The 230686-nt window shown below is 53.7% G+C and carries 207 protein-coding genes, 4 tRNA genes, 1 other RNA gene, 6 pseudogenes and 1 other annotated feature (2 of these 219 only partly in view); of the genes and pseudogenes, 106 read left to right on the forward strand and 112 right to left on the reverse strand.

Annotation, left to right across the window (positions count from 1 at the left end):
- From J9880_RS19560 to phoA, 3 genes are all read left to right on the forward strand, one after another.
- A protein-coding gene (locus tag J9880_RS19560; RefSeq protein ID WP_095921773.1) for a DHA2 family efflux MFS transporter permease subunit crosses the window boundary here: on the forward strand, window positions 1-1486 show its 3' portion. It extends 74 nt beyond the left edge of the window; only the last 1486 of its 1560 coding nucleotides appear in the window; its start codon lies off the left edge, out of view; its stop codon occupies window positions 1484-1486.
- A gap of 257 nt (window positions 1487-1743) precedes the next feature.
- Window positions 1744-2664, forward strand: a complete 921-nt coding sequence (locus J9880_RS19565; RefSeq protein ID WP_095921772.1) for a L,D-transpeptidase family protein — start codon at window positions 1744-1746, stop codon at window positions 2662-2664.
- Between the two features lie 336 nt (window positions 2665-3000).
- Window positions 3001-4431, forward strand: coding sequence for an alkaline phosphatase (gene phoA / locus J9880_RS19570; RefSeq protein ID WP_232769806.1), 1431 nt, complete (start codon window positions 3001-3003; stop codon window positions 4429-4431).
- A 61-nt stretch (window positions 4432-4492) separates the two neighbouring features.
- Here the strand turns inward: phoA and J9880_RS19575 are convergent, their stop codons facing one another.
- Window positions 4493-5404, reverse strand: a complete 912-nt coding sequence (locus J9880_RS19575) for a cation diffusion facilitator family transporter (RefSeq protein WP_119827242.1) — start codon at window positions 5402-5404, stop codon at window positions 4493-4495.
- A gap of 264 nt (window positions 5405-5668) precedes the next feature.
- Here J9880_RS19575 and J9880_RS19580 point away from each other — a divergent pair, with 264 nt between their 5' ends.
- The 3 genes from J9880_RS19580 to J9880_RS19590 are packed head-to-tail and all read left to right on the forward strand — an operon-like array spanning window position 5669 to window position 10090.
- Window positions 5669-6859 (forward strand): HlyD family secretion protein, encoded by a 1191-nt coding sequence (locus J9880_RS19580; RefSeq protein WP_095921768.1) that lies wholly within the window; start codon window positions 5669-5671, stop codon window positions 6857-6859.
- Window positions 6856-8424 (forward strand): DHA2 family efflux MFS transporter permease subunit, encoded by a 1569-nt coding sequence (locus tag J9880_RS19585; protein ID WP_095921767.1) that lies wholly within the window; start codon window positions 6856-6858, stop codon window positions 8422-8424. Before J9880_RS19580 ends, J9880_RS19585 begins: the two co-directional genes overlap by 4 nt.
- Window positions 8408-10090 (forward strand): efflux transporter outer membrane subunit, encoded by a 1683-nt coding sequence (locus J9880_RS19590; protein ID WP_232769807.1) that lies wholly within the window; start codon window positions 8408-8410, stop codon window positions 10088-10090. The genes J9880_RS19585 and J9880_RS19590 overlap by 17 nt, the downstream gene beginning before the upstream one ends.
- 7 nt (window positions 10091-10097) lie before the next feature.
- Here J9880_RS19590 and J9880_RS19595 read toward each other — a convergent pair whose 3' ends face one another.
- Window positions 10098-11039, reverse strand: coding sequence for an AraC family transcriptional regulator (locus J9880_RS19595; protein ID WP_095921765.1), 942 nt, complete (start codon window positions 11037-11039; stop codon window positions 10098-10100).
- 163 nt (window positions 11040-11202) lie between these two features.
- Here J9880_RS19595 and J9880_RS19600 point away from each other — a divergent pair, with 163 nt between their 5' ends.
- From J9880_RS19600 to J9880_RS19630, 7 genes are all read left to right on the forward strand, one after another.
- Window positions 11203-12036 (forward strand): oxidoreductase, encoded by an 834-nt coding sequence (locus J9880_RS19600; protein ID WP_095921764.1) that lies wholly within the window; start codon window positions 11203-11205, stop codon window positions 12034-12036.
- Between the two features lie 134 nt (window positions 12037-12170).
- Complete coding sequence (gene corA, locus J9880_RS19605) at window positions 12171-13178, forward strand: magnesium/cobalt transporter CorA (RefSeq protein ID WP_195816969.1); 1008 nt, start codon at window positions 12171-12173, stop codon at window positions 13176-13178.
- 177 nt (window positions 13179-13355) lie between these two features.
- On the forward strand, window positions 13356-13775 hold the full coding sequence (locus J9880_RS19610) for a hypothetical protein (protein WP_232769808.1): 420 nt from the start codon (window positions 13356-13358) through the stop codon (window positions 13773-13775).
- 187 nt (window positions 13776-13962) lie between these two features.
- Window positions 13963-14223 carry a copper-binding protein gene (locus J9880_RS19615; protein WP_232769809.1) on the forward strand — a complete coding sequence of 87 codons (261 nt, stop codon included), beginning with the start codon at window positions 13963-13965 and terminating at the stop codon, window positions 14221-14223.
- 14 nt (window positions 14224-14237) lie between these two features.
- Complete coding sequence (locus J9880_RS19620; protein WP_232769810.1) at window positions 14238-15491, forward strand: TolC family protein; 1254 nt, start codon at window positions 14238-14240, stop codon at window positions 15489-15491.
- Complete coding sequence (locus J9880_RS19625) at window positions 15491-16735, forward strand: efflux RND transporter periplasmic adaptor subunit (protein ID WP_232769811.1); 1245 nt, start codon at window positions 15491-15493, stop codon at window positions 16733-16735. Before J9880_RS19620 ends, J9880_RS19625 begins: the two co-directional genes overlap by 1 nt.
- Complete coding sequence (locus J9880_RS19630) at window positions 16732-19866, forward strand: efflux RND transporter permease subunit (protein WP_232769812.1); 3135 nt, start codon at window positions 16732-16734, stop codon at window positions 19864-19866. Before J9880_RS19625 ends, J9880_RS19630 begins: the two co-directional genes overlap by 4 nt.
- A gap of 176 nt (window positions 19867-20042) precedes the next feature.
- Here J9880_RS19630 and J9880_RS19635 read toward each other — a convergent pair whose 3' ends face one another.
- The 4 genes from J9880_RS19635 to J9880_RS19650 form a co-directional block, all read right to left on the reverse strand.
- Window positions 20043-22469 carry a DUF3772 domain-containing protein gene (locus J9880_RS19635; RefSeq protein ID WP_095921757.1) on the reverse strand — a complete coding sequence of 809 codons (2427 nt, stop codon included), beginning with the start codon at window positions 22467-22469 and terminating at the stop codon, window positions 20043-20045.
- Between the two features lie 109 nt (window positions 22470-22578).
- On the reverse strand, window positions 22579-23397 hold the full coding sequence (locus tag J9880_RS19640) for a hypothetical protein (RefSeq protein WP_232769813.1): 819 nt from the start codon (window positions 23395-23397) through the stop codon (window positions 22579-22581).
- Window positions 23398-23421: 24 nt separating this feature from the next.
- Entirely contained in the window at window positions 23422-25083 is a 1662-nt protein-coding gene (locus J9880_RS19645; RefSeq protein ID WP_119827259.1) for a multidrug ABC transporter permease/ATP-binding protein, read from the reverse strand.
- A 79-nt stretch (window positions 25084-25162) separates the two neighbouring features.
- Window positions 25163-26551, reverse strand: a complete 1389-nt coding sequence (locus tag J9880_RS19650; protein ID WP_232769814.1) for an MFS transporter — start codon at window positions 26549-26551, stop codon at window positions 25163-25165.
- A gap of 171 nt (window positions 26552-26722) precedes the next feature.
- Between J9880_RS19650 and J9880_RS19655 the strand changes: the two genes are divergently transcribed.
- The 3 genes from J9880_RS19655 to J9880_RS19665 all read left to right on the forward strand — a co-directional run bounded on the left by J9880_RS19655 (window position 26723) and on the right by J9880_RS19665 (window position 29928).
- The gene (locus J9880_RS19655; RefSeq protein ID WP_095921753.1) at window positions 26723-27667 is read left to right on the forward strand and encodes a LysR family transcriptional regulator; all 945 of its coding nucleotides are present in this window, start codon (window positions 26723-26725) and stop codon (window positions 27665-27667) included.
- On the forward strand, window positions 27667-28953 hold the full coding sequence (locus tag J9880_RS19660) for a DUF445 domain-containing protein (protein ID WP_232769815.1): 1287 nt from the start codon (window positions 27667-27669) through the stop codon (window positions 28951-28953). The genes J9880_RS19655 and J9880_RS19660 overlap by 1 nt, the downstream gene beginning before the upstream one ends.
- A 180-nt stretch (window positions 28954-29133) precedes the next feature.
- Window positions 29134-29928 (forward strand): YaeF family permuted papain-like enzyme, encoded by a 795-nt coding sequence (locus tag J9880_RS19665; RefSeq protein WP_232769816.1) that lies wholly within the window; start codon window positions 29134-29136, stop codon window positions 29926-29928.
- 40 nt (window positions 29929-29968) lie between these two features.
- Here J9880_RS19665 and J9880_RS19670 read toward each other — a convergent pair whose 3' ends face one another.
- Window positions 29969-31066, reverse strand: coding sequence for a glycerol dehydrogenase (locus J9880_RS19670; RefSeq protein WP_232769817.1), 1098 nt, complete (start codon window positions 31064-31066; stop codon window positions 29969-29971).
- A gap of 391 nt (window positions 31067-31457) precedes the next feature.
- Between J9880_RS19670 and J9880_RS19675 the strand changes: the two genes are divergently transcribed.
- Window positions 31458-31640, forward strand: a complete 183-nt coding sequence (locus J9880_RS19675; RefSeq protein ID WP_095921750.1) for a hypothetical protein — start codon at window positions 31458-31460, stop codon at window positions 31638-31640.
- 282 nt (window positions 31641-31922) lie between these two features.
- Here the strand turns inward: J9880_RS19675 and J9880_RS19680 are convergent, their stop codons facing one another.
- Window positions 31923-33581, reverse strand: a complete 1659-nt coding sequence (locus J9880_RS19680) for a glucan biosynthesis protein D (protein ID WP_095921749.1) — start codon at window positions 33579-33581, stop codon at window positions 31923-31925.
- Window positions 33582-33998: 417 nt separating this feature from the next.
- Between J9880_RS19680 and J9880_RS19685 the strand changes: the two genes are divergently transcribed.
- Entirely contained in the window at window positions 33999-35378 is a 1380-nt protein-coding gene (locus J9880_RS19685) for a CoA transferase (protein WP_232769818.1), read from the forward strand.
- Here J9880_RS19685 and J9880_RS19690 read toward each other — a convergent pair.
- Window positions 35375-36226 carry an AraC family transcriptional regulator gene (locus tag J9880_RS19690; RefSeq protein ID WP_095921747.1) on the reverse strand — a complete coding sequence of 284 codons (852 nt, stop codon included), beginning with the start codon at window positions 36224-36226 and terminating at the stop codon, window positions 35375-35377. The genes J9880_RS19685 and J9880_RS19690 overlap by 4 nt on opposite strands.
- 263 nt (window positions 36227-36489) lie before the next feature.
- On the opposite strand from J9880_RS19690, the gene J9880_RS19695 reads away from it, so the two are divergent.
- The 5 genes from J9880_RS19695 to J9880_RS19715 all read left to right on the forward strand — a co-directional run bounded on the left by J9880_RS19695 (window position 36490) and on the right by J9880_RS19715 (window position 43782).
- The gene (locus tag J9880_RS19695) at window positions 36490-38328 is read left to right on the forward strand and encodes a DUF2264 domain-containing protein (RefSeq protein WP_232769819.1); all 1839 of its coding nucleotides are present in this window, start codon (window positions 36490-36492) and stop codon (window positions 38326-38328) included.
- A 27-nt stretch (window positions 38329-38355) separates the two neighbouring features.
- On the forward strand, window positions 38356-39645 hold the full coding sequence (locus J9880_RS19700; RefSeq protein WP_095921745.1) for an oligosaccharide MFS transporter: 1290 nt from the start codon (window positions 38356-38358) through the stop codon (window positions 39643-39645).
- Window positions 39642-40832, forward strand: a complete 1191-nt coding sequence (locus J9880_RS19705; protein ID WP_232769820.1) for a glycoside hydrolase family 88 protein — start codon at window positions 39642-39644, stop codon at window positions 40830-40832. The genes J9880_RS19700 and J9880_RS19705 overlap by 4 nt, the downstream gene beginning before the upstream one ends.
- 389 nt (window positions 40833-41221) lie before the next feature.
- Window positions 41222-41836 (forward strand): transcriptional regulator RcsA, encoded by a 615-nt coding sequence (gene rcsA, locus J9880_RS19710; protein ID WP_095921743.1) that lies wholly within the window; start codon window positions 41222-41224, stop codon window positions 41834-41836.
- A gap of 245 nt (window positions 41837-42081) precedes the next feature.
- On the forward strand, window positions 42082-43782 hold the full coding sequence (locus J9880_RS19715) for a methyl-accepting chemotaxis protein (RefSeq protein ID WP_232769821.1): 1701 nt from the start codon (window positions 42082-42084) through the stop codon (window positions 43780-43782).
- Window positions 43783-43879: 97 nt separating this feature from the next.
- On the opposite strand, the gene dsrB is transcribed toward J9880_RS19715, so the two are convergent.
- From dsrB to J9880_RS19745, 6 genes are all read right to left on the reverse strand, one after another.
- Window positions 43880-44077 (reverse strand): protein DsrB, encoded by a 198-nt coding sequence (gene dsrB / locus J9880_RS19720; RefSeq protein WP_015697634.1) that lies wholly within the window; start codon window positions 44075-44077, stop codon window positions 43880-43882.
- 394 nt (window positions 44078-44471) lie between these two features.
- Window positions 44472-44681, reverse strand: coding sequence for a transcription antiterminator/RNA stability regulator CspE (cspE, locus tag J9880_RS19725; RefSeq protein WP_013575246.1), 210 nt, complete (start codon window positions 44679-44681; stop codon window positions 44472-44474).
- 298 nt (window positions 44682-44979) lie between these two features.
- Window positions 44980-45930: an ion transporter gene (locus tag J9880_RS19730; protein WP_095921741.1), complete on the reverse strand. Its 951-nt coding sequence runs from the start codon at window positions 45928-45930 to the stop codon at window positions 44980-44982.
- A gap of 81 nt (window positions 45931-46011) precedes the next feature.
- Window positions 46012-46350, reverse strand: coding sequence for a hypothetical protein (locus J9880_RS19735; RefSeq protein WP_095921740.1), 339 nt, complete (start codon window positions 46348-46350; stop codon window positions 46012-46014).
- Window positions 46351-46453: 103 nt separating this feature from the next.
- Complete coding sequence (locus tag J9880_RS19740) at window positions 46454-47512, reverse strand: NAD(P)-dependent alcohol dehydrogenase (RefSeq protein WP_095921739.1); 1059 nt, start codon at window positions 47510-47512, stop codon at window positions 46454-46456.
- 206 nt (window positions 47513-47718) lie between these two features.
- Window positions 47719-48729 carry an AI-2E family transporter gene (locus J9880_RS19745; RefSeq protein ID WP_095921738.1) on the reverse strand — a complete coding sequence of 337 codons (1011 nt, stop codon included), beginning with the start codon at window positions 48727-48729 and terminating at the stop codon, window positions 47719-47721.
- A 557-nt stretch (window positions 48730-49286) separates the two neighbouring features.
- Here J9880_RS19745 and J9880_RS19750 point away from each other — a divergent pair.
- The 3 genes from J9880_RS19750 to J9880_RS19760 are packed head-to-tail and all read left to right on the forward strand — an operon-like array spanning window position 49287 to window position 51958.
- Window positions 49287-49976 (forward strand): DUF969 domain-containing protein, encoded by a 690-nt coding sequence (locus J9880_RS19750; protein WP_015689851.1) that lies wholly within the window; start codon window positions 49287-49289, stop codon window positions 49974-49976.
- Window positions 49973-50923 carry a DUF979 domain-containing protein gene (locus J9880_RS19755; RefSeq protein ID WP_095921736.1) on the forward strand — a complete coding sequence of 317 codons (951 nt, stop codon included), beginning with the start codon at window positions 49973-49975 and terminating at the stop codon, window positions 50921-50923. Before J9880_RS19750 ends, J9880_RS19755 begins: the two co-directional genes overlap by 4 nt.
- Window positions 50924-50935: 12 nt before the next feature.
- On the forward strand, window positions 50936-51958 hold the full coding sequence (locus J9880_RS19760) for a DUF2891 domain-containing protein (protein WP_232769822.1): 1023 nt from the start codon (window positions 50936-50938) through the stop codon (window positions 51956-51958).
- 22 nt (window positions 51959-51980) lie between these two features.
- On the opposite strand, the gene lpxA is transcribed toward J9880_RS19760, so the two are convergent.
- A complete protein-coding gene (lpxA, locus tag J9880_RS19765) occupies window positions 51981-52769 on the reverse strand; it encodes an acyl-ACP--UDP-N-acetylglucosamine O-acyltransferase (RefSeq protein ID WP_229920957.1) in 789 nt (262 codons plus the stop codon).
- 360 nt (window positions 52770-53129) lie between these two features.
- Between lpxA and J9880_RS19770 the strand changes: the two genes are divergently transcribed.
- Together J9880_RS19770 and J9880_RS19775 are read left to right on the forward strand one after the other, a co-directional pair.
- Entirely contained in the window at window positions 53130-54761 is a 1632-nt protein-coding gene (locus tag J9880_RS19770) for a phosphoethanolamine transferase (protein ID WP_232769823.1), read from the forward strand.
- A gap of 91 nt (window positions 54762-54852) precedes the next feature.
- The gene (locus J9880_RS19775; RefSeq protein WP_232769824.1) at window positions 54853-55023 is read left to right on the forward strand and encodes a hypothetical protein; all 171 of its coding nucleotides are present in this window, start codon (window positions 54853-54855) and stop codon (window positions 55021-55023) included.
- Here J9880_RS19775 and J9880_RS19780 read toward each other — a convergent pair.
- Window positions 55018-55917 carry a LysR family transcriptional regulator gene (locus tag J9880_RS19780; protein ID WP_232769825.1) on the reverse strand — a complete coding sequence of 300 codons (900 nt, stop codon included), beginning with the start codon at window positions 55915-55917 and terminating at the stop codon, window positions 55018-55020. The two genes, J9880_RS19775 and J9880_RS19780, sit on opposite strands and share 6 nt — an antisense overlap.
- Window positions 55918-56060: 143 nt before the next feature.
- Between J9880_RS19780 and J9880_RS19785 the strand changes: the two genes are divergently transcribed.
- Entirely contained in the window at window positions 56061-56570 is a 510-nt protein-coding gene (locus J9880_RS19785) for a phenolic acid decarboxylase (RefSeq protein WP_232770493.1), read from the forward strand.
- A gap of 83 nt (window positions 56571-56653) precedes the next feature.
- Here J9880_RS19785 and J9880_RS19790 read toward each other — a convergent pair whose 3' ends face one another.
- On the reverse strand, window positions 56654-57667 hold the full coding sequence (locus J9880_RS19790) for an alpha/beta fold hydrolase (protein ID WP_095921730.1): 1014 nt from the start codon (window positions 57665-57667) through the stop codon (window positions 56654-56656).
- A gap of 93 nt (window positions 57668-57760) precedes the next feature.
- Window positions 57761-58456 (reverse strand): aquaporin Z, encoded by a 696-nt coding sequence (gene aqpZ / locus J9880_RS19795; RefSeq protein ID WP_232769826.1) that lies wholly within the window; start codon window positions 58454-58456, stop codon window positions 57761-57763.
- A gap of 333 nt (window positions 58457-58789) precedes the next feature.
- On the opposite strand from aqpZ, the gene J9880_RS19800 reads away from it, so the two are divergent.
- From J9880_RS19800 to J9880_RS19815, 4 genes are all read left to right on the forward strand, one after another.
- Window positions 58790-60253 (forward strand): EAL domain-containing protein, encoded by a 1464-nt coding sequence (locus J9880_RS19800; protein WP_232769827.1) that lies wholly within the window; start codon window positions 58790-58792, stop codon window positions 60251-60253.
- Between the two features lie 162 nt (window positions 60254-60415).
- On the forward strand, window positions 60416-60610 hold the full coding sequence (locus tag J9880_RS19805; RefSeq protein ID WP_123902718.1) for a hypothetical protein: 195 nt from the start codon (window positions 60416-60418) through the stop codon (window positions 60608-60610).
- A gap of 305 nt (window positions 60611-60915) precedes the next feature.
- On the forward strand, window positions 60916-61692 hold the full coding sequence (gene mtfA / locus J9880_RS19810) for a DgsA anti-repressor MtfA (protein ID WP_095921726.1): 777 nt from the start codon (window positions 60916-60918) through the stop codon (window positions 61690-61692).
- Between the two features lie 143 nt (window positions 61693-61835).
- Window positions 61836-61911: transfer RNA gene (locus J9880_RS19815), tRNA-Asn, on the forward strand.
- Between the two features lie 71 nt (window positions 61912-61982).
- On the opposite strand, the pseudogene J9880_RS19820 reads toward J9880_RS19815, so the two are convergent.
- Window positions 61983-62248 (reverse strand): annotated as a pseudogene (locus J9880_RS19820) (zincin-like metallopeptidase domain-containing protein); the annotation flags it as partial.
- A 351-nt stretch (window positions 62249-62599) separates the two neighbouring features.
- Between J9880_RS19820 and avs3a the strand changes: the two are divergent.
- The 4 genes from avs3a (at window position 62600) to J9880_RS19840 (ending at window position 70557) form a co-directional block, all read left to right on the forward strand.
- Complete coding sequence (avs3a, locus tag J9880_RS19825) at window positions 62600-68878, forward strand: AVAST type 3 anti-phage nuclease/ATPase Avs3a (RefSeq protein WP_232769828.1); 6279 nt, start codon at window positions 62600-62602, stop codon at window positions 68876-68878.
- On the forward strand, window positions 68871-69545 hold the full coding sequence (gene avs3b / locus J9880_RS19830; RefSeq protein WP_232769829.1) for an AVAST type 3 anti-phage proein Avs3b: 675 nt from the start codon (window positions 68871-68873) through the stop codon (window positions 69543-69545). The genes avs3a and avs3b overlap by 8 nt, the downstream gene beginning before the upstream one ends.
- Window positions 69546-69642: 97 nt before the next feature.
- Window positions 69643-70323, forward strand: coding sequence for a hypothetical protein (locus J9880_RS19835; RefSeq protein WP_232769830.1), 681 nt, complete (start codon window positions 69643-69645; stop codon window positions 70321-70323).
- Window positions 70324-70371: 48 nt separating this feature from the next.
- Window positions 70372-70557 (forward strand): hypothetical protein, encoded by a 186-nt coding sequence (locus J9880_RS19840; RefSeq protein ID WP_232769831.1) that lies wholly within the window; start codon window positions 70372-70374, stop codon window positions 70555-70557.
- Window positions 70558-70574: 17 nt separating this feature from the next.
- Here J9880_RS19840 and J9880_RS19845 read toward each other — a convergent pair whose 3' ends face one another.
- Window positions 70575-71510 (reverse strand): LysR family transcriptional regulator, encoded by a 936-nt coding sequence (locus tag J9880_RS19845; RefSeq protein ID WP_232769832.1) that lies wholly within the window; start codon window positions 71508-71510, stop codon window positions 70575-70577.
- 102 nt (window positions 71511-71612) lie between these two features.
- Here J9880_RS19845 and J9880_RS19850 point away from each other — a divergent pair, with 102 nt between their 5' ends.
- On the forward strand, window positions 71613-72497 hold the full coding sequence (locus tag J9880_RS19850) for an alpha/beta hydrolase (RefSeq protein ID WP_232769833.1): 885 nt from the start codon (window positions 71613-71615) through the stop codon (window positions 72495-72497).
- 227 nt (window positions 72498-72724) lie between these two features.
- On the opposite strand, the gene J9880_RS19855 is transcribed toward J9880_RS19850, so the two are convergent.
- The gene (locus J9880_RS19855; RefSeq protein WP_195817032.1) at window positions 72725-73345 is read right to left on the reverse strand and encodes a dTMP kinase; all 621 of its coding nucleotides are present in this window, start codon (window positions 73343-73345) and stop codon (window positions 72725-72727) included.
- A gap of 241 nt (window positions 73346-73586) precedes the next feature.
- Complete coding sequence (locus J9880_RS19860) at window positions 73587-73874, reverse strand: DUF1330 domain-containing protein (RefSeq protein WP_232769834.1); 288 nt, start codon at window positions 73872-73874, stop codon at window positions 73587-73589.
- A 133-nt stretch (window positions 73875-74007) separates the two neighbouring features.
- Here J9880_RS19860 and J9880_RS19865 point away from each other — a divergent pair, with 133 nt between their 5' ends.
- Window positions 74008-74922, forward strand: coding sequence for a LysR family transcriptional regulator (locus J9880_RS19865; protein ID WP_232769835.1), 915 nt, complete (start codon window positions 74008-74010; stop codon window positions 74920-74922).
- 116 nt (window positions 74923-75038) lie between these two features.
- Here J9880_RS19865 and J9880_RS19870 read toward each other — a convergent pair whose 3' ends face one another.
- From J9880_RS19870 to J9880_RS19890, 5 genes are all read right to left on the reverse strand, one after another.
- Window positions 75039-76010: a chemotaxis protein gene (locus tag J9880_RS19870; RefSeq protein ID WP_232769836.1), complete on the reverse strand. Its 972-nt coding sequence runs from the start codon at window positions 76008-76010 to the stop codon at window positions 75039-75041.
- 195 nt (window positions 76011-76205) lie between these two features.
- On the reverse strand, window positions 76206-77183 hold the full coding sequence (gene acuI / locus J9880_RS19875) for an acrylyl-CoA reductase (NADPH) (RefSeq protein WP_232769837.1): 978 nt from the start codon (window positions 77181-77183) through the stop codon (window positions 76206-76208).
- A 104-nt stretch (window positions 77184-77287) separates the two neighbouring features.
- Window positions 77288-77926 (reverse strand): acrylate utilization transcriptional regulator AcuR, encoded by a 639-nt coding sequence (gene acuR / locus J9880_RS19880; protein WP_229920955.1) that lies wholly within the window; start codon window positions 77924-77926, stop codon window positions 77288-77290.
- Between the two features lie 155 nt (window positions 77927-78081).
- Window positions 78082-79419 (reverse strand): LLM class flavin-dependent oxidoreductase, encoded by a 1338-nt coding sequence (locus tag J9880_RS19885; RefSeq protein ID WP_119827318.1) that lies wholly within the window; start codon window positions 79417-79419, stop codon window positions 78082-78084.
- A gap of 9 nt (window positions 79420-79428) precedes the next feature.
- Window positions 79429-80415 (reverse strand): MsnO8 family LLM class oxidoreductase, encoded by a 987-nt coding sequence (locus tag J9880_RS19890; RefSeq protein WP_119827320.1) that lies wholly within the window; start codon window positions 80413-80415, stop codon window positions 79429-79431.
- A gap of 230 nt (window positions 80416-80645) precedes the next feature.
- On the opposite strand from J9880_RS19890, the gene J9880_RS19895 reads away from it, so the two are divergent.
- From J9880_RS19895 to J9880_RS19915, 5 genes are all read left to right on the forward strand, one after another.
- Window positions 80646-81830: a M20 peptidase aminoacylase family protein gene (locus J9880_RS19895; RefSeq protein WP_095921692.1), complete on the forward strand. Its 1185-nt coding sequence runs from the start codon at window positions 80646-80648 to the stop codon at window positions 81828-81830.
- Window positions 81831-82034: 204 nt separating this feature from the next.
- Complete coding sequence (locus J9880_RS19900) at window positions 82035-82964, forward strand: ABC transporter substrate-binding protein (protein ID WP_195817031.1); 930 nt, start codon at window positions 82035-82037, stop codon at window positions 82962-82964.
- A 15-nt stretch (window positions 82965-82979) separates the two neighbouring features.
- A complete protein-coding gene (locus J9880_RS19905; RefSeq protein ID WP_095921690.1) occupies window positions 82980-83483 on the forward strand; it encodes a GNAT family N-acetyltransferase in 504 nt (167 codons plus the stop codon).
- A 27-nt stretch (window positions 83484-83510) separates the two neighbouring features.
- Complete coding sequence (locus J9880_RS19910) at window positions 83511-84425, forward strand: amino acid ABC transporter permease (RefSeq protein WP_095921689.1); 915 nt, start codon at window positions 83511-83513, stop codon at window positions 84423-84425.
- 15 nt (window positions 84426-84440) lie between these two features.
- Window positions 84441-85286, forward strand: a complete 846-nt coding sequence (locus tag J9880_RS19915) for an amino acid ABC transporter ATP-binding protein (protein ID WP_232769838.1) — start codon at window positions 84441-84443, stop codon at window positions 85284-85286.
- 204 nt (window positions 85287-85490) lie between these two features.
- Here J9880_RS19915 and kdgT read toward each other — a convergent pair whose 3' ends face one another.
- Both kdgT and fsa read right to left on the reverse strand, forming a co-directional pair.
- A complete protein-coding gene (gene kdgT, locus J9880_RS19920; RefSeq protein ID WP_095921688.1) occupies window positions 85491-86489 on the reverse strand; it encodes a 2-keto-3-deoxygluconate transporter in 999 nt (332 codons plus the stop codon).
- Window positions 86490-86748: 259 nt separating this feature from the next.
- Window positions 86749-87414, reverse strand: a complete 666-nt coding sequence (gene fsa / locus J9880_RS19925) for a fructose-6-phosphate aldolase (RefSeq protein WP_095921687.1) — start codon at window positions 87412-87414, stop codon at window positions 86749-86751.
- Window positions 87415-87561: 147 nt separating this feature from the next.
- On the opposite strand from fsa, the gene J9880_RS19930 reads away from it, so the two are divergent.
- The 3 genes from J9880_RS19930 to J9880_RS19940 are packed head-to-tail and all read left to right on the forward strand — an operon-like array spanning window position 87562 to window position 91703.
- A complete protein-coding gene (locus J9880_RS19930; protein ID WP_133823386.1) occupies window positions 87562-88461 on the forward strand; it encodes a glycyl-radical enzyme activating protein in 900 nt (299 codons plus the stop codon).
- 5 nt (window positions 88462-88466) lie between these two features.
- Window positions 88467-90899: a formate C-acetyltransferase/glycerol dehydratase family glycyl radical enzyme gene (locus J9880_RS19935; protein WP_232769839.1), complete on the forward strand. Its 2433-nt coding sequence runs from the start codon at window positions 88467-88469 to the stop codon at window positions 90897-90899.
- 60 nt (window positions 90900-90959) lie between these two features.
- Complete coding sequence (locus tag J9880_RS19940; protein ID WP_131693330.1) at window positions 90960-91703, forward strand: DeoR/GlpR family DNA-binding transcription regulator; 744 nt, start codon at window positions 90960-90962, stop codon at window positions 91701-91703.
- A 138-nt stretch (window positions 91704-91841) separates the two neighbouring features.
- On the opposite strand, the gene araD is transcribed toward J9880_RS19940, so the two are convergent.
- Entirely contained in the window at window positions 91842-92537 is a 696-nt protein-coding gene (gene araD, locus J9880_RS19945) for an L-ribulose-5-phosphate 4-epimerase (protein WP_095921683.1), read from the reverse strand.
- Window positions 92538-92938: 401 nt separating this feature from the next.
- On the opposite strand from araD, the gene osmB reads away from it, so the two are divergent.
- Window positions 92939-93157, forward strand: coding sequence for an osmotically-inducible lipoprotein OsmB (osmB, locus tag J9880_RS19950; protein ID WP_095921682.1), 219 nt, complete (start codon window positions 92939-92941; stop codon window positions 93155-93157).
- Window positions 93158-93217: 60 nt separating this feature from the next.
- Here osmB and yciH read toward each other — a convergent pair whose 3' ends face one another.
- Complete coding sequence (yciH, locus tag J9880_RS19955; protein WP_095921681.1) at window positions 93218-93547, reverse strand: stress response translation initiation inhibitor YciH; 330 nt, start codon at window positions 93545-93547, stop codon at window positions 93218-93220.
- A 12-nt stretch (window positions 93548-93559) separates the two neighbouring features.
- The gene (gene pyrF, locus J9880_RS19960) at window positions 93560-94288 is read right to left on the reverse strand and encodes an orotidine-5'-phosphate decarboxylase (protein WP_119827330.1); all 729 of its coding nucleotides are present in this window, start codon (window positions 94286-94288) and stop codon (window positions 93560-93562) included.
- A gap of 191 nt (window positions 94289-94479) precedes the next feature.
- On the opposite strand from pyrF, the gene J9880_RS19965 reads away from it, so the two are divergent.
- Window positions 94480-94767: an Arc family DNA-binding protein gene (locus J9880_RS19965; RefSeq protein WP_095921679.1), complete on the forward strand. Its 288-nt coding sequence runs from the start codon at window positions 94480-94482 to the stop codon at window positions 94765-94767.
- Window positions 94768-94814: 47 nt separating this feature from the next.
- Here the strand turns inward: J9880_RS19965 and lapB are convergent, their stop codons facing one another.
- The 3 genes from lapB to pgpB all read right to left on the reverse strand — a co-directional run bounded on the left by lapB (window position 94815) and on the right by pgpB (window position 97314).
- A complete protein-coding gene (gene lapB / locus J9880_RS19970; protein ID WP_095921678.1) occupies window positions 94815-95984 on the reverse strand; it encodes a lipopolysaccharide assembly protein LapB in 1170 nt (389 codons plus the stop codon).
- A gap of 6 nt (window positions 95985-95990) precedes the next feature.
- Window positions 95991-96302, reverse strand: coding sequence for a LapA family protein (locus J9880_RS19975; protein WP_095925116.1), 312 nt, complete (start codon window positions 96300-96302; stop codon window positions 95991-95993).
- A 250-nt stretch (window positions 96303-96552) separates the two neighbouring features.
- Window positions 96553-97314, reverse strand: coding sequence for a phosphatidylglycerophosphatase B (gene pgpB, locus J9880_RS19980; protein WP_131693329.1), 762 nt, complete (start codon window positions 97312-97314; stop codon window positions 96553-96555).
- A gap of 290 nt (window positions 97315-97604) precedes the next feature.
- On the opposite strand from pgpB, the gene ribA reads away from it, so the two are divergent.
- Window positions 97605-98195 carry a GTP cyclohydrolase II gene (ribA, locus tag J9880_RS19985; protein WP_095921676.1) on the forward strand — a complete coding sequence of 197 codons (591 nt, stop codon included), beginning with the start codon at window positions 97605-97607 and terminating at the stop codon, window positions 98193-98195.
- 71 nt (window positions 98196-98266) lie between these two features.
- Here ribA and acnA read toward each other — a convergent pair whose 3' ends face one another.
- From acnA to topA, 3 genes are all read right to left on the reverse strand, one after another.
- Window positions 98267-100939: an aconitate hydratase AcnA gene (gene acnA / locus J9880_RS19990; protein WP_095921675.1), complete on the reverse strand. Its 2673-nt coding sequence runs from the start codon at window positions 100937-100939 to the stop codon at window positions 98267-98269.
- Window positions 100940-101125: 186 nt separating this feature from the next.
- Window positions 101126-102100 carry an HTH-type transcriptional regulator CysB gene (gene cysB / locus J9880_RS19995; protein WP_095921674.1) on the reverse strand — a complete coding sequence of 325 codons (975 nt, stop codon included), beginning with the start codon at window positions 102098-102100 and terminating at the stop codon, window positions 101126-101128.
- Window positions 102101-102484: 384 nt separating this feature from the next.
- Window positions 102485-105082: a type I DNA topoisomerase gene (gene topA, locus J9880_RS20000; RefSeq protein ID WP_131693327.1), complete on the reverse strand. Its 2598-nt coding sequence runs from the start codon at window positions 105080-105082 to the stop codon at window positions 102485-102487.
- 461 nt (window positions 105083-105543) lie between these two features.
- Here topA and J9880_RS20005 point away from each other — a divergent pair, with 461 nt between their 5' ends.
- On the forward strand, window positions 105544-105795 hold the full coding sequence (locus J9880_RS20005; RefSeq protein ID WP_095921671.1) for a YciN family protein: 252 nt from the start codon (window positions 105544-105546) through the stop codon (window positions 105793-105795).
- A 128-nt stretch (window positions 105796-105923) separates the two neighbouring features.
- Here J9880_RS20005 and sohB read toward each other — a convergent pair whose 3' ends face one another.
- Entirely contained in the window at window positions 105924-106967 is a 1044-nt protein-coding gene (sohB, locus tag J9880_RS20010; RefSeq protein ID WP_119827339.1) for a protease SohB, read from the reverse strand.
- A 343-nt stretch (window positions 106968-107310) separates the two neighbouring features.
- Here sohB and J9880_RS20015 point away from each other — a divergent pair, with 343 nt between their 5' ends.
- Window positions 107311-108072, forward strand: a complete 762-nt coding sequence (locus tag J9880_RS20015; protein WP_119827341.1) for a YciK family oxidoreductase — start codon at window positions 107311-107313, stop codon at window positions 108070-108072.
- 14 nt (window positions 108073-108086) lie between these two features.
- Entirely contained in the window at window positions 108087-108677 is a 591-nt protein-coding gene (gene cobO / locus J9880_RS20020) for a cob(I)yrinic acid a,c-diamide adenosyltransferase (RefSeq protein ID WP_119827343.1), read from the forward strand.
- Between the two features lie 16 nt (window positions 108678-108693).
- Here cobO and cobT read toward each other — a convergent pair whose 3' ends face one another.
- From cobT to rnm, 7 genes are all read right to left on the reverse strand, one after another.
- Window positions 108694-109737, reverse strand: a complete 1044-nt coding sequence (gene cobT / locus J9880_RS20025; RefSeq protein WP_232769840.1) for a nicotinate-nucleotide--dimethylbenzimidazole phosphoribosyltransferase — start codon at window positions 109735-109737, stop codon at window positions 108694-108696.
- 25 nt (window positions 109738-109762) lie between these two features.
- Window positions 109763-110359 carry an alpha-ribazole phosphatase gene (cobC, locus tag J9880_RS20030; RefSeq protein ID WP_232769841.1) on the reverse strand — a complete coding sequence of 199 codons (597 nt, stop codon included), beginning with the start codon at window positions 110357-110359 and terminating at the stop codon, window positions 109763-109765.
- Window positions 110360-110375: 16 nt separating this feature from the next.
- Entirely contained in the window at window positions 110376-111128 is a 753-nt protein-coding gene (gene cobS, locus J9880_RS20035) for an adenosylcobinamide-GDP ribazoletransferase (protein ID WP_095925115.1), read from the reverse strand.
- A 23-nt stretch (window positions 111129-111151) separates the two neighbouring features.
- Window positions 111152-111706: a bifunctional adenosylcobinamide kinase/adenosylcobinamide-phosphate guanylyltransferase gene (gene cobU / locus J9880_RS20040; protein ID WP_095921665.1), complete on the reverse strand. Its 555-nt coding sequence runs from the start codon at window positions 111704-111706 to the stop codon at window positions 111152-111154.
- A gap of 136 nt (window positions 111707-111842) precedes the next feature.
- Window positions 111843-112763, reverse strand: coding sequence for a 23S rRNA pseudouridine(2605) synthase RluB (gene rluB, locus J9880_RS20045; protein ID WP_232770494.1), 921 nt, complete (start codon window positions 112761-112763; stop codon window positions 111843-111845).
- Window positions 112764-113334: 571 nt separating this feature from the next.
- On the reverse strand, window positions 113335-113955 hold the full coding sequence (locus J9880_RS20050) for an L-threonylcarbamoyladenylate synthase (protein WP_095921663.1): 621 nt from the start codon (window positions 113953-113955) through the stop codon (window positions 113335-113337).
- A gap of 34 nt (window positions 113956-113989) precedes the next feature.
- A complete protein-coding gene (gene rnm, locus J9880_RS20055) occupies window positions 113990-114913 on the reverse strand; it encodes an RNase RNM (protein ID WP_119827352.1) in 924 nt (307 codons plus the stop codon).
- A gap of 328 nt (window positions 114914-115241) precedes the next feature.
- Window positions 115242-115344 (forward strand) — a sequence feature (Trp leader region).
- Between the two features lie 56 nt (window positions 115345-115400).
- Here rnm and J9880_RS20060 point away from each other — a divergent pair.
- The 6 genes and pseudogenes from J9880_RS20060 to J9880_RS20085 all read left to right on the forward strand — a co-directional run bounded on the left by J9880_RS20060 (window position 115401) and on the right by J9880_RS20085 (window position 122512).
- Window positions 115401-116963, forward strand: coding sequence for an anthranilate synthase component 1 (locus J9880_RS20060; RefSeq protein ID WP_119827354.1), 1563 nt, complete (start codon window positions 115401-115403; stop codon window positions 116961-116963).
- 1 nt (window position 116964) lies between these two features.
- Window positions 116965-118568 (forward strand): annotated as a pseudogene (gene trpD, locus J9880_RS20065) (bifunctional anthranilate synthase glutamate amidotransferase component TrpG/anthranilate phosphoribosyltransferase TrpD).
- Window positions 118569-118571: 3 nt separating this feature from the next.
- Window positions 118572-119936 (forward strand): bifunctional indole-3-glycerol-phosphate synthase TrpC/phosphoribosylanthranilate isomerase TrpF, encoded by a 1365-nt coding sequence (trpCF, locus tag J9880_RS20070; RefSeq protein WP_119827359.1) that lies wholly within the window; start codon window positions 118572-118574, stop codon window positions 119934-119936.
- A 44-nt stretch (window positions 119937-119980) separates the two neighbouring features.
- Window positions 119981-121171, forward strand: a complete 1191-nt coding sequence (gene trpB / locus J9880_RS20075) for a tryptophan synthase subunit beta (RefSeq protein ID WP_095921657.1) — start codon at window positions 119981-119983, stop codon at window positions 121169-121171.
- Complete coding sequence (gene trpA, locus J9880_RS20080; RefSeq protein ID WP_095921656.1) at window positions 121171-121977, forward strand: tryptophan synthase subunit alpha; 807 nt, start codon at window positions 121171-121173, stop codon at window positions 121975-121977. Before trpB ends, trpA begins: the two co-directional genes overlap by 1 nt.
- A 220-nt stretch (window positions 121978-122197) precedes the next feature.
- On the forward strand, window positions 122198-122512 hold the full coding sequence (locus J9880_RS20085; RefSeq protein WP_095921655.1) for a BON domain-containing protein: 315 nt from the start codon (window positions 122198-122200) through the stop codon (window positions 122510-122512).
- A gap of 70 nt (window positions 122513-122582) precedes the next feature.
- On the opposite strand, the gene ompW is transcribed toward J9880_RS20085, so the two are convergent.
- Window positions 122583-123215 carry an outer membrane protein OmpW gene (ompW, locus tag J9880_RS20090; protein ID WP_095921654.1) on the reverse strand — a complete coding sequence of 211 codons (633 nt, stop codon included), beginning with the start codon at window positions 123213-123215 and terminating at the stop codon, window positions 122583-122585.
- Window positions 123216-123507: 292 nt separating this feature from the next.
- Between ompW and J9880_RS20095 the strand changes: the two genes are divergently transcribed.
- From J9880_RS20095 to yciA, 4 genes are all read left to right on the forward strand, one after another.
- The gene (locus tag J9880_RS20095) at window positions 123508-123885 is read left to right on the forward strand and encodes a YkgJ family cysteine cluster protein (RefSeq protein ID WP_095921653.1); all 378 of its coding nucleotides are present in this window, start codon (window positions 123508-123510) and stop codon (window positions 123883-123885) included.
- A gap of 113 nt (window positions 123886-123998) precedes the next feature.
- Entirely contained in the window at window positions 123999-124754 is a 756-nt protein-coding gene (locus tag J9880_RS20100) for a YciC family protein (protein WP_232769842.1), read from the forward strand.
- Between the two features lie 99 nt (window positions 124755-124853).
- Window positions 124854-125393, forward strand: coding sequence for a septation protein A (locus J9880_RS20105; protein ID WP_095921651.1), 540 nt, complete (start codon window positions 124854-124856; stop codon window positions 125391-125393).
- Between the two features lie 73 nt (window positions 125394-125466).
- Window positions 125467-125907 (forward strand): acyl-CoA thioester hydrolase YciA, encoded by a 441-nt coding sequence (gene yciA, locus J9880_RS20110; RefSeq protein WP_095921650.1) that lies wholly within the window; start codon window positions 125467-125469, stop codon window positions 125905-125907.
- 83 nt (window positions 125908-125990) lie between these two features.
- Here the strand turns inward: yciA and J9880_RS20115 are convergent, their stop codons facing one another.
- Window positions 125991-126719 (reverse strand): energy transducer TonB, encoded by a 729-nt coding sequence (locus J9880_RS20115; protein WP_119827361.1) that lies wholly within the window; start codon window positions 126717-126719, stop codon window positions 125991-125993.
- Window positions 126720-126931: 212 nt separating this feature from the next.
- Here J9880_RS20115 and J9880_RS20120 point away from each other — a divergent pair, with 212 nt between their 5' ends.
- The 3 genes from J9880_RS20120 (at window position 126932) to J9880_RS20130 (ending at window position 127961) form a co-directional block, all read left to right on the forward strand.
- Window positions 126932-127228 carry a YciI family protein gene (locus tag J9880_RS20120; protein WP_119827363.1) on the forward strand — a complete coding sequence of 99 codons (297 nt, stop codon included), beginning with the start codon at window positions 126932-126934 and terminating at the stop codon, window positions 127226-127228.
- Window positions 127229-127392: 164 nt separating this feature from the next.
- Window positions 127393-127683 carry a TFIIB-type zinc ribbon-containing protein gene (locus J9880_RS20125; protein ID WP_095921647.1) on the forward strand — a complete coding sequence of 97 codons (291 nt, stop codon included), beginning with the start codon at window positions 127393-127395 and terminating at the stop codon, window positions 127681-127683.
- A gap of 116 nt (window positions 127684-127799) precedes the next feature.
- Window positions 127800-127961: a YnfU family zinc-binding protein gene (locus J9880_RS20130; RefSeq protein WP_162928688.1), complete on the forward strand. Its 162-nt coding sequence runs from the start codon at window positions 127800-127802 to the stop codon at window positions 127959-127961.
- Here the strand turns inward: J9880_RS20130 and J9880_RS20135 are convergent, their stop codons facing one another.
- Window positions 127962-128144, reverse strand: coding sequence for a YciY family protein (locus tag J9880_RS20135; RefSeq protein ID WP_095921646.1), 183 nt, complete (start codon window positions 128142-128144; stop codon window positions 127962-127964).
- A gap of 292 nt (window positions 128145-128436) precedes the next feature.
- Between J9880_RS20135 and cls the strand changes: the two genes are divergently transcribed.
- Both cls and J9880_RS20145 read left to right on the forward strand, forming a co-directional pair.
- Window positions 128437-129897 carry a cardiolipin synthase gene (gene cls / locus J9880_RS20140; protein ID WP_095921645.1) on the forward strand — a complete coding sequence of 487 codons (1461 nt, stop codon included), beginning with the start codon at window positions 128437-128439 and terminating at the stop codon, window positions 129895-129897.
- A gap of 80 nt (window positions 129898-129977) precedes the next feature.
- The gene (locus tag J9880_RS20145; RefSeq protein ID WP_013575941.1) at window positions 129978-130301 is read left to right on the forward strand and encodes an HI1450 family dsDNA-mimic protein; all 324 of its coding nucleotides are present in this window, start codon (window positions 129978-129980) and stop codon (window positions 130299-130301) included.
- A gap of 205 nt (window positions 130302-130506) precedes the next feature.
- On the opposite strand, the gene oppF is transcribed toward J9880_RS20145, so the two are convergent.
- The 7 genes from oppF to J9880_RS20175 all read right to left on the reverse strand — a co-directional run bounded on the left by oppF (window position 130507) and on the right by J9880_RS20175 (window position 138070).
- Window positions 130507-131511 carry a murein tripeptide/oligopeptide ABC transporter ATP binding protein OppF gene (gene oppF / locus J9880_RS20150; RefSeq protein ID WP_095925114.1) on the reverse strand — a complete coding sequence of 335 codons (1005 nt, stop codon included), beginning with the start codon at window positions 131509-131511 and terminating at the stop codon, window positions 130507-130509.
- A gap of 29 nt (window positions 131512-131540) precedes the next feature.
- Window positions 131541-132542 carry an ABC transporter ATP-binding protein gene (gene oppD / locus J9880_RS20155; protein ID WP_195817028.1) on the reverse strand — a complete coding sequence of 334 codons (1002 nt, stop codon included), beginning with the start codon at window positions 132540-132542 and terminating at the stop codon, window positions 131541-131543.
- A gap of 29 nt (window positions 132543-132571) precedes the next feature.
- The gene (gene oppC, locus J9880_RS20160; protein WP_095921643.1) at window positions 132572-133480 is read right to left on the reverse strand and encodes an oligopeptide ABC transporter permease OppC; all 909 of its coding nucleotides are present in this window, start codon (window positions 133478-133480) and stop codon (window positions 132572-132574) included.
- A 15-nt stretch (window positions 133481-133495) separates the two neighbouring features.
- Window positions 133496-134416 (reverse strand): oligopeptide ABC transporter permease OppB, encoded by a 921-nt coding sequence (gene oppB / locus J9880_RS20165; RefSeq protein ID WP_095921642.1) that lies wholly within the window; start codon window positions 134414-134416, stop codon window positions 133496-133498.
- A 187-nt stretch (window positions 134417-134603) separates the two neighbouring features.
- Window positions 134604-136244, reverse strand: a complete 1641-nt coding sequence (gene oppA, locus J9880_RS20170; RefSeq protein ID WP_095921641.1) for an oligopeptide ABC transporter substrate-binding protein OppA — start codon at window positions 136242-136244, stop codon at window positions 134604-134606.
- Window positions 136245-136309: 65 nt separating this feature from the next.
- Window positions 136310-136444 (reverse strand): hypothetical protein, encoded by a 135-nt coding sequence (locus tag J9880_RS25090; RefSeq protein WP_268247531.1) that lies wholly within the window; start codon window positions 136442-136444, stop codon window positions 136310-136312.
- Window positions 136445-137425: 981 nt separating this feature from the next.
- The gene (locus J9880_RS20175; protein ID WP_013575947.1) at window positions 137426-138070 is read right to left on the reverse strand and encodes a YchE family NAAT transporter; all 645 of its coding nucleotides are present in this window, start codon (window positions 138068-138070) and stop codon (window positions 137426-137428) included.
- Window positions 138071-138600: 530 nt separating this feature from the next.
- Between J9880_RS20175 and adhE the strand changes: the two genes are divergently transcribed.
- Window positions 138601-141270 (forward strand): bifunctional acetaldehyde-CoA/alcohol dehydrogenase, encoded by a 2670-nt coding sequence (adhE, locus tag J9880_RS20180; protein WP_119827368.1) that lies wholly within the window; start codon window positions 138601-138603, stop codon window positions 141268-141270.
- Between the two features lie 91 nt (window positions 141271-141361).
- On the opposite strand, the gene J9880_RS20185 is transcribed toward adhE, so the two are convergent.
- Window positions 141362-141970, reverse strand: a complete 609-nt coding sequence (locus J9880_RS20185; protein WP_131693316.1) for a thymidine kinase — start codon at window positions 141968-141970, stop codon at window positions 141362-141364.
- Between the two features lie 622 nt (window positions 141971-142592).
- On the opposite strand from J9880_RS20185, the gene hns reads away from it, so the two are divergent.
- Window positions 142593-143000 (forward strand): histone-like nucleoid-structuring protein H-NS, encoded by a 408-nt coding sequence (gene hns, locus J9880_RS20190; RefSeq protein ID WP_013575950.1) that lies wholly within the window; start codon window positions 142593-142595, stop codon window positions 142998-143000.
- Between the two features lie 209 nt (window positions 143001-143209).
- Here the strand turns inward: hns and J9880_RS20195 are convergent, their stop codons facing one another.
- The 4 genes from J9880_RS20195 to rssA form a co-directional block, all read right to left on the reverse strand.
- The gene (locus tag J9880_RS20195) at window positions 143210-144217 is read right to left on the reverse strand and encodes an NAD-dependent epimerase (protein ID WP_119827372.1); all 1008 of its coding nucleotides are present in this window, start codon (window positions 144215-144217) and stop codon (window positions 143210-143212) included.
- 9 nt (window positions 144218-144226) lie between these two features.
- Window positions 144227-145570 (reverse strand): UDP-glucose dehydrogenase family protein, encoded by a 1344-nt coding sequence (locus tag J9880_RS20200; protein ID WP_095921637.1) that lies wholly within the window; start codon window positions 145568-145570, stop codon window positions 144227-144229.
- A gap of 216 nt (window positions 145571-145786) precedes the next feature.
- Window positions 145787-146800 carry a two-component system response regulator RssB gene (rssB, locus tag J9880_RS20205; protein WP_119827374.1) on the reverse strand — a complete coding sequence of 338 codons (1014 nt, stop codon included), beginning with the start codon at window positions 146798-146800 and terminating at the stop codon, window positions 145787-145789.
- 96 nt (window positions 146801-146896) lie between these two features.
- Window positions 146897-147808 carry a patatin-like phospholipase RssA gene (gene rssA / locus J9880_RS20210; protein WP_095921635.1) on the reverse strand — a complete coding sequence of 304 codons (912 nt, stop codon included), beginning with the start codon at window positions 147806-147808 and terminating at the stop codon, window positions 146897-146899.
- 148 nt (window positions 147809-147956) lie between these two features.
- Here rssA and J9880_RS20215 point away from each other — a divergent pair, with 148 nt between their 5' ends.
- The 4 genes from J9880_RS20215 (at window position 147957) to J9880_RS20230 (ending at window position 149777) form a co-directional block, all read left to right on the forward strand.
- Window positions 147957-148421 (forward strand): YchJ family protein, encoded by a 465-nt coding sequence (locus tag J9880_RS20215; protein ID WP_095921634.1) that lies wholly within the window; start codon window positions 147957-147959, stop codon window positions 148419-148421.
- 43 nt (window positions 148422-148464) lie between these two features.
- Window positions 148465-149313 (forward strand): formyltetrahydrofolate deformylase, encoded by an 849-nt coding sequence (gene purU / locus J9880_RS20220; protein WP_013575956.1) that lies wholly within the window; start codon window positions 148465-148467, stop codon window positions 149311-149313.
- A 212-nt stretch (window positions 149314-149525) separates the two neighbouring features.
- Window positions 149526-149610: transfer RNA gene (locus J9880_RS20225), tRNA-Tyr, on the forward strand.
- A gap of 37 nt (window positions 149611-149647) precedes the next feature.
- A non-coding RNA gene (locus J9880_RS20230) (RtT sRNA) lies at window positions 149648-149777 on the forward strand.
- 50 nt (window positions 149778-149827) lie between these two features.
- Here the strand turns inward: J9880_RS20230 and J9880_RS20235 are convergent.
- Genes J9880_RS20235 through J9880_RS20245 form a run of 3 tightly spaced genes read right to left on the reverse strand, consistent with a single transcriptional unit; the run spans window position 149828 to window position 154247 of the window.
- Window positions 149828-151660 carry an ABC transporter ATP-binding protein gene (locus tag J9880_RS20235; protein WP_232769843.1) on the reverse strand — a complete coding sequence of 611 codons (1833 nt, stop codon included), beginning with the start codon at window positions 151658-151660 and terminating at the stop codon, window positions 149828-149830.
- Window position 151661: 1 nt separating this feature from the next.
- A complete protein-coding gene (locus tag J9880_RS20240; protein WP_232769844.1) occupies window positions 151662-153095 on the reverse strand; it encodes a M81 family metallopeptidase in 1434 nt (477 codons plus the stop codon).
- Window positions 153096-153107: 12 nt separating this feature from the next.
- Complete coding sequence (locus J9880_RS20245) at window positions 153108-154247, reverse strand: ROK family transcriptional regulator (protein ID WP_095921631.1); 1140 nt, start codon at window positions 154245-154247, stop codon at window positions 153108-153110.
- Between the two features lie 234 nt (window positions 154248-154481).
- On the opposite strand from J9880_RS20245, the gene J9880_RS20250 reads away from it, so the two are divergent.
- From J9880_RS20250 to J9880_RS20265, 4 genes are read left to right on the forward strand one after another with little or no spacing between them, the layout of a single operon-like run.
- A complete protein-coding gene (locus tag J9880_RS20250; RefSeq protein ID WP_131693311.1) occupies window positions 154482-156026 on the forward strand; it encodes an ABC transporter substrate-binding protein in 1545 nt (514 codons plus the stop codon).
- Between the two features lie 27 nt (window positions 156027-156053).
- On the forward strand, window positions 156054-156974 hold the full coding sequence (locus tag J9880_RS20255; RefSeq protein ID WP_095921629.1) for an ABC transporter permease: 921 nt from the start codon (window positions 156054-156056) through the stop codon (window positions 156972-156974).
- Window positions 156974-157840, forward strand: a complete 867-nt coding sequence (locus J9880_RS20260; RefSeq protein ID WP_095921628.1) for an ABC transporter permease — start codon at window positions 156974-156976, stop codon at window positions 157838-157840. The genes J9880_RS20255 and J9880_RS20260 overlap by 1 nt, the downstream gene beginning before the upstream one ends.
- A complete protein-coding gene (locus J9880_RS20265; RefSeq protein WP_232769845.1) occupies window positions 157837-158766 on the forward strand; it encodes an ROK family protein in 930 nt (309 codons plus the stop codon). Before J9880_RS20260 ends, J9880_RS20265 begins: the two co-directional genes overlap by 4 nt.
- 69 nt (window positions 158767-158835) lie before the next feature.
- On the opposite strand, the gene J9880_RS20270 is transcribed toward J9880_RS20265, so the two are convergent.
- The gene (locus tag J9880_RS20270) at window positions 158836-159405 is read right to left on the reverse strand and encodes a GNAT family N-acetyltransferase (protein WP_232769846.1); all 570 of its coding nucleotides are present in this window, start codon (window positions 159403-159405) and stop codon (window positions 158836-158838) included.
- A gap of 148 nt (window positions 159406-159553) precedes the next feature.
- Here J9880_RS20270 and dapF point away from each other — a divergent pair, with 148 nt between their 5' ends.
- From dapF to aroQ, 5 genes are all read left to right on the forward strand, one after another.
- On the forward strand, window positions 159554-160393 hold the full coding sequence (dapF, locus tag J9880_RS20275; protein WP_131693309.1) for a diaminopimelate epimerase: 840 nt from the start codon (window positions 159554-159556) through the stop codon (window positions 160391-160393).
- 324 nt (window positions 160394-160717) lie between these two features.
- Window positions 160718-162097, forward strand: coding sequence for an MFS transporter (locus tag J9880_RS20280; protein ID WP_232769847.1), 1380 nt, complete (start codon window positions 160718-160720; stop codon window positions 162095-162097).
- Between the two features lie 104 nt (window positions 162098-162201).
- Window positions 162202-163464 (forward strand): gallate dioxygenase, encoded by a 1263-nt coding sequence (locus J9880_RS20285; protein ID WP_095921622.1) that lies wholly within the window; start codon window positions 162202-162204, stop codon window positions 163462-163464.
- Window positions 163461-164294 (forward strand): amidohydrolase family protein, encoded by an 834-nt coding sequence (locus tag J9880_RS20290; RefSeq protein WP_095921621.1) that lies wholly within the window; start codon window positions 163461-163463, stop codon window positions 164292-164294. Before J9880_RS20285 ends, J9880_RS20290 begins: the two co-directional genes overlap by 4 nt.
- A gap of 15 nt (window positions 164295-164309) precedes the next feature.
- Window positions 164310-164750 (forward strand): type II 3-dehydroquinate dehydratase, encoded by a 441-nt coding sequence (aroQ, locus tag J9880_RS20295; RefSeq protein WP_095921620.1) that lies wholly within the window; start codon window positions 164310-164312, stop codon window positions 164748-164750.
- 432 nt (window positions 164751-165182) lie between these two features.
- Here the strand turns inward: aroQ and J9880_RS20300 are convergent, their stop codons facing one another.
- Window positions 165183-166400: a LysR family transcriptional regulator gene (locus J9880_RS20300; RefSeq protein WP_095921619.1), complete on the reverse strand. Its 1218-nt coding sequence runs from the start codon at window positions 166398-166400 to the stop codon at window positions 165183-165185.
- 150 nt (window positions 166401-166550) lie between these two features.
- Here J9880_RS20300 and galB point away from each other — a divergent pair, with 150 nt between their 5' ends.
- Genes galB through J9880_RS20320 form a run of 4 tightly spaced genes read left to right on the forward strand, consistent with a single transcriptional unit; the run spans window position 166551 to window position 170030 of the window.
- A complete protein-coding gene (galB, locus tag J9880_RS20305) occupies window positions 166551-167297 on the forward strand; it encodes a 4-oxalmesaconate hydratase (protein WP_232769848.1) in 747 nt (248 codons plus the stop codon).
- On the forward strand, window positions 167294-168019 hold the full coding sequence (locus J9880_RS20310) for a 4-carboxy-4-hydroxy-2-oxoadipate aldolase/oxaloacetate decarboxylase (protein WP_119827390.1): 726 nt from the start codon (window positions 167294-167296) through the stop codon (window positions 168017-168019). Before galB ends, J9880_RS20310 begins: the two co-directional genes overlap by 4 nt.
- A gap of 9 nt (window positions 168020-168028) precedes the next feature.
- Window positions 168029-169153 (forward strand): 4-oxalomesaconate tautomerase, encoded by a 1125-nt coding sequence (locus tag J9880_RS20315; protein ID WP_232769849.1) that lies wholly within the window; start codon window positions 168029-168031, stop codon window positions 169151-169153.
- On the forward strand, window positions 169146-170030 hold the full coding sequence (locus J9880_RS20320; RefSeq protein ID WP_119827394.1) for a DUF1932 domain-containing protein: 885 nt from the start codon (window positions 169146-169148) through the stop codon (window positions 170028-170030). Before J9880_RS20315 ends, J9880_RS20320 begins: the two co-directional genes overlap by 8 nt.
- Before the next feature lie 253 nt (window positions 170031-170283).
- Here J9880_RS20320 and J9880_RS20325 read toward each other — a convergent pair whose 3' ends face one another.
- The 7 genes from J9880_RS20325 to J9880_RS20355 form a co-directional block, all read right to left on the reverse strand.
- Window positions 170284-171240, reverse strand: a complete 957-nt coding sequence (locus J9880_RS20325; protein WP_095921614.1) for an oligopeptide/dipeptide ABC transporter ATP-binding protein — start codon at window positions 171238-171240, stop codon at window positions 170284-170286.
- Window positions 171240-172268 (reverse strand): ABC transporter ATP-binding protein, encoded by a 1029-nt coding sequence (locus J9880_RS20330; protein ID WP_232769850.1) that lies wholly within the window; start codon window positions 172266-172268, stop codon window positions 171240-171242. The genes J9880_RS20325 and J9880_RS20330 overlap by 1 nt, the downstream gene beginning before the upstream one ends.
- Before the next feature lies 1 nt (window position 172269).
- On the reverse strand, window positions 172270-173181 hold the full coding sequence (gene ddpC / locus J9880_RS20335; protein ID WP_232769851.1) for a D,D-dipeptide ABC transporter permease: 912 nt from the start codon (window positions 173179-173181) through the stop codon (window positions 172270-172272).
- 3 nt (window positions 173182-173184) lie between these two features.
- On the reverse strand, window positions 173185-174201 hold the full coding sequence (locus J9880_RS20340; protein ID WP_232769852.1) for an ABC transporter permease: 1017 nt from the start codon (window positions 174199-174201) through the stop codon (window positions 173185-173187).
- Window positions 174202-174263: 62 nt separating this feature from the next.
- Window positions 174264-175841 (reverse strand): ABC transporter substrate-binding protein, encoded by a 1578-nt coding sequence (locus tag J9880_RS20345; protein ID WP_195816935.1) that lies wholly within the window; start codon window positions 175839-175841, stop codon window positions 174264-174266.
- A 48-nt stretch (window positions 175842-175889) separates the two neighbouring features.
- Window positions 175890-176477 (reverse strand): D-alanyl-D-alanine dipeptidase, encoded by a 588-nt coding sequence (gene ddpX, locus J9880_RS20350; RefSeq protein ID WP_195816934.1) that lies wholly within the window; start codon window positions 176475-176477, stop codon window positions 175890-175892.
- A gap of 36 nt (window positions 176478-176513) precedes the next feature.
- Entirely contained in the window at window positions 176514-177386 is an 873-nt protein-coding gene (locus J9880_RS20355) for a MurR/RpiR family transcriptional regulator (protein ID WP_119823046.1), read from the reverse strand.
- 395 nt (window positions 177387-177781) lie between these two features.
- On the opposite strand from J9880_RS20355, the gene J9880_RS20360 reads away from it, so the two are divergent.
- Window positions 177782-177857, forward strand: a tRNA-Asn gene (locus J9880_RS20360).
- A 414-nt stretch (window positions 177858-178271) separates the two neighbouring features.
- On the opposite strand, the gene J9880_RS20365 is transcribed toward J9880_RS20360, so the two are convergent.
- Window positions 178272-179321 (reverse strand): alpha/beta hydrolase, encoded by a 1050-nt coding sequence (locus tag J9880_RS20365; RefSeq protein ID WP_232769853.1) that lies wholly within the window; start codon window positions 179319-179321, stop codon window positions 178272-178274.
- Window positions 179322-179570: 249 nt separating this feature from the next.
- Here J9880_RS20365 and J9880_RS20370 point away from each other — a divergent pair, with 249 nt between their 5' ends.
- From J9880_RS20370 to J9880_RS20400, 7 genes are all read left to right on the forward strand, one after another.
- Window positions 179571-179726 carry a hypothetical protein gene (locus tag J9880_RS20370; RefSeq protein WP_232769854.1) on the forward strand — a complete coding sequence of 52 codons (156 nt, stop codon included), beginning with the start codon at window positions 179571-179573 and terminating at the stop codon, window positions 179724-179726.
- A gap of 14 nt (window positions 179727-179740) precedes the next feature.
- Window positions 179741-180421: a heavy metal response regulator transcription factor gene (locus tag J9880_RS20375; RefSeq protein ID WP_095921607.1), complete on the forward strand. Its 681-nt coding sequence runs from the start codon at window positions 179741-179743 to the stop codon at window positions 180419-180421.
- Between the two features lie 15 nt (window positions 180422-180436).
- On the forward strand, window positions 180437-181894 hold the full coding sequence (locus tag J9880_RS20380; protein WP_195816933.1) for a heavy metal sensor histidine kinase: 1458 nt from the start codon (window positions 180437-180439) through the stop codon (window positions 181892-181894).
- Between the two features lie 64 nt (window positions 181895-181958).
- Window positions 181959-182438 (forward strand): (R)-mandelonitrile lyase, encoded by a 480-nt coding sequence (locus J9880_RS20385; RefSeq protein WP_133823519.1) that lies wholly within the window; start codon window positions 181959-181961, stop codon window positions 182436-182438.
- A complete protein-coding gene (locus J9880_RS20390) occupies window positions 182416-183177 on the forward strand; it encodes a carboxymuconolactone decarboxylase family protein (RefSeq protein ID WP_119823040.1) in 762 nt (253 codons plus the stop codon). The genes J9880_RS20385 and J9880_RS20390 overlap by 23 nt, the downstream gene beginning before the upstream one ends.
- Window positions 183178-183186: 9 nt before the next feature.
- Window positions 183187-183771: a flavodoxin gene (locus J9880_RS20395; RefSeq protein ID WP_232769855.1), complete on the forward strand. Its 585-nt coding sequence runs from the start codon at window positions 183187-183189 to the stop codon at window positions 183769-183771.
- 107 nt (window positions 183772-183878) lie between these two features.
- On the forward strand, window positions 183879-184943 hold the full coding sequence (locus tag J9880_RS20400) for an alpha/beta hydrolase (RefSeq protein WP_232769856.1): 1065 nt from the start codon (window positions 183879-183881) through the stop codon (window positions 184941-184943).
- Between the two features lie 256 nt (window positions 184944-185199).
- Here J9880_RS20400 and J9880_RS20405 read toward each other — a convergent pair whose 3' ends face one another.
- The gene (locus J9880_RS20405) at window positions 185200-186237 is read right to left on the reverse strand and encodes a hypothetical protein (RefSeq protein WP_232769857.1); all 1038 of its coding nucleotides are present in this window, start codon (window positions 186235-186237) and stop codon (window positions 185200-185202) included.
- 426 nt (window positions 186238-186663) lie between these two features.
- Window positions 186664-187476 carry a hypothetical protein gene (locus J9880_RS20410; protein WP_232769858.1) on the reverse strand — a complete coding sequence of 271 codons (813 nt, stop codon included), beginning with the start codon at window positions 187474-187476 and terminating at the stop codon, window positions 186664-186666.
- A 298-nt stretch (window positions 187477-187774) separates the two neighbouring features.
- On the opposite strand from J9880_RS20410, the gene J9880_RS20415 reads away from it, so the two are divergent.
- Window positions 187775-188626, forward strand: a complete 852-nt coding sequence (locus J9880_RS20415) for an aldo/keto reductase (protein ID WP_232769859.1) — start codon at window positions 187775-187777, stop codon at window positions 188624-188626.
- 97 nt (window positions 188627-188723) lie between these two features.
- Here J9880_RS20415 and J9880_RS20420 read toward each other — a convergent pair.
- Window positions 188724-188909, reverse strand: a pseudogene (locus tag J9880_RS20420) (LysR family transcriptional regulator); the annotation flags it as partial.
- A gap of 148 nt (window positions 188910-189057) precedes the next feature.
- Between J9880_RS20420 and J9880_RS25250 the strand changes: the two are divergent.
- Together J9880_RS25250 and J9880_RS25255 are read left to right on the forward strand one after the other, a co-directional pair.
- Window positions 189058-189264, forward strand: coding sequence for an NAD(P)H-binding protein (locus J9880_RS25250; protein ID WP_456300343.1), 207 nt, complete (start codon window positions 189058-189060; stop codon window positions 189262-189264).
- Window positions 189209-189454: pseudogene (locus J9880_RS25255) on the forward strand (SDR family oxidoreductase); the annotation flags it as partial. The gene J9880_RS25250 and the pseudogene J9880_RS25255, both read left to right, overlap by 56 nt.
- Before the next feature lie 34 nt (window positions 189455-189488).
- Here the strand turns inward: J9880_RS25255 and J9880_RS20430 are convergent.
- Window positions 189489-189596, reverse strand: a pseudogene (locus J9880_RS20430) (helix-turn-helix domain-containing protein); the annotation flags it as partial.
- A 162-nt stretch (window positions 189597-189758) separates the two neighbouring features.
- A complete protein-coding gene (locus tag J9880_RS20435) occupies window positions 189759-190496 on the reverse strand; it encodes a DUF6933 domain-containing protein (protein ID WP_232769860.1) in 738 nt (245 codons plus the stop codon).
- Window positions 190497-190662: 166 nt separating this feature from the next.
- On the opposite strand from J9880_RS20435, the gene J9880_RS20440 reads away from it, so the two are divergent.
- Window positions 190663-191361: an RluA family pseudouridine synthase gene (locus J9880_RS20440; protein WP_095925111.1), complete on the forward strand. Its 699-nt coding sequence runs from the start codon at window positions 190663-190665 to the stop codon at window positions 191359-191361.
- An 8-nt stretch (window positions 191362-191369) separates the two neighbouring features.
- On the opposite strand, the gene J9880_RS20445 is transcribed toward J9880_RS20440, so the two are convergent.
- The 3 genes from J9880_RS20445 to J9880_RS20455 all read right to left on the reverse strand — a co-directional run bounded on the left by J9880_RS20445 (window position 191370) and on the right by J9880_RS20455 (window position 195533).
- Complete coding sequence (locus tag J9880_RS20445; protein ID WP_095921592.1) at window positions 191370-191909, reverse strand: DUF2058 domain-containing protein; 540 nt, start codon at window positions 191907-191909, stop codon at window positions 191370-191372.
- A gap of 135 nt (window positions 191910-192044) precedes the next feature.
- Window positions 192045-194255: a catalase/peroxidase HPI gene (katG, locus tag J9880_RS20450; RefSeq protein WP_232769861.1), complete on the reverse strand. Its 2211-nt coding sequence runs from the start codon at window positions 194253-194255 to the stop codon at window positions 192045-192047.
- 252 nt (window positions 194256-194507) lie between these two features.
- Window positions 194508-195533, reverse strand: coding sequence for an LLM class flavin-dependent oxidoreductase (locus J9880_RS20455; RefSeq protein ID WP_119823839.1), 1026 nt, complete (start codon window positions 195531-195533; stop codon window positions 194508-194510).
- Window positions 195534-195792: 259 nt separating this feature from the next.
- Here J9880_RS20455 and J9880_RS20460 point away from each other — a divergent pair.
- Window positions 195793-195868, forward strand: a tRNA-Asn gene (locus J9880_RS20460).
- Between the two features lie 172 nt (window positions 195869-196040).
- On the opposite strand, the gene J9880_RS20465 is transcribed toward J9880_RS20460, so the two are convergent.
- From J9880_RS20465 to J9880_RS20510, 10 genes and pseudogenes are all read right to left on the reverse strand, one after another.
- A complete protein-coding gene (locus J9880_RS20465; protein ID WP_232769862.1) occupies window positions 196041-197171 on the reverse strand; it encodes an alkene reductase in 1131 nt (376 codons plus the stop codon).
- Window positions 197172-197459: 288 nt separating this feature from the next.
- On the reverse strand, window positions 197460-198065 hold the full coding sequence (locus J9880_RS20470) for a TetR/AcrR family transcriptional regulator (protein ID WP_232769863.1): 606 nt from the start codon (window positions 198063-198065) through the stop codon (window positions 197460-197462).
- Window positions 198066-198134: 69 nt separating this feature from the next.
- Window positions 198135-198221: pseudogene (locus J9880_RS20475) on the reverse strand (YdgH/BhsA/McbA-like domain containing protein); the annotation flags it as partial.
- On the reverse strand, window positions 198222-199043 hold the full coding sequence (locus tag J9880_RS20480) for an alpha/beta fold hydrolase (RefSeq protein WP_131693437.1): 822 nt from the start codon (window positions 199041-199043) through the stop codon (window positions 198222-198224).
- Between the two features lie 135 nt (window positions 199044-199178).
- Complete coding sequence (locus J9880_RS20485) at window positions 199179-199934, reverse strand: alpha/beta fold hydrolase (protein ID WP_119823748.1); 756 nt, start codon at window positions 199932-199934, stop codon at window positions 199179-199181.
- A 154-nt stretch (window positions 199935-200088) separates the two neighbouring features.
- Window positions 200089-200769, reverse strand: a complete 681-nt coding sequence (locus J9880_RS20490; protein ID WP_232770495.1) for a type 1 glutamine amidotransferase domain-containing protein — start codon at window positions 200767-200769, stop codon at window positions 200089-200091.
- 329 nt (window positions 200770-201098) lie between these two features.
- Entirely contained in the window at window positions 201099-202514 is a 1416-nt protein-coding gene (locus J9880_RS20495; RefSeq protein ID WP_232769864.1) for an NAD-dependent succinate-semialdehyde dehydrogenase, read from the reverse strand.
- A 99-nt stretch (window positions 202515-202613) separates the two neighbouring features.
- Window positions 202614-203426: a helix-turn-helix transcriptional regulator gene (locus J9880_RS20500; protein WP_232769865.1), complete on the reverse strand. Its 813-nt coding sequence runs from the start codon at window positions 203424-203426 to the stop codon at window positions 202614-202616.
- Complete coding sequence (locus J9880_RS20505) at window positions 203419-203607, reverse strand: hypothetical protein (protein ID WP_232769866.1); 189 nt, start codon at window positions 203605-203607, stop codon at window positions 203419-203421. The genes J9880_RS20500 and J9880_RS20505 overlap by 8 nt, the downstream gene beginning before the upstream one ends.
- 207 nt (window positions 203608-203814) lie before the next feature.
- A complete protein-coding gene (locus tag J9880_RS20510; RefSeq protein ID WP_095921582.1) occupies window positions 203815-203967 on the reverse strand; it encodes a Hok/Gef family protein in 153 nt (50 codons plus the stop codon).
- Window positions 203968-204293: 326 nt separating this feature from the next.
- Here J9880_RS20510 and J9880_RS20515 point away from each other — a divergent pair, with 326 nt between their 5' ends.
- Window positions 204294-205607: an NAD(P)/FAD-dependent oxidoreductase gene (locus J9880_RS20515; protein WP_095921581.1), complete on the forward strand. Its 1314-nt coding sequence runs from the start codon at window positions 204294-204296 to the stop codon at window positions 205605-205607.
- A gap of 41 nt (window positions 205608-205648) precedes the next feature.
- On the opposite strand, the gene J9880_RS20520 is transcribed toward J9880_RS20515, so the two are convergent.
- The 4 genes from J9880_RS20520 to J9880_RS20535 form a co-directional block, all read right to left on the reverse strand.
- Window positions 205649-206305, reverse strand: coding sequence for a methionine ABC transporter permease (locus J9880_RS20520; protein ID WP_095921580.1), 657 nt, complete (start codon window positions 206303-206305; stop codon window positions 205649-205651).
- On the reverse strand, window positions 206286-207440 hold the full coding sequence (locus J9880_RS20525) for a methionine ABC transporter ATP-binding protein (RefSeq protein WP_232769867.1): 1155 nt from the start codon (window positions 207438-207440) through the stop codon (window positions 206286-206288). The genes J9880_RS20520 and J9880_RS20525 overlap by 20 nt, the downstream gene beginning before the upstream one ends.
- Before the next feature lie 9 nt (window positions 207441-207449).
- Window positions 207450-208292, reverse strand: a complete 843-nt coding sequence (locus J9880_RS20530) for a MetQ/NlpA family ABC transporter substrate-binding protein (RefSeq protein WP_232769868.1) — start codon at window positions 208290-208292, stop codon at window positions 207450-207452.
- A 180-nt stretch (window positions 208293-208472) separates the two neighbouring features.
- Complete coding sequence (locus J9880_RS20535; RefSeq protein WP_408637210.1) at window positions 208473-209282, reverse strand: AraC family transcriptional regulator; 810 nt, start codon at window positions 209280-209282, stop codon at window positions 208473-208475.
- Window positions 209283-209437: 155 nt separating this feature from the next.
- On the opposite strand from J9880_RS20535, the gene J9880_RS20540 reads away from it, so the two are divergent.
- Window positions 209438-209845 carry a hypothetical protein gene (locus tag J9880_RS20540; protein ID WP_232769869.1) on the forward strand — a complete coding sequence of 136 codons (408 nt, stop codon included), beginning with the start codon at window positions 209438-209440 and terminating at the stop codon, window positions 209843-209845.
- Window positions 209846-210014: 169 nt separating this feature from the next.
- Here the strand turns inward: J9880_RS20540 and opgB are convergent, their stop codons facing one another.
- The 6 genes from opgB to J9880_RS20570 form a co-directional block, all read right to left on the reverse strand.
- The gene (gene opgB, locus J9880_RS20545) at window positions 210015-212321 is read right to left on the reverse strand and encodes a phosphatidylglycerol--membrane-oligosaccharide glycerophosphotransferase (protein ID WP_232769870.1); all 2307 of its coding nucleotides are present in this window, start codon (window positions 212319-212321) and stop codon (window positions 210015-210017) included.
- 435 nt (window positions 212322-212756) lie between these two features.
- Window positions 212757-213473: an ABC transporter ATP-binding protein gene (locus tag J9880_RS20550; RefSeq protein ID WP_095921575.1), complete on the reverse strand. Its 717-nt coding sequence runs from the start codon at window positions 213471-213473 to the stop codon at window positions 212757-212759.
- The gene (locus tag J9880_RS20555) at window positions 213470-214363 is read right to left on the reverse strand and encodes an ABC transporter ATP-binding protein (RefSeq protein ID WP_119826212.1); all 894 of its coding nucleotides are present in this window, start codon (window positions 214361-214363) and stop codon (window positions 213470-213472) included. Before J9880_RS20555 ends, J9880_RS20550 begins: the two co-directional genes overlap by 4 nt.
- The gene (livM, locus tag J9880_RS20560) at window positions 214360-215649 is read right to left on the reverse strand and encodes a high-affinity branched-chain amino acid ABC transporter permease LivM (RefSeq protein WP_119826214.1); all 1290 of its coding nucleotides are present in this window, start codon (window positions 215647-215649) and stop codon (window positions 214360-214362) included. The genes J9880_RS20555 and livM overlap by 4 nt, the downstream gene beginning before the upstream one ends.
- A gap of 10 nt (window positions 215650-215659) precedes the next feature.
- Window positions 215660-216574, reverse strand: a complete 915-nt coding sequence (locus tag J9880_RS20565; protein WP_119826216.1) for an ABC transporter permease subunit — start codon at window positions 216572-216574, stop codon at window positions 215660-215662.
- 86 nt (window positions 216575-216660) lie between these two features.
- Complete coding sequence (locus J9880_RS20570) at window positions 216661-217785, reverse strand: branched-chain amino acid ABC transporter substrate-binding protein (RefSeq protein ID WP_095921571.1); 1125 nt, start codon at window positions 217783-217785, stop codon at window positions 216661-216663.
- 407 nt (window positions 217786-218192) lie between these two features.
- Here J9880_RS20570 and J9880_RS20575 point away from each other — a divergent pair, with 407 nt between their 5' ends.
- Window positions 218193-218408, forward strand: a complete 216-nt coding sequence (locus tag J9880_RS20575; protein ID WP_133823536.1) for a YgdI/YgdR family lipoprotein — start codon at window positions 218193-218195, stop codon at window positions 218406-218408.
- A gap of 113 nt (window positions 218409-218521) precedes the next feature.
- On the opposite strand, the gene hemB is transcribed toward J9880_RS20575, so the two are convergent.
- The 3 genes from hemB to J9880_RS20590 all read right to left on the reverse strand — a co-directional run bounded on the left by hemB (window position 218522) and on the right by J9880_RS20590 (window position 223085).
- Window positions 218522-219496: a porphobilinogen synthase gene (gene hemB / locus J9880_RS20580; protein ID WP_232769871.1), complete on the reverse strand. Its 975-nt coding sequence runs from the start codon at window positions 219494-219496 to the stop codon at window positions 218522-218524.
- A gap of 216 nt (window positions 219497-219712) precedes the next feature.
- Window positions 219713-221812 carry a peptidase domain-containing ABC transporter gene (locus J9880_RS20585; protein WP_095921568.1) on the reverse strand — a complete coding sequence of 700 codons (2100 nt, stop codon included), beginning with the start codon at window positions 221810-221812 and terminating at the stop codon, window positions 219713-219715.
- Window positions 221799-223085 (reverse strand): HlyD family secretion protein, encoded by a 1287-nt coding sequence (locus J9880_RS20590; RefSeq protein WP_119826224.1) that lies wholly within the window; start codon window positions 223083-223085, stop codon window positions 221799-221801. Before J9880_RS20590 ends, J9880_RS20585 begins: the two co-directional genes overlap by 14 nt.
- A 424-nt stretch (window positions 223086-223509) precedes the next feature.
- On the opposite strand from J9880_RS20590, the gene J9880_RS20595 reads away from it, so the two are divergent.
- Window positions 223510-223701 (forward strand): hypothetical protein, encoded by a 192-nt coding sequence (locus tag J9880_RS20595; RefSeq protein ID WP_013576041.1) that lies wholly within the window; start codon window positions 223510-223512, stop codon window positions 223699-223701.
- A gap of 114 nt (window positions 223702-223815) precedes the next feature.
- On the opposite strand, the gene J9880_RS20600 is transcribed toward J9880_RS20595, so the two are convergent.
- The 6 genes from J9880_RS20600 to pspA all read right to left on the reverse strand — a co-directional run bounded on the left by J9880_RS20600 (window position 223816) and on the right by pspA (window position 227935).
- Entirely contained in the window at window positions 223816-224883 is a 1068-nt protein-coding gene (locus J9880_RS20600; RefSeq protein WP_232769872.1) for a YcjF family protein, read from the reverse strand.
- The gene (locus J9880_RS20605; protein ID WP_095921561.1) at window positions 224880-226277 is read right to left on the reverse strand and encodes a YcjX family GTP-binding protein; all 1398 of its coding nucleotides are present in this window, start codon (window positions 226275-226277) and stop codon (window positions 224880-224882) included. The genes J9880_RS20600 and J9880_RS20605 overlap by 4 nt, the downstream gene beginning before the upstream one ends.
- On the reverse strand, window positions 226252-226503 hold the full coding sequence (locus J9880_RS20610; protein ID WP_095921560.1) for a phage shock protein PspD: 252 nt from the start codon (window positions 226501-226503) through the stop codon (window positions 226252-226254). The genes J9880_RS20605 and J9880_RS20610 overlap by 26 nt, the downstream gene beginning before the upstream one ends.
- A gap of 84 nt (window positions 226504-226587) precedes the next feature.
- Window positions 226588-226947: an envelope stress response membrane protein PspC gene (pspC, locus tag J9880_RS20615; RefSeq protein WP_095921559.1), complete on the reverse strand. Its 360-nt coding sequence runs from the start codon at window positions 226945-226947 to the stop codon at window positions 226588-226590.
- Complete coding sequence (gene pspB / locus J9880_RS20620) at window positions 226947-227174, reverse strand: envelope stress response membrane protein PspB (protein ID WP_013576050.1); 228 nt, start codon at window positions 227172-227174, stop codon at window positions 226947-226949. The genes pspC and pspB overlap by 1 nt, the downstream gene beginning before the upstream one ends.
- Window positions 227175-227263: 89 nt before the next feature.
- Window positions 227264-227935: a phage shock protein PspA gene (gene pspA, locus J9880_RS20625; protein WP_119826229.1), complete on the reverse strand. Its 672-nt coding sequence runs from the start codon at window positions 227933-227935 to the stop codon at window positions 227264-227266.
- A gap of 233 nt (window positions 227936-228168) precedes the next feature.
- Here pspA and pspF point away from each other — a divergent pair, with 233 nt between their 5' ends.
- A complete protein-coding gene (pspF, locus tag J9880_RS20630; protein ID WP_195816920.1) occupies window positions 228169-229176 on the forward strand; it encodes a phage shock protein operon transcriptional activator in 1008 nt (335 codons plus the stop codon).
- Between the two features lie 364 nt (window positions 229177-229540).
- A protein-coding gene (gene sapA / locus J9880_RS20635; protein WP_133823542.1) for an ABC transporter substrate-binding protein SapA crosses the window boundary here: on the forward strand, window positions 229541-230686 show its 5' portion. Its footprint extends 519 nt past the window's final position; only the first 1146 of its 1665 coding nucleotides appear in the window; the start codon lies at window positions 229541-229543; its stop codon lies off the right edge, out of view.

A 230686-nucleotide genomic window follows, 5' to 3' on the forward strand; every position in this document is an offset into this window, starting at 1 on the left:
CAGCATTATGGCGTTCGGCATGTTTCTGGCGCTGATCGACATTCAGATCGTCGCGGCTTCCTTAAACGATGTGCAGGCCGGGCTTTCCGCCGGTCCCGACGAAATCAGCTGGGTACAAACGTCTTATCTGATCGCTGAACTGGTGATGATCCCCTTCTCGGCCTTTCTGACGCAGGCGCTCTCCACCCGCTGGTTGTTCAGCGCGTCGGCGGCGTTATTTACGCTCAGCAGTATCGGTTGCGGATTGTCGTGGAATATCGAGTCGATGATCTTCTTTCGTGCCTTGCAGGGCTTTACCGGCGGGGCGATGGTGCCGACGGTGTTTGCCACGGGCTTCGCGATGTTTCAGGGCAAACAGCAGGCGCTGATCCCGGCGATCCTGGGCATGGTCAGCGTACTGGCCCCGACCCTCGGCCCGACGGTCGGCGGCGTGGTGACACAATTGCTCGACTGGCGCTGGATTTTCTTCATCAATATCCTGCCGGGCATTCTGGTGGCGACCGGTGCGGTGATGTTTATTCATGTCGATAAAGCAGATTTTTCGATGCTTAAACGCATCGACTGGGTGCATTTGCTGTCGATGGCGATTGCGCTGGGCTGTCTGGAATATGTGCTGGAAGAAGGCCCGCGCAAAAACTGGTTCAGCGATCCGCAGATCCAGATTTCGGCGTGGTTCTCGCTGGTGGCTTTTGTCTTGTTTCTCGAACGCTCCTTTTATTCCAAAAACCCCATCGTGCGTCTGACGCCGTTCCGCGATCCGACATTTACCTTCGCCTGCCTGTTCAATCTGGTGGTCGGTTTCGGCCTGTACGCGTCCACTTATCTGACACCGGTTTTCCTCGGCCGCATCCGGGATTTCAACAGTCTGGAAATCGGCACTACGGTGTTTGTGGTCGGCGTCGGACAGTTCTTCAGTACCATCATCGCCGCCAGATTAATTAACCGCGTTGACCGCCGGTTGCTGATCGCCGTGGGATTATCGGGCTTTGCGCTCAGCTTATGGCTGACCACCGCCGTCACGACCTACTGGGGCGCGGGGCAATTTTTCTGGCCGCAGGTGGTGCGCGGGTTATTCATTATGTTGTGCATCGTCCCAAGCGTGAACATGGCGCTGACGGCCTTTCAGGGGCCGGAACTGCGCTACGCCTCCGGGTTGTTTAACCTGATGCGCAACCTCGGCGGTGCCATTGGGATTGCCACGGTCAATACCTGGTTGCAGGACTGGACACGTATGCATGCGGCCCGTTTCGGCGACACCCTCGGCCAATACGGCGATCAGGCGCAGGAAGTTATCGGATCGCTGGCGGATAAGATCGGCCATCTGACGCCGGATACCGCACAGGCCCTGCTGATGGCAAAAGGGTTATTCGGGGCAAAAGTGGCCGCGCAGTCACTGACGCTGGCTTTCAACGATATCTTTCAGGTCATGGCCTGGATGTTTATTGCCGCGCTGGTGATGGTGCCGTTTTGCCGGAAGTCATCCTAAAAAGTAAAGGAATTGTGCAGGCTGCCGCAAAAAATGCGCTTGCGGCAGGGAACTTTTCCAACAAGGTGAGAAAGCTTTGGCCTGTTTGAAATAAATCCTTATAATTAGCGGCCCTGAAAGGTGATTCGTTACACATACTGAGTGCCTTTCAAGTGCTATGTGCAAGTACACTATTCCTCCGGCCGGTTTCCATCGGGTCGGGGGGAATCAACATCCTGACAACAACTGCCAGTGTGGCATTAACGACCAACGAAAATATGAAAATGAGCATTCGCGCAATCCTTACCCTGGTTTTGGCAGTTGCTGCATATAGCCAGGCGTCTTTTGCTGTGGTCTACCCTCTTCCGGCCAATAACGGTCGTCTGGTCGGTGAAAACATCACAGTTATCGTTCCTCAGGGCAGCAGCCTGCCACTGGAACATTTCGCAGCGCAATACCAGATGGGTTTGAGCAACATGCTTGAAGCTAACCCTGGTGTTGACCCGTTCCTGCCAACGCCGGGTACCGTGCTGACTATTCCTCAGCAGCTGATCCTGCCGGAAACGCCGCATGAAGGCATCGTCATCAACAGTGCTGAAATGCGTCTGTATTACTACCCGAAAGGCACCAACACCGTGGTGGTTCTGCCAATCGGTATCGGCGAACTGGGCAAAGACACCCCGATGAACTGGGTGACCACCGTTCAGCGTAAAAAAGCCGGTCCGACCTGGACGCCGACCGCAAAAATGCATGAAGAATATGCCGCACGCGGCGAATTCCTGCCAGCCGTCTTCCCTGCCGGCCCGGACAACCCGATGGGTCTGTACGCGCTGTACGTTGGCCGTCTGTATGCAGTTCACGGCACCAACGCCAACTTCGGTATCGGTCTGCGCGTAAGCCACGGTTGTGTGCGTCTGCGTGATGCTGACATCAAATGGCTGTATGACAACGTGCCGCAAGGCACCCGCGTTCAGTTCATCAACGAACCGGTGAAAGCCACCGTTGAGCCGGACGGCAAGCGTTACATTGAGATCCACAACCCGCTGTCCTCTAACCAGGAAGAGTTTGATTCCCAGCAGCCGCTGCCAATCACTCTGACCGGCAGCGCAAGCAGCGTATCGATGGATCCTGCGGTTAATCAGACTGTGGTTCAGCGCGCCATTGAGATGCGTGCAGGTATGCCAGTTCAGATTAACTGATAACCTCTTCGACGTTTTTGTGAAAAAGCCCCGTTCATCGGGGCTTTTTTTTTTGCATAGTGCCGATGCAAAAGAGACTACGGATTACTCCCTCCCATGCGAAGGGGAGGGCTGGGGTGGGGTATTACAGACAAATCATCGACCTGAAGTTTACTCAGCCAACAGTTTTGCCATTAATACCCCCTCCCCGCCTCCCCCTTCGCAGGGGGAGGAGTAAATCCAAATCCATTCCATCACTGTCATTAAACCGTCACAACTCTCCCTTAACCTTCCGGTAACAAAAAATATCCATATGTATGTTTTTATTTCCGACGGTTTAAAAAAGGAGTTTTGATAATGCAACAATCCGTATCCCTTATCGCCCGCGCAGTCACTGCCGCGCTGCTGCTTTCCGCCTCTGCCACCTCACTCGCCGCCGAAACTGACACGCTGACTGACCGCGCGGCAAAAGGTGTGCTGACCGAACCGGGCGGTGCCCGTCGTCTGAGCGGTGACCAGACCGCCGCGCTGAAAGCGTCGTTATCCGACAAGACGGTGAAAAACGTGATTTTGCTGATCGGCGACGGTATGGGTGATTCTGAAATTACTTCTGCTCGTAACTATGCTGAAGGCGCAGGCGGCTATTTTAAAGGCATCGATGCCCTGCCGCTGACCGGCCAGTACACCCATTATTCTCTGGACAAGAAAACCCGTAAACCAAGCTACGTCACCGATTCCGCCGCTTCCGCGACAGCCTGGGCGACCGGCGTTAAAAGCTATAACGGCGCGATTGGCGTGGATGTAGACGGTAAAGATCACCAGACTATCCTTGAGATCGCCAAAGCCGCTGGCAAGGCGACCGGCAACGTCTCCACGGCTGAATTGCAGGATGCGACCCCTGCCGCGCAGATCGCCCACGTCACCTCGCGTAAGTGCTATGGTCCGGAAGAAACGGCGGAGAAATGCGCCAGTAACGCGCTGGAAAATGGCGGGCGCGGTTCAATCACTGAGCAGTTATTGCAGACCCGTGCGGATGTGACACTCGGCGGCGGCAGAAAATCCTTCAGCCAGCTGGCGAAAGCCGGGGAATATCAGGGTAAATCCCTGAAAGATCAGGCGCTGGCACAAGGTTATGTGTGGGTAGAAAACGCGGAACAGCTCAGCGCGATCACCCAGGCCGATCAGAAGAAACCGGTGCTCGGCCTGTTCTCTGAAGGCAACATGCCGGTGCGCTGGCAGGGCCCGAAAGCCACTTATCATGGCAACATTGATAAACCGGCTGTCACTTGTGAAGCCAATCCGCAGCGCACAGCCGATATCCCGACACTGGCCGCCATGACGGAAAAAGCCATCGACCTGCTGAAAGCTAATCAGAACGGTTTCTTCCTGCAGGTGGAAGGTGCCTCGATTGATAAACAGGATCACGCAGCGAATCCGTGCGGACAGTTTGGTGAAACTGTCGATCTGGATGAAGCCGTGCAGAAAGCACTGGAGTTTGCCCGTCAGGATGGCAACACGCTGGTTATCGTCACCGCCGACCACGCCCATTCCAGTCAGATTATCGAAGCCGATGCCAAAGCACCCGGCCTGACGCAAACGCTGACCACCAAAGACGGCGCGCCGATGACCATCAGCTACGGTAACTCAGAAGATGATTCGCAGGGACATACCGGAACGCAACTGCGCATTGCCGCGTTCGGCCCGCATGCGGGGAATGTCGTCGGTCTGACCGACCAGACGGATTTGTTCTATACCATGCGGGATGCCATGGCGATTAAAGCGCAATAGTGAGGGTTTTGCTTTGCTCCTTCCCCTGCGAAGGGGAGGGAGTTAACTTCAGGCCTAAACCTTAGTGCAATAAATTATCCAGTCTGTCGTCATCTATCCCGTCCGGCTCCAGATGTGCTGTCACATCCGCTGATTTGAACAGTTTGCTGACCGCCATTTCCGCCGCATCACCGATATCGTGCCCGATATCCACCGTCAGATTACCGTCAACCTCGACGTGGAATTCGACGAAGACGCGGTCGCCGCCGTTACGGGTGCGGATGTCGTGCACACCGCGTACCCCTTCCACACTTAATACTGCCGCTTTTACGCGCTTGCGATCGTCGGCGCTCAGTTCGCGGTCCAGCAATTGTTTCAGTGCATCCGCCGCCATGCCACGGGCATTCCACAACATATAGAAAGAAATCAGTAACGCGCCGATGGAGTCGGAACGCGTCCAGCCGAAATAACGTTCAAATATCAGCGCCAGCAGGACGGCGATATTCACCGCAACGTCGGTGATGTAGTGCGCGCGGTCAGCGGCGATGGCGGTCGAACCGGTGCGTTTCACGACGTAGGTTTGCATCAGCACCAGACCGGTTGCAGCCAGTGAACTGCCGATGATCACCCAGATCCCCAGCCCCAGTTGCGCCAGCGGCGCGGGGTTAATGATACGCCCGATGGATTCACCGCCGAGCACCAGCCCTGCGCCTCCCAGTAAAAGCGCCTGCACAAACGCCGCCACGGCTTCCGCCTTGCCATGTCCGTAGCGATGGCCTTTATCCGCCGGACGGATGGCATAACGCACGCCAATCAGCGTCACCATCGACGCCAGCACATCCACCAGACCGTCGGCGGCGGAGGTCAGCAGCGCAATCGAACCGGTGGCGGCCCATGCCCAGACTTTGACGCAAACCAGGATCAGCGCGACACACAGTGACACCAGCGAGGCAATACGGGTCAGCCCTTTATAGGACGGTGCAGGACGGGTCATGGTTTGCCCCACAGGAGCGGATGTTGTTGGGAATTTTTCACGCGAATTTCCTGAAACAGAGAATCAACTTTATTTGATAAATACAAATACCAGCCCAGCATTATAACCCATTTCCCACTTTTAAGACGTTCCCTATGGTTTGGATCTTCGTGCCATCCTTAAGGTTAATTGACATGGATTTACTTGCATTTACATCAATACGTTCTAGCTTAAAACAAGATTTCTTTGTTCCGGCGCGTGGCCGCTGATAACCAGAAGAGCACTATGACAAACGATAACAAAACACAGTCTTCGGCGTCCGCTGACGCCAATACCGAACACGATTCCAGCCAGGTCAAATCAGGAGAAGGTCACAAACAGGATCCGAAAGACCAGAAAGATCCCGACAACAGCAATCAGGATAACGATGAAAAGCGTAAAGGCCCCGGCAAAAAGCCGTTGATCATCCTCGGAATTGTCGTGGTGATCATGGTGGTGGTGGCGCTGGTGTGGTGGCTGATGACCAAAGATCAGGTCAGCACCGACGATGCCTTTACCGAAGGCGATGCCGTGACCATTGCGCCGAAAATCGCCGGTTACGTCACCAGTCTGGCGGTAAAAGATAACCAGTTTGTGAAGAAAGGCGATTTGCTGGTTGAAATCGACCCGCGTGATGCCACAGCGCAGCGCGATCAGGCGCAGGCGCAACTCGGTCTGGCCGTCGCTCAGTTACATCAGGCGCAGGCGCAATATGATCTGGCGAAAGTACAATATCCGGCGCAGCTTGCGCAGGCGAAAGCTCAGCAGACCCGTGCTGAAGCAAACCTGCTGAATGCCACCGCCGATTTCCGCCGTCAGCGCGGCGTAGACCCGCGTGCCACCACACAACAAAATATTGATACGTCCAATGCGCAGGTGCGTTCTGCAACGGCTGATCTGGAAAACGCCAAAGCGCAGGTGCAGGTTGCCGCGCAGGTGCAGCTGAATATCCGTCAGGCCGAAACCAACGTCGAAGCCCGTCAGCAACAGGTGGAACAGGCGAAAGCCCAGCTGGAAACCGCGACGCTCAATCTGTCCTATGCGCAGGTGCGCGCGCCGTTCGACGGCTATGTCACTAAACGTAATGTGCAGGTCGGCACGCTGGTGCAGGCAGGGACTTCGCTGTTCTCGGTGGTATCGAAAGATATCTGGATCGCCGCGAACTATAAAGAATCCCAGCTCGAACGTATGCGTCCGGGCAACAAAGTAGAAATCACCGTCGATGCCTTCCCGGACATCAAACTTCAGGGCCATGTGGACAGTATCCAGCAAGGCACCGGCTCGCGCTTCTCGGCCTTCCCGGCTGAAAACGCCACCGGTAACTACGTGAAAATCGTGCAGCGCGTGCCGGTGAAAATCGTCATCGACAGCGGGCTGGATGAGAATCACCACCTGCCGCTGGGGCTGTCTGTTGAACCGACGGTGACCGTCGAATGAATGAAGATCGCAGCTACTGGAAACCCAAGGCCAATCCGTGGGCAGTTGCCGCCGTCGTAACCATTGCGGTGTTCATGGAGATTCTGGACACCACCATCGTTAACGTGGCGCTGCCGCACGTCGCCGGATCGCTGTCTTCCAGTTATGACGAATCCACCTGGGTGCTGACGTCCTATCTGGTGGCGAACGGTATCGTGCTGCCCATTTCAGCGTTTCTCAGCCGCGTGATGGGGCGTAAAACCTACTTCCTGATTTGTATCGGCATGTTCACCGTGTGCTCCTTCCTGTGCGGGATCGCCACCGAACTGTGGCAGATGATTCTGTTCCGCATTTTGCAGGGCTTTTTCGGCGGCGGTTTGCAACCGATCCAGCAATCGGTATTGCTCGATTACTTTAAACCGGAAGATCGCGGCAAGGCGTTTGGTCTGTCTTCGATTGCCATTATCGTCGCGCCGGTGGTCGGCCCGACGCTCGGCGGTTACATCACCGATAACTTCAGTTGGCGCTGGGTATTCCTGATCAACATTCCGGTCGGGATCATTGCGTTGCTGGCGATTTATCAGCTGCTGGAAGATCCGCCGTGGGAACGCAAGGCCAAAGGCAAACTCAGCATCGATTACATTGGTATCGGGCTGATTGCACTGGGTTTGGGTTGCTTACAGGTAATGATGGACCGCGGCGAGGATGATGACTGGTTTAAATCCGGCTTTATTGTCACCTTCGCCGTACTGGCCGCAACGGGGATTGTCGGGGCGATTTACTGGCTGCTGTACGCCAAAAAGCCGGTGGTCGATTTGCGCTGTATGAAGGATAAAAACTTTGCCGTCGCGGGCTTACTGATGGCCGGTATGGCGATGATTCTGTACGGCAGCTCAGTGGTGATCCCGCAACTGGCGCAGCAGCAACTGGGTTACACCGCCACGCTGTCGGGGCTGGTGATGTCGCCGGGGGCGATACTGATCGTGCTGTCGATCCCGCTGGTGCTGAAACTGATGCCGGTGGTACAGACCCGTTACATCATTGCGTTCGGTTTCTTCCTGCTGGCGGCCTCGTTTATCTATTCGGCGACGCTGACCCCGAATGTCGATTTTGAAACGCTGGTGCTGTACCGCAGTGCGCAGTCGATCGGGCTGGGTTTCCTGTTTGTGCCGCTGACCACCATCGCATTTATTACCATCCCGCAAAAAATGAACGCCGACGCCGCCGCGCTGTTTACCATGTTCCGTAACGTCGCGGGGTCGATTGGTATTTCGCTGGCGACAGCCGGTGTCACCGAGCGAACGCAGGCACACAGCGCGCATATGGCGCACAACATGTCGCCGCTCAATGAACAGTTTAATCAGGCGGTCAGCAAAAGTGCCGAAGCGATCCGTGATTTTGCCCACGTGGTCGGCGACCCGATGCAACTGGCGACGGTGCGGATGTATCAGGAAATGATTTCCCAGTCGCGCATTCTGGCCTACATCGACGTATTCGGTTACTGCGCCATCGTCGCCATTATTTTGATCCCGTTTTGTTTTCTGCTTTCGCCGGTTAAGAGCGAAGGTAATGCCGGAGCACATTAAGTTGAACAAAAAAAGCTCTACTCTGAAAATTCAGCCATCAGTGATACCGTCCTGCTCCTCCCCCTGCGAAGGCGGAGGCCGGGAGGGGGTTTTACATTCAGGCACCCGGTTCCTGACACTCTCGACCTTAACGCTGGTATTAGCGGCATGTTCGGTTGGCCCGGACTACCAGAAGCCGAATCCGGTGACGCCGACGGCGTATAACGATATGACGCAGCCGAAAGACAAAGACGGCGCGTCGATCGCCCTGCCCTCGGAACCCAATCCGTTGTGGTGGAAAGCCTTTAACGATCCGCAACTCGACAGCCTGATCAGCCGCGCGATTGCCGGGAATATCTCCCTGCAACAGGCGGTGCTGCGCATTGCCGGTGCCCGCGAACAGGTGAAACAGGCCGAAGGTGCTTGGCTGCCGTCGGTGCAGGGCAGCGCGAAAATGACCCGCCAGCAGCTCGGGCTGAAAGGTATTCTGGATTCCAGCGGCGCGTCGCAGCAACTTGACGATCTCGGCCCGGAAGCCTCCGGCGCTATCGGCGCGGCCACGCGACCGGTGAATTTGTATCAGGGGAGTTTCGATGCCAGCTGGGAGCTGGATTTGTTCGGCGGCACGCGGCGTCAGGTCGAAGCCGCCAATGCGCAGACACAATCCTCCATCGAACAACGCAACGATGCCCTGGTTTCGCTGGAAGCGGAAGTCGCCCGGGCCTATCTGCAACTGCGCGGGGCGCAAAGCGTGACGGCGGCAATTCAGACGCAAATCGACGTCGCGCAGCAAACGTTAGACCTGACACAGAACCGTCAGCAGAACGGGCTGTCGCCGCAGCTTGATGTCGAAAATGCCCGTGCGCAGTTAGGTTCCCTGCGCGCCCAGTTACCGCAATATCAGGCGCAGGAACGTCAGGCGATGAACGGGCTGGCAGTATTACTCGGTCAGACGCCAGGCTCGCTGGATGCGGAACTTTCGGCCGTGAAACCGATGCCTGCCCTGCCCGCTGCCGTGCCGGTCGGCGTACCGTCACAGCTGGCGCGCCGTCGTCCGGATGTGCGCAAAGCCGAAGCCGATCTCCATGCCGCCACCGCGAATATTGGTGTGTCCGTCGCGCAGATGTTCCCGAGTATTTCGCTCACCGGCCAGTTTGGTATGCGTAATACCGACGTCAGTTATCTCGATAACTGGAGCAGCCACTTTTACTCCTTCGGCCCGCAGATTTCCCTGCCGATTTTCCAGGGCGGACGTCTGGTCTCCAGCGTGCACCTTTCCCGCGCACAACAGGCCAATGCCGCGCTCAACTATCGCCAGACCGTGCTGACGGCGCTTCAGGATGTGGATAATGCGCTGGTGAATTACCGCACCGATCAGGATCAGGTCAGCGGATTAGATCAGACCACCGAAGCGTTGCAGACCGCCTTTGATCTGGCCAGCGACAGTTACCGTCAGGGGCTGTCTACGTTCATCAACGTGCTCGATGCCCAGCGCCAGCTGGCACAGGCGCATCAGCAATCAGCCGAAGCAAAAGTGAAAACCAGCACCGATCTGGTGTCGCTGTACAAAGCCCTGGGCGGCGGCTGGGAACCGTATCAGAACGTAGAATTACCGACCTACACCGTGTTTGGCCCGGCAGCCACGCCGGAGGTAAAAGTCAAAACCACCTCTGGCATAACGCCTTAATCGCGATTTAATGCGAAGAAATAAAGTCTGAAGGCGTGACCGGGGCAGGAAGGGAAAAATTCTGTCTCATGCGCGCCACTTCGCTGACCGGCGTCAGCCCGAATAAGCGTTTAAATTCGCGGCTGAACTGCGACACACTTTCATATCCCACCCGCGCGCTGGCCGCCGAGGCGGTCAGATTATTGCGTAACATCAGTAATCTGGCCTGATGCAATCGGGTGGACTTGAGATACTGCATAGGCGAGGTATCCGTCACCGTTTTAAAGTGGCTGTGAAACGTCGGCAGGCTCATGCCCGCTTCTTTCGCCAGCGCATTCACATCGAGGTGCGAATCGTATTCTGCGTGCAGTTTCCGTAATGCCTTCACCACTTTGCCAAACTGTCCCTGCATGGCCAGCGCGCTGCGCAACGTGCCGCCCTGAGCGCCGGTCAGCACGCGGTAATACAACTCGCGCATCATTGCTTTGCCCAGAATTTCCGCATCGAGCGGAGATGCCATCACCTGCAAAAACCGCAAAACCGACGCCCGCATCGCATCATCCATCAGACTCGACACCATACTTTTCGGCGCTTCCACCTGCGGCGCGTGGCAGGCATCAAGTTGCAACATCAGTTCCGCCGCCAGACTGAAATCGAGTCGCAGATAAATGGCCAGCATCGGTTCGCTGGCACTGGCGTCCGTTTCCATGGTGAAAGGCACCGGCACCGACACGGTCAGATAATGTTGCGCGTCATACAAATAGACATCATTGCCTAAAAAGCCACGCTTTCTGCCCTGCACCACGATCACAATCCCCGGCTCATATAACACCGGCGTACGCAGCAGCGGACGGTTTGAGCGTAAAAAGCGCACATCCGCCAGCGCCGTGAGGTTGTAGCCTTCAAGGGGGGTGAGCTGGTCCAAAAGCGCGATCATCTGTTCGGTGACTGTCAAAGCCGGAAACCTCATTTCAACCTGAAAATATCTCGCGGAAAGTGAATGAAGTGTCGCACCGGGAATCCGCCGCGTCCAGACACCTCAGAGGAACAGGCAAACATCTGAGAGGATAGGGGCTACGTATTTGATGTTGCCCGCCCTATTCTGCAACTCCGCTTTTAAACGAGGAGTTTATATGAGCCAGTCTAAATTATTCTTCATCACCGGCGTCAGCAGCGGATTTGGCCGTGCGCTGGCAGAAGAAGCCCTGAAAGCCGGGCACCGTGTCGTCGGCACGCTGCGCAATGCACAGGCCTGTGCAGAATTCGACGCACTGGTCCCCGGCCGCAGTTTTGGCCGCGTACTGGATATCACGGATTTCGGGGCGGTCGCTCCGCTGGCGGCAGCCGTGGAACAGGAAACCGGTGCGGTTGACGTGCTGGTCAACAATGCCGGTTACGGTCACGAAGGGATTATGGAAGAGTCGCCGTTAAGCGAGGCGCTGCATCAGTTTGACGTCAATGTGTTTGGCGCGGTGGCGGTGATCAAAGCCTTCCTGCCCTATTTTCGTCAACGCCGCGCCGGACATATTCTCAACATCACATCAATGGGGGGATTTATCACGATGCCCGGCATCAGCTATTACTGCGGCAGTAAATTCGCCTTACAGGGAATTTCTGAAACCCTGACCAAAGAACTGAAGCCGTTCAATATCGCGGTCACCGCCATTCAGCCGGGGTCTTTCCGCACCGACTGGGCGGGACGTTCGATGGTGCGATCGCCGCGAACGATCAGTGATTACGATGCCAGTTTCGATCCGGTGCGGGAAACGCGGGAAAAACGCAGCGGACATCAGCCGGGCGATCCGCAAAAAGCCGCGCAGGCCATGTTGCAACTGCTTGAAGTCCCTGAGCCACCGGCCTCACTGTTGCTCGGCAGCGACGCGGTGACATTCGTGCGGGAAAAGCTGCACCAGATGAACGCCGGTATAGATGCGTGGGAAGCGGTCAGCCGTTCCACCGACGGCTGAAGCCGTTTTTTTCTGAAACACTCTTTTAAGATCCCCGGTCAGCGCTTTTTATCAGACTGCGCTATTCTGTTCAGACACTGAAATCATCCTGCCTGCGGGCAGGATTTTTGTCTGAATAACAATCGGGTAAAACAATGAACTCCATTTCCAACGAAGATAAAAAACCCAGCTGTGATTCAGTGATCAACAGCGTGGCTTACCGCGACGGTAAGCGTTTGCAGGATGTGACCGTCGAAGACATCAGCGAAGTGCTGAAAGAGCCGGAAACCTTTGTCTGGCTCGGGCTGTGGCAGCCGGAAGATGCGTATATGCGCAGCATTCAGGAAGAATTCGGTCTGCACGATCTGGCGATTGAAGATGCACTGACCGCCCATCAGCGGCCAAAAATCGAGCAGTACGGCGAGTCGTTGTTTATCGTCACACACACCGCGCAAAAGGTGAACGACACCATTGAGTACGGTGAAACGCACATGTTTCTCGGCAAAAACTTCCTGATTACTATCCGCCACGGCGCGTCGTCGAGTTATAAAGCCATCCGTAAACACGCCGAAGAGCGCCCGGAAATGATGAATAAAGGGCCGGGTTATGCGCTGTATTGTGTGCTCGATTCCATCGTCGATAATTATCTGGAAATTCTGCATCAGTACACCGAACAGTTTGATGCCATCGAAAAACAGATGTTCCAGAATACCTTCAATCAGCAGGCCGTTCAGCATGTCTACAGCCTGCGGCGCGATTTGCTGTCGCTGCGCAACGCGGCGGTGCCGATGGAGGATATCTGTAACCAGCTCAGCCACCATTATGAAGAACTGATGCCGAAAACCCTGCGGGCGTATATTCGCGATGTGCAGGACCACGCTAATCAGGTGATCCGCACCACGGACGATATGCGGGAAATGTTATCGAACGCCATGCACGTCAATCTGGCGCTGGTGTCGGTGCATCAGAACGAAGTGGTGCAGCGGCTGGCGGGCTGGGGGGCGATTCTGGCGATCCCGACGGTGATTTTCAGCCTGTACGGCATGAACTTTAAAAATATGCCGGAACTGGATGACTGGTGGGGATATCCGGTCACCCTCGGTGTCACCGTCATCGGTTGCGGATGGTTATACTGGAAACTGAAAAAGTCTGGCTGGTTGTAAATATATTATCACCGGAAGCCGCACTTTAATTAACATGCGAATAACAGAAGCCGCTGTTATTCGCGTTCTTTAATTATCCTGACAATTTAAATCCTGAGTTATTCTGTTTCTCCTTTCCTCTGTGTGTTATTTGCTTATATACTCATCCGCATCTTTCCTTTGGAAATAATCATCAACATGTCAGTCCGTTTCGCGATTTCACAGTTTATGCATTCACTGCGCTTGCCCGGCAAGCGGGTCAGTGCGTTGCTGTTCGCGCTATGCTGGCTGATCCTCAACTCGCAAATCGCCCTCGCCAGCCATCAGTGCGACATGCGCCCGCCGGTGGAAAACACCGCAATGGCGCATAACATGACCATGCAAATGCCTGATTCTCCTGAGCATATGCAGAGTCAGTCGGTGCTGTGTGAAAAGCATTGCGTGCCGGAAAGAACCTCGTCTGACGGCGGTTCTGTCCCGCTGCTGGCGCTGCCCATCGTGCCGACCCTGGCGATGATCACTGTCGATGCCAGTATCGCCGTCACCACTGCAGACTGGGTCGCGCCGCCGGTAACCGCCCCTCCCGCTGAAGTTCAGTTCTGCCGATACAGAGAATAGCCCCTGCTGTCCTGAGTGTTTTTCTGCACTCATTATTCAATGAAATGAATTAGCCATTTATTTTCTGAACAATGGCAATATTTTATCTGATGACAGTATTGGAGTTATTCCCATGCGTGCTATTTTAAATTTAACTTTGTTTAGTCTTTTCTTTATTTCCGCTTATTCTTTTGCCGATGCCATGCCAATGGATCACGATCATAACGCGATGCAGCAAAATGCGCAGATCTATACCTCCGAAGGTGTGATCACCCAATGGCAGTCTGACCGTGTCGGTATTTCCCATCACGCCATTCCCGCGCTGAAATGGCCGGCCATGACCATGAATTTCCGTCTGCCGCCGGCGATCACCGCCAACACCCTGCCCGCCGGGACACCGGTCGCTTTCAGCTTTGTCAAAACTGACACCGCGTATCAGTTACAGACACTGACACCGCTGAATCGCTGACAGGGAGCGCCATCATGTTTGATTTACCGCGTCACCGCCGGGTGACGTGGCAATGGCTGCTGGCTTTTATGCCGGTCAGCGCCTTTGCCACACCTGTTTCCCTGCCACAGGCCCTGGTCGCCGCGCAGGATTATTCCGCAGAGCTGTCGGCCAGTCGTCATCAGATAAACGCGCTGGATAACCGCGCCGAATCGGCCATGCAGTTGCCCGATCCTAAGCTGAAATTTGGTATCGAAAACCTGCCGGTCAGCGGCGGCAATACCGAACGGTTCAGCCGCGAAGGCATGACCATGGAACGCATCGGCATCATGCAGGATTACGTCAGCAGCGATAAACGCCAGCGCAAAGCTGACACGCTGCGGGCGGAATCCCGTCAGGTGGCAGCCACCCGCCAGAGTATCCGGGCGCGATTGCAACGGGACACCGCGCTGGCGTGGATGGAACTGGCGACGGGAGAACAAACCGTCACACAGTTGCACACACTGGTGGATGAGAGTCAGCGGCAGATTGACGTACAGCGCGGCGGTGTCAGCAGCGGCAGTTCGTTGCCCGCCTCGGTGCTGGATGCCCGGCTGACGCTTGCCGGCATGCAGGACAAACTCACCGCCGCTGAACGGGATGTGCTGCTGGCGCGCACCCGTTTAAGCCAGCTGACCGGTATTGATCAGCCCGACATTCACGGAGCGATACCGGAAATCGGCGCGCTTCCGGCTCAGGCGACGGAAGCCGCCAGTGTCGAGCAGCATCCTGAAATTATTCAGGCGCGGCGGGAAGCCGATGTCGCGCAGGCAAAATCGTCACAGTCGGCCATTGCCGCCCTGCCGGATGTCGGCGTAGAAGTCTATTACGCCCACCGCGCCGACAGTTATGAGGATCTGGCAGGTGTGATGTTCACCGTCGATTTGCCTCTGTTCACCGCCTCACGCCAGGACAAAGATCATGCCGCCGATCAGTCAATGGCGATGGAAAGCAATGACCGGCTGGCGCAGCTTGTCCGCGATCATCAGGCACAGCTGACCAGCTTGCTGGCACAATATCGCGCGGCCAGCACAGTGTGGCAGCGGCAGAAAAACGACGTGCTGCCGTTACAGCAACAGCGCATCAGCGTCGTTCAGGCGCAGTATCGCGCCGGGAAAAGCAGCCTGAATGAGGTGCTCAGTGCCCGCCGTGACCTTATCGACAGCCAGATTGCCGAACGTAATGCCTCCCTTGAGGTCGCCCGCTATTGGGTCGCCCTGCGTTATCTTGCCCCTGTGGAGATGAATTAATGACTTCCGCTAAAACCTGCGGCCTGCTCGCCGCGTCCGTGCTTATCGCGCTTGCTGCCGGATTTACCGCCGGACGCCACAGCCAGCCCGACGCACCGTCTGCTTCCGCCACGCCCGCAGAACGCAAAGTGCTTTACTGGTACGACCCGATGACGCCGGATCAGCGTTTCGATAAGCCCGGCAAATCACCGTTTATGGATATGGATCTGATGCCGCGCTACGCCGATGAGGTGGCGGACGATGGCGGTGTGACGGTCAGCGCCCGCCAGCAGCAAAATCTCGGTATGCGCAGTGAAAAGGTGCAGATGCGGATGATTTCCGCGCCGCTGAATGTTTACGGCACGATCAGCGCCGATGAGCGCAGCCTGCGCACTGTCGCCGCGCGGGCGAACGGACTGGTGGAAAAACTGTATGTGGCCGCCAGCCAGCAGCAGGTGAAAAAGGGTCAGAAACTGGCCACCCTGTGGATACCCGACTGGACTGCCGCGCAGCAGGAATATCTGGCGGTGCGCCAGCTGGGTGACCGCAGCCTGACCGCTGCCGCCCGTCAGCGTCTGGCGTTGCAGTTTATGCCGGAAGACGTTCTGCGCCGCGTCGATAAAACCGGCCAGCCGCAAACCCGTACCGATGTGCTCGCGCCGGAAGACGGTTATCTCAGTCAGCTTTCCGTGCGCGAAGGGGCACAGGTCAGCGCCACGCAGCCGCTGTTCGAACTGACCAGCCTGAAACAGGTATGGATGGTGATGGATTATCCGCCTTCCGCCGCCAGCCAGATCCACACCGGCAGCAAAGTCACCGCCAGCACGGACAGCCAGCCGGGCGAGGTGTTTCACGGCACGGTCAGCGAATTGCTGCCGGACGTGGATGCCGTCAGCCGCACGCTGAAAGCCCGTGTGGTGATGGATAATCCGCAGCAAAAACTGCGTCCCGGCATGTACCTGAATCTCTCGCCAGATATCAGTACGCAGAAACCGGTGCTGGCGATCCCGCAGGAAGCGCTGATCCAGACCGGCAGCCGCAATACCGTCCTGCTCAACGACGGCAACGGACATTTCACCCCGCAGGCGGTGATCACCGGCGTGACGCGCGATGGCTGGACGCAGGTACTTTCCGGTCTTGAGGAAGGTCAGTCTGTGGTCACCTCCGGCCAGTTCCTGATCGACTCGGAAGCCAGCCTGCGCAGTGCGCTTCCTGCCACCGAAGCTCAGCAACCGGACGCACATCAGCACGGAGGTGATTTATGATTGCCGCCGTGATCCGCTGGTCGCTGAAGAACCGGCTGCTGGTGTTACTCGCCGCGCTGATGATGGCGGGCTGGGGCATCTGGTCATTGCAAAAAGCCCCGCTGGATGCCCTGCCGGATCTCTCCGATGTGCAGGTGATCGTGCGCGTGAGTTACCCGGGCAAGGCGCCGCAAATCATTGAAGATCAGGTGACCTATCCGCTGACCACCACCTTGCTGTCGGTGCCGGGCGCAAAAACCGTGCGCGGCTTTTCTATGTTCGGCGATGCCTATGTTTACGTGCTGTTCGACGACGACACTGACCCGTACTGGGCGCGCTCACGGGTGCTGGAATACCTGAGTCAGGTGCAATCCTCATTGCCTGCCGGTGCCAAAGCCTCGCTGGGGCCGGATGCCACCGGTGTCGGCTGGATTTATGAATATGCGCTGACTGACAAAACCGGTAAACACAGTCTGGAGCAACTGCGCGCCCTGCAGGACTGGACGCTGCGTTATGACCTGAAAACCGTGCCAAATGTCTCCGAAGTAGCAAGTCTAGGCGGGATGGTGCGCCAGTATCAGGTGGTCGCCGATCCGCAGCGGATGCGCGCCCGTGGCGTGACGCATCAGCAGGTAGTCAGCGCCTTACAAAGCGCCAATCAGGAAAGCAGCGGTTCATTACTGGAAATGGGCGAAGCCGAATACATGGTGCGCACCTCGGGCTATCTCAGCAGTCTGGCGGATTTCAACAATGTGGTGGTAACGGTTAACAGCGGTATTCCGGTATTGCTGGCGGATGTGGCGACCGTGCGCACCGGCCCCGAACTGCGCCGTGGCGTGGCGGAACTGAACGGTGAAGGCGAAGTGGCGGGCGGCGTGATTGTGATGCGTTCCGGCAAAAATGCGCTTGAAACCCTGAAGGCGGTGAAAGCGCGGCTGAATGCCCTCGCCCGCACGCTGCCCGCAGGCGTGGAAATTGTGCCAGTTTACGATCGCCAGCCGCTGATTGAGAACGCGGTCGACACCCTGTCGCATAAACTGCTGGAAGAATTCGTGGTGGTGGCGGTGGTCTGCGCGCTGTTTCTGTTCCACTTCCGCTCGGCGCTGGTGGCCATCATCACCCTGCCGCTCGGTATTCTCGGGGCGTTTATCGTCATGCATTATCAGGGGGTCAGCGCCAATATCATGTCCCTCGGCGGTATCGCGATTGCCATCGGCGCAATGGTCGATGCGGCGATTGTGATGATCGAGAATATGCACAAAGTGCTGGAGCAATGGCGGCATGATCATCCCGGCCAGCAGCCTGCTTCAGCGGATTACTGGAAGGTGTCTGAGCGCGCCGCCACGGAAGTCGGTCCGGCGCTGTTTTGCAGCCTGCTGATCATCACCCTGTCGTTTATTCCGGTGTTTTCACTGGAAGCGCAGGAAGGCCGGATGTTCTCACCGCTGGCATTCACCAAAACCTACGCAATGGCGGTGTCTGCCGGACTGGGTATCACGCTGGTACCGGTGCTGATGGGGTATTTTATTCGCGGCAAAATCCCTGACGAGAACGCCAGCCCGGTCAACCGCTGGCTGATCGCCGCCTATCAGCCGGTGCTGTCCGCCGTCCTGAAACGCCCGAAAACCACACTGGTGTTCAGCGGTCTGTTTCTGCTGGTGTCGTTGTATCCGCTGGCAAAACTCGGCAGTGAATTTATGCCGCCGCTGGATGAAGGCGACCTGCTGTATATGCCCTCGACGCTGCCCGGCATTTCCGCCCGTGAAGCCTCGCGGTTACTGCAACAGACGGACCGGCTGATCAAAACCGTGCCGGAAGTCGCCAGCGTGTTTGGCAAGGCCGGACGCGCCGACAGCGCCACCGACCCCGCGCCGCTGACCATGATCGAAACCACGATCCGTTTTAAACCCCGTGACCAGTGGCGACCAGGCATGACGCCGGACAAACTGGTGACGGAGCTGGATAATGCGGTGAAATTACCGGGCATCGCCAACGTCTGGGTGCCACCGATCCGCAACCGTCTCGACATGCTGGCGACGGGCATCAAAAGCCCGGTCGGTATCAAGGTGAACGGTAATAACATTGCGCAGATCGGGCAGGTGGCGCAACAGATTGAGCACATCGTCAGGCAGGTTCCCGGCGTCACTTCGGCGCTGGCCGAAAGGCTGGAAGGTGGCCGTTATGTTGATATTGATATCAACCGGCGTGAAGCTGCACGTTACGGTGTCACGGTTGCTGAATTGCAATCATTGGTCTCGACGCTGGTCGGCGGGGAAAATATCGGCGAAACACTGGAAGGCCGCGAGCGTTATCCGATCAACCTGCGCTATCCGCGTGAATTGCGTGATAACGTGCAGGCGCTGCGCGATTTACCGGTGCTGACCGCTTCCGGTGCGCAGGTACCGCTGTCGGCGCTGGCTTCCGTCAACATCACCGACGGCCCGCCGATGCTGAAAAGCGAGAACGCCCGCCTTTCGGACTGGATCTATGTGGATTTGCGCGGCCGGGATTTGAAATCTGCCGTTGAAGACATGCAGCAGGCGGTGAATCAGCAGGTGACCTTGCCGGAAGGCGTCACGGTGAGCTGGTCGGGGCAATTCGAATATCTCGAACGCGCCACGGCAAAACTGAAAATCGTGCTGCCGGTGACATTGATGATTATCTTCGTGCTGCTGTACGTCACGTTCAGCAACGTGCGCGACGCATTGCTGATCATGGCGACCCTGCCGTTCGCCCTGACCGGCGGCGTCTGGCTGTTGTATTTGCTCAGCTACAATCTTTCGGTCGCTGCCGCCGTCGGATTTATCGCCCTCGCCGGTGTCGCCGCCGAATTCGGGGTGATCATGGTGCTGTATCTGAATCAGGCCGTACAGCGCCAGCAGAAAACCGGTGATGCGCTGAGTGAAGCCGAACTGTGCGACGCCATTCACCACGGCGCGGTGCTGCGCGTGCGTCCGAAAGCCATGACGGTCGCCACCATTATGGCGGGTTTGCTGCCAATCATGTGGGGCGGAGGAACCGGTTCGGAAGTGATGCAGCGCATCGCCGCACCGATGATCGGCGGCATGGTGAGCGCCCCGTTATTGTCGATGGTGGTGATCCCGGTGGTGTATTTGCTGATGCATCGGAGGCGGGGAAACAAAACAGGTTAAGGAAAAGCAGAATGGGGGTTGCTTTGCTCCTCCCCCTGCGAAGGGGGAGGACGGGAGGGGGTTTTAAGGGCTGACACCGGGTCAAAGCATACTTCAACCTATTGATTTTACTTTAATACCCCACCCCAACCCTCCCCTTCGCAGGGGAGGGAGCCGACCGGATCATTCTTTGGGTTTTACTCCGCTACCGGCCCCCCCCTCTCCCCCGGTTTCTCCAGAATCATCGTCTGTGTCTGGCTCAGACTGATCCCCGCTGCGCGCAGCATTTTGAGGATTTCGTACAGCAAGTCACTGCGCGTGGCGCTGACCATACGCGGGCTGTTGACGTAACCGGTGACGCTCAGCACGATCCCGGTCGGGCCGAGTTCTTTAAAACTGACCGACGGCGCAGGCGCTTCCAGAATGGATTCATGCAGGTTGTAGGCTTCCAGCAATAACGTGCGGACCTGCTCGGGGTCGATGTCCAGCGGGAACGTCAGGGTGATGGTCGCCACGCCCTGCGCATTCCCCATGGTGGCGTTGCGGACGTTCTGCGAAATCAGCTGTGAGTTCGGCACAATCACCGTCGATTTGTCACCCAGCTGAATTTCCGTTGCGCGGACGTTGATACGACGGATATCCCCTTCCACACCGCTGATGCTGATCAAGTCGCCCACTTTCACCGGACGCTCCGTCAGCAGGATCAGGCCGGAGATAAAGTTCTTCACAATCTCCTGCAAGCCGAAACCGATACCGACCGACAAGGCGCTGACGATCCACGCCAGTTTGTTCCACTCGATGCCCAGCGACGACAGCGTCAGCAGGATCACCAGCACGTAACCGACGTTGGTGAACAGCGTCACCAGCGAGGCGCGCATACCGCGATCCATCATGGTTTTTGGCAGGAAATCGTTATCCAGCCAGCGGCGTGCGGAACGTAAAATATACCAGCCGACCACCAGACACAGCACCGCATTCACGGCATGTGCCGGAATGATGTTCATGCTTTCGAGGCCCTTTCCGCCCCAGATGTCGATGATTTTTGCCAGCAGTTCCAGCGGCGTGGTGGTTCCGAAAGTGCCGTTGAGCAGCGCCACGGCAGCCATCAGTAACAGCGCGGTTTTACCGATCGCCGAGAATAGCGTCGCGGCCAGCGATAAATGGCGGTCATTGACGCTCAGCGTGCTTTTGAGGATTTTGCCACTGTGGGTCGCCGGCGCAAACACGCTTTCACACAGGTCAACGACGAAGTGAATCAGCAGATACAGGCAACTGACCACCAGTCCAATCCACAGCAGTTCGAAGGTCACAAAGCGCGCCAGCGGAATATAACCAATCAGCAGCGCCATCAGGATCACGAACGCCGTCAGGCTGATCACCAGGTGAATCAGCCCGGCCAGCGTGGAACGGGCTTCGGTCTGCTCGCCCTCCGCCTTCATTTTGCGGCGCATACGGTTTATCCGCACCGGTGCAATCAGGCAATTGAGCGCAACCAGCAGGGCCGCTAATCCGTTACCAAACAGGGTGGCGGAAACGCTGGCTCCGACCAGATTGTTCAGCTGTTCGACAATACCGAACAGGAAAATAAAGCCCGCCAGCAGAACCGGGAAGGATGCCAGCGTTTTTGCCAGCGGATCGGCGATGCCCGGCAGACGCCATGACGGGTGATTATTGGAAAGCAAGGCGATACCGAGACCGGCGATCACTGCGCTGAAATAGGTCAGTTCAACCAGCTGTTCGGCAAATTCATTCACCCACGGCGAGGTGTCCGGCAGGCGGGTAAAAATGTAGCCCAGCAGCTGCACGCTGATGCCGAGCGTAAAGGTGGTGCTCAGCGTGGTGAAACAGGCCAGGAAGCTGCGGCGGAAACGTCCCTGCGGCAACCAGCGCGGCAGGATCCAGTTCATCGGTTTGTCCAGCACGCGGCGACCGAACAGACCAATCACCAGCGCCAGCAGCAGATAAATGCCGGTGCCGATGCGCCAGTCTTCGCTCCACGCCTGACTCCAGGCATCACTGACTTGTGAACCGAACTCCTCAAACCGCGCCGCGTCGTTGTCGTTTGGCGTGATCAGCGGCGACCAGAAATTACCGCCAAGAATGCTGCCGGTGTTCAGCGCAATCTGGGTTTTCAGCGCGTCACGGCGCAATCCGGAGATTTGCGACGACAGGTTTTGCGCGCCGACGGCGATGGCTTTGCTTTGCTCGATTTGCGTGGTGAGCAGCGTCTTGTTGTTGTTGAGCTTATTACGCTGGCTGATCACCTGCGGCGTTTCGGTCAGCGTGCCCGGCGCGGGGGCTGGCCCCAGCACATCGAGCTGCGCCTGAACCTGCGCAAGCTGAGGCGTCAGCGCGGCGGCCAGCTTGTCGGCTTCTTCCGACAGTTTCTGCGCGGCATCCGTCAGACCGGTAAATTTTTTGTCGGTTTTGGCCGAGGATACCTGCTGTTTCAGCTGGTCGAGACGTTTCTGCAATGCCGGTAAGGCCGTCGTGGCATTAACTTTAACCGGTTGTTCTGTCGTGTCAGGCTGACCTGTACTTTCATCCGCCTGACTCAGCGCAGGCGTTATCAGCAGACATGACAATAATGCCAGCAACAACGGCACTCTTAACATTTTTTGCATAGAAGGAGGTTTCCGGGAGTTCGGGAAATTAGTGTTTTAAAAATCCGGCTAAGAATACGCTTTCTCAGCCGGAAAAATAGCGTTTATCACTCCGAAAAGGGATTCGAATTCAGTTCTTCTGACCAAGCATCATTCTGAGTATAGCCGCCGAATCCGCTGGCTGGAGCGCCAGAATGCCGGAGTACAGGCTGATGGAGATTTCGCACACTTTCTCGCGATCCACATCCGGTTTGGTCAGGTCACTGAACATCTGCAACTGCTCGCCGTACATAGTGGCCAGCGCCTCACGCACCGGGGCCATCAGTTGCACCACTTTTTCGGTGCTGACCGGCGCGGGCTGAACGGTCTGGTTGCTGCCGGTCGCCAGCAGCAAATCGTTCATGGTGCTGAGGTCTTTCTGGAACAGCTGTGGCGGCAGCACTTCTGCGGTATTCACCCCGCCGCTGACCTGCGGATAGAGAAATTTAAAGCAACTGCCGTCTTTGCGCGCCTGCAAGGTTTGCATCTCTTCCAGATTGACCTGCATTGCCTCGTTCACATTGGCATCCGGCGCGTGCGTGATGCGCTGCGAAAGCAGCACCGACACCATCGGTTTCACGGTATCAATGGCTTCCTGCTGCGATTTACCCTCTTTCTTCATGTTCAGAATGTTGCTGCGGATCTGCGCATACAGCGCCGGTTCCTGCGCTTTGATGGTGTTGTACATCGGCAGCGCCGCCAGCGCCTGATCGATTTTCTGCTCTTCGCTGTTGCCTGCCAGACGCGGCTTGATCACCCCGCCCCACAGCAGGCTGCCGCCGATGATCACCACCAGAAATAAGATCACCGCCGGGATGCGGCAGATTTTGCCTTTTTTATGCAGCGCCGCGATCAGCGAGCCAGCCACCACGCCGATGACACCCCACACCATCACTTCAGTCCAGTTCATTTTCCATTGCCTTCCGTAAACAATTTAGTGACTTCCAATCTGTGCGACCGCATCGCGGCTGGCGTCAATGCGCGCCTGCCCGTGCAGTTCGTGTAATTTGCCCTGTCGCATTTCCAGCAGACGATCGGCGTGTTCAAAATAGTGATCATCGTGGCTGATTGCCAGCACGGTTTTGCCCATATCCCGCAATTGCGGCAACAGTTCGCGGTAGAAGGTACGGCGGAATTGCGGATCCTGATCGGCGGCCCATTCGTCGAGCAGCAGGAAATCGCGCCCCTCGGCGGCAGCCAGCAGCAGCGCCACACGCTTACGCTGCCCGGCGGACAGTTGCAGGTTGGTCACTTCGTTGCCGCTGAAGGTCAGTTTTTCTTTCATTTTCAGGCGTTGCAGCCAGTCTTCCACCAGCAGCGGATCCGGCTGTTGCCCTTGCGGCCCCATCAGCTGGCCGAACAGATGGAAATCGGTGAACACCGCCGAGAACATCTGCCGGTATTGTTCGGCAGTGTCAGCGGTGACCGGCACGCCGTCGAGCAGGATTTGCCCGGCGCGCGGCTGATACAGGCCGGTCAGCAGCATCGCCATGGTTGATTTGCCGCTGCCGTTGCCGCCAATCAGAAACACCAGTTCGCCACGGGTGATTGTCAGGTTAAGCGGACCGACGCCAAAACCGGCGTCCTCTTCTTTGCCCGCATAACTGAAGCTCAGGTCGCGCAGCTCAAGGGTTTGCCATTTTTTAGCGACAACCGCAGGCGTAAAGGCCTCGTGGTATTCCGCCAGTTTCAGGGCTTTCAGTTTGCCAAACGCCACCTGTGCGCTGAGCAATGTCGGCAGCGCCCCTACCGCCTGTAACATCGGCGTGCGCAGGAACAGCAACGTCAGGGAATAGGTCGCGGCGACGTCAGTATTCGACCAGCCGAGCGTATTCGCCATAAAGAACACCAGACCAATCGCGCCCAGCATCATGATATTCGACCAGTTCACGGCGCTCAGATGGAAGGTATCGGCGCGGATAATATGATGGCGATACTCTTCGGCATCTTTGCGGTAGACATCATCAAACAGATGGCGTGCGCGTTCGCGGTTCAGCGCCAGCTCCTTGCGCCCTTCGATCACTTTCTGATAATCGGTTTGCAGCTTGTCTTCCGCATCACGCACTTTCGCCAGATGGCGGTAAACATGCGACACCAGTTTGAAACCGCCGAATATGGTGATCAGCAGCCAGACAACCGTCACCAGCAGCATTTCCGGTGACAGCCATGCCAGATAACCCGCACAGCCAATGGTCAGGATAATCCCCTGCACCAGCTCCGGCAGGCGAACAAACGCCAGTGTGATGTTACGGATGTCGCTGCCGAGGCTGGCGAGCAGTTGCGCATTACCGATTTGCTCGATGCGTTCGATGTCGGTATCGAGAATACGTTTGATGAACTGGCCGCGCAGGCGGTAAATGAAGTGGTGGCCGAGCACGGTCAGCGCCAGTTGCGAACCCAGCGTGACCGCCATCAGCAACAGCAGAAGCCCGAGGAATTGCGGCAGAACCATCAGGGAGCCTTGCGTGGTTTCAATCAGCTTAAGATTGATAAACGCGATCAGCCCGATACCCAGAACGGCGCTGAGCAGACTCAGCGCCATAACCCCTAAAAACGGCCAGCGATATTGCTTAAAGACAACGCGTAACAACTCCATGAATTTTTCTCGTTCTGAATGCAGGTAAATGATGCTGCACGCAGTTTAATGACACACATTGTCATATCAAGAACAATTCTCATTTTAGGCGCGTATCCGGGCGGATCACCATGCGTTCGAACTTTCCGGCCACCACCAGATAGCCAAACATGCCCAGCAGGCCGTGCGCGCCGACAAACCACAGCGCGAGGTTAAAGGAGCCGGTGGCCGCCACGATATAACCGATCACCACTGGCGTGATGATCCCGGCGACATTCCCGAGGCAGTTAAACACCCCGCCGCTCAGGCCGATCATTTTCTCCGGCGCGGTATCCGACATCACCGCCCAGCCGATGGCCGACAGCCCTTTACCGAAGAACGCCAGCGTCATCAGCGCAATCACCGCCGCATCGGTGGAGACAAAGTTCGCCATCGCCAGCATCGCCGCAAAGAACATGCCCAGCACAAACGGCGTTTTACGCGCTTTCGACGGGCTGATCCCGCGGCGGATCATGTAATCGGACATCACGCCGCCGAGCACACCGCCGGAAAAACCGCAGATGGCAGGCAGCGCCACCACCCACCCGGCTTCCATGACCGTCATCCCGCGCCCTTTGATCAGGTAAATCGGGAACCAGGTCATGAAGAAGTAACTCATCGACGTGATGCAATATTGCCCGATATAAATGCCCCACAGCGTGCGGCTCTGGAACAGTTGCATCACTTCACGGAAGGTGAATTTCTGGCGCGAGGCGCGGCGGTTCAGCTCCAGATCGACCAGCGCACCGTTAGCGCGAATGTGCTCGTGTTCAGCGGGTTTGATGTGCGGGCTGCTGTGCGGTTCTTTGTAGAAGGCGAACCACAAAATCCCGGCGATCAGCCCGACGCCGCCCATCCACAGGAAAACATGCTCCCAGCCGAGCGCGTGGGTCAGCCACGCCATGATCGGCGTGAACACGCCAATCGCCATGTACTGCGCCGAGTTAAACAGCGAGGTCGCCGTGCCGCGTTCATGGGTCGGGAACCAGCAGGCGACGATGCGCGCATTGGCCGGAAAAGCCGGAGACTCCACCAGACCGAGCATAAAGCGCAGGAAAAACAGCATGATGGCCGCCGACAGCCCGCTGACACCAAACCAGCCCACGGTGCCCTGCAACATGGTGAACACCGACCAGAGCACCAGACTGCACCCGTACACCCGCCGTGCGCCAAATTTATCCAGCAGCCAGCCGCCGGGGATTTGCCCGATCATATACGCCCAGGCAAACGCCGAAAAAACCATGCCCAGCATCACCGGATCCAGACTCAGCACCCGCGAGACTTCCGTACCGGCGATCGACAGCGTGGCGCGGTCGGCGTAGTTGATCACCGTGATGGCAAAAATCATCCCGAGCACCACGTAACGGAAGTGACCCGGTTTCGCCGCCTCTGCCGCCGTTTCACGACACTGCGGTTTCGCGTTATCTGACACATCTGTAGGGGACGTCATGTTTTCTCTCCAGACTTATGATTGCATTCCCTGCTTTTTGTGACCGGATGCACACTTTTTATCGTTCCGGCCACGCCATTGAGATCTAAAAAATCCAAATTAATTAACAGAGTAGAAACATTTGACGATACGGTCTAAGTTAAAAAGACAATGGAACAAGTCAAAAATTGAATGATTGAATTAAACCAGTTGCGCTGTTTTGTGGCGGTGGCAGAGGAATTACATTTTGGCCGGGCGGCCAAAAGATTGTTTATGACGCAGCCACCGCTGAGCCGTCAGATCCAGCTCCTTGAGCACGCGCTGGGCGCCCGACTGTTCGAAAGAAGCAACCGCCATGTCAGCCTGACCGCCTCCGGCAAAACGTTTTTGCGCGATGCCAGGCTGATCCTCGAATTCACCGGTCAGGCGCAGGAAACGGTAAAACGGGTGGAGAAAGGGGAAATTGGCCGGCTGATGCTCGGATTTACGGCCGTCAGCGGATACTGGCAAATTCCGCAGATCATCGCGCTCGCCGCAAAGACCCTGCCGGAAATCACTCTGGTGATGAAGGAAATGGTGTCGTCGGCGCAGCTGCAGGCGCTGGCGGCGCGGACGCTGGATATCGGCTTTGTGCGTCAGCCGGTGGCGTTATTTCCGCTGGCTTATCATCGGGTGTTGCGCGAACCGTTGTGCGTCGCCCTGCCCGCCGCCTCCGCGCTGGCGGCCAAACCGCGACTCCGTCTGCGTGATTTTGCCGGACAGCCCTTCATCATGTATTCCGCCACCGAGGGGAAATACTTTTACGACTGTATCGCCGGACTGTTTGCGCAGGCCAACGTCGTGCCGCATTACGTGCAACATTGCAGCCAGACTCACACCATTCTCGGACTGGTGCGTGCCGGTGTCGGGCTGGCGATTGTGCCGGACAGCGCCCGCCAGCTGGGCTTTCCCGATATTGAATTTCGTCCGCTCAGCCACCCCGACGCCTTTGCTGAAATCTACATGGCCTGGCGACAGGACGGCGAAACCCCTGCCCTCGCGGCTTTCCGGGAGATGGTCAGGGAACATTGTTCAGCGACCGGCGCATCAGAAAGAAAAAAGCTGACAGGCCGCCGCACGCTTCCTAAACTGAGGTAATGGATAAAGAACAAGAACTTCGCCGAAGTAAACGTAACGCGCTGGGGCTGCTGCTGATTGCCGCCGCCCTGTTTGTCATCACCCTTTTCCTGCCGCCCAATTTCTGGGTGTCCGGGCTGAAAGCCATTTCTGAAGCCGCGATGGTCGGGGCAATGGCCGACTGGTTTGCCGTCGTGGCGCTGTTCCGCCGCGTGCCGGTGCCGTTTGTTGCCTCGCACACGGCGATCATCCCTAAAAACAAAGACAAAATTGCCGACAATCTGGCGGTGTTTGTGCAGGAAAAATTCCTCGCGCCTGTGACGCTAATCACCCTGATCCGCCAGCACGACCCAGCGCGGATGCTGACCGACTGGCTGAACGCGCCGGATAATGCCCAGCGGTTCGCAAAATATGCCGTAAAGATGATCCGCGGATTTCTGGATGTCACCGACGATCAGCGCATCGCGCAGCTGATGCGGCGTGCGCTGTATCGCGTGATCGACAAGATTGACCTGTCGGCGTCCATTGCGACCCTGCTGGAAAGCCTGACCAAAAATGGCCGCCATCAGGAACTGCTGGATCAGGCGATGGATCAGCTGGAAATCCTGCTGGCGAAAGACAGCACGCGGCAGTTTATCTCCACCCAGATCGTCGGCTGGATGAAACGCGAACATCCGCTCACCGCCAAACTGTTACCCACCGGCTGGCTGGGACGTAACGGCGCGGATCTGGTGTCTAATGCGGTGAATTCTGTGCTGGATGATATGGGCAACGACAAAACCCACGCTTTCCGCAAAGGCTTCGATCAGTCTGTTCAGCGTTTTATCTGGAAACTGCAAAACGACCCCGCAACCGCGCAGAAAGCGGAAGAGATCAAGCAGTACCTGAAGGATGACGAGAAGCTGAATATTTACGTCTTACAGCTGTGGAGCGACATGCGCAACTGGCTGAAAGAGGATCTGGAAAGCGAGGATTCGCGGGTGTTTGCCAAAGTCACCGAATCCGGCCAATGGCTGGGCAACGCGCTGGCGCAGGATGAAAAGCTGCGTATCTCGCTCAATCAGCAGCTGGAAAGTATTGCAGAAAGAGTCGCTCCGGAGTTCGCTGAATTCCTGACGCGCCACATCAGCGACACGGTAAAAGGCTGGGATGCGCGCGATATGTCACGACAAATCGAGCTGAATATCGGCAAGGATTTACAGTTTATCCGCATCAACGGCACACTGGTCGGTGCCTTTATCGGCCTGATGCTGTACCTGCTTTCACAACTGCCGGTGGCGCTCCCCTGGATAATGGCGCGGATTTAATATTTTAGCGCCTCCCCCTTCACAGCGGGAGGCGCTAAAAGCGAAAGCCAAAATAAGCAGCCGCACTTTTTAATCGGATAACCTGATTGCCCGATGAATTCTAAAAGAATAGAATCACCCGGCTTAAATATAACAAAACACTTTTATTCAGATTTTTATTATCAGCAAGGATGCGGAAATATGATGTATTCATTCAGGAAAGCCTTCCTGTTTGTCGCGATTATATTATCGGGATGCAGCTCGCAACCCAATTTATCGCAGCAAAAAGCATTACAGCCTTCTGTCAGCACCTCGACATTACAGATGCAAAGACTGTCCACGCTGGAGGGGCAGGATGCGATCGCGATCGGTGCGGAGCAGCTTCAGCCGGGGGATATCCTGCTTTCCTCCGCGACCGGCGTGACGTCACTGGGTATCCGTTTATTCAGCCTGACCGGCGTCAGTCATGCCTCGGTCTATCTGGGCAAGGGCGAAGTTGCTGAGGCCGTCGGCAGCGGCGTGCAGATTACTTCTTTAGAAGAGGCATTAACCCACAGTAATTCGATGGTGAGTTTACGTAATCAGAAATTAACGGACTTGCAGGCGGAGAAATTAAGAATTTTCTCTCAGAATAATCAGGGTAAGAAATATAACTATAAAGGCATCGTGATTATTGCGCCTTATACATTGACGCGACGGGTGTGTGATTTACCCCTGTTTTTCGGCAAAGGACGTAATACCTGCTTTGATACGCTGGCGACCGTTCAAATCGGTGATACGCCTGCGCCACAGGAAACGTTTTTCTGTTCCCAGTTTGTCATTGAAGCGTTCAATTTTGCCGGCAACCCGATTACCGCCTCGAATGCCCTGTGGATATCACCGGCAGACCTGTTGCATATGCGCGAAGGCGATGTGTCTTCTTTCGCTCCGGTTCAGCCGCTGCAATATGTCGGTCATCTTAAAAAGTGGAATTTATACGACGCGGTGTTTGGTTAAGCGTGATGGCTCCCCTTGTCAGAGGGAGCCGTGACAACCCTTACTTCACGGTTTTACTGAACGCATCCACGGCCAGAATAGCGTTCGCTACGTCTTCGGCAGAAAGAGTGTGGTTCAGATTACCCAGCGTATCGCCCTCGCCGCCTGCCAGCGCACCGACTTTCACCAGATTGGCGAACGATTCGTTTTCCAGATGCATTTCTTTCAACGTGGTTGGCATTTTGATGGCGCGGTAGAAGCGAACGTATTTCGCGATCTCTTCGTCAGGACGCTGTTCCAGTACCATTTGCGTCAGCGTACCGTACGCCACTTTTTCGCCATGGGTCAGATGGTGAATGTCACCTGAAATTGCGGTAAAACCGTTGTGGATGGCATGGGCGCCCGCCAGACCGGCATTTTCAAAGCCCAGACCGGAAAGCAGTGTGTTGGCTTCCACGACCGCTTCTACCGCCGGTGTCACCAGTTTCTGCTCAACCGCGGTATAGGCGCTGTAGCCGTAAGTCAGCAGCGTTTTCTCGCACGCTTCTGCTATCGCCATACCGGCAATTGTCGGGTCGCCGCCCACCATGGAATGAGAGTGTGAACGCAGCACAGCCTGCGCCTCAACAAACGTCGCCAGACCGTCAGCAATACCGGAAGCAAACAGGCGTACCGGAGCCTGTGCGCAGACATGGGTATCAACCAGTACCAGATCCGGGTTTTTGTTGTAGAAGCGATAAGATTCGAAAACGCCTTCATCTGAATAGATAACGGAAAGTGCGCTGCACGGCGCATCAGTGGAAGCCACGGTCGGCACAATCACCACATTTTGCTTCAGTTCATCGGCAATCGCCTTGACGGTATCGAGGGTCTTACCGCCCCCCAGACCGACCACCACCTGCGTGCCGGCTTCACGGGCGATACCTGCCAGACGGGTAATTTCGCTGGCGGAAGCCTCGCCGTTAAAGCGTTCGTAATGGAATTCTACATCGGCTTTTTTCAGTGACGTTTTTACGCGATCACCGATAATTCCCCAAACAACATCATCAGCAATCAGGAATGATTTTCCGCCCAGCGCAGGCAGATAATCCCCTAACTCATCCAGTACACCACTGCCCTGAACGTATTTCCTTGGCGAAGAGAAGATAAATTTACTCATGATAAAAGCCTCTTTTCGTTGATAATGCGAAAGTGAACTACTCATCCGAGGGTAACGCAGCACGACAGGAAGCCCAACCCCTTTCATTCACTTTAACAGCATGACGCGCAAAGAATTTTTTCAATCAGTGCGGAGGGTTAAAATAATATGGCCAGATATTTTCGTTCGATTTAATACCCCTTAATGATTATTAAAATCCGCATGATTCCAGCCTGATAGAAAATATCCAGACTGTTAGCTTTTAACTATTGAATACATCAATAAAAGCGACTTCCGCTTATCAGCGAAATCCGTAGAATTCATCGCATTGGCAGCACGTCGTAAGCAGTGGTCATTAGCCAGCTCGCTGTTAGCCATTCCATTAATATTTCTGAGATTAATAAGGAACAGCATGTACAACTTTCAGCGCTACAACGCCAAAGAACTGGCGCTTGCCTATATGAGCAGCAAACCACACGACTTTTCGCCACAAGAATTTTTACAACAGTTGAAAGAGGTTGAGAAATCTTTCGACGCGGCGCTGAGAAGCCCTCAGCAGCAACCGCAGAACGGCATGCTGGTTAAGGCGTTTTGATTGCCATCTTGGTCTTAGCCAGTTGAGTACCGTGCGTTACCCTTGCTTTACCCATGGAAGCAATTTGCAAGATCCTGTGTCTGGTTCATCTGCAAAAATAAAATAGAAAAAAAGCAAAAGCCCCGAATATTCGGGGCTTTTTGTCTTTATTAATGACAACTCCGCTAAAGCATTCACGTTGCAGGAGGCGGCAAACGAACGAATCCCGATGCGCTGACTAAAGTCAGTGATTCGGGTGAGCGAATGCAGCCAACGCACCTGCGGCTTGAAGGATGACGGGGACTACTTCGTCATCTGACGGTCATCAATGTACTTGCGATTTTCCGGTGCCGGCGGGAAATACTGATACAGCCAGGTTTCAGACAGCGCGGTCTGGCCGGAGCGCAGGAACATCCGCAGTTCCACCGGCGCGACAGAATCGCTGTCCGGATACCAGTCGAACAGGATGCGGTACCCGTCGAACGGCTGCACATACAGAATTTCGATGTTTTTGATTTGTCCGTGAGAGACATTGATCACCGGCTCGATGCCTTTATCGGCAAAGGCTTTCAGCTCGCCGCCGACAAAATCAATGGCGAAACGACGCGCCCAGACCTGCGGATAATTCTCGCCCGGTGCCCAGCCTTCCGGGAAACCGCCCATGCCGGTGCGGGTCGCCAGCACATTAGCCAGCGGGCTGCGGTGCGGCGGTTCGGAACTCCAGTACAGTTTGTAGCTGAAGCTGAATTCTGCCCCCGATTTCACCGGTTTTTCCGGCTGCCAGAAGCACACCACGTTATCCAGCGTTTCACCCGTCGTCGGGATTTCCATCAGGTTAACGCTGCCCTTCCCCCAGTCGCCGACCGGTTCGACCCACAGACTCGGGCGCTTGTTGTACCAGCCAATCACGTCCTGATAATTATTGAACTCGTGATCGAGCTGCAACAGGCCAAACCCTTTCGGGCTGTTATCGCTGAAGGCATTGAACTGTAAACGTTGCGGATTGTTCAGCGGACGGCAGATCCATTCCCCCGTTCCGGTCCACATTTCCAGCCGGTCTGAGTCATGGATTTGCGGGTGAATGGTGTCGCAGCGGCCACGCTCGCTGGTGCCGCAGCTGAACATACTGGTCATCGGCGAAATGCCCAGCTGTTTGATGTCTTCACGGGCATGCAGATGGTTTTCGATTTCCATCACCACGCGGGTCGGCTCGCAGTGGATCACGAATTTATAGGCACCGGTGATGCTCATGCCATCCAGCAGGGCGTAAACCGTGAATGTGGTGTCACCCGGTTTTGGCGTATCAAACCAGAACGCGGTGAAATCCGGAAATTCTTCCGGCTGATCGGTGAAGGTATCCACCGCCACGCCACGGGCTGACAGGCCATACTGATAGGTGTCATCCACCGCACGGAAATAGCTGGCACCGAGGAAGGAAACCACATCGCGGCGGGTCAGTTCAGGCGCTTTGTTCACCTTAAAACCGGCAAAGCCGAGATTAGAGAAGCCTTCCAGCTGTTTGGTGTCCACACCGGCATCGTGATAGTTAAACAATTCCGGGCGGAAGTGAATTTCTCGCGCCATGTGTTTCACAGGATCGACGGAATACATGCGCACACGGCGTTTAAAGCCCATGCCGACGTGGAACAGTTCCACATCCAGCTGACGTTCCGGCAGGCCATTCCACAGGGAATGTGCGTGATCGTACTGAATCGCGTTGTAAGCCTGCGGTGTCAGTTCAGCCAGCGTTTTAGGTAAAGGTTGTGGCGCGCCGCCGTAAGGGTTGTCGGCGAGATCTTTCGCCATCTTTTTCAGCGCGTTGAAATCAAATGGCAGTTCGCCGCCGTCTGCCACATTCGCCTCTGCCGCCTCAGCGGAACGGGTGAACAGTGTGGACATAGCCGGCACACCACACCAGGCGGCGAGTGCCATTGATGCTTTAATAAATGCTCTTCGTTCCATGCCAGAATCGTTTCCTGTACTGGGCAAAAATCTGGAGACATCGTGCTGTGACGCCGTCCCCCGCGTATTCAGAGTTTTCGACCCTAAGGCTAACGTAAAATTCACAAGCCGAGTACAAGAAATTGAATGCATTCAGCTAATATTTTGCTTGAAAAAGTAAGCAAGCCTGACTGCGCTCATGCCCCGTATGACAGGGGCTGAGGCGGTTTTCAGAAACGAAGATTTTACAAGCAATTCCTGCCCCGTTTTGGGGCGCAACAGACCGGGGACTTTAGGAGCATTCTGTTACCGGCAGGTTATTATTCTTCATAACCTGGCGTGTCATCTGCGCCGGGTTAACACGCCTTTGTGCCCGTCCTGCTATGCTGAAATCTTATTGTTTTATGCTTATTTATTTTACTGCATGGAGGTTTCTGCATGTCCGATGAACTGATTCAGGAGAAAGCGCGTGAGCTATACGCGCAGTTAACCGGCAAGCTTTCGCTTCCCTGCCTGCTGCATGTCAGCGGCGACGGCAACCTGCCCGCGTATTATCCGGTGACGCCGTTGATTGCGGCCTCGGTGGCGCTGGCCGGTATGGCGCTTTCGCGTCTGGTTGCGCTGCAAAGCGGCGTGCATGATGCCGTTACGGTCGATCGCCGTCTGGCCTCGCTGTGGTGTAAAACCAGTATCCGTCCCGAAGGCTGGGAAATACCGCCTGCGTGGGACAGTCTGGCTGGCGATTACGCCACTTCCGACGGCTGGATCCGTCTGCATACCAATGCGCCAGCGCACCGCAAGGTGGTGGAGACTCTGCTGGGGAAAGCAGACAACCGCGAAGCACTGGCGTTGCGGGTGGTGATGTGGAAGAAGGCCGGGCTGGAACAGGCCGTAGTGCAGGCTGGCGGGTGCGCGGCGCAGATGCTGAGCGCCGCCGAATGGCAGAACCATGTGCAGGGAAAATCACTGCTGACGGAACCGCTTTTTCAGTCCTCGCTGTCTCCTGAGGCGGCGGCACCGCAGTGGAAATTATCCCCTGAACAACCGCTGGCGGGCGTGAAAGTCCTCGATCTGACGCGGATTATCGCCGGGCCGGTCGCGACCCGTTTTCTGGCCGGGCTGGGAGCGGACGTGCTGCGCATCGATCCTTTCGGCTGGGATGAAACCAGTCAGGAAGCGGATGTCACCCTGGGTAAACACTGTGCACGGCTCAACCTGCACAATCCGCAGGACCGCCACCGTTTTGAGGAACTGCTGCGTGACGCCGATGTGATCGTCCACGGTTACCGTGCCGGGGCGTTGCATAAACTGGGTTATGGCAGCGAACAACGCCGGTCGATTGCGCCGGGGCTGGTGGATGTGTGCCTTAATGCGTATGGCTGGAGCGGGCCGTGGCGCGAGCGGCGCGGTTTCGACAGTCTGGTGCAGATGAGCTGCGGTATTGCGGAATACGGTATGCAGAAATCCGGCAGCCAGAAACCCGTCCCGTTGCCGGTTCAGGCGCTGGATCACGTCACCGGTTATCTGATGGCGGCGGCCGTGCTTCAGGGGCTGGCGCAGCGCGTGGAAACCGGTCAGGGCAGCGAAACGCGGTTGTCGCTGGCGCGCACGGCCCGCGAGCTGACGGAAGATAACCCGCAGGCAGACAACGAACCGCCAATCGGTTCCGCCGGCCAGGCCGATTATTCTGCGGAACCGGAACACACCGTCTGGGGAACAGGCTGGCGCTTACGGCCGCCGGTCTGGCTGGAGAACTCCCGGCTGGCGTGGGATCTCCCCGCCTCACCACTCGGTTCCTCGCCCGCGAACTGGCGTTAAGCCGTCAGCGAAAACGCCGCCTTGCGATATTGCAGCGGCGTTTTACCGATCAGCTTTTTAAAACGGGTAATGAAATACGGCGCGTCGGCGAAGCCGCACTGCAGGCCGATCTCCTCCACCGACCGGTCGGTCGAGCGCAGTAATTCACAGGCCCGTTTTACCCGTCGGGTGGCGAGATAATCCTGGATCGAGCCGCCGGTTTCCTGCCCGAATACCCGCGAAATATAACTTTCCGATAAGCCGATGGCGGCAGCCAGTTCCGCCAGCGAAAATTTCTGCACGTAGTTTTCTTCAATCCACTGCATCACTTTTGAGGCCGTCGTGCGGCTGATGGTTTTGGTCTGCGCATTATCCGCAGGCATAAACGCCATCAGCTGCAAAATCAGCATGGCGATTTCTTCCCACTGATCGGCCAGCGGTTCGGGTAACTGATTGAATTGTTCGAGTATCACTTCAATGTGGCTGGCCTGTTCGCTGAGATCGAAAATGTGCGCGGCGCGGTCGGCATCCCACAGGCTGGCGAAACGGGCACGGCGCTGCGGAAAGGATTGCAGGCAGCCGTCGAGCAACTGGTGATCAAGATGAATGGTGGTACGCAGGTAGAGATTTTTGTCGCCGGACTCAACAAACACTTTATGCAGTTTGAACGGCGGAAACACGAATAACCTTCCCGGCCGCAGCGTGTATTGCTGGTTATCGACAATCACAATGCCGTAGCCCTGGCTGACAAACAGTAATTCCAGACACTGATGCCAGTGAAAATAATTGGCACTGCCGCGACTCATCCGGTTAAAAGAAACCTGACGTTCATTAAGGGCAATACGTTCAAGATAATCCGATACCGGCATTGCTGTTTTTCTCCGTTCATTTTTACGCCGCTGACAGCCAGGACAACAAAACACAATTTTCGGTCTGCTTTTTATAATTTAAGCCGTTTTGCCGCCCGTTTAATAATCACAATGTTGAAAATCAGCTCATTCTGTGAGGCACATAACAATCAGCGTTTTTCAGTTCTCTATATTTCCTTCGCGGCACAGAGAATTGAAATACTATTTCAAATTATTCATTCCTTATTTTACTGGTTCCCACTCACGTCACCGGGAGAACTTTTATGACGCTGAAAAAAGTGAACACCCATAATCCGTTGCGAACCCGCGACGATGTGCAGCAACTGTTGAACGACATGCTCGCGGCGGTGTCGCCTTATACGGAAGAAGGCAAAAGCGGAATCGATCTCGGCAATTCCACCACCCACTACGGGAAAGAGATTGCCAAAATGGAAGCACTGTCACGCATGCTGTGGGGGATTTTCCCGCTGCTGGCCGGTGGCGGTGACTGCCCGGATTTGCCTTTCTATCTGAATGCCATTCGTTACGGCACCGACCCTGAACATCCGCAGTACTGGGGCAACATCCGCGATTTCGATCAGCGTTGTGTGGAAATGGCCGCTTTTGGCGTCGGGCTGACGTTGCTTAATCACCGTCTGCTCAGCCATTTCACCGAACAGGAACAGCAAAATCTCGTCCGCTGGCTGGATCAGGGACGTAACGCCACCATTCCGAATAACAACTGGAATTTCTTCCCGGTCATGGTGCAGATGGGCTTTAAGACCGCCGGTCTGCCATGGGACAAAGTTGCCGTTGAAGCGCGGTTTGCGCTGATGGAAGACTATTACCTGGGCGATGGCTGGTATTCCGACGGTCCGGAAAGGCCGCGTGATTACTATATTTCGATGGCCTTCCATTATTACGGATTGCTGTATGCGCAGCATATGGCCGATGTCGATGCCCCACGGGCGGCCATGCTGCGTGAGCGGGCGCAGCGTTTCGCCCAGGACTTTATCACGATGTTTTCCGCCGGTGGCGCTGCCGTGCCTTTCGGCCGCAGTCTGACCTACCGTTTCGCTGAAGCCGCTTTCTGGAGCGCCGCCGCGTACAGCAAGCTGGACGTCTTCACGCCGGGCATCATTAAAGGGCTGATCCTGCGCCATCTGCGCCACTGGCTGAAAGAGCCGATTTTCGACCGCGACGGCGTGCTGAGCATTGGCTATCACACGCCGAATCTGGTGATGGCCGAGGATTACAACGCGCCCGGTTCGCCTTACTGGGCGTGCAAACTGTTTCTGGTGCTGGCACTGCCGCAGGACGATGCGTTCTGGCAGGCCGAAGAAGCGCCGCTTCCGGTACTGCCCGCCGCGCACTGTATTCCTCATGCTAACCAGATCCTGACCCGCGATGCCGAAGGCCAGCATGTGGTGATGCTCACCTCCGGTCAGCTTGAGCTGAATAACTTCGTCAATACCGAAGCCAAATACACCAAATTCGCCTATTCCAGTCAGTTCGGTTTCACCTTAGATCGCGGACGTTACGGACTGAACCACGCCGGTTGCGATTCGATGCTGATGTTCTCTGAAGGCGACGGTTATTTTCGCGGACGCCGCGACTGCGCCGACACCCGAATCACCGGCGAGATGATCTGTTCCCGCTGGCTGCCGTGGCATGACGTTGCCGTGCGTACCTGGCTGATCCCCTGCGGTGACTGGCATCTGCGGGTTCATCACATTGAGAATCAGCGTCCGCTGGATACCGCCGAAGGCGGATTTGCGGTGATGCAGGAACCGGCTACCCGGACGCAACACACCGCAGACAAGCGGGCAGTGACGGTAACGGCACGGAACGGCATCAGCCGGATTGTCAGTCTGGATGACAGTTCACCCCGCGAGGCCGCCACCGTTATCACGCCGCCAAACAGCAGCATCATGTTTGCTGAAACCGCATCCATTCCGCTGCTGAAGTCGTCACTGCCTGCCGGTTCTCACTGGCTGATAAGCGCCGTGTGTGCGTCTGCCACCCGTGATATCCGCGCGCTGGCCGTGCCGGAAGTCAGTCGTCAGGGGCAACAATTGCGCTGGCAATATCAGGGTAACAGCGGGCACATCACGTTAGGTTAATCCTCAGGATCCGTTTCAGGAGTCACTATGAAAGCCATAAAAACAGCCAGTAAAACGGCTTACTATAAAATGAGCAGCTTTATATTCCTGTATTTCTTCACCTGGTCGTCGAGCTTCGGGCTTTACGCCTTGTGGCTCGGACAAAAAGCCGGGCTGGACAGCGTCAGCATTGGCACCGTGTTCGCCATTAATGGCGTGTTTGCGGTGATCATGAAGCCGGTTTACGGCTATATCATGGACAAAATCGGCATGAGCAAATCACTGCTCTATTTTGTGGTGCTGGTTTCCGCCCTGATGGCGCCGTTCTTTATTTTCGTCTATCAGCCGCTGCTGGACAGCCATCTGATGGTCGGGATTGTGGTCGGGGCGCTGTATCTGAGCCTCGGCTGGTACGCCGGGGTCGCGGCATCAGAATCGTACGCCGACCGTTTCAGCCGTCTGTATCACATGGAATTTGGTCAGGTGCGCATGTGGGGATCGCTGGGCTGGGCGCTGGCCGCCTCGTTCTCCGGCGTGCTGTTTAATCTGTCTCCGGCCTGGAACTTCGGGCTAAGCAGCGCCACCTCGCTGGTGATGCTGGCGGTATTGCTGTCGCTGAAAATCGGCGATGAGCAACTGAGAAATAACGATGTGATCTCGCAACAAAAAATCGTCTTCAGCGATGTGATTTTGCTGCTCAAAAACCGCAAGTTCTGGATGTTCTCGCTGTATGTCGCCGGTGTGGCGTGGATGATGTTTGTGGCCGAACAGCAATTCTCACGCTACTTCGTCACCTTCTTCGCCACCAAAGAGCAAGGCAACGCCTGGTACGGCTATCTGAGCACCGTACAGTCCGGCCTTGAGTTTCTGATGATGATGGTGATCCCTTTCCTGGTGAACTATTTCGGTGCCAAGAAAAGCCTGCTGCTGGTCGGCGCGCTGGTGGGATTGCGGCTGATAGCGTCCGGGCTGACCAACGATCCGCTGCTGATTTCTATCATCAAACCTTTCTACGGCCTGGAAATCGCGCTGCTGCTGGTGTCGGTGTTCAAGTACATCGCCGAGCATTTCAGTAAACGCGTCAACGCCACCATGTATCTGCTGGGCTATCAGGCGATGATTTACGTCGGCTCGATTGTCGTCGCGCCCCCAGCCGGTTATTTCTACGACCGCATCGGTTTTGAACACACGTATCTGATTATGGGCGGCATCGCGCTGTGCTTTACGCTGATTTCCGCCTTCACCTTATCTGCCTGTCACAGTTTGCGCTCCGGCGTCCCCGCACCGGCGGAACAGGTTGACCTTGAGACTATTGGAATGGAAAGGGAGAAAGTATGACTATCACCATCGCGAAAGAAACGTTACTGCCCGTGGAACTGAATCAGCTGGACAGGATCGCCTTTGCGCAAAAAATGCAGCGGGCGCGCCAGACGGTACTGAGCAAAATTTCCCGTAATCTGGAAAAGTTCGGCGATAAGTTTCCGGCAGAAACCTGCGTGAACGGCCATTATCCGCTGACGGAAAATGTCGAGTGGACCACCAGTTTCTGGACCGGACAACTGTGGCTGGCGTGGGAAATGACCGGCGACGACCGGTATCGTCACGCGGCGGAAAAACAGGTGACCTCTTTTGGTAACCGCATCGCCAACCGCATTGATACCGCGACGCATGATCTGGGTTTTCTCTACAGCCTGTCGTGTGTCAGCGCCTTCAAACTGACCGGCAACCGTCAGACCCGTGGCTTCGCGCTGCTGGCCGCCGAGGCGCTGATGGAGCGTTTCAATACCACCGCGAAAATCATTCAGGCATGGGGAGATTTGCAGGATCCGGAACAGGCCGGACGGATGATTATCGACTGTAATATGAACCTGCCGCTGCTGTACTGGGCGAGTGAGCAAACCGGTGAACCGCGTTTTGCTCAGGCGGCACGCGCACACGCTGAACAGGCGGCGAAATATATTGTCCGTCCTGACGCCTCGACCTATCACACCTATTACATGGACACCGTCACCGGCGAACCGCGCTTTGGCAATACCCATCAGGGATATGCCGATGATTCCTGCTGGTCACGCGGACAGGCCTGGGGTATTTACGGCTTTCTGCTCAGTTACCGTTATACCGGCGATGCGGATCACGTCGAGTTGTCCCGCCGTCTGGCGCATTACTTCCTCAACCGCTTGCCGGAAGATGATGTCTGCCACTGGGATTTAGCCCTGCTCGGCACTGACGCGGTGCGCGACAGTTCAGCGGCAGCCATCGCCGTGTGCGGCTTGCTGAGTCTGGCCACCACCCTGCCCGCCACGGATGACAAACGTGCCTGTTACGAGGAAATGGCGCTGCGCATTATGGATTCGCTGACTGAGAACTATCTGACATCTGAGGAAGAAGATTGTGACGGTTTGCTTAAGCATTCGGTCTATCACATGGCCAGCGGCAAAGGCGTCGATGAGTGTTGCAGCTGGGGCGACTACTTTTATGTCGAAGCCCTGACACGCGTGACCCAGTGCTGGCAGTCTTACTGGTGATCGCTGTGACGCAGTGTTTACGCACTGCGTCCGTTTTTCCTGCCATTTTCATTCGTGAATTGTTTTTAAGGATAAGCAAGGTCATCATCGGAATGCTAAGTGTTCCAGCGTGTTACTGTAACATCCCACTCCATAAGCCTTTCTTCTATGTCCTTACATCCATTAAGAATAGTCTGAATTGTGGCGATTTCTTTGTACAGTCACAAAGTTAATCCTGACATAAACCAAATTAATCAAAATCCTCCATGCCCCGGAAGGGGTAAAAAAATCACTTCCAACCGGTCAATTTTCATGCAAAAAGTAGAGCCAGCACGCAGTTTGTGCTTTTTGTGCTGACACCTGAGAATCCAATCATTATGCAGAACAGGGACGTCCTATGGGGACTTACTATGCAAACGATAATCTTGGATCCATGCCGGTATACGCGTCTCGGCTTGCAACAATTTCTTGCCAGTGATCACGACGTCAGTTACGTCAACCATTTCGATCAGTTGCTCAATGGTTGCGCCAGACTGAATCCTTCCATTGTTTTTATTAATGAGGATTGCATATCGTCCCATTCGGGCCATAAAGAACGACTGGGAGAACTGATCAACGAACACCCGGAAACACTGTTTTTTATCTTCATGTCGCGCACACGTATTCATTTCGAAGAGTATATTTTCGTTCGTAAGAACGTGATTATCACCTCGAAATCAATTAAGGCGGGCACACTGAAACTGTTAATGAATCATCCGCTACTGCCGCAGGCGCAGGATCCTGCCATCAGCGGAGTGCTCGATACCCGGCCCGTCATGCTGAGCCGCTCTGAATCGGCAATGCTCAGAATGTGGATGTCCGGCAACGGCACCATTGAAATATCCGATAAGCTACAAATTAAGACCAAAACGGTGTCCTCTTATAAGGGAAATATTAAAAGGAAAATAAAATCACCGAATAAGCACATTATTTATCACGTCGTCCGCCTATGTGATCAGCTCACGAACGGCATCTATGTGAATTAATCCTCTCCCTTTTTGGGTTCCCGCTACAGGCTATGCGATCGCGTGGCCTGTAGTGATCCGGATTAATCTCTGAAAATGAGATCTGCGCCACAAATATAAACTGAATCCCTCCGCCTGAATGCCGATGACACCTTATGGCGTTTTTTTCGTCACGGCCGGACTTGCCCGCTGGCAATGCCTTTATCGCTGTCACTGATCGCCCGGAACAGGCGGTCTACAGGATCACCAGAGCGGAACAAAATAAAATGGATACTCCTACACTTTTAAATACCAGAACCTCTTTTATCAGCAATATTCGCCTTATCACCCTGATCAGCCTGATCCTCACCGGGATACTTTTCCTCTTTGCGGTTTCCATCGGCACCTCCGGTTTCTTCTTAAAGCAAAGTAACGCCGCCCTGGCCAACGCGACGCAGGAACTGCAAATCCGCCTGGCGCTGTCCAACAGCTCTAACCATCTGCGCACCGCGCGGTTACTGCTTATTCAGGCCGCTGCCGCCGCGCGTATCGGCGATCAGGATGTGTTTAAACAGAACCTGACTGACGCCGCCAGCCGCATCAAACAGTCGCAATCGTCCTTTGATACCTACATCAACCGGCCCAATAAAACCGATAAAGACCGGGCGCTGGATGAGCCGCTGAAAGTGGCCTACAGCGCGTACCTGACCAAAGGTATGACGCCGATGCTGGATTCCGCACAACAGGCCCATTTCGAGGAAGTGATTTCTCAGGAAGCCGAAACGGTGCGCGGTCTGGATCTGGCCAATAACGTGCCGTTGCTGGCGGCGATTGCCTATCGCACCGAAACCGCCAATGCCATCAATGATAAAGCGCAGCGTAACGCCGTTCTCGGTTATACCCTGATGGGCGGCGGTTTCCTGCTGGCGCTGGTGCTGACCTTCATTACTTATCTGGTGATGCGCAAAGTTATTATTAATCCGCTGAACAGGCTGGTGACCCGCATCCAGAAAATTGCCGAAGGCGACCTGACACAACCGGCGCAGAGCAATGGCCGCAATGAGATCGGCGTACTGAGCAGTAACGTGGAGCAAATGCAGACGTCGCTGGCTTCCACCGTGCTGACCGTGCGTGAAGGCGCAGTGTCGATCTATCAGGGTTCGACGGAGATTGCGTCCGGTAACACCGATCTTTCTTCCCGCACCGAGCAGCAGGCCGCCGCGCTGGAAGAAACCGCTGCCAGCATGGAACAGCTGACGGCGACGGTGAAACAGAATTCCGAAAACGCCCATCACGCCAGCAAACTGGCCGCTGACGCCTCCGGTAAAGCGCAGAAAGGCGGCAATATTGTGGCGAACGTTGTCACGACTATGGATAAGATTTCCCGCAGTTCGACCAAAATCGCCGAAATCACCAATGTGATTAACAGCATTGCTTTCCAGACCAATATTCTGGCGCTGAACGCCGCCGTGGAAGCCGCCCGCGCCGGGGAACAGGGTCGCGGATTTGCCGTCGTTGCCAGTGAAGTACGCAATCTGGCGCAACGCAGTGCGCAGGCCGCGAAAGAAATCGAAGCGCTGATCGAGGAATCCGTCGATTACGTCGGCGAAGGCAGCATTCTGGTCGGTGATGCGGGCGATACGATGTCTGAAATCGTCACCGCCGTCGGCCATGTGACCGACATTATGGGCGAAATCGCCTCGGCGTCGGACGAACAAAGTCGCGGGATCAGTCAGGTCAGCCAGGCGGTCTCAGAGATGGATGGCGTGACGCAACAAAACGCCTCGCTGGTGCAGGAAGCGTCAGCGGCAGCCGCGTCGCTGGAAGAACAGGCCGCACGTCTGACGCAGGCCGTGGCGGTATTCCGTCTGGACAACAGTACGCGAAGTGCCGCGCCACAGCGTCCGGCGGCATCACGTACCCTACCCGCGCCGGCATCCCGCTCACCCCAAGGTGTCAGCGGGCACCCTGACTGGGAAACCTTCTGATCCTTCATCGCGCCTTTTTATCAGGTGACAGGCAAAAAAATACCGGTGGCAATCTGATTGCCCCGGTATTTTTTTATGCGCAGAGGGTGCGAAAACGTTACTCCGAACCTTCGCGCGGTTCGACGAAGGTGCCGTCTTTGGTGTCGCCTTCATTGAAGAACCAGATACCTGCCGGATAGTCTTCCAGCGACACCAGATACATGACGCCTTCGTAAAATTCCTCTACGGCTAAGACTTTACCTTCGCGGCGTGGTCCGCCGTCAGTTTTTACTGTCACAAGATCATTAACTTTCATCAGGTTATCCCATGGTTTTCAATTAGGTATAGTGTAGTACAGACCGCCGTACAAAGGCATGGCAGAAAGGAAAAGTTAACCCGAAAACCCTAAAATAACCCTGCGTGATGAATTTGCATTTTCTTAACACTTTGACGCCAGAATCCTGACTTTCATTTCTTTTATACTGACAGCGTGCTCACCCCCGAGGGAGTACAAAATGAATGTCATAAGAAATATTTTTGCCCGCCACTATGCGGGCTTTTTTTTGTCCTTTTGTCAGGTTCCGGGGGAAATCCGTCAGCCCCTCACAAAAGCACACCGGTCAGTTTGACAAACAACAGACGTAAAAAAACCCGCGCATGCGGGTTTTTGTCATCTTTACGTTTATCGCTGAAACAGCGGTAAAGCAAGATTAGATAGCGGTAACGTTAGCCGCAGACGGACCTTTAGCACCGTTCTCGATAGTGAACTGTACGTTCTGGCCTTCAGCCAGGGTCTTGAAACCTTGATCCTGGATAGCGGAGAAGTGTACGAACACATCTTTGCTGCCGTCAGCAGGAGTGATGAAGCCAAAGCCTTTAGACTCGTTAAACCACTTAACCTGACCTTTCATCATTGACATAGGAATTACCTTTTAAAAATAAATTTCGCCACCATGGGCATGTTATAGCCGGATTTCAGTCGTTACTTATGGAGGCACTAAGAAGGAAATTCGTCAGAGCAGGGTTATCATGGATAACGCTTTAAATTGGAACAACTTTACTCAGGATGTCGTGCATAAATAGGTCTGTACCACAGGCCGGTATGTATTTACTCATGACTGCCCTTTAATAGCAACTCTTTTTAACGCAAAGCCACGGTAAACACCAAAAATAGTCGAAATATGTACCAACCAGTACAATGAATGAGCAATTATCAGGCTATTTTTCAACAGGTTGGGAATTATCTGCCGCCAATACCGCGCCGCAATGCGCGCAAAATTTTGCATCTATTTCATGGCCGGAATGCAGACAAGTCTGACAAGAACGGGCAGCACGCCCTTTTTCTAACTCTTGTGACATATAAGCCGTCAAAATTCCGGTCGGTACCGCAATAATGGAATACCCCAGTAAAATGAGCACCGACGCCAGCATTCTCCCCAGCGCCGTATGCGGCGTAATATCGCCATAACCGACCGTGGTCAGTGTCACCACCGCCCAGTACACCGAGGCACCCAGCGAGGTGAATCCGTCCTTGCCGCCTTCCACCGCAAACATCAGCCCGCCGAACAGACACAATATAATGGCCACAAAGCCGAAGAAGATGCCCAGTTTGCGCCGCGCACGCATCAGGCTGCGCCACAAAATCCCGGCGTCATTCATATAGCGCAGCAGCTTGAGTACCCGCAGCACGCGCAATACCCTCAGCAGACGCACCAGCACCACCAGGTCCGGCGACACGGCGACCGAAGGCAACAGCCAGATGATATACATCGGCAACACGGTACACAGGTCGATGATGCCGAAGAAACTCAGCGGATAGCGGATTTTTCGCGGCGAGGAAATAACCCGCAGCACATATTCCACCGTGAACAACACGGTGAAGGCCACTTCCATCAGGCCAAAGCGATACAGGATATCCGGTGTATCCGGGAAGAGATCGCTGGCGCTCGATTCGATGAACAAAAACAGCACGCTGAGCAGCGAGATCACAATCCAGAATGTTTCCATCCGGCGGCCGCTGCGGGTGCGGTGTTCAAATAAAAGGGCATAGCATTTGCGTCGTGCTGACGCGAAGAAGCGGTAATCCTGGGCCATATCCGGTACCGGCAGAAGAGAATACTGGCAAGAATAGACGCTTTTGGCCGCCACGCCTACGGGGAAAAAGTCCATAAAAAAACACCGGTCACAGGGTGTATTCTGATACACGATGTGACCGGTGTTCACTGGCCGGAAGTCAGACTGAGCGGCGCGTTAATCCATTAACTCAGACACGGCGTGACGGACATAGGCCGTGATTTGCGCCACGTCGTCAGCATCTGCGCTGCCGCCGCCAATCGACCGTACGGTATTTTCCAGATGGCCGATGTCCTGCTCAACTTTCTTCGCAATCTGCACTTTCACAATGGTGTCGACTGAAGAGATAAAAGCCCGCATGACGGCTTTCAGCGCGAAAATCTCACCGAAAGAGTCGTACGCAGGTTTGTCAGCAGCCGTTGTCTGCGCTGCCCGTGGTGGCAAGTTTTTCAGGCTGTCCACATGTTCAATCATCAGATCCATGTCTCTGATGAGTTCATCAAAACTCTTAGCCACTGGTTTTCCTTCGCCCGGCGAAAGGCAGCAGGATACCACCGCGCTTTCAAGGGGAGAAGTCACCGAAACGTGTAAAGCACAAATTTCGGCTCAACACGCCCTGTCAGGCATTTTTCAGCGAAGCCATATCCACCACAAAGCGGTATTTCACGTCGCTTTTCAGCATACGTTCATACGCGCCGTTGATGTCCTGCATGTCGATCATTTCCACATCACAGGAAATGTCATGCTCAGCACAGAAATCCAGCATTTCCTGCGTTTCAGCGATACCGCCGATCAGGGAACCGGCAACGGTTTTACGGCCACCGACCAGTTTGCCACTGTGCAGCGCAGGTTCGATTGGCTCGATCAGACCGACCAGAATATGCGTACCGTCGCGTTTCAGGGTTTCCAGATACGGATTCAGGTCATGCGGATTGGGCACGGTGTCCAGAATAAAGTCGAAGTGGCTTTTCACGGCAGCCATTTGTTCCGGGTCGGTAGACAGCACAACGTGGTCAGCGCCCAGACGGTAAGCTTCCTGCTCTTTGCCTTTGGAACGGGTGAACAGTGTCACATCGGCGCCCAGTGCTTTCGCAAATTTCAGGCCCATGTGCCCTAACCCGCCCAGACCGACGATAGCCACTTTATGGCCTTTACCGACTTTCCAGTGTTTCAGCGGTGAGTACGTCGTGATACCGGCGCACAGCAGCGGTGCGGCAGATTTGATGTCCAGTTTTTCAGAAACGCGCAGCACGAATTTTTCAGAAACCACGATTTGTTCGGAATAACCGCCGTAGGTCATCATGTTGTCATGACGATCGTGGCTGTTATAGGTCATGGTCGCGCCTTCTTCACAGTACTGTTCCAGGTTTTCCGCGCAGGACTCACAGTGCTGACAAGAATCGACCATACAGCCGACACCCACGGTATCGCCGACATTAAAGCCGGTCACTTTCGCGCCAACCTGTTTCACGCGGCCAATGATTTCATGCCCCGGAACCATCGGATAAATACTCTGATGCCATTCATTACGCGCCTGATGGATGTCGGAGTGACACACACCGCAGTACAAAATGTCGATCACAACGTCGGTATCACGCGGGTCACGGCGAACAAAATTATGAGGCGCAAGAGGCGCATCCGCTGAAAGGGCAGCGAAACCACGAACGTTAAGCGTCATTTTTATCTCCTGATTGGATTACGGAATACTTCATGCCCGCAAAAAGGCAGGCACCCGTAAAGTATGACGGCTTAAGATGACAAACAGATATAACGATTCTCGCGATTGCTTGCCTGAATCTGTTTTTTTCAGGATGTTTAAGGGAGATCGTACAGAGACCAGACAGTGGCGCCATGAACCTCACGGCGCCACATTTTCAGAAAGGATTAAATCAGACCTGCTTCTTTCAGTTCGCTTTTCAGATAGGCGTAATAGATAGGTGCAGCCACCACGCCAGGGATACCGAACGCCGCTTCAAAGACCAGCATCGCCAGCAACACTTCCCAGGATTTCGCCTTGATACGGCTGCCGACAATCCGCGCATTGAGGAAGTATTCCACTTTATGAATGATGATCAGATAGGCCAGTACCAGCGCCCCGACCCACAGGGATAGCGACAAGCCGACAATGAAAATCAGCGTATTGGAAATCAGGTTGCCAATCACCGGTAACAGCCCGCAGACAAACGTCACCACCACCAGCGTTTTCGCCAGCGGCAGATGAATGCCGAACAGCGGTAAAATGCCGAACAGGAAAATGCCCGACAGCACCGTGTTGATTAATGAAATCTGGAACTGGGCGAAAACCACATTGCGGAAGGCTTCGCCCAGCAGATGCATCCGCTGCAACAGCTCTTTTTTCAGCGGCGCGTGCAGCTCGCCTTTTCGCGGTTGCTGAAGCGAAATGATCGCCCCGAGGATCATGCCGATGATCATCGTGAGGAAAACATGCGCGGCGTTCTTGCCCACAGCCTGAATCATCACGATATGCTCGCGCAGCCATTGCAGGAAACTGCGCTGCAACTCTTCAATATTGGCGGGCAGATAATGCAACAGCACCGGCGACAGGCGGCTTTGCGCATCCGTCAGTAACCGCGACACCATCGCATTAAAGGCCACCGGATTGCGCATATCTTCCATCAGGAAATCGGCAATACCGGCAATGGCCAGCGTCAGACAACTGATGACCAGCGTGCCGATAATCGCCACCACCAGCCAGCGGGCACGTTCGCCGCTGATGATTTTCTGAAAGTACGGCGTGAGCGCATTAATGAGTTCAAACACTAAAAAACCGGCGATAAAACATGCCAGTAAATGAAGAGGAAGAATCAGTAACAGCCCGCTCATCACAATCAAAACACTGAGCCAGCGAATTTGATTCGATCTCATAATCTGCATTGCCTGTATCCTTAAATCTCTGAGTACCAGGTCTTGCCCTGGCGCGGCTGACATCATAGCACCGAACCTCAGCGCGCAATCTCCCTGTCACCTAAACAGGTAAGAAAATTTTGACAGTGAGGCTGCGTCTTCTGACCTCCCCGGTGAACAGCGGATAAAGAAAATCCGAGAGTGTGGGGAAGAGTCTGTCTGAATTAAGCCGCGAGAAACTGAAGAGAACGAATAATCCGTCTTTGCTTATCTTTAATTGTTCCGCTCAGATGGCCGGGTTATTTATTCTGATATTCCAGCCGCTGCCTGTCAGATTCACCACAGATATTTCCCGCACCAGTGAGATATATTGCCAGATTACACCCCGCCAAATTTAAAGAATAATTTCCTGTGACCCGCCATGTGTTTGCGTCTTGCGTTCACCGTTTACGCTTGTTACTTTCCGCCTCACACTTTTATTTATACGCATCTGTTCTATGTAATAACCCGCAGTTATTACCGGCGTATAGACAGACGTGAAATCCATAAAAAAATAAGACAAACGCAACATTATTGAGGGACAGACTATGTGGGTTTTAATTGGTATTCCGATCGTCGTGCTGGGTTTTGCACTGCGGTTTAATCCATTATTAGTGGTCACCGTTGCCGGTATTTCTACCGGTCTGGCGGGCGGCATGCATACCATCGATATCATCAGTGCTTTCGGTAAAGCCTTTACCGATAACCGCTATATGGGGCTGATCTGGCTGACCCTGCCGGTGATCGCCATTCTTGAGCGCAGTGGCCTGAAAGAACAGGCGCGGCATCTGATCTCCAAAGTCCATGCCGCCACCACCGGCCGCGTGCTGATGCTGTACTTCTTCCTGCGTCAGATGACGGCAGCTCTGGGCCTCAACTCGCTGGGCGGTCACGCGCAAATGGTACGCCCGCTGATCGCGCCGATGGCGGAGGCGGCGGCGACCACCAAATACGGTGATTTGCCGAATGATGTGCGCCAGAAAATTCGTGCACATGCGGCTGCGGCAGATAACGTGGCGGTATTTTTCGGTGAAGATATTTTTATCGCCGTGCAATCCATTTTGCTGATTAAAGGTTTTCTGGAGCAATACGGTATTAATGTGGAGCCGCTGCACCTTTCTGTCTGGGCGATCCCGACCGCCATTGCCGCACTGATTATTCACTTTATTCGTCTGTGGTTGCTTGACCGCTCACTGGCTAAACGTTTTGACGTTCACCACGGGAGCACCGCGAAATGATCACCTTACAAACGGTCTATATTCTGGCGGGCCTGATGTTCTGCGCCTACGCGTTCTTTAATGTGCGCGATAAATCTAATTCACGCCGTTATGTTAACGCGCTGTTCTGGGGCATTTACGGGGTGACTTTCCTGTTCGGCGCTGAGCTGCCGCATTTTGTCACCGGCTGCATGGCGATTTTGCTGGCGATCATTGCCGGTACCGGAAAACTGGGCAAAGGCAAAACCGACAGCGAACAGCCAGCGTTAGTGGAAAAACGTGAAGCTGGCGCCAAACGCTTTGGTAATAAGCTGTTTATTCCTGCGCTGATGATCCCGGTGGTCACCCTGATTGGCACCCTGACGCTGAAATACACGCCGCTGGTGGAAGCCAAAAACGTCACCCTGATTTCACTGGTTCTCGGCACGCTGGTCGCCTTCTTCGTGGCGCTGATTATGCTGCGCGATTCGCCGGTCAAAGCCGTCAAAGCGGGCGGACAAACCATGGATACCGTCGGCTGGGCAGCGATTTTGCCGCAGATGCTGGCCGCCCTCGGCGCATTGTTCGCGCTGGCAGGCGTCGGTGGCGTGGTGTCGGATCTGGTCAAAAACATCATTCCGCTCGGTTCGCCGCTGGCGATTGTGATCGCCTACACCTTCGGCATGGCGCTGTTCACCATGATCATGGGTAACGGTTTTGCCGCGTTCCCGGTGATGACCGCCGGTATCGGTCTGCCGCTGATCGTCAATCAGCTTGGCGGAAACCCGGCGATCATGGGCGCGATCGGCATGTTGTCCGGTTTCTGCGGCACATTAATGACCCCGATGGCGGCCAACTTCAACATCGTGCCCGCCGCATTGCTGGAGTTACAGGATAAAAATGGCGTGATCAAGGCGCAGTGGAAAACCGGCGTCCTGCTGTTACTGGTTAACACCGCCTTTATGTATTTCTTTGTGTTCCGTTTCTGATAAGGAAAGCCGATGACGACGCAACAGAGCACCACCCTGACGCCGGAAATGGCGTCACGTTTTGCCTCACTGGCGCTGAACCATTTAACGCGGGAGTTTCCGAACAAGCTGATGCATGCCATGAGCAGCGAGGCTGACGCCCGGACACCGCGCCAGCTGCACCCGATTTTTTATGGCAGCTACGACTGGCATTCCTGCGTGCACGGCTACTGGCTGCTGCTGCGCCTGCTGGATCGTTTTCCGCAACTGCCGGAGGCGGAAAAAATCATGGCGGTGATCGGTCAGCATTTCACCCCAGACAATGTCGCCGGAGAAATGGCCTATCTGCAACAGCCGCAGCATGTCGGATTTGAAAGGCCATACGGCTGGGCATGGTTTCTGGCGCTGACGCAGCAACTGCATGAAATGGCCTTGCCGCAGGCAGCGGAATGGGCGAAAACGCTGGCACCGATGAGCCGGTTCTTTGAAAAAAGCATGGCGGAATTTTTGCCCAAAGCCACGTATCCGCTGCGCGTCGGCAGCCACTTTAATACGGCCTTTGCGCTGGCGTTAACGCATGATTACGCCCGCAGCGTGAAGCATCACACACTGACCGCGCTGATTGAAGAAACGGCCCTGCGCTGGCATCTCGGGGATGTACATTGTCAGGCGTGGGAACCGGGCGGCGATGAGTTCCTTTCGCCGTCGCTGATGGAGGCCGAACTGATGCGCCGCGTGTTGCCGGGCGAGGCTTTTGTGACCTGGTTCGGGCGCTTCCTGCCGGATCTGGCGCACAGCCAGCCTGCCACGCTGTTCACCCCCGCCACGGTCACCGACCGCAGCGACGGCAAAATCGGCCATCTCGACGGGCTGAACCTCAGCCGCGCCTGGTGTCAGCGTTCGCTGGCTTCGGCGCTGCCGGCGGGTGATCCGCGCGTCGCGCTGCTCCGTCAGGCCGCCGAAGCTCATCTGCACAGCGCGCTGGACCATCTCGACAGCACGTATATGGGCGAGCACTGGCTGGCGACCTTTGCGCTGCTGGCGCTCGACGCCTGACCGCCAGCCCTTCCTCCTTCCGTCAGCGCACAATCCCGCGCGCGGAATGGAGGAAGAATTCATTGAAGTGGCACAGTAACGGGTATTCCACGCTGAGCCGCTCAATTTCCGCTTTTACCTCCTCCACCGCCGCCTGCTGGTGATACAGCAAATCGTACAGATAGCGGATCACATTTTGCTGCGCGGCATCTGCCTGCCGGAAAGCGGCGGCCTGTTCATTGATGCCTTTCGGCACGGCACGGTTGCCGCCCGCCAGCACAAACGGCGGCACATCCTGCACGGCACAGGTGCCGGTCAGCAAATGTGAACCGGCCCCGACGATACAAAACTGATGCACCGCGCACATCGCGTCAATCCGGGCATCATCCCCCAGCATCACATGCCCGGCCAGACCGCTGTTTTCACCGATTACTGTCGCGTTCCCTACCTGACAGTCATGGCCGATATGTACGCCGCGTGCAAAGACATTGCCGTGACCGATGCGGGTCATGCCACCGCCCTGCGCGGTGCCGCGATGCAGTGTGGCGTGGCGACCAATGCGGTTGCCGTCGCCGATTTCCAGCCCGGTCGGTTCTCCGGCGTATTTCAGATCCTGACTGACTTCGCCAATCGACGATCCCATATCGATCTGGTTATCTGCCCCTATTTTGGTGTTGCCGTTGATGACGACATGGGAGGCAATGCAACTGCCTTCGCCGATATGCACACCGGCGGAAATGAAACAGAAAGGCCCGATCACAACGTGCGGGCCGATAATGACGCCGGGTTCAATGATACTGCTGGCCGCAATTGTGGCCGAAGATGAAATCAACGCAGACATCCTTCTGACAACCGGCAGGCTGTCAGTGGTGAATTAACCGGTCAGGATTAATCAGGGGAAGGTCAAAATGAGCGGAGAAAAACGCACTCAGAGAGGTATAAACGATTGATGGTTTTTTGTTCACGGTCATCGCTATGCCGCACAGCATAAGGCTTCCGGCCCGCAAACCCTGCCTCTTATATTTTATTTATTTTCTGAACCTTTTCAGAACGCCGTGAGCACGAATCGCTAAGGCCAGACGCACTAAGGCTTTCTTAAGCTTCAGTCACTAGGATACCCAACAATTCATTTACCCACGTTATGTTTACCTCTGCGTAACCCCGGTTATCGTCATCCTGTTGGGAGTCGTCATTGCGCTATTTATTCCCGAAAGTCAGCTACTTTAAGCTGAATTTGCTCCTTAGCCTGTATTTCACTTTCGTTGTTAACCTGCCAATTTTGTTACATTTTTACCGCATCCTGCATGCGTTACCGGCGTACAACCTGGCCTTTGCCATGACCATTCCGGTGGTGCTGTTTGCGGCACTGAACTTTGTCTTCACCCCGTTCAGTTTCCGCCCGCTGCTTAAGCCTTTCTTTATGATTGTATTACCGGTCAGTGCGCTGGCCAGTTTTGCGATGATGACTTTTCAGGTGGTCTTTGATCGCGGCATGATTGAAAACATTCTTGAGACGCAGTCTGCGGAAGCCGGTTCGTATCTGAATATTAAAGTGGTGTTGTGGTTGGTGTTCACCGGCATCCTGCCAGCGATTTTGCTGTTTTTAACCCCGGTCAGCTACGATAAAACACCTTTGCGCCGCCTCGGTGTGCGTCTGGTTTCGATGGTGATTTCGCTGCTGGTGGTCGCTTCGGTGGCCGGTATTTTCTACAAAGATTACGCCTCCGTCGGCCGTAATAACCGCACCCTGAATCTGGAAATCGTGCCGACCAACTATCTCTACAGCGCCTTCCAGTACATGAATCACCGGTATTTCACCGCTAAGATGCCGTTCCGCACCCTTGGCAACGATGCAAAACAGGTGCAGCAACCGGGGCAGAAACCGAATCTGGTGTTTCTGGTGGTGGGAGAAACCGCGCGGGCGCAGAACCAGTCATCTGACGGCTATGCCAAACCGACCAATCAGTACACGCAGGCCATTCCCGATGTGGTGTTCTTCCATAAAATGACCTCGTGCGGCACGGCCACGGCGATTTCTGTGCCCTGCATGTTTTCCGACATGAAGCGCACGGATTACGATGCCAACCGGGCGCGTAACAGCGAAGGGTTGCTGGATATCCTGCAAAAGGCCGGGGTTTCTGTCTTCTGGAAAGACAATGATGAAGGCTGTAAGGGCGTTTGTGACCGCGTGCCGAACGTGACGATTGATACCCAAAAAGACGGTAAGTATTGCGATGGCGAGACCTGTTATGACATGGCGCTGATGCAAAATATCGATGACGATATCAAGCCGGACGGCAAAAATACCCTGATCGCCCTGCACCTGATCGGCAGCCACGGCCCGACCTATTACAAACGTTATCCGCCGTCGTTCCGCAAGTTCACGCCCGACTGCCCGCGCAGCGACATCGAAAACTGCTCGCAGGAACAGCTGGTAAATACCTACGACAATACCCTGCTGTATACCGATTACATGGTGTCGCAGGTGATTGAGAAGGCGAAGCAGTATCAGGATAAGTACAACGTGGCGGTGATTTACCTGTCTGACCACGGTGAGTCGCTGGGTGAAAATGGCCTGTATCTGCATGGCACGCCTTACCGCGTGGCGCCGCCGCAGCAGACCCATGTGCCGATGCTGTTCTGGTTGTCCGAAGGGTATCTGAAGGCGCAGGGCATCGACCTGTCCTGCCTGAAAGCCAACGCCGCCACTAAGGATGTGTCGCAGGACAATCTGTTCCACACCGTACTGAGCGCGATGAATGTGCAGACTTCAGCACGCGATCCACAACTGGATATTCTGGCGGGCTGTCGCGCTGCGCGATAAAACCTGAACAATTAAAAAAAAGCTGTCCGTTTTTATTCCGCTTTTGCGGGCGTAAGTTAGTTTTACACCCGCTAACGCATGGAGAATAAAAATGGACAGTCTTGAAACAGACCTTAAAAACCTCGAAAAGATGTTTATCCGCAGCGATAAACAGGACAAAACCCCAAAAACCGGTTTACGCCGCTGGCTGTATATTCCGGTGGAAAAAAGGATGCAAATCCTCCGTGACCTGATGCAGCCTTATGCCCGCAAAACCTTATAAATGGGGTGTGCCGCACTCCGACAGAATACTTTTTGACAGCGCGCTGATGGTTTTATCATACCGCTCTGATTCATTATCCATCACCATATACAGCGCCGTTTGCCTCACCGTCCGGGCGGATAATGCCAGACGGCTGAGCAAACCGCTCTCCAGCGCGTTTTCCACACTTTCCAGCGGGACCCACCCGTAACCCACCCCGACCGCAATGGCTTCTGTCGCCGCGCCGACCGTAGTAAATGTCCAGCTGGCCATGGTGCCCGACGGGGGATTTTCACCGGGCGGGGAATGCCGGTCAGCCACGCTGATCAGCGGAAAACGCGCCAGATCCTCCACAGTCAGCGGCACAGGAAGGCTCATCAGCGGATGATCACTTTTCGCCACCGGCACAAAATCCACATCCAGCAGGAAGCGCCCGTGGATGGCGTGTTCCGGCGCCAGCGTGGTGATATACAAATCCGCCGACCGTTCCCTGAGTTGCTCAATACTTTCTCCGCGCAGAATTTCCGTCAGATGCACGCGGGTATCCGGAAACTGACTCTGGAAATTTTTCAGCGCGCGGAACAAGCGGTTTTTCGGAAACACGCTGTCGACCACCAGACTCAGTTCGGTGCGTGTGCCGTCTTTCAGCCCGGCGGCGCGATGTTCCAGTTGCAGGAAAGCCGAGATCAGCGGCGCGGCCTGAGTCAGCAAAGCGCGCCCCTGTTCGGTGAGCGTGGCCTTGCGTCCGCTGATTTCCAGCAACGGCAGGCCGAGACGCGTCTGTAAGCTGCTCAGGGCATAACTGACCGAAGACTGACTGCGGTTCAGCACTGTCGCCGCCTGCGCGAAACTCCCCTCCTCAATCACCGTCTGTAATACGACCCATTGTTCCAGTGTGGTACGTGGCAGTGCCATAACGTCGGTTCTCCCGATAATTATCCCATCGGAATTTTAGATGATTTTCATCTGAAATCAGCGTTTTTTTATCCGTTTTTTAGCGCGTACTATTCTCTTTATCGAAACAACAGGTTTCACCCCACACTGAGTTAAGGAGAATAATAATGAGCAACTTTGATAAACATGACCTGAGCGGTTTCATCGGCAAACACGTGGTTTACACCTATGACAACGGCTGGAACTATGAAATCTACGTGAAAAACGCGCAGACCCTGGATTACCGTATTCACAGCGGCCTTGTCGGTAACCGCTGGGTGAAAGACCAGCGGGCGTATATCGTGCGTGTGGCCGCCGACGTCTACAAAATTTCGTGGACAGAACCGACCGGCACCGATGTCAGCCTGATTGTGAATCTGGGTGATAACGTCTTCCACGGCACCATCTTCTTCCCGCGCTGGATCATGAACAATCCGGAAAAAACCGTCTGCTTCCAGAACGATCACATTCCGCTGATGAATTCCTATCGCGATGCCGGACCGGCGTATCCGACCGAAGTGATCGACGAATTCGCCACCATCACTTTTGTGCGTGACTGCGGTGCGGATAACGACACCGTGATTGATTGCGCGGCCAGTGAGTTACCGGCTAATTTCCCGGACAACCTGCGTTAACCGTGTAAGCGCAGACATAAAAAAAACCGCAGTCCGACCAGGCTGCGGTTTTTTATGCTGCGGATTTCAGACGGAAAGGCGTCTCAGCGTGCCAGCGTTTTCAGCAGCGCCGCATTGAATTTCTCCGGCTCTTCCATCTGCGGTGCGTGACCGAGACCTTTAAATTCAATCAGTTTCGCATGAGGGATCAGTTTTGCGGCCTGTTTACCCAGCACCTTGTAATGGCCGATTTTGGCTTTCACCGCGGGCGGCGCAATGTCACTGCCAATCGCCGTGGTGTCTGACGTGCCAATCATCAGCGTGGTTGGCACACGCAGATTTTTGAATTCGTAGAAGACCGGCTGGGTGAAAATCATGTCGTAGATCAGCGCGGAGTTCCACGCCACCAGCTTATGCCCCGGCCCGTTATTCAGCCCCGCCAGCATATCCACCCAACGGTCATATTCCGGCTTCCACTTGTTCACGTAATAGGTTTTCAGCTCGTATTGCTTAATACTTTCGGCAGAGGTTTTCAGCTCACGGTCATACCACTGATCCACCGTGCGGTACGGCACGCCTTTGGCTTTCCAGTCTTCCAGCCCGATCGGGTTGACCAGCACCAGTTTTGAGACTTCCGGTGCGAACATCAGGCTGTAGCGCGTCGCCAGCATCCCGCCTGTAGAATGCCCGACAATCACGGCTTTGGTGATCTTCAGGCTTTTCAGCAAATCATGGGTATTGGTCGCCAGTTGCTGGAAGCTGTACTGATAATGGGAAGGTTTAGTTGATGAACAAAACCCGACCTGATCCGGCGCGATCACGCGGTAACCGTGGCTGACCAGCGATTTGATGGTGCCCCCCCAGGTGGCGGCGCAGAAGTTTTTCCCGTGCATCAGCACCACCGTCTGGCCGTTTTTGCGACCAGCGGGTGAAACATCGAGATAACCCATTTGCAGCGGCGCGCCCTGCGAGTTAAAGGAAAATTGCTTCAGCGGATACGGATAGTCAAAACCCTGTAACTGCGGCCCGTACGTCGGGGCATCGGCAGCCACAGCAGCCTGACTGGCGGAAAAGGATAAAACAGCGGCACAGAGAAGCAGTTTAAAACGGGGAAGCATCGGATTGTCCTGGTGGTGTTCACTGAACAGACGGCGTAAAGCCTTATGCTACAAACTTTACGCCGTCAGGAAAACCACTTAACGCTGTCTGCGTCAGTCTTTCGATTGCAGAATGTAACGGTAAATCAGTCCCCCCACGACGCCACCCACCAGCGGCATCAGCCAGAACATCCACAACTGCTGGATTGCCCAGGTGCCCTGGAACAGCGCCACCGCCGTACTGCGCGCCGGGTTAACGGACGTATTGGTCACAGGAATGCTGATGAGGTGGATCAGGGTTAACGCCAGACCGATCGCAACCGGCGCAAAACCGGCCGCTGCGCGTTTGTCTGTCGCACCGTGGATCACGATCAGGAACACGGCGGTCAGCACGCCTTCAATGGTCATCGCCGCCGCGAGGCTGTAACCCCCCGGCGAATGCTCGCCATAACCGTTTGAGGCAAAACCGCTGGCCGTGGCATCAAAACCGGCGTGACCGCTGGCGATCACATACAGCACAGCGGCCGCTGCGATACCGCCCAGCACCTGTGAAATGATGTAAGGCACCACATCCGCAGCAGGAATACGTCCACCGGCGAATAAACCCAGCGTCACTGCCGGATTGAAATGACCACCGGAAATATGCCCGACCGCAAACGCCATGGTTAATACGGTCAGACCAAACGCCAGTGCCACACCGGCAAAACCGATGCCCAGCGCCGGGAATCCGGCAGCAAAAATCGCGCTACCGCACCCGCCAAAGACCAAAACGAACGTGCCGATGAACTCGGCAGATAATCTCTTCAACATAGTAAAACCCCTGCGTCATATATGGGAAATTTCCCTTTTAGCCACATTTAATTGCTATAGCAAAAGCTAAAAGCGGGATAATACGCCCACTATTTTTGATTAAAACCAAAAATAGTTGAACACTGAAATATTCATGATATGCATCAAAAATGAGATTATTTGAGGTGTGATTTTGGCCTTCTTATCGGGCTGTCGCAGTAGATAACTCTATTATAGGTTATATTAACTGGACGAAATTTCTTTCTCTCGCGCTCACTGGTGGATATCCCTTTGGCTTTAAACTGGTTAAACCGACCGCACATCCGGATTTGCCTCTCTGTACTGGCTTTCATTGTGGTCGCAGCCCTGGGGATATTGGCGATTTCGTGGCAAACCTCGCAGGGCCTGCGCCGTGACACCCGCGCGAGCCTGCAACAATCCGTCAGACTGGTTGATATGACGCTCGATAACGCGGCCATCGCCTCCGGCGCGGTCGAACACCTGATCGGACAACCTTGCGACCCGACCACCCTGCAGGCATTGCGCTGGCAGGTCGCCAGGGTACCAAACATCCGCACCGTCAATCTGTACCGCCAGCACACCATTTATTGCACCTCCTTATTCGGCCCCCGCTCGGACAATATCTCGAACGATCGCTACACCGGCGGCCAGCTGATGCTGATGAGCGGCAACAGCGTCACGCCGGACCATCCGCTGATCGCCTACCGCCATAATGTGAACGACAGCGGCATTCTGATCGGCGTCGATGGCTATTTTCTGCATAACATTCTCCGGCTGCTCAGCACGCATGCGTATCTGATATTGCAGGTCGGCGATCAGTGGATGGACAGCCAGGGCAAAATTCATCAGGGGACTGACTGGCCGGACGGCGAGAGAATGGCGCTGACGTCGCAGCGTTATCCTTATGAAGTGCGGCTGGTGATCCGCAAAAGTGACCACTGGAATTATATCTTCGATTACGCCAGCCTGAGTCTGGTGCTGTTTCCGCTGGTCAGCATTTTCATCGCCTTTATGACCTACATCCTGCTGGGACGTTTTGGCAACCCGACCTCCGCGCTGAAAGCGGCGCTGGAGAAAAAACAGTTCATTCCGTATTTGCAGCCGGTGGTGGACGGCACCACCCATGAGATCACCGGTGCGGAAGTGCTGATGCGCTGGCAGCATCCGCAGTCTGGGCTGATCCCGCCTTACCAGTTTATTCCGCTGGCCGAAGAGAGCGGCCTGATTGTGCCGATGACCCGCTCGATCATGGCGCAGGTGCGGGAACAGTTCGGTCCGATTGCCGCGCAGTTGCCTAAAAATTTCCATTTCGGCTTTAATATCTGCGCGGGACACTTCAAAGATCTGACGCTGGCGGAGGACTGCAAAGCCTTTATCGATGCGTTCCGGGAGAACCCGATCAATCTGGTTTTGGAACTGACTGAGCGGGAACTGATTGAACCCGGCGAGGTGACACACAGCCTGTTCCGCGCCCTGCGCAGAATGGGCGTGCTGATCGCCATGGATGACTTTGGCACCGGCCATTCCAGCCTGGCGTACCTGCAAAAATTCCATATCGACATATTAAAAATCGACCAGAGCTTTATTGGCCGTATCGGCACGGACGCGCTGGCCGGGCATATCGTCGATAACGTGATTGACCTCGCCAAGCGCCTGCAAATGATCATTGTGGCAGAAGGCATCGAGACCCAGACACAGGTCAATTATCTCGCGCCTTACCGGCTCGAATTCCTGCAAGGCTACTTTTTCGGAAAGCCGGTCGCCCCCGATGACTTCATCGACAAATGGCTGACATAACGCTGCGGTGCGGACGCGGTAAATCCCGTCTGCGATCACAGTTCAGACGCCCGGTTCGCTGCACTATATTGTCACGACGGGCGGCGGTTAAATAAGCCCACAAAAACACCTGCAACTCTGTTTTCAATTATTCAGCTCAACGTCATGTTGTGAAGGATATCGATGATGAAAAACATTCCCCTTGAAGGTGAAAGCGTACAGATAGGTTTTAAGAACGGACTTTATGTTTCTTTTTCAGACTGTTACCACGACGGAAAAGTAGAACATATTGACCGGGATGCCTTTATTGCCTTACTGGCAAAAGAATTCAAAACCACCTCAGAGAATATCGAGACCCAGGTCAGCAACTATTTATAGTCCCTGCCTGCACTGTGAATAATAACGGCATTTTCCGGTCGGATTTTTCATAGTCATCAGCATAAGGAGCCTGACGTGCCCGCGCATTTCTCCCGTTGCGGGCACGTTGCGGACTCTGTGACTAGACTAATAACGTGAGCTACGTCTTATAAGATGCGCGCGCTTTTTGCTTAAAATCCGCCGATGTGTAACATCCACACAGTTTCCGTCTGATAGCGAAGCTAACTTGTTGAAGTTACTTGTATTGGAGTACTCTGGCGGGGAACCCTGCTGATAATCCGAATGATCACTTTGCGAGCAAGATGATGATTAAGTGGCCGTGGAAAGCGAATGACCTGAAAATTGAGAAATCAGAGGCGTGGAATGACGCTCTGAATATTCCGCTTTTATCTTCCCTGAACGAGGACGAGCAACAGCGTCTGGTGCAGGTTGCCAGCCAGCTGCTGCAACAAAAACGGCTGGTGCCGTTACAGGGCATTGTGCTGACTGAGCAGATGCAGGCGCGGATCGCATTGCTGTTTGCGCTGCCGGTGATGGAACTCGGCGCATCCTGGCTCGACGGTTTTCATGAGATTTTGCTCTACCCTTCCCCGTTTGTGGTCGATTCCCCGTGGCAGGACGAAAACGGGCTGGTCCATGCCGGTTCGCAAATACACGCCGGTCAAAGCTGGGATCAGGGGCCGATTGTGCTCAACTGGCAGGATATCGAGGACTCGTTTGATAACTCCGGTTTTAACCTGATCATCCACGAAGCCGCGCACAAACTGGATATGCGCAACGGCGGCGAAGTCAGTGGTATTCCCCCTATTCCGCTGCGTGAAGTGGTGTCATGGGAGCACGATTTGCAGGCCGCCATGCAGAATTTGCAGGACGAGATCGACACCGTGGGCGAAGACGCCGCCAGCATGGATGCCTACGCCGCCACCGATCCGGCAGAATGTTTTGCCGTCCTCTCGGAATACTTCTTTAGTGCGCCAGAATTGCTTTCAGAACGATTTCCGCTGGTATACGGTCATTTCACCCGTTTTTATCAGCAGGACCCGCTGGCAAGGCAACTTCGCGGCCACCGCTGCGACTGTTAATCAGCACAATCCCAGGGAATTTTGGCAGGTATGAAGGTCTTTTCTGGCGACATTGATTAGTTGCTGAGCAGTCGGCAGGTTTTAGTGATTTTAGCGTTGACACTCCTTAGCCCTCTGGATATGATGCGCCCCGTTCACACGATTCCTCTGTAGTTCAGTCGGTAGAACGGCGGACTGTTAATCCGTATGTCACTGGTTCGAGTCCAGTCAGAGGAGCCAAATTTAGAGAAGCCCGCTTAAGGAAACTTAAGCGGGCTTTTTGTTTTTTGATTGCTGAATCTCTGGCAGATTCAGTTTTGAATCATCAAATAATGATACGCTTCAGATGTGGCTTGGGCGACCTTGAAAATATAGCGTTTGTCTTTCTTCAGTGCTTTTCGCCAAGAAGCAATGTAGCTTCCATGCTGAACTTCACCAGTGATACCCAAGTCCGCCATTAAGAACGCGCTTCCCATCCCGGCGATCACCCCCTCAAAAGCATCCCCCTCACTGCCAAACTTCCCTTTCATTTACGGTTCAGCCGACTTTTTGCCTCGCTCCAGTGAACCTGCTCATTACGACACGCAAGGGCGCAGAATGCGTGCTATTTCCCCTTGCGTGATAGATTGTGTTGGGAAACGATTTAATGGAAGTGAATACAGGAACGGAAAGTACACGGGAGAAAAACTGTCCATGCATGGGCGTAGCGGCCATTGCTCGCTGCAGTGAACGGGGTTTGGGATTGGGGGTTGGGCGAATGATTTTAGTTCTTCGTGATAAACGTACATAAATGTTCATCGTGCCGATTAAGACGGGAGCGTTTACGCCGCTAAGGTCTATTTCGCATCAACTCCATCATGCAGATAGTCACTTAAAATGTCAGGGGTTATAATCCCAAAAGCCTATCTGAATCTAAGGATAAATTTCAATGTCAGACAGCTTGCTTGTTCGAGCCAGTAGGGATGGAGATCAATTTCACTATCTTTGGGCTGCCCGCCGAGCCCTCCGATTGTTAGACCCTAAAGCGTCTTTAACCGCACTGACTATTGAAGGTGCTTCGACAACGGAAATGGGTTCACAACCGTCGGTGGAGGAAGGCGAAGAGATCATTGATATTGCAGAATACTATGGCAGTAATGAGTTCGAGCAAGCGACTACGGTCAGATATATGCAATTGAAGCATTCAACATTACATGCAGAAACAGCATGGCCCCCTAGCGGATTACAGAAAACGATAGAAGGGTTCGCTAAACGCTATAAAGAACTTTTGCAGCGATTTCCTGCTGAATCCCTGCATACTAAGCTTGAATTATGGTTTGTCACTAACCGCCCTGTCAGTACGAGTTTCAGTGAAGCGATTACAGATACAGCAAATCAACGCCCTCCTCGCCATCCAGACGACCTTGCTAAACTAAAAAAATTCACAGGTCTGGAAGATCAAGGGTTGGTGTCCTTTTGCAAGATGCTTCGCATTGAAGAACGACAGGATGGTTACTGGGAACAGCGAAATATTCTCCTGAGAGAATCTAACGGATATCTCCCTGATCTAGACACCCAAGCCCCGCTGAACCTAAAAGAACTGATTACTCGGAAAGCGCTATCAGAAAGTGCATCCGATCCAGCTATTACCAGAATGGATGTTTTACGTGCGTTAGGGGTAGACGAAACAGATCTATTCCCTGCACCTTGCCTGATAGAGAAAATTGAAAATGTGATACCCCGAATACAAGAGGTTTCACTGGTCAAAAATATTGTGGAGTCCATGGGCTCACCTATCATCGTCCATGCCGACGCAGGTGTCGGCAAATCAATTTTCTCAACCCGTATTCATCACTACCTTCCTGAGGGGTCAGTCAGTATTCTGTATGACTGTTTTGGTAATGGACAATATCGCAATGCTTCAGCCTATCGCCATCACCACCGAACCGCATTAGTGCAGATTGCCAATGAGATAGCCTCACATGGTCTATGTCATCCTTTAATTCCGAACGCCAGCACTGACATATCTCACTATATGCGTGCATTTATGTATCGTATTTCTCAAGGGATTTCCACGCTTCGGGAATCACATCCTGAGGCAATATTGTGCATTATTGTTGATGCCGCAGATAATGCACAAATGGCCGCAGAGGAAATCAACGAATCACGCTCATTTATAAAAGATCTGCTCAGAGAGAGCATTCCCGCAGGCGTTTGTATTGTCGCACTTTGCAGACCACATAGGCAGAGCCTGCTTGATCCACGCCCCGGCACGCTTAGCCTGACTTTACAACCTTTCGATCGCAGCGAAACAGCCGCACACCTGCGTGGAATATTCCCGGATGCAAACGATCAGGATGTGGATGAATTCCATCGACTGAGCTCTCATAACCCCAGGGTTCAGGCATTGTCACTTTCTCGACATTTATCACTGCCAGATACATTGAGATTGTTAGGTCCTAATCCCAAAACGGTGGAAGATACTATCGGAGAAGTACTCGAAGCCGCCATCTGCCAATTGAAGGATGCCACTGGGCATACAGAAAGTACGAAGATCGATTTTATTTGTGCAGCACTAGCGGTACTCCGCCCACTCATTCCTATCGCTATTTTGTCTGCCATCGCTGAAATCGATGAATCCGCAATAAAAAGCTTTGCGTTGGATCTTGGGCGGCCGCTAATCGTCAATGGGGATACTATCCAGTTCTTTGATGAACCTGCTGAAACGTGGTTTCAGGAACGATATCGTCCTAAAGAAAAAGAGCTTCGTCAGTTTATTGCCCGACTGACGCCGTTAACAAAAAATAGTGCCTACGCTGCATCAGTATTACCACCGCTAATGCTTGAGGCTGGGCAATTTTCGGAACTCGTCACTCTGGCAATGACATCCCAAGGGTTACCAGAAACGAGTCCTATCGAACGCCGAGATGTTGAACTTCAAAGACTGCAGTTCGCCCTGAAAGCTGCGTTACGCCTTGAGAAGTATCAGGATGCGGCAAAACTTGCGCTCAAAGCAGGTGGAGAAAGTGCAGGCGACAGCAGGCAGCGAAAATTATTGCAGGATAATCTTGATCTGACTGCAAAATTTATGGACAGCCACAGTGTTCAGGAGCTTATTTCACGTCGTACCTTTACTGATACTGGTTGGGTTGGGTCACAAAACGTCTATAACTCTGCACTTTTATCGGAATTTCCTGAGCTCTCTGGTGACGCCCGTAGCCGACTACGTATTGCTCTGGAATGGTTAGATAATTGGAGTTCACTAAACGATGATGAACGCAGCAGAGAAAACGTAACCGCTCAGGACATAGCTGTTATGGCGATCGCCTATCTGAATATTCATGGGGCAGATGAAGCGGCAAGAAGTCTTCGCCAATGGCGACCTCGGGAATTATCTTTCGGTGCTGGCATAATCATTGCTAAACAATTACTGGATCACGGCCGCAATTCTGACCTGAACCAGTTAGCGATTGCGGCAGGAAATGATCTTGGACTAATTTTAGCGATTGTGCTGATTGCTAGAAAATTTCATTACCAATTACCAGAGCAATCTATTAAGAGAGGTTACCGCTTATTGGCTAGCTCTCATCTGCAAATTAAAATTAGACACTCGTATGTTAATCAAACAATAGCAGCAATAACGAACATAACTGAAATGGCACTGCAGCTTAATATTTGTAATACCGAAGAAGCCGTGATTCTTTTAAACCGCTATCTACCCCAATCTCCTCCAAATTCCCTGTCCTCAGAATACAGTAAAGAACGTGTGCAATACATAAGAATGTATGCGCTACGCGCGACATTAACTAACTCACCATTAAGTTTGAGTGATATTGCATCTGAAAAGGTCATTGAAGAGATAAACGCTGAAAGAAAGCATAGTGAATCACAGGAACTTCGCGAATTAAAGCAATATAGTGGTGTGTTAATTCCTTGGTATAACTTATGGGCTAAAGCCCTTTTAGGAAAAGTATCCAAGGCTGAGTTAGATAATCAACTCGCTGATGCAAAAAAATTATCAGCGGAAATAAAAGGGTATTCATACTCGGAGCATTCCTTTAGCAGTGATGAAATAGCTAATATCTGGTTCGATATTTTATCTGAAGTCGGAGATATTACTTGCGCTGATATCGAAGAAATCACTGCATGGTATCAACATAAGGACAACCGGGTCTTTACACCGACATTGCACAGATTTTCCCGTCTTTGCTCGCAGATAACTGGGCTTGAAAAATTTTCATTTATCTTCGCGCAACAGGCACTATCTTTGTGGAAGGATGACCACACTGACGCACAAACCAAGGCTGAGAACTATATCGATATAGCTAGATCGCTTATTTTACTCGATAAGTCAGAAGCTCAAGAATATTTTAACCACGCTATTGAAGTCACCAATAAACTCGGTGATGAAAATCTGGAACGATGGGGAGCATTACTTGATCTGGCGGAATACATTGCCGACAAAAACATAGCATCACCAGAAATTGCCTATAAATTCTCACGCTGTGCCGAAGTAACTCGAGAATATGTTGATCGTGATAAACATTTTGCATGGAATGATACGATCAAAGCGTTGTCTGAATTATGCCCATCTTCCACTCTGGCCATCATTAGTCGTTGGCGAGATCGTACGTTTGGCGATCACCGAAATATACTGGTGTTAACGATAGAACAACTAGTAAAGAAAAATAAAATCAATCCACTTGATGCAGCAGCATTAATCCCTTTCCGGGAAGAGTGGGACGAAGATAAGTTACTAATAGCTGCTCTGCCTTTATGTAAAAGCGATCAGGACAAACAAACGCTTTTTCAATGGGTTTATAATTACATCCAATTCACCTCACCTCGTTCAGAAAAATTAACACGAATTAAAACCATAGCTTTGTCCATCGGAATAAACCTCACTGTTCTTAATATAAATATTTCAGTTGAAGATCAGTCCAGATCAGATTTGGAATCAACAAGCGACCACGCCACTGAAACTGACGAAAAATCTAAAGCAGCATGGCAAAGAGTTTTTAACATGTGTGATTTATCCACATCCGAAGGGATTTCTATCGCATACCAAAACTTCCGTCATGAACCTGATCTCTATTCAACCGAGTTATTTATTCAAGAGGCGATAACTCGTATTAGTTTTGGCAAAGAAAAAGACTTTATTAACGCTTTTGGTAAATCATCTGAGATGAGCCTTTATAGTTTCGGGACTTTTCTTGAATCTATCCCTCAGGAATGGACAGCCCGGTTAAGCATAAAAACAGCTATTGCTTCAGTAACAAAAAGTTACTGCCAGCGGTTCTGCATGCTTATTAGAAAGCATCGCTACTACGAAGTGTTCCCTTTTAAGCTTGCCAGCGAACTTTCCGGACTCAATGAAGGTGAGTTAATCAGTATTGTTCTAAATGCGACATCTGAATCACCAGAACCATCAGATTCACGACAATTGTTTAGCCTTGTCGGACTATTGGTTAATAGATTGAACCCAGAAGAAGCATTAAATGTTCTGTCTTATGGACTGGACTTATTCAATGAAGTATTGAAAGAGGAAGATGGTGATGGCCCATGGGGATCTACATTAATTCCCCCTACTCAGATAGAGTATTCTCTTGCGGGGTATATATGGGCTAGGCTAGCGTCGCCAGAATCAACCGTTCGCTGGGAAGCCGCTCATGCAGTTCTTATGCTTTGTCGACTAGAACGTTCCGAAGTGCTTCAAGGAATATTTCAACATGCCGAAAATTGCTCGACACAGCCTTTTTGCGATCGCAATCTTCCGTTCTATACCCTTCACGCTCAATTATGGTTATTAATTGCTGTTGCACGTGCCTCACAAGATGACGGAAAAGCATTGATACCCTATACCGATTATTTTTATCGCTACGCGACAACTGAGCAACCACATGTATTAATCCGCCTTTTTGCCGCCAGAACCCTGCTCGCGCTTAATGAAGCTGGATTGATATCTATAACCGCTCAAGAAAGAGACAACCTTTCCAACATAAACCGGTCAACGTATGACCCAACAGTGAGTGACTCTGAAAGTTTAGTGGGCGAGGATTCATACACTTTTGGTATTGATTTTGGCCCATATTGGCTGGAACCTTTAGGCCGCTGTTTTGGAGTATCTCAAAAACAGCTTGAGCCCGAAATGTTACGCATTATTCGCGATGATTTTGATTTTAAAGGAACCCGTAACTGGGAAGAAGATGAGCGGAACAAACGGCGTTATTATCGAGACAGAGATAATCATCACAGCCATGGTTCCTATCCACGTGTTGATGATTACCATTTTTACCTCTCCTACCATGCAATGTTCATCTCGGCTGGAAAACTATTGGCAACCAAGCCATTAGTGGATAGCCGTTACGATGAAATAGATGACGTTTTTCAGGACTGGCTCAAAAGACATGATATTTCACGCCGCGATGGACGTTGGCTCGCTGATCGGCGAGATCCGCAACCCGAAATCAGACCAAGCTGGATTAATGATACTACTGGTAATCTCAATGAATGGCTGGGATCAATTTCAGAAAACATTTTTGACAAAGCATTAAGTCCCGCAGCTGGATTGCTGACAGTTTGGGGGCACTGGTCAGAGAATCGTACTGATCGAAGAGAATCAGTTTCCGTTTATACGGCCTTAGTTTCACCTGAAAGATCATTCTCTTTACTCCGGGCACTACAAACTGCCGAAAATGTATATGACTATAAAATTCCCAGTGCTGGTGAGGATATGGAAATTGATCATATGTCCTATCAATTAAAAGGATGGATTAAAGACATCAGAGAATATAAAGGCATTGATGAACACGACCCATGGGCTGGTGACGTGACATTCCCGTTACCTAAGCCAGCGCCGTTTATCGTTGAAGCTATGAAATTAACTACGGATAAAGACCAGCGAGTATGGTGTAGTACTCATAGCACCGAACCAGAAATGATATCGAGTATATGGGGCAACTTAGCAGAAAAAAATGAAGACGAGAAACCAAGTGGTTACAAGCTTTACGCCTCGGTGGATTTTATCAAAAACGTGTTAGCTACATTAGACATGGATCTCATTATAGAGGTTGATGTGAATCGCTACTCGCGGAGTAACAGATATGGACGGAGTAATGAAAATGAGCTCGAGAATATCCCATCAAGTACCAGAATCTTCCTCCTTAAACATGACGGAACCTTCCGAACGCTACACGGCAATTGTACAACTGGGGAAAAAGTTGGTTGAAGAACTTGAGTTAAATGACTCTGTTGATACCTTAGGCCGTTGGATGGCTCACCATATTGCAGAACTGATTTACGACGCTGAAAATACCACGGATGACACTGTGCGCATCGCGAAACACATGGAGATTAAGGACTCTGTGTGGGCCTTCTGGGCTAACCGCTACGAATTACCATTTGGCAATAAGCCATTTAAAGAGCTAGAACCCATCCTAAGGGCTTTAGAAAGTCTTGATCCTGAAAACCAACATCCGAGATATTTCTTTCCCCACCCAGGGCTAACGAATAGAGAAAAGGAATCTACGGAAACTCAGAAATGGTTAAAAGTGGCCGAAAGTATCGATTCGTCTTCAAAAATCCTGATTGATTATTGTCTCTCTTTAGCCGCAGAAAATTCTATTGATAAATCTCAAGAATGGGTGGAACTGGCACAAAAAGCTGGGTTAGACGAAGACATTGATCTAATTGAATTTCGTATTTTTCAATTACGTGGGAACCCTGCCAACACAACTAATCCCAGTAGTGCACAACGGCGAGTTCTGGAAAAACGACAAAAAAATCTTGCCGTATTTCTTTCATTGGCCAATCGGTTAGACGAGCACCTCAAATCACAACTTGAGGCCCTACCAGCAATTGAAGATGAGCCAGAAAAAAACGATGGCAATGTTTGAGATGACACATTTTTAATATTTATGACAATTTTAAAACATATTACGCTTTAGACCAAAGCGTTGAGATTCCCCTTAGCATTCAGTAAAAGGAGTTCATATGTCAGTGTCCAGATATTTGATAGAGAACAATGGTTCAAATCAGAACAATATAAAGCTCGCCATAAGCAAAACCTATCACCTATGTAAAGATGCAGGACTGCAGCGAATCACATTGTTGTTCCCTGCAAAAGGAACATTTGCTCACTCTGATATTGCAACATTTCTCGGCGAGCAAGCAGTAAAGGCTTTACTAAAAGACCAAAAGGTCGATTTGGGTAACAACATTCTGCTGGATTTTAATATTCCTAAAAACTTTTCTGTACATGGCAATCATGACATTGTGTTAGCGACATATCTAACTGATAAAGACATGGATATTGTTGATAGTGCTCGAAACGTCGATAGCATTGTGTTCTTACCCTGGTCAGAGGTCGAAGGTAAACGCTGGTTATCCACATGGGCACCTGAAATAGTCGGCCCATCGACTTGGGAAGTGCAAAAAACACAGCTATTACCCTCCGTTGGGGATGAAATCCTACGCCTAGGTCGTTGCATCAACATGTCAACAGGACTTAGTCATCCATCGGATAAAGACATGGCAAAACGAATTTTTACCAACTTAAAAAAGCAAGGATTCAGAGCAACAGAAGAAGAGATCAGGCAGTTCGCAGTCAATAACGGGTGGGAACCCGTCAGAGCGAAAGAGTTAGCTAGCTTTGCAAAGAAATATATAGGGTAGTAAAGCTTAAAAAGCTAACTCGTTGTATGTTCATTCCGAGCTAAATAGGTGGTCACTTTGGTGGTCTTGACAAGAGACGAATTCAGGTTCAGCTTTTTATTCAGCCAGTTACTGGCAAAGGCGATCCCAGTCAGAGGAGCCAAATTTAGAGAAGCCCACTTAAGGAAACTTAAGCGGGCTTTTTGTTTTGCGTCTGGTGTGGGATGTCGGCGAGGAGCGGATGCTACCGGCTAAATTCCACTCCTCATTCTTCAATCCTCAGATGGGATGCAAAAAAGTGGTTTTCGCCACTCCGGCAAATCTATCTTCAGGGTCTCCATTAAATACGCCACAAACACCCGCACTTTGCTGTTCGCCATTTGCCTGGTCGCAAAGACCGCACTCACCGGCATCGCACCTCTCGTAAACTCCCGCAACAGGGGAACCAATGCCCCAGACGCTAAATCGGGTCCAGCCAGCCATGCGGGAATTTGCGCGATGCCCATTCCGGAAAGGGCGGCGGCGCGTTGCTGTTCGCCATCGTTGCTGCGAAAACGCCCCTGCGGAATATGAATTATCGGCTTACCTTGTTCATCGAGGAAGTGCCACGGGTGGACGCCACGGCCGCCGTTAAACACAATGCACTGGTGTTTGCCCAGTTCGGCAGGTGAGCTGGGAGCACCGTGTCTGGCCAGATAGTCCGGACTGCCTACGGTAATCAGAGGACTTTCCGCAAGCTTGCGTTGTGTTAAGGCAGAATCTTGCAGTTCACCGTGGCGGATTGCGATGTCGATATTCTCCTCAATCAAATCAATATGTCGTTCGGAGACGCGCAGTTCAATGTTAAGCGCCGGATAGCGCTCAAACAGTGCAGGCAGGCGCGGAACGATATAGAAACGGCCAAAAACCGGTGCGACAGATATTCTCAATGTGCCCGCCGCTTCATCCGCGCCATATTTAACGCTGGATTCCAACTGGTCGTACTCATCAAGTAAACGCAATGCGCCGTCATAAAACTCTTTACCCGCGTCGGTCAATGCAATTCCGCGCGATGAACGTTTCAGCAACTGATGGTTGAACTGGTTCTCCAGCGCGGCGATTTGTTTGCTGACGGCAGATTGCCCAATGCCTGCTTCTTTGGCCGCTGCGGAGAAACTCTCGCACTCCACTACGCGCATAAACAGCCGGATGGCATCAAGTCGATCCATTAGGTAGTCCAAAATAGAATAGATGGTATTCCATTAAGCCATCTGGTTGCTGAAATTGGAATGGTTTAACGTCTTCTCACACCCCCTATATGTGAGAACATCATGAACAAAACACATCATCCATTAACCGGGCATGACCGTCTGCATGTCGTGCAATTCCTGGCTGAACAACAAGACCTCCGAAACAATTTTGCCGGGACAATGCGCGAGTTTTATGACGCTATGTGCGAACAAACGCCGCTGGCAGAAGGTGTGCGCTGCGAACAAAACGATGCCTCGGGATATTGGCTGCACCCGCAAGCCACCCGCAGCGAATGCGTCATTGTCTTTATTCATGGCGGTGCCTATATGCTCGGAAGTGCGCGGGCGTATCGTGGATTAGCCAGCCAGTTAGCGGTGCGTACCGGCTATTCAACCTTTGTATTGGATTATCCACTGGCACCGGAACATCCCTTCCCTGCTGCACCGGATAAGGTGAACGAAGTGCTGATAGAGTTGATAAACAGCGGTGTTAACCAAATTGCGTTGGTTGGTGATTCGGCTGGCGGAACGCTCTCGCTGGTGGCTATGCAAAATCCGCAGCTGGCGGAGAAGGTCCGGTCTGCGGTGGTGTTTTCGCCCTGGACCGATCTGACATTTAGCGGCGCATCTTTCAATGATCCCTCGATGCGTGACCCTATTTTCCAGCCGTCAATTTTGCAAGATGCTGCGCTTGAGTACCTGCAGGGCGGTATGGTTAAGGATGAACGTGCATCGCCACTGTTCGCCCGGTTCGACACACTGCCGCCGCTGGCGATTCAGGTAGGTAGCGAGGAGCTATTGCTTGATGACGCAATTCGCTTTACGGAAAAAGCGGCAGAATTGGGGGGTGTGGTGCAACTGGATATCTATGAAGGAATGCATCACGTGTTCCAAAGTGATATTCGTTTGGATGCATCGCGCCATGCATTGGATGCGGCAGCAGAATTTATTTGCCAGCACAGTTAAATTGTGTGATTCAGATGATCCCCAAATGAACATCATAATTAGCACTAAGGGCTGACATCAGGCAGGCTTTAGTGCCAGGCAGTGTTAGCTTTTTTATCAAGCAATAGAGGCCAGATTTGTCTACGGGCTCGGGGGGAACTCCAGAGCTCTGTGGACACAATTTCGCAAAGAACCGAATTTATGATGCTCTTTCTGGGTGCCTGATCAGGCCCGGGTAGCGCATGGCATTACTGGCGACATGCGCTGACTCTGTAAATCTCAGCAACAACCTTCCTGGTCGCCTCTTCGATCGTTCCTTCGTTACGGCACATAAACCAGCCGTGCTCAGCGATTTCCCGCCCGAACGCCACGGTACAGGCAACATGCTCCTCCAGCTGATGAATCACCGTACTACCCAGCCCACGCGATCGGGCTGCGGCCCTTGCCCACGAAATTTCAGGCGCAGTCACGACCCCGACATGCAGGTCTGGCGTTCGCACGTTTCGCTCAATGTTAAGCTGTAAAATCTCTGCAAACGGCACCATCCGGCGAAACGCGGCATCAGACGGGTACCAGCGGTCCATCAGGATAATGCTGTCCGCTGGCTGTTTAGTCAGCACGTGCCGGGAAATCCAGGCACGACTGTCAGCAAAGCGTTCACACACTTCACGTTCCAGATCCAGCGTGGGATTTCTGGCGAGTTGATTCACGAGAACCATGGTTTCCCCCCTGAAGGGATCGCTTTTTTTCTCGCTAAGCCGGATCACCTTCTTGTTATCGGCCCTGAGTACTTTCGTAATGGCCTCCAGCAAGGTGGTTTTACCGGCGCCCTTGGGGCCGTCCAGAGTAATAAACAGCTGACGACTCATCCCTGAAATGACGAGTGACAGTCTGTTTTTGTATTGCTCAAATCTGGCAAAAGCATCTAACTTCCTTCGAATTAGGGTCATTGCCCATGTTAAATGGGCTGTGCGGCGTAGTTTAAGGGATCCGACGGGAAAACGGAAAACGCCCGCGTTAAGGCTGTTATTTAAGCGGGCAAGTGCTGACGGGTAGTTATGATCGGTGAAATCAGCGTGTCGATGTACCGCTACCCTGCTTTACATAAAATCAGACGCCTTCAATTAATACAAAGGTTCCGGTCACAGCACCTGCGCGGATCGCTCTGGCAGCCTGATAGCCGGGACTCTCATAAAAACGCTTTGCCCCGGCAAAGGAGGCAAACTCAAAAACGACGTGCCTTTCATACGATTCGCCCTCCAGATTTTCTGACTGACCGGTGCCGGCAATCAGCTCAGGACTGAATTCCTGCATTGCCTCTCCGGCGGCTTTGGCATATTCCGCATAAGCAACGGCATCCGTGACATTGACATGAGCGATTAAATAACCTTTTTTCATTTTTATTTATCCTTCGTAAACGGGGTGTATTTCAGCGTGTAGCACCTAAACAGGGTGTGAAGACAGTCTATTGCGTATTACATTAGGCATAAATACCCCAATAATGAACGCACTGTTATCCGGATGAGTAACAATGAAAAATCTTGATGCACTGACTATTTTTGTGCGCGTGGCAGAAATGAAGAGCTTTACGCTGGCCGCCGAAAGCCTGGGGATTCAGAAAGGACGCGCCTCAATGGTGGTTCGGGAGGTGGAGCAAGAGGTAGGCGCAACGCTTTTGCACCGCACCACGCGAAACGTGCAACTGACAGAAGATGGCCGCATTTTTTATTCGCGCGCACGCGACCTGCTGGCGGAAGCAGAGGAATTGCAGTCCATGTTTTCCCATGGCGGCGTGTCACTGCGCGGGCGTTTACGTGTTGATATGCCGGCTATTCTGGCACAAAGCGTCATTATCCCCGCACTGCCACAACTGCTGAATGCTCACCCGGAATTCGAACTTGAGCTTTCCAGTACTGACCGCCGTGTTGATCTGGTTCTGGAAGGATTTGATTGCGTAATTCGTCTGGGTCCCCTTGTGGACGAGACGCTGATTGCCCGGCCGCTGGGGCAACTCCGCATGATCAATGCGGCGAGTCCGGACTATCTTGAACGATTTGGTGTACCGCAGACGCTTGATGACCTTCTTCATCAGGGACACAAGATGGTGCATTACCTGCGCAATTTCGGTTCGAAACCTGACGGGTGGGAATATCCGTCAGCTGAGGGTTACAAATCGCTGATGTTACCCGGCACGATGACGGTCAACAGCGTACCCGCCTACCATGAAGCGGGGCTTGCGGGGCTGGGCTTAATTCAGGGGGGCTATTCCGCACTCCTCCCCCATATAAAACGTAGAACATTGGTTGAAGTCCTTCCCCATCTGCGCCCCCGGCCTCTGAATGCCTCTTTCGTCGTTGCGCACCGGCGCAATCTGTCGCAACGCGTGAGAGCCTTTATGAGCTGGACGGAAGAAGTACTGAAACCTTACTTTGACTCATGTCAGTGAGGATGCGGGCAGGAACAAGGTGATACTGCACATCACTCACCTTCTCTATCCCTATAGCGTAATTAATAAAGCCCGCACACTGGCGGGCTATATTATGTTTATCACCTCATCACCTGTCAGGCATGGGCGATTTTTTTTGCATCCAGCGCTTTATGGATGGCGGCTTCCAGTTCGTTGATTTCAAACTTCGCCACGTAACCGTCGGCACCGACTTTGCGTACGTGATCTTCGTTGGCGCTGCCGGATAATGAGGAGTGAATAATCACCGGAATATTTTTCAGGAATTCATCGCGCTTGATATTCAGCGTCAGGGTGAAGCCGTCCATTTCCGGCATTTCCAGATCGGTTAATACGAAGGAGATTTTATCGGCAATCGGAATCCCTTCGGCTTTGCATTCTTCGGCCAGTTTGCGGATTTTATTCCAGGCTTCCAGACCCGTCACATGCATCTGCGCCGGAATCTCCATCATGTTCAGACCTTTTTCCAGCATCTGACGGGCGACTTTCGAATCCTCGGCGACAATCGCCACCGTGCCCGGTTTCAGTTTAAACGCGCTGGTCCGCTTTTTATCCATGTCGATATTGCTGTTCGGAATAATGTCATGGAGGATTTGTTCCACGTCGAGCACCAGCGCCAGACGGGTGCTGGATTTATCGGTATCCAGACGCGCAATACTGGTGATGTTACGGCTTTTCACCCCGGCTTCGGCGGCCAGAACCCGGCTCCATTCCAGACGCACGATGTCGTCAACGGATTCCACAGCAAACGCCTGAGTGCTGCGCGCGTACTCCGTCACCAGCAGGATATTCAGACCGGTTTTCGGCACACAGCCGACGACGGCAGGCAGATCGATGACCGGAATAATTTCGCCACGAATGTTCGCCATGCCCATCATCGGCGAGGCCATTCCGGCAGCCTTGGTCAGGGTTGGCATCGGCACGATTTCGCGCAATTTAAAGACGTTGATACCAAAAAGTTCAGACTGCTCGTCGTCAGGCGATGTCCCCAGACGGAACAGCAAAAGTTCAAACCGGTTTGATGAAGTGAGATTAGTTCTCTCATCAATTTCTTTCTGAAAATTATCCATACTTTCCCCATGGCTTTTGTTATTTGTTTTTGACTGTGTTTGCGCTGTACGTCATTCGGAAAATAAGGAATTCCATTCTCTTTTTTCTCAGAGGGACTGTTTATTTATCGGCTGGTCAGGGGAAATTCTTTATAGCGGGGGAAAAATTGAACGGGAAAAGATCCCGGTATCGCCAGGGATACCGGGTGAAACAGGTTAGTCGCCGATTTTCACCAGCGTGCGTCCCTGAATTTTGTTACTGAGGAAATCCGCCGCAACGGCCGGAGTCTGTTCCAGCGTAATTTCCGTTGCTGCCTGCTGATAGAAACTTTCCGGCAGCGTGTTCTGCAGACGTTCCCAGACCGCCGCACGGCGCTCCGCAGGCACGGAAACGGAATCCACGCCCTGCAGCCGGACATTACGCAGGATAAACGGCATCACGGTGGTCGGCAGGTTGAAGCCCCCCGCCAGACCGCAGGCCGCCACGCAGCCGCCGTAGTTGGTTTGTGCCAGCACTTTCGCCAGCACTTTATCCCCGACGGTATCCACCGCCCCCGCCCAGAGTTGTTTTTCCAGCGGACGGGTTTCGGCAAAATCATCCCGTGAGAGGATCTCGCTGGCACCGAGTTTACGCAGGTAATCATGAGTCGATTCGCGACCCGTCACCGCCGCCACGGTATAGCCGAGCGTATGCAATAACGCGACTGCCGTGCTGCCGACGCCGCCGCTGGCACCGGTGACCAGCACCGTGCCGCTTTCCGGCGTGACGCCCGCCTCTTCCAGCGCCATCACGCACAGCATGGCGGTGAAACCGGCTGTGCCGATAATCATCGCGTTACGTGCGGCCAGCCCTTCCGGCAATGCCACCAGCCAGTCGCCTTTAACACAGGCCTGCTCAGCCAGACCGCCCCAGTGCGTTTCGCCCACACCCCAGCCGGTCAGAATGACAGATTGCCCGACGGAAAAACGCGGGTCATTGCTGTGGCTCACGTGGCCGGCGAAATCAATGCCCGGCACCATCGGGAACTGGCGGATGATTTTGCCCTGACCGGTGATTGCCAGCGCATCTTTATAATTCAGACCTGACCAGCTGATATCCACCAGCACGTCGCCTTCCGCCATCTGCGGCAGCGCGATGTCTTTCACGGCGGCCAGTGTGGCCTTATCTTGTTGCTCGAGAACCAATGCTTTCATTTTTGTCCCTTTATGATTTCAGGCGTTTGACGTTTTTGTCGTGAGTGATGCGATGACTCACGTCATGATTGCAGGTGCTGTTTTTCGAATTTATGCGTAAGAAATTACTGAATGCTGTGGCGGAAATACGCCCAGAACTGATTAAGCGGGTCGGCAGAACGGAACAGTTTTGCGCGCATCACCGCCCCCTCCCAGCCGGACCAGAATATCTGCGCCAGTTGCGCGGTCTGAGTGGTGCTGGTGATATCTCCCGTCTGCCGGGCTTCCTCCAGGCACGCGGCGATGCGGATTTCCCACTCGCCTAAAATGGCTTTCAGCGTTTGCGGAAAATCGTCCGGCAGCAGCGGGGACTCCTGCAATAAATTGCCGACCAGACAGCCGCGTCTGAATTCAAACTTCGCCATTCCCTGCCCGGCATGCGCCACAAAATCATCGATGCGTTGCAGCGGCGGCAGCTCAGTATTGAGCAGAAATTTATCGAGTTTATGGGCGAAAAACGATCCGTAAGCCATCAGCACGGCCATGCCGAAATCCTGCTTACTTTTGAAATAGTGATAAAACGAGCCTTTCGGCACCGCGATATTTTTGATCACCGTGTCAATGCCCGCCGACAGGTAACCCGTTTCTGTGATGACTTCCAGACCCGAACGGATCAATGCCTCACGGGTATCCGTGAACTCGCGTTCCGTTCTTGGCGGACGCCCGCGACGGGGCCTGATATCAGTTGTAAGGGTCTCACTCATCATTTAGACCGATCGTTTTTTAATTGCGGAAAGCGTACGCCCAATTGTTCAGACAGGCAACCCCGCCGCGGTGTCTGCCGATAAAAACCTGCAAAACAAAAAGCCCGCACCGGGTCACCGGAGCGGGCTGAGACAAAAGCTAAAGTATGTTGTAACTATTTTATGCTCACCGCCTCGCGAACGGATCCCTGCACGCTGTAACGGTTGGTTTTGAACGGAATATCTAAACGCTCGCGCAGCGTCGTGGCTTCCGACGGATGCCAGTAGCCGCGTGCTGCCAGCACCGGTAACACCAGCCGGGTAATGTCGTCCAGCGCCTCGGTCAGCACCGGGCCACTGATGATGAATCCGCTGGCACCGCCCTCTTCCACCCAGCGGATCAGCCGGTCGGCCACCTGCTCCGGCGTGCCGAAGAATTCGCCGCGCGGCAACGTGGCCTGATACGCCACTTCCCGCAGCGTGAGGTGCTCTTCCCGCGCCCGTTTCTTGATGCTGTCGGTGGTGGAGCGGAAGGTGTTCTGCCCCAGATCACCCAGATCCGGGAACGGGCCGTCGGGCGGATACTGGCTGAAATCGTGGTGGTCGAAGAAACGGCCGAGATACGCCAGCGCATCGTCCAGTGACAACAGCGACAGCAGATACTGATATTTCGCCTCGGCTTCTTGTTCGGTTTTGCCAACAATCGGGCTGATACCGGGGAAGATGCCCACCGGATGACGGCCATTTTTGCTGACCTGTGCCTGTAATTTTGCCGCGTATTCCTGCGCTTCTTCCAGGGAACGGGCATTGGTAAACACCGCATCGGCGGATTTACCTGCCAGCGCGATCCCGGCATCTGAAGCGCCAGCCTGGAAAATCACCGGCTGTCCCTGCGGCGAGCGCTGAATATTCAGCGGCCCTTCCACCGAGAAAAACTGTCCCTGATGATTGAGTTTATGCAGCTTTGCGGCATCGAAGAACACGCCGCTTTCGCGATCCCGCACAAAGGCGCCGTCTTCCCACGAATCCCACAGCCCCTGCACCACGTTGATGTACTCCTCGGCAATCTGATAACGCAGTGCGTGTTCAGGATGATCTTTACCGAAGTTTTTCGCTGAACCGGCCAGCGGCGATGTCACCACATTCCAGCCCGCCCTTCCCTGACTGATATTGTCGATGGATGCCAGCTGACGCGCCACGGTAAAGGGATCGCTGTAGGAGGTCGAAATGGTGCCCGCCAGCCCGATGCTGTGCGTCGCTGACGCCAGCGCCGACAACAACGCCACCGGCTCGAAACGGTTAAGAAAATGCGGCAGCGATTTTTCATTGATATGCAGACCGTCGGCCACAAACAGGAAATCAAAACCGGCGGCTTCCGCGCGCAGCGCCAGATCGCGGAAATACGGGAAATTAACACTGGCATCCGCGGGCGCTTTTTCGTGACGCCACGAATTCATATGCCCGCCGGCACCGTGCAACATCAGACCCAGCTTGATACTTTTTGAATGGCTCATGAAATCTCCTTACAGCTGGCCAGCCAGCAATTCGATGGATTTGAGACGCACATCGGCCTCGGTCAGTGGGGTATGAATGATAAATTCGTTCACGCACAGGCGGCGCTGGATATCGCGCAGTTGCTGATGGATATCGCCCGGCGTGCCGTGCAGCACGCTGATCTGCTGTTGTTCGATATGGTATTGCGTCGCACCGGACTGCCGCACAAAGGCTTCCGCCTGTTCGCGGGAGCCGACGGTGACATGGCGGTCGCCCACCGTGACGCGAAAATTATGTCGTTCGGCCACCTTTTCAGCGGCCAGCTCGCGGGTTTCAGCCGCCAGCACCGCCAGACTGACCAGCGCCTGCCCTTGTCCGGCGGAATATTCGTGGAAGGCCAGCACCGATTCGGTCATCGCTTCGGCGGAGGCATTGATAAAACCGGCGAACACAAAGTTCCAGCCCAGCGACGCCGCCAGACGGGCGCTTTCTTTGCTGGCACCGAGCAGAAATCGCTGCGGCGCAACCGGCGGACGCGGCAATGCACGGGCTTCGGTGCCCGCCAGATGATCATCAAGATGCGTCAGATAATGCGTCAGTTGCTGTAACTGCGCCGGGAAACCGGGCGCTGATTCGGCCGGTGCATGGGCGCGTAACGCTTTGGTCGACAGCGGTAAACCGCCGGGCGCTTTGCCGATGCCGATATCCACGCGATCCGGAGCCAGTGATGACAACAGATGGAAATTTTCCGCCACTTTATACGGGCTGTAATGTTGCAGCATCACCCCGCCGGAACCGATGCGCAGCCGGGAGGTGTGCGCCAGCAGCCAGGCAATCAGCACTTCCGGCGAACTGCCCGCCAGCTTTTCAGCGTCGTGATGTTCCGATACCCATAAACGGTGATAGCCCAGCCGTTCGGCGGCCTGCGCAAAGGTCAGCGTGGCATTCAGTGCCTGCGCCGCCGTCTGCCCTTCATTAATCGGGCTTTGGTCTAATAAACTCAGTCGGTAATTCACCTGGGTATTCCTTTTTATCCGTCGTGATAAAAAGAGTTCCATGAAATAAGGGTAAAGCTAAATAATAAAAACACGTTTCTATAGTCAGTATTTTGCTATGCACCGCGCTGTGCAAAATGACTATAAATTATAGCGACTGAGTATTTAGTTATTCTCACCGTGCTGACTAGCATGAAATGACCTGCTACCTCTCCTGAACACGCATTATCAGACAATAGGGTTATTTCGCTATGAGCATTTCACTTGCAGAAGACACGAAAAATATCACCTCCGGCACTCCGTCAGGATTAGAAGAAACACTCATCGCTTATCGCCGTGAATTACATCAGCACCCTGAATTATCCAATCAGGAATTTGTGACCACGCAAAAAATAACGGAGTGGCTGAATGCCGCCGGGATCCGCATTTTATCACTTGGCCTGAAAACCGGCGTCGTTGCAGAAATCGGCCCGCAGACCGGACCGGTGGTGGCGTTGCGCGGTGACATCGATGCCCTGCCGATTGAAGAAGCCTCCGGCGTGCCGTTCAGTTCGCAACAGCCCGGCGTGATGCACGCCTGCGGCCATGATTTCCACACCTCGGTGATTCTCGGCGCGGCTTATTTACTTAAAGCACGCGAAGACCAACTCCCCGGCCGCGTGCGCCTGTTTTTCCAGCCTGCCGAGGAACGGTTTGGCGGCGCATCGCAGCTGATCAAAGCCGGTGCGCTGGTCAACGTCGATGCGATTTTCGGCCTGCACAATGCGCCGGAACTGCCGGTCGGAACCTTTGAAACCAAAGGCGGCGCATTTTATGCCAATGTTGACCGCTTCCAGATCACCGTCACCGGCAAAGGCGCGCACGCCGCTCATCCCGAAGAAGGCACTGACAGTATTGTCACCGCCAGCCATATCGTGACCGCGCTGCAAACCGTGGTCAGCCGCAACGTCAGTGCGCAGGATGCGGCGGTGGTCAGCGTCACCCGCATCGAAGGTGGCAATACCTGGAATGTGTTGCCGCAAACGGTCGAACTGGAAGGAACGGTGCGCACCTACAGCAGCGTTATCCGTGAACAGATCCCGCAGCGGATCCGCAAGGTGATCACCGGCGTGGCCGAGGCACTGGGCGCGAAAGCGGAACTGCACTGGTTCGGCGGGCCGCCTGCGGTGGTGAATACGCCACGCTGGGCGGATTTTGCATTACAGGCGGCCGCCGATTTTGGGTACAACGCGCAAGTGGCGCAGGCGCAGATGGGCGGTGAAGACTTTGCTTTTTATCTGCATCATGTGCCTGGGGCGTTTGTCAGCATCGGCTCGGCCAGCGATTTCGGATTGCATCATCCGCAATTTAATCCGGATGAATCGGCCATTTATCCGGCGGCCAATTATTTTCAGCAGTTAGCGGAAAAAGCACTGCGGGAATTAAGCGAAAAATAACCTTTTCATTCCTGATCTTATTCTCTCATGCCCGGTTATTCCGGGCATTTTTCGTGGTTATTTTATGCCGTCATGTATTTCTACTTTATCTCTTTGATTATTTAATTTTGTTGTTTTACATCCCTGTAACACTCGGGAATAGTGAAAACGTCACCACACGATAATCACCATAAACAATAAGAATGCAGGGTAAACAGAATAATGATGAAACATAGCGCCACTTTCACCGCGACCACCATCGCCGCATTATTGAGTTTTTCTGCGGTGGCACAGGCCGCGCCGGGAATAGATCTGATTGCCAATGAAACGCCAATTCATACGCCGAAAAGTGCTGAAGCCGCGGCCAAAATTCCGGCCAATTTTAAGTTTGTTGAACCCGGCACGCTGACCGTGGCGCTGGCGGTTCTCGGCAGCGCACCGCCGTTCGGCCTGTATGCCCGCGACAATAAAACCGTGATCGGCAGCGAAGCGGATATCGCCCGTCTGGTCGCCGACGGTTTGGGCCTGAAACTCAAGGTGGTGCCCGCCTCGTGGGAGGACTGGCCGCTCGGCGTCACTTCCGGAAAATACGATGCGGCGATCTATAACATCACCGTCACCAAAGACCGCAAAACTAAGTTTGATTTCGCGACCTATCGTCAGGACACGCTGGGCTTTTACGTGAAAAGTGACAGCAAAATCACGTCCATTACTTCTGCGCCGGACATCGCCGGTAAACGCATTATCGTCGGCTCCGGCACCAATCAGGAAGCGGTGTTGCTGGCCTGGGACAAAGAGAATCAGGCCAAAGGATTACCGGCGCTCAAGCCGCAATATGTCACCGATGACGCCGCTGCAACGCTGGCGATCCAGTCCGGTCGTGCCGATGCCACCTTCGGCCCTAACGTCACCGGTGCGTATAAAGCCCTGCTGACCGGCAAAACCAAACTGGTCGGCACCGTGCCCGGCGGCTGGCCGAAAACGGCCAATATCGCTGTCACCCTGAAAAAAGGTAACGGACTGGTGGATGCCGTGCAGGCATCGCTGAACAGTGCCATCGCCAGCGGTGCTTATATCAAAGTACTGGATCGCTGGGGTGAAAGTGTCGAGAAAATTGACCATTCAGAAATTAATCCGCCGGGACTGGGCGACTGATCAGGAGCACGAACAATGAGCGAAGACGTTTTTATTCAGATTGCGCCGGAAGACCCGCTGATTGCGCCGGTGATCGAAGGATTATTCGGTGAATATCGCGACCGCTACGGCGATTTTTTCTCAAGCCAGCCACCGGAAGATAACAGTGTGTTCTCTGCGCCCGATGGCACGTTCATTGTTCTGCTGAGAAACGGCGCGCCCATTGCCATGGGCGCGTACAAACGCTACGACGAGCAGACCGCCGAGCTGAAGCGTATCTGGACTCACCGGTCGCTGCGCCGTCAGGGACTGGCGCAAAAAATCCTGCATGAACTGGAACGCCGTGCCGCTGCGTACGGTTACCGGCAGGTGTTTCTGACCACCGGTTTCCGTCAACCGGAAGCCGTCGGACTGTATTTATCCCACGGCTATCAGCCACAGTTTGATACCCGTCTGGATCCGGAAGTGTTTTCCCGTCCGCCGTATGACGGACGCCTGCCGTTTACCAAGGCGCTGACAGCTGACGTTCCCGTCACCTGAACTGCAACCTGACAGAAAGAGAACGTTATGAGCGAAAATGCCCCTTCATCTGTACGTCATCCCCCGCTGAAAGTGGTGCCCGCGCGTTATCCGTGGCGGCTGGCCGGTGCGGTGTTTTCCGTGTTCATTCTGCTGGGGATTATCCAGTCGATTGCGACGAATTCCCGCTGGGAATGGGGCGTGTTTCGTCAGTGGTTTTTTGATCCGGTGATTTTGTCAGGGCTGGGTAAAACGCTGTTGCTGACGCTGCTCGGCACGGTGTTTGGCGTGATTTTTGGCACCGTGCTGGCCCTCGCCCGCCTGTCGAAATCGTACCTGCTCAACGCCCTTGCCTGGGGGTATATCTGGCTGTTCCGTTCTCTGCCTCTGCTGCTGGTGCTGATCATCCTCTATAACTTTTCCTATCTGTACGACAACCTTTCCCTTGGCATTCCGTTCACCACGATTTCCTTTTTCAGCACGCCGACCGTCAATTTGCTGGATCAGTTTTCCGTCGCCGTACTCGGCTTGTCGCTGGTGCAGTCGGCCTATACCGCAGAAATCATTCGCGGCGGCATTTTGGGCGTAGAACACGGTCAGCATGAAGCGGCGGCGGCTTTAGGGTTACCGGCTTACCGCCGCACCTTCCGCATTATTTTGCCGCAGGCGCTGCGCTCCATTCTGCCGACCGGCTTTAACGAGGTGATCAGTCTGGCGAAAGGCACGTCGATCGTTTATGTGCTGTCGATGCCGGAGCTGTTTTACACCGTGCAGGTGATTTACAACCGCACGCAACAGGTCATTCCGCTGCTGATGGTCGCCACCATCTGGTATCTGCTGATCACCACCGTGTTGTCGGTATTACAGTATTACGTCGAACGTTATTTCGCGCGTGGCACGGTGCGGCAGGTCGCGCCAACGCCTTTACAACGCCTGCGTCTGTGGCGCACCGCCCGTTCTTAATAAAGGGAAAACCGTATGTCTGAAGCCTTTGATTTATTCGTTAACCGTCCGGCAGACGCCCCCGCAGAACGCCTGTTTTTGCATAAGCCGCAGGCCGCCACCGTCGGGCGTATCGATATCCATAATCTGAGCAAATACTACGGCGCACACAAAGCGCTGGATAATGTCAGCCTGAGTATTGAACCTGGCACCGTGACCGTGATCCTCGGCCCTTCCGGTTCGGGGAAATCCACGCTGCTGCGCACCATTAACCATCTGGAGCGGGTTGATGAAGGCTTTATCCAGATTGATGGCGATTACATTGGCTACCGCCGCAAAGGCGATACGCTGTATGAACTCAAGGAACGCGCCATTCTGAAACAGCGTACGCACGTCGGTTACGTGTTCCAGAATTTTAATCTTTTTCCGCACATGACCGTGCTGGATAACATCATTGAAGCGCCGGTGGTTCACGGTTTATTCCCGCGCAAACAGGCCATCGCCCGCGCCTATGAACTGCTCGATACCGTCGGATTGCGCGAAAAAGCCCATGCCTGGCCGCGCCACCTTTCCGGCGGCCAGCAGCAACGAATCGCCATCGCCCGCGCACTGGCGCTCAATCCGAAAGTGATGTTGTTCGATGAACCCACTTCCGCGCTGGATCCGGAACTGGTGGGCGAGGTGCTGGATGTGATTAAAAAGCTGGCGCAGTCCGGCGTGACGCTGGTGGTGGTCACGCACGAAATCGGCTTCGCGCGGCAGGTGGCAGATCAGGTGGTGTTTATGGTCGATGGCGCAGTAGTGGAAAGCGGAAGTGCTGAACAGGTGCTGGACCGGCCGCGCCATGAACGCACGCGGCGGTTTCTGGAGAAAGTGCTTTGACTGCACTCTTAAGGTGAATACGGTTTTGCTCCTCCCCCTGCGAAGGGGGAGGCGGGAGGGGGTTTTAAAGACAACACAAAAGCCAAAGCACACTTTAACTCATTGAATTGTCATTAATACCCCACCCCAACCCTCCCCTTCGCAGGGGAGGGAGTTGTCCTGCATATACCTTCCGGGTTAATGCCTCTTGCCCAACTAAAACCGTTATTTCACACTTGCCATCGGCGGATCCATCGCCACTTTGCCTTTCACCGCTTTGCTCTTCACTCTTCTTGACCACATGGCTGTCAGGATCGGCACCAGGATGGATGTCACAATCACCGAGGTGGCGACCAGCGCCGTGGCGGCCGGAGCAATCGGTTTGAACTGCGGCACCATTTCTGCAATCAGTACCGGCGTGGCGACCGCCGCACCGGCGGAACTGGAGGCGGCAATGCCTGCCGTTCCGTCGCCGCCACCGATGAATTTATCGGCAAGGATCAGCGGGATACCGGTGATGACGATCACCGCCACACCCAGCATTACGCCTAACAGACCCGTTTGTGCGATCACGCTCAGGTTGATGGTGTTACCCAGCGCGAAGGCGAAAAACGGGATCAGCGTTTGTACCGCTTTGCTGAAGAACTCGCGCAGTTCCGGATCAAGATTACCTAAGCCAAAACCGACCAGGAACGGCAACACCGCACCGACAAAAACGTGTGGCTCGAATGACGCGATACCTGCCGTGCCGAGGATCACCATGGTCATCAGCGGGCCGGATTCCAGCGACATCAGCACAAATGCACCGGCTTCTTCTTTGGTGCCGTATTGCTGCATCACAGAGGCGTACAGGCCGCCGTTGGTCATGTCCATTGAGGCGACCAGCGCCAGCACGGAAAGCCCGGCAAAGAATCCGAACTCCACGCCATTCTCCGGCATAAACCGGGACGCCACCGCCGCCACAATCCACGCGACCGCAATTTTGGTGACCACTAAGGTGCCGGATTTACGCAACACCGTACCGGTCGCGCTGAGTTTGATGGAAGCGCCCATGCAGAAAAACCACACCGCCAGAATCGGTACGGTGCCGGTCATCAGTCCGTTGGTAAAGGAGCCAAAATATTTGCCCGAATCAGGCGCGAAGGTATGGCACAGCGCACCCAGGAAGAGAGGCACTAACATCATCCCGCCAGGGATTTTTTCTATCGCTCGTTTAATGTGCATATTTTTTCACCTGATTTAAAAGTAACGGACTACCGAATGCCGCTACGTTATCCATTTATCAGAGTGATAAAAGTGATTCACTTCATAAATTGAAACGATGTTTCTATTTTTTAGATCGCTAGTTTTATAAATTTAATTCGTCAATATTTGATTGCGGAGGGAAATCACATTTTCGACTATTAATACGAAAATTCTTAACCCGCAGACGTAAAAAAACCCGCAGCAGAGGTCTGTGCGGGTAGGTTCATGCGCCGGACAATTAACTCAGCGTGGTGGTGCCAAACGCCTGCTGCCAGTCGGCTTCAAATTTTTCCACCGCTGCCTGTACCGCAGGCGCGTTCAGCAGTTGTTCGGCCACATCCACCGGCAAGGTGATGGACTGACATCCCGCCAGCAGACAATCCATTGCCTGGCGCGGCGTTCTGAAACTGGCAGCCAGCACTTTTGACTGCGGCGCGTGCAGACTGAGCAATGTCTGCAATTCTTTCACCATCGCGATGCCGTCACCGCCCTGCGCATCCAGACGGTTCACATACGGCGCGACATATTCCGCCCCGGCCAGCGCCGAGAGCAACCCCTGACCGGCGCCGTACACCGCCGTGCCGAGCGTCGGGATATTCATGCTTTTCAGTTTCTTAATGGCCGCCAGACCTTCACGGGTGACCGGCACTTTCACCACCAAACCTGAGACACGTTGCGACAATAACAGCGCTTCGGCAACCATCTGTTCGGCGTCGGATGCCATGACCTGCGCGAACAATTTGCCGTTACCGCCCAGAGCATCACGCAACGCGGGCAACACTTCCCACAGCGATTTTCCTTCTTTCGCCACGATGCTCGGATTGGTGGTAACCCCCTGCAACGGCAGGATGCGCGACAAACGTTTTACCGCAGTGACATCGGCAGTATCGAGATACAGCTCCATAACTTTCTCCCTGAAACTTGTGAGTGAATGCAAAGTTCAGAGAGTGTACGCCTGCAAGCAGAAGGTTTGTTGATCGTCATCAAAATCACTTTCGAATGAAAGCCTTTAAATTACGAAAGAAGAAACCGAGACTCAGAGAGCGTCGAGATGATTTTCAATGTACAGCGTTATTCCACACACGATGGTCCGGGGATCCGCACGGTCATTTTTCTGAAAGGCTGTTCACTGAGCTGCACCTGGTGCCAAAACCCGGAAAGCCGTTCCGCCGCACCGGATGTGCTGTTCGATTCACGTCTGTGCAGCGCAGGTTGCCAGCACTGTGCGACGGTCTTTCCTCATGCCATCCGCGTGGAAAAAGGTGACATTGCCGTGCGGCGTGAACAGTTTCAGGCTGACGATTTGAGCCAGATCGCTGACGTCTGCCCTTCCGGCGCATTGAGCGTCTGCGGGGAAGAGGCGGCTATTGATGCCCTGATGCAGCAGATCCTGCGCGATAAACCTTTTTATACCCGCACCGGTGGCGGCGTCACGCTTTCCGGCGGTGAGCCTTTTATGCAGCCACAGACTGCGCTGACACTGCTGCAACGCTGCCGCCATGAAGGGCTGCACACCGCCGTGGAAAGCTGCCTGCATGTGCCGTGGAAATATATCGAGCCTTCACTGGGCGCGCTGGATCTGCTGCTGGCCGATCTCAAACATGTCGCCGACGAGCCTTTCCGGCGTCTGACCGGCGGGTCTGCCCGACGGGTGAAAGATAATTTCCGTCGGCTGGCGGCGGCCGGACAAAAACTGATCGTCCGGGTGCCGTTAATTCCTGATTTTAATGCTGACCGGGCATCCGTTCGCCAGATCGTTGATTTTGCTGCGGAAGAAACCGGCTGCGACGCCATCCACTTTTTGCCCTACCACACCCTCGGCATCAACAAATATGCCCTGCTGGGACAACCCTATCTGGCGCCACGCCAGCCGTTAAATGACCCTGACCTGCTGACGTTCGCTGAGCAATACGCCGCAGAAAAAGGGCTTTGTGCACAGTTAAGAGGATAAGAAAAATGACCCAACTGAATCTGAACACCCTTTCCGGCCGTATCCGTGCCCATAAAGACGCCCTGATCCACATCGTGAAGCCGCCGGTGTGTACCGAGCGCGCGCAACATTACACGCAGGTTTATCAGCAACATGCCGACAAACCGCTGGCGGTCCGTCGCGCACTGGCGCTGGCAGAGCATCTGCGCCAGCGCACTATCTGGATCAAACACGACGAGCTGATCGTGGGGAATCAGGCCAGCGAAGTGCGCGCCGCACCGATTTTCCCGGAATACACCGTAGGCTGGATCGAAAGCGAAATTGACGCGCTGGCAGATCGCCCCGGCGCGGGTTTTGCAGTCAGTGAAGCCAACAAAAAAATTCTGCATGATATCTGCCCGTGGTGGCGCGGTCAGACCGTGCAGGACCGTTGCTATGGCATGTTTACTGATGAACAGAAAGCCCTGCTTGACAGCGGCATCGTGAAAGCCGAGGGCAATATGACTTCCGGCGATGCCCATCTGGCGGTGAATTTCCCGCTGCTGCTGGAACGGGGTCTGGACGGGTTGCGCAGTAAAGTGGACGAGCGCCGCAGCCGTATTCAGCTGACCGACTGGGAAGACCTGCATAAAGAACAACTGCTGAAAGCCATTGATATCACGCTGGCTGCGGTCAGCGATCACGTCGTGCGTTTCGCGCAACAGGCACGGGACATGGCCGCCACCGAAACCCGCGAGGCGCGCCGCAACGAGTTGCTGACGATCGCCGCTAACTGCGACGTCATCGCTCATCAGCCGCCGCAAAATTTCTGGCAGGCACTGCAACTGTGCTATTTCATTCAGCTGATTTTGCAGATCGAATCCAACGGCCATTCCGTGTCATTCGGTCGTATGGATCAGTATCTTTATCCGTTCTATCGCCGCGATGTTGAGCTGGAACAGACGCTGGCGCGCGATCAGGCCATCGAATTGCTGCAAAGCTGCTGGCTGAAATTGCTGGAGGTGAACAAAATCCGTTCCGGTACGCACTCCAAAGCGTCAGCGGGCAGTCCGCTGTATCAGAATGTCACCATCGGCGGACAGAATCTGCATAACGGCGTGGCCTCTGATGCGGTTAATCCGCTGTCATACGCGGTGCTGGAATCCTGCGGTCAGCTGCGCTCCACCCAGCCGAATCTCAGCGTACGCTATCACGCAGGCATGAGCAGTGATTTCCTCGATGCCTGCGTACAGGTGATCCGCTGCGGATTCGGGATGCCAGCCTTTAATAATGACGAAATTGTCATTGCGGAATTCATTAAGCTGGGCGTTGAAAAACAGGATGCGTACGATTATGCCGCCATCGGCTGCATCGAAACGGCCGTCGGCGGCAAATGGGGCTATCGTTGCACCGGCATGAGTTTCATCAACTTTGCCCGCGTGATGCTCGCCGCGATGGAACAGGGTCACGACGCGAAAAGTCATACCTGCTTCCTGCCGCAGGAACGCGGTTTGTCGCAGGGCAATTTTGATAACTTCGAACAGGTGTTTGCGCAGTGGGATCAGCAGATCCGTTATTACACCCGTAAATCCATCGAAATCGAATGTGTGGTCGATACGGTTCTGGAAGAGAACGCACAGGATATTCTGTGTTCGGCGCTGGTGGATGACTGCATCGAACGCGGAAAAACCATCAAGCAAGGCGGCGCAAAATACGACTGGGTGTCCGGTTTGCAGGTCGGGATCGCCAATCTGGGCAACAGCCTGGCCGCCGTGAAAAAACTGGTGTTTGATCAGGGCGTGATCGGCCAGCAGGAGCTGGCACAGGCGCTGGCCTCCGATTATGAAGGGCTGGACGGCGAGCGGCTGCGTCAGCGTCTGATTAACGGCGCAGAGAAATATGGCAACGATCATGACGAGGTGGATCAGCTGCTGGTGCGCGCGTATCAGTGCTATATCGATGAACTGTCGAATTATCACAATACCCGTTTCGGACGCGGCCCGGTCGGCGGCACCTATTACGCGGGTACGTCGTCCATTTCGGCAAACGTGCCCTTTGGTGCGGCAACCACCGCCACACCGGATGGCCGCAAAGCCTTTACCCCGCTGGCAGAAGGCGCCAGCCCGGCCTCCGGCACCGACCATCTCGGGCCGACGGCGGTGTTTAACTCGCTGGGTAAATTGCCGACAGAAGCCATTCTCGGCGGCGTGTTACTCAATCAAAAACTGAATCCGGCATCGCTGGAAAATGAAACTGACCGCCAGACGTTGATGCTGATGCTGCGGACATTCTTTGAGGAACATCGCGGCTGGCATGTGCAGTACAACATCGTGTCTCGCGAGACATTGCTGAAGGCGCGCGAGGAGCCGCAGAATTATCGCGACCTGGTGGTGCGCGTGGCGGGTTACTCCGCATTCTTCACGGCCTTATCGCCGGAGGCTCAGGATGATATTATCGCCCGCACAGAACATTCACTTTAACGTTCTCATCTGAATTTTACTTTTTCCGGGCGGCGCAGGTCGCCCGTATTTTGGGCGGCTATGAACGACAGACAGCAAGTTATTTTGCAATGGGTAAACGACAAGCAACGCATCAGCGTTGGTGAGTTGTCACAGATTTGTCAGGTATCGGAAGTCACTATCCGCCATGACCTCACCTTGCTGGAACAGCGTCATTATCTGCGCCGCGCGCACGGTTATGCGGTGGCGATCCAGACCGATGACGTTGATACCCGCATGATGTCGAATTTTGCCCAGAAGCAGAAGCTGGCGAAGTTCGCGGCGTCGCTTATTCAGGACGGTGAAACGGTCTTTTTCGAAAGTGGCAGCAGCATTGCCCTGTTGGCGCAATATCTGGCCGATAAGAAGAACCTGACGGTGATCACCGTCAGCAGTTATGTGGCCTCGTTACTGAAAAGCATGCCGTGTGAAGTGGTGTTGCTCGGCGGAATGTATCAGAAAACCAGTCAGACCGTGGTCGGCCCGCTGACCCGGCTCTGTCTGCAACAAATGAATTTCAGCAAAGCGTTTATGGGCATCGACGGCTTTACCGATACCACCGGTTTTACCGGCCGCGACATGCTGCGTGCTGACGTGGTGAATGCCGTGGTGGCGAAAGGCGCGGAAAATATCGTGCTGACCGATTCCTCGAAATTCGGCCAAATCAATCTCAACCCGCTGGGGCCGGTCAGCGCCTTCAGCCGGGTGATCACCGACGATAAACTGTCCGCTGAATATCAACAGCAGCTTTCTGCCGCAGGGATTAAGGTCAGCCTTGTCAGCTGACCCATCATTACTTATCCCCAAAATAAATTCGAGTTGCAGCAAGGCGGCAGGTGAAGGAATCCCGATGAGCTTACACAAGTAAGTGATTCGGGTGACGATACGCAGCCAACGCATCTGCAATTCGAAGTATGAAGGGGATTACTGACCGTAGTAGGCGTTTTTACCGTGCTTACGCAGGTAATGTTTATCTAAAAGCTGCGGCTGCATATCCGGCAATTGCGGGGTGAGCTGGCGGGAGAAAATGCCCATATAGGCCACCTCTTCCAGCACTACCGCATTGTGCACGGCATTATCCGCATCTTTCCCCCAGGTAAACGGCCCGTGGGAATGAACCAGCACCGCAGGAATATCTGCCGGTGAAAGATTTCTTTCCGCGAAGGTTTTGACTATCACTTCACCGGTTTCCCATTCATAACGCCCGGCGATTTCTTCTTCCGTCATCAGACGGGTGCAGGGAATGTTGCCGTAGAAATAATCCGCGTGCGTGGTGCCCCAGGCTGGAATGTCTAAACCGGCCTGCGCCCAGATGGTGGCGTGACGTGAATGGGTATGCACAATGCCGCCCGCTTCCGGGAAATTCAGGTACAGCACGCGGTGCGTGTCGGTGTCCGAAGATGGTTTTTTGCTGCCTTCGACGATTTTACCGGTCTCGAGTTCCACCACCACCATGTCGTCCACACCCATGTGATCGTATTCCACGCCCGACGGTTTGATCACCACCAGCCCCTGCTGGCGATCCACCGCGCTGACATTTCCCCAGGTAAAGGTCACCAGATGGTGGCGCGGCAGTGCCAGATTGGCTTCCAGTACCTGCTCTTTCAGTTGTTTAAGCATCTTGGTTCCCTCTTATTGCGATGCTTTATTGTCTGGTTGACGGCAAAACGCAGGTATGGGGCAAATCGCTAAAGAGTGCGTACAGATCTGCTGCAAACGTAAAAGTGCCAGCCAGGCGGGATTTGGATGAGAAGTGTCCGGGCTTTAGTCTTTTGTGCTCCGGTGAAGCGGTAAGCTGGTGAATTAAGATTATTCACCTAGTGAATGAATGGTAATTTCACTATTTTAATTCCACGGATGCAAAAGTGCGTCCGGATGATACGAATTATAAATAAAGGTTCGGAACAGCCAGAAAATTTGTAAGTACTGTGAAGGAATACAGGGTGAATTTCGGTGAGAATGCTGCCATTTACCTATACTTATAAATGATGCTGAACGTTAATCCTTTGAGGAAGATAACTATGATGCTCTTAAATAAACGCGTTGCCAGTATTGCACTGGTTCTGACTCTTGCGATGTCTGTTACCGCCTGCGGTAACTGGTCTAAACGTGACCGCAACACGGCAATTGGTGCCGGTGCCGGTGCACTGGGTGGTGCGGTTCTGACTGATGGCAGTACCTTAGGCACATTAGGTGGCGCAGCAGTCGGTGGTATTGTGGGGCATCAGGTCAGCAAATAAAGACAGCGCCAAAAAATTGAAAGATGCTGCGCTGTTAACAGGCGCAGCATCTTGTTCACATCAGCCGCCCGCCAGTTTTACTTTCATCCCTTTCGCTTCCAGCAGTTGTTTGAGCAGGTCACGTTTATCGCCCTGGATCTCAATCACGCCCTCTTTCACTGCACCGCCGCAGCCACATTTCTTTTTCAGCTCCGCCGCGAGTTTTTCCAGTGCCGCATCATCAAGATCCACGCCGGTGATCAGGCATACGCCTTTCCCTTTACGGCCACTGGTCTGACGCTGAATGCGCACGATGCCGTCACCTTTCGGACGCTCAGCCACCGCTTTCGGCTCATCGATTCTGCCGCTGTCGGTCGAATAGACTAAACGGCTGTTGCTGTCGTTGTTCATGCTTCTTCCTTCTTAAATCAGTGACGCGCGGATTTCACGTAAGGTGTGGGCCGGATCGGCAGACTGCGTGATCGGACGGCCAATCACCATGTAATCCACCCCTGCCGCCAGCGCTTCCTGCGGAGTCATCACGCGGCGCTGATCGTCGGCTTTGCTGCCTGCCGGGCGGATACCCGGTGTCACCAGTTTAAAGGCCTGCCCTAATGCCGATTTAAAGCGCGTCGCTTCCTGCGCGGAACACACGACGCCATCGAGGCCGCAATCGCGGGTCAGGCGGGCCAGACGCTCGGCGTAATCCGCCGGAGAAAGGTCGATGCCCAGATCCGCCAGATCGCTGCCTTCCATGCTGGTCAGCACCGTCACGGCAATCAGCAGCGGCGCATCTTTACCAAAGGGAGCCAGTGCTTCTTTCGCGGCGGTCATCATGCGCGCCCCGCCACTGGCATGGACATTCACCATCCACACGCCCAGATCCGCTGCAGCAGCCACTGCGCGCGCGGTGGTGTTTGGAATATCGTGGAATTTCAGATCCAGAAATACGTCGAAACCGCGGGTTTGCAAATCTTTGACCATTTGCGGGCCAAAATGGGTAAACATCTCTTTGCCAATTTTCAGACGGCAATCACGGGGATCAATTTTATCGGCAAACGCCAGCGCGGCGGCCTTATCGGCATAGTCAAGTGCGACAACAATAGGTGATGTATTTAAGTCGTTGTTGTTAATGTTATTTTCGGACTTCATATCGTCAGCCTCTTGTTAATGTTCAAATCAGGAAGGGAAACTATTCATTTTGCCGCCCGCATTTTACATGGCAAGTCGCTGAATTCACAGCTACACATAATGTGACAGTTTTATTAAATTTTTGTTAAGCACTAGACGATGCAACAAGGCTGGCATAGCTTGTTATTTTTACTCTAAGGAAAGGCTGAAAAATGAGTGAGATAACGACCCTGACTGTGAAAATTCCGGTCGAATTAAAAGAACTGATTAAAAACGCCGCTGCTCAGGCAGAACATTCATTAAGTGCAGAAGTGGCAGCACGCCTGGAAGAGAGTTTTAGCCCCGCCGCGCCGAAAGGCAAGAAAGCCGCAAAAGCCACCGAACATGACATTGATAACCAGCATCTCGCTGAAGAGACTGAACCCGCGCTGACCGCCAAAGAAATCAAGAAATTACGCACGTTGCTTAACGCACGTAAGACCAGCAGTAAGAAGAAGTAACACTAAGAATCAGCACGCGATAGCCGGAAGGACAGCGAGTCAAACGATCACTGTCCGTCCAGTCCCCGGATCGGTTTTATTGTCGCCCAGCCCCGGCAAGACGGGCAATGCCAGTAGAGTGAATGCGCGGTAAAGCCGCATTTATGGCAACGGTAACGGGGCTTCGTGCGGATCTGCTCACCCACCATATCCCGCAGTAAGACCAGACTTTCCTTCGCACGCCCTTCTTCCGCATCGGCCAGATGGTAATCCATCAGGTGATGGAACACGCGCATGGTCGGATGGCGCTGAAGCTGACGGTTGATATAGTTCTGCGCCGTCTCACGCCCTTCTTCATCATGGATGATTTCTGCCAGCATCAGTTCCGCAGTGGCACCGGTATTTTCATCGACGCAACGTTTGAGGAATTCCGCCCAGGCCAGCGTATCGCCAAGGTTCTGATAGCATTCTTGCAGCATCGGCAGCGCTTCGCTGACCAGCTCTTTGTCTTGCTCCAGCACCCGCTGTAACGCTTCGGTCGCCTTGCGATATTCGCCCTGCGCCAGCAAAATCCGCCCCTGCATGATCGACACGCGGGCGCAGAGTTTATCCGCCGACGCGGCTTTTTTCAGTAAGCCGGTCGCCTTGTCAAAATCATCTGACACCACAGCCTGCAGCGCCAGCTCACACCAGAAATGGGCAATTTCTTTACGGCGGTTTTCTTTGCCGAGTTTGACCAGACGTTCAGCCACATCGATGGCGTTCTGCCAGTCGCTGGTCGCCTGATGAATGATTAACAGTTGCTCAAGGGCAAACAGCTGGAAATCCTGCTCTTTCACCAGCTGATTAAACATGTCTTCCGCACGGTCATAGAAACCGGCCGCCATGTAATCCCGGCCCAGTTGCTGTACGGCAAGCAGGCGCTGTTCGAAGGTCAGCGAGGCGCTTTCCATCAGGGACTGGTGAATGCGGATCGCGCGATCGACTTCACCACGGGAGCGGAAAAGGTTACCCAGAGTCAGGTGCGCTTCGACCGTACTGCTGTCCTCTTTCAACATTTCGAGGAACAGGTCGACCGCTTTGTCCTGCTGATTGGAAAGCAGGAAGTTAACGCCCGCAACGTATTCACGCGACAGGCGGTTAGCATTTTCCTGTTTGTCCTGCTGAGAACTTCTGCGCCCCATGTACCAGCCATAGGCGGCCGCAACGGGCAACAACAGAAACAGCAGTTCTAACATAGAGGGTTATTCCTTGCTGACATCGTAGGATGCTGCGGGCGGCGTAACGACAGCCGCGGGTTCAATTTGTTGTTCAAGACGTTTGATTTTACGCTGTGCGCGGCCCAGTGACAGGCGGACACGGAGGTAGAACAAACCACAGATCACCCAGCCAAGAATAAAACCGGTCGCGAACAGTACGGCAAGCAGTGTGGAAACGCGATAGTCACCCTGCGCCAGCAAATAATTGAAGGTCACAGTCTGATCGTTATGGGCACCCAGGGTGATAGAAATCACCACGATGACCAGTAAAAATAAAAAAATCAGCAGATATTTCACATTCATTCCTGTAATGCCGGATGTACCGGATGAATTATGCCAAAAACTCTCGTCCCGACCTAATAAGTTAGCATTTCCGAACAAAGCAGGGAAACATTGCGCGGGGTTTAAATGCCGTCTGGATAAACTTCATGCGACTTTTGTGGGATGCAGCAAACACCACGGCAATTTGACCTATGGAGAAGATATGGGGATTAAAAGCGTGGAATTAAAGGGGGAATTTGCAAAGCCCCCCTTTCCGTAAACAGAACTACGAGGGATCGCGTTCTTCGATTTCGCGGTTTTCCGCCGGTGGCGGTGTCAGCGGACCGATGTAACGTTGCGTCAGCCAGCAGGCGACCGTGACCAGAAGCCAGCTGATCCCGACCGACGCTACCAGATCACGCGGCCAGTGCATTCCGAGCATCAGACGACTGCCCATCACCACCACGCCCCAGATCATCAGCACCGTCACCGTTTTATAGTGCTTACGCCGCCATAACAGACCGACGCCCAGCAGTGCCCAGGTGGCGGCGAACATAGTGTGCCCGGAAGGGAACGCGTAACCGGTATCCTTCTGCCAGCTTTTGTTCAGCCAGTGCGGGACCTGCACGTTATCGCCGAGAATTTCCTTCACCTGCGCGCTGCGCGCTTTTCGCTTTTGCGCGTAAAATTCATCCACGTTCATCTGGTGATCGGTGCCCAGCCAGGCGACATACGGGCGCGGCTCGCGGACTTCACTCTTGATGTAATCTTTGGCGTACTGGCCGATCAGTAACGCCGCAATGATGATGGCCACCAGCCCGCTCGCGGCTTTAAGGCGAAAACGCAGACACCACAGAAACCAGCCACACAGCACCACGGTAGTGATAATGCCCCACGGCTGGCTCACGGTTTCCGTCACCCAGTAAAGCGGGCGCAACACGGCGGGATTGCCCCCCGGTGTCCATAACCAGCCGCTGATCCAAACCGCTGCGGGCATCACTAATAACATCACAGCCCCGATGGCGGTGCGTTTGGCGATATCATACATAGTCGTTCCTTCTGTCATGCGTAAAAAGAGTGGGAGTGTATCAACCTTGTCAACGCTTCACCTTCCTTTCGCTTCAGTTGTTGAGTAAGCGGTTATAATTCATAAGTTATGAACGAATCGTTCAAATATTCCCGCTAAAATGTGACCCGAAGTGTGGCAAAATAGCGCCCTGTTAGGATGGAAAGGCACCGATTCCCTATCCAGAGGCCGCATCAGAACGTAGGATGCGCATCAACAAGTAAAATACTCACTGTAAATAAAGACTATTTGTGGTTTTTTTGGAGCGTAAAATGCAGCTGAAACGGGTGGCAGAAGCCAATCTGCCAACACCTTGGGGCGATTTCCTGATGGTGGGTTTTGAAGAATTGGCCACCGGGCACGACCACCTGGCGTTAGTTTTTGGCGACATCAGCGGTGAAACGCCTGTCCTTGCGCGTGTTCACTCCGAATGCCTGACCGGTGATGCCTTATTCAGCCTGCGCTGTGACTGCGGATTCCAGCTCGAAGCCGCCCTCAATCATATCGCTGAAGAAGGCCGCGGCATTCTGATGTATCACCGTCAGGAAGGCCGTAACATCGGTTTGCTGAATAAGATCCGCGCTTACGCCTTGCAGGATAAAGGCTACGATACCGTCGAAGCCAACCATCAGCTTGGATTCGCCGCCGACGAACGTGACTTCACGCTGTGCGCCGATATGTTCAAATTACTTGGCGTTGATTCCGTCCGCCTGCTGACCAACAATCCGAAGAAAGTCGAAATCCTCACCGAAGCCGGTATCCATATTACCGAGCGCGTTCCGCTGATCGTTGGCCGCAATCCGGAAAACGAACGTTACCTGTCGACCAAAGCCGCCAAAATGGGCCATCTGCTCGATAAGTAAGGGTTTATAGTCCGATGAAAATATTAAGGGCACCTTAAGAAGGTGCCCTTTTTTATTGGCAGGGATCCGGATTACAGCATTTTGCGGATCACGTAATGCAGAATACCGCCGTGACGGAAGTACGTCAGCTCATTGCCGGTATCAATACGACAGCGCGCATCGATAGTTTCAGTATGGCCGTCGGCGAACGTAATATGCACCGCGACGTCCTGCCCCGGCGTCAGGTTTTGCAGCCCGCTGATACTCAGTTGTTCGTCACCTGTCAGTTTCAGCGTTTTGCGGGTTACCCCCTGCGGGAATTCGAGCGGTAAAATCCCCATCCCGATCAGATTTGAGCGGTGAATACGTTCGAATGATTCGGCGATAACCACACGCACGCCCAGCAGACGCGGCCCTTTCGCTGCCCAGTCACGACTGGAACCGGAACCGTATTCTTTACCGGCAATGACCGCCGTCGGCACACTCTCATGCTGATAACGCATGGCCGCATCGTAAATCGCCAGCTGATCCTGCGACGGAATATGGCGCGTATAGCCGCCTTCCACGCCCGGCACCATTTCGTTTTTGATGCGGATATTGGCGAACGTCCCGCGCATCATCACTTCGTGGTTACCACGCCGCGAACCGTAGGAGTTAAACGCTTTCGGCTCAACCCCATGATGGGTCAGATAAAGCCCGGCCGGACTGTCAGCCTTGATGTTCCCGGCGGGCGAAATGTGGTCGGTGGTCACCGAGTCGGCCAGGATCGCCAGAATACGCGCGTCTTTGATGTCTTCCAGCGCGTCCGGTTCGACCTTCATATCACTGAAGAACGGCGGATGGCGGATATAGGTGGACTCTTCCTGCCAGGTATAGGTCGGCGTACCTTCCACCTGAATGGACTGCCAGCTGGCATCGCCGTTGAACACTTCGGCGTACTCTTTGTGGAACATGTCCGTCGTCACCTGCCCGACAGCATTGGCAATATCATTGGCCGACGGCCAGATATCTTTCAGGTAAACCGGTTTACCATCACTGCCCTCGCCCAGCGGATCGGTGGTCAGATCGACGTTCATATTTCCGGCCAGCGCATACGCCACAACCAGCGGCGGCGAGGCCAGCCAGTTGGTTTTGATCAGCGGATGGATGCGCCCTTCAAAGTTTCGGTTACCGGAAAGCACCGCACCGACGGTTAAATCACCGGCCTTGATCGCGGATTCAATCGGTTCCGGCAACGGCCCCGAGTTACCGATACAGGTGGTGCAGCCGTAGCCGACCAGATTGAAGCCCAGCTTTTCCAGATGCGGCATCAGTCCGGCGGCGTTCAGATAGTCGGTCACCACCTTGGAACCCGGCGCCAGCGAGGTTTTCACCCAGGGTTTGCTGGTCAGCCCTTTTTCAGCGGCATTCTTCGCCAGCAAACCTGCGGCCATCAGCACGCTCGGGTTTGAGGTGTTGGTACATGACGTGATCGCGGCAATGACCACCGCGCCGGTGGTCAGCGAATAATGCTGGCCTTCCAGCGTGAAACTCTCTTTATCGCTGCGCCCCGGCTTGCTGTTACCCAGCTCCAGCTCGGTCGCGGCCTGAAAGGCTTTCGGCACATTGGGCAGCGCCACGCGGTCCTGAGGGCGTTTCGGCCCTGCCAGACTGGGTTCCACATCGCCCATATCCAGCGACAGCGTACTGGTGAATACCGGCTCATCACCGGCATGACGCCATAACCCCTGCGCCTGCGAATAGGCTTTCACCAGTTCGATTTGATCATCGCTGCGGCCACTGAGTTTCATGTAGCTCAGCGTCACATCATCCACCGGGAAGAAGCCGCAGGTCGCGCCAAATTCCGGCGACATATTGGCGATGGTCGCGCGGTCGGCCAGCGGCAAATCGGCCAGCCCGTCACCGTAGAATTCAACAAATTTGCCCACCACGCCATGTTTGCGCAGCATCTGGGTAACGGTTAATACCAGATCCGTTGCGGTAATGCCTTCGCGCAATTTTCCGGTCAGTTTGAAACCGACAACGTCCGGGATCAGCATGGAAACCGGCTGGCCGAGCATCGCGGCCTCGGCTTCAATACCGCCGCAGCCCCAGCCTAAAATCCCCAGACCGTTGATCATCGTGGTATGTGAATCCGTGCCGACCAGCGTGTCGGGATAGGCCACTGTTTTGCCATCCTGCTCTTCGTACCAGACGGTTTGTCCGAGGTATTCCAGATTGACCTGATGACAAATCCCGGTGCCCGGCGGCACCACGCGGAAGCGGTTAAAGGCTTTTTGCCCCCAGCGCAGGAACTGGTAGCGTTCGTTATTACGCTCCATTTCCAGACGCACGTTTTCATCGAAGGCCTGGTCATCCCCAAATTCATCCACCGTCACCGAATGGTCAATCACCAGATCGACCGGCGACAACGGGTTCACCTGTTCGACATTCCCGCCGAGGCGTTTTACCGCCTGACGCATAGCAGCCAGATCCACGACCGCGGGTACACCCGTGAAATCTTGCATCAGCACGCGCGCCGGACGGTAAGCAATTTCCCGATCGGCATGACCGGTTTTTTGCCAGCTGACCAGCTCTTGCAGGTCGCTTTCCGTGACAGTGTCACCATCTACGTGGCGCAGTAAATTTTCGAGTAAAACTTTGAGGGATTTTGGCAGGCGCTGAAGTTCACCCAGCGTTTTGGCAGCGAGCGGCAGGCTGTAGTAGTAAAATTCCTTCTCCCGGACTGCCAGCTTATCCAGACTGTTCTTGCGAATAGACGACATAGCTTCTCCTTTAGCGCTCAGCGTGGCCTTGAGGAATAACCCGCTGGCTTATAAGTGCATAGTTAAAGATAACACAAAATGCCGTTAACATTTTGATAACAGCTCAAACTGTTCATCAGGCAAAAAAAATCCCGCCGCATCTTGTGAGGAGGCGGCGGGATCGCAATGGAGAGTGAGCGTGACGACTTACTTGGTCGGCAACTTAATGTCTTTAAACATCTCTTCAATGTCTTCGTTCGAACGCAGGGAAATCGCGGTATCGACCACATCACGCGTCAGATGCGGTGCAAATCGCTGAATGAAATCGTACATGTAACTGCGCAGGAAGGTGCTGCGACGGAAGCCGATTTTCGTGGTGCTGTAGGTGAAAATATCACGCGCATCCACGGTCACTAAATCCGGATCCTGAACCGGGTCAACCGCCATGCTGGCGATAACCCCTACTCCTAACCCAAGGCGCACGTAGGTTTTGATGACGTCAGCATCCGTCGCGGTAAAGACAATACGTGGCGTCAGACCGGCGCGGTTAAACGCGGTGTCCAGCTCCGAGCGGCCGGTAAAGCCGAAGGTATAGGTGACTATCGGATACGCCGCCAGCTCTTCGATGGTGACTTTTTCTTTCCCTGCCAGCGGATGATCCGGCTGTACCACCACGGCACGGTTCCAGTGATAGCAAGGCAGCATGATCAGATCGTCGTACAGATGCAGTGCTTCGGTGGCGATGGCGAAATCCGCATTGCCTTTTGAAACCGCTTCAGCAATCTGTGTCGGCGATCCCTGATGCATATGCAGCGAAACGCGCGGGTAACGCTCGATAAAGCCTTTAATCACATTAGGCAGGGCATAACGCGCCTGAGTGTGCGTGGTCGCCACATACAGCGATCCTTTGTCGGGATAGGTATGTTCACCGGCGACGGCTTTGATGGCATCGACTTTCGACAACACTTCACGGGCGATACGGATGATTTCCTGTCCGGCCGGTGTCACCTGTGTGAGATGTTTACCACTGCGGGAAAAAATCTGGATCCCGAGTTCATCTTCCAGCATACGGACTTGTTTGCTGATCCCCGGCTGCGACGTGTACAGGCCTTCTGCCGTCGAACTGACGTTCAGATTGTGATTAACAACCTCTACGATGTAGCGCAGTTGCTGCAATTTCATATCTCATACCACCCTGGTTTCAAACCCTGTCGCCATCCCTGTTCATCCAAAGGCTGAACAGTCTGGAAATGATTTTTTATCGAATACCGGAAGTCTGTGAACGCACCGTTTTATGCCCCAGACGCATTAGCTTATTACTTAAGTGCATAAGAATAAATTCTATATAACAATTATATCAATTATTAACGTCATGTATAGCCGGAGAACATAACGAAAATGGCAGGCAAACCTGCCCTGATAAGAAAAACAGCAAGAACCGGTCGATGATAGATCTTAATGCAATAAAAAAACCAGCCCAAAGGACTGGTTTTTTACAACTGCGCAACAGGATGCAGTGTTCCGGTTTTCGCCTGAATAATTCAGGTTGCAGGAAGGCGGCGAAAATTACTTTTTGCCTTCGACCCACTTACCATCAACAAAGAACGCCGTCCAGCCAGTGGCTTTGCCGTCTTTTTCCGAAGACACGTATTGCTGTTTGGTCTTACGGCTGAAACGCACCATGGCTTTATTGCCTTCCGGATCGGTTACCGGCGCATCGGCCAGATAACTCAGTTTTTCCGGCAGGCGATCTTTGAAGCGCTTGAGTTCTTCCACCAGCGGCGCACGGGTTTCGCGCGATTTAGGGAACGTATTGGCCGCCAGGAAGACACCTGCCGCACCGTCACGCAGAACGAAATAGGCGTCTGATTTCTCACACGGCAGTTCTGGCAATGGAACCGGATCTTCTTTCGGCGGCGCAACATCACCGTTACGCAAAATCTTACGGGTGTTTTTGCACTCGTCGTTGGTACAGCCCATGTACTTACCGAAACGTCCCATTTTCAGGTGCATTTCAGAACCACATTTCTCGCACTCAACAATCGGGCCGTCATAGCCTTTGATGCGGAATTCACCCTGCTCGATTTCATAGCCATCGCATTCCGGGTTGTTACCACAGACATGCAATTTGCGCTGGTTATCGATGAGATAGCTGTCCATCGCCGTGCCGCATTTACCGCAACGACGTTTGGCACGCAGCGCGTTGGCTTCGGCTTCGTCACCTTCCAGAATGTTCAGCACTTCGGCGTCAGCAATCAGGTTGATGGTGGTTTTGCAGCGTTCTTTCGGCGGCAGGGCATAGCCTGAACAGCCGAGGAACACGCCGGTGCTGGCGGTACGGATCCCCATCGGGCGGCCACAGGTCGGGCACTCGATGCTGGTCAGCACCATCTGATTCGGGCGCATACCGCCTTCTTCAGGGTCTTTCTCGGCGGTTTCCAGTTGCTTGCTGAACTCGGTGAAGAATTCATCCAGCACGGCTTTCCATTCCGCCTTGTTGTTGGCGACCTGATCCAGACCGTCTTCCATGCGCGCGGTGAAATCGTAGTTCATCAGTTCGCGGAAATTATCTTCCAGACGATCCGTGACGATCTCGCCCATTTTCTCGGCGTAGAAACGACGGTTTTCCACGTGAACATAGCCGCGATCCTGAATGGTCGAAATGATCGACGCATAGGTAGACGGACGGCCAATGCCACGTTTTTCCAGTTCTTTCACCAGTGACGCTTCGCTGAAACGCGCAGGCGGCTTGGTGAAGTGCTGGGTTGGCAGCAACTGTTGCAGTTCGAGATCGGTACCCACTTCAATCACCGGCAAGGTGCGGTCTTCGTCGCCCTTACGCAACGCAGGCATCACTTTGGTCCAGCCATCGAAACGCAGCGTACGGCCTTTGGCGCGCAGGGAATAATCGCCCGCTTTCACCGTCAGTGTAGTGGAATCGTACTGGGCCGGTGTCATCTGACAGGCCACGAACTGACGCCAGATCAGCTGATACAAACGCTGCGCATCCGCTTCCATGTCTTTCAGTTGTTCGGACACCACCGCCACATCAGAAGGACGGATCGCTTCGTGCGCTTCCTGTGAATTCTCTTTGTTGCTGTATTGCAGCGGGGCTTTCGGCAGGTATTTATCACCGAAATTCTCACCAATATAGCCACGCACCATTTCCACCGCATCCTGACTCAGGTTGGTGGAGTCAGTACGCATATAGGTGATGTGACCGGCTTCATACAGACGTTGCGCCATCATCATGGTTTTCTTCACACCGAAGCTCAGACGCGTACTGGCCGCCTGTTGCAGGGTGGACGTAATGAAAGGCGCGCCCGGCTTGCTGCTGGTCGGTTTATCTTCACGATCCACCACGGTGTAGCGCGCTTTCTCAAGCAGCGACACGGCCGCGTGAGTTTGTTCTTTATTGACCGGCTTGAACGGTTTTTCGAGATGATGCGTGACTTCCATTTGCAGCGCGGTGTCTTTCTTCGCCAGCAAATCTGCATGCAATTCCCAGTATTCTTCCGGCACGAACGCTTTGATTTCTTTCTCGCGTTCCACCACCAGACGCACCGCCACGGACTGAACACGGCCAGCGGATAAACCACGGGCAATCTTCTTCCACAACAGCGGAGACACCATGTAACCCACCACGCGGTCCATGAAACGACGCGCCTGCTGAGCATTCACACGATCAATATTCAGTTCGCCGGGTTCTTTAAAGGCATTCTGAATCGCGTTCTTGGTAATTTCGTTAAATACCACACGGCTGAAACGTTTTTCATCGCCGCCAATCACTTCCCGCAAATGCCAGGCAATCGCCTCTCCTTCGCGGTCAAGGTCGGTTGCGAGATAGATGTGGTCAGCTTTTTCCGCTAACGCTTTTAACTCAGCAACCACTTTTTCTTTACCCGGAAGTATTTCGTATTGCGCTTCCCAACCATGATACGGGTCGACGCCCATGCGATTTACCAGCGCGGTTTTCTCATCCTTTTTTACTTTTTTCTTTGTTTTTTCTTCGGTTGAGTTGGCGGTCTTTTTCGCAGCGGATCCACTGGTCGGCAAATCACGGATATGACCGACGCTGGACTTCACCACGTAGTCATTTCCTAAATATTTATTAATCGTTTTGGCTTTTGCCGGGGACTCAACTATTACGAGAGCTTTGCCCATAATTACCTTTACCTGAATGATTCTTCATAACCTGAAGAAGATTTTGTCTTGTTATGCCGCGGCACAATATCACGTCTTTTTTTATATTGCGGCAGTGAGTCAGAACGTCAACTTATTTCTTTCAAAGAAGGCGAGAACTGACTTCCAGAGGTTCAAAACACTGATTCTGCGAGGGATTAACCAGACAGGGCTCAGCAGAATGCGCCCGTTTTTATGTCAAATAATGACCAAGCGTAAACAAAACATTCCACCTGAAGCCACAAAATCCCACACTCTACCTGATAAAAATCGCCACGCAAACTAATTAACACCTAAACGCTCTTTTCGCCAACGTGCTCCGGGATTTTAAAGAAACGCTCAATTTATGACCTGAACATTCCCCGATTACCCCCAGCCGATTTGCGGTTTTATCCACGTCAGGATTACAATAACGTCAGCAATTATAGTGGGGAGTAAATATCATGCACGAAAATACATCGGCAATTAGTCGCGAAGCTTTACTGATCGAAGCGAATAAGGTTATCCGTGAGCACGAAGATTACATGCACGGGATGCTGGCGACAGAGGTTGAGCAGAAAGGCAATGTGCTGGTTTTCCGCGGAGAGTTTTTCATGGATGACGACGGTTTACCGACCAGAAAAACCACTGCGGTATTTAATATGTTTAAACACCTGGCTCATCTTTTTTCAGAAAAATACCATCTCGAAGATTGAGATAAAAGAATCGCTAATAAAGGTGCACGCAACCGATAAACTTCAGTGATAGGTTAGCGTGATAAAAAAAGGGACGTATGTCCCTTTTTCTTTGCTTGTTATTTACCCTCACGCCGTCTGAAACGGCCTTACAACAGCGGTTTCTGGCTGCGCTGCAACCAGCGCAGGAACAGGCGATCGGCGCTTTCTGCCGCACTGCCGGTAAAACGATCCATCATGCGTTTGCGACGGCTGTAACGCACCGCAATCACCTCGTGATTTTTCATCTCGGCGATCAGTAAATCATCACTGGTACCAATGGCATCAATCAGACCATTTTCACGCGCCTGGGTCCCGAACCAGTGTTCACCGGTGGCGACCGCATTAATATCGAGCGACGGACGATTCTGGTGCACGAACTCCTTGAACAGAACGTGGGTTTCATTCAGATCTTCGCGGAATTTCTCACGCCCTTCCTCGGTATTTTCCCCCAGCAGGGTCAGCGTGCGTTTGAACTCGCCCGCCGTGTGCAGCTCGATATCAATGTCATTGCGTTTCAGCAGACGGTTGAAGTTCGGGATCTGCGCCACGACGCCGATGGAACCGATGATGGCAAACGGCGCGGCGACAATGCGATCTGCCACACACGCCATCATGTAACCGCCGCTGGCAGCCACTTTATCCACTGCCACGGTCAGACGAATGCCAGCCTGACGCAGACGCACCAGTTGTGACGCCGCCAGACCATAACCGTGTACCACCCCGCCCGGACTTTCCAGGCGCAGCAGCACTTCATCTTCCGGCGTAGCCACCGCCAGTACCGCCGAGATTTCTTCCCGCAACGACGTGACTTCATGCGCGTCCATGCTGCCTTTAAAGTCGAGCACATACAGGCAAGGTTTAGTTGCCGAACCGCCGGTTTTGGCCTGCAGTTTTTTCTGTTTTGCTTCAGCTTTATTTTTTCGCTTCAGCTCCTTGCCGTGAATCTTCAGTTCAGCCGGGTTCATACGCGCGCTGCGCATTTCCCGCTGCATGTCGCGATACTGCTCACCCAAATCGATCAGTTGCAGCTCACCTTTGCTGTGAGCTTTACGATGGCGCAGGCCCACCACCAATACCACCAGCGCCCCGATGGCGATCACTACGGTCACGACTTTGGCCAGAAACAGCCCATAAAGAGAAAGTAAATCCACAAAACCGCCTTTTCACTGTGGTCAGAAAGATGCTGAACATTCTAGACAATCGCCACGGCGGCGTCTTGTTTGAATATGACATTGTCAACCGTACGTAAAACTGAGTGCGCCAGTGTTCCAATTTTGTTACAAAAGAGCTGTCCGTTTTTCGGTTAATCATTGAAACTCATGCGCATTTGAGGCATATAACCGGTGATCTAACCCGAAACGCCCAAAAATTTCGCCAAAATGCCGGATGTTGGTTGAGCCACTGTCTCCCGTTCCCGGCGTTTTGATTTTAAGAGCGCCCGATGTGATGACGGCCTTTTGCCGCCACATTGCTGAAAAAATATGAGGACAGACCGTGCATTATCATCCTAAATCCGACCTGCTGAATAACCGCATTATCCTGGTGACCGGCGCTGGCGATGGCATTGGCCGTGAAGCCGCGCTGACCTATGCCCGTTTCGGCGCGCAGGTGATTCTGCTGGGCCGCACGGAGAGCAAACTGGCCAGCGTGCAGCAGGAAATCGCCGCGCGTAACCTGCGTCCGGCGTTCATTTATGCACTGGATTTACTGACGGCCAGTCAGCAGGATTGCCAGCGCGTTGCCGGTCAGATCGCGCAATGGGTGCCGCATCTCGACGGCGTATTGCATAACGCCGGTTTGCTGACGGACATCACGCCAATGGCTGAGATTAAGTTGCAGGACTGGATGAACGTCATGCAGGTTAACGTCAATGCGACCTTTATGCTGACCCAGGCATTACTGCCGCTGATGCTGAAATCCGCCAGTGCGTCACTGGTGTTCACCACTTCCAGCGTAGGACGCGAAGGCCGCAGCGGCTGGGGCGCGTACGCCGTGTCGAAATTCGCCACCGAAGGCATGATGCAGGTGCTGGCCGAAGAACATAAACATACCGGTCTGCGCGTGAACTGTATTAACCCGGGCGGCACGCGCACCAGCATGCGTGCCTCGGCCTTCCCTGATGAAAATAAAGAAAAACTCAAAACACCGGCCGACATTATGCCGCTGTATCTGTATCTAATGGGCGACGACAGCCGCCGTAAAACCGGGATCAGTTTTGATGCCCAGCCGGGCCGTAAAGCCGGACCGGCAGAATAATCACGGAGTCACTGATGACCGAAGATCGCCACAAGCAACGCCAGCAAAAACTGAAAGAACAGGTCGATGCACGTATTGATGCCGCCAAAGAACAGCGCGGCATTCTGATTGTGTTTACCGGCAACGGTAAGGGCAAAACCACGGCGGCCTTTGGTACGGTAACGCGCGCCGTCGGGCATGGCATGCGCGCCGCGGTGATCCAGTTTATTAAGGGTGAATGGCCGAACGGCGAGAAGAATCTGCTCGAACCGCACGGCGTGGAATTTCAGGTGATGGCGACCGGCTTTACCTGGGAAACGCAGAATAAAGAAACCGATACTGCGGCCTGTCGGGCGGTCTGGCAGCACGGAAAACGCATGCTGGCGGATGCCTCATTAGATCTGGTGGTACTCGATGAACTGACCTACATGGTCAGTTTTGGTTATCTGGATTTGCAGGACGTGGTGGATGCGCTGAATGCCCGTCCGGCGCATCAGACGGTGATCATTACCGGCCGTGGCTGCCATCGTGATCTGCTGGAAATGGCCGATACGGTCAGCGAACTGCGCCCGGTAAAACATGCCTTTGACGCCGGGATTATGGCGCAGCAGGGCATCGACTGGTAACGCCCGCCTTCATTTATCAAAGTTCTATCTGACACTCCGCCAGCGTCGCCATTTCATTGTGAATGGCGCAGGCGGCATCAATCAGCGGTAACGCCAGCGCCGCACCGCTGCCCTCGCCCAGTCGCAGATTCAGATCAAAATAGGGTTGCAGCCCCAGCGCTTCCAGCGCCAGCGTCGCGCCCTGCTCTGCAGAAAGGTGCGAAGGGATCAGGTAGGGTTTCAGCGCGGGGGCGATCTGACAGGCCGCCAGCGCCGAGGCATAAGACAGAAAACCGTCCAGCACCAGCGGAATACCCGCCGCCGCTGCGCCAATCATCGCGCCCGCCATCGCCACCAGTTCGAAGCCGCCCACTTTCGCCATCACATCCAGCGCATCGGCCGGATCGGGCTTATTCACCGCGATGGCTTTTTCCACCACGCGGATTTTATGCGCCAGACGGTCTGGCGGAAGATTCGCCCCCAGCCCGACGGTTTTCGCAGGCTGAGCACCGGTCAGCACCGCCACCATTGCCGCCGCCGGTGTGGTGTTCGCCATACCCAGTTCGCCCACTGCCAGCAGAGACAAACCGCTTTCGGCTTTGGCAATCACCCTTTCCGCACTCCACACCAGCAAGGCTTGCGCCTGTTCGCGGGTCATCGCCGGGCCGGTGGCAATGTTACCCGTGCCCTGCGCGATTTTATGGCTGAGGGTACCGGGAATATACGGGCCGATAATACCGCAGTCAATCAATGTCACCTGCGCCCCTGCCGCCCTTGCCAGTACCGAAACTCCGGCTTTGCCCTGCACAATATTCACGGCCTGAATGGCCGTGACGACCTGCGGAGAGGGCGTGACGCCCTCCTGCCAGACCCCGTGATCGGCGGCCATCACCAGCACTTCTTTGGCCGGAAAATGCAACGGCTGATCACCACGAATGGAGGCCAGCTGGATCGCCAGTTGTTCCAGACGGCCAAGGCTGCCTAAAGGTTTTACCAGACTGTCGAGCCGGGCCGCAGCCGTTTGTGCGGCCTGGGCATCGGGTTCAGCAATCTGACGGAGGATATTTTCCAGCGAAGCCATCGGTTGTCCTTACGGGTTTAAAAAGTTAAATACCGCTGTCGTTAAACCGCTGGATCACACAAGCGCCGTGACTCAGATCGATTTCACACAGGCAGCCCTGCTTAAACGGGAAACGCCACATGTCGGCAGGCGCCAGTTTAAGCATCATCGCCAGCAGCAGGCTGAGCGACCCCTGATGCGCGACGATTGCCAGCCTGCTTTCCTGCGGACGTAAATGCAGCTGCTGCAACGCCTGACGGATACGCAGGGTAAACGCCGTAAACGATTCGCCCTGCGGAACATCGGCTTTCTGCCAGTCCTGACACCATGCCTGATAACCTTCGGCCTGAGTGGCCTCCAGTTCTTTGTGATGGCGCATTTCCCAGTCGCCGAACGCCATCTCCTGCAAAAGCGGCTGGGTTTCCATCGCCAGCTGGCGGCCTTGCGCAATGATGCTGGCGGTTTCGTGACTGCGGCGCATACCGGTGTGGATCAGCGCATCAAGCGGCGTTGACGCCAGCTGACGGCCAACATGTTGTGCCTGACGCTGGCCTTCGGTGGTCAGCGCGATATCGCTGCTGCCGCAAAAAACGCCGCTTATGTTAGCCTGAGTTTGTCCGTGCCTTATCAGATACAGTTTCATGATGTTGTCCCTTATCTCAGTGCCATAACAGAAAGAACAGCATGGCCAGCTCGCTTAACTCGCAGGCCGCACCCAGTGTATCGCCGGTTTGTCCGCCGATGCGGGTAGCGACAAAACGCCGCAAGCCCAGCACACATAACAGCGTGATCAGCAGCGCAGGCAGTGACGATATCCCGCCAATCGCCAGCGTCAGCGCCGCCATCAGCAGCAGGGTGAAACAGAAACGTCCCTCGCTGATTTTGCCGATAAACAAATTTCCCATGCCAGACTCACGGGCATAGGCCTGATGAAACATCATCACCGCCATCATGCCCCGTCCGACCACCGGCGTGATGATAAGAAACGCCAGCACCGGTAATCCTTCAATACTGATCTGGTAAATCAGCGCCGGCCGCAGCACAACAGCCACGATCAATGCCAGCGCGCCGTTGGTGCCGATCCGGCTGTCGCGCATAATCTCGAGGATGCGTTCCCGGCTGCGCACTGAAAATAAGCCGTCACAACTGTCGGCCAGCCCGTCGAGATGCAGACCGCCGGTCAGCATAATGTGCGTGGCCACCACGGCAATCGCCGCCACCAGCACGCCGACATGGGGCATCAGAATCTGCCAGACCAGTGCGGTGAGTAAACCGATGACCAGCCCGACCAGCGGGAAGCAGACAATACCGCGGGGATAATCTTTCAGTCCGATGCCGTCACACCAGCGTTCCTTCACCGGAATGCGGGTGAGAAACTGTAACGTCGCCAGAAACAGACGCCATGTCGTCATACCCATGCCCTTTCTGAGTCGTGTTATTCGGAGGTTTTCACCGGCACCGGGATCCCGGAGACGATCAGATAAACATCGTCTGCCGCCGCGGCCAGTTGCTGATTCACCCGACCGGCAATATCACGAAACCGCCGCGCCAGCAGGTTATCCGGCACAATCCCCATGCCCACTTCGTTGGTGACGATAATCACTTCTGATTCAGGATGTTGTGCCGCCGCCAGCAACTGCGCGGTTTGCGCAAAGATATGCTGTTCAATGGCGTCAAAATCCATCTCTTCCGGTTGGGATTCACCGGCTATATCAAACAACAGATTAGTCATCATCGTCGTGATGCATTCGATAATAATGGTCGGAAACTGTTCCTGATGCGCAAGCACCACTTCACCCAGATCACGCCAGCTTTCAAACGTATGCCAGTGAGCCGGACGTTGCTGCTGGTGATAACGGATGCGGTCCGCCATTTCGGCATCAGTCACCACGGACGTGGCGATATACAGCACGTCACCGCCACGGTTTTGTGCCACCTGTTCGGCAAAACGGCTCTTGCCGCTGCGGGCACCGCCGGTAATCAGCATCATAATCGGCTCCTTACTTTCTGTATGTTCATTTAACAGGGGTCAGTAATGACGTTATGCCCTGAAATTTGAGCAAAAAAAACCGCAGTCACTGACTGCGGCTTATGAGCATAGTGGGAAGTCCGTCGCTTGTCAGCGATCAACCCCGTTTTGCGGGTCCGGTGGTACGACGTGCCGGTGCAACCTGCGTATGGCGCTTAACCGCGCGACGGATCTGGTTGGCCTTCACGCGACGACGGTCACGCTCAACCGGCAGTTTGCTGACGGTTTCTTCGGTCATATCGACCAGCGTGCGCAGATAGTTGATATCCGGCAGATCCAGCTCTTTATAGCCGCCGCGAGGCAGACCTTTAGGCAGGTTCAGATCACCGTAACGGACGCGGATCAGACGGCTGACCTGCACGCCAACGGCTTCCCACAGACGACGAACTTCACGGTTACGCCCTTCTGTCAGGGTCACGTTGTACCACTGGTTCAGGCCTTCGCCGCCCTGGAATTTGATCGAGCGGAATGCCGCAGGACCGTCTTCCAGCTGCACGCCACGGCTCAGCTGTTTGATTTTTTCATCATCAACCTGACCGAAAACGCGCACGGCATATTCGCGCTCAACTTCACGGCTCGGGTGCATCAGGCGGTTAGCCAGTTCACCGTCGGTCGTGAATAACAGCAGGCCCGAGGTGTTGACGTCGAGACGACCGACGGCGATCCAGCGGGAACCGCGCATTTTTGGCAGACGGTCAAAGACGGTCGGACGGCCTTCCGGATCGCTGCGGGTACACAACTCGCCTTCCGGCTTGTAGTACGCCAGCACGCGGCAGACGGTGTCCTGCGACTCCATCACCGACAGGATGTGGCCGTCGAGACGGATTTTAGTGCCGCCGGTGACTTCCACGCGATCGCCCAGTGTTGAGATTTTACCGTCAACACTGACGCGGCCAGCCTGAATCATCGCTTCGACTTCGCGACGTGAACCGTGACCAGCGCGCGCCAGGACTTTTTGCAGCTTTTCGCTTTGTCCTTCGGTGCTGTCCAGTGCGTTCTTAGGCTTCTGGTATTTCACTTCTTCTTCGTCACCGTTTTCATCAAACAGTGCTTCCGCTTTCGGTTTGGTGCCACGCGGTTTCAGCGGTGCACGTGGTTTTTCAGCGCGGGCATTTTCCGGACGACCCGGTTTGCCACTGCGCGGTTTTTCGATACGTGAATTTTCAATGCGTGAATCGCCGCGACCTGCATCAGAACGTGGTTTGTCTGAACGTGGCTTGTCGCTGCGTGGTTTGTCAGTACGTGGCTTTTCGCCGCGCTTTTCAGCCCGTGACAGTTCCGGACGGCCTTTTGCAGCGCCGGAATTTCTGCCGCTTTTTGGCTTGTCACCAGACGAACGTGCCGGTTTGGACTTGTCGCTGGAGTGCTTCTGGGAATTATACTTCTCGCTCATTGAGCAGCCTCATTTGTCGCCTTCACAGGCGTCGGGGGGAGCCGGCAGCACGACGTGATTGTCGTCTGCCCGCCAAAATTCAGTTATTACGTAGTAATACAACGACTTACAAAAAAGTCAGCCCGCCATTATACACAGTTATCTGCAATTTGTATCCTGCAAAGGCGATGACGGACTGATTATTTTTCAGGCAATGTTAACGGAACGGCGCTGGATCGCCCGCCCCTTCGCGCACCACTTCTGGCGTCGCTTCGGTCAGGTCAATCACCGTGGTCGGTTGCTGACCGAGTGATCCGCCGTCAATCACCAGATCCACCACTTTGCCCAGATGATCTTTGATGTCTTCCGGATCCGATTCCGCGAAATCATTGCCCGGCAGCATCAGCGTGGTCGACATCAGCGGTTCACCCAGCGTTTCCAGCAGCGCGACCGCAATCGGGTTAGACGGCACACGCAGGCCGATGGTTTTACGCTTCTCGCTCATCAGGCGACGCGGCACTTCTTTGGTCGCTTTGAGAATGAACGTGTAGTTACCCGGCGTATTGTTTTTGATCAGCCGGAACGCCGAATTGTCCACGTAAGCGTAGGTAGACAGTTCTGACAGGTCGCGGCACATCAGCGTAAAGTTGTGGTTCCCGTCCAACTGACGGATGCGGCAAATGCGCTCCATGGCGTTCTTTTCTTCCAGACGGCAACCCAGCGCGTAGCCTGAGTCGGTCGGATACACAATCACATTGCCCTTGCGCAGCAATTCGACGGCCTGATTAATCAGACGTGGCTGCGGGTTTTCAGGGTGAATATAAAAATATTGACTCATTGTTCCCTCTTAATTCTTCTTCTGCGGTCGGGCTTCAGACCGGTTCAATTTCAGGCTGTTTTCCGGCGACCGGCCAGTGTTGCCACACCGGTTCCACGCCTGCGGGCAGCCAAAGTTTGCGCCCCAGTTCGATCCACGAGCAGGGTTGATGAAAATCAGAACCCTGCGAGGCCAGCAAATGGTAATCACGGGCATACGCCGCCAGTTGTGCGCGCTCGTTCGGTGCCTGCTGGCATTGCGCGACTTCCATGGCATCCCCGCCCTGTTCAGCAAAGAAAGCCAGTAAGCGTTTCAGCCATTTTGTGGACAGGTCATAACGCCCCGGATGGGCGACAACCGCCTGTCCGCCAGACTGATGAATCGCATCAATCGCTTGTTCTATTGTACACCACTGTGGCGGAACGTAGCCGGTCTTGCCCTTGGCAAGGTACTTTTTGAACACCTGAGCGATGTTGTCGGCCGCGCCAAATTCCACCAGAAAACGGGCAAAATGCGCCCGCGTCACCGCGCCACCGTCGGCCAGACGCAGTGCGCCTTCCCATGCGCCTTCGATGCGCGCTTTTGCCAGGCGACGGCCCATTTCCTGTGCCCGCTGCTGGCGTAAATCGGCCTGTACTTTCAGTAATTCGATCATCGCCGGATGCGAAGGGTCGATGCCCAGCCCGACGATGTGGATCTCATGATTTTCCCACAACGTGGAAATTTCGACGCCGTTCACCAGATGCAGCGGCAACTGTTGGTCCGCAATCGCCTGCGCCGCGCGCGCCAGCCCTTCGGTGCTATCGTGATCGGTGATCGCCAGCACGCCGACACGCATGTCTACGGCCCGTGCCACCAGCGCTTCCGGCGTTAAATAGCCGTCAGATGCGGTTGTGTGGCTGTGAAGATCGTAGAGAGTGAAGGCGGTGCTGGAAGTCTGGTCGTCTGCTGAAGGCGAAGTGTTTGTTGGCAAAGTCATCGTCACGTGGGGAATTAACCTGTTTCTGAATGCAGTCTCCATCATAACGCGTCAGGGAGGCACGCGTCAGGAATGATTTCACCCGGCCGCTACGCACTGTTACGGTGCGATAACACTTTCTGCACAATGCAGCCGCACTAAAGGTGGGATTTGCAGGAAAAAGAGGGTTGACATTACATCCATGAACTAGTTTACTAGTACGCAAGTTCACGGGACAGTTCAGAAATGAACAACGTGACAACCCGATTCAGAAAGCTTACGTTTTAAAGACGTTAGCTTCATAAACAAACAAGAGTGTCTGATGATGAAAACTTACATGATGGCGGTTCTCAGCTGGTGGCGTACTTCCCCTTGGCGGGCGGAGTAATCACGCATAGCTGTCATCAGACGCTGCAAGATTCCCGAAGCCCGCATAACGCGGGCTTTTTTGTGGCCGTCTCTTTGTCATCCGTTTAATACAAACGTTGAGAAAATTTCAGGAAGCACAATGACTATTCAGAAACCACGTTTAGAATTGCTGACCGCAGAAGGATGTTACCGCGGCGACCCGACGGCCATTTTCCACCAGTTGTGCGGCGCCCGTCCGGCGACCCTGTTGCTGGAATCCTCTGAAGTCACCAGCAAAGAAAACCTGAAGAGCCTGTTGATTGTCGACAGCGCCCTGCGCATCACCGCGCTGGGTTCCCGGGTGTCGGTTCAGGCACTGACGCCAAACGGCGCCTCTTTACTGCCACTGATTGATGCCGCGTTACCGGCTGAAATTCGCAATGATGTGCGTCCGAATGGCCGTGAACTGAGCTTCCCGGTCATCGACCAGATGCAGGACGAAGACGCGCGTCTGCGCTCCCGCTCCGTTTTTGATGCGCTGCGCAGCATCCTGACCTGCGTTGAAACCCCTGCCGATGAGCGCGAAGCGATGTTCCTCGGCGGTCTGTTTGCTTACGATCTGGTCGCCGGTTTTGAAAATTTACCGGCATTAGATTCTGACCAGCGTTGCCCGGATTTCTGCTTCTATCTGGCAGAAACCCTGCTGGTGCTCGACCACCAGAACCGCACCTGCCGTTTGCAGGCCAGCCTGTTTACGCCTTCCGCTGAAGAAAAACAGCGCCTGCACGAGCGTCTGGAACAACTGCAACATCAGTTACAACTGCCGCCACACGCCATTCCGCACCAGAGCGTGCCGGAGATGCAACTGAGCGTGAACCAGAGCGATGAAGTATTTGGTGCGGTGGTGGAGAAAATGAAAGTGGCGATCCGCGCCGGTGAAATTTTCCAGGTGGTGCCGTCACGCCGTTTCTCACTGCCATGCCCTGCGCCGCTGGCCGCGTATGAAACGCTGAAAAACAACAACCCAAGCCCGTATATGTTCTTTATGCAGGATAACGATTTCACCCTGTTCGGCGCATCGCCGGAAAGCGCACTGAAATATGACGCGACCAATCGCCAGATTGAAATCTATCCGATTGCCGGTACCCGTCCGCGCGGCCGCCGTGCTGACGGTTCGCTGGATTTGGATCTCGACAGCCGTATCGAACTGGAAATGCGTACCGACCATAAAGAGCTGGCCGAGCACCTGATGCTGGTGGATTTAGCGCGCAACGATCTCGCGCGTATCTGCGAGCCGGGCAGCCGTTACGTCGCCGACCTGACCAAAGTTGACCGTTACTCTTTCGTGATGCATCTGGTGTCCCGCGTGGTCGGCACGCTGCGTCATGACCTCGACGTGCTGCATGCCTATCAGGCGGTGATGAACATGGGCACGTTGACCGGCGCACCGAAAGTGCGCGCCATGCAGCTGATTTCCGCCTCCGAGCAAACCCGTCGCGGCAGCTACGGCGGCGCAGTGGGTTACTTCACCGCTCACGGTGATTTAGATACCTGCATCGTGATCCGTTCGGCGTATGTCGAAGACGGCATTGCCACCGTGCAGGCAGGCGGCGGCGTGGTGCTGGACTCCGTACCGCAAGCCGAAGCCGACGAAACCCGTAACAAAGCCCGTGCCGTGCTGCGTGCCATCGCCACCGCCCACAATGCGAAAGAGGTATTTTAAGATGGCCGATATCTTACTTATCGATAACGTCGATTCCTTTACTTACAACCTTGTCGATCAGCTGCGTTCCAGCGGCCACAACGTGGTGATTTACCGCAATCAGATCCCGGCTGACGTGATTATCGAAAAACTCAGCCAGCTGGAAAAACCGGTGCTGATGCTTTCGCCGGGACCGGGTACGCCGTCCGAAGCCGGTTGCATGCCGGAATTGCTGAAACGTCTGCGCGGTCAGTTGCCGATTATCGGTATCTGTCTCGGCCATCAGGCGATTGTGGAAACGTATGGCGGTTTCGTCGGCCAGGCCGGTGAAATCCTGCACGGTAAAGCCTCATCTGTTACCCATGACAACGAAGCGATGTTTGCCGGTATGAACAATCCGCTGCCGGTGGCGCGTTATCACTCGCTGGTGGGCAGCCAGATCCCTGACGGGCTGACCGTTAACGCCCGTTTCGGTGACATGGTCATGGCAGTGCGTCACGAAGAAGATCGCGTCTGCGGTTTCCAGTTCCATCCGGAATCCATTTTAACTTCACAGGGCGCCCGTCTGCTTGAGCAGACACTGGCCTGGGCTTTGGCGTAAGGAGAACTGTCATGCAAACGCAAACTATTCCCGGCATTCTCGAAAATCTGTTCCGCGCTCAGACGATGACACAGGAAGAAAGCCAGCAGTTATTTACCGCCATCGTGAATGGCGAACTGGAACCGGCGCAACTGGCCGGTGCATTAATCAGCATGAAAGTGCGTGGCGAGCAACCGGCTGAAATCGCCGGAGCGGCCAAAGCGTTACTGGCACACGCCGAGCCGTTCCCGCGCCCCGATTATCCGTTCGCGGACATTGTCGGCACCGGCGGCGACGGCACCAACAGCATCAACATTTCTACCGCCAGCGCCTTTGTGGCGGCGGCCTGTGGCGCACGGGTGGCAAAACACGGCAACCGCAGCGTGTCCAGCCGTTCGGGCTCGTCGGATTTACTGGCCGCGTTTGGCATCCGTCTGGATATGCCTGCGGAACAATCCCGTGCGGCGCTTGATGATCTGGGCGTGTGTTTCCTGTTCGCCCCGCAATACCACACCGGTTTTCGTCATGCGATGCCGGTACGTAAATCCCTGAAAACCCGCACGCTGTTTAACGTGCTGGGTCCGCTGATTAATCCGGCACGTCCGCCGCTGGCGCTGATTGGCGTATACAGCCCGGAACTGGTGCAGCCGATTGCCGAAACATTGCGTGCGCTGGGTTATGAGCGTGCGGCAGTGGTTCACGGCGGCGGAATGGATGAAGTGGCAATCCACGCAGCCACACAGGTTGCCGAGCTAAAAGACGGCAAAATTACCACTTATGAACTGACCCCGCAGGACTTCGGTCTGGATAATTATCCGATTGAATCCTTGCTGGGCGGCGAGCCGGAAGAAAACCGTGACATTCTGGCACGCTTATTACAAGGTAAAGGAGATCCGGCCCATGAAGCCGCGGTAGCCGTCAATGTGGCGATGTTACTGCGTCTGTTCGGTCAGGAAGACTTAAAGCAAAACGCACAACAGGCTTTGGCCGTCATGCGCAGCGGTGAACCTTACCAGCGCGTGTTGGCATTGGCAGCAAGAGGATAAGTGATGCAGCAGGAAACCGTGCTCCACAAAATTGTTCGCGATAAGGAAGTTTGGGTCGCGGCACGCAAAGAACAACAACCGCTGGCCAGCTTTCAGAACGAAATAACTCAGAGCCAGCGCAGTTTCTACCATGCCCTGCAAGGGGCTAGAACGGCCTTCATTCTGGAGTGCAAACAAGCGTCTCCGTCGAAAGGCAAGATCCGCGAGAACTTCGATCCGGTAGAAATCGCCAGCGTTTATAAAGACTACGCTTCCGCTATTTCGGTATTAACCGATGAGAAATATTTCCAGGGCAGTTTTGATTTCCTGCCGCTGGTGAGCAAAACCGTCACGCAGCCGGTGCTGTGCAAAGATTTTATTATCGACCCGTATCAGATCCATCTGGCCCGTTTTTATCAGGCCGATGCGATTTTACTGATGCTTTCCGTACTCGATGATGATCAGTACGTTCAGCTGGCCGCCGTCGCTCACAGCCTGAATATGGGCGTGCTGACCGAAGCCAGTAATGAAGAAGAACTGGATCGCGCCGTGAAGCTGAAAGCGAAAGTGGTCGGTATCAATAACCGCGATCTGCGCGATTTATCCATCGACCTGAACCGCACGCGTGAACTGGCACCGCGTGTGCCGCATGGTGTCACAGTCATCAGCGAATCGGGCATTAACACCTACGGACAAATCCGCGAACTCAGCCGCTTCGCCAATGGTTTCCTGATTGGCAGCGCACTGATGTCAGAACAAAACCTCAGCAGCGCCGTCCGGCGCGTGTTGCTGGGTGATAATAAAGTGTGCGGTCTGACCCGCCCGCAGGATGCCAAAGCCGCGCACGACGCAGGGGCTATTTATGGCGGACTGATTTTCGTCGACACCTCGCCGCGCTTTGTGACCCACACGCTGGCGAAAGAAGTACAGAACGGCGCACCGCTGAAGTATGTCGGCGTGTTCCGGGATGAAGACCTGAATACCGTGGCAGAAACAGCGAAAGCATTAGCCCTGACTGCCGTGCAGCTTCACGGCGATGAAAATCAGGCGTACATCGACGCGTTACGCAGCGCATTACCGCAGTCCGTTCAGATCTGGAAAGCGCTGAGTGTTAAAGACACGATGCCGGCACGCGATCTGAATCATGTCGACCGCTATGTGCTCGACAACGGTAAAGGCGGCACCGGTTATCGTTTCGACTGGAGCAAGCTGGCCGGGCAGGATCTGAGCAACGTACTGCTGGCTGGCGGACTGAGCGCCGACAATTGTGTCGAAGCTGCACAGCTCGGTTGTGCAGGGCTGGATTTCAACTCCGGTGTTGAAAGTGAGCCGGGCATCAAAGATGCCGAAAAAATTACCGCCGTATTCCAGACATTGCGGGCGTATTAAGCCGCACGCAATGACGCAAAAATTGACAGACAGGACGGAATAACATGACTTTACTTAATCCCTACTTCGGCGAATTTGGCGGCCAGTATGTACCGCAAATTCTGATGCCTGCGCTGGCCCAGCTGGAAGAAGCTTTTGTCAGCGCGCAGCGCGACCCGGAGTTTCAGGCTGAATTCATTGATCTGCTGAAAAACTATGCTGGTCGCCCGACAGCACTGACGCTGTGCAAAAATCTGACCGCCGGAACCAAAACCAGGCTGTACCTCAAGCGTGAAGATTTGCTGCACGGCGGCGCGCACAAAACGAACCAGGTGTTGGGTCAGGCGTTACTGGCTAAACGCATGGGCAAAACTGAAATTATCGCCGAGACCGGTGCCGGTCAGCACGGCGTGGCCTCAGCACTGGCCTGTGCCCTGCTCGGCCTGAAATGCCGTATTTATATGGGCGCGAAAGACATTGAGCGTCAGTCGCCAAACGTGTTCCGTATGCGTCTGATGGGGGCGGAAGTGATCCCGGTACACAGCGGTTCTTCCACGCTGAAAGATGCCTGTAATGAGGCGCTGCGCGACTGGTCCGGCAGCTACGAAAAATCCCACTACATGCTGGGGACGGCGGCGGGTCCGCACCCTTATCCGACCATTGTGCGTGAATTCCAGCGCATGATCGGTGAGGAAACCAAAGCACAAATGCAGGAACGCGAAGGCTGTCTGCCAGATGCGGTGATCGCCTGCGTGGGCGGCGGTTCCAACGCCATCGGCATGTTTGCTGATTTCATTGACGAGACCAGCGTGAAGCTGATCGGTGTCGAACCTGCCGGTCTCGGCATTGAAACCGGACAGCACGGCGCGCCGCTGAAACACGGTCACGTCGGTATTTATTTCGGTATGAAAGCGCCGATGATGCAAACCTCCGAAGGCCAGATTGAGGAATCCTACTCTATCTCTGCCGGTCTGGATTTCCCGTCGGTTGGCCCGCAGCACGCCTTCCTCAACAGCACCGGCCGCGCGGAATACGTGTCGATTACCGATGATGAAGCCCTGGAAGCCTTTAAAGAACTGTCCCGTCACGAAGGGATCATTCCTGCGCTGGAATCGTCACATGCGCTGGCTTACGCGCTGAAACTGATCAAGGAAACCCCGGAGAAAGAACAAATTCTGGTGGTGAACCTGTCCGGCCGCGGCGACAAAGATATTTTCACCGTACATGACATCCTGACTGCCCGGGGAGAAATTTAATGGAACGTTATCAGCAATTATTCAAGCGTCTGGAAAGCAAAAAAGAAGGCGCATTTGTTCCTTTCGTTACGCTGGGCGATCCGGGCGTTGAGCTGTCACTGTCCATTATCGACACGCTGATTGAAGCCGGTGCCGATGCGCTGGAACTGGGCATTCCGTTCTCTGATCCGCTGGCGGATGGCCCGACAATCCAGAACGCCAACCTGCGCGCTTTCGCCGCCGGTGTGACGCCGACGCAGTGTTTCAACATGCTGGCGCGCATCCGCGAAAAGCATCCTGATATTCCGATTGGTCTGCTGATGTACGCCAATCTGGTCTTCCACAACGGCATCGAAACCTTCTATCAGCGTTGCGCCGAAGTGGGTGTGGATTCCGTGCTGGTTGCCGACGTGCCATTTGAAGAATCCGCGCCGTTCCGTGCAGCCGCATTGCGCCACGGTATCGCGCCAATCTTCATCTGCCCGCCGAATGCATCCGATGATTTGCTGCGTGAGATTTCCTCTCATGGCCGGGGTTATACCTATCTGCTGTCCCGCGCAGGCGTAACGGGGACGGAAAAACGTGCGCTGACTCCGCTGAATCATCTGGTTGATAAGCTTCGTGAATATAACGCGGCACCGCCATTGCAGGGCTTTGGGATTTCCGAACCTTCACAGGTGAAGGAAACCCTGGCTGCCGGTGCGGCGGGCGCGATTTCCGGCTCGGCGACGGTGCGTATCATCGAAAACAATCAACATCAGCCTTCAGAAATGCTGGCACAGCTTTCCCGTTTCGTCAGTGAAATGAAAGCCGCCACCCGCGCATAACCTCCCCTGAACAGAACGTTCGTGGCTGAACCCGCTAACGTTCTGTTTCTTTTTAAATTCTTACGCTTTTTTACTTCGATTTATTTGTATTAACGCCATCAATAAACCAAACTCAAACTACTCATCAGGCCTATGATAATACGGCCATTGCGGCTATCGCCTGTCTGAGTGTCTGCAGGTCGTTTCTTTTGGTTTTATAACAAAGCATGGAGAGTTATTTATGAAGCTATTCAAAACATTGTCCGCATTCTGCATGGCAGCTGTTGTGGTCATGGCCGTTGCAGCCTGTGCGCCTACCAAAAAATCAGAAGGAACCGGTGGCTACATTGATGACACCGTGGTCACCACCAAAGTGAAATCCGCGCTGCTGGCAGATAAGACCATCAAGTCCACGGAAATCAGCGTCGAGACCTTTAAAGGCCGTGTTCAGCTGAGTGGTTTTGTCACCTCGACAGCAGATGCGAACCGTGCGGTAGAAGTGACGCGCGGCGTGGCCGGGGTTCGTTCGATTGAGAATGACATGCGGGTGAAGTAGCCTGAAACAAAACGGGTGACACAGCGAAGAGGCGCAGAAGCGCCTCTTTTTTTATGCGCGGGCTGAAGACTCAGAAACGATAGCCGACGCCAAACATAAAGACCCAGGGATCGATCCGGGTGTTGATGTTTTGCTGCTCACCACCGGCTTTGAATTTCACCTCGGTATCAATATCCATCCACCAGACAGACATGTTGATTAACCAGTTGTCGTCCAGGTTGTAATCGAGACCGGCCTGGGTGGCCACACCCCAGGAATCTTTGACGCTTAAATCAGACAGCCCGGCATCGCGCCCGGTCTGGTTGAAATCTGTGTCGAAGAACGTGGTGTAGTTGATGCCCACACCGAGGTACGGACGCAATTTGTCCTGCCTGTCACCGAAGTAATACTGCGCCATCAGGGACGGAGGTAACTGTTTCACTTCCGCAATGGTGCCGGTGCTTTTCAGTCCGACTTTATGCTGGAACGGCGTGGCGGCCAGTAACTCCATCCCGATATTGTCGGTAAACATGTACCCCAGCGTTAACCCCATCTGAGTATTATTATTGATATTAAACGATCCCAGCCCCAGCACGTTGTCTGACCCTTCGGTTGGACGAACGGTCGCTGTCCCTACACGAAAAATCACATCCCCTGCCTGATGTGCACTCGCGACTGCCGGAAATGCCGCTGCTGCGACTAATGCCCAATATGCTGCTTTCATTATCCCTTTCCTTTGTGTGGATTATTTATCAACCGCGCGAATGATACCTACTCTTTGGTATGGTTTGATCAATGCCGGATCACATCTTTAAAACAAAAAGTCAGAAAATGCATCTTCCGCAAAGCGATCTAAATCTATAAAAACAAAGGAATTGATCTGCATCAAAAATGAGGAGATTTTGTTGTTTTGTTAACAGGTGATATTTCAGTTGCTAAAAAAAATGACGCTGCGTACTTTGCTTGTTCACTGTTGGTTTTGGTTTGGTGCCGTAAGGAGTCGGTGGCTTCCCAAGATGAGCGAAATTAACAATCCCTGTATGACCTGTGGCGCGTGCTGCGCCTATTTCCGCGTTTCATTTTATTGGGCTGAATCTGAAGAGGCCGGCGGCGTGGTTCCGCAAGCTTTGACCGAGCAGGTCACTCCTTTTATGAGTTGTATGCAGGGCACGAACAGTAAACGCCCGCGCTGCATCGCCCTGAAAGGTGAAGTGGGACAGTCGGTTTCCTGCTCCGTTTACCTTAACCGCCCGTCACCGTGCCGGGAGTTCAATCAGTCTGGATTGAATGGCGTCGCCAATTCCGCCTGTGACCGCGCGCGTGCACAATATGGTCTGCCGCCGCTGGAGATGGATGCCACACCGTCAGATCTGTGGCATGTCACCTGCGTATAAGCAGAGATTCATCAGGCAGATTGACAGGAAGTCAGCGCAAAACTATCGGCGGGGGCCATTTAAAGGGTACAATCGCCGCCTTATTGATTTTTGCTTTTTGCCAAGGAGCGTCCATGTCTATCACGGCCAGTACATTGTACCGTGACAGTTATAATTTTATGCGTAATCAGTTGGGTAGCGTTTTCGCGCTGTCCGTTCTGGCCGCATTAATTACCGTCATTTTGAGCTGGATATTGAGTCCTTCCGCAGAGCAGGTCGACGCTATCGGGCAACTGATGAGCAATATCACGGGGATGAGCGTCGGCGATATGATGGGGTATCTTGAACAGCAGATCACGCCTGAGCAGCAAAGCGCGATTTTCCGTTACAGCCTGGCGGCGCTGTTTTCCACACTGGCCGGGAATGTCATTCTGGTCGGGGGCGTACTAACGCTGGTTCAGCTGGTGTCTCAGGGCGTTCGGGCCAGTGTTGTTCAGGTCATGACCGCGTCGCTGCCGGTGCTGCCGCGTCTGATCATCCTGCTGTTTATTTGCAGCATTATGTTCCGCTTCGGTCTTGCGCTGCTGCTGGTGCCTGCTTTCCTGGTGGCCATCGCCTGGGCGATGTCGCCGGTGATTGCCTGTAAAGAGAATGTCGGCGTCTTTCGCGCGCTGGGCATGAGTACCCGGTTATCCTTCAGTAATGTGCGTCTGGTTGCGCCGGCGATGATGCTGTGGATCGTGGCTCAGGTGGTTCTGATGCTGTTTGTTGGCGTACTGAGCGCGTTAAATCCGATGCTCGGTGCGGTGATCCTCGGCGCATTAAGCAACATGATCAGCGCCTTTATGCTGATTTATATGTTCCGTCTTTACATGAAATTACAAGCATAATATAGACATACGTTTTTCAGGGGCGCTCCGGCGCCCTTTTCTTTTGTCCGCGATTTGAATCCGGTATAGTCATCCCATACATAAAACATGGAATGAAGTATGAAGCAGCTCCTCGATTTTCTTCCCCTGATTGTCTTTTTTGTGGTTTATAAGCTTTACGACATTTTTGTCGCATCGGGCGCGTTGATCGCGGCCACCGCGTTAGCGTTAATCATTACCTGGGTTCTGTACCGCAAAATTGAGAAGATGACGCTGATCACCTTCGCAATGGTGGCGGTTTTCGGCACCCTGACACTGGTATTCCATAATGATGAATTCATTAAATGGAAAGTGACTGTCATTTATGTGCTTTTCTCCGGCGCATTGCTGATCAGTCAGCTGGTGCTGAAAAAGCCGTTAATCCAGCGTATGCTCGGCAAAGAACTGACGTTGCCGGATCATGTCTGGAATAAACTGAACATCAGCTGGGCGATCTTTTTCCTGCTGTGCGGTCTGGCCAATATTTATGTGGCGTTCTGGTTGCCGCAAAACATCTGGGTCAATTTCAAGGTGTTTGGTCTGACCGCGCTGACGCTGGTCTTCACTTTGTTAAGCGGCGTCTATATTTACCGGCATATGCCGGATGATGAAAAAAAATAAGCATTCTTCTGCACGGGCCTTTCTTTGAAAGGCCTTACTTTTTCAGTTTGTTGAGCACTGTGAATTTTATCGTATGAACGAAAAACATAGCTTACCCAATGGTGAAATGGTTCTGCGTACGCTGGCAATGCCGGCTGACACCAATGCAAACGGTGATATCTTCGGCGGCTGGCTGATGTCGCAAATGGATATGGGCGGCGCGATCCAGGCGAAGGAAATCGCCAAGGGTCGTGTGGTGACTGTGCGTGTTGACGGGATGACCTTCCTCAAGCCGGTGGCCGTCGGTGATGTGGTGTGCTGTTACGCACGCTGCATCCGTACCGGCAACAGCTCGATTACCATCAATGTTGAGGTGTGGGTGAAGAAAGTCTCTTCCGAGCCGATAGGACAGCGTTACAGAGCCACTGAGGCGGTGTTTACCTATGTAGCCGTCGATGACGAAGGCAAATCGCGCCAGTTACCTGACGGACGCAGCAATTTCAGTGTCGACTCGGAAGGCGTTTCTCAGGACTGAGTGACGAACCGGGTCTTCAGAAAGCAAAAAGGTCGCCCTTCAGAGGCGACCTTTTTTATTGGGGCAAACACCGCGGTGTCGGCTTACTCGACAGAAGTGCCGCCTTTAATTTTGAACACCAGATTCACGATTAAGTTGCTGGCCGCTTTAGGTTCATAGCGCCACTTGTTCATCGCCTGTTTTACCTCACGCTCAAACATATTGCGCGGTTCGGCTGACAGCACCCGGATATTCTGCACGCGGCCATCGCTGTCCACATCGAACTGCACGCGTACACGGCCTTCAATGCGTAACGCCAGCGCACGAGCCGGATAACCCGGCTGTCCGCGCTGCAACGGTCGCGGCCCGGTGTCGCTCTTGGCATTGGAAGACGCAGGTGGCTGACTCACCGGTTTGGTCAGTGGCTGATTACTGGTCACCGGCGTCTGGACTGTCTGGGTCGGTCTTTCTACCGGACGTTCAACCGGCTTCACCTTCGGTTTCACCACCGGCTTTTTCACCGGTTTCGGCTTAGGCTTCGGCGGTTCCGGAATGACCACGGCTTCCGGCGGCGGTGGCGGCTCAGGCACCACTTCCGGCTCAGGCTCAGGTTGCGGCGGCGTCGGTTCAGGCTGAGGCGGCGGCGGTGGGGGCGCAAAATCCGCCGGATTGACCATCGTCACACTCATCACTTTCTGATCCTGGCTCGGTAATTTTATTGACTCGCCGACCGTCATATACAACACGCCAGCGATAACAGCGACATGTAAACTGACAGCCAGCGCGACAGGCACCGTCACCTTGCGGATAAATCTAAACTTTTTTAGCGGCATAATGATTCATTTTCCCCGTGAAGCCGCAAGTTTAAATGTAAATAGCAATCATATTCAACACCGAGATGACAACTATTCTCAAATAACCTTTGCTTTGATCCCACGCAAAGCGCTTTCCCCCGGCTTCAGGTTTAGCTATGTTAATTCTGTAAAATCGTCAGGCGGCCACAGGCTGCCGCACAAGACTTCATAAACCCATTGATAGGTGACTCATGCTTTACGTGATTTATTCTGAAGATGTATCAGATTCACTGGAAAAACGCGCTGCTGCCCGCCCTGCTCATATCGAACGCCTGAAAAACCTGCACGAGCAAGGCCGCGTGCTGATTGCCGGGCCGACGCCTGCCATCGACAGCGAAGATCCGGGCGCGGCAGGGATGACAGGTTCCCTGCTGGTGGTTGAGTTTGAAACGCTGGAAGACGCCAAAATCTGGGCTGATGCGGATCCTTACGTCGCGGCAGGCGTGTACAAATCCGTCACCGTGAAGCCATTCAAACGCGTATTCTGATGTTTTGCGGGCAGTTTTCCGAACTGCCCGATGCCCTGCCTCCCCCGCCGTGCCACTCTTTAATCAACTTTACTTTTGCTTACGTCAGTTGATTGTCTAAATATCCGGTTACTCACACACTTACCTGCGCCCTATTTCTTTAACCGTTGAGCGGAGAACCTGATATGCAATGTCCGGTATGCAAAGAAAGTCAGCTGGTGATGTCCGAACGTCAGGGCATTGAAATCGATTATTGTCCTGACTGTCGCGGAGTGTGGCTGGATCGCGGTGAGCTGGATAAAATCATCGAGAAATCGGCTGCATCGCAGTCCGCAGAGCGGCCAGCAACGCCGCGCTACGAGGAACGCGACCGCCGGGACGATCACCGCCCGCAAGGCAATTACGACAATCGCGGGCATTATTCCTCGCAAAAACCTTATAAAAAGAAGAGTTTCCTTTCAGAGCTTTTCGACTGATTTCTGCCATCCCGCGCCATAGCATGATGCCCATGGCGCGATTTCCCCGAATGCCGTCACATTGCTTTCATCGCTTGTGTGCTAGGATGCTTACCCCTGCCCATGAGGTAAGCAATATGTCATTCTTCGACGGATTGAAGTTTCTAACCAGTACGACCACCAAGGTCACCTGCCCGGAATGCGGTTATGTTGCCGAACAGATGAGTGCAAAAGTGCGCAAAAACTCAACGCTAGTCTGCAAAAAATGTGGCGCGCTGTTTCAGCCTAAATCCCGGTAATCAGGCATTCCATTCGTAGTTAACGGCATACAAAGACAGGCGCTGATGCTGCTGATGGTGGATCTGGCGAATACGATAGATGTGACGATAGCGTCTTGACTGACCTTCCAGCCAGCGGCTTCTCCGGCGCTGAGTCTGGCGTAACATCCGCCACCGGCCAACTTCATTTCTACTGCGTTTCATTCACTTATGTCCCGTGATGCCGTCGCTGCTTCTTTAACGGAAGAATGTCTTTAAGTGTCTTTTAGCGGAAAAAACTGCGGGGACATTATAGGCCGATGGCGGTGTGATCCAAGTCTTGTTTTTGTCCTTTCTCCCCGTTATCAGCTAACCTTGAAGTCAGGGCAGTGGCAATTTACTGAGCGGATAGCGATTTAAGAGGTAGCCGATTGATTGGCCGGATAAAGTTAGTTAAAAGGTTGCCCCTTTCACGTACACTCACGCCAATGGCTTGCGAACAGGACTTTTCGCCTTTATGACAACATTTTATACAGTAATCAGCGGACTTCTGGTTTTCGGTTACTGGTTACTGATTGCCGGCGTCACCCTGCGTATTCTGATGAAACGCCGGGCGGTTCCTTCCGCGATGGCATGGTTGCTGATCATCTACATCATTCCGCTGGTCGGTATTATTGCCTATCTGTCGTTTGGTGAACTGCACTTAGGCAAACGCCGTGCTGAACGGGCGAAAGCCATGTGGCCTTCAACCGCCCGCTGGCTGAATGATCTCAAAGACTGCAAGCGTATTTTTGCCACCGAAAACAGTGAAATTGCCGCCTCACTTTTCCAGCTGTGCGAACGCCGTCAGGGCATCGCTGGCGTAAAAGGTAATCAGCTGCAACTGCTGACCACCAGCGATGATGTGCTTCATGCCATGATGCGCGATATCGAACTGGCCCGCAGCAATATCGAGATGGTGTTCTATATCTGGCAGCCGGGCGGTCTGGTTGATCAGGTCGCTGAATCGCTGATGGCCGCCTCGCGCCGTGGTATTCATTGCCGCCTGATGCTGGATTCCGCAGGCAGTGTCGCCTTTTTCCGCAGTCCTTATCCGGCAATGATGCGCAACGCCGGTATTGAAGTGGTTGAAGCCTTGCAGGTTAATTTGTTCCGTGTGTTCCTGCGCCGCATGGATTTGCGTCAGCACCGTAAAGTGGTGCTGATCGACAACTACGTCGCCTATACCGGCAGCATGAACATGGTCGACCCGCGTTTCTTCAAGCAGGATGCCGGGGTCGGTCAGTGGATCGATCTGATGGCCCGTATGGAAGGCCCCGTCGCGACCACCATGGGCATTGTCTATTCCTGTGACTGGGAAATTGAAACCGGCGTGCGTATTCTGCCGCCGGAACCTGACAGCAATCAGATGCCCTTCGAACAGGAGAGCGGCCATACCATTCAGGTTATCGCCTCCGGTCCGGGCTTCCCGGAAGATATGATCCACCAGGCACTGCTGACCGCCACCTACTCGGCCCGCGAGCGACTGGTGATGACCACGCCGTATCTGGTTCCCAGCGATGATTTGTTACATGCGATTTGTACTGCGGCACAGCGCGGGGTTGATGTCAGTATCATCCTGCCGATGAAAAACGATTCGATGATGGTAGGCTGGGCCAGTAAATCATTCTTTGGCGAGTTGCTGGAAGCCGGGGTCAAAATTTACCAGTTTGAAGATGGCTTGCTGCATACCAAAAGTATGCTGGTTGATGGTCAGCTCAGTCTGGTGGGCACCGTGAATCTGGATATGCGCAGCCTGTGGCTCAATTTTGAGATAACACTGGTGATTGACGATGCCGGTTTTGGTGATGATCTCGGGCGCGTGCAGGACGATTACATTGCCCGCTCACATCTGCTGGATGTTGAAGCCTGGATTAAACGCCCGTTCTGGCACCGCATCGTCGAACGTTTGTTCTACTTTTTCAGTCCGCTGCTGTAAATGCCGCGTCGGGCATGATGTAATACCCCCAGTACCGGCTTGCAAGAGCCAGAATACACTCATCTGTAAACGAGAATGATATGGACCTGAATAATCGCCTGACCGAAGACGAAACGCTTGAACAAGCCTATGACATCTTTCTGGAGCTGGCCGGAGATAACCTTGATCCGGCAGATATCCTGATCTTCAATCTGCAATTTGAAGAACGCGGCGGCGCTGAATTATATGACCCGGCAGAAGACTGGGTTGAGCATGTGGATTTCGACCTGAACCCGGACTTCTTTGCTGAAGTGGTGATCGGTCTGGCTGACGCGGAAGATCAGCCAATCAATGATATTTTCGCCCGTGTTCTTTTGTGTCGCGAGAAAGACCATAAGCTTTGCCATATCCTCTGGAAAGAATAACCGTCTCCGTCGTCCTTCAGACTGGCGCTGTGTTGGCGGCTTTCATTCACCCCGGTCACTGATATAAGTCAGATTCCGGGGATTCATTCAATTGCAGCTTTAATCCCATCTGAATGACGTAGCAGAACGATACGTAAAGAAAACGAAGACGAAAAAAAACCTGCCACTGGCAGGTTTTTTTATGCATTGCGTCTGAGGAAAACAATCAGAGCGGATCGACTTTCAGGCAGGACACCGCGTGGCGGAAGCTGCCTTCCAGCAACGGACGGGTCACCGCACATTCAGGTCCGGCAATCGGGCAACGGGTACGGAACACGCAGCCTGATGGCGGGTTGATCGGCGAAGGTAACTCCCCTTCCAGTAACTGAATCACTTTATTGCGCTCTTTATCCGGATCCGGCACCGGCACCGCAGACATCAGCGCACGGGTATACGGATGCTGAGGATTGTTATACACCTCATCATACGTCCCCAGCTCGACGGCATGCCCGAGGTACATCACCAGAACGCGATCGGAAATGTGTTTAACCACCGCCAGATCGTGCGCGATGAAGATCAGGGATAAGCCCATCTCGCGTTGCAGTTGTTGCAGCAGGTTGACGACCTGCGCCTGAATGGACACATCCAGCGCAGAAACCGGCTCATCACAGATAATCAGTTTCGGCTCAAGGATCAGGGCGCGCGCGATACCAATACGCTGACACTGACCGCCGGAAAATTCGTGCGGGTAACGGTTAATCAGGTTAGGCAGCAGCCCGACCTTTAACATCATTGCCTTCACTTTTTCCTTCACCTCAAGACGAGGCATTTTCGGATTATAGGTTTTCAGCGGCTCGGCAATGATTTCACCGATGGTCATACGCGGATTAAGGGACGCCAGCGGATCCTGGAAAATCATCTGGATATCGCTGCGCGTGTGGCGCCATTCGTTATCCGACATGTTCAGCAGATCTTTGCCCAGCCAGGCCACACGACCGTCGGTGGCTTTCACCAGCCCAATCAGCGCACGGGCAAAGGTGGATTTACCGCAACCGGATTCACCGACCACGCCCAGCGTTTCACCTTCATAAAGACGCAGGGTGACACCATCCACCGCTTTCAGGGTTTTCGAAGGCTGCCAGAACCATTGTTTTCCGTCTTTGATGTCGAAATGAACCTTCAGATCGGCCACTTCGAGCAGCACTTTTTTCTCAGGGGCGTGAGTGTTCATCGCCGCGCTGTTCATGATTGTGTTGTCTGTCATACCAGTTCCTCCAGCGGCTTGTAGCAGGCACGCAGGCGACCATCACCGAAACGCTCCAGCGGTGGCGCTGAGGCGCAAATATCCATCGCATACGGGCAGCGGGGCTGGAACGGACAGCCTTTTGGCAGACGCAGCAGGTTTGGCGGGTTGCCCGGAATGGTCAGCATCGCGCCGCCTTCAGCATCCAGACGAGGAACCGCATTGAGCAGACCGATAGAATACGGATGGCACGGCTCATAAAAAACATCGCGGGCACGGCCATATTCCATCGTACGCCCCGCGTACATCACCAGCACCTTGTCGCAGATCCCGGCGACGACACCCAGATCGTGGGTAATCATGATAATGGCGGTATTGAACTCAGACTTCAGTTCATTAAGCAAGGTCATGATCTGCGCCTGAACGGTCACGTCCAGGGCGGTCGTTGGCTCATCGGCAATCAGCAATTTTGGACGGCACAGCAATGCCATCGCAATCATCACACGCTGGCGCATACCACCGGAGAATTCATGCGGGAACATCTTCATACGCTTGCGGGCTTCCGGCATTTTCACCGCATCCAGCATGCGTACGGATTCCTCAAACGCTTCGCGTTTGCTCATCTTTTTGTGCAGGATCAGGACTTCCATCAGTTGCTCGCCGACCCGCATGTACGGGTTGAGAGAGGTCATCGGATCCTGGAAAATCATCGAAATCTGTTCTGCGCGCAGCTTGTTCAGCTCGTTTTGCGGCAGGTTGAGGATTTCACGACCATTAAATTTCGCCGAACCTCCGATGCGACCATTGCTGGCCAGCAGGCCCATCAGGGCAAACGCGGTCTGGGATTTACCGGAACCGGATTCGCCGACGATGCCTAAGGTTTCACCGGCACGCAGGTCGAAATTCAGATCGTTAACCGCCGTGACATCGCCGTCAGGCGTTTCAAAGGTGACACGTAAATCTTTGACATCCAGAAGCGTCTGGCTGCCCTTCGCATTCTGCAGTGCAGAAGCGGGCATATGTTCAATCGTGCTCATGGTTGCACTCCTTAACGATCTTTCGGGTCGAGGGCATCACGCAGGCCATCGCCGATAAAATTGAAACAGAACAGAGTTACAACCAGGAAGCCTGCCGGGAACAGCAGTAACCAAGGTGAAACTTCCATCGAGTTGGCACCATCGCTTAATAACGCGCCCCAGCTGCTCAGTGGCTCCTGTGTCCCTAATCCTAAGAAGCTCAGGAAGGATTCAAACAGGATCATGCTCGGTACCAGCAGTGAGGCATACACCACCACGACACCCAGCACGTTTGGCACAATGTGGCGCAACACGATATTTCGCGTGCTCACACCGCTGACCAGCGCCGCTTCGATGAATTCTTTACGTTTCAGGCTCAGGGTCTGACCGCGCACGATACGTGCCATGTCGAGCCAGGACACCATCCCGATCGCCACGAAAATCAGCAGGATATTTTGCCCGAAGAAGGTCACCAGCAGGATCACGAAGAACATGAACGGGAAGGAGTTGAGAATTTCCAGCAGACGCATCATCGCGGAGTCAATTTTACCGCCCAGATAGCCGGACAGGGATCCGTACAGCGTACCGAGGATCACCGCCACCAGCGCAGCCGCCACACCGACCATCAGGGAAATACGTCCACCAATCGCCACGCGTACCAGCAAATCACGGCCTGAGGAGTCAGTCCCGAAATAGTGGTGAGAGGCGAAATCCGGTGCCGCTGACATCATATTCCAGTCAGTATCGTCGTAGGCAAACTGCGATAACATCGGGGCAAATGCCACGAATAACGCAATAAACGCCAGTACGATCAGGCTGGTGACCGCAGCACGGTTGTGCATGAAACGGCGTCGTGCATCCTGCCACAAACTGCGGCCTTCAACTTCCAGTTTTTCGCTGAAGTTTTCCACGACGTCGCTATTTTTCTTACTTAACATCATTGACGTACTCCGGCATTAATAACGGATTTTCGGGTCGATGACGGCATACAGCACGTCGACGATCGCATTGAACAAAATGGTTAATGCGCCCACTAAAATGGTCAGGCTCAGTACCAGGGAGTAGTCACGGTTTAATGCCCCGTTAACAAACAACTGGCCGATACCTGGCAATCCGAAAATGCTCTCGATGACCATCGAACCGGTGATAATCCCTACGAAGGCCGGTCCCATGTATGACAATACCGGCAGCAAGGCAGGTTTCAGTGCATGACGCAAAATAATGCGGCGCAGCGGCAACCCTTTGGCACGTGCTGTACGGATGAAGTTGGAGTGCAGGATTTCAATCATCGAACCCCGGGTGATACGCGCGATACTGGCGATATATGCCAGTGAAAGTGCCACCATCGGCAGGATCATATATTTCGTGCCACCGCCGTTCCAGCCGCCGCCAGGCAACCATTTAAGCGTAATGGCAAATATCAGCACCAGTAACGGCGCGACCACGAAACTGGGGATAACCACCCCGGTCATCGCAATGCCCATCACCGTGTAATCCCATTTGGTGTTTTGATTCAGTGCTGCAATCACCCCTGCACTCACACCAAACACAATCGCCATGATGAATGCCGCCAGACCCAGTTTTGCTGAAACCGGGAACGACGCCGCCACCAGGTCATTCACTGTGTAGTCTTTATATTTGAACGACGGGCCGAAATCGCCTTTTGCCAGTTGTTCTAAATAGTGGAAATACTGCTTATACATTGGGTCATTGAGGTGATATTTCGCCTCAATGTTCGCCATGACTTCTGGCGGAAGATTACGCTCACCCGTAAAAGGGCTGCCCGGTGCGAGACGCATCATAAAAAACGAAATGGTGATCAGAATGAATAGCGTCGGAATCGCTTCCAGACAGCGGCGTAAAATAAACTTTAACATTGCCCGTACCTGTTTCTAAGCCTGTCACTACAGCTTGATAGTTTTTGGCTTGGTCACGATGCCCCTGAACAAAGGGCATCGTGGTGGCTCTTTGTTTCAGCGCCGAAAGCCGGTGCTGAAATCATTACCTTCATCAAAATAGAACGAGCAAGGCAGCTCGGGGATGCCTTGCCCGGACACTGATGGATTAGTGTTTGATGATATACAGATCTTTCACGTAGACGTTGTCCTGTGGATCTTTACCGGTGTAACCGCCGACGTAAGGTTTCACCAGACGCGCGTTCACGTAGTAATAGACAGGGACAATGGCAGAGTCTTTATCAAGCTGGGTTTCAGCTTTCTGATACAGCGCCGCGCGTTCGTCATCGGTTTTCACTGTCAGAGTGTCAGCGATGTCTTTATCAAACGCCGGGCTCTTATAGTGGGCAGTGTTGTTGCTGCTGTCAGACAGCATGGTGTTCAGGAAGGAAGAAGGCTCGTTATAGTCGGAGCACCAGCCTGCACGCGCGATATCGAAGTTACCCTGATGACGGCTGTCCAGGAAGGTTTTCCATTCCTGGTTAACCAGTTTCACGTCAACACCCAGGTTTTTCTTCCAGATAGCGGCAGCGGCGATAGCCAGCTTTTTGTGCAGATCAGAGGTGTTATACAGCAGTTCGAAAGTCAGAGGCTTCGCAGACGTGTAACCGGCTTCGGCCAGCAATTTTTTAGCCTGCTCGTTGCGTTGTGCCTGAGTTTCTTTGAACCAGGCCGGAGGCGTCAGTTTTGCACCGTCAGTGTAAGGCGGGGTATAGCCATACGCTGGCAGGTCGCCCTGTGCTTTCACTTTATTGACGATGATGTCGCGATCCAGACCCAGTTTCAGAGCTTCACGCACGCGTGAGTCAGTGAACGGGGCTTTCTGGTTGTTGATTTCGTAGTAGTAAGTACACAGATACGGGTCAACGTGAACTTCAGTTGGGATTTCTTTTTTCAGCTTCTGGAACAGTTCGATCGGCATGTTGTTGTAGGTCATGTCGATTTCGCCGCTGCGGTAGCGGTTAACGTCAGTCACTTCTGAAGAGATTGGCAGGTAAGTGACCTGGTTGATCACGGTTTTCGCGTTATCCCAGTAAGTCGGGCTGCGTTCAAGAACGATACGTTCGTTGACGGTCCAGGCTTTCAGTTTGTATGCGCCGTTGCTCACGTAGTTTTCTGGTTGGGTCCATTTGTCGCCAAATTTCTCAACAACACTTTTGTTTACCGGTTTCATCGCGGTGTGAGACAGCATTTTTACGAAATAAGGAACAGGTTCGGTCAGGGTCACCTGCAGGGTATGGTCGTCAATCGCTTTCACACCCAGAGTATCAGGGCTTTTCTTACCACTGATGATGTCATCGATGTTTTCGATGTGACCGTATTGCAGGTAGCTTTCATACGGAGAGGCTGTTTTTGGATCAGCCAGACGCTGCCAGCTGTAGACGAAATCCGCCGCGGTGACAGGGTCGCCGTTTGACCATTTTGCATCCGGACGCAGGTGGAAGGTCCAGACTTTAAAATCTTTGTTGTCCCAGGTGGTAGCGACGCCAGGGATCACACTGCCGTCTTTGCTGTCGGTATTCACCAGACCTTCCAGCAGATCACGGATTACGTTGGATTCCGGTACGCCTTCGACTTTATGTGGGTCCAGGGACTGAACTTCAGAACCGTTGTTACGCACCAGCTCCTGTTTAGCCGCCAGTGTCACGCCTGCAGGCACATTCGCCGCGAATGCGTTATTGATGGAAACTGAGCTCACTGCTGCAAGAATGCAGGCAGCCAGCAGATTTTTTTTTGTGATGTTGGTCATTGTATTTCAACTCCAGTTTTTATTATGAACTTGCACGCCGGGGTGCAAGATAAACCCTTGCTGGGTCAATGGGTTTCAAAAGCAGGAACGAATTGCTCAAGAAAGGCCCCCCATGTTGTTGCCACCCGCAGATGGCTGTCCCCTATTACTGCATGTATTACCTGATAATGCGCTTGAAACGTCTGGCTGTTGTTCGCCATGCGGTTTCCGGGGTCGTTAAGGATGACCCCACTCCATTAGATCCACCCCGTGCGCAATAAAACTGCATTTCACCGCGCACCAGGTAATCACATACTGTTATTCCGAACCTTAACAATATTATTTTCTTATTCGCCCGACTTAGGGCAACAGAAAGTCCTTCGCGGTTAAGCGCCCGAAATCAATTAATCAGAAGATAAGCTGAAGAGTTGTTTTGCTGAACAGACAGAGTTAACAGCAGGCCGTGCAATGTCGTCAGCGCAATACCCGGCTTTCTTTTCGCAAAAAGCAGGTGAGGATAATTTTGTGGCAGGCAATGCGACACGACACTCTCCAAAAACAAATGAAATGGCTTCTATCTTTCTGTCTCTAGCAAGATTCATTCTCACTTAGAGCATTCCGCTTAACAAAATTCCATTTTTGAAGGCGATTTGAAAATTATCAGAAGCCTGATACCGGCGCCAATAAATTTTGCAAATTTGTTACGCAATTCTCTTTTACCGGTTACAGACCGTAAAGCACCCCGGTTGAGCAATACTCAAAACGCTATCCCAACCCGTTGTATTACATCATCTTTATGTCAGGTTTTGGCGCGAAATTCAGGTTGCGGGCTGCTCAGGAAGCATCCTGATACAATCAGTTAACATTCAGAGGTTTTCAAGGATAAACATCTGTTAACTGCTGTATTAACACTAATAACATCTCGATACGGCATGCACAAGCCTTACAGAATGATGTGGATAAATTAGCGCCAAAGCGGGCAATAAAGAGGGGGGTTTAGCGAAATATTCGCTAAGTTTATTAGAAGAAATGAAGACTTGGATTAAAAAGCAGAATGAGACAGGGCTTTACGCCACATTTGGGTGCAATCGCTCTTAATTACGTCATTAGCTGCACTATATTAATGCATTGCATTATAAGGAAGGGTAATAATTATCACGGAAATCCATAAGTGTTTCCGTGATAATTCGGGGACGAAGGGATTAAAGCAGGCCGGGGAAAATCGCTTTAATGCCTGTCACAATAAATTCAATGCCCAGAGACATCAGTAACAGTCCCATGATACGGGTAATAACGTTAATCCCGGTTTGACCCAACAGGCGAACCAGTAAAGGTGCCGCCCGGAACAACAGCCAGCAACAAAACGCAAAGAAGATAATGGCCAGCGTCAGCCCCAGCAGATTTGGCCAGCTGTGATAGCGCGAACTCCAAACAATCGTCGAGCTGATCGCACCGGGTCCGGCCATCAGCGGCAGTGCAAGAGGCACGACACCGACATTTTCACGGATCGCGGTTTCTGATTTTTCCTGCTTGTTCTGTTTATCTTCACCGAGTTTACCGCTGATCATCGACATCGCGATCGTCACCACCAGAATGCCGCCCGCGATGCGGAACGAATCAATGGAGATGCCGAAGAGATGTAAAATCGCGTCGCCCAGAAAAAGTGCGGTCGACAATATAATGGCTACCGACAGGTTTGCCGTCATATTGGTTTTATTGCGCCCTGCTGCCGCCTGATAACTGGTCATGCTGATGAACACGGGCAAAATCCCCACAGGGTTGACCAACGCAAACAGCCCGACAAAGAATTTGATATACCCTGAAAAATCTAATAAAGATTGGCTCACGCAGAACTCCGCACAATTATGCCAGCAGATGAAGGTTTTGATGGGCGCTAATGTACTGGAATTGCAGTAAAGGCGCCACGCCGATTCACAACTTTTATCACCAGAATTTGATTAAAAAGCAGTGAATACCACTTTTGTTAAAACAGCGTAATTTTAACGACACAAATCACAGATAAATTGTATTCAATTTGAGCAAATTTGATAATCAATCGCACTTACCCCATGCTGAAAGGTGTCAGCATTATGGTTTAGTGATCCAGATCAAATTAACCCTGCCCACAAATAGGTAATCTCAGTGCATAGTCACTCAGCGGTACTTGTAGAACAAATGTTCATTTATGTCGCCGGATGACAACTTTTTGACTACACAGGTGCTTCATTACTGAAAGCTCTTTGAGCAAATAAAGAGACAAAGACAACACATTGAGAAATCTAGCTTTAATTAGTTTCTCACGGTGACTGATAGCAGGTCTATACTAGTCTTTGGCAGGTTATTTACTAAAAGAGTTTAACTTTATCAGGAGAGCATTATGGCTGTAACAAATGTCGCTGAACTGAACGCACTCGTCGCTCGGGTCAAAAAAGCACAGCGCGAATATGCCAACTTCAGTCAAGAGCAAGTCGATAAGATTTTCGCTGCCGCCGCCCTGGCTGCTGCCGATTCTCGAATTCTGCTGGCAAAACTGGCTGTTGAAGAATCCGGAATGGGTATCGTCGAAGACAAAGTGATTAAAAACCACTTCGCCTCTGAATATATCTACAATGCCTACAAAGATGAAAAAACCTGTGGCATCCTGGGTCAGGATGACACTTTCGGTACCATCACCATTGCAGAGCCAATTGGTCTGATTTGCGGTATCGTTCCGACTACCAACCCAACTTCTACTGCGATTTTCAAAGCGCTTATCAGCCTGAAAACCCGTAATGGCATCATCTTCTCCCCACACCCACGTGCTAAAAATGCAACGAACAAAGCTGCGGATATTGTTCTGCAAGCCGCCATCGCTGCGGGTGCGCCAAAAGACATCATCGGCTGGATTGATGAACCAAGTGTAGAACTGTCTAACCAGTTAATGCATCACCCTGACCTGAACCTGATTCTGGCAACAGGCGGCCCGGGCATGGTGAAAGCAGCTTACAGCTCTGGTAAACCAGCCATCGGCGTTGGCGCGGGTAACACCCCGGTTGTCGTTGATGAAACTGCAGATATCAAACGTGTCGTGGCTTCCGTTCTGATGTCCAAAACCTTCGATAACGGCGTTATCTGTGCGTCTGAACAGTCCATTATCGTGGTTGAATCTGCTTACAACGCAGTTCGCGAACGTTTCGCTTCCCACGGTGGCTACATGCTGCAAGGGAAAGAACTGAAAGCGGTTTCAGACATCATCCTGAAAAACGGCGGCCTGAATGCGGCAATCGTGGGTCAGCCAGCGGTGAAAATTGCTGAAATGGCCGGCATCAAAGTGCCAGCAAATACCAAAGTGCTTATCGGTGAAGTCAGTGTTGTTGACGAATCTGAACCCTTCGCACATGAAAAACTGTCCCCTACCCTCGCGATGTACCGCGCGAAGAATTTTGAAGATGCGGTCTCTAAAGCAGAGAAACTGGTAGAAATGGGCGGTATCGGTCACACCTCTTGTCTGTACACTGACCAGGACAACCAACCAGAACGTGTTAACTATTTTGGCAACAAAATGAAGACAGCACGTATTCTGATTAACACCCCGGCTTCTCAGGGTGGTATCGGTGACCTGTACAACTTCAAACTTGCTCCTTCTCTGACGCTGGGTTGCGGTTCATGGGGTGGTAACTCCATCTCTGAAAACGTCGGTCCTAAACACTTGATCAACAAGAAAACTGTAGCGAAGCGAGCAGAAAACATGTTGTGGCATAAACTTCCGAAATCTATCTACTTCCGTCGTGGCTCTCTGCCAATCGCACTGGAAGAAGTGGCGACCGATGGAGCAAAACGCGCCTTCATCGTGACTGACCGCTACCTGTTCAATAACGGTTACGCTGACCAGATCACCAGTGTTCTGAAAGGCCACGGTATTGAAACTGAAGTCTTCTTCGAAGTGGAAGCGGATCCAACACTGAGCATTGTTCGTAAAGGTGCTGAGCAGATGAACTCCTTCAAACCAGACGTCATCATTGCGCTGGGTGGTGGTTCACCGATGGATGCGGCCAAAATCATGTGGGTTCTGTACGAACATCCGGACACTCAGTTTGAAGATCTGGCTCTGCGCTTTATGGATATCCGTAAACGTATCTACAAGTTCCCGAAAATGGGCGTGAAAGCGAAAATGATCGCTGTCACTACCACTTCAGGTACTGGTTCAGAAGTCACACCGTTCGCTGTGGTGACTGACGATGCGACAGGTCAGAAATACCCACTGGCTGACTATGCGCTGACCCCGGACATGGCTATCGTTGATGCCAACCTGGTCATGAACATGCCGAAATCACTGTGTGCTTTCGGTGGTCTGGATGCGGTGACTCACGCACTGGAAGCTTACGTTTCTGTACTGGCAAACGAATATTCAGATGGTCAGGCTCTGCAGGCGCTTAAACTGCTGAAAGAAAACCTGCCAGCCAGCTACAAAGATGGCGCTAAAAATCCGGTTGCCCGTGAACGTGTTCACAACGCAGCGACTATCGCAGGTATCGCGTTTGCTAACGCCTTCCTTGGGGTTTGTCACTCAATGGCCCACAAACTGGGTTCTGAGTTCCACATTCCACACGGCCTGGCTAACGCCATGTTGATTTCCAACGTTATCCGTTATAACGCCAACGATAACCCAACTAAACAGACTGCTTTCAGTCAGTATGACCGCCCTCAGGCGCGTCGTCGTTACGCAGAAGTTGCCGACCATTTAGGTCTGGGCGCACCTGGTGACCGTACTGCACAGAAAATCCAGAAACTGCTGGCATGGTTGGATGAAATCAAAGCGGAACTGGGTATCCCAACCTCAATCCGCGAAGCAGGCGTTCAGGAAGCTGACTTCCTGGCTAAAGTAGACAAACTGTCTGAAGATGCTTTCGATGACCAGTGTACCGGTGCTAACCCACGTTACCCACTGATTGCTGAGCTGAAACAGATCCTGATGGATACTTACTACGGCCGTGAATTCAGCGAAGATGTGGCAGAAGAAGTGGTTATTCCTGCGCCAAAAGCTGAAAAGAAAACCAGCAAAAAATAATCTGCTGAGATTCTGATAGTAAAAAACCCGCTGAAAAGGCGGGTTTTTTTATGCGTCATACTGACAATGCTGACAGGGGATTTTAAAAGCCTCAGAGAAGCGGGTCATTATCCTTTATGTCTAACGCGGCCATCGCTTCCTTGTAGTGTCTGCGACACACAGACACATAGCTTTCATCCCCCCCGATAACGACCTGTGCACCATCGTGCAGAGCATTGCCCTTTTCATCGAGCCTCAGGTTGCGGTTTGCCTTACGGCCACAATGGCAGATGGTTTTAAGCTCAACCAGCTTATCCGCCCACGCCAGCAAATATTCGCTGCCTTCGAAAAGCTCACCACGAAAATCTGTGCGTAAGCCATAACAGAGCACCGGCACGTCTAAATCATCCACCACATCCGTGAGCTGCGAAACCTGAGTCTTAGTAAGGAACTGACACTCATCAATCAGGACGCAACTCAGACGCTGTGAACGGTTCTCCTGAGCGACCAGGTTAAAGAGTTCAGTCTCTTTATTGTAGAGTTCTGCAGGCGATGACAGGCCGATACGTGAACTGACTTTGCCCACACCAAAGCGGTGGTCTAATTCGGCAGTGAGTACCAGCGTGCGCATACCACGTTCTTGATAATTATATGAAGATTGCAACAACGAGGTGGATTTACCGGCATTCATCGCCGAGTAATAGAAATAAAGCTGAGCCATGAAGGAGTGACCCCATAAAGTAATGGATGGCGTAAATTTTCGGCGTGCATTGTACCACATGCCCGGCAGTCGATAACAACGCGCGTCATCTGGGTAATCCGCAACGGATACAACCGTCTCATTTAAAAAAATCACAGAAACTTACAATCAAAAATTATAATGGCATGGAACAATATCTTGTTATCACCTCGCCTCAATACCCGTAAAGACCGCATTTCTTATATGCAAATACCGCAGGGTTATTGGTTTGTCTATACATTCATCCTGATGAATAGAATGCTTTATCACAGAGAAGCTTTTGTGGCAGCGCGGCCTTAGTGCCCTGTTTTTCCATATCCTTACATAACATAACTTCACTTTGCGTTTAAATTTGTGAACAATCGCAGGCTTATAAAACAGCATACGTAACGCAACAATTACCCCCGACTGAGTATTGAAAATAGGGTAATCCCCCTCAGATAAATAGCGTGAATGGACCTGGCTATATTTACCCTTCCGGAAACGTTATTTGCTTTAAATGCGTAAATTAAGGTCAGGTAAACAAATTGGCTATTGCAGAATACAGAAGAGCATTCTATTATTAGCCAAACGCCCCCCACCAATATAATTTGAGACTAGTATAATGAGCGAAGCATTAAAGATTCTGAACAACATCCGTACTCTGCGCGCACAAGCGAGAGAATGCACTCTGGAAACTCTGGAAGAGATGCTGGAAAAATTAGAAGTTGTTGTGAACGAGCGTCGCGAAGAAGATTCTCAGGCAGCTGCTGAGATTGAAGAGCGTACCCGTAAACTGCAACAATACCGCGAAATGCTGATTGCTGACGGTATCGATCCAAATGAATTGCTGCAAACTATGGCAGCGACTAAAGCAACCGGTAAAGCTAAACGTGCTGCACGTCCGGCTAAATACAAATACGTTGATGAAAACGGCGAAAACAAAACCTGGACCGGCCAGGGCCGTACTCCAGCCGTGATCAAAAAAGCAATCGAAGAGCAAGGCAAATCACTGGACGATTTCCTGCTGTAATTGCCCGTATTAACCCTCGAGTTAATACTAAAAAGCCCATCTTTATGATGGGCTTTTTGTTTTTAATAGGCTGTCATATTCTTCTGACAAATACAAAAAATGCAGATAAAACACCCGCCACCGTCAGGGAATTAAATATCCATAAGATTTAACTGATTCCATAAAAAAAGGCCGCATCAGCGACCTTTCTGTAAGCAAAACATTCCGACTTACACCTGATAAAAGTCCCGATACCAGTCAACAAAACGCTGCACGCCCTGCTCTACCGGCGTCTCAGGCTTAAAGTTAATGGCTTTGGATAATGGCGCAGTATCCGCACTGGTTTCGTGTACATCGCCGGGTTGCATTGGCAGCATATTCTTCGCTGCTTCAATTCCTAACGCTTTTTCCAGCGCGCTGATATACGTCATCAGCTTCACCGGATTGCTATTCCCAATGTTATACACGCAATACGGTGCGGAACTGCTGGCCGGGGAACCGTTCTCCACCGTCCAGTCAGGATCAGCCTGCGGAATAACGTTTTGCAAACGAACAATGGCTTCGGCGATATCGTCGATATAAGTGAAGTCGCGACGCATTTCACCGTGGTTATAAACATCAATGCTCTGACCCGCCAGTATTGCTTTGGTGAACTTAAACAAAGCCATATCAGGGCGTCCCCACGGACCGTATACGGTAAAGAAACGTAATCCGGTGGTAGGTAAGCTATAAAGATGTGAATAGGTGTGAGCCATTAATTCATTGGCTTTTTTGGTCGCCGCATACAACGAAACAGGATGGTCTACAGAATCATCCGTCGAAAAAGGCTGTTTTTTGTTCAGACCATAAACTGAACTGGATGAGGCATAAAGCAAATGCCCCACCTTATTATGGCGACAGCCCTCGAGAACGTTAACAAATCCTGTCAGGTTTGAATCAGCATAAGCCAGAGGATTTTCGATTGAATATCGGACACCCGCCTGCGCCGCTAAATGGATAACACGTTCAAAACGCTGTTCAGCAAACAATGCCGCCATACCTTCGCGATCAGCCAAATCCAGCTTAATAAACTCAAAGCCGTCTTTATTTTCCAGCTGCGCCAGGCGGGCAAATTTCAGATTGACGTCATAATAGTCGTTCAGGTTATCAATGCCGATAACAGAATGACCGGCTGCCAACAAACGTTGTGACACATAGAAGCCAATAAAGCCCGCCGCGCCGGTGACCAGATATTTCATGAAAACTCCTTACAAAACGGGATTGATTGATGCGCCACGGCCGATGCCGTAGTAAGTAAATCCGCGTTTTTCCAAACGTTCAGGATCGAATAAATTGCGACCGTCGAAGATAACCGGTTCTTTTAAAGCTTTTTTGATCACATCGAAATCGGGGGCACGGAAACTCTGCCATTCAGTACAAATAATCAGCGCATCAGCATTCTGCAACGCGGATTCTTTGGTGCCCATCAATTCCAGATCATCACGGTGACCGTAAATACGCTGGGTTTCATTCATGGCTTCCGGATCGTAGGCTTTTACTTTTGCGCCTGCCGCCCAGAGCTGTTCCATTAATACACGGCTGGATGCTTCACGCATGTCATCGGTATTAGGTTTAAAGGAAAGGCCCCACAGAGCGAATGTTTTGCCTTTCAGATCCTCGCCAAAATGGCGCTGAATAAAGGCTGGCAGTTTATATTTTTGCTGATAATTCACCTGCTCCACTGCCTGCAGTAGTTTTGGCTGATAGCCAATATGCTCAGCAGTGCGGATCAGCGCCTGCACATCTTTAGGGAAGCAGGAACCGCCATAGCCACAGCCAGGATAAATGAAGTGGTAGCCAATGCGGGAGTCTGAACCAATGCCCTGACGCACTTTCTCAATATCCGCGCCCAGCATCTCTGCCAGATTGGACATTTCGTTCATGAAGCTGATTTTGGTTGCCAGCATGCAGTTCGCCGCATATTTGGTCAGCTCAGCACTGCGGATATCCATCAGGATCATGCGATCGTGATTACGGTTAAAGGGTTCGTAGAGTTCACGGATCGGGTCAATGGCATCCGGGTTATCCGTACCGATGACAATACGCTCAGGTCGCATACAGTCAGCAACCGCGGCACCTTCTTTCAGGAATTCCGGGTTGGAGACCACATCGAAACTGATATCAACGCCGCGTTCTTTCAGTTTTTCTGCCATGACCGCGCGCACTTTATCCGCAGTACCGACAGGAACGGTTGACTTATCAATCACGACTTTAGGTTCAGTCATATGTTCAGCAATGGTACGTGCCACCGCAGTCACATATTTCAGGTCAGCAGAACCGTCTTCATCTGGCGGAGTTCCCACGGCGATAAACTGGACCGTTGCATGCGCCACGCCTTCAGCCGCATTGGTGCTGAACAGCAGACGCCCTGCTTCATAGTTGCGCTGAACCAGTGGAGTCAGGCCTGGTTCGAAAATTGGAATCTGCCCGTTTTTCAGGTTTTCTACTTTCTTTGCATCCACATCGATGCACAATACTTCATGCCCGACTTCTGCAAGAACCGCAGCCTGAACAAGTCCTACGTAACCGATACCAAAAACTGTTACTTTCATCAGCGAATTCCTATTTGTTTTGTCCAAACAACATAAATTACCGTTCTAGAATTTTCCGCACGCATTATACCAGTTTCGCACAGGCGTGCGCCTGCAAAGGCATATTATGCATTAAGATAGGTCTTAGAAGATTGAAATGGAAAATGCAGGCCTAATAACGTGCAGAAAAAATACTCAATATTATTAACGTATTATTATCAACAACAATAAATCCGCTCATTCTACAGACAGCATTAATCTCAGACGCCCACCCGATCCCCAGACCTGACACTGCCAGGCATCGCATTTCTGACTGATTTGATTGGAGTATGTCGAGCCGGTCGTTCCCAGCGGGACACCGTTACTGAGCTGGATCATATTGCTGCCGGTATTGACGTTGGCATGTAAACCCGCAGAAACCAGAATGAGATTTTTGAAACCGGCGTGATAATAACCCAGCAGCAAAGGAAATTGCCCTTCCAGATTCGCCTGCTTGAATAAATGATTGACCTGTTTGAGCAGCGTAGACATCTGCGGCAATCGCTGATTCTGATTGCTTAAATGCTCACGTAATAAGCTGTTAAAGATTGCGCGTAACAATAAAGCGGCAAGCACACCATTTTCACTGGCGCGGGTGACGTCCAGACAATAGAAGCCCAGATCTTTGGAAGACAGCGCGGCAATATCCAGCACCAGCCCCGGATTTTCCGCACTGGTCAGCTGACGGTAATTAATGCGGCAATGCGCCAGCGTCTGCTGAACCGGCGGCTGCAATTCCTGTAACAGGCGTTGTGCTTCGTTGGGATTACGGCACAGCGCCTCCCAGTCCTGCACCAGCGAACTCTCCTCCATCGCCTGGGATGAAAACAGCTTTGGGTATAAAGAAGAAAGTAAGGCTTCACGCAACCGGTTGAGATCGTTAATCGGTTTAAGCAGGACATCTTCTACACCGAGACGTAGCATAGAGGCGACATCGGTCATTTTGTCGGTGGCGGAGATCACCAGAACAGGAATTTTAATCCCCTGTAAGCGCAGATTTTCGACGAACTCCATGCCCCCCATTTCAGGCATGGCTAAATCACAGAGGATCAGATCAGGCGGGTAGTCTTCGACCAGAGACAAAGCCTCAAGACCATTTTCAGCTTCGGTAAAGGTGGCACCCAGTGAACTTACATAGCCAGCAAGTATGGATCGGAAAACGGCTTCGTCTTCAACGATGAGAATATGCTTGCTTGTAAGTGGCTTGTCCATCAGGGTCCCCCAGAATTTCTTATTCTAATAGTGGCTCATAAAGCCCGTTTTTGCTTGGCAGAATTGTCAGATTCACCCAAACACATTTTAAGCCGTTCAGAACTGTCTATTTTTTATCAGGGGCAGCAATTGCTCTCTTTGTTTTTCAACGGCAAGACGCCCCGCTTCGATGGCTTCTTCTGCCCGGTGGAAATCCAGCGTAGAAATTTGCGGACAATAGGGCTGAAGCAGCACATCAGGCGGATCGCCTGCCATGCGGTTACGCTTGAGCCGGTTTTCCAGCACCTGAATGGAGGTCGACATGATTTCCATGGCTGACGGACTGACATTCGGCTTGCGGGCATTTGGCCGGGTCAGACGCTGGCGGATCCGGTCACGCCAGCTCACTTCTTTGTCAGTATTCAGTGCTTCGCCGGTCGGCTGCACGGTCAGCAAATCCTGCTGCATCAGATGCGCATCATGCTGGAGATCGACCGCAATCACGATATCCGCGCCTAATGCCCGGGTCAGCGAGACCGGCACCGGGTTCACCACCGCGCCGTCCACCAGCCAGTAACCGTTGTGCCACACCGGTGCCAGTAACCCCGGCATACTGCACGAGGCGCGGATAGCCTCATGCAAATCCCCTTTGGTCAGCCACAACTCGCGTCCGGTACTCAGGTTGGTGGCGACGGCACCAAACTTCTTCGAACACTTCTCAAATTCATCGATGCGGATCAACTGCCCGACGGCGTTAAACACGCGCTCGCCGCGCAACAATCCTCCACGTTTCCAGGAGAAATCCATCAGCCGCAACACATCCCAGTAGCTGAAAGACCGCACCCAGCTTTCAATGGCCGGTAACCTGTTGCTGACATACGCCGCGCCGACCAGTGCGCCGACCGAACAACCGGCCACAACATCTATCTCTATATCCATTTCTTTCAGGGCATTGATCACCCCGATGTGCGCCCACCCTTTCGCCGCTCCCGAACCGAGGGCAAGACCAATGGTGACTTTTCTGCTCATCTGATGACCTTATATTGCACATAGCGTTAGAATCAGCGGGGAAGCGCGTTGTCACCCGGCGAGGTTGTTAGGTAACATATCGCTTTGGTGCATTCAATAGCGCAACCTGCGCTATTGAATGTGTAAGCCCTGCGAATCAGGAGTTTCCGTGTCAGAACTTTGCCCATGTTGCAGCCATCTTCCTTACGAAGAATGTTGCCAGCCATACATTTCTGAGACCCGCGTGGCGCCCACACCGTCCGCGCTGATGCGATCACGCTACACTGCTTACGTCCTGAAAAATGCGAGTTATCTGATCGCCACCTGGCACCCGGATTGTCAACCCGAACAATGGCGTGACAGTTTACAGGAAGGCTTTGCCAGCACGCACTGGCAGGGTTTGCAGGTGATCAGCCAGTCGGAAGGACGCGATGCGAATGAAGGATTCGTTGAGTTTGCGGCGCGATTTACCGAAACCGGCAGCGAACCCCTTCATTTAATCCACGAGCGTTCGCGATTTCTTCGTTTGAAAGATCGCTGGTACTATATCGACGGAATTAAACCGCAGACAGGCCGCAACGACGCCTGCCCGTGCGGGTCGGGTAAAAAATATAAGAAGTGCTGCGGTAAATAATTCAACCGTATTATTTTAAGTCTTGGACAGGATCCACACCCTCATGCCGCAACAGAACGTACAAACCAAGGTATTACGCACCATTTGCCCTGATGCAAAAGGTCTGATCGCCAAAATTACCAACATTTGCTACAAGCACGAACTGAACATCGTGCAGAACAACGAATTCGTGGATCACCGCACCGGACGTTTCTTTATGCGTACCGAGCTGGAAGGGATTTTCAACGACACCACCCTTCTCGCCGATCTCGACAGCGCGCTGCCTGCGGGTTCCGTGCGTGAACTGAACAGCACCGGTCGTCGCCGTATCGTGATCCTGGTGACCAAAGAAGCCCATTGTCTGGGTGATCTGCTGATGAAAGCCGCGTATGGCGGACTGGATGTGGAAATTGCGGCGGTGATCGGCAACCACGATACCCTGCAAACGTTGGTGGAACGCTTTGATATTCCGTTCCATCTGGTGAGCCACGACGGTCTGACCCGCGAACAGCACGACAGCGCGATGATTGCGCAAATCGACCAGTATCAGCCTGATTATGTGGTTCTCGCGAAATACATGCGTGTGCTGACACCGGGCTTTGTGCAGCATTATCCGCATCAGGTGATCAACATTCACCACTCGTTCCTGCCTGCCTTTATTGGTGCACGTCCGTACCATCAGGCGTATGAGCGGGGTGTGAAGCTGATTGGTGCCACGGCGCATTACGTTAATGACAATCTGGATGAAGGCCCGATCATCATGCAGGACGTGATTAACGTCGATCACACCTATACCGCCGAAGATATGATGCGTGCCGGGCGTGACGTTGAGAAAAACGTGCTCAGCCGCGCGTTATACCGTGTGCTGGCACAACGCGTGTTTGTTTACGGAAACCGTACCGTCATTCTGTAATCCGCGTCCTGACGGTGTTTTTCGCTCAGAGAAACACCGTTAAGGGCAAAAAAACCGCAAACAAACTTTATTATCGCTTTCAGCGCTTTACACCTTCGGCTTATTTGGTATTATGCGCCCCGTTCGCAGCTAACCGCTGCAGCGACAAAAATCATCCATGTAGCACATGATGATTTAGGCCAGAAGTAAGTAGTAAATGCCACAAAAGTTGTGGTGGGGTTCCCGAGCGGCCAAAGGGAGCAGACTGTAAATCTGCCGTCATCGACTTCGAAGGTTCGAATCCTTCCCCCACCACCATCTTCCAGATATTCCCGCCTCTTTCGAAAACTCCAAATAAAAATACAAATCGGGAAAGATAGAGAACCTTCGACCCGAAGGTTTGAGCCGAGCGAAGCGAGACAGCGTTGCGCAGCAACGACCCGCAGGGCGAGGCCAAAGGCCGGGTCATCCTTTCCCCACCACCATCTTCCAGATTCATCCTCGAGTTTATCTGTAGAAAAACCTTCCTGTTATATTAAATCTGAACAAAATGTCCTGCTGACACTTCCTGATACTGCCTTTGCGGTGGAATATAGCCGTTGTCGCGTACCGGACTTTTCAGTTCATCCACCTGCATTTGTCGTTTCAGCATTCTGCGCGACGGATCCGGCACCGGCACTGACGCCATCAGTTTGCGTGTATACGGATGCTGCGGATTATCGAATATCGCCGCACGCGGGCCTATCTCCACAATCTCCCCGAGATACATCACCGCCACGCGATGACTCACCCTTTCGACCACCGCCATATCGTGCGAAATAAACAGATAAGACAGATTCATGCTTTCCTGCAAATCGAGCAGCAGATTCACCACCTGCGCTTTCACGGAGACATCCAGCGCAGAGACGGATTCATCGGCGACAATCACTTTCGGATCCAGTGTCAGGGCGCGCGCGATGCAAATCCGCTGGCGCTGACCGCCGGAAAACTCATGCGGAAAACGGCGCAGCATGTCCGGTGACAGCCCGACTTTTTGCAGCAGTGAAGCGGCTTTCTCTCTGGCATCACGGCGGTTGTGCAGTTTGTGTTGCAGCATCGGTTCGATCAGTGCGTCGCCAACGCGCATACGCGGGTTCAGGCTGGCAAACGGATCCTGAAAAATCATCTGGATACGCTGGCGCATCTGCAAAACGTCACGTTTTCCCAGATTCATCACATCAAAGCCATCAAAATCGATCGCCCCGCTGTGCGGTTTCAGCAGACGTGTTACCGCGCGGCCGGTGGTCGATTTCCCGCAACCGGATTCGCCGACCAGTGACAGCGTTTCGCCCTGAAATAAATCAAAGCTGATGTTTTCCACCGCATGCACCGCACCGACCTGGCGGCTGAAAATACCGCCATAAACCGGAAAACGGGCGCTGAGATTTTTCACCGATAGCAAAGGCGTCAGCCCTGTATCGACTGTTCCCGCCACTTCCTCTGGCACGCTCGCTTCACCGGTTTGCAGATTGATTTGCGGGAACCGTAACGGCCAGCCACGCCCCTGCATTGAGCCGAGTGTCGGTACGGCGGCCAGCAACGCGCGGGTATAAGGATGTTGCGGACGATGGAAAATATCCTCCGTCGCCCCGCTTTCCACGGCTTCACCGCGATACATCACCAGCGTGCGGTCGGCGATTTCCGCCACCACGCCCATATCGTGCGTGATAAACAGCACCGCCATGCCTTCTTCTTCCTGCAACGTTTTAATCAGATCCAGAATCTGTCCCTGAATGGTCACATCCAGCGCCGTGGTGGGTTCGTCGGCAATCAGTAATTTAGGTTTCAGCGCCAGCGCCATCGCAATCATCACGCGCTGGCGCATGCCGCCGGAAAACTGATGGGGATACTCATCAAATCTTTTGGCCGCGTTGGGAATGCGCACCTTTTCCAGCAACCGCAGTGTTTCCGCCCGCGCCTGCGCCGACGACATCCCACGGTGCCGCTTCAGGCTCTCGGCAATCTGCCTGCCGATACTGAAAGTCGGATTCAGCGAGGTCATCGGCTCCTGAAAAATCATCGCCATCTCGTTGCCGCGAATATCGCGCATCTGCTTATCCGAAAGGGTCAGCAAATTGCGCTGATTCAGCCAGACTTCGCCCTCAATCCGGCTGCTTTGCGCTTTCAGCAAACGCATCACTGACAGCGACGTCACGCTTTTCCCGGAGCCGGATTCCCCGACGATCGCCAGCGTTTCACCGGGATACACCTCAAAAGACACTTCACGCACCACCGGCAGCCAGTCGTCATCGCCGCGAAACGAGGTGGTGAGATGCTTCACGCTCAGCACGGGCTGACGGTTTACAGGCTGTCCGGTGGTCTGGTTCATCTTATTTGCTCCTGGAGGAAAGTTGCACCTGCGGCACATAGCTGAAATCACGATCAAACGGGAAAGTTTTGCACGGCTTGCGGTTGCGTGGCAGACGTTCGACAAACTGATCAACCACGCCGTTCGACAGCGCCATCAGGTTCGGGCTGGCAATCGGTGCCAGTTCCGGCGAAAGGTAACCGGATTTCACCACCACGATGTCTGCGTTATGCGGATCCAGTTCCAGCACGGTAAAATCGCTGATGTTGTGATACGGACGGCGGCGCGCCGAGACCACCACATCAATTCCACCAATGCGAAGCACGGCCTGACGGTCAGCCGGTGTCAGTGCGTCGAGCAGGAACACCACGTCGAACTCGCCTTTCACCTGCGGGCTGGAATGATCAAGTGACGCGCCGAGTGTCAGCGTCAGTGTGGATCCCACACCGGCATTGAAGGCCGCATCCGTCGCCGGTGCATCGGCAATCCCGGCCACCAGGGTATTTTGTGCATACTGTTTGATCAGCTCCTGCAACACATCGGCGCGGTCACCTACGCCGCCACCGGTCGGATTATCGCCGGAATCCGCCAGCACCACCGGCCGCGTTTCACTGGCAATCGCCTTTTTCACACAGGCTTCTACCGTGTCAGTCTCACAACCAAACACAAACTCTTCCCGCGCGTCCCAGTAAGCCTGCGCCAGTTGAGTCGCCTGCTGTTCCAGCACAGCGCGGTCAGTGCCGGTCATGATCACCGCCGCCGTTGCCCGTGGCTCATCGGCCCAGACATAACCGACCATCAGCGAACTGTCCCACACGCCGTCAACTTCATCCATTTCAGGCAGACGGGCGTACAAACTTTTCGCCGGTTCATCTTCCGTGCTGGTGCGCTCGCCCGGTAACACCACCGGCACCGGCACCCACAGCAACGTCGGTTTCACGCCGGTTTGCAGATGCTTAACCAGCATGGCGACAGAACGACGCATGGTTTCTTCCACGTCGATATGCGGCGCGGTGCGGTAGGTCGAAAACATATCAATGGCGTCAATGATGCGCTGCGAGACATTGCCGTGCAGATCGTAACTGACGCTGATCGGGCAATCCGGCCCGACGGCCTTACGGGCGGCGGCAATCCAGTCACCTTCGGCATCTTCCAGCCCTTCAACATACATCGCGCCGTGCATCGCCAGATACACGCCGTCAAACGGCTTTTGCGCCTCTAATCCTGCCAGCATTTCCGCTTTGAATTTATCGTAAGTCGCCCGCGCGACCGGGCCACCGGCAATGGCGCGGGCGTGGATTGTCGGTAAAAACGTCGCCGGATAATCCTGCAAAAAACGAAAACGCGGCGATGCCAGTAACTGCGCATCGCGCACGACGGTAAAATCCTTTTCCTCATTAAGCACCGGATTGTAAGTGCTGCATTCAATATGGATACCGCTGACCGCTATACGCATGTTGCTCATTCCTCAGACAGGCTTCAGACCGACCAGAAAGCGGTGTGCGGCAATACTCGCCGCCGCGCGCGCCCAGGTGTCGTCGTTTAGGGTAAAAGTGCGAACCGGCGTTTTACCGGCATTGCCCGGCAGCACGTTGGCCTCCACAGACTGATGGACAACCGTGCCAAACAGCCCGGAAAAATCGGCGTCCTGATGGGCAATCAGGATCAAGTCCGGGTCATTGATTTGAATCAGATGAGATATGGCTAAACCCAGCGCAGAACCCGCGCGGTGCAGAATGCGGATGGCTGCCGTCTGGCCCTGCATGGCCAGCTGTTCCAGCCCGCCGATCGTCGTGGCCTCCAGCCCCTCCGTTTTGGCCATTTCGGCAATCGCATTGAGTGACGCCAGCGTGTCGAGGCAGCCGCGCTTGCCGCAGCGACACGGCGAGCCGTTCAGCTCCAGCGTACAGTGGGCGATTTCCCCCGCACCGCCATGCAAACCGCGATGCAACTGCCCGGCAATAAAATGCGCACTGCCGATCCCCGCGCCGTGGCTGACCAGCGTAAAGCTGCTGAGATCCCGCGCCTGACCGAAACTTTTCTCGCTCACCGCCAGTGCCTTGGCATCATTTTCAATGGCCACTTCCATGCCGGTGGCCTGCGAAATCAGCTTCGCCAGCGGCACATCCCGCCAGCCCAGCAGCGCCGACTGCACGCAGGTCGACTGATGTTCATCGATAAGACCGGAGAGCGTCACGCCCAACCCGACCAGCTTTTTTGCCGCCTCGGGATGAGGCTCAAGTAATGCCGGTAAGGCGCTGGCGATATTCGCTGCCAGCTGTTGCGGATCGGCATCGGCCGCAAAAGACACCCGCGAAAGGATTTCGCCGTGCAAATTGATCAGCGCCATCTGCGCCGGATTTTGCAGCAAAGAAACGCCGGCAAACCACGCCCCGTCCGGATGCACCACCAGCCTGACCGACGGTCTGCCCTGCCCGCTGCCCGGCACCGTTTCCGCTTCATGCAGAAAACCGGCCTCAATCATCTCGCGCACCACACCGCCGATCGCCGCCTTGCTCATTCCTGAGATTTGCGCCAGTTCGGTGCGGCTCAAATGGCCGGAGGCATTCACTGCGCCTAAAATCTGACGTTGCAAAGTTGTTAGCATATTCGTTTTGGCGCTCTCAGTTTTCGCTCATCTGCATTGACATTAAACGGTAGAAATGGATATATCAATGCTAATTAGTTCACAAAATAAACTAAATGTTACGATATAAGTATTTCATATGAACTATTAATGAAATCTCTTTGTTAAAACAAACTGTGATTAAAACCGGCGTTTTAGCGAACCGGCAGACTGAGCCAGAGCCACTTCATCCGATTTTTACCCAGAGGGCAGAACATGAAGATTACCCGTTACATCCGGCGTCCCGTGCAGTTATCGCTGCTGAGCAGCGCACTTCTCGCCGTCTTTTCGCTGCCGGTGTTTGCCGCCACGCTGAACGTGATGCAAAACGAAGCGCCGCGCAGCATGGATCCGGGCAACCAGACCGCGACTTTTACCGGCACGGTGCTGGATCCGATGTATGAAGGTCTGCTGCGCATGTCGCCACAACTGAAGCCGGAAGCGGCGCTGGCGACCTCCTGGAGCAGCGATGAAAGTGGTCTGGTGTGGACATTCAAACTGCGCAGCGGCGTGACTTTTCACGACGGCACGCCGTTTAACGCCGACGCGGTGGTCGCCAACTTTGCCCGCCATCTCGACACAAAACGCGGTCTGGCCGCCAGCGGACGTCTGCGCACCTTCCTCGACAGCGTGACCAAAACCGACGAGTCCACCGTGGTGTTCAAACTGAAAAAACCGTATCCGGCCTTCCTGAATTTACTGACCACCGGCGCCTGTCTGATGGTCAGTCCGGCGGCAGATAAAACCGGCACGCTGGACAGCAAAGCTGTCGGCACCGGCCCGTACAAAATGGTGCAATACAAAACCGGCGAATTCGTGCTGGAAGAAAAATATCCGGGCTACTGGGGCGATAAAGCCGCCGGGCCGGACGACATCAAATGGACCTGGAGCGCCGAGCCGTCCGTCATGAACATGGCCCTGCAGGCCGGTGAAGCCGACGTCATCAACCCTGTCCCTCCGCAATTTGCCCGTGTACTGAAAAACAATCCGAAATTCAGTCTGCATGAAAGCCCGGGAGCGGCCGTGTTCTGGGTCGCGCTGAATACCGACCTCAAACCGCTGAGCGATGTCCGCGTGCGCCAGGCACTGAACTACGCCACGGACCGCGACGGACTGGTGCGCGCCATTATGTCGGGCTTCGCACAACCGGCGAATTCCCCGCTGGCACCGGTCACCGCCGGTTATGACAAAACCCTGAACCCGTATCCGCTGGATCTGGCGAAAGCCAAAGCGTTGCTGAAAGAAGCAGGCGTTGCCGACGGCTTTACGATGTCAATTGCCGTGCAGGGTCAGGACGCGCGTATCGGTCAGGTGCTGCAAAGCATGTGGGCGAAAATCGGGGTGAAACTGGACGTGAAAATCATGGAAAGCGGCGTGTGGACGAAAGCCGCGTTTGCCGATCAGGCGGGTAAAAAGGCCGATAACACCGGCGCGGTGCTGGCGTCATGGTCTTCCGGCGCGAATGGCGCCGATCTGCAACTTCGTCCGCTTTACTACAGCAAAAGCTTCGCACCGGGCGGCGCGAATCTGGGCTTCTTCAGTGATGCAAAACTCGATGAAATGTTAGACAACGCGGCCTCGACGCTGGATGAAAATACCCGCAATGCCATTTACGTCGATGCGCAGAAGGAAATTAACCAGCAGGCGCCGCAGGTTCTCTTGTATTACCAGAACGATTTGTATGCCACCGGCACCGGGGTATCGGGCGTCACCATGATCCCCGGCGGACAAATTGTGGTGAAAGATGCACAGAAAAAATAACCGCAGCATTTACAGTGGAAAATAGCCATGAAAGCCTATCTTGCCAAAAAACTCATCGCCTTCCCGGTCATCCTGATCGGCGTGTCGATGCTGATTTTTGTGTCGATCCGCGCGCTGCCGGGGGATCCGGCGCGTCTGATGGCCGGGCCTGAAGCCACGCAGGAAGCCGTTGATGCCATGCGCGTTCGCCTCGGGTTAGATCAACCGCTGGTGACGCAATATCTGCATTTCGCCGGTAACGTGTTGCAGGGCAATCTCGGCGTCTCGTTGCAGTCGCAACAGCCGGTGACGCAGGAAATCGGCGAGCGGATGCCGTATACGCTGGCGCTGGCCATTCTGTCTTATTTTCTGGCGGTGGCGGTTGGCGTTCCGGCGGGCATGATAGGCGCGGTGTATCGCAACCGCTGGCCGGATTTTGGCGTGATGTTACTGGCGATTGCCGGGGCGTCGATCGCTAACTTCTGGCTGGGTCTGATGGCGATGAACACCTTCTCGGTAAATCTCGGCTGGCTGCCATTACTCGGTGCGACATCGTGGAAAAGCTACATTCTGCCTTCCGTCACGCTGGCGGTTTTACCGATGGCGGTGATGGCGCGCATGACGCGATCGAGCATGCTCGACGTGCTGTCGGAAGATTATATCCGCACCGCGCGCGCCAAAGGGTTATCCGCCACTACCGTCTATTGCAGCCATGCATTCCGCAATGCGCTGATCCCGATTGTCACCATTGTGGCGCTCAATTTCGGCAGCCTGATCGGTGGCGCGGTGGTCACCGAATCCGTCTTTAACTGGCCGGGTATCGGCCGCCTGCTGGTGGATTCCGTGCGCTATCGTGATTACCCGGTGATTCAGGGCGTGGCGCTGGTTGCCGTCTGCGGCGTGGTGGTAATGAACCTGCTCGGTGAATTACTGATTGCTTTCCTGAATCCAAAAATAAGGTTCGATTAATGTCTGCCATTATCACGCAATTACCCCGTCGCAAACCGCGCACGCTGCGGTTGTTCCGCTGGTTATGGCGTCATCCTGCCGTCACGACGGGCGGGTTTATCGTCAGCCTGATCGTGCTGTTGGGTTTGTTTGCACCGCTGATCGCCCGTCATGATCCCTACGCACAGGATCTGATTGATACCCTGCTTGCGCCGGGCGCCGACCACTGGTTTGGTACCGACGATTATGGCCGCGATATCTTTGCCCGCGTTATTTACGGTGCACGGATTTCGATTATCGAAGTGGTGCTGAGCGTCGGTCTGGCGATGATCATCGGCATTCCTTTGGGCATTATCGCCGGGATGGCGGGCCGTTATACCGACATGATCATCATGTGGTTTATGGACATGCTGTTTGCTTTCCCGGGCATCGTACTGGCTATTCTGGTGGTCAGTATTCTCGGCGGCGGACTGGTGAATTTACTGATCGCCATTTCACTGTTTGCCATACCGGTGTATGCCCGTCTGAGCCGTAACCTGACGCTGGGTTTAAAGCAGATGGAATACGTGGAAGCCGCGCAGGCGCTGGGTTTGTCGAATTACCGCATCATCGTGCATTACATTCTGCGCAATGCTATCGGGCCGATAATCGTGCAATCCACCCTGACCGCCGGCACGGTGATCCTCGCGGCGGCCAGCCTGTCATTTCTGGGGCTTGGCGTACAGCCGCCGATGCCGGAATGGGGTACCATGATGAGCGATGGCCGGAACTTCCTCGGCATAAATATTTACCTTTCGCTGTTCCCGGGTCTGGCCATTATGCTGACCGTGCTTGGTTTTAACGTACTGGGCGACGGGCTGCGAGATTTACTGGACACACGCTCATGAACTCTGCGGTTTTTTGCGCCGATATCGGCGGTTCTTTTATTAAATTTGGTGTTTCACGCCGTTCCGGCGAAGTGGAAGAATGTGGCAAAGTCCCGACACCCGTTGCCTCATGGCAGGAATTTGTCGGCGCAATGCAATATCTGATTGATACCTACGGCGCGGATTTACCGGCGGGGACTCCGCTGGCGATTTCCACCGCCGGTCTGGTGTCGCCGCAAACCGGTGAAATGCTGGCAACCAATATCCCCGCGTTTACCGGCCATTCACTGGCGAATGATCTGAGCGTAGCCCTTGAGCGCCCGGTCACTGCCGCCAATGACGCTGACTGTTTCGCTCTCGCCGAAGCGCATGCGGGTAATGCGCAACATCATTCCGTGGTCGCGGCGATTATTTTAGGCACCGGCGTCGGCGGCGGTCTGGTGATCAACGGCCAGCTGGTACGCGGCCACGGTGGCGTCACCGGCGAATGGGGACACGGTGCGATCACCCGCACGGAGCTGACCCTGGGCGGCAAACATTATGCCGTGCCACGCCTCAGATGCGGCTGCGGCCAGACCGGCTGCCTCGACATGCTCGGCGGCGCACGCGGCATGGAACGCCTGCATCAGCATTTCCACCGTCAGGAAAATACCAGTCTGGACATTGTGACCGGCTGGCTGAAGGGGCATCCCGACTGTGCGCTGACCGTGAATGCCTGGCTGGAACTGGTCGCCGAACCGCTGGCGCTGCTGATCAACATCCTCGGCCCTTCGCGGATCGTGGCAGGTGGCGGTCTGGCCTCGGCGAAAGAACTTATCGCGGCGCTGGATGAGAAAGTACGCGGCGGTGTGCTGCACACTTATACAGAACCGTTGCTGATACCGGGGAAATTTCTGACCGACGGCGGATTAGTAGGGGCATCGGTACTGGGGAGGATGGAGAGTTAGTTGTTTGCTCCTCCCCTGCAATAGCCGTACGGTTTTGGTTTCAACTCCTCCCCTTCGCAGGGGAGGGAGTCAGACCCGTTTTAGCCGATACAAGCAATGTTCCCGTAACCCGTGCCCCTCCTCCAGCGCCGGATGCATGAAGTTCTCTTTTGGATCACATGCCATACCGAGTTTTTTCATCACCGCCTGAGAACGGACATTCGGCAGCGCGGTAAAGGCCACAATTTCGTTTAGCCCCAGTTGGTTAAACCCGGCATCCAGCGCGGCGCGGGCGGCTTCAGTGCAATAACCTTGCCCCCATGTATCCGCCCTCAGGCGCCAGCCGATTTCGATACATGGCGTAAACGGCAAATCGTAACCCGGCGTATGTAACCCAACGAAACCAATGAACTCACTGGTTTCACGCAGCTCAACCGCCCAGATACCCCATCCGCGTTCTGTGATCAAATCCCGACAGCGGATCGCCATTTCATCGCTTTTTTCACGGGTCAGAACTGACGGGAAAAATTCCATCACTTGCTGATCTGCATTCATTGCAGCAAAAGGCCCGAAATCACTGTTTTGCCACTGACGAAGTATCAGACGCGGCGTGATGATATTCAGCGGCGGAACGGCCAGTGGAACACTAAATATGTCCATCAATAAGTCCTTGTTAATGGCGGGCTATCACGAACATCAGCTAAGCAGTTCGCACAGATAATTTTGAATTTACGTGCCGCTATTGAAACAGGCAAGATTTCCTATTAAAGCTATTCACATCAATTATAAATATTTGGGAAATACCACTATGATTTTTCACCGCTATCACGGACTGGGTAATGATTATCTGGTCTGCCATCACAGCGTCGCCGCCCTGCTCAGCAATCAGCAAATTCAGCGCGTCTGCGACCGCCATTACGGCATCGGTTCCGACGGTCTGCTGATCGACGACGACGGTGCTGACATTCCCTCCCTGCGCATTATTAATCCCGACGGTTCAGAAGCTGAGAAAAGCGGCAACGGTCTGCGTATTTACGCCCGCTATCTGTTTGATATCGGACGGGTCACGCATGAACCTTTTCTGGTGAACACGGCGGGCGGACAGGTGCGCTGCGAAGTCACCGAAGGTGCGCATCAGGTGATTGTGGATATGGGGCAGGCAAAATTCTCGCCAGCCGCGTTACCCGCTACGGTTGAAGGCGATGAAGCCCTCGCGTTACCGCTGGTGGCTGGCGGGCACAATCTCAGCGCAACGCTGGTGTCGATGGGCAATCCGCACTGTGTGATCCGGGTGGAAAAGCTGGATCTGGATCTGGTCAGGCAGCTCGGTGCTGAAATTGAAACGCTGGCGATTTTTCCGAAACGTACCAACGTGCAGTTCGCGCAAGTCATTGATCGCAATACTATCCGCATCGGCATCTGGGAACGGGGCGCGGGGTATACGCTGGCTTCCGGCAGCAGCAGTTGTGCGGCGGCCAGCGCCATGCGCAAACTCGGGCTGGTGGACGACACCGTTACCGTGCAGATGCCCGGCGGTGAACTCGCCATCCGTTTCAGCGGCGATTTTCAGGTCAACATGCGCGGGCCGGTGCAGAAAATCGCCACCCTTACCCTCGATAACGACTGTTTCCGGGATATGCCCGCATAGTCATTTCATGGTTTTATCCCCGCGAACGGATCTCCTCCTGCTAAACCTCTTCCCTGCGGCAGTCCCGCTGCCGCACTTTTTGAACAGCCCGTAATAAATAAAACTCATACCCGCATAATGATTTTATGGCAGACAGCGCGCTTTACAGCCCCTAAGTTGGTTATCAGGAAGCACAACAATGATTAACCAACTCATTGTTTAATAAATAAAATAATCTTAATAAAAACCCATCACTGCCGTATTTCGTGCTGCGCCGGTCAGTGAAATTTTCTTCAAAGTTTTAATCCGATCACATATTAATAAAAAAAACAGAGAGCGTACCCTATGAGCAACAACACCATCGTGGATGTCAAAACGTGGATAGACGAACGCCCGATATCGAAATATCAATGGGTGGTTCTGTCCCTGTGTTTCATCATCATCATGTTCGACGGATACGACGCCGCCGTCATGGGCTTTATCGCCCCGGCGCTGATCGAAGACTGGGGCATCAGCCGCGCGGAAATGGGGCCGATATTAGGCGCGGCGATGTTTGGTGTGGCGATCGGCGCACTGATTGCCGGGCCGAATGCGGACCGCTTTGGCCGTAAACGGGTGCTGATGTGGTCGATTTTGTGTTTCGCCCTGTTCAGCCTGCTGAGCACCTTTGCCCGCACGCCGATGGAAATGGCAATTCTGCGTTTTCTCACCGGCCTCGGCTTAGGCGCGGTGATGCCCAATACCGTCACGCTGGTGTCGGAATATATGCCCGAACGCCGCCGCAGCCTGATGATCACCGTGATGTACAGCGGCTTTAACGTGGGTTCCGGTGCGGGCGGTTTTGTCGCCGCCGGTCTGCTGCCGCATTTCGGCTGGAAAGCGGTGATTTTTGCCGGCGGGATTGTGCCGTTACTGATGTTGCCGATGCTGCTGTGGATCCTGCCGGAGTCGGCGATGTACATGGTGGTGCGCGATGTGGCGAAAGAGAAAATCGCCAAAGTGCTGACGCGCGCCGGTGGCGTGTTCAGTGAAGGCACCAAATTCGTGCTCAAGGCACCGGTGATTCAGAAGAAAGCCAAAGTCTTCCAGTTATTCACCAACGGCTACGCCAAAGGCACGATTGTGCTGTGGGTCACTTACTTTATGGGGCTGTTCGTGATTTACCTGCTGAACGGCTGGCTGCCGACCATCATGCGCAACGGCGGTTTCTCGCTGGAGCGTGCGGCCATCGTCGCCGGTTTGTTCCAGTTAGGCGGCACGTTCGGCGGCCTGATGGTTGGCGGGCTGATGGACCGATTCACCGCCAAACGGGTGATTGCCGGTTTCTACATGATGGGCATGGTCAGCCTGCTGTCACAGGGCATCGGCAACTTCGGCCCGGATGTTCTTGCCCTGCTGGTGTTCATCAGCGGCGTCTGCATTAACGGCGCGCAAACCGGTTTGCAGGCATTTTCCCCGGCCTTTTACCCGACAGAAATGCGTGCCACCGGCGTGTGCTGGATGCACGGCATCGGGCGCAGCGGTGCCATCATCAGCTCGTCCATGGGCGGGATCCTGCTGGGCATTTTCTCCGGCGAAAACATGATCTTTATTATTCTGGCCCTGCCTGCGTTGCTGGCTGGCCTGAGCATCCTTTTACACCGTGCGGCACACCCGGCCGAGATGATCAAAGGCGTTGATATTACTGACATCCCGGAGTTGTCGCGCACCATGAATATCCGCTAATCTCCGGATTAGCCTCCTAATAATTAGAAACCTGTTCATCAACATAAAAATCATGACGCGGTGACAGCACCGCGATTACCCTACAAAAGTATTGAGGATTTAAGATGGCGAAAATCATTGGCGGTTTAGCGGTTTCACATACCCCGACTATCGGTTTTGCGGTTGACCATAACAAGCAGGAAGAAAGCGCCTGGGCACCGATTTTCGAGAGTTTCGCACCGATGCAAAAATGGCTCGAGGAAAAGAAACCCGACGCGCTGGTCTACATTTTTAACGACCATGTGACCTCGTTCTTTTTCGACCACTATTCGGCGTTTACCTTAGGGATCGACGAGCAGTATGAAGTGGCTGACGAAGGCGGTGGTCCGCGCGATCTGCCTGCGGTCAAAGGCCATGCGGCGCTGTCTCAGCATATCGGTGCCAGCCTGATGGCGGACGAATTCGATATGTCCTTCTTCCAGGATAAGCCGCTGGATCACGGTTTGTTCTCCCCGCTTTCCGCCCTGTTACCGCACGAAGGCGGCTGGCCGACGCAGATCGTCCCGCTGCAAATCGGCGTGTTGCAGTTCCCTATTCCGACCGCCCGTCGTTGCTACAAACTCGGGCAGGCATTGCGCCGGGCGATTGAAAGTTTTCCGGAAGATCTGAACGTGGCGATTGTCGCGACCGGCGGTGTGTCGCATCAGGTTCACGGCGAACGCTGCGGCTTTAACAACCCGGACTGGGATGAGCAGTTTGTCGATATGATCGTCAACGACCCGGAACGTCTCACAGAAATGACGCTGGCGGAATTTGCCACATCAGGCGGTATGGAAGGCGCGGAAGTGATCATGTGGCTGGTGATGCGCGGGGCGCTGTCGGCCAATGTGAAGAAACTGCATCAGGCGTATTACCTGCCGTCGATGACCGGCATTGCCACGCTGATCCTCGAGAACCAGTCACGCGAAGCGCCGTATGACGTGCAGCAGCGCCAGCGTGACAAAATCGCGCAACAGATGGCGGGCGTCGAAAAGCTGCCGGGCACCTATCCGTTCACGCAGGCACGCAGCCTGAAAGCACTGCGCATTAACCGTTTCCTGCACCGCCTGATCCAGCCTGCGTGGCGCGCGCGTTTCCTTACCGATCAGCACGCGCTGTTTGCCGAAAACAAGCTGACCGAAGAGGAACAACAACTTCTGCGCGAACTCGACTGGCGCGGCATGATCCATTACGGCGTCAGCTTCTTCCTGCTGGAAAAACTGGGCGCGGTGGTCGGTGTCTCCAACTTACATATTTATTCCGCGATGCGCGGCGAAACGCTGGAAGAATTCCAGAAAACCCGCAATCAACAAGTTCTCTATTCAGTAGCAGGTAAAGCGAAAGCATGACGATTTTTGAGCAACCCAAGATCGACACACATCATCACGTGTTTGATCCGGCGCGCTTCCCGTACCTTCCGGACACGCCTTATCGTCCGGAAGGGCACGAGATTGGCACCACCGATTATTACCGCGCCGTAATGCAGGCGTACAACATCCGCCATTCGCTGATTGTCGGCCCGACGTCGGGTTATAACACCGACAGCTCGTGTCTGCTGGATGCGCTGGCAAAAGGCAACGGACGTTTCAAAGGCATCGCCGTGGTGCCTTTTGATATCAGCACTGAACGGCTCGCCAGTCTCAAACAGGCCGGTGTGGTCGGCATTGCCATGAATGTGGCGATGCTGGGTACGACGCCCTTTCTGCATCTTGACGACCTGATGGGGAGACTGGCCGAACTCGATATGTTCGCCGCCATTCAGGTGCAGGACGATCAGCTGCTGGCGTTATTGCCGCTGATTAACCGCACCAAAACGCGGCTGCTGATTGATCACTCCGGGCGTCCGGATGTCACACAGGGCCTGCATCAGCCTGCTTTTCAGGCACTGCTCAACCTTGCCAGCCAGCAACGCACCTGGGTGAAACTCTCGGGCCTGGCGAAATTCAGCCGCCAGCCTTTCCCTTATCAGGACGGTCACGCCTATCAGCATGCCCTGCTCGACGCCTTTGGTGCAGAGCATTGCCTGTGGGGATCCGACTGGCCGTTTCTGCGCGCAGAGCACCGGATGGATCTCGGCACGCTGCTGATGCTGGTTGAACAATTATTCCCTGACGAAAAAGTCCGCCAGCAGATTTTGTGGCAGACACCGAAAGATTTGTTTGGATTTACGGATTATTAAAAAAGGATGGCACCGATGAACTACAACATTGCCGTATTTAACGGCCCGAACCTGAACCTGCTGGGCACCCGCGAACCGGAAACCTACGGCCACGACACGCTGGCAACCATTGAAAAGCTGTGCCGTCAGACCGGCGAAAGCTGCGGCGCAAAAATCGAGTTCTTTCAGACCAATCACGAAGGCGATCTGATTGACCGCATTCAGGCCTGCCGTGGCACAGTGGATGCCATTGTCCTCAACGCCGCGGCCTGGACGCACACCTCCGTCGCCCTCCGTGACGCGGTGACTGCCGTCAGCCTGCCGCTGTACGAAGTGCACATCACCAACGTGCATAAACGCGACGCCTTCCGTCACCACTCATTTCTCTCCGATGTTTCCGTCGGCGTGATCTGCGGGTTCGGTATTCAGGGCTACGAGTACGCGATCAGACAGGCAGTGGTGAATTTGAATAAGTGATTAACACCCTCAACTGCGCAGGGGGAGGAGCTAAAGCAAAAGCCCAGAGCGTGGCACAATCGGCTCCCTCCCCTGCGAAGGGGAGGGTTGGGGTGGGGTATTACAGTAAAATCATGAAGTTGATGTTTTCGCAGGCAGTGGTTTTGTCATTAAAACCCCCTCCCCGCCTCCCCCTTCGCAGGGGGAGGAGCTAAAGCAAAAGCCCGAAGTATGGCACAATCGGCTCCCTCCCCTGCGAAGGGGAGGGTTGGGGTGGGGTATTACAGTAAAATCAATAAGTTGACGTTTCCGCAGGCAGTGGTTTTGTCATTAAAACCCCCTCCCCGCCTCCCCCTTCGCAGGGGGAGGAGCTAAAGCAAAAGCCCAAAGTGTGGCTCAATCTGCTCCCTTCCCAGTGAAGGAGAGGAGCAAAGGCAAAACCCGGCGATGGTATTATTGAGCGCACACCTTCCGAATTTCAGCCACCAGCGCGTGTGCGGCGGGTGACAGCAAACTCCCGGCACGGAATGTCAGGCCGATGGCGCGATGCGTATCGGCCAGTTCCAGCGGCAGTTTCACCAGTTCACCGGATTCAAGTTCATGCTCGAGCTGACGCGCGGATACCGCCGCCAGCATGTCTGAACCGAGCAGCAAGCCGCGCACAATCCCCAAATCGCCGCTTTCCACCACCGGATCCGGCGGCGGCATATTCATCGCCGCAAAGCTGTTATCCAGCAGACGTCGGGCTGGCGTTTCCGCACGCGGCAGGACCCAGCGCGCTTCGCGCAGATGTTCCTGCGTGACGGTTTCTGCCAGCAGCGGATGGCCTTTTCGCGCCAGAATCACCATGCTTTCGGTAAACAACGTTTCGGTTGTCATGTCCGCCGCGTAATCGCTGGAACGCAGCGCGCCGAAAATAAAGTCCACTTCGCCGGATCGCAGTTCGGATGCCAGCGCACTGAAAGCACTTTCATTGGTCACCACTTTGACGCCGTTATACCGCTGCGTCAGGCCGATAATCGCCTGCGGCAGTAAGCGTGTGCGTCCGAGCGGCAACGCCCCGACCTGAACCGTACCTTCCAGCACGCCGCGACGGGCAGCAATATCCGCAGGAATATGACGCAGTTCGTTGAGCGCACGGCGCAGGTTCGGCACGATATCCTGCCCCGCCAGCGACGGCATCATGCCATGCGGTGTGCGCTCCAGCAGCGCGACACCGGCACCGTTTTCCAGCACCTTCAGCGCGGCACTGACCGCGGGCTGGCTAAGGCCCAGCAGCGTGGCGACGGTTTGCATATGCCGCGTTTTGCACAGGGAGATAAAAATTTGCAGCCGCCGGACGTTAAACAGATACAAGGGTTCGGTATCGCCGCGCCGTTGCCCGCTTTTGCCCTGTAATTTCGCCAGCTGCGACGGGATCTGCCGCAGCTCGGCAATCGCCCGCCGTGCGCGGGGCAGCACGCATTTACCGAAATCCGTCAGCAACATGCCGTTGGCATGGCGCTCAAACAGCGGGACATCCAGAAACTGCTCCAGATCGCGGATCGCCCGCGTCACCGCCGACTGCGTGCGATAGAGTTCATCTGCCGCGCGCGACACACTCCCCTGATCGACCACCTGACAAAAAGCCCGTATTTGCATCAGGTTACTCAGCATCTCATCCTGCGCCATCCCCTTCTCCCTTCTGGTTTTTTTGCGTGACGTCCCCCCGCAATATAAATAAAACGCATACCCCGTGCAATCAAATGAATTACCCGCCGCAGGCTGAGGCTGACAGCATGGAACTCAGACATTTTGAGAACAAAAACCAAGGACATCCTCATGACTCAGCCAAAAAAAGAGAACGCCAAAAGTGCATTAGTCGTCAGTGCCCACTCCGCCGATTTCGTCTGGCGCGCGGGCGGTGCCATCGCCAAACATACACAGGCCGGTTATGCCGTGCACATCGTTTGCCTGTCATTTGGTGAACGCGGTGAATCCGCAAAATTGTGGCGCAAGGGCAACATGACCGAAGAGATTGTCAAAGCATCACGCCGTGAAGAAGCCATGGCGGCCGCAGAAATCCTGGGTGCCACTGTCGAGTTCTTCGATATGGGCGATTATCCGCTGCGTGCCGACAAAGAATCGCTGTTCCGTCTGGCGGACGTTTACCGCCGCGTGCAGCCGCATTTCGTGCTGACCCATTCTTTGAAAGACCCGTACAACTACGATCACCCGATGGCGACCCATCTGGCGCAGGAAGCCCGCATCATTGGGCAGGCGGAAGGTTACCGGCCGGGCGAAACTATCGTCGGCGCGCCGCCGGTTTACTGTTTTGAGCCGCATCAGCCGGAACAATGTGAGTGGAAACCCGACGTGCTGCTCGATATCACTGACGTCTGGGACAAAAAATACCAGGCCATTCAGTGCATGGCCGGTCAGGAACATTTGTGGGAATACTACACCCGCGTCGCCCAGCAGCGCGGCGTGCAGGCCAAACGTAATGTCGGGATCACCAGCGCCAAAAATATCGTTTACGGCGAAGGCTATCAGAGCATCTTCCCGCGTGTAACGGAGGATTTAGCATGAGTCTGGTCGGCAAAAAAGGCGTCGTGGTTCGCCATATCCCACGGGCAGATAAAACCGACGTATCGGCGCTGGCGGCTTTTGGCGTGGCGACGGTGCATGAAGCGCAGGGGCGCAAAGGTTTGCTGGATGCCGGTATCCGTCCGATCCAGCAGGATTGTGCGATTTCCGGCAGCGCCGTCACCGTGCTGACGGCACCGGGCGATAACTGGATGTTCCACGTCTCGGTGGAACAGTGTCAGCCGGGCGACATTCTGGTGGTCGCGCCGACCTCGCCGTGTTCCGACGGCTTCTTCGGTGATTTGCTGGCAACCTCGCTGAAAGCGCGCGGCGTGGTCGGGCTGGTGGCCGATCTCGGCGTGCGTGATACCAAAACACTGCGCGATATGGGTTTCCGCGTCTGGTCACGGGCGGTTCATGCGCAGGGCACCATCAAGGAAACGCTCGGCTCCGTGAACGTGCCGGTGGTCTGTGCCGGACAGCTGGTGTATCCGGGCGATGCCATCGTGGCCGATGATGACGGCGTGGTGGTGGTACGCCGCGAAGAGGTGGCGCAGGTGGTCCAGGCCAGCCGCGAGCGGGAAGCGCTGGAAGAAGGTAAGCGGGCCAGAATGGCCGACGGCGAACTGGGGCTGGATATCTACAACATGCGCCCGCGTCTGGCAGAAAAAGGTCTGACGTATTTCGATTCGACCGAAGAACTGGAACAGGCCGAAAAACGCTGAGGAGCTGATATGCCACAGACCCGAATTCCCTGCCTGCTGATGCGCGGCGGCACCTCAAAAGGCGCGTTCTTTCTGGCGGACGATTTACCGCAAGACGACATTCTGCGCGACCGCGTGCTGCTGGCGGTGATGGGATCGCCTGACCCGCGCCAGATTGACGGCCTCGGTGGTGCCGATCCGCTGACCAGCAAGGTGGCGATTATCCGCCCTTCCGCCCGTGCGGATGCCGACGTCGATTATCTTTTTGCGCAGGTTAACGTCGATAACGCGGGGGTGGATTACGGGCAAAACTGCGGCAATATTCTGGCGGCTGTCGGTCCGTTCGCCCTCGAACGGCAGTTAATCCGCCCGCAGGAAGGCATCACGCCGGTACGGATTTTTATGGAAAACACCGGTCAGATGGCGACGGCTTATGTGCCGGTGCAGGACGGTGAGGTGTGCTATCAGGGCGATTTACGCATTGATGGCGTACCGGGCACCGCCGCCAAAATCAGCGTGGAATTTGCCGATATCGCCGGTTCCAGTTGCGGCGCATTGCTGCCGACCGGCAATCCACGCGATACCTTCGACGGCATCGGGGTGACCTGCATCGACAACGGCATGCCGGTGGTGTTGCTGCGCGCCGCCGATGTGGGCCGCAGCGGTTATGAAACCCGTGAACAACTTGATGCCGATACGGAACTGAAAAAACGCCTCGAATCTATTCGCTTGCAGGCCGGGCCAAAAATGAATCTCGGCGATGTCACGCAGCGCTCTGTGCCGAAAATGACGCTGATTGCCGAACCGCGAAACGGCGGTGCCATTTCCAGCCGGACATTCATTCCGCACCGCTGTCACGCTTCCATCGGCGTGCTGGGCGCGGTCAGTGTCGCCAGCGCCTGCCTGATCCCCGGCAGCATCACCGACGGGCTGGCACATACGCCTTCCGGCAATACGCCGTTACTCAGCGTCGAACATCCGACCGGCGAATTCAGCGTGGAATTACAACTCGATCCGACCCGGACCGGTGCAGAACGACTGGCAGGCTGCGCACTGTTACGCACCGCGCGGCTGATTTTTGATGGCCGTGTCGCCATCCCCGCCAGCGTCTGGAACGGACATCAGGACGATCAACAGGGATCTCATCATGAATAACATCACCCGCATTACCCTCATCGGCCTCGGCGAAGTGGGCACTATCCTCGCCACCGACCTTAAACAGCACCATCCGGCACTGGAGATTGTGGCGTTTGATAAGCAGACGGACAGCGACGTCATTCGCCAGCGCGCCCGCGCCGCCGGTGTCCGCTTTGCGGAGTCCGTGCAGGAAGCGACAGAGGGCAGCCTGATCATCTTTTCTGCTGTCACCGCCGCAGAATCCCTGAACGTCGCCACCGCCGTCGCGCAGCACATCGGCCCGCAGCAGTTGTTTCTCGATCTGAATTCGGTCTCGCCGCACACCAAACGCGCCGCCATGGCAGAAATCGAACAGGCGGGCGGTAACTACATTGACGTCGCCGTGATGGCCCCCTATCCGCCAGCCCGTCTGAAAACCCCGTTGTTGCTGGGTGGCATCCATGCCCGCGCCGTCAGCGAATGGCTTAACGAGCAGGGATTTAACAGCAAGGTTCACAGCAACGTGGTCGGCGAGGCGTCGGCGATCAAAATGTGTCGCAGCGTGATGATCAAAGGGCTGGAAGCGCTGACTGCCGAATGCCTGAGCGCGGCGCGTCAGTACGGCGTAGAAAATGAAGTGCTCGCCTCGCTGCACGCCAGCTTTCCGTCACTGGGCTGGGATGCGCAATTTCCGCATTACCTGATCAGCCGCATCGCCGAACACGGCAAACGCCGCGCCGAGGAAATGCGCGAAGTGGTGAAAACGCTGGAAGACGTCGGCGTCGCCCCGGATATGAGTTCCGGCACGGTGCTGGCCCAGCAAGGGCTGGTGGATGCGCTGGCCGCGAAGGGCCTCAGGTATTCGGATCTGGAGCCGTTTGACTGGGGGAAAACAGTGGATCTTTTACGAAAATAAGTTGTCCCTTGCTCACCTGAGCGGAGGAGAAAACCGGTCAACTCCCTCCCCTGCGAAGGGGAGGGCCGGGGTGGGGTATTACAGAAAAATCAGAATGTTGAAGTTTGCTTTGGGACGTTTTTACCTGGTGGATACTTCAATAATCGTTTCGCCTTTCATACCCCCTCCCCGCCTCCCCCTTCGCAGGGGGAGGAGCTAAAACCAAAGCCGAATACCGTTCGATCCGTTCCGTGCGAAAGGGAGGAGCTAAAAACTATGCCCGCTCCGGCATAACCCGATGACACCTCGCTACCACTCCACCTGCCCCGCAGACCAGTTCCTGCGGCATCTGGCAGCCGTCACCTGCCAGCGGGCAACGTTCGCGGAAATAACATCCCATCGGCAGGTTGCGGTTGCCGGGTAATTCACCTTTTTTATCCACGATCCCCTCATCAAGCTGACGTCCGGCGCGGGGCACAGAATCCAGCAGCAGACGGGTATAGGGATGTTGCGGTTCGGACAGGACTTTTTCCGCTGCGCCCAGCTCAACGATTTGCCCCAGATACATCACGGCCACGCGGTCACTCATGTGGCGCACAACAGACACGTTATGGGAAATCAGCACGAAGGTCAGGTTGCGCTGGCGTTGCAGTTCTACCAGTAAATTGAGGATTTGCGCCTGCACCGAGATATCCAGCGCCGAGGTCGGTTCATCGAGCACGATGATGTCCGGTTCGGAAGACAAGGCGCGGGCGATGGAAATACGCTGGCGCTGACCGCCGGAGAATTCATGTGGCAGACGGTCAAGGTATTCTTTGCGGATCCCCACCTGTTCCGCCAGCGTCGCAGCCAGTTCGCGGCGTTCGCGGCTGCTGTTGTGTTTCTGCACAAACACCGGTTCGGTGATGATTCGCCAGACCGGCAGACGCGGATCCAGCGACGACTGCGGATCCTGAAACACCATTTGCATGCCTGAACCGAACCAGGAATTGTCATGCCGCGCGCGGTGCACTTCTCCGCTGCTCGGCTTCTGTAAGCCCATCAGCAACTGCGCCAGCGTACTTTTCCCGCAACCGGATTCCCCGACAATGCCTAACGTTTCGCCGCGAATAATATTCAGATCCAGCCCGTTCAGCGCGTGCACATAACTGGTCGGTTTACCGCGCCAGTTATAGCTTGCGGGGAAGCGGACGCGCACATCCTGCAGTTCAACCAGGGCTTCTGCCATCATCAGGAATGCTCCTCAATACGTTGAATGTGGATCTCACCGGCATGGCGTTGCGGATGCCAGCAGGCCACCGATTGCTGCGGGAAATGCGGCAGCGGGGCCAGCGCCGGTGTCTGTATGCACTGGTCATCGGCATGATGGCAACGCCCGCGAAACGCACAACCCTGCGGCAGTTTTGCCAGATTCGGCACCGTGCCGGGAATGGCTTTCAGCAGGCTGCGCGGCTCGCCGTTCTCCGGCGCGGCCTGTAATAATCCGATGGAATACGGATGCGACGGCGTGTCGATCACATCCGTCGTATTGCCGCTTTCAATCACATGCCCGGCGTACATCACGTACACCCGGTCGCACAGCTGGGACACCACCGCCATGTCATGCGTGATAAATAAAACGGCGGTGCCGCTGGCCCGGGCCTTGCGCTGGAGTAAACGCAGCACCTGACGCTGCACGGTGACATCCAGCGCCGTGGTCGGTTCGTCGGCGATAATCAGTTCCGGTTCACAGGAAAACGCCATGGCGATCAGGACGCGCTGACGCATACCGCCGGACAGTTCGAACGGATAGCGCGACATCACCTGCTCCGCATCGGCGATCTGCATGTCCTGCAACAGGCCGATGGCTTTTTGCCATGCCTGCGCCTTGTTCAGTTTCTGATGCAGACAGATGACTTCACACATCTGACGGCCAATTTTGCGCGTCGGATTCAGGGCATTCATCGGCTCCTGAAAAATCATCGCCACACGCGCGCCGCGCAGGCTACGCATCTGGTCTTCCGTGGCGTTAACCACGTCGGTGCCGAGCAGCCGTAACGCGCCGCCGGTCACGGTAAACCCGTCGGGCGGCAACAGACGCATCGCCATCATGGCCGTGACCGATTTGCCCGAGCCGGATTCGCCGACCACGCCGACGATTTCTCCGGCGCTGACGGTCAGCGACACCTGATTCAGCGCCTTCACTTCACCGCCGTACACCGGAAAGACCAGTTGCAGATGGTCAATTTCCAGTACCGGCGCGGGGGGTTGTTCCGTCATTTCAGCGCCCTCTGCTTTTCGGATCCAGCAGGTCGCGCAGACCGTCGCCGAACAGGTTAAAACCGGTGGCGGTGATCAGAATCGCCACGCCGGGAAAGGCGGAATACCACCATTGATCGAGAATGTAATTGCGGCCGTTGGACACCATCGCGCCCCACTCGGCGGTCGGTTGTTGCGCGCCAAGGCCGATAAAACCTAAGGTCGCGGCCATCAGAATCGACGTACCGATGTCCAGCGACGCCTGCACCACCAGCGGCGGCATCACATTACGCAGTACGTGCCAGGTGATGAGATGCCAGCGGGATGCGCCGAACGTCCGCGTGGCCTGCATATAAGCCTGATAGCGCAGCATCAGCGTCTGGCCGCGCGCCAGCCGGACATAAAACGGAATGCGCACCACGGCAATGGCCAGCATGGCGTTAAACAGACTCGGCCCGAGCGCGGCGGCCAGCGCCATCGTTAAGACCAGCGACGGCACCGACAGCATGATATCCATGCAGCGCATAATCAGGGCGTCGACCATCCCGCCGACCACGCCGGAAAAGCAGCCGAGCAGCGAACCTATCGTCCCCGCGATGATCACCACCGCCAGCCCGGCGGCCACGGATTGCTGGCTGCCAATCAGCACGCGGCTGAACAGGTCCCGTCCGACTTCATCGGTGCCAAACCAGTGCAGCGCGGAAGGTGCCTGCAGGCGGTCGGTCAGGTTGATGGCGTTCGGATCGTGCGGCACCAGCCACGGCGAAAAGATCATGATGAAAAGCACGATCAACATGATCGCCAGCCCCAGCAGGGTCAGCGGGCTGCGGCTCAGTAAATGGAAGGTGCGCCGCCCGTTGGCGAAACGCGGTTTGACGTCCGGGGCCACGATGTCGGCCCGATGATTATTGACGCCCGGTTCAATCACAGACATGCCTCACCCCTCACGGCCAATGCGCGGATCGATCCACACATACAGTAAATCCACACATAAATTAACGATGACGTAAGCGAACGACACCACCACCGCAAACCCCATCACCGCCGGAAAATCCAGCGCCTGAATGGAGTTCACCACGTACGCGCCCATGCCCGGCCAGGCAAAGACGGTTTCGGTCAGCACCGCGCCGTAAAGTAAGTCGCCCATCGCCAGCCCGAGCACGGTGACCGACGGGATCAGCGCATTCGGCAAGGCTTGACTCAGGATCACCCGCCAGCGCGACAACCCGTTAGCCCGCGCCGTACGGATATAGTCTTCATTCAGTTGCTCGAGCATTGCCGAGCGGATCTGTCGCGCCACAATGCCCATATGCACAAACGCCAGGGTCAGCGCAGGCATCGCCAGATGTTGCAGGCTGTTCCAGAAGGCCTCCCAATTACCGGTCAGCAGGGAATCGAGGACGTAAAAACCGGTGATATTGGCCGGCGGATCCATCCAGTCATCCAGTCTTCCGCCGCCCGGCAGCAGGTTCAGATGGCCGTAGAACAGAATGATGACGCCCAGCCCCAGCCAGAACGCCGGGGTGGAAATGCCCAGAACGGAAAGCAGACGCACCAGATGATCCGGGAATTTATTGCGATACACGGCCGACAGCACGCCCAGCGGAATGCCGAACACAATCGCCAGACACAACGCGCTGACCGCCAGTTCTAATGTCGCCGGGAAGAAGGCTTTCAGGTCTTCCAGCACCGGACGCCCGGTACGGATTGACGTGCCCAAATCGCCGTGCAGCAAATCGCTGACATAACGGAAAAACTGCACGTACAGCGGCTGGTTCAGCCCCAGTTGTTCACGGATATGTTCGACCATTTCATTGCTTGCACGATCGCCCGCCAGCAACCGCGCCGGGTCGCCGGGGATCATATGCGAGATGATAAAAGTGATAACGCAAACGCCCGCCATCACCAGAATCAGCCCCCAGCAGCGTTGTCGGATCAAAGTCCAAAAAGTCATAGTGTTTTTCCCCGTAAACCCCTTTAATTTCGAAAAGGGGTTTCGTGAATGATGTTGCTGTTTTACTTATGCATTTGCCCCACGTTAAACACCTGCTCCAGCATCGGGTTAAAGACGAAACCTTTGACGTCTTTGTTCATCGCCACCTGATAGTTTTTCTGGAACAGATAGACATACGCCGCCTCGTCAATGACGATTTTCTGCGCCTGCTGGTAGTAATCAGTGCGCTGTTTCTGATCGGTGACTGACACGGCTTTTTTCAGCAACGCATCCACGTCCGGGTTGGAGTAGAAGGAACGGTTACCCGGCAGCCCTTTCTTATCGGACTCAAACCAGTAGTTCATAAACATGTACGGGTCGGCGAAGTCCGGGCTCCAGTTCCCGATGGAAATGTCGTAATCGCCCTGCCCGATACGGTCGCGCATGGTGGCGTTAGCCAGTTTTTCCAGCTTCACGTTGATCCCGGCCTGACCGAGACTGGCCTGCACGGAAAGCGCGATGGATTCCCAGTTCGGATCGTTATCGGAATAGAGGAAATCCAGCGTCTGTGGTTTGTCTTTGACCTTTTCCAGATCGGCTTTGGCTTGCGTCAGATCCAGACTGTATTGTTTCGCCGTCGGGTCGAAGCCCCACATGCCGTCCGGGATCGGCCCGCGCATCTGTTTGGCGTTACCGCCGAGAATACCTTTCACCATGCCCTGATAATCCACGGCAGAGGAGATCGCGCGGCGTAAATCCACCTGATTCATCGGCGCTTTAGCATTGTTGAGATACAGATAGGTCACGCGCAGTGACGGGAATTCTTCCACCGCCACTTTGTCTTCTTTTTTCAGCGCGGCCAGCTGATCCATCGGCAGGGAATCGGCGATATCCAGATCCCCGCGCGACAGTTGCAGGCGGCGGCTGGCGCTCTCACCGATAATTTTCACCGTCACGCGTTTGAACGCAGGTTTCGCGCCGCTGTAATGCGGATTCGGCACCAGCACCAGTTGCTGCCCTTTCTGCCAGCGATCCAGCTTATACGGGCCGGAACCGGCGGTATGCCCTGCCAGCCACGCCTTGCCTTCATCGGCCGGGTTGGCTTTGGCAATTGCCGGGTTGACGATGCCTGCGCCGTCATTCGCCAGCGTGTAAAGGAAAGGCGCAAACGGCGTTTTCAGCGTGAACGTCACGGTCATCGGATCCACCACCGTCACGGTCATGTCTTTTGGAAAGGCTTCCGACGGCCCCTGACCGATTTTCATCAGACGGTCAAATGACCATTTCACCGCATCGGCATTCACCTGCGTGCCGTCATCAAATTTCGCGCCCGGTTTGAGTTTGAACGTCCAGACCAGCTGATCCGGCGAGGCTGTCCAGCTTGCCGCCAGGTCGCCTTCCACCTGCGTCGAGCCTTTGCCGTCTTCGGTTTTGTACTGCACCAGACGCTGGTACGCCGGATACGTGACCGTCCAGTCGTTGTTATCAATGGTCACTGCCGGATCCAGCGTTTGCGGATCCGCCGCTTTGCCGATCACCAGCATGTCTTTCGGCACAGCCGCCTGCGCCGCAACACTCAGGCCAGACAAGGCAAGTAAAAGGGCACCGGCGATCTGTGTTTTGGTATTTTTGCGGAACGTGTTAATTGCTGTGTTGCTCATCGGAGAACTCCTGGCTCTGTCAAAAAAGGGATAAGAGACGTGCAATGATTACGCGGCACTGACCGGCGGATAACAGCCGAACCGCTCTTCCAACAACGGATACGTTTTGGCATCCGGTAATTCGAAGTGCCACCACTCGCTGGTGATACCTTTAAAGCCGCCCGCCGCCATCACGGCATTGAGCAACAAGCGGTTACGCTGAATGTGTGGCGGTAAATCGGGATAAAACGGATGCGACACCTCGGTCATTTCATCAAAGCCCGCGCCCATATCCACCACCTCACCCTGTTCATCCAGCAGGGTGAGATCGACGGCCACGCCGCGGCTGTGATGGGATCCGAGTTTGATATCCACCACATAATCCGGATTCGGGAATGCCGCCCACAGACAGGCCTGCGCCGCCTGCGGCCGGTAAGCGTCATAAATTTTCAGCCCGAACCCGGCCAGTTTTGCCACCTCGTGACAGCGAGCCAGTGCCGACGCCGCATCGGGATGCAGCAGGCAGCGTGATTCGCGGTAAATAGGCTGACCGGTCAGGTTATCTGCCGTGGCGTATTTCAGGTCGATCACGGCATCCGGCAGAAGCTCAGCCAGATCCGTCAGCGCGATGTCAGGTGTTTTCGTATTGATGGTCATGATGGATATCTTTCCGTTCCTGTCTTTGCAGTGAAATTACGATTCAAATTGCCCAAGCTGTTTTTGCAGTACCCGGTTGTTGGCCAGCCGCTGTTCCACTTCGTTACCGCGCAGTTCGAGCACCGCCGAACACAGCAGATTGAACAGGCAGCTGAGCGGCGCCATCGAGTCCCAGAACTGGCCGGTGTCGGTTTTTACCTGCAACAGATCCACCGGATAATCGCGCGCCCAGGGGCAATAAATGTCAGTGATCAGCGCCACGTTCAGGCCGCGCTCGCAGGCCGCTTCACAATAGGTTTGCGCCATTTTTGAATAGGCGCGGGTGTCAGTGACCACCAGATACGGCTGCGCAAATTCAGAGTTGAGGGATTCCACATAAGTGCCGGAAAGCCCGTCGGCGAAATACACTTTTGGCCGCAAGTATTCGAGATAACTGGAGAAATTATTGGCAATGCCGCGCACCGACTGTATGCCGAGGATAAACACCGCTTCCGCATCGGCCAGACGGCGGCTGACCTGCGCAAAGCTGTCAGTCTGTGCGAGCTGGTAAACGTGACTGATGGCTTCCAGTTCGAGCGCCAGCGACTGCTGTAGTTTTTCCTGCTGCGGCTGTTTGCTGCGTTCGCGGTAAGCGCCAAGACGATCGGTCACCACCCACGGCTGATAGGAGGTGCCGCTTTGCAGACGCAGCGTTTGCTTGAAGTGATCCAGATTGCGATAGCCCAGACTGCGCAGATAGCGGCCGACTGAAATCCCGCTGGTCGCCGCACTGCGCGCAATGCTGTCCGCCGTTTCAAACGGGATCTGCGCCAGATTCGCCAGCAGATAACCGGCGATGCGTTTGCCCGTTGGCGTCTGACCGGCAAATGAGGCTTCAATCTGTGAAATCACATCCTGAGCAGGCTGCATCGGTTAACCTCTTGTTGCTTCATTGTCAAAAAACTAGCTGCTGTTAGTAAAATAACAATGCACGGGGTGTGCCAATTCCGGGAAATGAGTGAAATTTGTGCAGCAGATCTGAGTTTGTGACGGATTTATGACGCAGGAAGGTCAAAAGCCGGGCGTAATATTTCCCCGCGCGGGTTTTCCCGATAACCGCTGCACAACAATCAGGCAACTTATGTGTGCTTTTAGTGCAGCATCGGGAGATACCACGCCGGTGCGGAGAAGTAAAAGCCGAGGTTTTAATCACTTTGTCTTAATAGTCAACAGGTTGGATATTAAGGAAACAGTCAGACAACTTTTTTCCTTAACCCTTTGACATGCCACGGGGCAGTCGCTATTATTCGCCCCGTTCACACGATTCCTCTGTAGTTCAGTCGGTAGAACGGCGGACTGTTAATCCGTATGTCACTGGTTCGAGTCCAGTCAGAGGAGCCAAATTAGAAAAGCCCGCTTCAGGAAACTGAAGCGGGCTTTTTGCTTTTCTTGCATCGTGGCGATTATTTATAGGATTCAGGTTCAACGAATTAGCGTGAAAAACCGTCCCGGTGTGCGGCACTACACCGCCCTTCCCCTTAAATGAATACCCCAGCCGTTGAATCGCCCTGATGGCTATCATCAGGGAAAGGAATTCACCCGGCTCGCTGTTTCTCTCACGTCAGGCTTATCATTTTCATTCTCTGCTCCAGATGAGGTCTATGAATTCTATTCATAGCGCCTATCTAAGCAGCGCAATTATCTTTCAGCGCAACTTCGTTAATCTGGGTCTGTTGTGTGAATACGCAAGCGGAAAGTGGCTACAGCTGATGGACATACCCCGGCCTGCACGGCCGGGGCATCACCGGGGGCTGACTAAATATTCTTATCGAAGAAGACGTCCAGCTTTTGCATTGCCTGGTCTACGTATTCAGGTACCCAATACGTCTCGATATGGGTAGCGCCCTCGATCAGGAAGAGTTCTTTGTTCTTCGTCCCGGAGGCTTTCGCGAACGCATCTTCAGTCATATAGAGCGTATCCGCTTTTGTACCGGCAATCATCAGCAGCGGTTTATTGATGAGATTGATATGGTCCGTCACGTCAAAGTTCATCAAATCTAACAGGCTGCTGGTGGTGTATTTAAACGTGGAGTTCGGGTGTGCGTGGGTTTTCCAGTAGTACTCGTAGCCCTGGCGATACAAGGCAAAAGGTAATTTAGCAATCTGTTCATCCGTCAGGTTGGCATCGCCGGAGTAAAGCACTTCTCCTCCGGCGGCTTCCTGAGCACGTGCGTCAGAAGCCTGCTGAAGACGCTGCTGGAGAGTATCCAGCTGTGAATCCTGCATACCGTTGCGGCGCACAAGCCCGGAGTTAAACATGCTGATGGTTGCTATCGATTTGAACCGCTTATCTGTCTCGGCGGCAACCAGTGAATACCCGCCGCCTCCGCAAATACCCAGCAGACCAAGGCGGGCGGTATCCACACCAGGATACTGGCTGATGTAGTCAGCCATGCCGTGAACATCCTCAATACGGTTAGCCGGTTTATCCACGCTGCGAGGCATACCACCGCTGGCACCCTGATAAGCCGCATCGGCGGTAATCGTGATGTAGCCCTGCTCTGCGAGACGCTGCGCATACAAACCTGCGACCTGCTCTTTTACGCCGCCATTCGGATGTGCAACCACCACCGCAGGGTATTTTTTGGCGGGATCGTAGTCAGCAGGGGTATAGACATTCGCCGCAATCTGGATGCCATGCAGATCGTATTTCACCGGATGAATGTTGACCTTGCCTTTGACGTTCTCAGTGATGGCACCGTCATAGACGAGTGTGAATGGATTTTTTTTGTAATCAGCCGCATTGACTGAGGTGGCTCCGGCCATTGCCGTGATTAGCATTGCACTGATAAGCGTAAATTTCATGGTCTCTCCCGATGAGTGTTGGCCTGGTTATGCAGGCTCGCGGAATCAAATTTGCAGGCTCAGAGTAGGCAGAGAGGGCTGTCAGCATCGTGACGGGGAAATAACATTTTCGTCAGGAAAGGGACTGCGATGGGTAAGTGTTTCTGACAACGCTGTCAGGTAACTGTCAGCTTTATGTTGGCAATCAGGAGGCAGAATGGTCTCGTTTAATGTGATTCATGTTCAATTTTCTGAGAAAAGGAGCGATCAATGAAAAGCCAGAATGACCCAACAATGCCAGCGCGACGCAAGCTATTCGTCGCCGGGGCGGGTACCCGCTCACTGGATGCCATCACTATCCAGGGTCAACGTCTGCCGGATGCTGTGCAGGTTTATTCCGATGTTGAAGCACCGATGAAAAGTTAAGAGGAAGTCCCGTTATGCGCCTGTTGTTAGTCGAAGATGAAGAAAAAACGTCAACCTATCTCAACCGTGCGTTGAGTGAGTCCGGATTTACGGTAGATGTTTCTGCAGATGGCGCTGAAGGTCTTCATTACGCGCTGGAGTTCGACTACGACGCGATAATCCTGGATGTCATGCTGCCGGGGATGGATGGCTACCGGGTTCTCGAGGGGGTGCGGGCTGTCAAACAGACGCCGGTGCTGATGCTCTCTGCACGGGGGTCGGTCGATGAGCGCGTCAAAGGGCTGCGCCTTGGCGCGGATGATTATCTTCCCAAGCCCTTTTCGCTTATTGAACTGGTGGCGCGCATTCAGGCACTGGTGCGCCGCCGCGCTACGGATGGCGCGGACATCACCCAGTTGCAAATTCACGATCTGCACCTCGACTTACTGGCTCGCCGCGTTTTTCGCGCCGGAACGCGACTGGAACTGACCGCAAAAGAGTTTTCCCTGCTGAGTCTTATGTCCCGTCATCAGGGTGAGATTCTGTCAAAGATGATGATTGCTGAGCAGATATGGGACATGAATTTTGACAGCGATGCCAATGTGGTTGAAGTCGCCATTAAACGTCTGCGAGCCAAAGTGGATGCCCCGTTCGATATCAAACTACTGCATACCGTCCGTGGCATGGGTTATGTCCTCGAAGTCCGGTCCGAATAAATGAAGGGGATAAGCATGCCTGAGCGTTCCATCTCCGTTCATCTGGCGCTGATGTTTGCCTTATCCGCGCTGCTGATTGTATCCGTTATCGGCATCCTGCTCAGAAGCTCCTTACATGACTCTTTGCAAAAGCAGATGCATAACGAACTGCTGTTCCGGGAATCATTAATGAGTCCGTGGATCACCGCACGAACCTCGGCGGACGGCTGGTCACAGCTTGCCAATAAATTCACTGTGTTAACCAATTCTGAAGGTGAGCGCGTTCGCTACTGGATAGTGAGCGATAACCCGCGTTTTAGCATGGGGGGAACGCCACCCGTGGGTGTTCAGTGGTCTTCTTTGCAGGAAGGCTTTAATAAAGTGCCCGGCGCATCGGAAGGCGCATGCTCGCTGTTCCTGTTAGTGAAAACCATCCCTGCCAACGGTGAAAGACCTGAGCTGCGCTATGTGGTTGCCATCGACTCCACGCCGTACATGGGCACACTGAATGCCTTCACCCGGACGCTGCTAATCATAGCCGCACTGGGCGTCGTGATTGTCGCCTTGCTGGGATACATCGTATCAAGGATCGGTCTTCGTCCCGTTGGAGCACTCAGTAAAGAGGCCGAACATCTCGCACCGGGAGACCATGGCCAGCGCCTGAATACCCGCGCGTTGCCTGAAGAATTGCAGCAGTTAGCCTCATCATTTAACGGCGTATTGGAACGTCAGGAAATCGCCTGGCGTCAGCTCGAAAGCTTTAACGCCGATGTTGCGCATGAACTCCGTACCCCGCTGACAAACCTTATCGGTCAGACGCAACTGGGTCTCTCACGCCGGCGTTCGCATGAAGAGCTGGAAGAGTTACTGGGTTCCAATCTCGAGGAGCTTGAGCGTATGACGTCAATCGTAAACGACATGCTGTTCCTGTCTCATGCTCATGCAGGTGAACATGCTTCCCAGCTTACGCAGGCTTCCCTGCGGGAAGAAACCCTGAAAACAGCGGAGTATGTGGAACCCTCTTTTGCGGAAAAACAGCTTTCTCTGGATGTGGAGGGGGATGTCACCGCGCACATCGACCGGCAGCTGTTCCACCGCTCACTGGCTAATTTACTGGAAAACAGCGCAAGACATTCACCCTTCAGCAGCAGGGTAACGGTGCGGTTAAGCGAAACCGGTCATCAGGCCTGTGTTGAAGTTTCAAACCCTGGCGATCCGATAGCACCAGAGCACTTACACCGGCTTTTCGAGCGGTTCTATCGCGTTGACACCTCCCGGGCCAGGAGTGATACCCATCATGGGCTGGGCCTGTCGATCGTGCGTGCCGTCGCCATTATGCACCGGGGAGATGTCTTTGCGCGTAGTGAAGGTGGCATCAATACATTTGGCCTCACCTTTGCAATACAAGCGGATAAAGCGGCGGGCAATGCTCAATCCGGCGCTGAGCCGGGACCCGGTTTAACTGACAGAATTGTCAGGGGGGCGTCAGCCTGACGTCATCACCCCCCCGATAAAATCATCGCAGGCAATCCCCTCTTCATTGATAAGGACGCTTTGCATGATCGGACATTTACGTTACCTCGGGCTGTTACTGCCACTCTTCACCTTTTCATCCCGGGCAGCGGAGCAAAATCCCGCTGTCCATATCGCCCCCGCAGGAAGTCAGAATGCGGTGTACGGACCAGCCGAGAACTTTACCGGTCGCGTCCGGGTTGATCCGCTCTTCAAGCCGGATAACGACATCAGTGTTTCCGGGGCTTATGTCACCTTTGAACCCGGTGCCCGCTCCGCCTGGCATACGCATCCGGCAGGTCAGCGGCTGATTGTGACCTCGGGTATCGGGCTGACCCAACAAGAAGGCCAGCCGGTGCAGGTTATCCGCGCGGGTGATGTTGTCTCTTGCCCGGCGGGCGTCAAACACTGGCACGGGGCGGCACCCGGCAGCGCGATGACGCATCTGGCGATAACCGGGATTGTGGATGGCAAAAGCGTTAACTGGATGGAGAAAGTGACAGATGAACAATACCACGCCCATTAAAGCATTAGCGGCAGCAGTGCTGCTGACCTTTGGTTCTGGTCTCGCGGCACATGCTGCACCCGTCAACAAAGGAGCCTCAGAAATGAACCACGAACAAACCGTTTCAGATACGCTGTCAGCCCGCCAACAGGCCATCCCGTTGATTGCGGCATCGATGGCCAGCAGTCAGATGGATAAGCTGAATGCAGCCCTGAATCAGGGTCTTGATGCAGGACTCACCATAAACGAAACCAAAGAGATTCTCGTCCAGCTTTATGCCTACACGGGCTTCCCCCGTAGCCTGAATGCGCTTACCGAACTGATGAAGGTCGTCGAAGCACGTAAACAACGTGGCATCGAAGACGTTGAGGGCAAAGAACCGGTCGCCCCAATCCCTGTCGGGGATGAGCTTCGCCGTGTCGGTACCGCAAACCAGACAAAAATCTCAGGCGCTCCCGTTCAGGGCCCGCTGTTTGATTTTGCCCCGGTCATTAATCAGTTCCTGCAAACGCACCTGTTCGGCGACATTTTCGCCCGCGATAACCTCGACTGGCAAAGCCGCGAGCTGGCAACGGTTGGCGCATTAGCGGCCACGCCAGGCGTTGAAGCCCAGCTGTTATCGCATACGCGAGCCAGCATGCGGGTCGGCCTGACGGCAGCGCAGCTGCGCCAGCTGGCACAGGTTCTGCGTGAACATGGCGAAAATGATGCAGCAACGCGAGCTGAAAAGGCGCTGCAACAGGCGCTCGCAAACAATTAGGAGTTGGCTATGGAGCATGATCCTAACCGCAGAATGTTAATCACCGCACTTGCCGGGCTGACGCTTGCGAACGTTTCTCTGGCATCAGCAGCCACCGGAACCGCAAACGTGCAGGGTAAAAGTCGAATTCTGGTGGGGTACTTTTCCCGCAGCGGAAATACACGGGTGATTGCGGGCGTCATTCACCGTAGCCTGAACACCGATCTGTTTGAAATCGAACCGGCTGCGCCTTATCCGGAAGACTATTTTCAGACCGTTGAACAGGCGAAAAATGAGCGTGAGCGGGGAGTAAAACCCGCATTGAAAAATAGCGTCGCAGATACCTCCCGCTATGAGACCCTGTATTTAGGCTTTCCCATCTGGGGGACCAGCGTGCCGCCTGTAGTACAAACGTTTCTCAGCAGCCACAACCTTGCGGGCAAATTACTCATCCCCTTTATTACTCACGGTGGCTACGGTAAAGGAGACAGCGACGACATCCTTGCCAGTCTCGCCCCCACTGCGCGCAGGGAAAAACCGCTGGTCATTGAATGCGACCAGGAGCGAAGAACCACTGAAACAGTCACCAGTTGGTTAGAGACAATACGCAGTTAATCGTCCGCATTCATGAATCTGCCAAATAAGGGCAATCAGGGGTGCTAAATAATTAACGCTGACAACTCAGATATGATTGAACGGCACACATAACAGAGGATGTAATCTTGAAGACAATCTTAAAAACGCTGGCCATCTGCGTAATGGCGGGTGGTCTGGTGGCTCAGTCGGTATACGCCGGGCCGCTGGTCATTCAGGAACAGGGAAGCTTTTCTGCTGGCGGTACTATCATCACCGCACCAGGTACATTTGACGCGAAAAAGCCGCTGGATTCTGCCGGCCAAACCTACCATGGCGATCATGCGTCTGTGTTCTACCAAATCCCGGAGAATCCGCATAAATACCCTATCGTCATGCTGCACGGCGCAGGGCAGTTTTCCCGTACCTGGGAAAGCACTCCGGATGGTCGTGAAGGGTTCCAGAACATATTCCTGCGTCGCGGGTTCTCAACTTATCTTGTCGATCAACCACGCCGGGGCAGCGCCGGGCGCACGACTATAGAAGGTACTGTTTCGCCAAAACCGGATGAACAGATGTGGTTTAATCAGTTCCGCGTTGGCGTGTGGCCAGAGTATTTTAAGGGCGTTCAGTTCTCTCACGACAAAGAAGCGTTGAACCAGTATTTCCGTCAGATGACCCCGAATACCGGGCCGTTTGATATCAATGTTATCTCTGATGCGATGTCCGCCGTGGTGGATAAATCCGGCCCCGCTATCCTCTTCACCCACTCTCAGGGTGGCGGACCAGGCTGGTACACGGCGATGAAAAACGACAAGGTCAAAGCCATTGTCGCCTTCGAGCCAGGCAGCAGCTTTGTCTTCCCCGAAAAAGAACTCCCTGCCCCTATGCCAAGCGCGTTCGACACGCTGAAGGGTGAGCCTGTGCCAATGGCGCAGTTTATGGCACTGACCAAAATCCCGATTCTGATCATTTACGGCGATAACATTCCGGATAAACCTGTCGCCATGCCCGCGCAGGACAGCTGGCGCGTACGTCTGGCGATGGCTCGTGAGTGGCGTGACGTGGTGAACAAGCATGGCGGGGATGTGACGGTGACGCATCTGCCAGAAGTGGGAATAAAAGGGAATACCCACTTCCCGTTCTCTGATTTAAATAATGTGCAGATTGCTGATTTAGTGAGTCAGTTTTTGAAAGAGAAAAATCTGCAGTAGGACGAAATAGTATTGAGCCTTCATTATTGAGGGCTCAATACAAACATCAGCTTTATAAAAAATAAATGGTCTAATCCTGGCGAAAAACTGTTGAACGTGACGGTCTGCTTTGAGCGAGAAGCGGAAGTTCACTTTAAAGGTAACCTAATCCGCATGCCAAAGACTCCTTAAGGAAATTCGTGCGGATATCAGGCACATCTGTGATTCGAAATTAATGCCTGAAATTCTTATTTTGATTAAGTTGAACATTAAAGATTCATAAATTTCGTATATATAGTGACGGAAATGGATGTAGATAATCTCTACTCGCAGTAGTATTTAGCGCTTCAATTAATGCAACATATAGCTTAGTCGTTTTACCTCGCACGAAGCCATGAGTGTAAACTGGCCCATACCCAGGCGCTAAACTTATGGTTTTATGATTTCCACCTAATATCTGTATTTTTGTAAAAAAACAGTTTTTATCGCAAAATAAACTTAGCTCATCGTGACCGAAAGTTATCACTTTGAAATCGGCATCAAATGGATAGTGCTGTTCTTGAATCTCAAATAATGATTTTTTAAGCAGCGAAATTGTACGGTATAGATGTATCATTTCTATGGAAACATAAGTACTCATTTTATTTGCCATATACCCTCCTCCGGGAGACATAATTGCAATGTCATCACTAAGGGCCGTAATCACATTGGCACCGTTACTTCGCAAGGCATTTCGCTCTTCTGGGGATAGTGTCTGCCCTGTCACACCTCTAACTCGACACTGTTCAAGGAGATGTGGCCACTCATCGTATAAGGACTTGAGCAGCTGTTCATCAGAATAGATGAATTGTTTTTCTTCACTGTTATGACCGAACACTCCTAATAAATAAATGTCGTCCTGATCAACCTTTGCAAAAATAGTATTGCCAGTTCTTTCAATGTAGCGCTTATGCTTTCCAGTCTTTTGAGTTGATTCACCAAGATGGAAATGATGTAATCCGAAATCATTCAAAAAATCATCATTGAAATTAGCTCTTTCCAAATGATGACTTTGATAGCCGTTAATGTTGCTCCCACATTGCATTTTATTAATGAGCAAAACAAAGCCATTTCTGTTTTTTTCCGGAACAATCAAGGTGCTGTGAAAATGCACATTCCTTTTACGGGGTTCAATAAGCCTTTTATTCATGTTCAAAAGGAGAGGTAAGTAGCCGTTAGTAGTTTCTTTAGGAACTCTGAAACCTGCATTAACAAGTTTCTGTTTGCAGATGTCTTCAATTGAACCATACAGACTGATGCAAATATTATTGATCATTGAATGCCTCTTTCCATCTATAGACAACATGTATTACTTTTACATTCTTCAGTCAAAATTATCAGGTAATCTCTCGATAAAATCATTCATGATTTTTACTCGGTAAGCCTAATTATTGTGCATGTTAATCTGGTCATTTCCAAATCATTAATGTCTGCTCCTGGAACAGAGCGAAAGCTAACTGAGTCAAAGGTCTGCTATGAGCGATGAGTGGACAATGCAACTAACAAAGCAGTGAGTTTTTGAATGATATTGAAAGCCCGCAGGAAAGTAAGAATTAAAGTTGTCCGAGGTGTAAATTACCAGCCAGAATAGCATCGGCATTTCTAATTTTAGCAGAAGATAAACATAGCGTTTATATTTTTCAAATAAAGGATGTACTTCAAAATAAATGGCCATGTGAATCAAAAGAGATTAGAAGCACAATCATACTTCTTTGTATTCATTCGCTAGCGCTGCTATTTTTTCTGCCGAGAGATAAGGTAGCTTAACCTCGATATATTTCATAATTTGGCGAGTGCGTTTGGCACTGCTCACCTGTTTTCTCAATAGGCTAAATTGATCATCATTATCTAATACCTCACTGTATATTTGGTTGCTTAAACCAGAAATAGAAGAAATATAATGCTCATCTATTTTCCTGCAGCATTTTATTAAAAAAGTAATCAGTGTCGTCGCTTCTTTCAGTGTAACTCTATCCGCATCATAGTCCTCTAATGTTTTCATTACATCAAAATGATAAAAATCATCGTATAAAAAAGAACTCTTTGACTCCAAGAATCTCTTGTCAAAAGAAGATAACTCAGCATTTGAAGTGCTGGCATGGACTATTCGATTGCGCCAATGACACATAAGCTCAACTAGCAAATACCATTCTTTTTCTATTCCAGGTATAGATTTGCAAAACTCAGAAAATCTTCTCGCTTTTGAGTCATTGGCAGAAATTTTTGTTTTGAAATCTAACTCAGAATTGAGCTTCTTCCACATGTCATCATCACTAATGTTACACATATATTCGAATAGAGCTTCGACTGCAAACACCAAAGAAGAACGAACTGCAAATCTACGTGCAGCAATGCAGGACTGTTCTAAATTTTTAGGTTCCCACTTGATATTTAAAGCAGGGTTTGGAGCTGAATTGGCAGGCAGATCTGAGAGGGCAACAGCTATAGTATTAAGATTATGTACACTATATCCAATTTCATTTAAAACAAATTTAAGGTATTTAGTCTCAGTCATCTGCTTAAACCTTGATGGCATTGTCAGGATTTGAACCCGCATTTCCAGATTTCAAAAAATTTTTAGTTTCTAGTGTCTTAACCAATTAGACGATGATGCCAGTGCGTAGAGCAGTATACTTTTCGCAATACTTTAGTCAATCATTATGGTCAGCAACGTCCGCTTCTGGCACAAAGCCGACCATCCCCCCCTCAAAAATTAATGAACTCATCTAATAAGCCCTAGCTAATTACCCCATCTAATCGAATAAATTACTTTACGTTATGCTTTTCCTATACAACAGCTGAAGGATAACGTCATGCAAACTGTAAAACTGAACAACGGTATTGAAATGCCCCTGCTGGGCTTTGGTGTCTTCCAGATGACGGATGCTGCCGAATGCGAAAAAGCCGTTATTGATGCCATCGATACGGGATACCGCCTGATCGATACCGCCGCGTCTTACCAGAATGAAACCCAGGTCGGGAACGCACTGAAACAAAGCGGTATCGCCCGTAACGAACTCTTTGTAACGACCAAGCTATGGCTGCAGGATACAAATTATGAGGGCGCTAAAGCACAGTTCGAACGCTCCCTGAACCGACTGCAACTTGATTATGTCGACCTGTACCTGATTCACCAGCCTTACGGCGATGTCCACGGGGCATGGCGAGCTATGGAAGAACTGCAACAGGCAGGCAAAATTCGCGCCATTGGTGTCAGCAACTTCCATCCTGACCGGTTGGCCGACCTTATCGCCTTCAACAACATTGCCCCTGCGGTGAACCAGATTGAAGTTAATCCCTTAAACCAGCAGCTGCATGCCGTTCCATGGAACCAAAGCCGTGGTATTCAGCCGGAAGCCTGGGCACCGTTTGCAGAAGGTAAAAATGGTCTGTTCCAGCACCCCGTGTTAACGGCAATTGGTCAGAAGTACGGCAAAAGCGTGGGCCAGGTGGTACTGCGTTGGATCTTCCAGCGAGGCATCGTTTCACTGGCCAAATCAGTGCGCAAAGAACGCATGGAAGAGAATATCAACATTCTCGATTTTGAACTCAGCGCTGAAGATATGCTGCAAATTACCGCCCTCGACACCGCAACCAGCGCCTTCTTCTCTCACCGCGACCCGGCGATGGTGGAATGGCTGACTGGCCGCAAACTTGATGTTTAAGTTGCGGTAAAGGCGGCATTTATTCAATGCAAAAGCTTTTTTAGGTCAATCTGAGGAAAGGTTTTAACTTCGGCTATACCAGACTTAGCGCGGCATGCTCCCCGGCTTTTGTGGGGGCAACGCTTCGTGTCGTGCGGGTCAGAAGGCGGATATTCAGCCTTTCCTCTAGTGCCTTCATCGCCTGGCTGAGTTCAGACGGAGATTTACCTGCTGCTTTGGTAAAACTTCGCGCCCTTGCCACCACAAGAAAGATTTGCAGTTCGTTGAAGTTTTCTTTGAGCATCGGTAATTTCCTTATGGAGGAATTCCCTTCATCGCACACTCATGAAGGGTGTTCATAGACACAATGATTTTAGCCCTATTACTGACAATAATGATAATTGATATTCTGACTGTATCGAAAATAAGTCTGAATTATCAGAAGGTTTATCATGGAAATACTCGTTGCAGGAGCGACAGGAAGTATTGGTCTTCATGTCGTGAATACCGCTATTGAAATGGGTCATCAGCCCGTAGCGCTGGTCAGAAATAAGCGCAAAGTGAAATCGCTTCCTCGGGGAACAGGTGTTTTTTACGGCGATGGAGCAAATAGCCCAGGTTCTGGTCAGTGCCCTGACCAGCGACGAGGCAAAAAATAAAACGTTCGAACTGGTGGCTGAACAAGGAGAAGCACAACAGGATCTTACTTCGCTGTTTGCAGACCTGCAGACTGATAATCCTGAAAAAAATGATGGGGTTCTAGATATAGACAATATGCCTCTGCGTGAAGAACCTGAGTGCATTATTAACGAGCTGAACCTGTATTCAAAACAAGTAAAATCAATCTAACACCTTTGACAATTTGGTCAAAGAGAGGTCGGTCTTATGACAGTTTGGCTCCGGCCTTTACCCGAAGTAGGGTTTGCCGGGTAGTACTGAATTCTCGGGCAATAGAGCTGATGCTTAAGCCTAAATTAATACGCTCAATAACGACCTGATTAGCCTGTTACAGGCAAAGGCGATCCCAGTCAGAGGAGCCATATTAGAAAAGCCCGCTTCAGGAAACTGAAGCGGGCTTTTTGCTTTCCGGCGTTTGTACAGATGGCCCCGAACGTGGCTTTGCCTTGATTAATCGTTTTATGAACAACCTCAGCTATTGCCCTCGCAGTTGCGCCATATTGAAGGGAAAATCCGCATTACTCATAAACATGTCCCTTCTGACTTCTTTTATCCGGGCGAGGATCTGCTCTGTTTGCTGACTTTTCTGACTTTTCTGGCTCAGATAGTGCGTCATCCAGTGGATAAGCATCTTTTCATCGACACGCAGATCAAACGCTTCTCCTTTACGGCATCGCCAGTCATTGTTTAATCGCAAATCAAATTCAAGGGCGGTTTCTTCATCTTCCGGAAAAGCACCAATGCTGTAATAAACATCCTGATAGAACGCACTGACCTGATTAATATGCGTCATCGCGCTACGATCCGTCTGCAGGTAAAAACGGATCTCACTGTGCTGTGAGAAGTAACCTTCGGCCGACGCGACCAGATCTTCCACTGTAAATAACGAAAATTGGTTCCCCAGCCATTGGATACCGTTGACCAGCCTGTTATTGAGACGCTCAATAAATCCTTTTACATCACCTTTGCGGACCCGATGAATAACGTGCACCCAGCGGGTAGTGAACTCCATAGCAATCAGGCTCGTAGATCGCCCCATTTTCACGGCGTGCACGACCCACTGAGTATGATCCTGCACGTTTAGTTTCTCCTGCCGTTCGGCGACAGTGTCATGCACAGAAGACGTGGGCTCAAAGAAACCCTCATCGCGACCCTTTTTGTATTTTCCATATAAATGGGCGGCGGCATCGGCGGAGCAGTTAATAATCATCATGGTGTTGCCTCCTTGGTTATTACGCTGAAACATACCCGAAAGTGACGGTGCATTAAAGCGCCGACGGGCAGAAAGGCATTTACCCCTGCCAATGGTCCTGCAACCGATTCGCCACCCTGCCGAAAATTCGTTATCATCCGCCTCCCTTTTGCCGCCGGTCAGTCTGATGTCTGTGATCACCGATACGTTTATTGCCCCGCCGTGCCATGACGAGATAGAAATCCTCTTTCAGGACGATCATCTGGTGCTGATCAATAAGCCCGCCGGGCTGCTCAGCCTTTCGGGGAAAAATCCGCAAAATCTGGATTCCGTACATCACCGGCTGGTGAGGATTTTCCCCGGCTGTACGCTGGTTCACCGGCTGGATTTCGGCACGTCAGGATTACTGGTGGTTGCCCGCAATAAAGCGATTAATGCCGCGCTTTGCCAGCAGTTCAGTCAGCGTTCGGTGACGAAGGTCTACAGCGCACTGCTTTGCGGGCACCTGCGCGACGACGAAGGGGTGATAGATGCGGCGATTGCCAAAGATCCGGCGCTGTTCCCGCTGATGTCGATTTGCGCCATCCACGGTAAGCCCGCCCGCTCACGCTTTAAGGTGATTGAACGGTTTCATCGTGAGGGGGAAGACGGGACGTTACTGCCGCTGACGCGGGTGGAGCTGATCCCGGAGACCGGGCGAACCCATCAGCTGCGCATTCATTGTCAGCAATTGGGCCACCCGATTTTGGGCTGTGACCTGTATGGCGGACGCCTTTTGCCGGGCACAGAACTGACGCCGCGATTAATGCTGCACGCCAGTGCATTGAATTTTGTTCATCCCGTCAGCGGAGAGAAAATCGAAGCCCGTAACCGCTGTCCGTTCTGAACGCAGTATCACCACATCAGATCATCAGGCACTTTAAAATCAGCGTACGGATCTTCTTCATCCTGTTCTTCCTGACTCAGCGCGCTGTTCAGCACAATACTGCCCGCATCGCGCTGCGCGATTTTATCGGCCACGCTGGCCGGGATAATCGCGTACTGACTCTCGCCGCCGTTATCCACCACCAGACGCGCAATCGCGAGACGACCGCTGATCAACTGAGCCTGGGTGGTTTTATCCACATAGATTTTTTTAATCAGATTATTGTCGGTGAAGTTAAAACCGATATCGCCTTTTGAAATATCGATTTTATTCATTTCAATCAGCTGCTTCACCTGCGCTTTGTATTCTTTCGATAACGCGGCTTGTTTTTGCTGTTCGCTGAGCTGCCTGTCACGTTCAAGTTGCGCTTTTTTATTCTCTTCCACCGCTTCTCTGGCCTCACGGGCCTGAACGCGGGACTTTTTAGCCGTTCTTTCCACTTTGGCCATTTTCTTGCTGGTCACTAAGCCGGCTTTGAGCAGTTGCTCTTGTAAAGTAAGTTTTGTCATCTTGGTTTCTGAATCCGCTGAATAATGGGCGGGATTATACCTGTAATTGCAGACACGATCCCAGTCAGCACGCCAAATTAGAAAAGCCCGCTCAGGGCAACCTGCGCGGGCTTGATTCTTTCAGGCTTTTGTCTCTCAGAGTTCGAAGCGATCCAGATCCATGACTTTGGTCCATGCCGCGACAAAGTCTTTCACGAATTTCTCTTTGGCATCACCGCTGGCGTAAACCTCGGCGCTGGCGCGCAGCACCGCGTTCGAGCCAAACACCAAATCGGCGCGGGTGGCGGTATATTTCACTTCCCCGCTGACCCGATCGCGCCCTTCGAAACGTTCGCCGGTCGCATCGGTGGCTTTCCATTCCGTGCGCATATCCAGCAAATTCACGAAGAAGTCCGTGTTCAGCTCGCCCGTTTTAGCGGTGAAGACGCCCAGATCACTGCCGTCATAGTTCGCCCCAAGCGCACGTAAGCCCCCTACCAGCACGGTTAATTCCGGCGCGGTAAGCGTCAGTTGCTGAGCCTTGTCGATCAGCAGATTTTCGGTTGAGGTGTTGGCAGACTCCCCGCGGTAGTTGCGGAAACCATCTGCTTTCGGTTTAAGCAATTCGAAGGATTCGACATCCGTCTGATCCTGACGCGCATCCACACGCCCCGGCGTGAACGGCACTTCAATATCGACATTGACCGCTTTCGCCGCTTTCTCGACACCGACCACGCCCGCCAGCACAATCACATCTGCCAGAGACGCTTTTGGGAATGCCTGCTGCACGGATTCCAGCGCTGGCAATACACGGGCGGCGATGGCATTCACGTCCCAGCCTCGCTGCGGTTGCAGCGCCAGGCGGGCACCGTTGGCACCTCCGCGTTTGTCACCGCCACGGAAGGTGGACGCCGACGCCCATGCCACCGAGGTCAGTTCACCGGCAGACAAACCGGTCGCGGCAATTTTTTCTTTCAGTTGCGCGATATCAGCGACGGTCGGGTGATAAACCGGCGCCGGTAACGGATCCTGCCAGATGAGATCTTCTTTCGGCACTTCAGGACCGATATAGCGCGCTTTCGGCCCCATATCCCTGTGCGTCAGTTTGTACCAGGCACGGGCGAAAGCCTCGTTAAACGCCTGCGGATCGCTGTGGAAACGACGGGAAATCTTCTCGAATTCCGGGTCAAAACGCAGCGTCAGATCGGTGACCAGCATGGTCGGTTTGCGTTTTTTCGCGGTATCAAACGGATCAGGGATAATGTCCGGCGCATTGACCGCTTCAAACTGAATCGCACCGGCAGGACTGCGGGTCTGCACCCACTCGTATTTGAACAGGTTCTCGAAGAAATAGTTGCTCCACTGCGTGGGGGTCTGTGACCAGATGACTTCCAGACCGGACGTGATGGCATCCGCGCCGACACCGGAGCCGTAGTTGTTGGCCCAGCCCAGCCCCTGTGCTTCAATCGGTGCGGTTTCAGGATCAACATCGACGTGGGTGGCGGGACCTGCGCCGTGGGTTTTTCCGAGCGTGTGCCCGCCGGCAATCAGGGCGACGATCTCTTCATCGTTCATGCCCATATTACCGAACGTGGCGCGGATAGCCGGGGCGGCCGACGCCGGATCACCGCTGTGATTCGGGCCTTCCGGGTTGACGTAAATCAGCCCCATTTCCGTTGCGCCGAGCGGCGATTTAGCCAGTTCTTCAGGATGACGGTGCTCAAGCCAGGTGGTCTCGTCGCCCCAGTTTACGTCCAGATCCGGTTCCCAGACGTCTTCACGCCCGGCACCAAATCCAAAGGTGCGGAAGCCAGAGTTTTCCAGCGCGACGTTCCCCGCCAGAATATATAAATCGGCCCAGGAAATTTTCTGGCCGTATTTTTGTTTCACCGGCCATAACAGACGGCGCGCCTTATCAAGGCTGACGTTATCTGGCCAGGAGTTTAGCGGCGCAAAACGTTGCTGGCCGCGCCCCGAGCCACCACGCCCGTCAACGGAACGGTAGGTCCCGGCGCTGTGCCACGCCATGCGGATGAACAGGCCGATATAACTTCCCCAGTCGGCAGGCCACCAGGGTTGCGACTCGGTGAGCAGCCCCTTGAGATCGGCTTTGAGTGCGGAATAGTCTAATTTGGCAAATTCTTTACGGTAATCAAATGCTTCGCCCAACGGGTTTGAGCGCGCGGAATGCTGATTCAGTAAGTCGACTCTGAGCTGGTTAGGCCACCAGTCGCGGTTGCCGGTCCCGCCGCCAGAGGCTTTATTGGTATTTCCCTGATGGAAAGGACATTTGCTGACATCGGCTTCTCTGTTTGCTTCAACAATGGGCTTTGCGTCTTTTGCTTCTTCATCAATAGAACTGCTCATGCTCACACTCCTGTTATGTAGTCTCATTGCTACTCTATACGCGGATTTACGCCAGTCACATCTGAATTACCCTATGTATTTGATAGACCTTCCCTTCGGATTTATGCGCAGACATTGAAGGTTTTGACAGCATAAAAAGGGCCACAGTGATTATAGAATAGCCACTTAATGGCAAAGGCTTTTCTTTCAGGGTCGCAAAATGAAAAAAGCCCGCGTGAGTTTCCTCAGGCGGGCTTCAGGACGGTCGGACGATTAATCGCGCCAACCCATTTCAGGGGCCACATGTTTAAGTATCGATTCAATCACATGCACGTTGTAGTCCACGCCAAGCTGATTCGGCACCGTCAGCAGTAACGTATCGGCTTCAGCAATCGCTTCATCCTGCTTCAGCTGTTTGATCAGCAGGTCCGGCGTCGCCGCATAACTGCGGCCGAAAATCGCCCGGGTTTTCTCATCAAGGAAACCGACTTTATCGCCATCGTTGCTGCTGCCGCCAAAATAGGCACGGTCACGGTCATCCATCAGCGCGAAAATACTGCGACTGACCGAGACGCGCGGCGTTCGCGTATGTCCAGCCTCTTTCCAGGCTTCACGATAAGCGCGGATCTGCTGCGCCTGCTGAATATGGAACGGCTCCCCGGTTTCATCATCTTTCAGGGTGGAGCTTTGCAAATTCATGCCCAGTTTCGCCGCCCAGACTGCCGTGGCATTCGAGCCAGCGCCCCACCAGATGCGCTCACGCAGACCTTCAGAATACGGCTCAGGGCGCAACATGCCCGGCGGATTCGGAAACATCGGCTGCGGGTTCGGTTTCGCAAAACCCTCACCACGCAGCACATCAAGAAAGGCTTCGGTATGACGACGCGCCATATCAGCCTCAGTTTCGCCTTCAGCGGGCTGATAGCCAAAATAGCGCCAGCCATCCACCACCTGTTCCGGTGAGCCACGACTGATGCCCAGTTGCAAACGACCCCCAGAGATCAGATCGGCCGCACTGGCATTTTCCGCCATATACAGCGGATTTTCATACCGCATGTCGATCACGCCGGTACCGATTTCAATTTTGCGGGTCTTCGCACCAATGGCGGCCAGCAACGGAAAAGGCGACGCCAACTGACGGGCAAAGTGATGCACCCTGAAGTAAGCACCATCCGCGCCGAGCTCTTCTGCCGCGACCGCCAGATCGATAGATTGCAGCAACGCGTCAGCCGCCGAGCGGGTGCCCGACTGCGGAGAAGGCGTCCAGTGACCAAATGATAAAAATCCAATCTTCTTCATAGCGTGTTTATCCTCATGTCCGGGTAATCCTGACGTTGAGCCATCGCGAAATGGCGCAGTAATAGGCTTACTTTACGCGACTCAGGATGAGAATAAATATCATTTGTTTAACATACTGATTCAGTTTATTTGATGAATGCCGCCGATTTTTGGCTATTTTTTAATAAGCTGAACAAATTGTCTTCCATCAGAACGCCGATCAAAAAAATCCTTTGCTACCAGCGGCGTCACTCGCTATTATGCGCCCCGTTCACACGATTCCTCTGTAGTTCAGTCGGTAGAACGGCGGACTGTTAATCCGTATGTCACTGGTTCGAGTCCAGTCAGAGGAGCCAGATTAGAAAAGCCCGCTCAGGAAACTGAGCGGGCTTTTTGCTTTTGCCTGACCCGTCCCGGATACAGAATTTATCTTCCCGCGCTGGCCTTTTTAAAAGCAGTCCCGGTTCTTCAGACGACACCCGCCTCTGCGTCTCAGGCATGGGTGGCGATTTCTTGACCAAATATTTTCTAACGCTGCGCGTTGTAAACCGGATAACCAGTAAAACCTTCACCCGTCCCGCCATACAGCGTTCTGCTGTTAAGATCGTTAAATGCCCAACCGTTCGCTATGCGTTCAGGGAGATCAGGGTTGGCGATAAATGGTCGACCAAATGCGATGAGGTCAGCCAACTGCTCCTCAACCATCCGGGCACCCCGTTCTGCTGTGTATCGACCAGCGTAGATGATGCGTCCACTAAATATCGCGCGGATCTCACGGCGGAACGCTTCGGGTAAGTCAGGAGCATTTGCCCAGTCGGCTTCGGCTATAGACACATAGGCAACACCGGCGTTTTCCAGGATTTTTACCGCTTCTACATAGGTTTTATGCGGATCACTTTCAACCAGGCCGATATAGACGCGGTCTTCATCTGTGCTGGAAAATAAAGGCGTAAAGCGAACGCCCAGACGGTCTGGCCCTATTGCATGAGAGATAGCCTGCACAATTTCATCCAAAAACCGCAGTCGATTTTCAACAGAACCGCCGTATTCATCCTTACGCTGGTTTGCATGCTCTGAAATGAACTGATTAACCAAATAACCATTCGCAGCATGGATCTCGACCCCGTCAAAACCTGCACTGATGGCATTTTTCGCCGCCTGGGCATATAAATTCACGAGATCTTTAATTTCTGACCGTGTCAGTTCGCGGGGAACCGAAGGGGTAACCAACGAGCCCGTACCTGGCCCCGTTTCAATAAACGCCTTTGCTTGTTCAGCCTGAATGGCTGAAGGAGCCACGGGGGCACGTTCTTCTGGTTGCAGTGCGGAATGAGAAACGCGTCCCACATGCCAGAGTTGTGCAAAAATAATCCCCCCTTCCGCATGGACCGCGCGAGTCACTTTTTTCCATCCCTCAATGTGTTGCTCAGTATAAATTCCCGGTGTCCAGGCATAACCTTGTCCACGAGGCTCAATCTGAGTGCCTTCAGTGATCATGAAACCTGCACCCGCGCGTTGACGGTAATATTCGGCCATGAGGTCGGTGGGTATGTTTCCTGGTTGTCCACTTCTTTGGCGCGTCAGCGGTGGGAAGACAATGCGATTTTTAAGGGTATAAGGACCAAGCTGAGTTGGCTCGAATAAGGCTTTATGATTCATAAGGATTTTCCATCAGTGATCATCGTAAGAGGTGACAGGCAGGCATCCTGTCACCTTCACTTCGTCAACAGTTATGCACTCAACTGCCTGATTAGCTGGGCTGCCGTTGCTGCCGAGGACGTTGGGTTTTGCCCGGTGATCAGCAGGCCGTCAGTAGAATTTTCATAACAACTCCTGCATTTCAAATCAATAATTGGATTAGACCAGTCGTCTAATTAAGTGATAAATATTAGACCGGTCGTATATTAAACGGGTACAAAAAACAGCTCTTTACTGAGTACCCCCTGGCTAGGGGGTAATTTGAATAATTTTTCTTGTCGTCAGCAGCGCTGAATCAAACGGGCCAGTATTTCTAACAATCTTGACCATGACGCTTGCACCTACCCAAAGCTGGTAGAGGCTTTCTGCCACTGTGCGAGGTGTATCGTCAATAGTGAGAGACCCCTCGGCTACGCCCGTTTCTAACGCTTCTGCCAGACGCGAGATTATCCCGGAAGTGCCTGCCTCTAGCGTTAAGCGCATCGTGTCCGAAAGATCGGCAACTTCAGCACCTAGTTTCACGGCAAGACACTTACCCTGACAATCAGAGAACGACTGAGATTCCCGCCACTGCTGCCAGTAGTTCATCAGTCGCTGAGCCATATTGAGACCTGGCTGGCCCAGTGTCCTGTCGATATCGGCGAGATAATCATCAAAATAATGTGCCAGCATATCTGCGCCGAAAGCTTCTTTCGAACTAAAGTAATGATAGAAAGAGCCTTTAGGCACACCAGCATCTTTGAGTATTTCGTTCAATCCGACCGCGGAAAATCCTTTACCCGCCATGATACGCTGACCTGTCGCCAGAATATGCTCGCGGATTTCATTGCTATGTAGTTGCGTTGTAGTATTCATATGTTCAATCTACCAAGAACTAGACCAGTCGTCTACAAGCAAGATAAAACTATTCCATTTTGCTAATGCTTATTTGTAGATTTCAGCAATACCGTACAGATGGTTATCGCCACCCGCTGAAATAATACGGTAAGACGTTGCGCCATGTTCAGTCGCTTACTCTTCAATGAATCGCAGCAGGTCTTCATTAATCGTCCCGGCTTGGGTGATCGTCATCCCGTGGCCAAATCCTGCATAGACCTTGAGCTGCGCATCTTTGACAAGTTGCGCGGACAGAATGGCGGAGTCGGCCAGCGGCACGATCTGATCGTCATCACCATGCATGATCAGGGTTGGCACATCGATTTTCTTAAGGTCATCAGTGAAATCAACCTCAGAGAACTGTTTGATACAGTCATATTGACCTTTGATCCCCCCCTGCATGCCCTGAAGCCAGAAGCTTTCCCTCACACCCTCAGAAGGCGTCTCTGATGAACGGTTATAGTTGAAAAACGGTGTGGTCAAATCCTTGTAGAACTGAGAACGGTCTTTTTCGACCGCAGCACGGATGCCATCAAACACTTCCATAGGCAGACCGCCGGGGTTTTTCTCACTTTGCAGCATAACCGGCGGTACTGCGCCGATAAGAACGGCTTTGCTGACACGGGCTGAACCGTAGGTACCGATATAGCGTGCGACTTCACCACCGCCGGTCGAATGCCCAACCAGAACAACGTCTTTGAGATCTAACTGTTCGATGAGTGATGATAAATCTTCAGCATAGGTATCCATATCATTGCCGTCCCACGTCTGACTGGAGTTGCCATGGCTGCGGCGATCGTGAGCGATGACACGGAACCCCTGCTGACCGAAGAACAACATTTGCGCATCCCATGCATCACTCGATAATGGCCAGCCGTGGGAGAATATAATGGTTTGTCCCTTGCCAAAGTCTTTATATGCAATCTTAGAACCGTCTTTCACCTGAATAGTTTTCATCTCTTTTTTCTCTTTTCTGTTGGCGACGCCTCATGGGCAGCGCAGTTGATTTAAAAGTATTTTTGTTCGTATATTGATTTTTACACTGGGCAGTCATTGAAAGAATGACTGGCCTGGAAAGCATTTCACTGAGGTTTACTGAGATAAGCTTTGTGCCGCTTTTTCGATCACCGCCGCAATTTTTTCCGGCTGTGATGCGTAAATGGCATGGTTGCCTTTCAATTCAGTGACGGTGCTGTGCGCGCGTTTAGCCATGAAGCGCTCCAGTTCTGGATTAATAGCACGATCCTGCGTCGCCACGACGGCCCAGCTAGGCTTCGTTTTCCATGCAGGAACGCCTGCCGGGGCAGTGAATGCGGCTACTGCAGGCATGAGTTGAGATTGCGCCAACAGATTTGTTTCTTTGACGGGCAAGTCAGCTGCAAAGTCCGCGTGGAAATTTTCCGGTTTGATATAAAGGAAGTGATCTGGCGTTTCAGTAATTGACTGAGCAGCTGGCGGATATTTTTTTGCCAGACTCAGCAATGAATCACCTTGCTCCGGCTGGAACGCTGCGATGTAAACCAGACCGGCAACAGAGGGATCATTACCCGCGTCACTGATGATCATGCCGGCGTAGCTGTGGCCAACCAGCAATGATTTACCACTTTGTAACGCGAGAACGCGTCGAGTCGCAGCGACATCATCAGCCAGCGAGGTTTGCGGCTCCTGAACAATCGATACGTTGTAGCCCGCTTTATTCAGAATGCGAGCCACCGGATCCCAACCGGAGCCATCAACAAAAGCGCCATGTACCAGAACGATGTTTTTTACCGGCGCAGCCATTGAAGACTGAGCATAAACTGACAGAACCAGGCTTAAAGCCAGCGTGGTCAATGATTTTTTAAACATGATGTATTTCCTTCAATTGTCATTTTTTAAGTTAATACCCTGACATCTGGTCCCCTGCCTTACAGGCCAGCGGACGGACATTTAGGTGTGTAATGTTGTCCAGATTTGCTCCGTGGGGAGGGCTTAAAGAATTCCCTCCCCACGTGATTAACCGTTATGCACCCAGCTGTTTAATCAGTTCTTCTGCCGCCTCGGTAGAGGAGGTTGGGTTTTGCCCGGTGATCAGCAGGCCATCAGTAACAACATAAGAACTCCAGTCCGCCCCTTTAGAGTAAATCCCGCCTTTGGCAATCAGCTCGTCTTCTACCAGGAAAGGCACAATCTGCGTCAGGCCCACGGCTTCCTCTTCGCTGTTGGTAAAACCGGTGACCTTACGGCCTTCTACCAGCGGTTTTCCTTCCGGGGTTTTGACGTGGCGCAGCACGCCAGGCGCATGGCAGACAAGAGCGACGTGTTTGTTTGCCGCCAGGAAGGCTTCGATAAGGGCGATGGAGTTTTTATCTTCGGCCAGGTCCCACAAAGGGCCGTGACCACCCGGATAAAAAACGGCGTCGTAATCAGCGTGTGAAACGCTGTCGAGGCGAACCGTTGACGCCAGGTGTGCGGTTGCTTCTGCGTCTGCCTCAAAGCGCTGGGTCTGCCCGGTCTGAAAGTCAGGCTCATTACTTTTTGGGTCTAACGGCGGGTTACCGCCTTTCGGTGAAGCCAGCGTAATTTCTGCGCCTGCGTCTTTAAAGGCGTAGTAAGGTGCGGCCAGCTCTTCCAGCCAGAAGCCGGTTTTGCGGCCGGTGTCACCCAGTTTGTCGTGTGAGGTTAAGACCATCAGAATTTTCATCATTACTCTCCAGTATTTCAAAGTGATAGTTGAATTAGACCAGTCGTCTAATGCGTTCTTAAATAAAAATGTTATATCCGTGCCTGCTATTCCTGCCAACTCTGCGTGCTGTTCATTCCAGCGGAACGGCTGTCGTGCTATGTCGCTTAGTCGCCGTTGCCATGTGAATAAGCTAACACCGAATAGACCGGTCGTCTACAGATAGTTAATAAAACTTTTTCATCTTTTATATGTCAGGCAACTTCTCATAGCGGATGCCTGTCATGATGAGATAACTCACTCATTTTACTGCTTATTCAACTGCATTTTTTCACGTGCCGATAACGCACTTAGTCAACTTTCTTTGCCCAAACTGCCTGAGCATTTGTGAATTCACGCAGGCCAAAGTGCGAGAGTTCGCGACCATACCCGCTCTTTTTCACACCACCAACAGGGATGCGTGCATTCGTGGCAGAAAATCCGTTGATGAATACGCCTCCTGTTTCTAAGCGTCTCGCGATTCGCTGGGCACGGGAAATGTCGCTGGTCCAAAGGTTGCCCCCTAAGCCGTAATCGCTGGTATTTGCCAGCTCAATGGCATGCTCGACGTCATCTGCGACAGTAATAGTTGCAACAGGGCCGAAGGTTTCCTCATCAAATGCAGCCATTCCCGGACCGACTTCACCCAGTACGGTAGGCTCATAGAAGTTGCCGGGGCCCGCGATTTTATTCCCCCCAAGAAGACGTGTCGCGCCGGCTGCGAGTGTTCGTTCTACTTGATGATGTAATTCATCACGCAAATCTTTTCGCGCCATGGGCCCGATTCTGTTTTGCGGGTCCTGCGGATCGCCAACCTTCAACTGTCTGACGGCCGCGATAAATTTTTGTGTGAATTCCTCCGCGATGGGTTTTTCCAAAATAAACCGTTTTGCGGCTAAGCACACCTGGCCCGCATTTTGGAATCGCGCTTCAACACCCGCGGTAACAGCCAAATCAATATTAGCGTCAGCGAGCACAATAAATGCGTCTGAGCCACCTAGCTCAAGCAAGCTTTTTTTCAATGCTTTGCCTGCAATCGCCGATACGGCAGACCCCGCCCGCATACTCCCCGTCAATGTCACTGCGGCAATGCGATCATCCTCAATCACTTTTGCAACAGTTTCGTTATCAGCAATAAGATTGGCGAATAAACCTTTAGGGAAGCCCGCGCTCTCATAAGCATCCTGCAAAGCATAGGCAGAGCCCATCACATTGGGCGCATGCTTGAGGATAAAACCGTTACCCGACAGCATAATCGGGCCCGAAGCGCGAATGACCTGCCATAAAGGGAAGTTCCAGGGCATGACGGCCAAAATTGAGCCAATGGGCAGATAGGAGACATGTACCTGATCGTCATTTTCGACAGAAACAGGTTCATCTGCGAGGATTGCCGGGCCATTGCTGGCAATCCAATCAATTGTCGCTGCACACTTCTCAACTTCTGCGCGGGCTGCTGCCAGTGTTTTCCCCATTTCAGCGGTGATGATCGCTGCCAAAGTACCTGAACGCTCGCGCAGAATCGCTGATAAACGACGATAAGCTTCTACGCGTTTCGGCATGGGAGTAGCACGCCACAACCGAAAAGCCGCGTTATTACCTGCCAGCATGCCTTCTACTTCGTCAGCAGTTTGAAATGCATAAGTCGCGATCAACTCGTCCGTCGCAGGATTACGTGATGTCGCGACATCAGGAGAAAGCGTATTCTGTGTGACATATTGGGATGACATAGTTTTTGCCTCATAAACGGTTTAAGAGAAGCACGTTGTGTGCTTCGATAAAATTCAGTTTAGGCAGGTCGAATCATCCCTGGAAGGCGTCTTGTTATCCTATGACCGGGAGTCACAGGCAACGTGTCGGGGAATATAGGTCACCAGAGAAAGGTCGGGTCTCCCCTCTGGCGTGAGTGCAACGTAGGTAAATTCAATATGTCCGGAAGTGGGATGCAAAAGCCGCTTGCTCCCCTCTCCCATGCCTTTCACTTCCGTATCCAGCCACCACTCCTTGAATTCCGGGCTTTTTTCAGAGAGTTCTTCAATGAGATGGTCAAAAGGCTTTTTGTCCTGAGCATGGGCACGTGACGCGCGGAAAACGGAGATCATCCCTCGTGCCATCTGCTCCCAATCCAGGATCTGCGTGCGATACGGACGATATAGAAACAGCAGTCGCAACGTATTACGCTCATGAGGTTCCAGCGAACCATAATCAATAAACAAATCAGCAATAGCATCATTCCAGGCGAGAATATCAAGTCGGGCATTTCTCACATATGCCGGAATGGGATCGATAGCGCGCACTAAACTTTTCAGGCCATCACTCACACCATCCGCGAGGGGATGGGGTACCGGCTCTTCGCGCGGTGAAAGGGCAAAAAGATGGGATGATTCGATTCTGTTAAGTTTAAGAACTTTGGCTATACGCTGGAGTGCATCTGCCGAAGGTTTAATCTCTCTCCCCTGCTCGAGCCAGGTATACCAGCTCACACTGACTCCAGCCATGACGGCGACTTCCTCACGACGTAAACCGGGTGTACGGCGAGTGCCCTGCTGCATGCCGAAGTCCTGAGGATTAAGACGTGCGCGCCGGCTTACAAGGAAAGCACCGAGTTCACGACGCTGCTCTGACGTGGTTTTTTTAACCATAATAGTCTGCCTGTAAATGATGCGTGAAAAACTGCTCGAGGTGGTCCACCGCCTGACCGACGTATTCCGGGACGTCGTACATCTGATAATGGCGCGCGGCTGGGATTTCAAGGACCGGCTGTGTGAGCAGGATTTCCGCCAGATGGAAAGCATCGAAGCCAAGAATTAACGCATCACTCAAGTAATGCCGGCGATTAGTGGAGTTTGCGTGTTGTCCGCGCTCAGTTCGGTAGTAAGTTATAGCAGGCATTTACCACCGAGAGACTAATAAAAAAGGGGTCATTCTGGTGGTCTTGACAGAATGAGGAGAAAAAAGGAAAAGAACGGGTGCCTGAGGTCAACATACGTTGGCAACATCGTAAAAGGTGGGGCGAACCCCACCTTACGGTTAGCTCTTAATTTCGTAGCTTAAGACTGCCGCAATTTCTGTCATGCCCTGTTTGATATGCAATTCGCAAAGCGAATCCCGTACCATCCAGGTCCAGGCCAAAAGCGTGAAACAAATCACGATGAGGCCATGTAACACAAGCTTTCGCGACATCTTGCCCTCCGTTGCATTTCTGCTTTTAAGAGGCTATCCTCATGCTGTCTAGGTATGAAGTAATAGCCTCGGGTAGATTGAAAAAATTTCCCCGGGGCTTTCGTCTTATATGCCTCGAACAACACTGCTCAAGCCAGACAAGCCTCAAGCACCCGCGCGCATTCTACCAGTCTTCCCTCTCTGTATTTCGATGTTTTATTGTTCACTTTGTCCTAATTTTCACCCGCTTACACGTTCCTGTATTATCCTTTTCTCTAATCGGCATTAGACATCTATACGGCTATCACTTAGGATTGAACCACCTGGGATAACTGCCTGATGCCACGATGAAAATTAAACACCTACCTCTTGATCAGAATATTAATGGCTGGGCCGCGCTGCGGGATGAGACACGTCGTTACCCGGCCTTGCGTGGCCCGGTCACCGCCGACTGGCTGGTGATTGGCGCCGGATTTGCCGGACTGGCGTTTGCCCGCCGTATTGCGGAACTTCGCCCTCACCAGCACATTGTTGTGCTCGAAGCGCTGGATGTGGCGGATAACGCATCGGCACGAAATTCGGGTTTTGTGATTGATTTGCCGCACACCGTGGGCAGCACATCAGCGGAACTGGAGCATGCCAATGCGTATCGCCGCCTGTTGCAGTACGGATTGAGTCATCTGAAACACACCGTCGACCGCCATCACATTGAATGTGACTGGCTGAATTCGGGGAAATATCACTGCGCGGTAAGCGAGCAGTTTGACGGTGAAATCGCGCATTATCAGCAGGAGCTTACCACTCTCGGCGAGCACTTCGAACTGCTGGACAGAGCCGCGCTCAGGCAGCGGCTGGGCACAAGTTTTTACCGCAGCGCGGTGTATACGCCCAACTGTATTCTGGTCAATCCGGCGGCGCTGATCAGCGGACTGGCGGACACCTTGCCGCCGAATGTCACGGTATACGCCAATTCTCCGGCCTTACAGATTGATACGCAGGGCACGATCCGGGCGCAAACGCCACACGGCGAAGTGCGCGCCGATAAGCTGATGCTGGCGATCAATGGCGCCGCGCGCGGTCTCCCGCTGTTCAAAGGCAACGTGTTTGCCATGTCGACATTCGCCACCCTGACGGAACCCCTGACGCCGGAACAGCGCGCGCTGATCGGCGATATTGCGCCGTGGGGGTCAACACCCGTCAATGCGCTGGCGGGCGCGACGCTGCGCTATACCTCTGACCACCGTTTCCTGATCCGCGAACACGTCAACTTTACACCGGGGCTGGTGACCGGTGCCGTTGAAACCGGTCGCCATGCGCACCGACATCAGCGGTTGTTTGCGCGCATTTACCCGCAGTTGCAGGACGTGAACATGGCGTATACCTGGTCGGGGCTGATCAGCATCACGCGCAACGGCGCGCCGGTATGGGGGAAAATTGCCGACAATGTTTATTCGTCTGCAGGATGTAACGGTTCAGGCAGTTCAAAACAGAGCGCATTCGGGCGTCTGCTGGCAGAACATGCCCTGAATGAAGATAATCCGTTGCTGGCGGATATGCAGGGGATCGGACGCGCCAGTTATCTGCCGCCGCGCCCGTTGCTGGATGCCGGAGTGAAAGGCTTTATGGCGCGGGAACGGTGGCGTTCCCGCAGCGAACTCTGAGAGATGTACAAAGCCGGTCGTCGTCATGACAACCGGCTTTTTTAATGCCGTTTATCGACCCGCGCCACGATGCGATCGCCCAGCCACTGAATACCGCACACCATCACAATCAGCACGACGATCACCTCAATCATCACAACCGTTTCGAAACGCTGATACCCGTAACGGATCGCCAGATCGCCCAGCCCGCCCGCGCCGATAGCGCCCGCCATGGCGGAAGCGCCAATCAGTGCCACCAGCGTGACCACAAATCCGGAAAGAATGCCCGGCAAGGCTTCCGGGATCAGAACGTCCCAGACAATGCGCAGCTTACTGGCTCCCATCGCCCGCACGGCGTCGATCAGTCCGCGATCAACATCCCGCAACGACACCTCCGCCACCCGCGCAAAATAGGGTGTAGCGGTAATAGAAAGCGGAACAATCGCCGCCCAGGTGCCCAGCGACGTGCCCACCAGAAAACGGGTCACCGGGATCAGCGCCACCAGTAAAATAATAAACGGCAGCGAACGGAAACCGTTGATCACCAGCCCGAGCGAGCGGTTCACCCAGCGGTTTTCAGCAATGCCGCCCGGACTGCTCATCACCAGGATAAGCCCCAGCGGCAAACCGGCAATCAGGGAAAACAGGCCGGAAATCGCCGTCATCAGCAAGGTGTCTTCGACAGCGTTAATCAGTAAATCAATCATGACCGGAGACATAACCTGTCAGCTCCACGGTGGCCTGGTGCTGTTGCAGCCAGTGTAAAACGGCCTGCTCAGCGGCGGCATCCTGTACCGGCACTGAGAAGAAGAAACGAACCACGGCGTAATGCTGGATATGGTCCACCCCGCCCTGGATCAGACGGAATTTTCCCGGCAACGCGATAGCCATCAGCGTGAGGATTTCCCCCTGCCTGCCCTGCTCCGCATATTGCACGCTGTAAATCGCCTCGCCTTTTCGCACCGGTGACAGACGTTCTGCCAGTGCTTCCGGCAATTGCGGCAGTAATCCCTGTAACAACGTCCGGGTCAGCGGTGATTGCGGATGAGCAAATACCTGCCACACCGGCCCTTCTTCGATAATTTCACCGTCATTGATCACGGCCACTCGATGCGCAATTTTTTTGATCACTTCCATCTCATGAGTGATCAGCAAAATGGTGATGCCGAGTGTCTGATTAAGCGATTGCAGGAGCGAAAGGATTGAACGGGTAGTTTCAGGATCCAGCGCGGATGTGGCTTCGTCACAAAGTAAAAGGGCAGGATTCGCCGCCAGTGCGCGGGCAATTCCGACGCGCTGTTTCTGGCCGCCGGAGAGTGCCGCCGGGTAATTTTTCGCTTTGTCTGCCAGCCCGACCAGCGCCAGCAATTCTGCCACCCGCGCCTGCCGCCGGGCCTTGTCATATCCGGCGATTTTCAGAGGCAGCGCCACGTTCTGTTCAACCGTTTTGGCCGAAAGCAAATTGAAATGCTGGAACACCATGCCGACGCGGCTGCGCACCGACTGCAAAGCTTTCTCGTTCAGACCGGTGATCGCGCGGCCTTCGATTTCAATCACTCCGCTGTCCGGCTGTTCCAGTCCGTTGAGACAGCGGATCAGGGTCGATTTGCCTGCGCCGCTGCGCCCGATAATGCCCACGATTTCGCCCCGCCGGACGGTCAGGGAGACATCTTTCAGCGCCTGCGTGGTGCCGAAGTGGCGGCTGACGCGGTCGAGACGCACGACGTCATGCGCCTCCCCGCGGTTCGGCTTCAAACTTTCCGCTGCAAACTGCCCGGCGTCAGCCGGGCGGGCATGGGCGGTTTCTGAAGGCGTCGCCGTGAAATGCACGCCGGTTTCAGAGAGGGTCGTCATGCTGAATCCTTACCAGGCGGAAACGCCAGTGCCTTTATAGACCTTATCAAACACCTGTTTGACGGCGTCATTCTGGTAAGAACTGACCAGTGTCTTCACCCACGGCGCATGCACATTTTCGGTTTTCACCGCGATAAAGTTGTTGTACGGATTGTCTTTTACCGGTTCCTGCGCAATGCGATCGGCTGGCGTCAGGCCACTTTTCAGCGCCCAGTCGGTGTTCACAATCGCGGCATCCAGATCCGGCACGGAGCGACCGATAATGCCGGAATCCAGTTCTTTGATGGTGACGTGGCGTGGATTTTCGGTGATATCTGCCGTGGTAGCGAAAATACCGGCACCCGGCTTCAGTTTAATCACACCGGATTGCTGAAGCAGGATCAGGCCGCGTGCTTCGTTCGCCGGATCGTTGGGCACGCCAATCACCGCGCCGTCTTTCAGTTCGTCGGCAGTTTTCACTTTTTTGGAGTACAGACCAATCGGCCAGACGGCGGTATCCCCGACGCGCACGATATCGTAGTGATTCACTTTGATCTGATTATCGAGGAAAGGCTGATGCTGGAAGGCATTGGCATCCACTTCCCCGTTTTGCAGCGCCTCGTTAGGCTGGTTGTAATCGTTGAAGATCACCGGTTTTACGGTCAGACCTTTTGCTGCGGCCTGTTTAACCACTTCGCGCCAGACATCTTCATCCTCACCGCTGATAATGCCGACCTTGATGGTGGTTTTATCGGCGGCCTGCGCGGCACTCAGCGGTGCCAGCACGCTGCCGAAAATCAGCACCGCAGACGTTGCAGCCAGTAAAAAAGCGCGGTTAAGGCGGGTCTTAGTTTTAGTCAATTTCGTGCGCATTGCGTATCCCCAAAAGTATGATGAGAGGCCTGCACAGGGCTGTGTTTCCGTGCAGGAATTTGGCGAGTATACCCATCGGCATATTTCTTTATAATATTGTTTTAATGATAGTTATTTCGGAAATGAATAACTGAAATGGCATAGCAAATCGATAAAAATGCTAAGGCACACGGGCGGGGTTTACTGGCGTTCGGCGAGGTATCTGGCGGGCGGTTTTCCGACCGTTTTGCGGAACATAGTGACAAAGCCGCTGGCATTCTCGTATCCGAGATCCAGCGCGACGGTCTGCACGCTTTCCCCCTGCGACAACCGCTGAAGCGACAAAATCACATGCAACTGCCGGCGCCACTGGCCAAAGCTCATGCCGATTTCCTGCATCAGCAAGCGGCTCATGTTGCGCTCGCTCATGCCAATCTGCGTCGCCCAGTCCCGCAGCAGAATTTTATCTGACGGGTTCGCCAGCAGCAGCGCGCTCAGGCGTCGTAACCGCGCATCCTGCGGCATTGGCAGGTGTAACCCTTCAACCGGCGCGGCAGAAATTTCATCGAGCAGCGTGGCGATCAGCCGCCCTTCGCGCCCCTGTTCCGCATACAGTTCGGGAAATTGGGTCGCTTTGAGCATCAGTTCACGCAGTAAGGGCGAGACGGCAATTGTGCAGCATTCCTGCGGCAAATCCACTGCCGTACCCGGTTCGATAAACAGGCAGTAGCATTCGGTTTCGCCCGTACCGCGCGCCGAATGTGGCAGATTGCCGGGGATCCACACCGCGCATTGCGGCGGCACAATCCATGTCCCCTGATCGACTTCACAATTGAGGATGCCGCGCAGTGTATAAAAAAGCTGTGCCCGGCGATGGCTGTGTCGGGCATATTCCCAGTTTTCTGACGCCACTGTGGCGTTCAGCAACACGACGGGTCGCGGCACATTATCGACATCAAACGTGCCGGAAGGTTGACTGAGCGACGTGGCGGTCAGCGACACCGACATCATAACCCCCTCTCCCGGCGTGACCCGGCAGTGTGGCCGGATTGAACAACAGTCTGGCGATTCTGTGCAATGACGCCCTGCCAGCGGGTCAGATAAGGTGATGGTCTTTGCGGGCAATGCATGCTGCGCCGCCCGTTCTTACCTACAGGAGCCTCATCATGCTTATTAATGCCGGGCAATTTCCCATCGTCAGGGTGCAGTTTAATGCCACGTCGGTTCATGCCGCGAATCAGTCGCCGTTCGCCGATTTTGATGCCCTGCTTGACCGCAACCAGCCGTTCGTCTTTATTAACGATGAAGGTCTGGGCAGCGAGCGCCATGAGCAATCGCAGGAGGAAATGCAGGCGATTGTGCTTTGGCGTAAGAAGAACCGCCATGCCCTGCGCGAGCGGGTAAAAGGCAGTATTTATATTGAACCGGATACCGCCAACCGTATGGCCGCAGAAAGCTTTGCCCGCACGTACGAGAAATTCTGGGGCTATCCGATGCTGATTGTCGCCGACGAAAATGAAGCCCTTGCGCTGGCGCAAAAGATCCTGACTGATTGTCATGTATCCCCGCAGTGAGCTGGCTGAAAAGTCAGATGCCTGACTGATTGTTTTTTGAGAGTGATTCTCATTAGCAGAATATCAGTCAGTATGGTGAAAAGTCCACCCGGCCATTTATCAGGTAAAGTCAGCGTTAACGGCCATAAAAAAACCCGCCGGAGCGGGTTTTTTTATGGCGGACGGCGGATTATGACTGCGGATCCACCGGCTGAACCTCTAGAGACACCATACCGATGCCCAGTTTGCGTGGCTGGAAGCCACCGCTGGTGCCTTCGGTCGGCTCGGTCGGTTCCGGTGGCGTGATCACAATGCTCTGCGCCGCACCGGGGTTGGTGAATTGGACTTTTACGATGCCGTCTTTGTCGCCAAAGGTGACAAACTGCTCCTGATCACCGACGCGGACAGACACCGGTTTATCGATATTGTTGCCGTAAGCGCGGGCGCGGATCACCACGTCAAAAGTGGCTGGCAGCGGTTTGACATAGTCAATTTGCACCGACGGCGCCAGATTGGCATCAGACCAGCGTCCCCAGTTTTCAACAGAGGAAACCCCGGTGATGGCTTTCACCTGTTCCGGCAATCCCGGCACCATAAAGGCGATGGCTTTCGACTGATACGTTGTGGCGGAATCGTCAATGTTCAGGGTTTTCAGGGTTTGCTGATAAATCGCATTGCTGCCTGAGGTGTCCTTCGCGAAGTCCACTTTACCTTTGAACGTATCGCCGGTGACCTGCACGATGGTCGGTTTCGCGCCCAGATTGCCGGACGCCACACACAGGCCGGTATTGAGCGACAGTTCCGGCGCCCAGACGCGCCCCATTTCGTAGCATTTATCCACCCAGACAAAGTTATCGCTGGTGGCCAGTCCGGCCAGCTGTTTTTTCAGCGGCGTGGACAGATAGACATCAAACATCGGTTCGATTTTGTCTGCCGTGACTTTCAGGATGAACGGCGTTTTGATGGTCATGCCGGAGAACGTGAACGTGTTGTCTTTGGTGTTCACCGCGTAATGATTAATGCTGTTCGGGAAGCCCCACTGTTTGATGACCGCCGGTTTCCAGGCATTCACTTTGTCATCGATATTCAGGAACTGCGCGGTCATGGAGGTTGCAGACACACCACTGCGGCCCAGACCGATGTAGTTATCGCCGCCCATCATATCCAGCACCGTCGCACCGTTATCCAGCGTGCTGCGTTTCGCGCCATTCTGATCGCCGACCGGATGACGCCCATCGAGCACGAAGAACAGGTCTTTGCGGTTTTCTTTGGTCAGAATGCTGTAAGCCGTGTTGTTCATCGCCAGATGATCGGATGACACCACAATGATGGTGTTATCAAAATAACCGGACTTTTTAATCTTATCGATAAACGCGGCAATCAGTTCCTGACTACAGGAAACCGCACTCAGCGACTGATTGGCTTTTCCGTTCACTTTATATTCCTTGCGGGTACAACCGCGCGAAATAAAGCCGTCCGGATGATGGGTATCGACGGTCAGCGTGAACAGTGAGAACGGTTTGCCTTCCTGACTCAGCGTCACGAATTTTTTGTACACCTCATCCAGCAGGGTATCGTCATACCAGCCCCAGTCATTTTTGTATGACGGATCCGCGACGGTCGGACGCAATTCGTTGTAGCCATAAAGATGGTCAAAACCATGGGATTTCAGGAAGGTGCCTTTACCGGCAAACGCCAGCTCTGCGCCCTGATAGAAGTAGTTGGTGTAGCCTGCGCCTTTGAGCACATCGCCAAGACAAACGTTTTCAGGGTAGAAGGTCGCCAGTGCGCTGGAGGCATTGCCATCAAACGGCGCAAACAGCGGGATCCCGCACTGCGAAGCCACCATACCTGCGATGGTATAACCGGTGCCCGGCAGCTGTTTGGTATTGGTGAAATCGGTGCTTTGCGCTTTATGACGGCTTAATTCCGTGGTCAGCCCCGGAAATACTTTATCGTCAAAATAAGTGCGCTCCAGACTTTCGCCATAGATATAAACCAGATTCGGTTTTTTCGCGCCTTTAATAATTTTTTCCGGCACTTTGTAATAGGTATCGAAATCTGCGCCGTTGCCGGTGATTTGCGTTTTCACCAGACGGGAAATGTTCTGGAATGCCTGCGTGGATCCCACCGAGAAGACCGCCAGCACCACCGCCAGTACGCTGTACACCACGCTGCTGTTCTTCGCGCGACGTTGTCTGAGGCACCACGCCAGCAAGGTGAAGACGGCGATAAGTCCGGCCAGTAAGCCGATGAACGGTAAGATGTATTTGTTCAGCCCTGCGCCTTTCAGGCTGCTGGTGACGGTATATAACACCGCATCGGTGATACCTTCACCGGTGAAGTAATTGCTGCCAATCAGGATGACGTTGAGGATGACGTATAGCCCGAGGAAAAACAGCACCAGCGAAAACCAGACACGACTGGCCGACGCCCGGGTGACGTATAAAAAAATAGAGGAAAGAAATAAAACAAAAGAAAATATCTCAGAAGCCATTTCAGCACCCTGTCTGATTAAACAATAAACTCAACGACCCAATTCTGCTGTTTTGAGAGCAGCGCCGACGGTTCAACTCATCGAGCGAATGACCCGTTAGTCATTCACTTCATCCTTGAGACAGGAAAATTCATGCCAAAAACGGATAGCGCTATATAGCCTGTTGAACCTGTGAGGGTCAACGTCCTAACCCTGATTCAGGTCACTGATTTGCCCTATAAAACTGACATTTTACAAATTATTGACGGCTAATTTCGCATGATAACTCAGAAATTTAACTTTATAGTCACCTTTCTGTAAGAAATGCATGATAGCTGAATACTGTGGGAGAAATGTGGAGGGAGATCGGAAATGATGAAATTCAGAATAATTCCTTTCAGGTGCCACCCGCTGCCCCCGCCAAAATAATGGCAGTTGCAGCAAGGCGGCAGGGGATCAGATCCCGCCTAAGTAGGCCTTGCGGACTTCCTGATTATGTAAAAGTTCTTCCCCGGAACCACTCAGCCGGATCTGTCCGTTGACCATCACATAGCCGCGATCAGACAGCTTCAGCGCATGATGGGCATTTTGCTCGACCAGAAAAATGGTCATGCCGCTTTTGGCCAGCTCACGCAGCGTCTGGAATATCTGTTTAACGATAATCGGTGCCAGCCCGAGACTGGGTTCATCGAGCAGTAACAGTTTCGGACGGCTCATCAGCGCGCGGGCAATCGCCAGCATTTGCTGCTCACCCCCGGACATGGTCATCGCCCGTTGTTTACGGCGTTCTTTCAGACGCGGGAACAAATCAAACATGGTTTGCAGATCTTCCGCAGCGTATTTGTTGCCGACGGGAATGGTGCCCATCAGCAGGTTTTCTTCCACGGTCATATCCGGGAAAACACGCCGCCCTTCCGGCGACTGCGCAATGCCTGCCGAGGCCACAAAGTGCGTCGATTTACGGCTGATATCCTCGCCGCGAAACAGGATCTGCCCGCTGTGCAGGCGGGGCTGTCCAAATATCGACATCAGCAGCGTCGATTTTCCGGCACCGTTCGCACCAATCAGCGCCACGGTTTCCCCCTGATTCACCTGCAAAGACACCTGTTGCAGCGCCTGGATCGCGCCGTAATACACATTCACATCACGAAATTCCAGCATGGCGTCACTCATAAGCTGACCTCTTCGTCTTCATCAGCACCGAGATACGCGGCAATGACTTTCTCATCGTTCTGAATCGCCTGCGGCCCCCCTTCTGCAATCACATCGCCGTGATCAAGCACGATAATATGATCCGAAATCTCCATCACCATGCCCATATCATGTTCAATCAGCAGTACGGTGATGTCGTGATGATCGCGCAGGAAGCGGATAATTTTGCTCAGCGTGCGGGTTTCTACCGGATTCAGTCCGGCGGCCGGTTCATCGAGGCAGATCATTTCCGGCGCGGTACACATCGCGCGGGCAATCTCCAGACGGCGCTGCTGGCCGTAAGACATTTCCCCCGCCAGCCGGTTGGCGCAGTCCACCAGCTCCACCACTTCAAGCCAGTAAAATGCCCGGTCCAGTGCCTGATTTTCGGCACGGCGATAGCCCGGCGTATTGAGCACGCCGGCAATCAGATTACGGTTGGTCTGCATGTGCTGCGCCACCAGCAGGTTTTCAATCACCGACATTTCGCGAAACAGCCGGATATTCTGGAAAGTGCGTGCCAGTCCGGCGCGGTTAACCAGATGGGTGCCGCCGAACATTTTGTAGAAAATCCGTTTGCCCAGTTGTGCCGGTTTAACCCAGTCATCCGGCTGGAATTTCTGCCCGAGGATCTGAATCACATTGGTGGTGCGACGGCGCGTATTCAGCAAAATATTACCGCCGGACGCTTTATAAAATCCGGTCAGGCAGTTGAAGACCGTCGTTTTTCCGGCACCGTTCGGGCCGATCAGTGCGGTGATCGACCCGCGTTTCACCGCCAGGTTCACATCGTTCAGCGCCTTAATGCCGCCAAAATGCATACGTAAATGTTCCACGCTCAGGATAGTGTTATCCGCAATTGCTTCGCTCATGGCGCGACTCCCTTACGCACGGTAAACCCGCTGCGGCTGATGCGGATCAACCCGCGTGGTCGCCAGATCATCATCACCACCATCAGGACGCCAAACAACAGGACGCGGTATTCAGCAAAGCTGCGCAACAGTTCCGGTGCCACGGTCAGCACAAATGCTGCCAGCACCACGCCGATGGTCGAGCCCATGCCGCCCAGCACCACAATCGCCAGGATCAGCGCGGATTCAAAAAAGGTAAATGAGGTCGGATTCACGAATCCCTGATAGGTGGCGAAAAACACGCCCGCAATACCGGCGGTAGAGGCCCCGAGGGTGAATGCCGACAGTTTGACCAGCACATGATTCAGCCCCATCGCGCGACAGGCAATTTCATCTTCCCGCAGTGCTTCCCACGCCCGCCCGATCGGCATACGGGTCAGACGGTGTTTAATAAACAGCACCAGCAACACCACCAGAACCAGCACGGCGTAGATGAAGATAAACTTCATATTCGGGTTATAGGTGAGGTGGAAAAACTCGTGAAAAGGTACGCCGCCCTCTTTTGCCCGCCTGCCGAATTCCAGCCCGAAAAAGGTCGGCGGCGGCGCGGACACGCCGTTAGGCCCGCCGGTGAACGACAGCCAATTGGTCAGCACCAGACGGATGATCTCCCCGAAACCGAGGGTCACAATCGCCAGATAATCGCCGTGCATGCGCAGCACAGGGAAACCGAGCAAAGCCCCGGCCAGCGCCGCCATCACCGCCGCCAGCGGCAGCATCGACCAGAAGCCGAGGCCGAGATACTGATACCCGAGCGCCAGCCCGTAAGCCCCGATGGCGTAGAACGCCACGTACCCCAGATCGAGCAAACCGGCCAGACCGACCACGATATTCAGGCCGAGTCCGAGCAGCACATAAATCAGCCCCAATATCGCGACGGTCAGAATGTATTTGGTGGCGACGAACGGGAAGAAAATCGCCAGCACCAGCAGCAGCGGGATAATCCAGCGCAAATTGCTTTTGTGATCCGGTGGCCGGACATACACGCCTGCGCTGTCCGATTCGAAACGCGCCCGCATTTTCTGTCCCTTCGCCGTTTCTAAAAAGGCACTGAGCAGAAAACGCCCCACCATCACCGCGGCAATAATCCATACCAGCCGCTGCGTGTGGAAGTTAAAGCTGTAGCCATCAAGCACCACGCCGACCACCGGCCCGAAAATAATCAGCGCCACCAGCCCGGCAAAAACAGCATCCAGCACACAGCGTTTCAGTGAAAAGCCGCTGTTTACAGCAGTTTGTGTCGTCATTTTTTTCCCCTCACACTTTCGTCACGACCGGACGGCCCAGCAGGCCCTGAGGGCGGAAAATGAGGATCACCACCAGCAATCCAAAAGAGAACACGTCTTTGTAATCGGAATTCACCATGCCCGAGAATTGCGCTTCCGCAATGCCCAGAATCAGCCCGCCGAGCATTGCGCCCGGTAACGACCCGATGCCGCCGAGTACCGCCGCCGTAAAGGCTTTGATGCCGATGATGAAACCGGCGTAAAAATCGAAGGTGCCGTAGTTCATGGTCACCAGAACCCCGGCCAGCCCGGCCATCGCCGCGCCAATCATAAAGACCAGCGAGATAATGCGGTCAGTGTTAATGCCGAGGATCGAGGCCATCTTTCTGTCCTGCTGCACCGCACGACACATCCGCCCGAGTCTGGTGTGACTGATAATCCATGACAGGACCAGCATCCCCACCAGCGAAGCCACCAGAATGAAAATTTTGGTGTAGGTCATCTGTACAAAACTCTCGCCGATATGGAAACGGAATGCCCCATCCAGCATGGTCGGAATGCCCTGTTGTCGTGGTCCCTGACTGATTTGTGCGTAGTTTTGCAGAATAAGCGACATGCCGATGGCGGAAATCAGCGGCGCGAGGCGTGTGGAATTTCGCAGCGGTTTATAGGCAATGCGTTCAATCGCCCATCCGTACACCCCGGTCACCACGATGGTAAACACCAGCGTGCCGAGGATCAGCAGCGGAAAAGAGTGCAAGCCGAAGAAGGAGAGCAGCGCCAGCGCGATGGCACAGAGGTAGGCCGAAATCATATACACTTCGCCATGCGCGAAGTTGATCATGCCGATAATGCCATAAACCATCGTATAGCCGATGGCGATCAACCCGTAAACAGCGCCCAGCGTGATGCCATTAAACAACTGTTGCAGAAAGAATGAATCCATAAATACGCAGTCTCGTTTTGTGACCGCGCCTGGCTAAGGCGCGGTCTGACACGGGTTCAAAATGGCAAATAAGAGTGCTTTATCCTTTATTCTTTCACTTCCTGATATTTGCCTTTGTCATCCCATTTATAGACCACGTAATCCGAGACTTTCAGATCGCCTTTACTGTCCCAGGCTTTTTTGCCCATGACGGTATCGACACTGTTGGCTTTCAGCCATTCACTGGCTTTGGCGGAATCGCTGCCGCCGGTGGCTTTGAACGCCGCCGCTATGGCCTGAACTGACGCATAGGAATACAAGGTGTAGCCTTCCGGCTCGAACTTGCTGGCGCGGAATTTATCGATTACTGCTTTGCCTTCCGGGATCAGACGCGGGTCTTTGCCGAAGGTCATCAGAATGCCGTTGGTGTATTGCGGACCGCCTGCGGCAGTCACCATTTCTTCGTTCACGATGCAGTCACCGGAGAAGAATGTGGCCTGGACGCCCTGCTCACGCATCTGGCGCACCAGCGGACCGGCTTCCGGATGACAGCCGCCGAAGAACACCACATCCGGTTTCTGCGCGCTGATTTTAGTGACCAGCGCGTTAAAGTCTTTTTCGCCACGCGACAGACCTTCATACATCACTTCTTTCACGCCACGCTTGTTGAGCGCCGCTTTGGTGGCATCCGCCAGCCCCTGCCCGTAAGTGTCCTTGTCATGGATGATGACCACTTTTTTGGCTTTCAGCTTATCGATGATGTAATCACTGGCAACCTGCCCCTGCTGGTCGTCACGTCCGCACATGCGGAACATGTCGCTCATGCCGCGTTCGGTAATTTGCGGGTTGGTCGATCCCGGCGTGATAGCAATAATTCCGGCGTCGTTGTACACCTCAGACGCAGGCATGGTGGAAGAGGAACAGAAATGCCCGACCACCGCCTGCACTTTATCCTGATCGACCAGCCGGTTAGCCACCGCGACCGCCTGTTTTGGTTCGCAGGCGTCATCGCCCTGCACCAGTTTGATTTTCTCGCCGTTGATTCCGCCAGCGGCATTAATGTCTTCCGCTGCCTGTGTGGCGCCATGCCAGTACTGATCGCCATAGGTGGCGTTCGGGCCGGTGAACGGGCCAGCCACGCCAATCACAATATCCGCACGCGCGGAAAAAGCGGTGACCAGACAACCTGCCAGCAAAAGAGAAAGAGGACTTTTCATAAATTTCATCGACATCATCATGATCCTTAGCACTGAGTTTGAGGGTAAACCGGAACTAAAAAGACACATCTGAAGCAGCAATCTGAAATTTAACGCACCAGCAACGGACGGAGGTCTTCCCGCAAGTTCTCCGAAGGTAAAAACATCAAAGGTAAGAAATTTCTGCGGTACAGGACGTAAGCAAAATATCTGCCAGTGTTACGGAACCTCTGAGAATGTTACGGGTTATGTGAGTATAGATAGCGGCAGGCGAGCGTTACGGGCAACTGACAGAAACAACGACGGGATCACATCGCACCGCACTGGTGCACATTTTCCTGTTTCCACGCACTATTACGCTTAGTGACATTTTTATTCTTTGCTTCTTACGGCGGGTTGTTTTGTAATGCGGGCAGATGATTGCAAAGGGAAACGACTGAACAATGAAGAAATTATCCTGCCTGACGGCTGCGGTTCTGGCGCTGACATTGACCGGCTGTGCTGGTGATTACGTGATCAACACCAAATCCGGTGACCAGTTTTTCGCCCACGGCGAACCCGATCGTGACCGCGATACCGGCATGACCAGCTACACCGACATGAACGGCGATTATCATCTGATGAATACCAACGATATTGCGGGCATTGTGAAGAAGTAGCCTTTACGGGCAAATAAAAACCGGGCAATTGCCCGGTTTTGTATTTTTAGAACACTGTTCTCAACCCCAAAATCATTCGGGTCGCAGCAAGGTGGCTTGAAGGAGGAAGGGGATCACAGCCCGTTTTCAGCGATATCCATCGCAAAGTACGTCAGGATAATGTCTGCGCCTGCACGTTTAATCGCGCCCAGGCTTTCACGCACCACGGCGCGTTCATCGATAGCACCGGCTTGTGCCGCGAACTTGATCATCGCGTATTCACCGCTGACCTGATAGGCCGCCAGTGGCAGACGGGAAGCTTCGCGGATATCGCGGATCACATCCAGATACGCGCCAGCCGGTTTGACCATCAGCGCATCGGCGCCTTCCTGCTCGTCGAGCAACGATTCACGCACGGCTTCGCGGCGGTTCATCGGGTTCATCTGATATTGCTTGCGGTTGCCTTTCAGCACGCTGCCGCCCGCTTCACGGAACGGTCCGTACAGGGAGGACGCGAACTTGGTGGAATACGCCATGATCGAGGTATCAATAAAACCGGCTTCATCCAGCGCACTGCGGATCGCCTGTACCTGACCGTCCTGCGCCGCAGAAGGTGCGATGAAATCTGCGCCCGCCGCAGCCGCAACCACAGCCTGTTTGCCGAGGTTGATCAGCGTCGCGTCGTTATCCACGCCGTGATCATGCAGTACGCCGCAATGGCCGTGTGAGGTGTATTCGCAGAAACAGGTGTCGGACATGACGATCATTTCAGGCACGGTGTCTTTACAGATACGCGCCATACGCGCGACCAGACCGTTTTCGTTCCAGGTGTCGCTGCCGGTGGCATCCATGTGATGCGAAATACCGAAGGTCATCACCGAGCGGATACCGGCGCGGGCATAGCGTTCGATTTCAAACGCCAGACGGGATTCAGGGATGCGCAGCACACCGGGCATGGCTTCGATGAGTACGTATTCAGAGGTCTCTTCTTCTACGAAAATCGGCAGTACCAGATCATTGACGCTAAATTCAGTTTCCTGAAAAAGAGTGCGCAGGGATTCGGACTGTCTCAGGCGGCGAAGGCGTGAGCTCGGGAACTGATTCGACATGAAAACTCCTAAAAATTAATCTGTTGCGCTGATATTTTTGAGAAACAGGAGCGCAGACAGTTCAGACGGCAGGAGGCAATGCAGCGCCGTCAGACGATGAAGCCCGCATTTTATAATAACTTTTAAACAAATGATGAACTTTCCGTGAGGAGATGTAACAGAGGCCGCATTTTATCGCCGGCGATCCCACCGGCTGGGATCGCCTGAAGGAAGGAGTTAACCGAGTTTGATCTCGCGATCTGCTGAGGCAATCGTTGATGGCCGGTGCGCGATAAATATCCGCGTAATATCCAGTTCGCTGATGGCCTGATTAATGCGCATTTCGTTATCCAGATCGAGATGGCTGGTGGCCTCGTCGAGGAATAAAATGGCCGGACGGCGATACAGTGCGCGGGCGATCAGCAAACGCTGTTTCTGACCGCCGGACAGGCTGCCGCCCAGTTCGCTGATCAGCGTTTCATAGCCCATCGGCATGCGTTCGATATCGTCGTGGATGTTGCAACGGCGCGCGCAGTCGATAATACGCGCTTCATCTTTCTGTTCGTCGAAACTGGCAATGTTCTCGGCGATAGATCCGGCGAACAACGTATCATCCTGTAACACACAGGCGATGCAACTGCGGTAATTGTTCAGTCCGGCGGTGGTGATATCCATGCCGTTGATCAGAATGCGGCCTTCAGTGGGGGTCAGCAAACCGGTCATAATTTTCATCAGCGTGGTTTTACCCTGCCCCGACGGCCCGGTGATCGCCACACTTTCCCCCGCCGCCACCGACAGATTCAGGCCGTTAATCAGCGGCGCGGAAAGGCTGTCATACTGAAACACCAGATCCCGCACTTCCAGCGACGCCGCCTCGCCCGCCCGCAGTAACTCACGCTCCGGTAACGATTTTTCGGTGTCGGTCAGCGCGATATCCGCGATACGGTCGCGGTGCAGGGAAAGCATCCGCAGCTGCAGCACCATATTCAGCAGATTGGCCGCGCGTTCGGAGAACTGCCCGCGATAGGTGTTGAAGGCCACGAACATCCCGAGCGTCATATGGCCGTCAATGACCTGCGTCGCCCCCAGCCACAACAACGCCACCTGATCGAGGGTGGCGATCAGCGTGTTACCGCCGGTGAACATCATCTCAAACTTGGTTTTGCGCACCGTTGCATTGGCGTTATCAATGTTCAGATTGAGCCAGAAATTAGCGCGGGCTTTCGACAACCCGAGCGCTTTCAGCGTGCTGATGCCGTACAGCGTTTCCATAAAGTGCGAACCGGCGCGGGCGCCTTTAACGATCTGCTCCTCGGAAACCTGCCGGTAAGCGTTATAAGTGGTCAGACGGAACACGACATAAATCGCCGTAAATCCGAGGATCACCCAAATCAGCCAGCCACCGTATAACACCATCATCACGATCAGTCCGACCGACATAATGCCGTCGATAATGCTGTTCACCACGTTGGTGGTCAGCGTGGTGCGCAGTGTATCGAGCGAGGTAAAACGCGACTGAATATCGCCAAGTTTGCGTTTCTCAAAATAATCGAGCGGCAGTTTCATCAGATGGTCGAACAGGCGCGCCTTCCATTGCACGTCAATCAGCGTACTCATCACCAGCGACGTCCAGGCGCGCAGCATACTGACGCCGGTACGGAAAATAATGAAGAACAGCAGACCGAGACAAATCAGGGTCAGTAAATCCGGGTCTTTCGCCGGGATCACGTGGTCCATCACCAGTTGCATGCCGACCGGCAGCAGCAGGTTGACCGATTCGATCATCAGCGACAGGCAGAAGATTTTGGTCAGCGCCGGGATCAACCCGCTGACGTTGCCCATCATTTTGCGCAGATCCAACCTGACACGCGGTTTTTCTGAGGTGAAACCGTTGTCCGGCCACAGCTCCAATGCCACGCCGGTGAAGTGCTCGGACACTTCGCGCATACCCAGCGACCGGCGGCCAAAGGCCGGATCGTGAATGATGACTTTGCCCTGCTTAACGCCGACCAGTACCACAAAATGATTGAGATCCCAGTGCAAAATGCACGGCGTTTTCAGCGCGTTCAGCTCGTCGATATCCAGCTTCAGGGCGCGGGATTTCATCTCATTGGCCGTGGCGATATCCATCAGGGTGCGCAGCGTCGCGCCGCGTGAGGAGATGCCGTAGCGCTGGCGCAGACTCTGCAAATCGACATGTTTGCCGTGATAGCCGAACACCATCGCCAGACTCGCCAGCCCGCATTCGGCGGCTTCGGTTTGGATAATCTGTGGCACCCGGTGGCGCCAGCTAAAGTGCAGGCGGTCAGCCAGCTCCCGTACGTTATCGAGATTCATTGATTGGCCCCACCACGCTTTTCTTCATGCTGTAATACGGAGACAACATCCACTGATACAGCGGCCTTTTCTCCAGGAATAATGTCGATTCGGCTTTCATGCCGCTGGATAAATTCAGCGTCTCGCCGTGCCAGTCCATGGCTTTTTTATCCAGTGACACAATCACTTTGTAATAGGGGCCGCTGACCGTGCCGTTGGCGGTGCGCGGTGCGCTGGCGTAGGAATTCAGCTCCTGCTCAGAAACCGGTGCGGAAGAAATCGATTCCACCTTGCCGGGGAACTGACCGTATTTTTCAAACGGATAGGCTTCATAACGGATATTAATGTGCTCGCCCGATTTCACGTAAGGCACACTTTCGTTCGGCAGCCAGGCCACCAGGAAGAACGGAGAATTACTGGCCGGAACCAGTTGCGCCAGACTGTCACCGGCGTTAACCATCTGTCCGGGCGTGACACTCAGCGAGGAGATTTTGCCGGAGGTTGGCGCGGTGATCAGCAATGAACCTCTGGCATCGGCCTGCGCCAGTTGACGCTCGAGGTCATTGCGCTGGTAACCGTATTGCGAAATCTGGTTATCAAACTCGGCGGCGCGGGTGACCAGTTCACTGCGCAGATTAGTGATCTGCAACGCTTCCTGAATCGCCTGCGTATTCAGGCTCTGGAATGAAGTTTGCTGCTGATAAAACAGGTAACGCTGATTATTCAGCTGGTCGGTATTGATCAGCCCTTTCTTCTGATACGCGCCATAGTTCTGCATGCTTTTCTTCATGGCATCCAGCCCTTCCTGCGCGGAATCCACCATACTTTGCGAAACCTCATGCGCCTTCTGATACTGGTCGAGTTGCTGTTGCAGATTTTGCAGCGTTTCCTGCTTGTTATGCTCCAGCTGCGCCACGATGGAATCGATTTGCTCGCGTTGTTTTTTGATGGCGGCCAGTGTGGTGGTGCTGACGTTCCCGGCCTGCGTTACCCGGCTGACATCGATTTCATACAGCGGCTGGCCTTTTTTTACCGGCTTGCCCGTTTCCACGTACAATTTCGTCACCACCCCTTGCTCAGGGCTGAACAAATTGATGCTGTGCGGCTGGGTGATTATTTCACCGCTGACATTAATGCGGCGGGTATAGTTGGCAAAGATCAGGAAAATCAGTAAGGCGAACAGGAAAAGTGCAGTCAGCGAGGTCACGATCCATAAAGGCCAGCCCGCGAGTAATAACGCCTTACCCGCCCAGTGGCTTTGCTGATGTTCATTCACCTCTTTACGAAAGAGCATATTTTATAAGTCCGGAAAAACAGGCTGAAAAACAGAATCTTTGAAAGATAGCAGCCCGCACTCCCTCTGCCACCGCGATTACTCTGAAACAGAAAAAACCTTATTTCTGTTCAGTTACGGATGCGCTGTCATATTAGTTTACATCCGGAATCACAATTAAAAACCCTCACCTCATGATGATTATTTTTTGCCCGTAAAATTAATCATTCAGATTTCCTTAAGGATTAATGATTATTTAAAACAGGGGGTTATATTTAAAATTCCACTTAGGAGATTATTCCTAGTCAAATTCAATCCGCAGTGCTCTAGGCTTAATCCCTGTGAAGACATTGCGTAGAAATTATCTCCATAGACTTACTCAATGTTTTCATCGCCCCCGGTATTTAAGGGGACTTGCTTTAACAGATTAAAAGGAAGGCCTAAGATGAAACAATTAACAGAACATGATATTGAAATGGTTAATGGTGCGGGTTGGTCGGAAGATGTGAATAAAGTTGCCGATCGCCTATCAAACTTTGGTCAGGACGCGGTAAGTGACACCAGTAATGCGGTGAACAAGGCGTATTCACAAATTTCCGATGGTCTTGCTAAAGCACAGAACTATCTGACAACCTAGTTTATAAACGGCTTTCGTTTTATAGAAAGTTTATTTATAAGCAACTCAGTCAGAGTAATATAAGCCCCTGCTCACGCGGGGGCTTTTTTGTATTATTTTTCCATCAGCGGGTCATTAAACCCCTGACTGGGTTTTATCACTCTTCACCATGCTGTTTTTCAGCTTGCCGATAAGCTCGCGGCGAAAATCACCGAGTTTCGGTTTATCCCCTTCCAGCCACGGCAGCGGACGGCAAAGTTCCATGGTTTTGATGCCCAGACGTGCGGTCAGCAGACCGGCACCGATACCTTGTGCCGCACGGGCAGACAGACGCGCGGCCAGATCCTGCGACATCCAGTCCATGCCCACTTCGCGCACCAGTTCGGACGCACCGGCGAAGGCCATGTTCAGCAGCACCAGACGGAACAGGCGGATGCGGCTGTAATAACCGAGTTCGATGCCGTACAGGACGGCAATACGGTTCACCAGACGCAGGTTGCGCCAGGCGATAAACGCCATGTCCACCAGCGCCAGCGGGCTGACGGCGATCATCAGTGCCGATTCGGCAGCGGAATGGCTGATTTCCCGACGCGCCTGCGCATCGAGCACCGGCTGAACCAGACGGGCGTAGAGTTCGACCACTTCGCGGTCATTTTGCGTTTCATGCAGCGATGCCTGCCAGCGTTGCAATGCCGGGTGACTGTTATCCAGCCCGGCCTGCGCCGCCAGTTTTTCGCAAAACACCCGCCCCTGCCCCAGACCGTGGCTGTGCAGTAAGTCCCGTGCCGTGTCACGCTCGTCAGCACGCTGACGCAGACGGTACAAACGCCGCCACTCCGTCGCGACGGAACCGACACCGGCGATGATAATCAACCCGCCGGCGGTACAGGCACCGAGCGCCACCCAGTCCTGCTGGATCCACGCGTCGTGTACCCATTGCACGCCCTGCGCCACGACGCTGATCCCCAGCACCGCCACGCCCAGACGCACCACTTTTCCCCATAAACTGCGGCGTGGTTTCAATGCGCGGTTGAGCACTGCTTCGGCCTCGCCCTCTTCCTGCTGTTCATCCGTTTCAACGGAAACCGGAATAAAACGTTCTGACATTTGCTCGTCAAACGCCAGCGCCGGTTTGATCACCGGATCGACCGGGGCCCTTAATTCCATTTCAAAATCGATACGCGGTTTAATCGGTTCGCTCATCGCATTTTATCTCCCAGTAAAAACTCCATCACCGCATCCAGACGGATGTGCGGCAACGGGGTGTCCACGCTCATTTCACGCGGACGAAACTCGTCAAAATGGAAACCCTGTTTCTGCCAGAACGCATGTCCCGGCAGGCGTGCAGGCACTTCGCCGGGGAATACGGTCAGCGGCGCGCCATCCTGCAAACGGTGGCCTTTCAGCGCGGGCAACGTTTGCCCCTGATATTCCACCATGCCGGTTTCCGTCGCCTGCACCGAGGCCAGACCGGCGCAGTCCATGCTGATGCCTTCGAACGCCGCATTCTGCCAGGCTTCCTGCACCAGTTGCTGTAACAGCGACACCAGATTAGCGTGCTGATCGCCGGTAATGTGGTCGGCTTTGGTGGCGGCAAACATCAGTTTGTCGATACACGGATTAAACAGACGACGGAACAGCGTGCGCTTGCCGTAGTGGAAGCTTTGCATCAGCTGAGTCAGCGCCAGACGCATATCGTTGAACGCCTGCGGTCCGCTGTTCAGCGGTTGCAGGCAATCGACCAGCACAATCTGGCGGTCAAATTTCACAAAGTGGTCTTTATAAAAGCCCTTCACGATGTGCTGACAGTAGTAGTCGAAACGGGCGCGCAGCATGCCGAGGTTGCTGTTTTTATCTGCCTGCGCCAGTTGCGCATCGGAATAACGGTTCAGTTCGGGCCAGGGGAAGAATTGCAGCGCAGGCGCACCGGCCATGTCGCCCGGTAAAACAAAACGCCCCGGCTGGATAAAATGTAAACCTTCCGTTTTGCAACGCACCAGATAGTCGGTGTACGCCTGCGCTATCGCGCCCAGCAGATTTTCATCCGCCGGTGCCAGCGGATCACATTGCTGGCACAACGTCAGCCACGGCTTCGCCCATTCTGCACGATCGCCCTGTAACAGCCCCGCCATCTGGCGGGACCAGTCGAGATAATTTTGCTCCAGCATGGGCAAATCCAGCAGCCATTCGCCGGGATAATCGACGATCTCCAGATATAACGTGGAGGTGTCTTTGAAGTGACGCAGCAGGGAATCGTTAGAGCGGTAACGCAGTGCCAGACGGATTTCGCTGACGCCACGGGTCGGCGTCGGCCACGCGGGCGGCGTGCCATAAAGCGATGCCAGCCCTTCGTCGTAGGCAAATCGCGACACGCCCAGATCACGTTGGGGAACGCGTTTTACACCGAGCAGACGCTCCTCGCGGGCAGCCGAAAACAGCGGTAAGCGTGCGCCGCTGTGCATATGTAAAAGCTGGTTAACGAAGGCGGTGATGAAGGCGGTTTTTCCGCTGCGGCTTAAACCGGTGACGGCCAGCCGCAGATGGCGATCCATGCCGCGATTGATCAGTGAATTAAACTCGTTTTGTAGTCTTTTCATTGCTCTCCCTGGCGTAGCGCCCAAACAGCGCGGTCAGAATACGTTTGAATAACGGTTCTAATAATAGTGCTAAAACATACCGCAGTGGCCCTTTTCCCACCACGCCCAGCACTCGCGCCGCCAGCCCGGCAGGACCAAAGGTCAGCGCCAGCGTGATCGCCACGCTGAAAATTTTCGAAAACAGGCTGCGCTTACCCGGCAGCGAGGAATTCAGATAACGGGTCATAGTGATTCCTTAAGCGGGACGTGAAAGGGAAAATGGCAGCCGGAGCAATTTCCGGCGACCAGAGGCAAAGCGGATAATACTGAGTTAAAGCTGACGGAAGCGGCTGCGTACGCCAAAGGTTTCTGAGGTGACGTAACGCTCGACCTGACGCAAACGCTGCTCACTGGCTTGCAGTTCGCGGTCGGCTTCTTCCAGCAAATTACGCGGCGACGGCGCGGTATCTTCGTCATATTCACTGGCAGGCACCGGGTCCAGCACGTAACTGAGAATGATGTATGCCACAACGGTGAACATAAACAGGCCGAAGAAAATCGACAATACGGCCATAATCCGCAGCAATTTAACCGGCACGCCCAGATAATGCGACAGCCCGGCCAGCACGCCTTTTACCACGCCCTCTTCCGGCACACGGTAGAGTTTTTTCTCAGACAGACGGGTCGCCATTATGATTGCCTCCAGCCCGGATGTTCGGCATCAAGAATTTCTTCCAGCGCCTGAATACGTTCGCGCATACGTTGCGCTTCATGGGTCAGGCTGGTGAGATTTTGCATCTCATGCTGACTGAGCTGGCTGCCATTTTGCTGGCGATTGCTGTAGTGAAGCCACAACCAGACGGGCGCCACGAATAAAACGAAAATGGTCAGCGGGATGGCTAAGAACAGGAAGCTCATTGTCTCTCCTTATGAGTCTTTTTTATTACCGGTTACGGCGTTTATCCTGCAACAACCCGCCTGCGAACAGGCAGGTTTACTGGCAAACATTATGCGTCCTGGTTGCCGTTCATTTTCGCTTTCAGGGCAGCGATTTGTGCGCTGATTTCATCGTCGGCTTTCAGTTCGGCAAATTGCTGATCCAGCGATTTCTTTTTACCGATGCTGACGCTTTCTGCTTCCGCTTCCATATGATCAATGCGGCGTTCAAACTGCTCAAAACGTGCCATGGCTTCATCAATTTTACCGCTGTCAAGCTGACGACGAACGTCACGCGACGAGGCCGCTGCCTGATGGCGTAAGGTCAGCGCCTGCTGACGCGCACGGGTTTCGGTCAGTTTGCTTTCCAGTTCACCAATTTCTGACTTCATGCGATCCAGTGTTTCTTCCACCACCGTGACTTCGTTTTTCAGCGTGGTGACCAGCTCGGACAGTTTTTGCTTTTCGATCAGCGCCGCACGGGCCAGATCGTCTTTATCTTTACGCAGCGCCAGTTCGGCTTTGTCCTGCCATTCAATCTGCTGGGCTTCACCCTGATCGATACGGCGGATCAGCTGTTTCTTTTCTGCCAGCGCACGGGCGGAGGTAGAACGCAGTTCCACCAGCGTGTCTTCCATTTCCTGAATCATCAGACGAACCAGTTTTTGCGGATCTTCTGCTTTATCCAGCAAAGTATTGATGTTGGCGTTAATGATGTCAGCGAAGCGAGAAAAAATACCCATAATCGAAATTCCTCTTTGTTTCTGTTTGGTTTCCGGCCAAATGATTACCGGTTAAAGCCACATGATAATTTTCTACCGCGGCGATAACTCTCTATCAGGATCCGTGCCAACTTTTTAAAATCATTATCTTCATGAATAAATTGAATTTTTTCATAGCGTCTCTGCTATGCTTATTTTTCGAGATGATTATTTTCACTAAGTGTTAGTGTTTTTCACCACACAAGGAAAGGCAAATGACGGATAACACAGACAATTTACTCGGCGAGGCCAATGCCTTCATTGAAGTGCTGGAACAGGTCTCGCAACTGGCGAAGCTGAACAAACCGGTGCTGGTGACCGGCGAACGCGGCAGCGGGAAAGAACTGATCGCGCACCGTCTGCATTATTTGTCACCCCGCTGGCAGGGGCCGTTCATTTCGCTCAACTGTGCGGCGCTCAATGAAAATCTTCTGGATTCAGAGCTGTTCGGTCATGAAGCGGGCGCATTTACCGGCGCGCAAAAACGCCATCTCGGACGCTTTGAACGGGCGGACGGCGGCACGCTGTTCCTCGATGAACTGGCGACCGCGCCGATGCTGGTGCAGGAAAAACTGCTGCGCGTGATTGAATACGGCCATCTCGAGCGCGTCGGCGGCAGCCAGCCGTTGCAGGTGGATGTGCGGCTGGTGTGCGCAACTAACGATGACTTACCGCAACTGGCCGCAGAAGGGAAATTCCGCGCCGACCTGCTTGACCGGCTGGCGTTTGATGTGGTGCAGTTGCCGCCTCTGCGTGAACGCCAGCAGGACATCATGTTGCTGGCCGAACATTTCGCCATCCAGATGTGCCGCGAACTTTCATTGCCTTTATTCCCCGGCTTTACCGAATATGCCCGTGAAACCCTGCTGGCCTACCGCTGGCCGGGCAATATCCGCGAGCTGAAAAATGTGGTGGAACGTTCGATGTACCGTCACGGCACCAGCGATTTCCCGCTCGACAACATTATCCTCAACCCCTTTGCGCGGCGCACTTCCGCAGCTGTTCCGGCAGATGTCAGTCAGCCTGACGCTCTGCCGACGTTACCCTTAGATCTGAAACAATGGGTCACGGAGCAGGAAAAGAATCTGATTGAACAGGCTTTACGGCAGGCGCGGTTCAACCAGCGTAAGGCGGCTGAGCTGCTGAACGTGACATATCATCAGTTGCGCGGAATGTTGAAGAAACACGCCATTCAGGTGAATTCGCAGGAAGTGGCTGAATAACAGGCAAAAAAAAGCCAGCACCCGAGCTGGCTAAGTAATACTGGAAGCAATGTGAGCAATGTCGTACCTCGCGGTTAACGTCCCTGGCGGGCCGTCTCTCGTCCGGTGAAAAGAATGATAATGGTTCTCAGTATCGTCTGTAAAGCACTTTGTTGAGAATATTTCTCATTACCACAATGTCGTTATGGCTACTTATTGAACATCCTTAAGGTCATTAAGGACTCCGTTTTATTTCGCTTTACGCCTTGTCCGGATGATTTTTGCGCGATGTGCCGCAGGATCATACGCTGTTTTGCGCAATGGATTGGGGTACTTCGCAGAGTACGGTACACTTAAGGTATTGCACCTTAACTTTGAAGCCCTTATGCGTCGTCTAACTTTGTGGATGCTTTTACTGAGCAGTTTGTCCACAGCAGCTTTTGCTGAGACTGCCCCCCAACACGCCAGCCCGACGGCAGTCAGTACGCCGGTGAAAGATATTCGCCAGAGCGGCTTTGTCTATTGCGTTAATGGCATGATCAATACTTTTAATCCGCAGAAAGCCAGCAGCGGGTTAATTATCGATACTCTTGCAGCACAGTTATACGATCGCCTGCTGGATGTCGACCCCTATACCTACCGCCTGATCCCCGAACTGGCGCAAAGCTGGGACGTGCTGGATGACGGCGCTACCTACCGTTTCCACCTGCGCAAAGACGTGCCTTTCCAGAAAACCCGCTGGTTTTCACCGACCCGTAAAATGAACGCCGACGACGTGGTGTTCAGCTTCCAGCGCATTATCGATCCGGATAATCACTATCACGCGGTCAACGGCGAGGAATACCCGTATTTCGACAGCCTGCAGTTTAGCCGCACAGTGAAAAGCGTCAAAAAACTCGATGATTATACAGTTGAGTTTCGCCTGAATAACCCGGACGCATCATTCCTCTGGCATCTGGCAACGCACTATGCGCCGGTGCTTTCCGCCGAGTATGCCGGCCGTCTGACCAAAGCCGGTAATGAAGAAGAGATCGACCGCCAGCCAGTCGGAACCGGCCCCTTCCAGCTTGGCGAATACCGCACCGGCCAGTACGTCCGTCTGGCGCGCAACGGCCAGTACTGGAAAGGCACCCCGCGCATGTCGCAGGTGGTGATTGATATGGGTGTCGGCGGCACCGGGCGTTTATCCAAATTGCTGACCGGCGAGTGTGATGTGCTGGCCTATCCGGCGGCGAGTCAGTTGTCGATTCTGCGTGAGGATCCGCGCCTGCGTCTTTCCCTGCGCCCCGGCATGAACGTTGCGTATCTGGCATTCAATACCAGCAAAGCGCCGCTCAACGATCCGCGTATCCGTCAGGCAGTGGCGCTGTCCATCAATAACCAGCGTCTGATGCAGTCGATTTATTACGGCACGGCAGAAACCGCCGCATCTATTTTACCGCGCGCCTCCTGGGCGTATGACAGCAATGCACAGGTCACGGAATACAATCCTGAAAAAGCGAAGCAAATACTGAAAGATCTCGGTCAGGAG

It is taken from the genome of Rahnella victoriana, assembly GCF_021276285.1.
GTDB lineage: Bacteria > Pseudomonadota > Gammaproteobacteria > Enterobacterales > Enterobacteriaceae > Rahnella > Rahnella victoriana.

What these genes read in the sequence shown, in the direction of transcription:
- J9880_RS19740 (WP_095921739.1), bottom strand. Translation starts at nt 47,512, where the DNA reads ATGACGCTTAACGTTCGTGGTTTCGCTGCCCTTTCAGCGGATGCGCCT.
- phoA (WP_232769806.1), top strand. Translation starts at nt 3,001, where the DNA reads ATGCAACAATCCGTATCCCTTATCGCCCGCGCAGTCACTGCCGCGCTG.
- pgpB (WP_131693329.1), bottom strand. Translation starts at nt 97,314, where the DNA reads ATGTATGATATCGCCAAACGCACCGCCATCGGGGCTGTGATGTTATTA.
- J9880_RS20340 (WP_232769852.1), bottom strand. Translation starts at nt 174,201, where the DNA reads ATGACTTTTTGGACTTTGATCCGACAACGCTGCTGGGGGCTGATTCTG.
- hemB (WP_232769871.1), bottom strand. Translation starts at nt 219,496, where the DNA reads ATGTCGAATCAGTTCCCGAGCTCACGCCTTCGCCGCCTGAGACAGTCC.
- ompW (WP_095921654.1), bottom strand. Translation starts at nt 123,215, where the DNA reads ATGAAAGCAGCATATTGGGCATTAGTCGCAGCAGCGGCATTTCCGGCA.
- J9880_RS20250 (WP_131693311.1), top strand. Translation starts at nt 154,482, where the DNA reads ATGAAGATTACCCGTTACATCCGGCGTCCCGTGCAGTTATCGCTGCTG.
- J9880_RS19575 (WP_119827242.1), bottom strand. Translation starts at nt 5,404, where the DNA reads ATGACCCGTCCTGCACCGTCCTATAAAGGGCTGACCCGTATTGCCTCG.
- pyrF (WP_119827330.1), bottom strand. Translation starts at nt 94,288, where the DNA reads ATGAAGTCCGAAAATAACATTAACAACAACGACTTAAATACATCACCT.
- fsa (WP_095921687.1), bottom strand. Translation starts at nt 87,414, where the DNA reads ATGGAGCTGTATCTCGATACTGCCGATGTCACTGCGGTAAAACGTTTG.
- J9880_RS20435 (WP_232769860.1), bottom strand. Translation starts at nt 190,496, where the DNA reads ATGATGATTATTAACTGCTCCGCCGATGCCGCCGCCCATTTATATGGA.
- J9880_RS19905 (WP_095921690.1), top strand. Translation starts at nt 82,980, where the DNA reads ATGAGCGAAGACGTTTTTATTCAGATTGCGCCGGAAGACCCGCTGATT.
- J9880_RS20540 (WP_232769869.1), top strand. Translation starts at nt 209,438, where the DNA reads ATGCTTATTAATGCCGGGCAATTTCCCATCGTCAGGGTGCAGTTTAAT.
- oppA (WP_095921641.1), bottom strand. Translation starts at nt 136,244, where the DNA reads ATGACCAACATCACAAAAAAAAATCTGCTGGCTGCCTGCATTCTTGCA.
- trpCF (WP_119827359.1), top strand. Translation starts at nt 118,572, where the DNA reads ATGCAGCAGGAAACCGTGCTCCACAAAATTGTTCGCGATAAGGAAGTT.
- J9880_RS20465 (WP_232769862.1), bottom strand. Translation starts at nt 197,171, where the DNA reads ATGAATCATAAAGCCTTATTCGAGCCAACTCAGCTTGGTCCTTATACC.
- topA (WP_131693327.1), bottom strand. Translation starts at nt 105,082, where the DNA reads ATGGGCAAAGCTCTCGTAATAGTTGAGTCCCCGGCAAAAGCCAAAACG.
- cobU (WP_095921665.1), bottom strand. Translation starts at nt 111,706, where the DNA reads ATGATGCTGATTACCGGCGGTGCCCGCAGCGGCAAGAGCCGTTTTGCC.
- J9880_RS19750 (WP_015689851.1), top strand. Translation starts at nt 49,287, where the DNA reads ATGTGGGTTTTAATTGGTATTCCGATCGTCGTGCTGGGTTTTGCACTG.
- J9880_RS20355 (WP_119823046.1), bottom strand. Translation starts at nt 177,386, where the DNA reads ATGCAGCCTGCTCAGGATGTGATTTCACAGATTGAAGCCTCATTTGCC.
- J9880_RS19755 (WP_095921736.1), top strand. Translation starts at nt 49,973, where the DNA reads ATGATCACCTTACAAACGGTCTATATTCTGGCGGGCCTGATGTTCTGC.
- J9880_RS20440 (WP_095925111.1), top strand. Translation starts at nt 190,663, where the DNA reads ATGTCTGTGATCACCGATACGTTTATTGCCCCGCCGTGCCATGACGAG.
- J9880_RS20535 (WP_408637210.1), bottom strand. Translation starts at nt 209,282, where the DNA reads ATGATGTCGGTGTCGCTGACCGCCACGTCGCTCAGTCAACCTTCCGGC.
- rssB (WP_119827374.1), bottom strand. Translation starts at nt 146,800, where the DNA reads ATGGACAAGCCACTTACAAGCAAGCATATTCTCATCGTTGAAGACGAA.
- J9880_RS19660 (WP_232769815.1), top strand. Translation starts at nt 27,667, where the DNA reads ATGGATAAAGAACAAGAACTTCGCCGAAGTAAACGTAACGCGCTGGGG.
- oppB (WP_095921642.1), bottom strand. Translation starts at nt 134,416, where the DNA reads ATGTTAAAGTTTATTTTACGCCGCTGTCTGGAAGCGATTCCGACGCTA.
- J9880_RS19915 (WP_232769838.1), top strand. Translation starts at nt 84,441, where the DNA reads ATGTCTGAAGCCTTTGATTTATTCGTTAACCGTCCGGCAGACGCCCCC.
- J9880_RS19690 (WP_095921747.1), bottom strand. Translation starts at nt 36,226, where the DNA reads ATGCCGGTATCGGATTATCTTGAACGTATTGCCCTTAATGAACGTCAG.
- J9880_RS25090 (WP_268247531.1), bottom strand. Translation starts at nt 136,444, where the DNA reads ATGGCGAACAACAGCCAGACGTTTCAAGCGCATTATCAGGTAATACAT.
- J9880_RS19790 (WP_095921730.1), bottom strand. Translation starts at nt 57,667, where the DNA reads ATGCTTCCCCGTTTTAAACTGCTTCTCTGTGCCGCTGTTTTATCCTTT.
- oppF (WP_095925114.1), bottom strand. Translation starts at nt 131,511, where the DNA reads ATGAACACTCACGCCCCTGAGAAAAAAGTGCTGCTCGAAGTGGCCGAT.
- J9880_RS19585 (WP_095921767.1), top strand. Translation starts at nt 6,856, where the DNA reads ATGAATGAAGATCGCAGCTACTGGAAACCCAAGGCCAATCCGTGGGCA.
- J9880_RS20145 (WP_013575941.1), top strand. Translation starts at nt 129,978, where the DNA reads ATGGACCTGAATAATCGCCTGACCGAAGACGAAACGCTTGAACAAGCC.
- J9880_RS19610 (WP_232769808.1), top strand. Translation starts at nt 13,356, where the DNA reads ATGTCAGTCCGTTTCGCGATTTCACAGTTTATGCATTCACTGCGCTTG.
- J9880_RS20495 (WP_232769864.1), bottom strand. Translation starts at nt 202,514, where the DNA reads ATGTCATCCCAATATGTCACACAGAATACGCTTTCTCCTGATGTCGCG.
- J9880_RS20520 (WP_095921580.1), bottom strand. Translation starts at nt 206,305, where the DNA reads ATGTCTCCGGTCATGATTGATTTACTGATTAACGCTGTCGAAGACACC.
- cspE (WP_013575246.1), bottom strand. Translation starts at nt 44,681, where the DNA reads ATGTCAATGATGAAAGGTCAGGTTAAGTGGTTTAACGAGTCTAAAGGC.
- J9880_RS20310 (WP_119827390.1), top strand. Translation starts at nt 167,294, where the DNA reads ATGAGTCTGGTCGGCAAAAAAGGCGTCGTGGTTCGCCATATCCCACGG.
- J9880_RS20395 (WP_232769855.1), top strand. Translation starts at nt 183,187, where the DNA reads ATGGAGCATGATCCTAACCGCAGAATGTTAATCACCGCACTTGCCGGG.
- J9880_RS20380 (WP_195816933.1), top strand. Translation starts at nt 180,437, where the DNA reads ATGCCTGAGCGTTCCATCTCCGTTCATCTGGCGCTGATGTTTGCCTTA.
- J9880_RS19850 (WP_232769833.1), top strand. Translation starts at nt 71,613, where the DNA reads ATGAACAAAACACATCATCCATTAACCGGGCATGACCGTCTGCATGTC.
- pspC (WP_095921559.1), bottom strand. Translation starts at nt 226,947, where the DNA reads ATGGCGACCCGTCTGTCTGAGAAAAAACTCTACCGTGTGCCGGAAGAG.
- araD (WP_095921683.1), bottom strand. Translation starts at nt 92,537, where the DNA reads ATGCTTAAACAACTGAAAGAGCAGGTACTGGAAGCCAATCTGGCACTG.
- J9880_RS19680 (WP_095921749.1), bottom strand. Translation starts at nt 33,581, where the DNA reads ATGGAACGAAGAGCATTTATTAAAGCATCAATGGCACTCGCCGCCTGG.
- J9880_RS20405 (WP_232769857.1), bottom strand. Translation starts at nt 186,237, where the DNA reads ATGATCAATAATATTTGCATCAGTCTGTATGGTTCAATTGAAGACATC.
- J9880_RS20240 (WP_232769844.1), bottom strand. Translation starts at nt 153,095, where the DNA reads ATGCGTATAGCGGTCAGCGGTATCCATATTGAATGCAGCACTTACAAT.
- J9880_RS19565 (WP_095921772.1), top strand. Translation starts at nt 1,744, where the DNA reads ATGAAAATGAGCATTCGCGCAATCCTTACCCTGGTTTTGGCAGTTGCT.
- cobT (WP_232769840.1), bottom strand. Translation starts at nt 109,737, where the DNA reads ATGGCTTCGCTGGAAAATATCCTCCGTCAGATTGCTGAACCCGATGCC.
- J9880_RS20185 (WP_131693316.1), bottom strand. Translation starts at nt 141,970, where the DNA reads ATGGCTCAGCTTTATTTCTATTACTCGGCGATGAATGCCGGTAAATCC.
- J9880_RS20005 (WP_095921671.1), top strand. Translation starts at nt 105,544, where the DNA reads ATGCACGAAAATACATCGGCAATTAGTCGCGAAGCTTTACTGATCGAA.
- J9880_RS19695 (WP_232769819.1), top strand. Translation starts at nt 36,490, where the DNA reads ATGACGCTGAAAAAAGTGAACACCCATAATCCGTTGCGAACCCGCGAC.
- J9880_RS20300 (WP_095921619.1), bottom strand. Translation starts at nt 166,400, where the DNA reads ATGGCGCAGGATGAGATGCTGAGTAACCTGATGCAAATACGGGCTTTT.
- cobC (WP_232769841.1), bottom strand. Translation starts at nt 110,359, where the DNA reads ATGAAACTGTATCTGATAAGGCACGGACAAACTCAGGCTAACATAAGC.
- dsrB (WP_015697634.1), bottom strand. Translation starts at nt 44,077, where the DNA reads ATGAAAGTTAATGATCTTGTGACAGTAAAAACTGACGGCGGACCACGC.
- J9880_RS20095 (WP_095921653.1), top strand. Translation starts at nt 123,508, where the DNA reads ATGAGCGAAATTAACAATCCCTGTATGACCTGTGGCGCGTGCTGCGCC.
- J9880_RS20590 (WP_119826224.1), bottom strand. Translation starts at nt 223,085, where the DNA reads ATGCTCTTTCGTAAAGAGGTGAATGAACATCAGCAAAGCCACTGGGCG.
- J9880_RS20605 (WP_095921561.1), bottom strand. Translation starts at nt 226,277, where the DNA reads ATGAAAAGACTACAAAACGAGTTTAATTCACTGATCAATCGCGGCATG.
- J9880_RS20235 (WP_232769843.1), bottom strand. Translation starts at nt 151,660, where the DNA reads ATGAACCAGACCACCGGACAGCCTGTAAACCGTCAGCCCGTGCTGAGC.
- J9880_RS20600 (WP_232769872.1), bottom strand. Translation starts at nt 224,883, where the DNA reads ATGAGCGAACCGATTAAACCGCGTATCGATTTTGAAATGGAATTAAGG.
- J9880_RS20265 (WP_232769845.1), top strand. Translation starts at nt 157,837, where the DNA reads ATGAACTCTGCGGTTTTTTGCGCCGATATCGGCGGTTCTTTTATTAAA.
- J9880_RS20415 (WP_232769859.1), top strand. Translation starts at nt 187,775, where the DNA reads ATGCAAACTGTAAAACTGAACAACGGTATTGAAATGCCCCTGCTGGGC.
- kdgT (WP_095921688.1), bottom strand. Translation starts at nt 86,489, where the DNA reads ATGCACATTAAACGAGCGATAGAAAAAATCCCTGGCGGGATGATGTTA.
- J9880_RS20050 (WP_095921663.1), bottom strand. Translation starts at nt 113,955, where the DNA reads ATGAGTCAATATTTTTATATTCACCCTGAAAACCCGCAGCCACGTCTG.
- J9880_RS20525 (WP_232769867.1), bottom strand. Translation starts at nt 207,440, where the DNA reads ATGACGACCCTCTCTGAAACCGGCGTGCATTTCACGGCGACGCCTTCA.
- J9880_RS20585 (WP_095921568.1), bottom strand. Translation starts at nt 221,812, where the DNA reads ATGAATCTCGATAACGTACGGGAGCTGGCTGACCGCCTGCACTTTAGC.
- J9880_RS20345 (WP_195816935.1), bottom strand. Translation starts at nt 175,841, where the DNA reads ATGAGCAACACAGCAATTAACACGTTCCGCAAAAATACCAAAACACAG.
- J9880_RS20130 (WP_162928688.1), top strand. Translation starts at nt 127,800, where the DNA reads ATGTCATTCTTCGACGGATTGAAGTTTCTAACCAGTACGACCACCAAG.
- livM (WP_119826214.1), bottom strand. Translation starts at nt 215,649, where the DNA reads ATGACGACACAAACTGCTGTAAACAGCGGCTTTTCACTGAAACGCTGT.
- J9880_RS20385 (WP_133823519.1), top strand. Translation starts at nt 181,959, where the DNA reads ATGATCGGACATTTACGTTACCTCGGGCTGTTACTGCCACTCTTCACC.
- J9880_RS20285 (WP_095921622.1), top strand. Translation starts at nt 162,202, where the DNA reads ATGGCGAAAATCATTGGCGGTTTAGCGGTTTCACATACCCCGACTATC.
- avs3a (WP_232769828.1), top strand. Translation starts at nt 62,600, where the DNA reads ATGTCAGACAGCTTGCTTGTTCGAGCCAGTAGGGATGGAGATCAATTT.
- J9880_RS19730 (WP_095921741.1), bottom strand. Translation starts at nt 45,930, where the DNA reads ATGGACTTTTTCCCCGTAGGCGTGGCGGCCAAAAGCGTCTATTCTTGC.
- J9880_RS20515 (WP_095921581.1), top strand. Translation starts at nt 204,294, where the DNA reads ATGAAAATTAAACACCTACCTCTTGATCAGAATATTAATGGCTGGGCC.
- J9880_RS20105 (WP_095921651.1), top strand. Translation starts at nt 124,854, where the DNA reads ATGAAGCAGCTCCTCGATTTTCTTCCCCTGATTGTCTTTTTTGTGGTT.
- J9880_RS20320 (WP_119827394.1), top strand. Translation starts at nt 169,146, where the DNA reads ATGAATAACATCACCCGCATTACCCTCATCGGCCTCGGCGAAGTGGGC.
- J9880_RS19775 (WP_232769824.1), top strand. Translation starts at nt 54,853, where the DNA reads ATGGACAGTCTTGAAACAGACCTTAAAAACCTCGAAAAGATGTTTATC.
- J9880_RS19630 (WP_232769812.1), top strand. Translation starts at nt 16,732, where the DNA reads ATGATTGCCGCCGTGATCCGCTGGTCGCTGAAGAACCGGCTGCTGGTG.
- J9880_RS20125 (WP_095921647.1), top strand. Translation starts at nt 127,393, where the DNA reads ATGCAATGTCCGGTATGCAAAGAAAGTCAGCTGGTGATGTCCGAACGT.
- J9880_RS20500 (WP_232769865.1), bottom strand. Translation starts at nt 203,426, where the DNA reads ATGGTTAAAAAAACCACGTCAGAGCAGCGTCGTGAACTCGGTGCTTTC.
- J9880_RS19900 (WP_195817031.1), top strand. Translation starts at nt 82,035, where the DNA reads ATGAAACATAGCGCCACTTTCACCGCGACCACCATCGCCGCATTATTG.
- J9880_RS19665 (WP_232769816.1), top strand. Translation starts at nt 29,134, where the DNA reads ATGATGTATTCATTCAGGAAAGCCTTCCTGTTTGTCGCGATTATATTA.
- cobO (WP_119827343.1), top strand. Translation starts at nt 108,087, where the DNA reads ATGACCGAAGATCGCCACAAGCAACGCCAGCAAAAACTGAAAGAACAG.
- yciA (WP_095921650.1), top strand. Translation starts at nt 125,467, where the DNA reads ATGAACGAAAAACATAGCTTACCCAATGGTGAAATGGTTCTGCGTACG.
- J9880_RS19675 (WP_095921750.1), top strand. Translation starts at nt 31,458, where the DNA reads ATGTACAACTTTCAGCGCTACAACGCCAAAGAACTGGCGCTTGCCTAT.
- J9880_RS19870 (WP_232769836.1), bottom strand. Translation starts at nt 76,010, where the DNA reads ATGGATAATTTTCAGAAAGAAATTGATGAGAGAACTAATCTCACTTCA.
- J9880_RS19635 (WP_095921757.1), bottom strand. Translation starts at nt 22,469, where the DNA reads ATGCAAAAAATGTTAAGAGTGCCGTTGTTGCTGGCATTATTGTCATGT.
- pspB (WP_013576050.1), bottom strand. Translation starts at nt 227,174, where the DNA reads ATGAGCTTCCTGTTCTTAGCCATCCCGCTGACCATTTTCGTTTTATTC.
- J9880_RS19595 (WP_095921765.1), bottom strand. Translation starts at nt 11,039, where the DNA reads ATGAGGTTTCCGGCTTTGACAGTCACCGAACAGATGATCGCGCTTTTG.
- J9880_RS19910 (WP_095921689.1), top strand. Translation starts at nt 83,511, where the DNA reads ATGAGCGAAAATGCCCCTTCATCTGTACGTCATCCCCCGCTGAAAGTG.
- oppD (WP_195817028.1), bottom strand. Translation starts at nt 132,542, where the DNA reads ATGCCCGCTTCTGCACTGCAGAATGCGAAGGGCAGCCAGACGCTTCTG.
- trpA (WP_095921656.1), top strand. Translation starts at nt 121,171, where the DNA reads ATGGAACGTTATCAGCAATTATTCAAGCGTCTGGAAAGCAAAAAAGAA.
- J9880_RS20490 (WP_232770495.1), bottom strand. Translation starts at nt 200,769, where the DNA reads ATGAAAATTCTGATGGTCTTAACCTCACACGACAAACTGGGTGACACC.
- cysB (WP_095921674.1), bottom strand. Translation starts at nt 102,100, where the DNA reads ATGAAATTGCAGCAACTGCGCTACATCGTAGAGGTTGTTAATCACAAT.
- J9880_RS19655 (WP_095921753.1), top strand. Translation starts at nt 26,723, where the DNA reads ATGATTGAATTAAACCAGTTGCGCTGTTTTGTGGCGGTGGCAGAGGAA.
- J9880_RS19700 (WP_095921745.1), top strand. Translation starts at nt 38,356, where the DNA reads ATGAAAGCCATAAAAACAGCCAGTAAAACGGCTTACTATAAAATGAGC.
- acuI (WP_232769837.1), bottom strand. Translation starts at nt 77,183, where the DNA reads ATGAAAGCATTGGTTCTCGAGCAACAAGATAAGGCCACACTGGCCGCC.
- J9880_RS19805 (WP_123902718.1), top strand. Translation starts at nt 60,416, where the DNA reads ATGATGAAAAACATTCCCCTTGAAGGTGAAAGCGTACAGATAGGTTTT.
- J9880_RS20120 (WP_119827363.1), top strand. Translation starts at nt 126,932, where the DNA reads ATGCTTTACGTGATTTATTCTGAAGATGTATCAGATTCACTGGAAAAA.
- J9880_RS20365 (WP_232769853.1), bottom strand. Translation starts at nt 179,321, where the DNA reads ATGAAATTTACGCTTATCAGTGCAATGCTAATCACGGCAATGGCCGGA.
- cobS (WP_095925115.1), bottom strand. Translation starts at nt 111,128, where the DNA reads ATGACGACATGGCGTCTGTTTCTGGCGACGTTACAGTTTCTCACCCGC.
- aqpZ (WP_232769826.1), bottom strand. Translation starts at nt 58,456, where the DNA reads ATGTTGAAGAGATTATCTGCCGAGTTCATCGGCACGTTCGTTTTGGTC.
- J9880_RS20255 (WP_095921629.1), top strand. Translation starts at nt 156,054, where the DNA reads ATGAAAGCCTATCTTGCCAAAAAACTCATCGCCTTCCCGGTCATCCTG.
- J9880_RS20315 (WP_232769849.1), top strand. Translation starts at nt 168,029, where the DNA reads ATGCCACAGACCCGAATTCCCTGCCTGCTGATGCGCGGCGGCACCTCA.
- J9880_RS20200 (WP_095921637.1), bottom strand. Translation starts at nt 145,570, where the DNA reads ATGAAAGTAACAGTTTTTGGTATCGGTTACGTAGGACTTGTTCAGGCT.
- J9880_RS20410 (WP_232769858.1), bottom strand. Translation starts at nt 187,476, where the DNA reads ATGACTGAGACTAAATACCTTAAATTTGTTTTAAATGAAATTGGATAT.
- J9880_RS20510 (WP_095921582.1), bottom strand. Translation starts at nt 203,967, where the DNA reads ATGTCGCGAAAGCTTGTGTTACATGGCCTCATCGTGATTTGTTTCACG.
- J9880_RS19940 (WP_131693330.1), top strand. Translation starts at nt 90,960, where the DNA reads ATGAACGACAGACAGCAAGTTATTTTGCAATGGGTAAACGACAAGCAA.
- corA (WP_195816969.1), top strand. Translation starts at nt 12,171, where the DNA reads ATGAACTCCATTTCCAACGAAGATAAAAAACCCAGCTGTGATTCAGTG.
- mtfA (WP_095921726.1), top strand. Translation starts at nt 60,916, where the DNA reads ATGATTAAGTGGCCGTGGAAAGCGAATGACCTGAAAATTGAGAAATCA.
- acnA (WP_095921675.1), bottom strand. Translation starts at nt 100,939, where the DNA reads ATGTCGTCTATTCGCAAGAACAGTCTGGATAAGCTGGCAGTCCGGGAG.
- pspF (WP_195816920.1), top strand. Translation starts at nt 228,169, where the DNA reads ATGACGGATAACACAGACAATTTACTCGGCGAGGCCAATGCCTTCATT.
- J9880_RS20485 (WP_119823748.1), bottom strand. Translation starts at nt 199,934, where the DNA reads ATGTTTAAAAAATCATTGACCACGCTGGCTTTAAGCCTGGTTCTGTCA.
- J9880_RS20290 (WP_095921621.1), top strand. Translation starts at nt 163,461, where the DNA reads ATGACGATTTTTGAGCAACCCAAGATCGACACACATCATCACGTGTTT.
- J9880_RS20480 (WP_131693437.1), bottom strand. Translation starts at nt 199,043, where the DNA reads ATGAAAACTATTCAGGTGAAAGACGGTTCTAAGATTGCATATAAAGAC.
- yciH (WP_095921681.1), bottom strand. Translation starts at nt 93,547, where the DNA reads ATGAACAACGACAGCAACAGCCGTTTAGTCTATTCGACCGACAGCGGC.
- J9880_RS20085 (WP_095921655.1), top strand. Translation starts at nt 122,198, where the DNA reads ATGAAGCTATTCAAAACATTGTCCGCATTCTGCATGGCAGCTGTTGTG.
- galB (WP_232769848.1), top strand. Translation starts at nt 166,551, where the DNA reads ATGACTCAGCCAAAAAAAGAGAACGCCAAAAGTGCATTAGTCGTCAGT.
- J9880_RS19590 (WP_232769807.1), top strand. Translation starts at nt 8,408, where the DNA reads ATGCCGGAGCACATTAAGTTGAACAAAAAAAGCTCTACTCTGAAAATT.
- J9880_RS20135 (WP_095921646.1), bottom strand. Translation starts at nt 128,144, where the DNA reads ATGAAACGCAGTAGAAATGAAGTTGGCCGGTGGCGGATGTTACGCCAG.
- J9880_RS19615 (WP_232769809.1), top strand. Translation starts at nt 13,963, where the DNA reads ATGGATCACGATCATAACGCGATGCAGCAAAATGCGCAGATCTATACC.
- J9880_RS20555 (WP_119826212.1), bottom strand. Translation starts at nt 214,363, where the DNA reads ATGAGCGAAGCAATTGCGGATAACACTATCCTGAGCGTGGAACATTTA.
- J9880_RS19860 (WP_232769834.1), bottom strand. Translation starts at nt 73,874, where the DNA reads ATGAAAAAAGGTTATTTAATCGCTCATGTCAATGTCACGGATGCCGTT.
- ddpX (WP_195816934.1), bottom strand. Translation starts at nt 176,477, where the DNA reads ATGACCATCAATACGAAAACACCTGACATCGCGCTGACGGATCTGGCT.
- J9880_RS19760 (WP_232769822.1), top strand. Translation starts at nt 50,936, where the DNA reads ATGACGACGCAACAGAGCACCACCCTGACGCCGGAAATGGCGTCACGT.
- J9880_RS19640 (WP_232769813.1), bottom strand. Translation starts at nt 23,397, where the DNA reads ATGAACTGGACTGAAGTGATGGTGTGGGGTGTCATCGGCGTGGTGGCT.
- oppC (WP_095921643.1), bottom strand. Translation starts at nt 133,480, where the DNA reads ATGATGTTAAGTAAGAAAAATAGCGACGTCGTGGAAAACTTCAGCGAA.
- hns (WP_013575950.1), top strand. Translation starts at nt 142,593, where the DNA reads ATGAGCGAAGCATTAAAGATTCTGAACAACATCCGTACTCTGCGCGCA.
- lapB (WP_095921678.1), bottom strand. Translation starts at nt 95,984, where the DNA reads ATGTTAGAACTGCTGTTTCTGTTGTTGCCCGTTGCGGCCGCCTATGGC.
- pspA (WP_119826229.1), bottom strand. Translation starts at nt 227,935, where the DNA reads ATGGGTATTTTTTCTCGCTTCGCTGACATCATTAACGCCAACATCAAT.
- trpB (WP_095921657.1), top strand. Translation starts at nt 119,981, where the DNA reads ATGACTTTACTTAATCCCTACTTCGGCGAATTTGGCGGCCAGTATGTA.
- J9880_RS19745 (WP_095921738.1), bottom strand. Translation starts at nt 48,729, where the DNA reads ATGCAGATTATGAGATCGAATCAAATTCGCTGGCTCAGTGTTTTGATT.
- J9880_RS19580 (WP_095921768.1), top strand. Translation starts at nt 5,669, where the DNA reads ATGACAAACGATAACAAAACACAGTCTTCGGCGTCCGCTGACGCCAAT.
- ddpC (WP_232769851.1), bottom strand. Translation starts at nt 173,181, where the DNA reads ATGTCTGTGATTGAACCGGGCGTCAATAATCATCGGGCCGACATCGTG.
- osmB (WP_095921682.1), top strand. Translation starts at nt 92,939, where the DNA reads ATGATGCTCTTAAATAAACGCGTTGCCAGTATTGCACTGGTTCTGACT.
- J9880_RS20610 (WP_095921560.1), bottom strand. Translation starts at nt 226,503, where the DNA reads ATGACCCGTTATCTGAATTCCTCGCTGCCGGGTAAGCGCAGCCTGTTT.
- J9880_RS20270 (WP_232769846.1), bottom strand. Translation starts at nt 159,405, where the DNA reads ATGGACATATTTAGTGTTCCACTGGCCGTTCCGCCGCTGAATATCATC.
- J9880_RS19935 (WP_232769839.1), top strand. Translation starts at nt 88,467, where the DNA reads ATGACCCAACTGAATCTGAACACCCTTTCCGGCCGTATCCGTGCCCAT.
- J9880_RS19845 (WP_232769832.1), bottom strand. Translation starts at nt 71,510, where the DNA reads ATGGATCGACTTGATGCCATCCGGCTGTTTATGCGCGTAGTGGAGTGC.
- J9880_RS20280 (WP_232769847.1), top strand. Translation starts at nt 160,718, where the DNA reads ATGAGCAACAACACCATCGTGGATGTCAAAACGTGGATAGACGAACGC.
- aroQ (WP_095921620.1), top strand. Translation starts at nt 164,310, where the DNA reads ATGAACTACAACATTGCCGTATTTAACGGCCCGAACCTGAACCTGCTG.
- J9880_RS19865 (WP_232769835.1), top strand. Translation starts at nt 74,008, where the DNA reads ATGAAAAATCTTGATGCACTGACTATTTTTGTGCGCGTGGCAGAAATG.
- J9880_RS20595 (WP_013576041.1), top strand. Translation starts at nt 223,510, where the DNA reads ATGAAACAATTAACAGAACATGATATTGAAATGGTTAATGGTGCGGGT.
- J9880_RS20570 (WP_095921571.1), bottom strand. Translation starts at nt 217,785, where the DNA reads ATGTCGATGAAATTTATGAAAAGTCCTCTTTCTCTTTTGCTGGCAGGT.
- adhE (WP_119827368.1), top strand. Translation starts at nt 138,601, where the DNA reads ATGGCTGTAACAAATGTCGCTGAACTGAACGCACTCGTCGCTCGGGTC.
- J9880_RS20550 (WP_095921575.1), bottom strand. Translation starts at nt 213,473, where the DNA reads ATGAGTGACGCCATGCTGGAATTTCGTGATGTGAATGTGTATTACGGC.
- J9880_RS19625 (WP_232769811.1), top strand. Translation starts at nt 15,491, where the DNA reads ATGACTTCCGCTAAAACCTGCGGCCTGCTCGCCGCGTCCGTGCTTATC.
- J9880_RS20445 (WP_095921592.1), bottom strand. Translation starts at nt 191,909, where the DNA reads ATGACAAAACTTACTTTACAAGAGCAACTGCTCAAAGCCGGCTTAGTG.
- J9880_RS20100 (WP_232769842.1), top strand. Translation starts at nt 123,999, where the DNA reads ATGTCTATCACGGCCAGTACATTGTACCGTGACAGTTATAATTTTATG.
- J9880_RS19855 (WP_195817032.1), bottom strand. Translation starts at nt 73,345, where the DNA reads ATGAGTCGTCAGCTGTTTATTACTCTGGACGGCCCCAAGGGCGCCGGT.
- J9880_RS20245 (WP_095921631.1), bottom strand. Translation starts at nt 154,247, where the DNA reads ATGCTAACAACTTTGCAACGTCAGATTTTAGGCGCAGTGAATGCCTCC.
- J9880_RS20575 (WP_133823536.1), top strand. Translation starts at nt 218,193, where the DNA reads ATGAAGAAATTATCCTGCCTGACGGCTGCGGTTCTGGCGCTGACATTG.
- J9880_RS19600 (WP_095921764.1), top strand. Translation starts at nt 11,203, where the DNA reads ATGAGCCAGTCTAAATTATTCTTCATCACCGGCGTCAGCAGCGGATTT.
- J9880_RS20470 (WP_232769863.1), bottom strand. Translation starts at nt 198,065, where the DNA reads ATGAATACTACAACGCAACTACATAGCAATGAAATCCGCGAGCATATT.
- J9880_RS20060 (WP_119827354.1), top strand. Translation starts at nt 115,401, where the DNA reads ATGACTATTCAGAAACCACGTTTAGAATTGCTGACCGCAGAAGGATGT.
- J9880_RS20530 (WP_232769868.1), bottom strand. Translation starts at nt 208,292, where the DNA reads ATGCGCACGAAATTGACTAAAACTAAGACCCGCCTTAACCGCGCTTTT.
- ribA (WP_095921676.1), top strand. Translation starts at nt 97,605, where the DNA reads ATGCAGCTGAAACGGGTGGCAGAAGCCAATCTGCCAACACCTTGGGGC.
- J9880_RS20375 (WP_095921607.1), top strand. Translation starts at nt 179,741, where the DNA reads ATGCGCCTGTTGTTAGTCGAAGATGAAGAAAAAACGTCAACCTATCTC.
- J9880_RS20455 (WP_119823839.1), bottom strand. Translation starts at nt 195,533, where the DNA reads ATGAAGAAGATTGGATTTTTATCATTTGGTCACTGGACGCCTTCTCCG.
- acuR (WP_229920955.1), bottom strand. Translation starts at nt 77,926, where the DNA reads ATGAGTGAGACCCTTACAACTGATATCAGGCCCCGTCGCGGGCGTCCG.
- purU (WP_013575956.1), top strand. Translation starts at nt 148,465, where the DNA reads ATGCCGCAACAGAACGTACAAACCAAGGTATTACGCACCATTTGCCCT.
- katG (WP_232769861.1), bottom strand. Translation starts at nt 194,255, where the DNA reads ATGAGCAGTTCTATTGATGAAGAAGCAAAAGACGCAAAGCCCATTGTT.
- J9880_RS19895 (WP_095921692.1), top strand. Translation starts at nt 80,646, where the DNA reads ATGAGCATTTCACTTGCAGAAGACACGAAAAATATCACCTCCGGCACT.
- J9880_RS19620 (WP_232769810.1), top strand. Translation starts at nt 14,238, where the DNA reads ATGTTTGATTTACCGCGTCACCGCCGGGTGACGTGGCAATGGCTGCTG.
- J9880_RS25250 (WP_456300343.1), top strand. Translation starts at nt 189,058, where the DNA reads ATGGAAATACTCGTTGCAGGAGCGACAGGAAGTATTGGTCTTCATGTC.
- dapF (WP_131693309.1), top strand. Translation starts at nt 159,554, where the DNA reads ATGATTTTTCACCGCTATCACGGACTGGGTAATGATTATCTGGTCTGC.
- J9880_RS20565 (WP_119826216.1), bottom strand. Translation starts at nt 216,574, where the DNA reads ATGGATTCATTCTTTCTGCAACAGTTGTTTAATGGCATCACGCTGGGC.
- J9880_RS19650 (WP_232769814.1), bottom strand. Translation starts at nt 26,551, where the DNA reads ATGACGTCCCCTACAGATGTGTCAGATAACGCGAAACCGCAGTGTCGT.
- cls (WP_095921645.1), top strand. Translation starts at nt 128,437, where the DNA reads ATGACAACATTTTATACAGTAATCAGCGGACTTCTGGTTTTCGGTTAC.
- J9880_RS19835 (WP_232769830.1), top strand. Translation starts at nt 69,643, where the DNA reads ATGTCAGTGTCCAGATATTTGATAGAGAACAATGGTTCAAATCAGAAC.
- J9880_RS19885 (WP_119827318.1), bottom strand. Translation starts at nt 79,419, where the DNA reads ATGAGCCATTCAAAAAGTATCAAGCTGGGTCTGATGTTGCACGGTGCC.
- J9880_RS20370 (WP_232769854.1), top strand. Translation starts at nt 179,571, where the DNA reads ATGAAAAGCCAGAATGACCCAACAATGCCAGCGCGACGCAAGCTATTC.
- J9880_RS19645 (WP_119827259.1), bottom strand. Translation starts at nt 25,083, where the DNA reads ATGGAGTTGTTACGCGTTGTCTTTAAGCAATATCGCTGGCCGTTTTTA.
- J9880_RS19780 (WP_232769825.1), bottom strand. Translation starts at nt 55,917, where the DNA reads ATGGCACTGCCACGTACCACACTGGAACAATGGGTCGTATTACAGACG.
- J9880_RS19930 (WP_133823386.1), top strand. Translation starts at nt 87,562, where the DNA reads ATGATTTTCAATGTACAGCGTTATTCCACACACGATGGTCCGGGGATC.
- J9880_RS19715 (WP_232769821.1), top strand. Translation starts at nt 42,082, where the DNA reads ATGGATACTCCTACACTTTTAAATACCAGAACCTCTTTTATCAGCAAT.
- J9880_RS20325 (WP_095921614.1), bottom strand. Translation starts at nt 171,240, where the DNA reads ATGATGGCAGAAGCCCTGGTTGAACTGCAGGATGTGCGCGTCCGCTTC.
- J9880_RS19685 (WP_232769818.1), top strand. Translation starts at nt 33,999, where the DNA reads ATGTCCGATGAACTGATTCAGGAGAAAGCGCGTGAGCTATACGCGCAG.
- J9880_RS20115 (WP_119827361.1), bottom strand. Translation starts at nt 126,719, where the DNA reads ATGCCGCTAAAAAAGTTTAGATTTATCCGCAAGGTGACGGTGCCTGTC.
- rssA (WP_095921635.1), bottom strand. Translation starts at nt 147,808, where the DNA reads ATGAGCAGAAAAGTCACCATTGGTCTTGCCCTCGGTTCGGGAGCGGCG.
- J9880_RS20330 (WP_232769850.1), bottom strand. Translation starts at nt 172,268, where the DNA reads ATGACGGAACAACCCCCCGCGCCGGTACTGGAAATTGACCATCTGCAA.
- J9880_RS19705 (WP_232769820.1), top strand. Translation starts at nt 39,642, where the DNA reads ATGACTATCACCATCGCGAAAGAAACGTTACTGCCCGTGGAACTGAAT.
- rnm (WP_119827352.1), bottom strand. Translation starts at nt 114,913, where the DNA reads ATGACTTTGCCAACAAACACTTCGCCTTCAGCAGACGACCAGACTTCC.
- J9880_RS19965 (WP_095921679.1), top strand. Translation starts at nt 94,480, where the DNA reads ATGAGTGAGATAACGACCCTGACTGTGAAAATTCCGGTCGAATTAAAA.
- J9880_RS20260 (WP_095921628.1), top strand. Translation starts at nt 156,974, where the DNA reads ATGTCTGCCATTATCACGCAATTACCCCGTCGCAAACCGCGCACGCTG.
- rcsA (WP_095921743.1), top strand. Translation starts at nt 41,222, where the DNA reads ATGCAAACGATAATCTTGGATCCATGCCGGTATACGCGTCTCGGCTTG.
- J9880_RS20390 (WP_119823040.1), top strand. Translation starts at nt 182,416, where the DNA reads ATGAACAATACCACGCCCATTAAAGCATTAGCGGCAGCAGTGCTGCTG.
- J9880_RS19670 (WP_232769817.1), bottom strand. Translation starts at nt 31,066, where the DNA reads ATGAGTAAATTTATCTTCTCTTCGCCAAGGAAATACGTTCAGGGCAGT.
- J9880_RS20195 (WP_119827372.1), bottom strand. Translation starts at nt 144,217, where the DNA reads ATGAAATATCTGGTCACCGGCGCGGCGGGCTTTATTGGCTTCTATGTG.
- opgB (WP_232769870.1), bottom strand. Translation starts at nt 212,321, where the DNA reads ATGGCTTCTGAGATATTTTCTTTTGTTTTATTTCTTTCCTCTATTTTT.